This is a genomic window from Streptomyces sp. BPTC-684 (assembly GCF_030028635.1).
Lineage (GTDB): Bacteria > Actinomycetota > Actinomycetes > Streptomycetales > Streptomycetaceae > Streptomyces > Streptomyces noboritoensis.
In genome coordinates this window covers 3220975-3445698 of sequence record NZ_CP124863.1, presented here as the reverse complement: position 1 = coordinate 3445698, position 224724 = coordinate 3220975, and the positions used below count along the sequence as shown (strand labels likewise).

The following is a 224724-nucleotide window of genomic DNA, read 5'->3' as shown; positions in this document are numbered from 1 at the left end:
GACCCGGTGGCCGACCGGGATCCGCACCTCGTCGAGGAAGAGCTGGGCGAACTCGTCCGACCCGGCGAGCGTGCGCAGCGGCCGGACCGTGATGCCGGGCGCGTCCATGGGCATCGCCAGCCAGGTGATGCCCCGGTGCTTGGGCGCGTCCGGGTCGGTGCGCACCAGCAGTTCGCACCAGTCGGCGACCTCCGCGTGCGAGGTCCAGATCTTGGAGCCGCTCACCACGTACGCGTCCCCGTCGCGCACCGCCCGGGTCCGCAGCGCCGCCAGGTCCGAGCCCGCGTCGGGCTCGCTGAACCCCTGGCACCACACCTCGTCCCCGCGCAGCACCGGCTCCAGCCACCGCGCGCGCTGCTCCTCGGTGCCCTCGGCCGCGATGGTGGGGCCCGCGTGCAGCAGCCCCACGAAGTTCGCGCCGACATAGGGCGCCCCGGCGCGCTCGGTCTCCTCCAGGAAGATCAGCCGCAGGGTGGCGGACGCGCCCCAGTGCACGCGCGCGTACCCGGCGTCGTACAGCCTCCGCTGCCAGCCGGTGTCGTACGCGCGCCGCCCCGGCCAGTCCAGCGGGTCCGGCTTCGGCGGCAGCCCCGGCAGCACGGCCGCCAGCCACTCCCTGAGGCGTGCCCGGAACTCCTCCTCCTCGGGCGTGTACGAGAGGTCCATCAGCGGTCGAGGTCCAGGCCCAGCATGCGGATCGCGTTGCCCCGCATCAGCTTGTACACCGTCTCGTCGTCGAGGCCCTTGACGTGGTCGAGGGCGACCTCCTTGGTGTGCGGCCAGGTCGAGTCGACGTGGGGGTAGTCGGTCTCGAAGGTGGCGTTGTCGACGCCCACGGTCTCGATCGACGCGATGCCGTGCTTGTCGCGGAAGAAGCAGCAGAAGATCTGCCGGTAGTAGTACGAGGAGGGCGGCTCGGGGATCAGGTCGCGGACCCCGCCCCAGGCGCGGTGCTCCTCCCACACGTCGTCGGCGCGCTCCAGGGCGTACGGGATCCAGCCCATCTGCCCTTCGGAGTACGCGAGTTTGAGGCGCGGGAACTTCACCAGGACGCCGGAGAAGAGGAAGTCCATCATCGACGCCATGGCGTTGTTGAAGGACAGCGACGCCTGGACGGCGGGCGGGGCGTCCGGGGATGCGGCGGGCATCTGGCTGCTGCTCCCGATGTGCATGTTGACGACCGTGCCCGTCTCCTCGCAGACCGCGAAGAACGGGTCCCAGTAGCCGGAGTGGATCGAGGGCAGCCCCAGATAGGTGGGGATCTCGGAGAACGTCACGGCCCGTACCCCGCGTGCGGCGTTGCGCCGGATCTCGGCGACGGCGAGGTCGATGTCCCACAGCGGGATCAGGCAGAGCGGGATCAGCCGCCCCCCGCTGTCCCCGCACCACTCCTCCACCATCCAGTCGTTGTAGGCGCGCACACACGCGAGCGCGACCTCCTTGTCCTGCGCCTCCGCGAACGTCTGCCCGCAGAACCGGGGAAAGGTCGGGAAGCAGAGGCTGGCCTCGACGTGGTTGAGGTCCATGTCGGCGAGCCGCGCCTTCGGGTCCCAGCACCCCTGCCGCATCTCCTCCCGCGTGATGCCGTCCAGCGTCATCTCGTCCCGGGAGAAGCCGACGGCGGCGATGATCCGCTTGTACGGGAAGAGCAGGCCCTCGTACTCCCACCAGTCCGTGACCTGGCCCGCCGGATCCGTGGTGAACCGGTACTTCCCGCCGACGTACGCCAGGTCCCCGATCCCGGCGGTGAAGGGCTTCGGCCCCTTGTCGCGGTACTTGCCGGGGAGCCAGGTCTCGAAGAGGTGCGCGGGCTCGATCACATGGTCGTCGACGCTGACGATGCGCGGCAGTTCGGTCATACGAGGCCTCCACCCGGCTACATATCTGATGACCCGTCAGAAATCAGGCTAGCCCCGCACCCCTGGACCGACAAGGCGGTGCGCCCTACGCTCTGCCCACGATCTGACTAGTCGTCAGTTACGCGGTCACCGGGAGTCGAAGTGAACGACACCGCACACGCACTGGGCGCCTCGCGCACCCTCTGGGAACTGGTCGCCCGCCGCGCCGCCCTCACCCCCGACCGGCCCGTCCTGCTCCAGGACGACCGCGCCCTGAGCTTCGGCGAGCTGCGCGACCGCGCCGAGCGGGTGGCGGCGGGCCTGTACGGCATGGGCGTACGGCCCGGCACGGTGGTCGCCTGGCAGCTGCCGACCCGGATCGAGACCGCGCTCCTCTCGTTCGCCCTGGCCCGACTGGGGGCCGTCCAATCGCCCGTCATCCCCTTCTACCGGGACCGCGAAGTGGGCTTCGCGCTGCGGGAGTCGGGGGCGGAGTTCTTCGCGGTGCCCGGGCTCTGGCGCGGGTTCGACCACGGCGATATGGCGGCCCGGCTCGGCGCGCGCGGCGTCTTCGAGGCGTACGAGACGCTCCCGGACGGCGACCCGGCCGTCCTGCCGCCCCCGCCCGCCGACGGCACCACCGTCCGCTGGATCTACTGGACCTCGGGCACCACCTCCGACCCCAAGGGCGTGCTGCACACCGACCGCTCACTGATCGCGGGCGGCTCGTGCCTGGCGCACGCGCTGCACCTGTCGGCGGACGACGTGGGCTCGATGGCGTTCCCGTACGCCCACATCGCCGGGCCCGACTACACGGTGATGCTGCTCCTGTACGGCTTCCCGGCGGTGATGTTCGAGCAGTTCGCGCTGCCGGACGCGCTGGAGGCGTACCGCAAGCACGGGGTGACGGTGGCGGGCGGGTCGACGGCGTTCTACTCGATGTTCCTGGCCGAGCAGCGCAAGCGGCCGGGCGAGAAGGTCATCCCCTCGCTGCGGCTGCTCGCGGGCGGCGGGGCGCCCAAGCCGCCGGAGGTCTACCGCGCCGTCGTACGGGACATGGGCGTCCAGCTCACCCACGGCTACGGCATGACCGAGGTCCCGATGATCACGATGGGCTCGCCGGACGACACGGAGGAGAACCTGGCGACGACGGAGGGGCGGCCGCCGGAGGGCATGGAGATACGGATCGTCGACGGCGAGGTGCGGCTGCGGGGGGAGGCCGTGTGCCAGGGGTATCTGGACCCCGCGCAGACCGCCGAGGCCTTCGACGCGGAGGGGTTCCTGCGCACGGGCGATCTGGGGTTCGTGAAACCGAGCGGGCATCTGGTGCTCACCGGGCGGCTCAAGGACGTGATCATCCGCAAGGGCGAGAACATCTCGGCGAAGGAGATCGAGGATCTGCTGGCCGCGCATCCGGGCGTCGGGGACGTGGCGGTGGTCGGGCTGCCGGACGTGGAGCGGGGTGAGTTGGTCTGCGCGGTGGTCGAGCAGCCGCGGGGTGTTGGTGAGTTGACCTTGGCCGAGGTCACCTCCTATCTGCGGGAGCGGGGGCTGTCCGTGCACAAGCTGCCGGAGCGGCTGGAGGTGGTGGAGGCTTTGCCGCGCAACGAGACGTTGCGGAAGGTACTGAAGTACCGGTTGCGGGAGAGGTTCGGGGGTGGTGGGGGCTGAGTGCTTGGCTGCGGGCCGGTGGGGGCTGGTCGCGCAGTTCCCCGCGCCCCTTGAAGCGCCCCTCCGGGGCGCCCAGGGGATTGCCGCGCAGCGGCATCTAAGGGGCGCGGGGAACTGCGCGAGCAACCCAGCACGGTCCGCAGGCAAAAGTCACCGCACCCCAGCGGAGCGCTCAGGCGGAGAGTGGTTGCTCCTCCTCCCCCGCCGCCGCGTCCACGTCCCCGTACACGTCGAACAGCCGCCGTACCCCCAGCGCCGCCAGCACCCGGTTCACATGGGAGCCCTCGACCGCGCCCCGGGCCGGGAGGATCAGGCGGAGCCTGCCCCGGCAGGAGCGGATCAGGCGGCGGGTGGCGATCAGGACGCCCACGCCGCTGGAGTCGCAGAACAGCACCCCGGACAGATCGAGCACCAGATCGCGCCGACCCGCCGCCACCGCGTCGTGGACCACCCGCCTGACCTGCGGCGCCGTCACCAGGTCCAGTTCTCCGCGGACGCGCACCACGGCCCATCCGCCCTGCTCGGCCTCGTTCACGATCAGCCTCACGCGTCCGGTACCTCTCTGTGCCGTCGGCCCCCCGCCCGTCCCCGGCGCCTTCCCGGACCGCGGCGCGCGAAACCACTTCGCCCCTACCACGACCTGCCGTTTCGGGGGCGCACTTGCCGCAAAGGAGCGCTCGTTCTCGGCCGCGCGCACTACATTCGAGGAGACACGAGTACACAGGGGTGCGGACAAAAGGCACAAAGCACGCACGACGGTACACGCGTAGACGGTTGGGGAGCCGCATGGCGAAGGACGCACCACCTCGCTGGGACCGCAGGATGCAGCAGCGCCTGGCGCGCGGCGAGGCGGCCGCACTCGGTGAGCTGTACGACCGGTTCGCCTCGCTGGTGCACAGCCTGGCCCACCGCGTGCTCGGCGAGGACTCCGCCGCCGACCAGATCACCCGCGAGGTGTTCGGTTACGTGTGGGAGAACCCGGACGCGTACGACCCCAAGCAGGGCTCCATGCGCTCCTGGGTCGCCAAGCTCACCCAGCGCCAGGCCGTGCTGCGGCTGCGCCAGGCCGAGGCGGCGCAGTACGCGGAGCACGGCGGCGGCTCCACCGAGGAGCTGGAGGCGAAGGTGCGGCGGGCCACCGCGGCCGCCCGCGCCGACTACATCGTGACGTCGATGCCCGCGCCGCTGCGGCAGGCCCTGGAGCTGGCGTACCACCAGCGCCGCGACTACCGGCAGGCCGCCGCCGACCTCTCCATCAGCGAGGACGAGGCCCGGCGCCGGCTGCGGCTCGGGCTCCAGCTGCTGTCCACGGCGAACACCCGCCCGCCGGAGGGGTCCTCGCCGCCCGGTTACGGACGTGCGCTGTGAACGGGCCCGCCGAGCAGGGGCCGCTTCCCGACGACGAGAACGGCACGCCGCGCATACCGCCGCCGCGCCGGGCGGCGGACGACATCGAGCGCCTGCCGCCGCCGGAGCTGGTGGCGCAACCTGTGGTCCGCTCGCACGCCATACTGAAATCACTGCTCGGGGCGTGGGCGCTGACCGCGTGCTCGGCGGAGGAGACCGAGGCCGTGGAGGCACACCTCACCGAGTGCGCGCCCTGCGCGGACGAAGCGCTGCGGCTGCGGGACGCGGTGGGGCTGCTGCACACCGACCGCAGCCTCGACCTGGACCCGCTGCTGCGGTCCCGGGTCCTGGAGAACTGCCTGGGCCGGCGCCCGGCGCGCATCCCGGTGCCGGACTGGGCGTCCGCGTACGACGCGGAGGCCGCCCGGCTCGACGCGCTGCTCAACGACTTCGGCGACGCGGAGTGGCACGCGCCGGTGCGGCTGAAGTGGTTCGAGCGGGAGCAGCAGGTGAACCGCAAGACGACGGTGGCGGGCGTGATCGGCCACCTCATGGCGGTGGACGGCCTGGTGGCGGCGGCGCTGGGTCTGGACGACCCGGCGGGCGCGGGCCTGCCGTCCGGTCCGACGGCCCGCACCGAGGCCTTCTGGACCTCGACGCGCTTTCCGCTGACGCGGGCGGTACGGGAGCCGTGGCGCGAGCAGACGCACACGCTGATCCGTACGGTGTCGTTCGCGGGCCGGGGCGCGGCCGAACTGGCCGTGCCCTACGGCGACTTCGCGCTCCCGCTCCAGGACGCGCTCCTGGACCGGGCCTTCGAGTGCTGGATCCACGCGGGGGACATCGCGGACGCGGTGGACTACCCGTACGAGGCGCCGTCCGGGGCGCATCTGCACCGGATGATCGACCTGGCGGCGCGGATCCTGCCGGATGCGCTGGCGGCTCGGCGTCGTGCGGGTCTTGCGGCGCCGCCGCGGCATCTGGTGGCGGCGGGCGCCCCCGGCCGCTCCCTCCGTCTGGAGATCGAGGGCGCGGGAGGCGGCGTCTGGCACATCGCGCTCGACTCGCCCGCCGCCGTCGGGTCCCCCGACCACGAGGTGGCCCACATCGCCCTGGACGGCGTCGAGTTCTGCCGCCTGGCGGCGGGCCACGTGCCGCCGGAGGACGCGGCGGCGGGCCGCCTCGGCGACCGCGAGGCGATCAGGGACGTACTACTGGCGACGGCGTCACTGAGCAGGTTGTAGGTCCCACCCCACCCCTTCCCTAAACCCTCCGGGGGTGGGGGAGGGGTGAGGGTGTTCTTCCGGGGGCTACGCCCCCGGACCCCCGGGCGGGGCCTGCGGCCCCTGCACCCCGCTCCGTTCGCCTGCAGGCCGTGTGTGGCTTGTCGCGCAGTTCCCCGCGCCCCTAACCACCTAGGGGCGCGGGGAACTGCGCGAGCAACCCAGCACGGTCCGCAGACAGACAGGGGGTCCGGGGGCGCAGCCCCCGGGAAACCGCCCTCCTCCCCCTCTCCCCCGGAGGGTTTCGGGAAGGGGTGGGGTGGGGGCTCAAACCCGTGGGCGTGGCACCTCGCCCCAGGGACCCGGTAGCGTGGCTCGACGATTCCGTAGTCCCACGCGTAGGAGTCCCGGTGACGCAGAGCCGACAGGGTGACGAGCCGCAGCTGCCCGCTGTACGGCCCGCACACGAGGGCGTCGTGCTGCCCGCCGACGGATCCGCCCCCCTGCCCCCGGGCCCACCCGGCGCCCAGCCCTGGGGGCAGCCCTGGGGCCCGCCCCAGCAGGACGCCTGGGCTCAGCCCCTGCCCCCCGAGAGCGGCGACGCCACCCAGTACATCGCCCCCGTCCCGGCGGACGGCACCGGCGCCGAGGAGACGCAGTACCTGAGCGCACCGGCGGCGGGCGCCTCGGACGCGACCCAGTACATCGCGCCCGTCCCCGGCGCCTCCGACGCCACCCAGTACATCGCGCCCGTCCCCGGCACATCGGACGCCACCCAGTTCCTCGCCCCCGTACCCCCGGCACCCCCGGGCGCCCTCCCCCCGGAGGCCAACGGCGGCGCCGAGGCCACCCAGTACCTGCCGCCGGTCCCGGACGCGCCGTACGGCATACGCCCGGGCGCCCCCGAGGAGCGGCAGCCGCCCGCCGAGTTCGACAGCCTCTTCCGTACCGACGGGCCGCCGCAGGGCCAGCGCCCCGGTGAGAACCAGCAGTTGCCCCGGTTCGCCCCGGCCCCGCCGGTCCAGGTCCAGGTGCAGCCCCAGCAGCCGCCCCAGCCCCAGCAGTACGCGGCCGCCCCGTACGACTCGTACGACGACGAGCCCCCGCGCCGCTCCCGCCTCGGTCTGATCGCCGCCGTCGGCGTCGGCCTCGCCGTCGTCGGGCTCGGCGCCGGGTATCTGATCAGCGGCACCGGCGGGGACGGCGGCGAGAAGAAGGACGACAACGCGCCCATCGCCGCGACCACCCCGACCACCGGCGGCGGTGACGCCAAGGCCGAAGCCGACCCCGCCAAGGCGCAGGCCGTCGAGCTCGACAAGCTGCTCGCCGACAGCAACAACAGCCGGGACGCCGTGATCGGCGCGGTCGCCGACATCCGCGGCTGCGACAAGCTGGACGCCGCCGCCACGACCCTGCGCGACGCGGCCCGCCAGCGCGGCGAGCTGGTCACCCGGCTCCAGAAGGTCGCCGTCGACAAGCTGCCGAACAACGCCAAGCTCACCGCCGAGCTCACCAAGGCGTGGCAGGCGTCCGCGTCCGCCGACAACCACTACGCCGCCTGGGCCGACCAGTCCGGCAAGGACAAGGGCTGCAAGCGCGGCCACGCCCGCCGTACGGCCGACGCCAACCAGGGCGACCGCGACAGCGGCGCGGCGACCCTCGCCAAGAAGCAGGCGGCGGGGCTGTGGAACGCCATCGCGGGCAAGTACGGCCTGACGAAGCGGTCCTCCACCCAGCTCTGACCCGTAACGCCCTTACGGGAAGGGCGCGTCAGCCCAGTGCCGACGCGTCCTCCAGCGTCGTGCTCACGTCCGTGAAGCCGCGCCGCGCCGCCGTGAGCCGCCCGGCCTTCACCACCTGGAACGTCACGTCGCGGTTGACGATCCGGGGGAAGTCCGGCGCCGCCAGCATGTCCTCGAACTTCCACCGCAGCGTCGGCGTCAGCCCGCCCGTCTCCACGCTGACGCCCTTGTTGAGCGCGCGGATGAGGTCGTGCGCGGCCACGCCGTTCTTGTCCAGCGACTCGACGACCTTCTTCAGGACGGTGTACGCGATCCAGGTCGTCTGCACGCCCGCGTCCGCCGCGTCGATGGTGTCGTCCCGGAACGCCTGCTCCCGGATGACCTGCCGCATCGGCCCCCAGCGCGCGTCGCTCGCCTCCGGGTACCAGCCGGTGATGTACGCGCCCTCGAACGGGCCGTCCGCGCCGCCCGTGCGGTCGATCAGCGGCTGCCCGACCGAGCCGAGCACCGAGGCGATCTGCACCTTCTGGCCGTCGTCCTCGACGCGCCGGAACGAGTCGAAGAACGTCTCGGTGCGGGCCCCGAGGACCGCGGTGACGCACCCCTTGCGCGCCCGTTCCGCCGCCGCTTTCTTGCCGATCTTCCCGGGCAGTTCCGGATCCGCCCCGGCCCGTACGAGCGCCTCCTGGGCCTGCGGGGTGTAGTCGCCCGCGTCCTCGGTCGTACGGATGTCGGCGGACGGCTTGCGGTGGCCGGTGGTCAGGCCGGAGTTGAGGAGTAAGGGCATGATGTCGCCGGAGACGGTGTCCGGCCGTACGAGCGCGACCTTCTCGCACCACACCGCGAGCTGCTTGCCGGTGCCGGCGAGCAGCGTGGCCTGGCCGCCGTTGACGGGGTAGGAGAGCGCACTGCTGAACTCCTCGTCGGAGACGCCGTACCCGCCTATGTACGGGATCCCGGCGGCCTCCAGGGGGGCCATGAAGGCGCGGCCGTGCTGGCTGTAGGAGCCGACGACGGCGACCGCGTGCTCCTTGACCGCGCGGCGGGCGCACTCGGCGGCGCCGGTGGCGGTGTTGTGCTCGTTGCAGGTGAGGACCTGGAGCTTGTGTCCGTCGATGCCGCCGTTCGCGTTGACCCAGCGCGCGTACGCCTGCGCCATGGACGGCATTCCGGGCATGTTGGTCGCGCGGGTGCTGTCGGGCGCCCAGGTCATCACGGTGACGGGTTCCCTGGAACCCCCCGTGGTTCCAGGGATCACGCCGCAGCCGGTCACCAGCGAGGCTCCGACCGCCGTACACACGGCGACCAGCGCGGTCGCCACGGAGTGGAAGGGGCGGGGGGAGGAGGAGCTGCGCCATCCGGTCATGTCCCTGCACAATTCCGCCTCATGGGTAACGCCAGAGTGAGCAATCCCCAACACTGGGTGACGCGCGGGTGAATTACGGGGGCGCCTGGGGCCCGGGAGATGGTGAACGTACGATCGAACGCGTGCAGCAAGGTTCAGCCAGCTCTTCCCGTCGCGGCCGTCGCTCCTCCACCATGGGCGGCATGCCGTTGAATGACATGCCCTGGTGGCGCTGGCGCGCGAACGTGCGGTCCGCGCTGCACATGCTCTCCGACGACGCCTTCCAGCAGGAGGTGTGGCTGACCGGGCGGGAGGGGTACGGGGACATCACCGACGCCGTGTACCGGCTGGTGGAGGACACCTGGCTGGACAACTGGTCGGCCGAGAAGTACGTGGGCACGGTCTTCCGCGACTCCGGCGAGGCCGCGCTCGTCGACGTGGCGGTGCTGCGGGTGCTGCGGATCATGCACCAGGTCGGCGCGGACGCCCCGGTGTCGGCGTTCCTGGCCCACCACGGGTGGCCGGAGGCGGTACGGGCGGCGCGCGAGGCGCACGTACGGCTGGCGGCGAACGACGGGGACGACCCGGACGCGCAGCCGCGCTCCCTGGAGGTCCTGCGCATCCTGACGCGCTCGGCGTAGGGGTCCGCATCCTGAGCGGTGCCCGGCGGGTCCCGTCGCTTGTGGCATCCTGCCTGGATGACTGACCAGTACGTCCTCACGCTCTCCTGCCCGGACAAACAGGGCATCGTGCACGCCGTGTCGAGCTATCTCTTCATCACCGGCTGCAATATCGAGGACAGTCAGCAGTTCGGAGACCGCGACTCGGGTCTCTTCTTCATGCGGGTCCACTTCTCGGCCGAGGCGCCGGTGACGGTGGAGAAGCTCCGCGCCAGCTTCGCGGCGGTCGGCGACTCCTTCCAGATGGACTGGCAGATCCACCGCGCGGACGAGCGCATGCGGATCGTGCTGATGGTGTCGAAGTTCGGGCACTGCCTCAACGACCTGCTCTTCCGCTCGAAGATCGGCGCGCTGCCGGTGGAGATCGCGGCGGTGGTCTCGAACCACACAGACTTCGCCGAGCTCGTGTCCTCGTACAACATCCCCTTCCGCCACATCCCGGTGACGAAGGAGACGAAGGCGGAGGCGGAGGCGGAGCTGCTCACGCTCGTGGAGCAGGAGCGCGTCGAACTGGTCGTCCTCGCCCGCTATATGCAGGTCCTCTCCGACGACCTCTGCAAGCAGCTCAGCGGCCGGATCATCAACATCCACCACTCGTTCCTGCCGAGCTTCAAGGGCGCGAAGCCGTACCACCAGGCGCACGCCCGGGGCGTGAAGCTGATCGGCGCGACGGCGCACTACGTCACGGCGGACCTCGACGAGGGCCCGATCATCGAGCAGGAGGTCGAACGGGTGGGCCACGAGGTCACCCCCGACCAGCTGGTGGCGATCGGCCGCGACGTGGAGTGCCAGGCGCTGGCGCGGGCGGTGAAGTGGCACGCGGAGCACCGGATCCTGCTGAACGGCCGCCGCACGGTGGTCTTCGCGTAACCCCATCTGGGGGCCGGCCCCCAGACCCCCGTTCGTCTGCGACACGGTGGGGGCTGGTGACGGCCCGCGGACGAACGAATACCCCGGGAGAGCCACCTCCGCCCCCGCCCACCCCCGGAGGGTTTAGGGAAGGGGCGGGTGGGGGCTTACGCCGCCTGGACCTCCAGGCGCGCTCCGAACTCCCGTACCGACGGCTCGTCCGCGTACGGCTCCAGGCGCTGCTGGAGGTCGTCGAGATAGTCCGCGCCGCGGTTGGTGCGCAGCGTGGACAGCAGGTCCACCGCCCGCGTACCGGTGGCGCACGCCAGCTCCACCTCCCGCTGCTGCACCTGCGCCGTGGCCAGCAGGATCAGCCCGATCGCCCGGCGCCGCGCCCGCGTCTCGGGATGGCCCGCCAGCGACTCCTCGGCCCGCCGGGCCGCCGCCTCGGGCTGCCCCAGATCCCGGTGGCAGTGGGCGAGTTCGTCCGACAGGTACGCGTGGTCGAAGTGCGCGATCCACGACGGGTCGTCACCGGAGTCCGCGGACGCCGCCTCCATCGCGGCGAGGGCCCGCCCCGCCACCGTCTGGCACGTACGCGCGTCCCCGAGCAGCGCGTGCCCCCGCGCCTCCGCCGCGAAGAACATCGCCTCGGCCCGAGGCGTGACCCGGCCCCGCGACCCCTCCTGCGCCGCGCGCGCGAGCTGCGCGATCTCGCGCGGGTTGCCCAGCTGGGCCGCGAGGTGGCTCATGGAGGCGGCCAGCACGTACCCCCCGTAGCCCCGGTCCCCCGCCGCCTGGGCGAGCCGCAGCGCCTGGATGTAGTAGCGCTGGGCCAGGCCCGGCTGGCCGGTGTCGACGGCCATGTAGCCCGCCAGCTCCGTCAGCCGCGCCACCGCCGCGAACAGCTGGCGCCCGACCGTCTCCCGGTACGAGCCCGCGAGCAGCCCGGACACCACGCTGTTGAGGTAGTGGACGACGACGGGCCGCACGTGCCCCGACCCGAACCGGTGGTCGAGCTCCACCAGCGCGTCCGTCATCGCCCGCACCGCGTCGACGTCCGCGACCCCGACCCGCTGCCCGGCGTTCCGCGCGACCTGCGCGTCCGCGCCGGTGATCAGCCAGTCGCGGCTCGGCTCGACAAGGGCCGAGGCGGCCACCGTCGAGCCGGTCAGGAAGTCGCGGCGGCCCACGTCGCTGCGCCACAGCTCGCAGACCTGCTCGATCGCGCCGAGGACGGTGGGCGAGAACTGCAGCCCCACCCCCGACGCCAGGTTCTTGCCGTTCGCCATGCCGATCTCGTCGATCGTCACGGTGCGCCCGAGCTTGCGCCCCAGCGCCTCCGCGATGATGCCCGGCGCCCGTCCCCTGGGCTGCTGGCCGCGGAGCCAGCGCGCCACCGATGTCTTGTCGTACCGAAGGTCGAGCCCGCGTTCGGCGCCGACCATGTTGACGCGCCGGGCGAGACCCGCGTTGGAGCACCCGGCTTCCTGGATGAGCGCCTGCAGCCGTTCATTGGGCTGGCGGGCGACTAGAGGCCTGGCTGCCATGTGAACCCCCTGATGCGGCAGTTGATCACTCCTGTGATCACTGCCCTGCGAAAAGGCAGAGAATGCGAAGGAAGCGAAGGAACCGAAAGAAAGCGCGGGAAACAGAGAATGCGCCGTAAATCGGATGAATACCGGTCGTGGGTGAAGTCGGCGGTCTGGAACTGACGTCGGACGAACGGGCGCGGTGCCTGTTTCCCCGGAGCCCCCCGCTTGTGGCTACCCGCAACGAGAGGCGCGGCCGCACGCGCGCCCCCGTCCATGCACCCATGCGCCCCGGATGCAGGATCGATGCTCCTGCCCCGCCCGCCGCGCGCCCGTAACCCGCGGTGATGCCGGGAGTTGAGTTCTGCGTGGAAGAGACCATCACAGGCACGGAAGCCGCACAGATCCCCAAGCAGCGCGGCGACCAGCTCCTCGACAGCGCGGTGCGGTACGCGGAAGAGCGGCACTGGGACGTGTTCCCCGGCACCTGGCTGGAGGCGGCCGAGGGCGTGGAGCACTGCTCGTGCGGCGACGCCGCCTGCCCGTCGCCGGGGGCGCACCCGTCCCGGCCGGACTGGGCGACCCAGGCCACGGGGAGCGCGGTCGCGGCCCGCCGCCTGTGGTCGAAACAGCCGAAGTCCTCGATCCTGCTGCCCACCGGCCGCACCTTCGACGCGATCGACGTCCCGGAGTCGGCCGGCTTCCTGGCGCTCGCCCGGATGGAGCGCATGGAGCTCACGCTCGGCCCGGTCACCTGCACCCCGGACCGCCGGATGCTGTTCTTCGTGCTGCCCGGCGCCGGCGCGAAGGTCCCCGACCTGGTGCGCAAACTGGGCTGGACGGCCGCCTCGATCGACCTGATCACCCGAGGCGAGGGGGACTACGTGGCGGCCCCGCCCACCCGCATCGGCGGCCACGGCGCGGTGCAGTGGGCCCGCCGCCCCACCCCCGCCAACCGCTGGCTGCCCGACGCCGAGGAGCTCATCAGCCCCCTCGCGTACGCCTGCGGACGCGAGGCCGCCGCCGCCCGGGCGCGCCGCTCGTAGGGTGTCCCCGTAGACGTACAGACGTACGTACGGGGACGAAAGGCGCACCACCATGCCGGACCAGACATTCGACGGCGGCACCGACCCGGCGGAACCGGAGGCCACAGGTCCGGACACCGCGGGCGGGGTGCGGGACCTGCCGCCCGCCGTCCGGGTCAGCGACCTGTGGAAGCGCTTCGGCGACCAGATCGCCGTCGCCGGGATCGATCTGGAGCTTCCGGCGGGCAAGTTCATCGGCCTGGTCGGGCCGAACGGGGCGGGCAAGACCACCACCCTGTCGATGGTGACCGGCCTGCTCCGCCCCGACCGCGGCACCGTCGAGATCGGCGGCCACGACGTGTGGCGCGACCCGGTCGCCGTGAAGTCCCGGATCGGCGTGCTGCCGGAGGGCCTGCGGCTCTTCGAGCGCCTGACGGGGCGCGAACTGCTCGGCTACACCGGCCGGCTGCGCGGGCTGCCCGGCGCCGAGGTCGACAAGCGGGCCACCCAGCTCCTGGACGTGCTGGACCTGGCGGGCTCCCAGCACAAGCTCGTCGTGGACTACTCGACCGGCATGCGCAAGAAGATCGGGCTCGCGGCGGCGCTGCTGCACAACCCCGAAGTGCTGTTCCTGGACGAGCCGTTCGAGGGCGTCGACCCGGTCTCCGCCGCCACGATCCGGCGCGTCCTGGAGCGCTACACCGCCTCCGGCGCGACCGTCGTCTTCTCCAGCCACGTCATGGAGCTCGTCGAGTCGCTGTGCGACTGGGTCGCGGTGATGGCCGCCGGGCGCATCCGCGCACAGGGCACGCTCGCCGAGGTCCGGGGCAGCGCGAGCTCCCTGCAGAACGCCTTCCTCGAACTCGTGGGCGCCCACGGCCGCGACACCGGCGACACCCTCGACTGGCTCGGCGGCGGTGCGGCCCGATGAGCACCACGGCCCCGAAGGCCCCCGCGACCCCGGGCGCGCCCGCACTCACCCCGCTCTTCGTACGGCTGAAGCTGTCGCTGCTCAAGAACGGGCTGCTGCAGTCCGGCGGGCGCAAGGCCGCCTACATCACCTCGGCCGTCCTCGCGCTGCTCTTCGCCGCCCTCCAGCTCCTCGGCCTGCTGGCGCTGCGCGGCGACGCCCACGCGGCCACCGTGGCCGTCCTGGTCACCGGCGTCCTGGCGCTCGCCTGGACGGTGATGCCGCTGTTCTTCCCGAGCGGCGACGAGACCCTGGACGCGACCCGGCTGGTGATGCTGCCGCTGCGGCCGCGCTCGCTGATCGTGGCGCTGCTCGCCGCCTCCCTGGTCGGCATCGGGCCCCTCTTCACGCTCTGCCTGGTGCTCGGCTCGGCGCTCGCGGTGGCCCACGGCGCGGCGGCGGCCGCCGTCGCGGTGCTCGCCGTACCGCTGACGATCCTGGTGTGCGTGGCGCTCGCGCGGACCGTGGCGACCGCCAACACCCGGCTGCTGACCTCCCGCAAGGGCCGCGACCTCGCCGTGCTCAGCGGCCTGGTGATCGCCATCGGCTTCCAGTTCGTCAACTTCGGGGTGCAGAAGCTCGGCGACTCGGGCGGCCTGTCCGCGCTCGACCCGGCCGGGAACGTGGTCCGCTGGCTGCCGCCCGCCGCCGCGATCGGCGCCGTCGACGCGGCGAGCGAGGGTGCGTACGGGCGGGCGGCCCTGCAACTCCTGCTCACCGCCGTGGCGCTGGCGGCCCTGCTGTACGCCTGGCAGCGCTCGCTGGTACGGCTGATGACCAGCCCGGACGGCTCGACGCTGCGGCCCGCCGACACGGCCCGCAAGCAGGCGGACCGGCCGGGCCTTTCCGGGCTGCTGCCCGAGGGCCGCACCGGCACCGTCATGCTGCGCACCCTGCGGTACGCCTGGCGCGACCCCAAGACCAAGGCGGCGTGGATCACTTCGCTCGCCATCGGTCTGATCGTCCCGGTCGTCAACGCCCTCCAGGGCAACGGCACGGTGTACTTCGCCTCGTTCGGCGCGTTCATGCTGGGCGCCCAGCTGTACAACCAGTTCGGGCAGGACACCTCGGCGTTCTGGATGGTCGTCCAGACGATCTCCACGCCCCGGGACGCCTTCCTGGAGCTGCGCGCCCGCGCCTGCGCGATCGCGCTGGTGACGGCCCCGTACACCGTCCTGGTCGCGGTGGTCACCGCCTCGCTGGTCGGCAACTGGGCGGCGTTCCCGCAGGCGTTGGGGCTCTCGCTCGGGCTGCTCGGCGCGATGCTGGCCACGGGCGCGGTCGCCTCGGCGACCTTCGCGTACTCGATCCCGCAGGACAGCCGCAAGAACGTGGCGCCGGGCCAGGGCGGCATCGCGTTCCTGGCGATCACCGGCGGGATGCTCACCAGCGGGCTGCTCTGCGCGCCGCTGATCGCCCTGACGATCTGGCTGCACGTCTCGGACCGGCACGGCGCGCTGTGGCTGGTGCTGCCGCTGGGGGCGGTGTACGGGGTGCTCGTCGCGTACACCGGGCTGCGGGTGGCGGCGCCGCGCACGGCTCGGCGGCTGCCGGAGATCTTGACGGCGGTCAGCCGTTAGGCTCCGCCGGACGCGGTTATTCGTCTGCGGGCCGTCCGTGGCTGGTCGCGCAGTTCCCCGCGCCCCTAGAAGCGCCCTGCGGGGCGATCCCCTGGCAACCCGGGTGACCCCAACCCCCCAGGGGCGCGGGGAACTGCGCGAGCAACCCCCACCGGCCCGCAGACAAACACCGGGCCAAAAAGGGGCGCGGGGAACTGCGCGACCAGCCCCCACCCACCCGCGGACAAAGGCCGGGCCGGAAAGGGGCGCGTCACTCACGCGGGTGACGCCCGCATGCGTGCCCGAGCGGGCGCGGGTAGATCTTTCGTGTGACCGCGTATCGGGTGTCCCTGAGGGCCGTGACCGCCGGGCTGGCCGCCTCGGTACTGCTGTTCGGCGTCGGCTGCGCCACGGGCGCGGGAGCCTTCGACGCGCCCCGGGCCGCTCCCGTACGCCATGTGCACGAGGGGGACGAGAGCCCGGCGGGGGACGGCCGGGGCCCGCGCGCGCTCGCGTACTCGCCGCTGTGCCGCACCGCCAAGTGCATCGCGCTCACCTTCGACGACGGGCCGGGCCCGTACACCGCGCGGCTGCTGGACATACTCGGCCGGGAAGGCGTGCGGGCGACGTTCTTCCTGGTCGGCGACAAGCCCGTGCACACCTATCCCGATCTCGTACGGCGGATCGCCGCGCAGGGCCACGCGATCGGCAACCACACCTGGACGCACCCGGTCCTGACCGGTCTGCCCGAGGCGGAGACACTGCGCCAGCTCGCCCTCACCCAGTCGGCGCTCCAGCGGCTCACGGGCGTCAGGCCGACGCTGATGCGGCCGCCCAAGGGCCTCACGGACGCCCGGGTGACGGACGCGGCCCGGGCGCTCGGACTCGCCCAGATCCTGTGGAACGTGACCGCGACCGACTACCACCACACGACCACCGAGCTCGTACGCAAGCTGGTCCTGGAGCGGGCCCGGCCGGGCGGCGTGGTCCTGCTGCACGACGTCCTGAAGTGGACCGTGCCCGCCGTGCCCGGCATCATCACCGGGCTGCGGGCCGCAGGCTACACGCTGGTGACGGTCCCCCAGCTGTACGAGGACATGCGGCCGGGCGAGCAGTACCCGGTGTGGGCGACAGCGGCGGGGCACGGCTGACGCCCCTACGTGCTCAGGGGGACGACGGGACCGGGTGATCGGCCGTCTCCCGCAGGAACGGTTCGACCGCAGCCCGCCAGCCCTCCGGCTGGTCGTAGTGGACGAGATGGCCGGCGTCGGCCACTTCCGCGTACTGCCCCCGGGGCAGCACGCGGACCATCTCCTGGGCCTCGGCGCGGCCGAGCTCGCCGTCGAGGCCGCGGACCACAAGGGTCGGGCAGCGGACCTGGGCCAGCTCCTCCCAGTGCGCGTCGTAGACCCACGTCTCGCGGGCCTTGAGCATCTGGCGGCGGGAGAAGACCGGGCGCCAGCCGTCGGCGCGCTCGGCCATCACCTCGGCGAAGAACTCGCCGCGCGCGGGGCTGGGGCGCTCCACCCAGGGGTCGTCCTCGCCGAACCACTTCCGTACGTCCGCGAGCGTCGCGAACGGCACCGGCCAGGACTTGAACCAGTCCTCCCACTCGCGCTGGGAGGCCGCGCCGAGCGCCGAGGCGCGCATGTCGCAGATCACCAGGGCGCGGACGAGGTCGGGGCGGTGGGCGGCGAGCTGCCAGGCGGTGAGGGCGCCCATGGAGTGGCCGACGAGGGTGACCGGGGCGAGGCCCAGCTGCTCGATGGCCGCCTCCGCGTCCGCCACGTAGGCCTCACGGGTGAAGGGGCCCTCGGCGGGCTTGTCGCTGCGGCCGTGGCCGCGCTGGTCCAGGGCGACCGCGCGGTGCTGCTCGGCGAGCCAGCGGGCGGTGGTCGCCCAGTGCGCGGCGCGGCCCATCAGTCCGTGGAGCAGTAACACCCCGGGCGCCGGGCCGGTCTCCCGGCGGCCCTTGGGCGGGTCCGCGAACTCCCAGGCAGCGAGGCGTACGCCATCGGATCCCGTCACGTCGCTGCGTCGCACCATGTGTCCTGGCACCCCCTTCAGCCCCCGGAGCTCTGAGGTCAGTTCACGGCAGGATATCGAACCTCTATTCGAAAACTGGCGTCTCTCGCGCAACACCCCTCGTTCGAGTGACCGGACTCAAGGATTGACGGGCCGCCCCGAGGGGAGATCTTCTGCGGGAGGCGGGCGGCCGCGGTGGGACCGACAGGCCGACCCGAGGGAGCTGACCCCGAGAGCTCGGGGCTCCGGGTCAGCACCGGGGAGGGCAGGCCCCGGCGCCGCAGGGCGTCGGGGCCCTCTGCGAGTCCGCGGGGCCCGCCGGAGGCGGGAGACGGTGGCAGTGGAGCTCTCCGCACGATCCCTCCCCTCGCCTTCCCGGCCGTGCGCTCCCCGGCCGTGCGCTCTCCGCTCCTTCAGGTCATATGCCTCACCGACAGCGTGGCACGCGAACCGCCCGCCCGCTGCCGATCCGACCGGAAACAACGGGCGGGCACGGCGGTCGGCCCACCCTCTCAACTCCCGTACGCCCCAAAGGAAACGGGGGCGGCGCCGCGCACGCGCGCGACACCGCCCCCACTGCCTTTTCCCTACCGCTGGGCTACCGCTTGGCCACGAAGACGTGGGACGCGACGTCCGCGCCGAGCTCGGCGGCCTCGCCGCTGCTGCCGACCAGGACGCCGCCCGGGGACTGCGTCACGCTGACGACCGCGCCGGGCTGCACGCCCGCGCGACGCAGCGTGTACATCAGCTGGGCGTCCGTCTGGATCGGCTCGCCGATGCGGCGCACGACGACCGTCATGCCGTCGTCCGTCGCCTCCAGCTCGTTGAGGCTGATGATGCCGTCCTCCAGGAAGGCGTCGGCCTCGGCCTTCTCGCCCAGCTCCTCCAGGCCCGGGATCGGGTTCCCGTACGGAGACTCCGTCGGGTGGCGCAGCAGCTCCAGGACGCGCCGCTCCACCGCCTCGCTCATCACGTGCTCCCAGCGGCACGCCTCCGCGTGCACCTGCTCCCACTCCAGGCCGATCACGTCGACGAGCAGGCACTCGGCGAGCCGGTGCTTGCGCATGACGCGGGTGGCCAGGCGGCGGCCCTCGTCGGTGAGCTCCAGGTGCCGGTCGCCGGCGACCTGGACCAGGCCGTCGCGCTCCATGCGCGCGACCGTCTGGCTCACGGTCGGCCCGCTCTGGTCGAGTCGCTCCGCGATCCGGGCGCGCATGGGGACCACACCCTCTTCCTCAAGTTCGAGGATGGTGCGGAGATACATCTCCGTCGTGTCGATCAGTCCGGACATACGTGCCCCTCGATGCTGTGAATGTTGAAAGCACTCGTGCGCTGGCCCTGACTCAATTCTGACGCATACCACTGACAACCGTGCCCCGGCCGGGGCACGGCCCGAGAACGGGTGCTCGGGAGGACGGACGGGAGGGCGTATTGACAGGGCAATGGTCCAGACCGCAACGTGTGCGGCGGCACGGACATTCCCTACCCCGAGCATTCCCCCACGCACCCCTCCGGAAAGGGCCCAGGCGATGAGCGAGAGCAAACTGGCCGGTCAGTTCTTCGACGCCGCCATCGGGCTGCTCCAGCGGGTACGGGACGAGGAGGCCGGGAACGTCGCCGCCGCCGGGACCGCGATCGCGGACACCGTCGCCGCGGGCGGCCGCCTCTTCGCCTTCGGCGCCGGGCACTCCTCGCTGGCCGCGCAGGACGTGGTCTACCGGGCGGGGGGGCTCGCCCTGATGAACCTCCTCGCCGTCCCCGGCACGGTCGGGGTCGACGTGACGCCCGCGACGCTGGGCTCGGCCCTGGAGCGGGTGGACGGCCTGGCGGGCGCGGTCCTGGACTCCAGCCCCGCCAAGCCCGGCGACGTCCTGGTGGTCATCTCCCTCTCCGGCCGCAACTCGCTGCCGGTCGAGATGGCGATGAACGCGCGGGCGCTGGGCCTGAAGGTCATCGGCGTCACGTCGCTCGCGTACACGTCGGGCACGAAGTCGCGGCACGTCTCCGGCACGTTCCTGCGCGACCACTGCGACATCGTCCTCGACAGCAAGATCGCGATCGGCGACGCGGAGCTCACGCACCCGGCGATCGAGGCGCCCTTCGCCCCCGCGTCGACGGTCGTCACCAGCGCCCTCATGCAGGCCACGATGGCCGCGGCGGCGGAGTCCCTGGCGGACCGCGGCATCGAGCCGCCGCTGCTGCGGTCGGGGAACGTGGACGGGGGCCACGAGTGGAACGGGCGGGTGCTGGAGGAGTACGGGGACCGGATCTTCTTCCGACGCTAGGCGCTGCGCTGGGCTGGGCCCGGGGTTCGCCTGCGGACCGTGGTGGGTTGCTCGCGCAGTTCCCCGCGCCCCTAAAAGCGGGGATGCCGCGCAGCGGCACTTAAGGGGCGCGGGGAACTGCGCGACCAGCCCCCACCGGCTCGCAGACAAATAGGGGTCCAGGGGCGCAGCCCCCGGCCGCCCGCCAGAGGGCTTTCGGGAAGGGGCGGGGTGGGGGCTAACCCAGCGTCGCCGACAGGTCCAGCGCCGCCCCCACCCGCACCGCCACACTCTCCGCGAACTCCGCGTCGGGGCGTTCGAAGGCCGGGCGCCCGGGGCCGCGCAGGAACGTGAGGACGCCGACCGTACGCCCCCGGCTGCGCAGGACCGTACAAAGGGCGTGCCGGGCGTCCCCCGGCCACTGCCGGTCCAAGGCCCAGCCCTCCGCCCCCACACCCCCACTCGCCCGCACCGACCCCACCCGGTCGACGGCCTGAAGCGCGGGGTGGCCCGGCGCGTACCGCACCGGCATGCCCCCGCCCGCCACCGCCGCGACCGGCCCCGGCGCGCTCGCCGGCGACGCCGCCGTACGCACCAGACGCTCACCCACCGCCACGTCCACCAGCGCGTGCTCCGCGAACCCGGCGAGCGCGAAGTCGAGGTACGCCATCGCCGCCTCCGACGGGTCCTCGCACTCCGCCGCCGTACGCGCCGCCCGGTACAGCTGGTTCCAGCGGAACCGCAGCCGGTCCGCCTCCTGCTCGGCCAGCTTCGCGTCGGTCACGTCCTGGAAGAGCCAGGCGACCCCCAGCGGCACCGGCTCCTCCGCCAGCGGCGAGGCCAGCCGCAGGAAGCCGCTGCGCCAGCAGCGCCGCCGCTCGCCCTCGGCGGTGCGCAGCGTCACCCACAGCTCGGCGGGCGAGGCGGGCGCGCCCTCCGCGAGCACGTGGTGGAGCGCGCCCTCCAGCTCCTCCACGCCCTGCACGATCAGCTCGCCGAGCGGCCGCCCGAGCAGCGTGACCCGCCCGGTCCCGAGCGCCCGCGCCGCGTACGCGTTGACGACGGTCGGACGCAGGTCCACGTCCACGAGCACCACGCCCCACGACCCGTCCTCGAACAGGGCCTCGCTCAGCGCGATCGACCGCTCCAGGTCGATCTGCGCGTGCACCTCGCTGAACGCGCAGTACACGCCCGCCGGTTTGCCGTCCGCGCCCCGGACCCCGGCCGACTGCGTCCGTACGAGAACGCGCCCGCCGTCCTTCTTCAGCAGCGCGAACTCGTGCACCTGGCGGCCCGGCGCGTCCATCGCGGCCATCAGCCGGCCCTCCACCTCGCCCGCGTCGGCGGCCCGTACCGCCCACCCGGCGAAGCCCTGGCGGCCGACGGCCTCCTCGGCGCTCCAGCCGAGGATCCGCTCGGCCTCGCGGTTCCAGTGCGTGACCGCACCGCCCGCGTCGAACGCGCAGAGCGCGGCGTCCATCCCGTCGAGCAGCGCGGCGAGCAGGTCGCCGCCGTGCTCGGGCTCGGGCACCGGCGGACCGCCGGGGCCGTCGTCATGTCCCCGGTCCGGCTCGTCGGGACCGAGGGCGTTGGTGGTCTCACTCCGGGAAGCACTCATCCTGGCACCCCCTGCAGGACGTGTCGCAGCGTCACGCCGACGCACCGACCCTCGTCGGATCATTCAACTGGAACGTGACGCATCCCACATCGACTTCCCCGAAATCCCTTCCCGGGAGGGGCCGTTTTGCGACGCGGAAGGGGGACACCCCGGTGGAAACGACGCGCGCTGGCTCAGCCGCCGAGCTCCGCGCGCCAGCGCACCTCCCCGTCCGACCGCTCACCGGTCGGGGCGAGCCCGGCGGCGCGCGCGACGGCGGCGGACGCGGTGTGATCGGGGTGAACGTGCGCGACGACGCTCCGCACCCCGTACGCGGCGAGCCCCGCGACGAGCGCCCGCGCGGCCTCCACGGCGATCCCCCGCCCCTGCCAGGGCGTTCCCACGACCCAGGCGATCTCTGCCGTACCACCTTCCACAGTGGCCTGGACCGTACCCACCAACCGGTGCTCTTCGCGCAGCCGGATGACCCAGTTGAGCCAGTGGACGGCGGGGTCGGGCGACCCGGCCGCCATCCGCGCGTACCGCGCGCGCAGTTGCTCCACGGTGTCGGGCGCGCCGCCGATGAACCGGTGCAGCGCGGGATCCCCGAGCACGCCCGCCATCTCCTCGGCGTGCTCCACCCGCAGGGGCTCCAGATCGACCCGCGCCCCCGAAAAGGTCTTTCCCGTCCCACCCTCGTCGAACATAGTGACGCTCATGACCTCACTTGTACGTCACGTGACGTTCGACTGCACCGATGCCTACACCCTGGCCACCTTCTGGGCGGCGGCCCTCGACGGCAAGATCTCCGACGAGGACTTCCCCGGCGACCCGGAGGCCCTGGTCACCAGCGAGGCCGCCACCCTCCTCTTCGTGACGGTCCCCGACGCCAAGTCCGTCAAGAACCGCGTCCACCTCGACCTCCAGCCCCAGGACCGCACCCGCGACGAGGAGGTCGACCGCCTCCTCGCCCTCGGCGCCACCGTGGTCGGCGACCACCGCCTCCCCGACGGCAGGGGCTGGGTCACCCTCGCGGACGTGGAGGGCAACGAGTTCTGCGTGGAGCGGAGCGCGGGGGAGCGGGCGGGCCAATAACAGCGCCGCACCGAGCGAGAACGGGCACCCCGGACGGACGGCGTGCGCGCGGTCCGGGGTGCCGTCGCCTGGGGCGAGTTCAGTCCCGATAGCCCGGCGGGAACTCACCGGCCTCGGTCGGCCGCGCCCAGCCCCGCCTCAAGCGGGCGTCCTCCGACGAGCCCTCGGCGTCTGCCTCGGCCGGATCGGAACGGGTGACTTCCTGACCGCCGAAGACGACCTTCTCGCCGGTCTCCGGATGCTCAGGGATGTAGCCGAATGCGCTGGACTCGTCCACAGGGGCCCACTCTCGGCGGCTCAGATACACGTCCAGGAGGACGACTTGCCGTACAGGAGCGTACCCCTGACCTGTGTGCCGTCGGCGTCGACGGCGTAGCCCCGGGCTTCGAGGCGCAGCTTGTGCCGACCGGTCTGCGGCGGCTGGTTGCAGGCCATGCCGAAGGTGGTGTCGTTGTGCTGGCCGCTGGTGCTCGGGCCGACGATGGATCCGGTGACGCGGTGCCAGCCGCCGTTGTCCTCGGCGAACTGGGCCTGCGTCCACTGCGTACGGAACGATCCCGAACAGTCCTGACTGGTACCTGCCTTCACGTCGTACAGCCCATTGGCGACGACTTCACCGACCCATAACGTGCATAGGAAGGTGTCTGGCTTGGGCGGCTGAGAGCGTGTACCCCGAGCGCCGTCCACGAGCGAGCGCGGAACCCAGTTCGCCGGGTCCTTGGCCTTGGGGTCAGAGGCGTCCAGCAAGGGGCTGGTGTAGGTCTCCTCACCGTCGTAGCCGAAGTAGCCGACCAGGGCGTGCTCACGGTCCACCGTGCCGCCGGCCGACGCCGAGGCGTGCGCCTGAGGGGCGGGCTGGGCGGATGCCGTCGTTGCGGAGAGGATCGCGGCAGCGGCCGCGGCGACGGTCACGTACAGAGGTCTGGCGATGCGCACAGGATGGTCCTCCCGTTGGCGAGCCCGGCCCGGTCGAGCCGAGCGCTACGGATACTTGTTCGCAGCCCGGCCCCTTCACAGCCTCCTTGTGCCCGACTGGCGGGTAATCCCCCAGGTACGACCCATTCCTCCCACACGCGGCACGAGAACCGGCCCGCGTGGCCGGAGCCCGAGGTCCCCACCAGGGAACATGGGCGAGGGGAGACCGGCAGGGGGCGCACCGAGCCCCGTCGGCGTCACGCCGGAACCGCCCCACGGCGGGGACGGCAGAGAACGGGAACGGTGACGTTCCCCCATGGGGCATCGGCGAGGCCAGGGTCTTCGTCCTCGCCAAGGGCGGGCAGCCGCTCATATGGAAGGGCACCTGGACCGGGCGCGTCTCCGTCCGCAGCAGAGGCCAGCACAGCCTCACCACCTCGGCGGGCCGCTTCAACGTCCTGCACCGCAACCTCCGGCTTCTCCAGAGAGCGGACGGCTACTCCTACGCCTCGAAAAAAGAGACTCCGAAAATCGGTTGAGGCTCCCCAGGCCTCTGCCTAATGTGTCGTGCACACACGAAAGGAGGTGATCCGGAAGTGATTTCATACCGGACGCGTGAGGTGACTGCGGGCTAGCGCCTGCCAGTCGCACTCTTTGTGCGGTGCCGGCTCGTCGCCGGCCGAAATTCCCAGCAGTCACCGACCCGCGGGCTCGCCGGTACGTCCGGCCGGCTCCTCTTCGGAGGAACCCGAGCCCGCGGGTTTCTGCATGTCCGGGGCCTGGGACCAGGGAATTACAGGGAATTACGGGGCCAGGCGTTCTACCCGCCAGGTTTCCGGGGTCGCCGGGACATAGCGCAGGCGGTCGTGGAGGCGGTTCTCGTGGCCCTGCCAGAACTCCATCGTCTCCGGGACGATCCGGAAGCCGCCCCACTCCGGCGGGACCGGGACCTCGGTGCCCTCGGGGTAGCGGGTCGCCAGCTCCTCGTAGCGGGTCGTCAGCTCGGTGCGGGAGGCGATCGGCCGGGACTGGGGGCTCGCCCAGGCGCCGAGCCGGGAGCCGTGGGGGCGGGTGCGGAAGTACGTCTCCGTCTCCTCGCGGGGGATCCGCGCCGCCTCGCCCGTCACGATCACCTGGCGGGAGATCTGGTGCCAGGGGAAGAGCAGGGAGACGTGCGGGTTGGCCGCGAGTTCGGTCGCCTTGCGGGAGGCGTAGTTCGTGTAGAAGACGAAGCCCCGGTCGTCGTAGGCCTTCAGCAGGACCGTGCGCGTCGACGGGCGGCCGTCGGGGGTCGCCGTGGCGACGACCATGGCGTTCGGCTCGTGCAGGCCTGCGGTGACGGCCTCCTTGAACCAGCGCGCGAACTGGGCCATGGGGGTGGCGGCCAGGTCCGCCTCGTCCAGGAGGGTGGTGCGGTACTGGCGGCGCATGGCCGCGGGGTCGTGGTCGGTCACGGCGTCATCCTGCCGCAGGAGCGTGTGACCGCGCCCGGGCACTCCGTATGGCACGGCGTGTCAGTTTTCCCGGCACGGAGGGTCGTCAACCCTCCGCGCGGCAAATGGGGCAGTGTGCCGGATGTCACGCTTCCCCGCACCCGTCGAACCCGCCAAACTCTCCGCTGGGCCACTGTGGCCCCCCTACGACCCGCGGTGGGTGATTTCCCGCCGCACGGGGCATCACGGGGGAAGGGGCGCCCCCTGCCCAACCCATCCCGCAGCTGTCGCACGCATCATGAGGAGCCGCCTGATGTCCGACTTCGTACCCGGACTTGAAGGAGTCGTCGCGTTCGAGACGGAGATCGCCGAACCCGACAAGGAAGGCGGTGCTCTTCGGTACCGAGGCGTCGACATCGAGGATCTCGTCGGCCATGTGTCGTTCGGGAATGTCTGGGGGCTGCTCGTCGACGGGGCCTTCAACCCGGGGCTGCCGCCCGCCGAGCCCTTTCCCATCCCCGTCCACTCCGGGGACATCCGCGTCGACGTGCAGTCCGCGCTCGCGATGCTCGCGCCGGTCTGGGGGCTGAAGCCGCTGCTCGACATCGACGAGCGGACCGCCCGCGACGACCTGGCGCGCGCCGCCGTCATGGCGCTGTCCTACGTCGCCCAGTCGGCGCGCGGCCAGGGGCTGCCGATGGTGCCGCAGCGTGAGATCGACAAGGCCGAGTCGGTCGTCGAGCGGTTCATGATCCGCTGGCGCGGCGAGCCGGACCCCCGGCACGTGAAGGCCGTCGACGCGTACTGGACGTCGGCCGCCGAGCACGGCATGAACGCCTCGACGTTCACCGCCCGCGTGATCGCCTCCACCGGTGCCGATGTCGCGGCCGCCCTGTCGGGCGCGGTCGGCGCCATGTCCGGTCCGCTGCACGGCGGCGCGCCCTCCCGTGTCCTCGGCATGATCGAGGAGATCGAGCGGACGGGCGACGCCACGGCGTACGTGAAGAAGGCCCTCGACAAGGGCGAGCGCCTGATGGGCTTCGGGCACCGCGTCTACCGCGCCGAGGACCCCCGTGCGCGCGTGCTGCGCCGCACCGCCAAGGAGCTGGCCGCGCCGCGCTTCGAAGTCGCGGAGGCGCTGGAGAAGGCCGCTCTGGAGGAGCTGCACGCCCGCCGCCCCGACCGGGTGCTCGCCACGAACGTCGAGTTCTGGGCGGCGATCATGCTGGACTTCGCGGAGGTCCCGGCGCACATGTTCACGTCGATGTTCACGTGTGCCCGTACGGCGGGCTGGTCGGCGCACATCCTGGAGCAGAAGCGGACGGGCCGTCTGGTGCGGCCCTCTGCCCGCTACATCGGCCCGGGCTCGCGCGACCCGCGCGAGGTGGAGGGGTACGGGGACATCCGGGCCTGAGTTCCGAACTGACTCAGCCTCAGTTGTACGTGTGGCGCCGCCCCGGGGACGGGGGCGGCGCCACACGCGCATCTACCCTCCGCCTGGGCCCCCTTGATCGATTGCATGGCTGGATTAGATAGGGTTTTCGAGAACCAGACCCCCCACAACGGGCTCTTCGGGCCCGGGATTTGGAGTATCCACATGCGTCGTACCGTGACCGCTGTGCTGTCCGCCGCGCTGCTCGCCGGTGGCCTGGCCGTGACCGTCGCGCCCGCCGCGCAGGCCGGTGTCATCATCTGCAAGCCGGCCGAGCTGCGCCAGCAGGCCGCGCAGCTCGACCGGAAGGCCGAGGAGCTGAGGCACCTGGGCGAGCGCGCCGCCGCCACGAGGGCGCACCAGCAGGCCGACGCGCTGCGCAGGAAGGCGCAGGCGTGCGAGGACGCGGACGGCCGCGCGTCCTAGTCAGTAGGGCGGGGCGGGGGGTCGGGCGCGAGCCCGGCCCCCGTTCTCATGCCCCCAAAGCCCCGTCCACCAGCTCCGCCCACTGCGCCACCACCCGGCGCCGTCGCGCCCCGTCGTCCGTCAGGACGTTCGCGAGGCCGAGGCCGCGGGCCATGTCGAGGAGGCCCTGGACGGTTTCGCGTACGCCGGGTATCGACTCGTCCGCGCCGAGCAGGGCTACAGCGATCCGGTGCGACTCCCGGCCGACCCGGGCCTCCAGCTCCCGTACGCGCGCGTGCAGTTGGGGCTCGTTCGCGGCGGCCACCCACAGGTGCAGGGCGGCCCGGAACAGCGGGCCCGTGTAGAGGTCGACGAGGCTGGCGACCACGGTGTGGCGGTCGGTGGGCCCCAGGGCGCGCAGGGCCGTGGAGCGCTCCTCGGCCACGTACTCGACGGCCGCCGTGAACAGGTCCTCCCGGGTGGGGAAGTGGTGCTGGGCCGCGCCGCGCGAGACGCCGGCCCGCTCGGCGACGACCGACACCGTGGAGCCCGCCCAGCCGTGTTCGGCGAGGCACGCCACCGCAGCTTCCAGGAGGCGCTGCCGGGTGGCCCGGCTGCGGTCCTGCTTCGGCGCGTGGGGGCCCTTCGCAGAGGCAGTCGCCGAGGTCACAACACCCATGGGGGCTCCCGTCGTTCCAGGAACGCCGTCACGCCCTCCTTCGCCTCGGCGGAGGCGAACAGGGCCGCCGAACGCGCGCTCAGGTCTTCCGTCCAGCGGTCGAAGGTCTCCACCACGGTAGCCGTGACCAGTGCCTTCGATGCGGCCAGGCCCTGCGGGGAGGCCCGGCGCAGCCCGTCGAGTACGGGTGCGAGGGCCGTGTCCACGTCGTCGGCCGCCTCGGTGAGCAGCCCGGCCCGTACGGCCTCGGCCGCCCCGAACCGTTCCCCGGTGAGGTAGTAGCGCCCGGCGGCGCGCGGGTCCATGCGGGGCAGCAGGGGCATGGAGATCACGGCGGGGGCGAGCCCGAGCAGGGCTTCGGTGAAGGCGTACGAGGAGTCGGGCCCGGCCACCGCGATGTCGCAGGCGCCGAGCAGCCCGAGCCCGCCGGCCCGTACGTGTCCGGTGACCCGGGCCACGACCGGCTTGGGCAGGTCGACGACGGCCCGCATCAGGGCCACGAAGGCGGCCGGGTCGGGGGGCGACTTGAGGTCGGCGCCCGCGCAGAAGGTGGTGCCGGTGTGGGTGAGCAGGACGGCCCGTACGTCCGGGTCGGCGGCGCAGTCGGCGAGGGCCGTGCCGAGTTCGCCGACGAGGGCGGCGGACAGGGCGTTGCGGTTGGCGGGCGAGTCCAGCGTCAGTGTGGTGATGCCCCGGTCCTGCGACCGGTGTACGACGGTCATGCGGTGCCCTTCTCGCTGTCCCGGAGTTCCCGGAGTTCCCGGAGTTCCCGGACCTCCCGGCGTTCCCTGAGTTCGCGGCGGAGGATCTTCCCGGTCGCCGCGCGCGGCACTCCGCCGATGAACTCCACCCGGCGGACCTTCTTGTACGGGGCGACGCGCTCGGCGACGTACGCCATGACGTCCTCGGCGGTGAGGTCGTCGGTGCCCGGTGCCCGTACGACGTAGGCGCACGGCACTTCGGTGCCGTCCTCGTCGTACACGCCGACGACCGCCGCGTCCGCGATGGCGTCGTGGGTGAGCAGGAGTGCCTCCAGTTCGGCGGGGGCGACCTGGAAGCCCTTGTACTTGATGAGTTCCTTGACCCGGTCGACGACGAAGAGCCAGCCGTCGGCGTCGGCGTGGCCGATGTCGCCGGTGTGCACCCAGCCGTCGGCGTCGATCATCTCGGCGGTGGCGTCGGGGCGGCCGAGGTAGCCCTTCATGACCTGGGGGCCCCGGATGGCGATCTCGCCGGTCTCGCCGGGGGCGACGTCACGGCCCGGCTCGTCCAGGGAAAGCAGGCGCATCTCGGTGCCGGGCAGCAGTTTGCCGACGGTGCCGGGCGGCGGGTTCGCGGCCGACAGGGGCACGGCGTGGGTGCCGGGCGAGAGTTCGGTCATGCCGTACGCCTGGCGCACCGGCGGGAGCCCAAGGCGGGCCGAGCAGGCGGCGGCGAGCTGGGCGTCCAGCGGGGCGGCGGCGCTGACGATGTACTCCAGGGAGGAGAGGTCGTACTGCGCGACCGCCGGGTGCTTGGCGAGGGCGAGCACGATCGGCGGGGCCACGTACAGGCCGGTGATGCGGTGGCGCTCGATGGTGGCGAGGAACTGGTCGAGGTCGAAGCGCGGAAGGACGACGACGGTGGCGCCGTGCCGCAGCGGGGCGTTGAGCAGTGCGGTGAGGCCGTAGATGTGGAAGAAGGGCAGGACGGCGAGGATGCGGTCGCCGGGTTTCATGGGGCAGAGCGGGTGGAGCTGGGCGAGGTTGGTGGCGATCGAGCGGTGGGTGAGCATCACGCCCTTGGGGACGCCGGTGGTGCCCGAGGAGTAGGGCAGGGCGGCGATGTCCTCGCCGGGGTCGATGTCCACGGCGGGTTCGGGGGCGGTGGAGGCGAACATGTCGAGGACCGAGCGGTGGCCGTCGGCCCGGTCGCAGACGAATATCTCCGCGATGCAGCCGCTGAGTTCGGCCGCGCGGCGGGCCGTCTCCAGAAGTGGCGCGATCGTGACGATCCAGCGGGCCGAGGAGTCGGCGATCTGCTTGGCGAACTCCTCGGCCGTGGCGAGTGGATGGACCGTGGTCACCGAGGCCCCGGCGCGCGTCGCCCCGTAGAACACGGCGGGGAAGAGCACCGAGTTGGGGCTGTGCAGGGCGAGGACGTCGCCCTTGCGCAGCCCGGCCTCGGCGAGCGCGGCGGCGACCCGGCGGTGCCGCACGTCGAGCAGGGCGTACGAGACGGAGGTGGCGCCCGTCGGGTCCGTGCCGTCGATGAGGGCGGTGGCGTCGCCGTAGCGGGCCGCCGCGTACCCGAGGACGGCCTGGTGGATGGGTTCGTCGACGACCGGGACGGCCGCGTACTCGCTGTGGAAGACCATGAGGGCACGTCCTAGTACGGCTAGTACGACTTGGGAAGCCCCAGCGTCTGATGCGAGACATAGTTGAGGATCATCTCGCGGCTGACCGGCGCGATCCGGGCCACGCGCGCCGCCGTGATGAGTGCCGCGAGCCCGTACTCGCGGGTCAGGCCGTTGCCGCCGAGGGTGTGCACGGCCTGGTCGACGGCCTTCACGCAGGCTTCGGCGGCCGCGTACTTGGCCATGTTGGCGGCCTCGCCCGCCCCCATGTCGTCGCCGGCGTCGTAGAGCGCGGCCGCCTTCTGCATCATCAGCCGGGCCAGCTCCAGCTCGATGTGCGCCTGGGCGAGCGGGTGGGCGATGGCCTGGTGGGCGCCGATGGGCTGCTTCCACACCTGCCTCTCGCGCGCGTACGTGAGGGCCCTGGCCAGTGCGTACCGGCCCATGCCGATCGCGAAGGCGGCCGTCATGATCCGTTCGGGGTTGAGCCCGGCGAAGAGCTGGAGCAGCCCGGCGTCCTCGTCGCCGACGAGCGAGGCGGCGGGCAGCCGCACCTCGTCGAGGACCAGCTCGAACTGCTTCTCCTGCGCCTGGAGTTCCATGTCGATCTGGGAGCGCTGGAAGCCGGGGGCGTCGCGGGGGACGATGAACAGGCAGGGCTTGAGACTGCCGGTGCGGGCGTCTTCCGTACGGCCGACGATCAGGGTGGCGTCGGCGATGTCGACGCCGGAGATGAAGACCTTGCGGCCGGTGAGGATCCAGCCGCCACTCTCCTCGTCGCGGCGGGCGGTGGTGGTGATGCGGTGCGAGTTGGAGCCCGCGTCGGGCTCGGTGATGCCGAACGCCATGGTCCGCGAGCCGTCCGCGAGCCCCGGCAGCCAGGTGCGCTTCTGCTCCTCGGTGCCGAAGCGGGCGATGACCGTGCCGCAGATCGCGGGCGAGACGACCATCATGAGCAGCGGACAGCCGGCGGCCCCCAACTCCTCCAGGACGATGGAGAGTTCGGCCATGCCGCCGCCCCCGCCGCCGTACTCCTCGGGCAGGTTCACGCCGAGGTAGCCGAGCTTGGCGGCCTCGGCCCACAGCACCTCGCGGTCGTGTCCCCGCCCGTGCCGCTTCCCCAGGGCCGCGACGGCGGCCCGCAGGTCCTTGAGTTCCTGGCTCTCGATGGCGCTGCTGCGTGCTCCGGTCATGACGGCTGGTCCTCCTGAGCTTCGGATGCGTCCTGTACGACGGCGAGCAGGGCACCGACCTCGACCTGGCGGCCGGGGGCGGCGTGGAGCGCGGTGAGCGTGCCGGAGGCGGGGGCAGTGATGGGGTGCGTCATCTTCATCGCCTCCAGCCAGATCAGCGGCTGCCCGGCGGTGACCGTGGCCCCTTCGGCGAGCCCGTCCGCGACCCGGACGACCACGCCCGGCATGGGGGCGAGCAGCGATCCGGGGGCGACGAGGCCGCTGGGGTCGGTGAAGCGGGGGTGTGCGGTGAAGGCGTACGAGCCGGTGGCGGTGTCGACGTACACCTGGTCGCCGTACCGCGCGACGAGGAAGTCCCGTGCGACTCCGTCGACTTCGAGGCGTACGCGGCCGGGCTCGGCGGCTTCCAGGCGTACGTCCGCGAACCCGTCGGCGGCGAGGCCCTCACGGGTGAGGCGGTAGCGGATCTCGTGGTCCCCGTACCGCTTGGTCTGCGGCTGGGACGGCAGGTTGCGCCAGCCGCCACCGAAGCGGGAGGTGCGGCCCGCCGCGTCCGCGAGGGCGGCGGCGAGGGCCGCGTGCGCCTCCCCCGCGCGCGGCTCGGTGAGGGCGGCCAGGTGCCGGTCGTAGAAGCCGGTGTCGACGCGGCCGGAGGTGAAGTCCGGGTGGCGCAGGGAGCGTACGAGCAGGTCGCGGTTGGTCCTCGGACCGTGGATACGGGCCCGTTCGAGCGCGCGGGCGAGGGTGCGGACGGCGGCGGCGCGGGTGGGGGCGTGGACGACGGCCTTGGCGAGCATGGCGTCGTAGTGGACGCCGATGGTGTCGCCGTCGCCGTAGCCCCGGTCCAGGCGGACGCCGGGGACGTCGAGGCGGTGCAGGACACCGGTCTGCGGGGTCCAGCCGCCGGCCGGGTCCTCGGCGTACAGCCGCGCCTCGACGGCGTGCCCGCTCGGCTCCGGCGGCTCGGCGGACAGGGCGGCGCCCTCGGCGACCTGGAGCTGGAGCGCGACGAGGTCGACCCCGAACACGGCCTCCGTTACGGGGTGTTCGACCTGGAGGCGGGTGTTCATCTCCAGGAAGTACGCCCGGCCCTGGGCGTCGACCAGGAACTCGACCGTGCCCGCGCCCCGGTAGGAGACGGCCCGGGCGGCGGCCACGGCGGCGGTGCGGAGCCCGGTGCGCAGGGCCTCGGGCAGGCCGGGCGCCGGGGCCTCCTCGATGACCTTCTGGTGGCGGCGCTGGAGCGAGCAGTCCCGGGTGCCGAGCGCCCAGACCGTGCCATGCGCGTCGGCCATGATCTGCACCTCGACGTGGCGCCCGCGCTCCACGTACGGCTCGGCGAACACCTCGCCGTCCCCGAAGGCGGACCGGGCCTCGGCGGAGGCGGACTCCAACTCACCTGACAGATCGCGGAGTTCCCGTACAACCCGCATGCCCCGGCCTCCCCCGCCCGCCGCCGCCTTCAGGAGCAGCGGCAGATCGGCGGCGGTGGCCTTCGCCGGGTCGACGGGGGCGAGCAGCGGGACCCCGGCCGCCGCCATCAGCTCTTTGGCGCGGGTCTTGGAGGCCATCGCCTCGATGGCGGCGGGCGGCGGGCCGATCCAGGTCAGCCCGGCGTCGACGACCGCCTGGGCGAAGTCGGCGCTCTCGGAGAGGAACCCGTACCCGGGGTGCACGGCGTCGGCGCCCGCCGCGAGGGCCGCCTTCACGACGAGGTCGCCGCGCAGATACGTCTCGGCGGGCGTGGCCCCCGGCAGCCGCACGGCCGCGTCGGCCTCGTGGACGTACGGCAGGGACGCGTCCGGGTCTGAGCACACGGCGACCGTGGAGATGCCCAGGTCACGGCAGGTGCGGAAGACCCGGCTCGCTATTTCGGCCCGGTTGGCGACGAGTACGGACTGGATCATCAGCGCCTCACATCCTGAAGATGCCGAAGCCGCCGCGCGCGCCTTCGACCGGGGCCGTGTGGACGGCGGACAGGCAGATGCCGAGGACCGTGCGGGTGTCGCGGGGGTCGATGACCCCGTCGTCGTACAGCCGCCCGGACAGGAACGTCGGCAGGGACTCGGCCTCGATCTGCTGCTCGACCATGGCGCGCAGCCCGGCGTCCGCCTCGTCGTCGTACGGCTGCCCCTTGGCGAGCGCGGAGGCGCGGGCGACGATCGAGAGGACCCCGGCGAGCTGCTGCGGCCCCATGACGGCGGACTTGGCGCTGGGCCAGGCGAAGAGGAAGCGGGGGTCGTAGGCGCGCCCGCACATGCCGTAGTGCCCGGCGCCGTACGAGGCACCCATGAGCACCGACAGGTGCGGCACCTTCGAATTGCTCACCGCGTTGATCATCATCGCGCCGTGCTTGATGATGCCGCCCTGCTCGTACTCCTTGCCGACCATGTAGCCGGTGGTGTTGTGGAGGAAGAGCAGCGGGATGTCGCGCTGGTTGGCGAGCTGGATGAACTGGGCGGCCTTCTGCGACTCGGCGCTGAACAGCACGCCCTGGGCGTTGGCGAGGATGCCGACGGGGTAGCCGTGCAGCCGTGCCCAGCCGGTGACCAGGCTCGTCCCGTACAGCGGCTTGAACTCGTCGAAGTCGGAGCCGTCGACGATCCGGGCGATCACCTCGCGCGGATCGAAGGGGGTTTTCAGGTCCCCCGGCACGATCCCGAGCAGCTCGTCCTCGTCGTATTTGGGCGGCTCGTACGGGACGGCCGGGTCCGGGTGCGCCTTGCGGTGGTTGAGGCGGGCGACGATGCGCCGGGCCTGGCGCAGGGCGTCCCGCTCGTCCACGGCGTAGTGGTCGGCGAGGCCGGAGGTGCGGGCGTGCATCTCGGCGCCGCCGAGCGACTCGTCGTCGCTCTCCTCGCCGGTGGCCATCTTGACCAGCGGCGGCCCGCCGAGGAAGACCTTCGACCGCTCCTTGATCATGACGGTGTGGTCGGACATCCCCGGTACGTACGCGCCGCCGGCGGTCGAGTTGCCGAACACCACCGCGATGGTGGGGATCCCGGCGGCGGAGAGCCGGGTGATGTCGCGGAAGAGGGCCCCGCCCGGGATGAAGATCTCCTTCTGGGAGGGCAGATCGGCGCCGCCGGACTCGACGAGGCTGATGCAGGGCAGCCGGTTGGCGTACGCGATCTCGTTGGCCCGCAGCGCCTTCTTCAGCGTCCACGGGTTGGAGGCGCCGCCGCGTACGGTCGGGTCATTGGCAGTGATGAGACATTCCACCCCCTCGACGACCCCGATCCCGGTGACCATCGAGGCGCCGACGGGGTAGTCGCTCCCCCAGGCGGCGAGCGGCGAGAGCTCCAGGAACGGGGTGTCGGGGTCGATCAGCAGCTCGATGCGCTCGCGGGCGAGCAGCTTTCCGCGTTTGCGGTGGCGTTCGGTGTACTTGGGGCCGCCGCCCGCGAGCGCCTTGGCGTGCTCGGCGTCGAGCTCGGCCAGCTTGGCGAGCATGGCCTCGCGGTGGGCGGCGTACTCGGGCCCGGCCGTATCGAGTGCGGTCGGCAGGACGGTCACAGCAGCACCTCCGGGATGTCCAGGTGGCGCGAGCGCAGCCACTCGCCGAGCGCCTTCGCCTGGGGGTCGAAGCGGGCCTGCGCGGCGACGCCCTCGCCGAGGAGGCCGTGGACGGTGAAGTTGAGGGCGCGGAGGTTGGGCAGCACGTGCCGGACGACTCTCAACTGGCGGCTTTCAGATATCAGTTCCTGAAATCGCTGAACTGTCAGCTCATGGACGAGCCATCGCCAGGCGTCGTCGGACGTCACCCACACGCCGACGTTCGCGTCGCCGCCCTTGTCACCGCTGCGGGCCCCGGCGACGAGCCCGAGGGGGGCGCGGCGGGTGGGCCCGTCGGGCAGGGGCGCGGGCGGCACCGGCTCTCCGACGTCCTCAAGGACCCGAGTCCGTACGGGACGGGGCAGCGACTCCCGTGCGCCATCGGGCAGCACGGCGACGTGCGCGACCTCGCCCGCGTCGATGTACTCCGCCTCGAAGACGCCGTAAGGGGCGCCCTTCCCGGGCGGGGCGGTGACGTGGAACCCCGGGTAGCTGCCGAGGGCGAGCTCGATGGCGGCGCCGCTGACGGTACGGCCGACGGCGTCCGGCTCGGGGTCGCGGACGACGAGCCGGAGCAGGGCGCTGGAGGTCTCCTCGGTGGCGGCGTCGGGATGGTCGGTGCGGGCGAGCTCCCAACGGATGTCGGCGGGCCGGGACTTGGTGCGGTCGAACGAGTCCTCGACCTGTGCCCGCACGAGCTCGGCCTTGGCCTCGATGTCGAGGCCGGTGAGCACGAAGACGACCTCGTTGCGCCAGCCGCCGATGCGGCAGAGGCCGACTTTGAGGGTGGGCGGGGGCTCCTCGCCGCGTACGCCCGTGATCCGCACCCGGTCGGGCCCGTCCGCCGCCGGCCGTACGGTGTCGAGCCGGGCGGTGACGTCGGGCCCGGCGTACCGGGCGCCCCCGGTCTCGTACAGGAGCTGGGCGGTGACGGTGCCGACGTCGACGACACCACCCGTGCCGGGATGTTTGCTGATCACACTGGTGCCGTCGGAGTGGATCTCGGCGAGGGGGAAGCCGGGGCGGCGGATGTCGTGGTCGCGGAAGAAGGCGTAGTTGCCGCCGGTGGCCTGGGTCCCGCACTCCAGGACGTGCCCGGCGACGACGGCTCCGGCGAGGGCGTCGTACTCCTCGGGCCCCCACCCGTGCCACCAGGCGGCGGGGCCGGTGACGAGGGCCGCGTCCGTCACCCGCCCGGTGACGACGACGTCGGCCCCGGCGGCGAGGCAGGCGGTGATGCCGGTGCCGCCGAGGTAGGCGTGGGCGGTGAGGCCGCCGGGGCGCGGGGGAAGGGAGTCGCCTTCGACGTGGGCGACGCGGGTGGGGAGGCCGAGCTTGGCGGCCAACTCCCTTACTTCTTCGGCGAGTCCGGCGGGGTTGAGCCCCCCGGCATTGGTGACGATCCGCACCCCGCGTTCGTGGGCGAGTCCGAGGCACTCCTCCAGCTGGCGCAGGAACGTCTTGGCGTAGCCGAGGCGGGGGTCCTTGAGGCGGTCGCGGCCGAGGATGAGCATGGTGAGCTCGGCGAGGTAGTCCCCGGTGAGCACGTCGAGCGGCCCGCCGGTGAGCATCTCGCGCATGGCGTCGAAGCGGTCGCCGTAGAACCCGGAGGCGTTGGCGATCCGCAGGGGCCGCCGCATCAGGCCCCCTTGGGCGCGCGTCCGGGACCGGCCGGGCCCGCGAAGGCCTGGGCGATGTCGAGCCAGCGGTCGGCGTCGGGGCCGTGGGCGCGGACGGCGGTGTCGGAGCGGTGGATGCGCTGGGTGACGAGGAGGCAGAAGTCGAGGGCGGGTCCGGTGACGCGCTGGTCGGCGTCTTCAGGCCCGTACGTCCACAGGCCGCCCGGCCCGGTCAGCTCGACCCGGAACTCCTCGGCGGGCGCGGCCAACCCCCGTACGGCGAAGGCGAAGTCGCGGGCCCGTACGCCGATCCGGGCGACGTGGCGCAGCCGGTCGGTGGGCTCGCGGGTGCGGCCGAGGGCGTCCCAGACGTCCTGGCCGTGCGCCCAGGTCTCCATCAGGCGGCCGGTGGCCATGGAGGCGGTGGACATGGGCGGGCCATACCAGGGGAAGCGGGCCCCGGCGGGCGCCGCGTCCAGGGCCTCGCGCAGCCGGGCCCGCCCGTGCCGCCACCGTCCGAGGAGCTCGCCGGGTTCGAGCCGGGCGCCCGCGTCGGCACCCTCGTCGACGAAGGTGCCGGGCGAGGCGGCGGCCTTCTCCACCTCCGCCGCGAACGCGTCGGCGTCGGTGACGGCGAGCAGCGCGGCCCCGTCGGTCCAGGCCAGATGCGCGATCTGGTGGGCGATGGTCCACCCCGGCGCGGCGGTGTCCAGCCGCCAGTCCCCTGGACTCAACGCCCCGACGAGCCGGTCGAGTTCCTCCCCTTCGGCGCGCAGATCGTCGAGCACGGCGTTCGGATCGGACACGGGGCGCTTCCCTTCGAGCGGGGATACGTGCGGTGTGCCCCGGAGCATGGCAGCGGTTTACAAAACAAGCAAGCGTGCTTGCATTATTTTTTGCCAGGGGCGCGTGCGCCCGAAGTCGCGTGCTGGAGTGCGTTCTTGACGGTGCGGTGGTGGCGGCGGGATGGTCGTGCGCGCAAGTGGGTGTAACACTCGTCCGAGTGCGGGAGGCGCGCGATGCCGCAGAGCGGTCCGGGCTTCTTCGGCTTGATCGAGACGGCCGAGTTCCAGGCCGTACACCTCGAAATGCGGGACGCGTACGGCGTCGGCAACGAAGCCGAGGACTTCGCGTCCTGGAAGCGGACGGGCGTGTGCGACACGGACCCGGCGTCGGAACGGTGGGCGCCATGGGTCGACCTGGTGCGCAGGGCCATCGGGCGGGCCCGTATCGCGGAGGCGATCAACCCTCTCGGGTGATTGCGGTGCAAGGCCATGCAAGACCGTGGCCCTATCGGCCGATCCCACCGCCCGGGACGGGCGGCATGTGGCGGACACCGAGATGGTGCTGCTGCCGTCCGAGGCCGAGTTGCTCGGCGAGCGGCTGGCGGGGGCCCTCGGTGGGGCCGGGCCAAGGCTCGGGAGCTGTTCGACGGGCGGGCCGGGGTGCCCCCCACATCGGCCCGCCCGTATGGAACTGCGCCCCCTGGGCTACCGCCCCACCTGCGACCGCACCGCCCCCACGCTCGCCCCGATGACCAGCGCGATCGCCAGCGCGTCCGTGGCCGACAGGGCCTGGTGGAGGACCAGGAAGCCCGCCGTCGCCGCGATGGCCGGTTCCAGGCTCATCAGGACCGCGAAGGTGGAGGCGGGGAGGCGGCGCAGGGCGAGGAGTTCGAGGGTGTACGGGAGTACGGAGGACAGGATCGCCACCGCCGCGCCCAGGCCTATCGTCGACGGGACCAGGAGCTTCGAGCCCGACTGGATCGCGCCCAGGGGGAGCGACAGGACCGCCGCCACCGCCATCGCCAGCGCCAGGCCGTCCGCCTGCGGGAAGCGGCGGCCCGTACGGGCGCTGAACAGGATGTACACCGCCCAGCACGCCCCCGCCCCCACCGCGTACGCCGCCCCGACCGCGTCCAGCGACCCGAACCCGTCGCCCCCGCCGCTGCCGAGCAGCGCCACGCCCGCGAGCGCCAGCCCGGCCCAGACGAAGTTGACCAGGCGGCGGGAGGCCAGGACCGAGAGGGCGAGGGGGCCCAGGACCTCCAGGGTCACCGCGGTGCCGAGCGGGATGCGGTCCACCGCCTGGTAGAAGAGGCCGTTCATGCCCGCCATCGCGACGCCGAAGGCGACCACCGTCCCCCAGTCGGCGCGCTTGTAGCCGCGTATCTTCGGGCGGCACAGGATCAGGAGCACCAGCGCGGCCGCCAGCAGGCGGAGCGTCACCACGCCCGCCGCCCCCGCCCTCGGCATCAGCATGACCGCGACGGCCGAGCCGAACTGGACCGATATCCCGCTCGCCACCACCAGCGCGACCGGCGCCAGCGCCGCCCTGCGGCCCCCGCCCCCGCCGAGCCCGCCCGCCGCCTCCGGGGTCGCGACGGTCGCCGCCGCGGTGGCGGTCGTCGGCTCTGCGGCGGCGTGCGGAGTGGTCACCGGGGTTCCCCTAGCTGGTTAGTTCAATACATTGGACTGTCTCGTTAAAATATTGCACCAGCGCGGCCGCTCGGTCCAGCGATTTCCCTCCGCGAAACGGAATGGCGCCCTCCTATCAATGTAAGCGGCGTTCGACCCCGCTACCCGCTACCCCTCACCCGGCAGCCCCTCCGCCAGCACCTCCGCCAGATGCCTCGCCCGCCGCCCCGCCAGCTGCTCCAGTTGCGTACGGCACGAGAAGCCGTCCGCCAGGACCTCCGTGCCGGGCTCCGCCGCCCGTACCGCCGGCAGCAGCTCGTCCTCCGCGCAGGCCACCGACACCTCCCAGTGGCCCCGCTCGAACCCGAAGTTCCCGGCCAGGCCGCAGCAGCCGCCGCTCAGCGCGCCCGTCAGCCCGGCCCGCTCCCGCAGCCGGCGCTCGGCCGCGTCCCCGAGCACCGCGTGCTGGTGGCAGTGGGTCTGCCCGACGACCGCCCGCCCCACGTACGGCGGGGTCCACTGCGGCGCGCACTCCTCCAGCGCCTGCGCGAACGTACGCACCGACGCCGCCAGCCGCGCCGCCCTCGGGTCGTCGGGCAGCAGCTCCGGCAGATCCGTGCGCAGCGCCGCCGCACAGCTCGGTTCCAGGACGACGACCGGCAGACCGCGATCGAGCAGCGGCTCCACCGCGTCCAGCGTGCGGCGCAGGACCGCGCGGGCGCGGGTGAGCTGGCCGGTCGAGACGTAGGTGAGGCCGCAGCAGACCCGGCCCCGGGGCACCGCGACCCCCACCCCCGCCGCCTCCAGGACCCGCACCGCCGCCCGGCCGACCTCGGGGGAGAGGTGCTTCGTGAACGTGTCGGGCCACAGGACGACCCCGGCAGGCCCGGCAGCTCGCCCCCGCCACCACCCCCGAAACGTCTCCCCCGCCAGCACCGGCAGCCCCCGCTCGGGCGCGATCCCCGCCAGCCGCTTCACCAGGGCCGCCAGCGGGCGCACCCGGGCCAGGGCGTTCAGGCCGCGCGCCCACGGCGCCGCGAGCCGCAGCCAGCGGGGCAGCCAGCCCATCGCGTAGTGGGACGCGGGCCGCAGCCGCCCCCGGTAGTGGTGGTGCAGGAACTCGGCTTTGTACGTGGCCATGTCCACCCCGACCGGGCAGTCGCTGCGGCAGCCCTTGCAGGACAGACAGAGGTCGAGCGCGTCGCGCACCTCCGGCGAGCGCCAGCCGCCGGTGACGACCTCGCCCGCCAGCATCTCGTGCAGCAGCCGCGCCCGGCCCCGCGTCGAGTGCGCCTCCTCACCGGTGGCCCGGAAGGACGGACACATCACCCCACCACCCGAACTCGCCTCCGTAGTACGGCACTTGGCCACTCCCACACACCGCCGCACCGCCGCCGAGAAGTCCCCGCCGTCCTGCGGATAGCCGAACTCCACCTCCACCGGCCGCCTCGGCAGCACCTCGAAGCGCAGGTTCTCGTCCAGCCGGGCGGGGCGGGCCAGCATCCCCGGATTCAGCAGCCCCGCCGGGTCCCACACGTCCTTGAACCGGCCGAAGAGCGCGACCAGTTCGTCCCCGTACATCTTCGGCAGCAGCTCCGCCCGCGCCTGCCCGTCGCCGTGCTCGCCCGAGAGCGAGCCGCCGTGCGCGGCCACCAGATCGGCCAGCTCCTCGGAGAAGCGGCGGAAGCGCGCCACGCCCGCCGCGCTCATGAGGTCGAAGTCGATCCGGACGTGGACGCAGCCGTCGCCGAAGTGCCCGTACGGGGTGCCGCGCAGGCCGTGGTCCCGCAGCAGGGCCCGGAACTCCCGCAGATACGGGCCGAGCCGCGCGGGCGGCACCGCGCAGTCCTCCCAGCCGGGCCACGCCTCCGTGCCGTCCGGCATCCGCGTCGCCGTCCCGGCCGCGTCCTCGCGTACCCGCCACAGCGCCCGCTGCCCGGCCGGGTCGGTGACCACGGCGGCGTCCAGCGGGGCGGCCGCCCGCACCAGCTCGCGGGCCCGGGCCAGCGCCTCGGCCGGGGTCGCGCCGCCGGTCTCCACGAAGAGCCAGGCGCCGCCGCGCGGCAGCCCGGAGCGGCCGCGCACCAGGTCGGCGGCCATGCCCTCGACGGTGAGCGGCCCGTACGCCAGCAGGGCGGGCGCCGCCTCGGCCGCCGCGCTCTCGTCCGGGTAGCCGAGCACGGCGAGCGCCCGGGCGACGGGCGTCTCCACCAGCCGTACGGTCGCCTCGGTGAGCACGCCGAGCGTGCCCTCGCTGCCGCAGAACGCCCGCGCCGGATCCGTCCCGCGCTCGGGCAGCAGCGCGTCCATCGCGTACCCGGAGATCCGGCGCGGCAGGTCCTGCGGATAGCCGGTGCGCAGCGCGGCGAGGTGGCGTTCGGTGAAGTCGCGCAGGCCCGCCGGGGCGCCGGTCCAGCCCTGCCCGAGGCGGAGCACCTCGCCCGCACCGCTCACCACCGCCATCCCGTGCACGTTGTCGGCGGTCGTCCCGTACGCCACCGAGTGCGACCCGCACGCGTTGTTGCCGATCATCCCGCCGAGCGTGCACCGGCTGTGCGTCGACGGATCGGGCCCGAACGTCAGCCCGTACGGCCGGACCGCCTCCCGCAGCACGTCGAGCACCAGGCCCGGTTGGACCACCGCCGTGCGCGCCTCCACGTCCACCGAGAGCAGGGCCCGCATGTGCCGGGTGAAGTCCAGGACGACCCCGGTCCCGGTGGCCTGCCCCGCGATCGAGGTCCCGCCGCCGCGCGGCACCACCGGCACCCCGTGCTCCCGGCAGACGGCGAGCGCCGCCGCCACGTCCTCCGCGTCCCGGGGCGCGACCACCCCGTACGGCACCCGCCGGTAGTTGGACGCGTCCATCGTCATCAGCGCCCGCGCGCCCGCCGAGAAGTCGACCTCCCCGCGCACGACCGCACGCAGTCCCCGCTCCAACGCGTCCGAGGCTGCCGCCGTACGCCCCGCGCCGCCCGCATCACCCGTGTCGCCTGTGTAGCCCATGGGAAACAGCCTGCCCACCGCAGGCCGGACGACGGCAGCCCGTGCCTTCGGCGTGTCTCGCGGGGTGGACCGGAGCCGCGCGCTCCCCGGCGTGCCGATACCCTGCGCTCGTGGCTGAGATCCAGATTCCCGCTGACATGAAGCCCGCCGACGGCCGTTTCGGCGCGGGCCCCTCCAAGGTGCGTACGGAGGCGCTGGACGCCCTGGCCGCCACCGGTACCTCGCTCCTGGGCACCTCCCATCGCCAGGCCCCGGTCAAGAACCTGGTCGGCGAGGTCCGCCAGGGCGTACGGGACCTGTTCTCGCTGCCCGAGGGGTACGAGGTGATCCTGGGCAACGGCGGCTCGACCGCGTTCTGGGACGTCGCGACGCACGGGCTGATCGAGAACAAGTCGCAGCACCTGAACTTCGGCGAGTTCTCGTCCAAGTTCACCAAGGCCGCGAAGCTCGCGCCGTGGCTGGCCGAGCCGTCGGTGATCGCCTCCGAGCCCGGCACGCACCCCGAGCCGGCCGCCGAGGCGGGCGTCGACGTCTACGCCTTCACCCACAACGAGACCTCCACCGGTGTCGCCGCCCCGATCAAGCGGGTCGCGGGCGCCGACGAAGGCGCGCTCGTCCTGGTCGACGCGACCTCGGGCGCGGGCGGCCTGCCGGTCGACATCGCCGAGAGCGACGTCTACTACTTCGCCCCGCAGAAGTCCTTCGCCTCCGACGGCGGCCTGTGGATCGCGGCGTTCTCCCCGGCCGCGCTCGATCGCGCCGCGCGGATCCACGCGTCCGGCCGCCACATCCCGGAGTTCTTCAGCCTCCCGACGGCGATCGACAACTCCCTGAAGAACCAGACGTACAACACCCCGGCGCTCGCCACCCTCTTCCTCCTCAACGAGCAGCTGAAGTGGATCAACGGCCAGGGCGGCCTGGAGTGGTCGACGGGCCGCACCAAGGACTCCTCGACCCGCCTCTACACCTGGGCGGAGGAGTCCAAGCACGCGACCCCGTTCGTCACCGACCCGGCGAAGCGCTCGCAGGTCATCGGCACGATCGACTTCGCGGACGACATCGACGCGGCCGCGATCGCCAAGGTGCTGCGCGCGAACGGGATCGTCGACACGGAGCCGTACCGCAAGCTGGGCCGCAACCAGCTCCGCGTGGCGATGTTCCCGGCGATCGACCCGTCGGACGTGGAGGCCCTGACGGCTTGCATCGACTACGTGATCGAGCAGCTCTGAGTTTCGCCTGCGGATGATCCGTGGCTGGTCGCGCAGTTCCCCGCGCCCCTTAAATGCCGCTGCGCGGCATCCCCGGGGCGCCCCGAAGGGGCGCTTTTAGGGGCGCGGGGAACTGCGCGACCAGCCCCCACCGGCCCGCAGACAAACGCAGGCGCTCAGCCCCGTCGGAGCTTCCGCCTGAGCCCCACCCAGGCGGCCCCCGCCCCCACGATCACGATCACCCCGTACACAAAGTTCCGGTTGTCACCACCGGAGTCCGAGCCGCCGCCGCTCGCACCCCCGCCGGACGGCGAACTCCCCTTGTCCGACGGGGACTCCGAGGCCGAAGCGACCGGCACCCGCACCACCGGACTCTTCGCCCCCTCCGACCCGAAGAGCAACGCCTTCCCGTCCGGCGTGTACGTGACGGACTCCGCCTGCCGCATCAGCGGCGCATCCACCCCGTGCCGCGCCCCGAGCTTCCCGTTCTTCCACTCGTACTCGGCCGCCCAGAAGTACCCCCGCAGCGCCAGCTTCGACCCGTCCGGGGAGAACGCGCCGTCCGTGACCCACGGCACGTCGTCGATCCGCCGGAACACGTTCGTCCCGGCCGTGGAGAGCCGCTCCGGGCCCTCGTACAGCCCGCCGCCGCCCTCCTTCTTCGACGCGATGTAGAGGCGGCCGGTCTTGGGGTGGACCATCAGCGCCTCGGCGTTGCGCGGCCCGTCGGCGTACTTCACGACGTACTGCGTCGCCTTGACGGTCGCGTCCTTGAGCCGCGCGGGCTCGGGGAACTTGTAGATCCAGACGTTCTTCCAGGTGCCGCCGAGGTTGTCCCCGATGTCCCCGACGTACACGTTCCCGTCCGAGCCGACCGAGATCGCCTCGACGTCGCGCGGCTTCCCGACGCCGGTCAGGGTGACGGTGGCGACGGTCTCGCCGGTCCTGGAGTCGACCGCGTACACGTACGGCCCGTCGTCGCTGTCGTTGTGCGTCCAGTAGATCCCCGGGTGCGCCCGGCTGGCGGCGAGGCCGCTGGACTCCTTTATCCGGGGATCCTTGATCGTGAAGTCGCCGTCGCCGCCGTCGGCGGCCGTAGCGGCGGCCGGTCCGGCGGCCCCCAGCACGACGAGCCCGGCGACCGTGGCGGCGGACAGAAGCGAACGCATCGGGAAACGCATGGGACCAAGTGTCCATCGTCACGTGGCAGCCCGTCGAAGCCGTCCAGGTGATCCGCCATCATGGCCCCATGCGTTTCATGTTCGTCGGCGACTCCATGACCATCGGACGCGCCGGCGACATCACCTGGCGCTACCGCATGTGGCAGCACCTCAGCACGTCCTTCGACGGCCCCTTCGAGATCGTGGGGCCGCGCACCGAGCTGTACGACACGGAGGCGGGCGCGCCGCTGTCGTACGCGTACGGGGCACCGGACTTCCCGGCTCCGGCCCGCCGCCACCTCTCCGGCTGGGGCGAGGGCTGGCTGCACATGGCCCCGCTGATCCGCGAGGCGGCTTCCCGGGCGGAGGCGGACGTCCTGCTGGTCTCGCTCGGCCTGATAGACCTCGGCTTCTACACGGACAGCGACCAGACGGCGGCCAACGTCCGCGCCTTCGTGACCCAGGCCCGGGCGGCGAACCCGGCCGTCCGCATGGTCCTGCTCCCGGTCATCCCGAACATCCGGGCCGAGTCGGACGCCCCCTTCGCCGCCGAGGTGACCCGCTTCAACGAACTCCTGGCGAAGGAGGTGGCGGACCTGGACCACCCGTCCTCCCCGCTGCTCCTCGCCTCCCACCCGCCGACGTACGACATCCACCAGGACACGTACGACGGCACCCACCCCTCGGCCTCGGGCGAACACAAGCTGGCGGCGGCGTTCGCCGAGGCGATGCATCAGGGGTGGGGGGTGGGCGGGGCGTACGCGGGCTGACGCCCCGGGTGGGGCCTACCAGGCGAACGCCTCCGGCGACGGCCCCGGGCCCGGGAAGATCTCGTCCAGGGACGCCAGCAGCTCCTCGTCCAGCTTCAGCTCGACCGCCCGCAGGGCCGAGGCGAGCTGGTCCGCCGTGCGCGGGCCAACGATCGGGCCGGTCACGCCCGGCCGCGTGAGCAGCCACGCCAGCCCGACCTCGCCCGGCTCCAGGCCGTGCTTGGCGAGCAGGTCCTCGTACGCCTGCACCTGCGCCCGTACCGCCGGATCGGTCAGCGATGCCGCCGCCCGGCCGCCGGTCGAGCGCGAGCCTCCGCCCTCACGCTCCTTGCGCAGGGCCCCGCCCAGCAGGCCCCCGTACAGCGGGGACCAGGGGATGATCCCGACGCCGTACTCCTGCGCGGCGGGAATCACCTCCATCTCGGCGCGGCGCTCGGCGAGGTTGTAGAGGCACTGCTCACTGACCAGGCCCAACCGGCCGGTCCTGGCAGCCACTTCGTTCGCCTGGGCGATCTTGTAGCCGGGGAAGTTGGACGTGCCCACGTACAGCACCTTCCCCTCCCGCACCAGGACGTCCATCGCCTGCCAGATCTCCTCGAAGGGGGTCTGACGGTCGACGTGGTGGAACTGGTAGACGTCGATGTAGTCCGTGCCCAGCCGCTTCAGGCTGCCCTCGACCGCCCTGCGGATGTTGAGCGCCGACAGCTTGTCGTGGTTGGGCCAGACGGGGGCGCCGTCGACGGACATGTTCCCGTACACCTTCGTGGCCAGGACCGTCTTGTCGCGGCGCCCGCCGCCCCGCGCGAACCAGTTGCCGATGATCTCCTCGGTGCGGCCCTTGCCCGCGCTCTGCCCGTAGACATTGGCGGTGTCGAAGAAGTTGACACCCGCGTCCTGCGCGGCGTCCATGAGCGCGTGGCTGTCGGCCTCGTCCGTCTGCGGGCCGAAGTTCATGGTGCCGAGGACGAGGCGGCTGACCTTGAGACCGGTGCGTCCGAGCTGCGTGTACTCCATGAGGCACCAGCGAACCTGTTGAAGTGCGCTCCAAGCAAGCACCACGCGACTTCTACCAGGCGAAGGCCTCCGGCGACGGGCCCGGTCCCGGGAAGATCTCGTCGAGCCCGGTCAGCACCTCCTCGCTCAGCTCCAGCTCCACCGCCCGCAGAGCCGATTCGAGCTGCTCGGCCGTGCGCGGGCCGACGATCGGGCCGGTCACGCCGGGCCGCGTGAGCAGCCACGCCAACGCCACTTCCCCCGGCTCCAGTTCGTGCTTGGCGAGCAGGTCCTCGTACGCCTGCACCTGCGCCCGTACCGCCGGATCGGCGAGCCCGGCGGCGGACCGGCCGCCCTTCGTACGCGACCCGTCACCCGCCCGCTCCTTGCGCAGGGCACCGCCGAGCAGGCCCTGGTGGAGCGGGGACCAGGGGATGATCCCGACGCCGTACTCCTGGGCGGCGGGGATGACCTCCATCTCGGCGCGGCGCTCGGCGAGGTTGTAGAGGCACTGCTCACTGACCAGGCCCAACCGGCCGGTCCTGGCAGCCACTTCATTGGCCTGGGCGATCTTGTAGCCGGGGAAGTTGGAGGTGCCCACGTACAACACCTTGCCCTGCTGTACGAGGACGTCCATCGCCTGCCAGATCTCCTCGAAGGGAGTGGCGCGATCCACGTGGTGGAACTGGTAGATGTCGATGTAGTCCGTACCGAGCCGCTTCAGGCTGGCCTCCACCGCCCGGCGGATGTTGAGCGCGGAGAGCCGGTCGTGGTTGGGCCAGGAGGTGACGTTCCAGGGGGTGCCGTCCTGGGTCATGTTCCCGTAGCCCTTGGTCGCGAGGACCGTCTTGTCGCGGCGCCCGCCGCCCTGCGCGAACCAGGACCCGACGATCTCCTCGGTGAGGCCCTTGTGTTCGGCCTTGCCGTAGATGTTCGCGGTGTCGAAGAAGTTGATACCGGCGTCGTGGGCGGTGTCCATGAGCGCGTGGCTGTCGGCCTGGCTCGTGAGCCCGCCGAAGTTCATGGTGCCGAGGACGAGGCGGCTGACCTTGAGACCGGTGCGTCCGAGCTGCGTGTACTCCATGGGGCACCAGCGAACCTGTTGAAGTGCGCTCGAAGCAAGCGCCGTTCAACGGCGTTCAGTCGCGGGGGAACTCGTCGGTGGTGAGGGTGAGGTCCACCACGGTTCCCTTGAGGTTGATCTCGGCCCCGAACGCGATGGTGAGATCGCTGATGTAGTCGCCGTCCTTGGGCTGGGTGTAGACGTGGCAACGGCCGAGGTAAGGGTCGACCACGAGGTAGACGGGGACGCCGGCGGTCGCGTAAGCGGTCTTCTTCGGGCCGTAGTCATTGGCGGCCGTGTCCTTGGAGATGACTTCAGCGACGAACTCGACGTCCTGGTGAGGCCAGTGCCCCTTGGCGTTCTGCTGCGCGCCGTCGCGCAGCTTCGCCACGTCCGGGCACAATCCGTTGAGCCGCCCCGGAAAGTCGATGCGCTCGTCCGAGGCCACCGGCACATCCATGCCGAACCGGTCCTCCAGTGCCCGGACGATCCTGCGGATGATCTGCCAGTGCACGTGTCGTTGCGGCGACATATGGATGGCCCCATCGACGATCTCCACCCTGTAACCCTCGGGGACGGGCATCTTCGCGAGCCGCTCGAACAGGCTGTCCAAGGTGCTCGTGTCGTCGCTCTCGGCCATCTCGATCCTGTCGGTGTTTACGACGGTCATCGTGGCGCTCCTCCCCGGCTGTCGCTCCCCGGCAGCCAGCCACCCGGTACAACGATACGCACGGCACCAAGGACACGGGCTGTCGAACCCAAGTGCGTACGCGGTCAGGACCCCGCGAACCAGCTCGACGCGTCGAGGCGGAACGCCTCCGGCGGGACGACCGTGCGCAGGGCCGTCTCCATGTCGCGTACGGGACCGGCGCCCAGCGTACGGACCCAGTCGGCGCGCAGTTCGTCGAACACGGCCGCCGACCGGGCCAGCGCGTCGAGGCCGCGCGGGGTGATGCGGACGACCTTGCGGCGGGCGTCGGCGGGGTCGTCGGCGCGTTCGGCGTAGCCCAGGGCCTCCAGGCGGTCGACGGTCTTGCCGGCGGCCTGCTTGGAGACACCGAGCCGCCGCCCGATCTCGCTCGCGGTCGCCCCGCCGGGCCCGACGGCCTGGAGCGCGAAGCCGTGAGCGGGCCGGAGGTCGGGGTGTCCCTGGCGGGCCAGCTCGGCATGGAGGCGGTCGATGAGGGAGCGGAACCCGCCGAGAAGGAGCAGGGGGAGCTCGTACCCGGGAGTGGGCGCGCCCTCGCTTTCCCCATTGCGAGAACCGACAACCTGGTTTACCTTCTCATCGTCAACCACGTTGTCCATCTTACGGGGAGCAGGAACGCAGTGACGTTCGTCGAGCACACCTTGGAGTCCGCGCCGGCCGAGTCGCGCCGCGCGATGGAGGGGACGATCAAGAGCCTGGGGCGCCTCTCCCCGGCCGTGGCCCGGCTGGCCGCCTCGCCGCACACACTGGAGGGCTTCCTCAGGATGAGCGCCCTCTTCGAGCGGACGACGCTCGACCCGGTCGCCCGCGAGGTCGTGATCATGACGGTCGCCACCCGCAACGCGTGCGACCTGTGCGTGAACATGCACACGGGCAAGCTGCGCGGGCTCGGCGCGCCGGAGGAGCTGATGGCCGAGCTGCGCGAAGGGAAGCCGCTGACGGACGAACGCCTCGACGCGGTACGGGAGTTCACGCTCGCCGTGTACGCGACGGCGGGCGCGGTCCCCGACGGCACCCTGACCGCGTTCCTGTCCCACGGCCACACCCACCAGAACGCCCTGGAGGTCGTCCTGGGCATCGGCGCGTACACGGTGTCGACGTTCGCCAACCGCCTGACGGGGGCGTCGCACTGACGGCCTCGACCTCCCGCAGCGAACAGCGGGGCGTCCCTGAGCCGGGCCTTCGCCCTCTCAGCCCCGCGCCGCCGCCACCGCCACCACGACGAACATCAGCACGAGCACACCGGCCATGATCCGGTTCCTGGTCTTCGGGTTCACGCGTACGAGCGTAACGAACCCCCTCGGAGCCCCGCTCGGCCGCCCCGGCGCGCCCCCGTACGCGGGCGATGACTCAGTGTTACTTTCCGGAGGGTGGATCACGTACGGCATCGGCGGTACCGCATCGTTCCGGCCACCCTCTTCGTGGTGGGCCTGCTGCTCACGGGCTGCTCGTCGGGCTCGGACGAGTCCCCCAGCCCGCCGGGCGACACCTCGCAGACCGAGGAGCCCACCGCGCCGCCGCCCCCGGAGCCGACCAAGCCGACCGAGGGCACGAGCGGTCAGCAGGACAACGGCGGCACGGACGGCAGCAGTGGCGGCAGCGGCGGCTTCAACACGGCCGGGCGGATCTCCACCAACTTCCAGGGGGTCTGGCCCGAGGGCACCGTGGAGCTGTCGAACCCCACCGACGAGACGTACACCGGCACCGCGACGATCTACGACTGCAGCCCCACGAACCGCTGGACCAACACACTGCCCGCCAAGTCCGTCACCCTTGCGCCGCACGGCGACTCCGACACGGTCTCCTTCTCGTTCAAGGCCGAGGACACCACCCAACCCACCGCCACCCACGTCGTGTGCCTCAGCCTGACCGGCAGTCCCAGCCCTGCGAGCAGCTCGTTCCCGGACCAGAACTTCACATCGCCCGACGAGAACGACGAGCCCGAGCCCCCCGCGTCCCCGTCCGGCGTCATCCCCGCCCCCGACAGCTCCTGAGCGCGAGGCAGCACATGGAGGAGCAGCCCACCCCGACCCGGCCCCCGTGGGGCGCCTGGCTCAAGGCCGTCGCCGGGTTCGTCGCGCCCACGACCCTGCTCACCGGGCTCCTCCTCTTCTTCGGCTTCGCCTACACCGACTCCTTGTACGAGTACTTCGGCATCGACCCCGCCACCCTCGGCCTCTCCACCCAGGACTATCTGCTGCGCAGTGCGGGGGCCCTGTACATGCCCGTGGGCGTGATGCTCGCCGCCGGGCTCGTGGGGGCGCTCGGATTCGCCTGGGTCTCCTCCCTCGGCGACTCCCGGCCGGGGCCCGTGCGCCGCATGGGGCAGGTGTCCGTGGTGCTGATCGCCTGCGGCGCCGCGCTCTTCGTCCTCGGGATGCTCGGCGGGTTCCAGGTCTGGCTCGCCGGACCGCTCGACACCCCACTGCTCCTCGTCGGCGGCCTGCTGCTCGTGGTGTACGGGCGCGCGCTGCACCTCAAGACCACCGGGCACTCCTTCCCCGGCGAGCTGAAGGCCCTCGCCATCGTGGCGGCGCTGATCGCCCTGAGCTCGTTCTGGGCCGTACAGGCCTATGCCCAGACCCACGGCTACGACGACGGGCGGTACCTCGCCCGCCATCTGCGGCTCAGGCCCGCGGTGGTCGTCGACACGCCCGAGCGGCTGTACTTCGGGGCCGCGCGGGTACAGGAGACCTCGCTGCCCGAGGCCGGCCCCACCCAGAAGTACAGATACCGCTACCGCGGCCTGCGCCTCCTCGCCCAGTCCGGCAACCGGATGTTCCTCATCCCGGACGGCTGGACCCGTACGCGCGGGGCCGTGATCATGATCCCGGCGGACGGGAGCGTCCGCGTCGCCTTCCGCCCCGGCTGAGGCACGTCACGCCCCCAACCCCCACCGCCCCACCACCTCGTACCGAGGCGTCTCCCCCGCCACCCCGCCCACCGGCAACCGGCTGCGGACCAGCACCACCTCCTCCGCCTGCCACGCCGTGCCCTCGAAGGACGCCAGCGCGTCGACGTACGGGTGCAGGTCCGCGCCCGCGCGGCTGCGGGCCAGCGTGAGGTGGGGGTGGTAGCGGCGGTGCTCCTCCATCGCCACGCCCGCGCGGCGGGCCGCCGCGTCCGCGCGCTCGGCCAGCAGCCGCAGCGCGTCGATCGCGCCCGCGACGCCCGCCCACAGCACCTTGTCCCCGAACCGGCCGCCCCCGTGGAGGCGGAGCTCGAAGGGCGGGGTGCGGTGGGCGGCCCGGGCCAGGCGCGCGTGCAGGTCCGGCAGCAGCCCCTCGTCCACCTCACCCAGGAACGCCAGCGTGAGGTGCCAGTCGTCGCGGCCCGCCCAGCGCAGCCGGTCCGCGCCGGGCAGGGCGTGCAACTCGTCCACCGCCACGCCGAGTTCGGCCAGCCGGGGCGGCGGGGGCAGCACGGCCACGAAGAGTCTCATGCTCATGGGATCAGTTTCGCCCCATGCCCCCGCCATCCCGATCCCGGACTCACGCCGCCGTGGCCAGTTGCTCCCTCGGGACGAACTCCACGTGCCTACGGCCGCGCCGCAGGTCCACCTTGAGCTTCAGGTTCGCCGCCCGCGCCAGCATCAGGCCGACGCCGACCGCCGCGAGCGCGCAGATCAGACCGCCCAGGGCGAGGCTGACCCGTACGCCGTACTCGTCCGTGAGCCAGCCGAAGAGCGGGCCGCCCAGCGGGGTGCCGCCGGTGAAGACCATCATGAACAGGCTCATCACCCGGCCGCGCATCTCCGGGTCGGTGGCCATCTGGACGGAGGCGTTGGCGGTGACGTTCACCGTGAGGCCGAGGACGCCGATCGGGAGCAGCAGGGCGATGAAAAGCGCCATGTCGGGCGCCATCGACGCCGCGATCTCCACGACCGCGAACAGGCCCGCCGCCCCCGCCAGCATGCGCAGCCGCGTGGTGCCCCGGCGGGCCGCGAGCAGCGCGCCGATCAGGGAGCCGATCGCCATCAGGCTGTTGAACAGGCCGTACATCCCGGAGCCGCCGTGGAAGACGTCGTGGGCGAAGGCGCTCAGCCAGATCGGGAAGTTGAAGCCGAAGGTGCCGACGAAGCCGACCAGGACGATCGGCCAGATCAGCTCCGGGCGCTTGGAGACGTAGTCCAGGCCCTCGCGGAGCTGGCCCTTGCCGCGCGGTGCGAGCTTGGTGGGCCGCAGTTCGGCGGTACGCATCAGGGCGAGGCCCGCCAGCGGGGCGAGGAAGGAGAGGCCGTTGGCGAGGAACGCCCAGCCGGGGCCCACCGCCGCCATCACGCCGCCCGCGACCGCGGGACCGACGAGCCGCGCCGACTGGAAGTTGGCCGAGTTGAGGCTGACCGCGTTGCGGACCTGGTCGGGGCCGACCATCTCGGAGACGAAGGACTGCCGGGTCGGGTTGTCGACCACCGTGACCAGGCCGGTGAAGAACGCGGTCACATAGACGTGCCAGACCTGGACGTGTCCGGAGAGCGTCATGGCCGCCAGGAACAGACCGCCGAGGCCCATCGCGCTCTGGGTGACGAAGAGGATGCTCCGCTTGGCGAAGCGGTCGGCGATGACGCCGCCGTACAGCCCGAAGAGCAGCATCGGCAGGAACTGCATGGCGGTGGTGATGCCCACCGCCACCGAGGAGCCGGTGATCTGGAGGACCAGCCAGTCCTGGGTGATCCGCGCCATCCACGTACCGATGTTGGAGACGATGGCACCGGAGAAGAACAGCCGGTAGTTGCGGATCGCGAGGGAGGAGAACGTCCCTCGTCTGCTGCCGTCGTCGGCAGCGGTGTCGTGGGTGGATTTGTGTGCGGGGGCGGAGTCTGCTCCGGATCCCGTACTCAAAGGGTTCGCCTCCTAGCGTGCGCGGTCAGTTCACAGGTGTGCGAGCTTCTCCAGTACGGGTGCGGCGGCGCGCAGCTTCGCCCACTCGTCCTCGTCCAGGCCTTCCGCGAGGGAAGCCAGCCAGGCGTTGCGCTTGCGGCGGCTCTCTTCGAGCATCGCCTCGGCCTCTTCGGTCTGGCTGACCACCTTCTGGCGGCGGTCGTCGGGGTGCGGCTCCAGCCTGACCAGGCCCTTCGCCTCCAGCAGTGCGACGATGCGGGTCATCGACGGCGGCTGGACGTGCTCCTTGCGGGCCAGCTCACCGGGGGTGGCCGAGCCGCAGCGGAAGAGGGTGCCGAGCACCGACATCTCGGTGGGGCTCAGCGACTCGTCGACGCGCTGGTGCTTCAGGCGCCTGCTCAGGCGCATGACCGCCGAGCGGAGGGAGTTCACGGCGGCGACGTCGGCGTCGCTGTCGTGGGGCAGGTCAGACATGTTCGTTAGAATAACTCATTACTCTGGCTAAATACCAGCCCAGGTACCCCTCGGGTACCACCGGCGCGCCGCACCAGCGGTCGCGCACCACTACACACATCACCCGAATGAGTGAGAGCTATCGGAAAAGTGACGCACCGGGACGGCGCCTGCGGCGACCCTCGTCCCATGGGGACCAGCGTGCTCAGCCTGCGGATAGACGGTGAGCTGCTCGAACGGCTCCGGCAGCATGCCGCCAAACGCGGAATGAGCGTCCAGGACTATGTGGTCCGGACGCTCATTCGCGACGACTTCGACGAGCGGCTCCAGGCCGCGGCCGCCGAGACGGAGAAGTTCTATGGGGCGGCCTAGGGCCTGCAGCCTTACGTGAGACCCAGCGCCGGCATCAGGTAGTAGAAGCCGAACACCGCCGAGACGATGTACATCGCCACCGGCACCTCACGGCCGCGCCCGGCCACCAGGCGCAGCACCGTGAAGGTGAGGAAGCCCATGCCGATGCCGTTGGTGATGGAGTACGTGAACGGCATCATCACCATCGTCACGAACGCCGGGATCGCGATCGTCCAGTCGTCCCAGTCGATCTGCCGGATCGAGCCGGACAGGATCAGGAAGCCCACCGCGAGCAGCGCCGGGGTGGCGGCCTGGGACGGGACCATGGTGGCGAGCGGGGTCAGGAACAGCGCGACCGTGAACAGGCCGCCGGTGACCACGTTCGCGAAGCCGGTGCGCGCGCCCTCGCCGACGCCCGCCGTGGACTCCACGAAGCAGGTGGTGGCCGAGGAGGACGACGCGCCGCCCGCGGCGACCGCGATGCCGTCCACGAACAGCACCCGGTTCATGCCGGGCATGTTGCCCTCGGCGTCCGTCAGCTCGGCCTCGTCGCTGATGCCCATGATCGTGCCCATGGCGTCGAAGAAGCACGACAGCAGCACGGTGAAGACGAACAGGACGCCGGTCAGGACGCCGACCTTGTCGAAGCCGCCGAACAGGCTGACCTTGCCGATCAGCCCGAAGTCGGGGCTGGCGACCGGGTTGCCGGGCCAGGTCGGGGTGGTCAGGCCCCAGGACGGGACGGTCGCCACCGCGTTGATGATCATCGCGAGGCCGGTCATCACGACGATCGAGATGAGGATCGCGCCGGGCACCTTGCGGACGAGCAGCGCCAGCGTCAGCAGGACGCCGAGGACGAAGACCAGGACCGGCCAGCCGAGCAGATGGCCGTTGCCGCCGAGCTGGAGCGGGACGGTGGTGTGGGCGGCGTCCGGGATGCGGGAGACGAAGCCCGAGTCGACCAGGCCGATCAGCATGATGAACAGGCCGATGCCGATCGCGATGCCCTTGCGCAGACCCAGCGGCACGGCGTTCATCACGCGCTCGCGCAGCCCGGTGGCGACCAGGATCATCACCACGAAGCCCGCGAGGACGACCATGCCCATCGCGTCGGGCCAGCTCATCCGGGGCGCCAGCTGGAGGGCGACCACGGTGTTCACGCCGAGCCCGGCGGCGAGCGCGATCGGCACGTTGCCGATGACGCCCATCAGGAGCGTGGTGAAGGCGGCGGTCAGCACGGTGGCGGTGACCAGCTGGCCGCCGTCGAGCTGGTGTCCGTACATGTCCTTCGCGCTGCCCAGGATGATCGGGTTCAGCACGATGATGTAGGCCATCGCGAAGAAGGTGGCGAATCCGCCGCGGATCTCACGGGCGACCGTGGAGCCCCGCTCGGAGATCTTGAAGTAGCGGTCCAGTGCGTTGACCGGCGGCTTCGGGGCTGACGGTGTGGCGTCGACCTTGGCGGTGGCCGAGGGGGACATGCGGAACCTCAGTCGTGAGACGGGGCGGGGAGCAAGGAAATGCGAAAAGCGGCCTCAACCCGAACTTCTTTGGACGTTTCAACGAACAAAACGAGTCAGCCGTAAGCCGTTTCAGTATGAATACATAAGGCGAAGATCGCTATCTCCGCGCGTAGACACAAGGGGCGCCTGGGCTGAGAGAGTCCCGATGGAGCGCCCAACCCCTCCCCTTACACTGATCGCATGGCGAAGTGGACACCCAAGCACGAGGCGCCGGAGCCCCTGGAAGGGCCCGTCGTCGCCACCATCACCGGCGGCACGATCCTCTGGTTCGTCCTCTTCCTCGTCCAGCTGCCGTTCTACGGCTGGTTCGACGACCACGGACACCTGTGGTGGGTGTGGACCTGCCTGGCCGGCGGCGGTCTGGGCCTGATCGGCATCTGGTACGTACGGGGGCGCGACGCGGCCCTAAAGCGGCACGCGGCGGAGCAGGCGGAGGCGGAGAGCCGGTAGGAGCAGCCCCTCCGAGTCGTACCGCCAGAGGACCATTCGTCTCCTCCCTGGGTCTGATGTTCGACCTTCCCGGCAGGTGAAGCGGGAATTCCCCCCGTACCGTCGAAAACATGACGCAGCGCGCCAATATCGACGCCGGGGCGGAACTCGACCCCGTCCACCCCGTGCCGCCGCCCGTGGCGTCCGGCCGGGCCACCGGCCTGACCACCGCCGAAGTCGCCGAACGCGTCGCCCGGGGCGAGGTCAACGACGTACCGGTGCGCAGCAGCCGCTCCACCGCCGAGATCGTCCGCGCCAACGTCTTCACCCGCTTCAACGCGATCATCGGCATCCTCTGGCTGATCATGCTCTTCGTGGCGCCGCTCCAGGACAGCCTCTTCGGCTTCGTGATCATCGCGAACACGGGCATCGGCATCATCCAGGAGCTGCGCGCCAAGAAGACCCTGGACGGGCTCGCGGTCATCGGCGAGGCCAAGCCGACGGTCCGGCGCGACGGGGTCGCCGCCGAGATCTCCACGTCCGAGATCGTCCTCGGCGACCTGGTGGAGCTCGGCCCCGGCGACAAGGTGGTGGTCGACGGCGAGGTGGTCGAGACCGACGGCCTGGAGGTCGACGAGTCGCTGCTCACCGGTGAGGCCGACCCCGTACTGAAGAAGCCCGGCGACCGGATGATGTCCGGGTCGTTCGTGGTCGCGGGCGGCGGCGCGTTCACCGCGACCAAGGTCGGGCGCGAGGCGTACGCGGCGCAGCTCGCGGAGGAGGCCAGCCGCTTCACGCTGGTCCACTCCGAGCTGCGCTCGGGCATCTCGATGATCCTCAAGTACGTGACGTGGCTGATGGTCCCGACCTCCATAGGCCTGGTCATCAGCCAGCTCGTGGTCAAGGACGACAACTTCAAGCAGTCCGTGGCGTACACGGTGGGCGGCATCGTCCCGATGATCCCCGAGGGTCTCGTCCTGCTCACTTCGGTGGCCTTCGCGATCGGGGTGATCCGGCTCGGCCGCAAGCAGTGCCTGGTGCAGGAGCTCCCGGCGATCGAGGGCCTCGCGCGCGTGGACGTGGTGTGCCTCGACAAGACGGGCACGCTCACCGAGGGCGGCATGGACGTCACGGAGCTGCGGCCGCTGGGGGGCGCGGACGAGGCGTACGTACGCAAGGTGCTCGGCGCCCTCGGCGAGTCCGACCCGCGTCCGAACGCGTCGCTCCAGGCGATCATCGACGCGTATCCGGACAGCGAGGAGTGGCGGTGCAGGGAGTCGCTGCCGTTCTCGTCGGCGCGCAAGTACAGCGGGGCGGCGTTCAGCGAGGGGGACGGGGAGAACTCGACGTGGCTGCTCGGCGCGCCGGACGTACTGCTGCCGCCGGGCGACCCGTCGCTCGCGGAGATCGACGGGCTGAACGAGCAGGGGCTGCGGGTCCTGCTGCTCGCCCGGGCCCGGCGCGAGCTGGACGACCCGCAGGTCGCGGCGGACGCGCGGGCGACGGCGCTGGTCGTCCTCGAACAGCGGCTGCGCCCCGACGCGGGTGACACCCTGCGCTACTTCGAGGAGCAGAACGTCCACGCGAAGGTCATCTCCGGTGACAACGCGGTGTCGGTGGGCGCGGTGGCGGGGAAGCTGGGCCTGCCGGGCGCGGAGAACACGGTGGACGCGCGGAAGTTGCCGGTCGACCAGGCGGAGATGGCGACGGTCCTGGACTCCAACGCCGTCTTCGGCCGCGTGACTCCCCAGCAGAAGCGGGACATGGTGGCGGCGCTGCAGTCGCGCGGGCACACGGTGGCGATGACGGGGGACGGCGTCAACGACGTCCTGGCGCTGAAGGACGCGGACATCGGCGTCTCGATGGGGTCGGGCTCGGAGGCGACGCGGGCGGTCGCGCAGATCGTCCTCCTCAACAACAGCTTCGCGACGCTGCCGTCGGTGGTGGCGGAGGGGCGCCGGGTGATCGGCAACATCACGCGGGTGGCGACGCTGTTCCTGGTCAAAACGGTCTACTCGGTGCTGCTCGCCCTGCTGGTCGTCTGCACCCAGGTGGAATACCTGTTCCTGCCGCGCCACTTGACGCTGCTGTCCACGCTGACGATCGGCATCCCGGCGTTCTTCCTGGCCCTGGCGCCGAATACGGAACGGGCGAAGCCGCACTTCGTACGGCGGGTGATGCGGTACGCCGTGCCCGGCGGGGTGATCGCGGCGGTGACGACGTTCGCGACGTACTTGCTGGCACGGCACTACTACGTCGGGGACGGGGCGCGGGAGGCGGAGACCAGCGCGGCGACGCTGACGCTGTTCCTGGTCTCGATGTGGGTCCTGGCGATCATCGCCCGCCCGTACACGTGGTGGCGGATCTGCCTGGTCCTGTCGATGGCCGCGGCCTTCTTGCTGGTCCTGGCGGTCCCGTGGCTCCAGACCTTCTTCGCCCTGAAGCTGGTGGGGACGACGTTGCCGTGGGCCGCGGTGGGGATCGCGGTGGTGGGGGCGGGGTTGCTGGAGGTCGCGTGGAGGTGGGTGGACCGGAGGTTCCCGGCGTAGCCGCGCCACGTTTTGGCCCGGGGTTCGTCTGCGGGCCGTCTGTGGCTGGTCGCGCAGTTCCCCGCGCCCCTTAAATGCGCCCTTTCGGGGCGCCCACTAGGGGCGCGGGGAACTGCGCGAGCAACCCAGCACGATCCGCAGACGAACGGGGTCCGGGGGCGCAGCCCTCGGGAGAGCCGTCCTCAGCCCCCACCCACCCCCGGAGGGTTTCGGGAAGGGGCGGGGTGGGGGCTCACCCCCTAGTCGAACCAGCGCGCTCGGGACAGTTCCGGCGTCCGCGACGGGTCCTCCAGCAGCGCCGCCACCTCGAAGCGCCGCGGCCACTGCCCCGCCGCCCAGGCGAGGGCCGCCGCGACCCCCTCCAGGGTCGCCGCGTGGACCTTGCCGTCGGGAGCCCGGCGCCAGTCGAGTTCGACCCCGCCCGCCAGCAGCTCCTCGTGCTCGACGTACGTCGAAGGGGTAGCCGGGCCCAGCAGGACCCGCACCGCCTCCGGGACCTCGTGTTCCGTCCCGACCGACGTCACCTCCGCCGTCACCGACTCGCCGAGACGGCGCACCTGTAGCAGGTCCGCCAGGTCGGCCGCCCGCGACGGGGCGACGGGCAGCAGCGGCACCCCGGACGTCAGCGGCAGCAGATCCGGCGCGTCCGCCACCACCGCGTCGCCCGCGTCCACCACCCGCACCGACCCGTCGAGCACCGCCCGCAGCTCGTCCGGCAGCGTCACCTGCTCGGGGTCGAGGTCGGCCAGCGCCGTGTAGAGGGCGTGGAGTTGGGCGTCCGAGACCGGGCGGTCGGGGTCCGCGAGGCGGGCCAGGAGCTCGGCCGCGCCGCCCGGCTCGTCGAGCAGCGCCGCCACCGATGTACGTACGCCGAGCGCCCGCAGCACCTGCTCGTCGTCGAACCCGGTCGCGTCGGCCGACTCGTACAGACCGGAAAGGAGCGGATCGGACCCGGCCGCCCGCAGGCCCGCCGGGCGGCGCCCGCCGAGGACGGGGTGGCCGCGCAGCCACCACGCCGTGTACGGGCGGACCGTCTCCGTCGTGCCGTCCGGCAGCAGGATCCGCACGGGCTGGGTCAGCGCGTCCCGCAGCGGCGGCTGGGCGAGCATCGCGAGGGCCTGCGGCCAGGCGTCGTCGTCGACGAGGTCCAGGTCCCGTACCGCCACGATCTCGGTGGCCACCGGCGGTACGGGGGTGTGCGGCAGTCGGTCGAGTACGTCCTCGCACCACACGTCGACCGCGTCGAGCAGCCCGGCGTCGTCGGGCTCGGCGAAGTCGCCGTCGCGGGGCTCCAGTTCGTCCGGGTCGAGGACCACGTCGGTGGCCCGGACCAGGGCGAAGTTCGCCAGGACGCCGCAGGCGGCCAGCGGCTGCTCGCCCCAGCGGCCCGCGAGCTCCGCGTCGACCTCGGCGAGCTCGCCGGAGCGGATGACGGAGGCGAACGGGCTGCCGGGCAGCACGAGTTCACCGGCGGGGGCGAGCTCGCCGTCCTCGTCGGGCAGGGCGAGCGCGCCGAGCCACGGCTCGTCGCCGGGCTCAAGGGCGGCGTCGCGCACCAACGCCAGTACGGTCTCGGCGAGTTCGTCGGCGTCGAGCGCGTCCTCGTCCCAGATCTCCCCGCCGTCGAGGGAGGCGGCGACGGCGGCCCGCACCTGAGGCGTCGTCAGGACGGCCCGGGGGGTGGCCGGGAGGGCTCCCAGCTTCTCCAGCAAGGGGTGCGTGGCGTCGGCGTGCGCGACCTTCAGGCCGAGTCGGCCGAGGTCGGCGGGGGTGTCGGACAGGGGCAGCAGGATCTGCCGGGGCCCGACCGCCGTACGCCCGTCCGCGAGCGGCACCGGCAGTCCGGAGAGCCGGTCGGGGTCGACGCCGGCCAGGGTGTCGTAGAGCCGGTACCACCACTCGGGCGCGCGCTCGGCGCCGCCGATGCGCTCGATGGCGTCGCCGAGCGGCAGCCGCCCGACGCCGAGCGTACGCAGCTCGGCGCGGCGTTCGAGCCCGGCGGGCAGCAGCGTGGGCAGCACTTCCGCCAGCACCCGTACGGTGTCGGCGCCCGCCCCCTCCACGACCTCCGCCTCGAACGGCCGCAGCGCGGGCAGCTCTTCGGACGGCACGGCCGGGGCGAGGAAGGCGACCCGGGGCAGCCGCTCCAGGATCGCCGCGCGCAGCGCCCCGTCCAGCTCGCCGCGCCCGAGCGGGCCGGGCACGAGGTCGACGGTGCCGGTCGACACGGGCTGCCAGTCGGCGAGCAGCCGGGCGTACGCGTCGGCGGCGCGCTCCACCAGGAAGTCGGTGAGCGGCCCCGGCGCGGGGTGGCGGCGGGCGGTGTCCAGCGGCAGCGACGCGATGAGCAGGGCGGGCACGCCGAGGGGCTCGTCGGTGGGGGTGGGGGCGTGCACGACGGGGGCGGTACGGGGCCGTTGGGGCGCCCCGTCCTCGTCCACCGGCACGGCCCAGGTGACCGACCAGTGCGGGCGCAGCCGCTCCTCGACGGGCCGGTCGGCGAGGAGTTCGGCGCCGAGGGCCCCGCTGTCGGCAGCGACCCGCCACCGGTTGAGCCCATCCCGGGTGTCGTCGATGTGGACGTACCCGTCGTGCTCGGAGCGGCGCAGCACGCGCGAGCCGTCGGGGGTTTCGACGATGACCTCGACGAGGCCGGGGAGGGTGAGGAGCAGCGCGTCGTCGACGGCGGCGAGGAGCCGCAGGACGAGATCCTCGGCGGGCTCGTCCCGCAGCGGCAGGACGACCACGGTGTCGTACCCGTCGGGTGCCGTGCCCTCGGCGGGCAGCGGGAGCCTCAGGAGGGGTACGTGGCCGTCGCGGCGGCGCAGTTCGTCGCCGAGGCCGGGGCTGAAGCGGGCGGCCTCGGCGGCCAGGTCGCGGGCCTCGGCCAGCGACCAGCGGACGCCGCCGGTGCGGCCGACGACGGCGGGTTCGTCGCTGACGGCGAGCACGGCGGCGAACCCGACGCCGAACCGCCCGACGGCGATTCCGGCGTCGCGCCGCTTGGCGGAGGCGCGGAGGGTGGAGAGGGATTCGACGCCGGTGGCGTCGAGGGGGGCGCCGGTGTTGGCGGCGGCGAGGACGGGCTGTTCGCCGGGGCCGCCGCCGGGGTGGAGGGTGAGCCGGAGCCGCCCTGCCACGCCCGCTCGTGCGGCGGCGTCGGCGGCGTTCTGAGCGAGCTCGACGACGAGCCGGTCTCTGTACCCGCCGAGGGCGAGGTCCTCCTCGGCGTTGGCGTCCTCGCGGAAGCGGGCCGGGGTGGCGGCCCAGGCGTCGATGACCCCGCGCCGGAGCCGGCCCGTCCCGAAGGGGTCGGCCCCTTCGACCGCCGTCGCCTTCACGATCACGCGCACTCCGTCCACTGCCATCGGGAAACCCTGCGGCCCGAAGGTACCGCGTCGAGGATTCCGGCGCCCGGCGCCCGGCCCCGCCGGGGCTCCGCCCCGGGCCCCCGATCCGTCTGCGGACCGTGCGTGGCTGGTCGCGCAGTTCCCCGCGCCCCTGACCACCTAGGGGCGCGGGGAACTGCGCGAGCAACCCAGCACGATCCGCAGACGAACGGGATCCGGGGGCGAAGCCCCGAAGCGGGGTGCAGGGGCCGCAGGCCCCGCAAGGGGGTCCGGGGGCGTAGCCCCCGGGAGAGCCACCTCCACCCCCACCCACCCCCGGAGGGTTTAGGGAAGGGGCGGGGTGGGGGCTCTCACCCCCGGCCTCACGAGTGGCCCAAGTCCTCCGAGCCCGCATCCCCCGCCGCCTCCACAGACCCACTGTCCGCAGCAGGCCGCAAGGCCAGGGCGTCCGCGCCCAGCGTGTCCAGGACCGGCGGCGACGGACGCGGCGGCTTCGGCATGACCGCCGCCTCCGAGTGCCCGCCGCAGCCGTACGAAAGGGACACGACACGCCCGTCCGCCGGACCGAATTCGTTCGCGCAGATGCCGAAGGCCTGGCGGAGGGACCCGGCGAGCGGGACCAGGAAGGCGCACGTCACGCACGACGCCGGGGCGGCCTGCGCCATCGGCGTCTTCGCGCCGAAGGACTCGTCCCACCGGTCCGCCGCCGCGTGCAGGCCGTACCGCGAGAGCACGCGGGCGCGGCGCATGCCGAGCTCCTCGGCCAGCGCCGCGATCGAGCCGCGCGAGGTGCCGGGCCGGGACACCAGCTCCGCGTCCTCCGCCTCGACCCGCTCGGCCATCTCCTCGGAGACGGCGGAGTTGGGCGGCGGGGCGTCCTCGCCGCTGTAGCCGGGCTCCAGGCGCAGGTCGTCCGCCTCGGTGGGCAGGAGGTCGCCCGGGCCCATGTCACCCGGCCGCAGGCGCTCGCTCCACGGCACCCATTCGGGCGCCATCAGCGCGTCAGGCCCGGGCAGCAGGACCGTCTCGTCGAGGGTGACCAGCTTCGCGCGGGAGGCCCGCGCGACGGTCACCGCCCAGCGCCAGCCCCGGTACCCCGGCTCCTTGCACTCGAAGAAGTGCGTGACGACCCGGTCGCCCTCGGCCACCGCCGATACGTGCTCTCCGACCACACCGGGGTGCGCGGCCTCCTCGGCCGCCTCCCGGGCGAGGTCGACCGCTTCGGCGCACAGGCGGTCGGGGGTACGGCTTCGCGTCGTCGCAGCACTCACAGGTCTCGCTTCTCTCCTACGCCGTCTCACGGGTGCGCCGGGGACCGCGTACGTACGAGTCGCGGACGGAGCGGACCAGGGGGCCGCGTCGACGTCCGCGCCCGGGCCGTGAGCTGATCAGGGGCGCGCCTTTCGCCATCCATTCTGCGGGATCGCGGAGAGGCGCGCGGCCATGAGCAGCCGCGGGCGGCGCGCCTGTCACGCTACCCCCTTCCCGGCCCGCGGCCCACCTGCCGGTCCGAATCCCCGTCGGTACGTCATGGTCGTACGGGGTTGGGGCACTATGACTGGGTGGCTACCGCAAGGTCCACCGACAAGGCCAGTCCCCTCCGCAGGGCGGGGCGGACGGTCGGCCGAGCGCTGCACCTGCCCTTCACGGGAACCGCCCGTTCCATCAGAAGGGCGACCCACGCGCACGGCGCCGGTGAGTCGGGCCTGGGCAAACTCATCGAGCTGCACGCGGTGAACGGCGCGGGCGACGTGATGATCACCGTGGCCCTGGCGTCCACCGTCTTCTTCTCCGTCCCGACCGATCAGGCCCGCGGCCGGGTCGCGCTGTACCTGGCGATCACGATGGCCCCGTTCACCCTCCTGGCCCCCGTGATCGGCCCGCTGCTCGACCGGATGCCGCACGGCCGGCGCGCCGCGATGGCGGGCGCGATGCTGGCGCGGGCGCTGCTGGCGCTGACCATGTCCGGCGCGGTCGCCACCGGCGGCCTGGAGCTGTATCCGGCGGCCCTGGGCGTCCTGGTGGCGTCGAAGGCGTACGGAGTGGTGCGCAGCGCGGTCGTGCCACGGCTGCTGCCACCACGGTTCTCGCTGGTCAAAGCCAATTCGAGAGTCACGCTCGCCGGGCTGCTCGCGACGGCCGCGGCGGCCCCGATCGGTGCGGGGCTCCAGCACATCGGGCCCCAGTGGCCGCTCTACGGGGCGTTCTGCGTCTTCGTGGCGGGCACGTTCCTGGCGTTCACGCTGGACCACAAGGTGGACTCCGCCAAGGGCGAGCGGAAGGCCCAGCTGGTCGAGCACGGCGCGCGCAGACCGGGGCTGCGCACGGTCGGCGCGTCCGTGCAGAACGGGCTGATCGCCAACGCGGCCCTGCGCTCCCTCTCCGGCTTCCTGATCTTCTTCCTGGCGTTCCTGCTGCGCGTGCACCCGCTGGCCGGGCAGAGCGCCGCCGTCTCGCTCGGCGTGGTCGGCGTCTCGGCGGGCGTCGGCAACGCGCTGGGCACGGCGGCGGGCTCGCTGCTGCGCTCCCGGGGCCCGGAGATCATCATCGTGATGGCGCTGACGGCCGCGCTCGGCGCTGCGGTGTGCGCGGCGGCGTTCTTCAGCGGGGTGCTGATGGCGGTGCTCGGGGCGACCGCCGGGTTCACCCAGGCGCTGGCGAAGCTGTCCCTGGACGCGATGCTCCAGCGCGACGTGCCCGAGGAGGTGCGGACCTCCGCGTTCGCCCGCTCGGAGACCGTGCTCCAGATGTCGTGGGTGTTCGGCGGTGCCATAGGGATCGTGCTGCCGCTCAACGGCGTGGTCGGGATGTCGGTCGCGGCGGGGCTGCTCGCGGTCGGCGCGGCCACGTCCGTACGAGGGCTGCTGAGCTCCGCGCGGCGCGGCACGCCACACCCGCGCGTGGCGTGATCTCGGGGGACCGATAGCCTTCGGCTCATGACCGTTGCGTTCACCTCTGGTAAGGCCCGTCGGGCCGGCATCGCCCTGGGCGCTGTCTCCGTCGGCCTCCTCGTCCTCTCCGCCTGCGACAAGCCGACGCCCCTCGCGACCGTGACGGTCGGGACGAGCTCGGTGAACGCCGAGGCCTCCTGCCGCAACGACGGCAAGGTGCTGACCGACGAAAAGCTCACGACCTGCCTCAGCGCCGTGGAGACGTCGAAGACCATCAGCTACTCGCCGGGCTCGACCCTGCGTCTCGGCGTGGACCCGGACGTCGTGGAGCACGGCGACAAGTGGGTCGCCGTGCTCGACGGCAACCCGATCACCGAGCCGTCCAACAAGACGTACCGCTCGTTCCCGAACGCGGACGTCTTCGCGACGGGCGGGCAGGGCGCCGCGCCCAAGACCAAGAAGATCAACATCATTCAGGTCAACGACAAGAACAAGCCCAAGTCGGTGTGGAGCTTTACGCTCAAGCGCGACGACAGCTGAGACGACGGCTGACATGCGCGTCCTCGTCGTGACCGCCGTCCCGGCCGAACGGGACGCGGTCACGAGGGCGTGCCCGGACGGCGTCGACGTCCTGGTCGGCGGGGTCGGCCCCGCCGCGGCCGCCGCCGCCACTGCCACCGCGCTCGCCCGCATCCCGTACGACCTCGTCGTCTCCGCCGGGATCGGGGGCGGGTTCGCACCCGTCGCGCCCGTCGGCTCTCTCGTGGTCGCCTCCCGGATCGTCGCCGCCGACCTCGGGGCCGACACGCCCGACGGCTATCTGGATGTCGAGGCGCTCGGGTTCGGGCGCTCCGCGCACCTGCCGCCGCGGCGGCTCGGGCGGGCGATCGCGGACGCCACCGGGGCCGCGTACGGGCCGGTCCTCACCGTCTCCACCGTCACCGGCACCGCCGCCCGCGCCGCCGAGCTCGCCGCCCGCCACCCCGGGGCCGCCGCCGAGGCGATGGAGGGGTTCGGGGTCGCGGAGGCCGCGGCGCAGCGGGGGGTGCCCGCGCTGGAGATCCGGGCGGTCTCCAACGCCGTGGGGCCGCGCGACCGTTCCGCCTGGCGGATCGGGGACGCGCTCGGCGCACTCACCGACGCTTTCGGGAAGCTCCCGCCCGTACTGGAGAGTTGGAACGGTCATGACTGAGCCGCTGCGCATCGCCTACTCGCCCTGCCCCAACGACACGTTCGTCTTCGACGCCTGGGCGCACGGCCGCGTCCCCGGCGCGCCGGACATCGACGTCACCTTCGCGGACATCGACATCACCAACGGCATCGCCGAACGGGGTCCGGGCGAGAGCGACTTCGACGTGCTGAAGGTGTCGTACGCCGTACTGCCGTGGGTCCTCGACGAGTACGCGCTGCTGCCCTGCGGCGGCGCGCTGGGTCGCGGCTGCGGGCCCCTCGTCCTCACTCTCCCCCAAGCTCTTAATGAGCAGGGGGGACCCCCATCCCGGCTCGACCTGACCGGCAAGACGGTCGCCGTGCCGAGCGAGCGCTCGACGGCGTATCTGCTCTTCCGGCTGTGGGCCGCCGACGTGGTGCCCGGCGGGGTCGGCAAGGTCGTCGTGATGCCGTTCCACGAGATCATGCCCGCCGTGCGCGACGGCAAGGTCGACGCCGGACTCGTCATCCACGAGGCCCGGTTCACCTATCAGGAGTACGGGCTGCACTCGCTCGCCGACATGGGCGAGCACTGGGAGTCCACGACCGGGCTGCCCATCCCGCTGGGCGCGATCATCGCCCGCCGCTCGCTGGGCGCCGCGCGGCTGCGCGAGCTGGCCGAGGTCATCCGCACGTCCGTCCGCATGGCCTGGGACGATCCGGAGGCCTCCCGGCCGTACGTACGGGAGCACGCCCAGGAGATGGACCCGGCGGTGGCCGACCAGCACATCGGGCTCTACGTCAATGAGTTCACGCACGACCTGGGCGAGGACGGCTACGCGGCGGTGCGCGGGCTGCTGACGCGGGCCGCGGCCGAGGGTCTGGTGCCTCCGCTCGGCCGCGACGCGCTCAGCTTCGTGGATTAGACGTGGATTAGACGTCGAGCTGGTCCGCCACCGCCCGCAGCAGTCCGGCGATCTTCTTGCCCGCCGCCTTGTCGGGGTAGCGGCCGCGCTCCAGCATCGGCGTGATGTTCTCGAGCAGCGTCGTCAGGTCCTGGACGATGGAGGCCAGTTCGTCGGGCTTGCGGCGCTGGGCCGCGGCGACCGAGGGGGCCGGGTCGAGGACGGTCACCGAGAGAGCCTGGTCACCGCGCTGGCCCGCGACCACGCCGAACTCGACGCGCTGGCCGGGCTTGAGCGTCTCCACCCCGGAGGGGAGCACGGACGAGTGGACGAAGACGTCACCGCCGTCGTCGCGGGAGAGAAAGCCGAAGCCCTTCTCGCTGTTGAACCATTTGACCTTGCCGGTAGGCACGTCTGTCCTCGTCCTCGTACTCGTCGTCGGGTGCTCGGGATCGCCGCGAAAACGGCTCTGGATAGCACTGCAGCGGGTCGCCTTCGGACCCGCCGACACCAAGGCTAATGGTCCAGAGGCTGCTGACAAGACGTCCCGGCGGGTCCTTACGGGCAGGGAACTACCCTGACCGAGTGAGTAACGAAACCCAAGCGAATTCGGCCAGGGACGAGTCGAACACCGGGGACCGGCTGGTTCGCGCCGGTGTCATCGTCTTCTTCGTCGGCGCGCTCGCCACGCTGGTCACGGTGGCGCCGCTGTTCCTGCACACGACGCCGTTCCCGCCGGTCGCGTACGCGGTGTGCATGCTGATGGGCGTCGGCTTCCTGATCGCCGGGGCGGGCGTGGTGACGTCGGTGCGGACGCAGCGCCGAGCGGAGAGCGCGACGGGTTAGTCCGTCGTCTCCGTGTACGCCTTCCACCACGGGCGGAACTCCGTGAGGTCGGCGAGGACCACGTCCGCGCCCGCCGCGCGCAGCTCGTCCGCGCCGATGGGGCCGGTCGGTACGGCGACGGAGAGCGCGCCCGCGGTGTGGGCGCCGCGTACGTCGCCGGTGTGGTCGCCGACGTACACCGAGGCGCCGTGCGCGCGCAGCGCCTCGGCCTTGGCCTCCGCCCACAGCCCGCCGATCAGCTCGTCGGGCTCCAGGCCGAGGTGGGTGAGGTGCAGGGCGGCCTGCGGCCGGTTCTTGGCGGTGACCACGATGGCGCGGCCGCCGAGCTCCTGGACGGCGCGGATCGCGTCGGCGGCGCCGGGGAGGGCGGGGGTGGGTTCGATGGCGTACGTGGGGTACAGCTCGCGGTAGCGCCCGGCCATCTCCGGGATGCGGTCCTCGGGGAACCAGTGGCTCAGCTCCCACTCCAGCGGGGGCCCGAGCCTGCTGACGGCTGCGTCGGCGTCTATGTGGGTGCCGGTGTCCGCGGCCAGTCGCCGGTAGCAGGCGTGGATGCCGGGGCGGGAGTCGATGAGGGTCATGTCGAGATCGAACCCGACGGTACGCGAGGCCATGCCCCCATTGTGGGGTGAGTCCCCCACCCCGCCCCTTCCCTAAAGCCCCGGGCGGGCGGCCGGGGATTCGTCTGCGGGCCGGTGGGGGTTGCTCGCGCAGTTCCCCGCGCCCCTTAAATGCCGCTGCGCGGCAATCCCCGGGGGCGGCCCGAAGGGGCGCTTTTAGGGGCGCGGGGAACTGCGCGAGCAACCCAGCACGGTCCGCAGACGAAGCGAGGGGGTCCGGGGGCGAAGCCCCCGGCAGCCCGCCCCGACCCACCACCCGGCCGCCCGCCCAGGGCTTTCGGGAAGGGGCGGGGTGGGGAAGACTCACCGGTGGCGCTGCGAGCGCCACGCCAAGAACGCCGCCGACGACAGCGCAGCGCCCCGCACCACCCACGGCCACACCCCCGCCACCGCATCCCCCATCGCCCCCTCGGCGATCGGCGCACCCCACCGCTCGTTCTGGCGCCCCCACAGCCACACCAGCCCCCCGACCACCGCCAGGGACGGCAGTCCCAACACCGCCCACTTCGTCTCCGCAGGAGTCAGGCGGCGCGACACGTACGCCAGGAGCCAGCCCCCGCCCAGCGCGAGCCAGTTGCCCAGAACCGCGCCCACCACCAGCAGCGCGGCCGCCAGAAGCAGGAGGGGATTCGTCAGGGAGCGCCGGGAGGCCGTGGCGCCGGGAAGCAGGGCCCGCCAGTTCGGACCCCGGGGCGGCGGGGGATCATCCTCGGTCTCCGAAGCCTCCGAGGGCTCCGCGTCCGAAGGCTCCGCGCGCTCCACCGCTTCCTCCGGCGGCCGCAGTATCTCCGGAATCTCCACCCCGCCCACGAACCCCGCCACCGACTCCCCCGGCATCCCGCCCATCGGCCCCGGCTCGATCCGCCACCAGTCCGGCTCACCGTCCGACGGGCCGAGTTCGTCCATCCCCGCCAGGTGCGGCGGGGACGCGGCCGTCTGCGACGGGGGCGGCGGCGGGGGCGACGACGCGCGCGGGCGCGGGAACTGGACGCGGCGGCCCCGGCCCCCGTCCCGCTGCCCCGGCACCCCACGGACCGCCGTCTCCACCTCCGCCGGCGCCTCGTACGCCCCGCCCGTCGCGACCGACTCCACCACCTCGTCCGGCGTACCGAGCCGCCCCAGGATCCGGCGCACCGCGGCCGGGGAGTCGCTGCCGAACTTCGCCCGTCTGCGGTCGATCTCGTCGCGCAGCGAGGACACCAGCCGCATCCGCGCCGCCGAGGGCAGCTGCCGCTGCTGGGCCAGGTCGCCGACCCGGCTCAGATAGTCGTAGACCAGCTGGTCGCTCTCGATCCCCACACCGTTCCCCTCCGTGCCCCGCCGGGGCCCGCCGCCGCCTCCCTGCCCTGACGGTAGCGCGCAGCGGCTACCGTGGGGCGGATGGGGACCGGCGAGCGCGACCAGGAGGCGCACGTGTCCGAAGGAACGACCGGAGCGGGCGAAGCGGGCGGAACAAGCGGGGCGGCCGCCGCCGAGCACCGTGGCACCCCCACGCCCTCTCCCCGCACCCTCGCCGAAGCCCTCCGCGCCCGCCCCGACGCCTCTCTCGCCGCGCTGCTGCGCGCCCGGCCCGATCTGCTCACTCCCGTACCGAACGACCTGACCCAACTGGCCACCCGGGCCGGGACGCGGGCCTCCGTCGTACGGGCGCTTGAGCGGCTCGACCGGTTCGCGCTCCAGACCGCGCAGGCCCTGGCCGTGGCGCCGGACCCGGCGCCGTATCCCGTACTGCTCGCGCTGCTGGCGGGGGACGAAGGCGACACGGCGGTCGAAAGTGCGCTGCCGAAGGCCCTCGCGGGGCTGCGGGAGCAGGCGCTCGTGTGGGGGTCCGACGAGCGGTTGCGGCTCGTGCGCACCGCCCGCGAGCTGCTCGCACCCTCCGCCACGCACCCCTCCCCCACCGGTCTCGGCCCGACCGTCGCCGAGGCCACGGCCGGGATGTCGCCGGGGCGGGTGCAGGAGATCCTGCGGGCCGCCGGGCTGCCCGCCACCCATGACCCCGTCTCCGCCGTCGCCGCGCTGACCTCGCTGTTCACCGACCGGGCGCGGATGTCGGCGCTCCTGGACACCGCCCCGCCGGAAGCGCTCGCGGTGCTCGACCGGCTGGTGTGGGGGCCGCCGTACGGAGAGGTGTCGGCGGATCCGGCGCCGCCGGTGCGCTGGCTGCGCGACCACGGCCTGCTGCTGCCGACCTCCGCGCGCACGGTCGTCCTGCCGCGCGAGGTCGCCCTGCATCTACGCGCCGGGCGCGCGCACCGGGCGCCCGAGCCGGTGGCGCCCGCCGTCGCGCCGGCGAAGGAGTACCGGCCGCAGGTGGTGGACTCGGCGGCGGCCGGTCAGGCGCTGACCGCGCTGACCATGGTCGAGGACCTGCTGGCCGAGTGGAACGAGGGCGGGCCCGCCGTGCTGCGCGCGGGCGGTCTGAGCGTGCGCGACCTGAAGCGGACGGCCGCTGCCCTGGACACCACCGAGCAGGCCGCCGCCTTCTGGCTCGAACTGGCCTACGCGGCCGGGCTGTTGGCGTCGGACGGCGAGGCGGACGAGCGGTACGCGCCGACGCCCGCGTACGACGGCTGGCTGGACCTGCCGCCCGCCGAGCGCTGGTCGCGGCTCGCCGCCGCGTGGCTCACCGCGACCCGTACGCCCGGCCTGGTCGGCGGTCAGGACGCCCGCGCCCGCACCCTGGCGGCCCTCGGCCCCGATCTGGACCGCTCCCCGGCCCCGGAGGTGCGCCACCGCGTACTCGCCCTGCTCGCGCGGCTGCCCGAAGGGACCGCGCCCGACCCCGAGACGCTGCTCGCCCGGCTGCACTGGGAGCACCCGACCCGCACCGGCCCCGAGGACCTGCGGCCCCGGCTGGCCCAATGGACGCTGACGGAGGCCGAGTTGCTCGGCGTGACCGGCCGGGGCGCGCTGGCCGCGCACGGCCGGGAGCTGCTCGCCACGGGCGGCGACGCCCCCTCCCGTACAGGCGTCACCCCACTCCTCGGCCTCGCGGCCGCCGCCGCGCTCGCGCCGCACCTGCCCGAGCCCGTCGACCACGTACTGCTCCAGGCCGACCTGACCGCCGTCGCGCCCGGCCCGCTGCGGCGGCCGCTCGCCGCGACGCTGAACGTGCTCGCGGACATCGAGTCGAAGGGCGGCGCGACCGTCTACCGGTTCACGCCCGCCTCCGTGCGCCGCGCCCTCGACGCCGGGCAGACGGCCGCCGACCTGCACGCGTTCCTGGCCGCGCACAGCGCCACGCCCGTGCCGCAGCCGCTGAGCTACCTCATCGACGACGTGGCCCGCCGCCACGGGCACCTCAGGGTCGGCGCCGCCTCGGCGTACGTGCGCTGCGACGACGACGCGCTCCTGGACGAGATCGTCGCGGACAAGCGGTCGGCCGGGCTGCGGCTGCGCCGGCTCGCCCCGACGGTCCTCGCCGCCCAGGCCGACCCCGCCGCCCTCCTCGAAGGCCTGCGCGCGATGGGCTACGCCCCGGCCGCCGAGTCCGCCGAGGGCGATGTGGTGATCACCCGCGCCGACACCCGCCGCACCCCGCCCCGTACCGCCCCCGCACCCGTGCCGGAGGGCCCGCCGCTGCCCGACGAGACGCTGCTCGGCGCGGCGGTCCGGGCGATCCGCGCGGGCGACGAGGCCGCCACGGTCGTCCGCAAGGAGCAGCCGCACACCGCCCCCGCCGAGCCGGGCGGGCTGCCGCGCACCACCGCCGCCGAGACCCTGGCCACCGTGCAGGCCGCCGTGATGACCGGCTCGGCGCTGTGGATCGGCTACGTCAACGCGGACGGCGCCGCCAGCCAGCGGGTGATCGCACCGGTGCGGGTGGAGGGCGGTTTCGTGACGGCGTACGACCACACGGCCGACGAGGTCCGCACGTACCCCCTGCACCGGATCACGGGCGTCGCGGAGCTGGCGGACGACCCGGCCTGAGCGGACGGTCCCCCGGCCACGCCCGGCTGAGGCACACTGGAGGTTTGGCACCTGCGGAGGGATGTAGGTACGTGAACGGGCCACTGATCGTCCAGTCGGACAAGACCCTGCTCCTGGAAGTCGACCACGAGCAGGCCGACGCCTGCCGCCGGGCCATCGCGCCGTTCGCGGAGCTGGAGCGGGCGCCGGAGCACATCCACACCTACCGGCTGACCCCGCTCGGGCTGTGGAACGCGCGCGCGGCCGGGCACGACGCCGAGCAGGTGGTGGACGCGCTCGTCGAGTTCTCGCGCTACCCCGTGCCGCACGCCCTGCTCGTCGACGTCGCGGAGACGATGGCGCGCTACGGGCGGCTGACGCTGAGCAAGCACCCCGTCCACGGGCTTGTGCTGACCACCACCGACCGGCCGGTCCTGGAGGAGATCCTCCGGTCGAAGAAGGTCGTTCCGCTGGTCGGCGCCCGGATCGACGCGGACACCGTCGCCGTGCACCCCTCCGAGCGCGGCCAGATCAAGCAGACCCTGCTGAAGCTCGGCTGGCCCGCCGAGGACCTCGCGGGGTACGTGGACGGCGAGGCGCACCCCATCGAGCTCGCGGAGGACGGCTGGGCGCTGCGGCCGTACCAGAAGCAGGCCGTCGAGGGGTTCTGGCACGGCGGCTCCGGCGTGGTCGTGCTGCCCTGCGGCGCCGGGAAGACGCTGGTCGGGGCCGGTGCCATGGCGCAGGCCAAGGCCACCACCCTCATCCTCGTCACCAACACCGTCTCGGCCCGGCAGTGGAAGCACGAGCTGGTCAAGCGCACCTCGCTGACCGAGGACGAGATCGGCGAGTACAGCGGTACCCGGAAGGAGATCCGCCCGGTCACCATCGCCACGTACCAGGTGCTGACGACCCGCCGTAAGGGCGTCTATCCGCACCTGGAGCTCTTCGACTCCCGTGACTGGGGACTGATCGTCTACGACGAGGTGCACCTGCTGCCCGCGCCCGTCTTCAAGTTCACCGCCGATCTGCAGGCGCGGCGCCGCCTCGGGCTCACCGCCACTCTCGTACGGGAGGACGGGCGCGAGTCGGACGTCTTCTCGCTCATCGGGCCGAAGCGGTTCGACGCGCCGTGGAAGGAGATCGAGGCGCAGGGCTACATCGCGCCCGCCGACTGCGTGGAGGTCCGGGTCAATCTGACCGACTCCGAGCGGCTCGCGTACGCGACGGCCGAGACCGAGGAGAAGTACCGGTTCTGCGCGACCACCGCGACCAAGCGGAAGGTCACCGAGGCGCTGGTGCGGAAGTTCGCGGGCCAGCAGATCCTCGTCATCGGGCAGTACATCGACCAGCTCGACGAGCTGGGCGAGCATCTGAACGCGCCGGTGATCAAGGGCGAGACGCCCAACTCCCAGCGCGAGAAGCTCTTCGAGTCCTTCCGGCAGGGCGAGATCTCCGTGCTCGTCGTCTCCAAGGTCGCGAACTTCTCGATCGACCTGCCGGAGGCGACGGTCGCCATCCAGGTGTCCGGCACGTTCGGCTCGCGGCAGGAGGAGGCCCAGCGCCTGGGCCGCGTGCTGCGCCCGAAGGCGGACGGCCACCAGGCGCACTTCTACTCGGTGGTCGCCCGCGACACCCTCGACCAGGACTTCGCGGCCCACCGCCAGCGGTTCCTGGCGGAGCAGGGGTACGCGTACCGGATCGTCGACGCGGACGATCTGCTCACGGGGGATTTGGGCTGAGGTCCGTTTTTGCCTGCGGGTCGTGGTGGGCTGGTCGCGCAGTTCCCCGCGCCCCTAGTGGGCGCCCCGAAGGGGCGCATCTAAGGGGCGCGGGGAACTGCGCGACCAGCCCCCACCGGTCCGCAGACGAACGGCGACCTGGGCTGACACCGCGAGCCCCAGCAGCGGGTACGGCGATGCCAACGGCTGCTGCCACCAATGGAGTTGAAGGTCCAGGTCCCCCTCGTGCGGCACCAGCCACAGCGTGCGCGCGGCGAAGACGGTCGCGACGGCGACGGCGGTACGGACCCGGCCCTCGGCCACCAACACCGCGATCAGCGGCACGCACCACACCCAGTGGTGCGACCAGCTGATCGGCGAGACGAGCAGCGCCGTGAGGGCGATGACCAGGACGCCCCAGCGGTCGTCCGCGCGGCGGGCCGTCCACAGACCCGCCCCCGCCACGGCGGCCGCCACCGCCACCCACACCCCGCCCGGCGCGGGCGTGTGCAGCAGCCGGGCCACCAGGCCCTGCAACGACTGGTTGTCGACGATCCACGCCTTGCCGACCCGGTCGGTCTCGAAGAGCCGCCGGGTCCAGAAGTCCGCGCTGGCGCCGGGCAGGACGAGCGCGCCGAGCAGGACGGTCCCGGCGAACGCGACGGCGCCCGTACCCGCCTCGCGCCGCCGCCCCTTGAGCAGCGCGTACAGCAGGAACAGCGCGGGGGTGAGCTTGATACCGGCGGCGATGCCGACCCCGAAGCCCTTGCCGAGGGAGCCCGGTGGCCGGGTGAGGTCCCACAGGACCAGGCAGGTCAGCGCGAGGTTGATCTGGCCGAACAGCAGCGTCTGGAACACCGGTTCAAGCCAGAGCCCGGCGGCGGTCGCGGCGAGCAGGGCGGCGGGGCGGGGCGCGATCCGGGCGAAACGGCAGGACAGCCGCACCAGAAGGGCGAGCAGCAGCGCGTTGCCGACGGCGAAGGCGGCCTTGAGCACCGGCACGGGGAGCCAGGCGGTCGGCACGAAGAGGATCGCGGCGAACGGGGGGTACGTGGCGGGCAGGTGCCACCGGGTGACGGTGAAGCCGTACAGATCACTGCCGTGCGCGACGGCCGCGCCCTCCGCCCGGTAGACCAGGGCGTCCGCCATGGGGATGCGGAGTGCGGCGCAGAGCGCTGCCAGCGCGGCGAGGGAGAGGGCGAGCAGGACGGCGCCTGTCGCGGGTGTAGCGAAGGGTGAACGGTCGGTCACGGTCCGGTACTTCACGGCCGTGACCCTAGAGGGTCACACGATCGGGAGGGGGCAGGCTCGGCGGCCCCAGGCCATCACGACTGCGGGGCGGACTCAGTGGCGGCGGCGCACGCCCGCCTCTTCCGAGTACTCCCCGAGGACGACCACGCTCAGCGCGGCGCCCGCGAAGGCCTTGCAGGCGCGCAGGGCGTTGCCGACGCGATGCGGGGAGTGGTGGGCGCCGGTGGCGGTGGCGCCCCGGGGGGCGGGGACGGTGGGCGCGGGGGTGAAGGTCACGGTGCTCATGTATCCATGGTGCTCCCGGGCCCCTGCCGTTTCATCGCTCTGCGGTCTGAACCCGCAGCGCCCCCGTGTCCACCTTTGGTCCCACGCCATCCCCTACGGGTAGGACCCCGGTCCCTAAGGGGCGGCCAGGGTTGCCGGGGGCCGCCGGGAAAAATCGTTCGACCGCCCAAGAACCCCTGACTACAATCGTCCTCCCCCAAGCTCTTAAGGAGCAGGGGGCACCCCCATCCCGCCTCCCTCCGAGGAGCGCCGCCGCCCGGACGGAAACCGGCCGGCCGCCGAAGCCGCAAGGCGATCCGCAGCCCTTACTTGCCGCCCGATCCGCCGACCGGAGGAAACCCGTGTCCCCGCACGACCCCGAAGATCCCCTCAGCCGCGAGCGCGCCCACCTCTCCGAGTCGCGTGCGGCCCTGCGCGCGATGCGCGAGGACGTGGAGAACCTCGACATCAAGGACGTCACCGCGAACTGGGTCAACGCGGCCGTCCTGCAGCGCCAGATCGACGACCGCATCAAGGCCCTCGCGGACCTCTCGCACACCCCGCTCTTCTTCGGCCGCCTCGACTATCTGCACGCGCCGGGCGCCGAGTTGGCCGAGGGCGCGGAGGGCGAGCGGTTCTACATCGGGCGCCGCCACGTGCACGACGCCGAGGGCGACCCGATGGTGATCGACTGGCGTGCGCCGGTCTCGCAGCCGTTCTACCGCGCCTCCAAGAAGGACCCGCAGGACATCGGTCTGCGCCGCCGCTTCGGCTACACGGGCGGCGACCTCACCGCGTACGAGGACGAGCACCTCACCGACCCCGCCGAGGCGGCCACCACCAGCAAGCTGCTCCAGGCGGAGATCGAGCGCCCGCGCGTCGGCCCGATGCGCGACATCGTGGCGACGATCCAGCCGGAGCAGGACGAGATCGTACGGTCCGGGCTCAGCGGATCCGTCTGCGTACAGGGCGGCCCCGGCACCGGAAAGACCGCCGTCGGCCTGCACCGGGTCGCGTACCTCCTCTACGCGCACCGCGAGCGCCTGGCCCGCACCGGCACGCTGGTCATCGGGCCGAACGCGTCCTTCCTCCACTACATCGAGCAAGTGCTGCCCGCACTGGGCGAGTTGGAGGTCAAGCAGGCGACCGTCGACGACCTGGTGGCGCACGTCGAGGTGAAGGGCGCCGACGACGCGCCCGCCGCGATCGTCAAGGGCGACGCCCGGATGGCCGAGGTGCTGCGCCGAGCGGTCCGCTCGCACGTCACGCTGCCCACCGAGCCGCTGGTGGTGGTGCGCGGCTCGCGCCGCTGGCGGGTCCCGGCGTACGAACTGGAGGAGATCGTCCGCGAGTTGCAGGAGCGCGACATCCGCTACGGCGCCGCCCACGACGCCCTGCCGCAGCGCATCGCGCACACCGTGCTCGTACGGATGGAGCAGGCGGGCGAGGCGCCCGACGACCGGGTGCAGGACGCGGTGGCCCGCAACGCGGCGGTGAAGGCGGCGGTCAAGGCGATCTGGCCGCCGGTCGACCCGGCGAAGCTGGTGCTGCGCCTGCTGTCCGACCCCGACTTCCTGGCCGAGCACGCGGAGGGCGTGCTCACCGCCGACGAGCAGAAGACGATCCTCTGGGCCAAGCCCGCGCGGAGCGTGAAGAGCGCCAAGTGGTCGGCGGCGGACGCGGTCCTGATCGACGAGGCGAACGACCTGGTGGCCCGCACCCACTCGCTCGGCCACGTGGTGGTCGACGAGGCGCAGGACCTCTCCCCCATGCAGTACCGGGCGGTCGGCCGCCGCTGCTCGACCGGCTCGGCGACGGTCCTCGGCGACCTGGCGCAGGGCACCACGCCCTGGGCGACGGCGAGTTGGGACGAGGCGCTGCGCCACCTGGGCAAGGCGGACGCGGTGGTGGAGGAGCTGACGGCGGGCTTCCGCGTGCCGCGCGAGGTGATCGCGTACGCGTCCCGCCTGCTCCCCTCCATCTCCCCCGGCCTGGCCCCGGTGGAGTCGGTCCGTGAGACACCGGGCTCGCTGGACGTACGGTCCTCCACGGACCTGGACGCGGACGTGATCGCCGCCTGCCGCGAGTCGCTTGAGCACGAGGGCTCGATCGGCCTGATCGCGGCGGACGCGCGGATCCCGGTGCTCGCGGAGGCGCTGACGGCGGCGGGCCTGGTGTTCCTGGCCCCGGGCGAGGAGACGACGGCGGAGTCCCGCCTCACCCTCGTCCCCGCGTCCCTCGCGAAGGGCCTGGAGTACGACTACGTGGTCCTGGACGAGCCGGCGGCGGTGGTGGACGGCGAGCCGGACGAACGCACGGGCCTGCGCCGCCTGTACGTGGCGCTGACGCGGGCGGTGTCGGGGTTGACGGTGCTCCACGCGGCGTCATTGCCTGACCAACTGGCCTGAGCCACGTGCCCCTAGGGGGCGCGGGGTTTGTCTGCGGGTGGGTGGGGGCTGGTCGCGCAGTTCCCCGCGCCCCTTTTCGGCCCGGTCTTCGTCTGCGGGTGGTGTGTGGTTGCTCGCGCAGTTCCCCGCGCCCCTGGATGCGCCCCTTCGGGGCGCCCAGGGGATTGCCGCGCAGCGGCACTTAAGGGGCGCGGGGAACTGCGCGACCAGCCCCCACCGGTCCGCAGCCGCCCGACCACCCCCTACAAAGCCGCGATCAGCGCATCCAACAGCCCGGGGAACCGCGCATCCAGGTCATCCCGACGCAGCCGCACATAACGGCCGCGCCCGACGACCCGGGTAGACGTGACCCCGGCCTCGCGCATGATGCGCATATGGTGCGACACCGTCGACTTGTGAAGGTGGTCGAGCCCCAGCGCCCCCGGCGCACAGCTGTACTGCTCCCCGTCCGCGTACACCTTGAGCAGCCTCAGCCGTACGGGATCGCCGAGCGCGTGCAGCACCTTGACCAGCTCGACCTCACTCACATCGGGCTGCGGCAGCCACTCCTCGAACGGTTCGTCACCCATGCCCCCACCCTCCCTCCCACCAGAATCGTTTGACAAACATCAAACCACTCCGTAATCGTTTGACGCACATCAAACGATACGGGGGAACTGATGCGCCTACGCCTGCTCCTGCTCGCTCTCGGCACCTTCGCCGTCGGTACGGACGGGATGGTGATCGCCGGAATCCTGCCGCTCGTCTCGGACGACCTGGACGTGTCCGTGTCGGCGGCGGGCCAGATGATCACGGTCTTCGCCCTCGCGTACGCGGTGCTCGCACCGGTCCTGGCCACGGCGACGGCGAAGTGGCCGAGGCTGCACACGCTGTTGACGGCCCTGACGGTCTTCACCGTGGCCAACGCGCTCTCGGCCCTGGCCCCGAACTTCGGCCTGCTGCTCGCCACCCGCGTCCTGGCGGCGGTCGGCGCGGCCCTCTACACGCCCACCGCCAACGCCGTGGCCACCGCACTCGTACCGCCGGAGCGGCGCGGCCGGGCGATCGCCACGGTGATGGGCGGCCTCACGGTCGCCACGGCGCTCGGGGTCCCGCTGGGCACCTGGATCGGCCGGACGGACTGGCGCCTCACGATGTGGCTGGTCACGGCGCTGGGCGCGGCCGCGTTCGCCGGGGTCGGCCTGATGCTCCGGGGCCTCCCGGCCCCGCAGCCGTCCCCGGGCCTGCGGGCGCGCCTAGCGCCCCTGACCAACGGCCGCGTACTGGGCGCGACGGCGACAACCTTCCTGGTCTTCCTGGCCTTCCAAACGGTCTTCATCTACTACACGGTGGCGGCGACCCCGGCGACACACGGCGACCAGTCGAAGCTGACCCTGCTCCTGCTCATCTCGGGCGTGTTCTCGGTGGCGGGCAGCTCGCTGGGTGGCCGGGTGGTGGACCGCTGGGGTCCGAGGGTGGTGATCCTGACGGCGGGTACGGTCTCGGCGGCGGTGTCGCTGGCCCTGCCGTGGCTGATGCAGTCGATGACGACGGCCCTGATCGCATCGGCCCTGAACCCCCTCGCGGGCTGGGCGGTCGCGGTGGCGCTCCCCGCCCGCCTGGTGTCGCTCGACCCGCCGTCCGCACCCCTCCTCCTCTCCCTCAACAGCAGCGCGCTGTACCTGGGCGTGGCGGCGGCGGGCGGCACGGGCAGCGCGGCGATCGCGGTCCTCGGCGAGCGCTGGTTCCCGTTCACCTCAACGGTGCTGATGCTGCTGGCGGTTGCCCTGGCAGCGGTGACGACGCGGCGGGCGGCGGCGGTGACGACGCCCGGCGCGCGTAGCACTTTCGTATTGAGCGAGTCATGAATCGGCCACGGGCCCAGGCATATCGGTCAGCGCGGTAGCAACGCGTCGTGGGATTGCATTAGGAACTCTGTTCGTAGGGATCAGAGATCGCAAAGGCGATCCACAGCACGATGATTTACGGGGGAGTACGGACAATGAGCAGCAGTTCTGTCATGCGCCGAGGCGACCGGGTCAAGCTGGCGTCGGTCGGTCTGGTGGTCGTCGGTTCGCTGGCGCTGAGCGCGTGCAACGGGGACGACGGCACGGAGGACAAGCCGGTCGGCGGGGCGACGCCGACGTCGTCGGCGCCGTCCTCGGCACCGTCCACCAAGCCGTCGGACCCGGCCGGTGACGGTGGCGCGACCGGCGGTCAGGCCAAGGCGGGCCAGACGTTCAAGATCGGCGAGGCGGCCCAGTTCCCGTTCAAGTACGGGACGACGAAGAAGGGCGAGATCGCCCTCACCGTCGACGCGATCGAGAAGGGCGACCCCGCCGACCTCGCCCCGCTCAAGCTCGGCGACAAGGCCAGCGGAAAGGTCCCGTACTACATCCGCTACACGGTCAAGAACGTCGGCACGACGAACCTTGAGTACGCCTCCGTGTCCCACATGAAGGGCCACCTCGGCGACGGCACCGAGGCGCAGAGCCTCCTGATCGTCGGCGACTTCGCCAAGTGCCCGAGCGAGTCCCTGCCTCAGGGCTTCACCAACGGCAAGACCCAGAAGGGCTGCGCGGTCGCGCTGGCCCCGTCGGCCGCGACGAAGGTGGCGTCGGCGGAGTACTGGGGTGACCCGTTCACCATGGGCGGCAAGGGCGTCTACTGGAAGTAACCCAGAAAGCCTTCCCAGGCAGCGGGTGACACGGCGAACCGGGGACCCGTGGGGTTCTTCGAGTCGCGTACGTGGATGGTGGCCGGGCAACTGGCCACCTCTACGCAGTCGCCGGCACCACTACTGCTGTACGTCGACTTCCGCCAGTCGAGGGCGACTTCGACACAGTCGTCACCGGAGCTGCCGCTATGACTGCTCTTGAACCAGGCCAGTTCGGGGGTGCTCATAGTGCTCCTCGCAGTCGCTCCAGCAGGCCCGTTGAGTCCTCGGGAGTGAGGGCCTGCGAGCGCAGTTTCGCATACCGCATGTGGAGCGTGCTGACCACTTTGGAATCAGAGATGAACTGGCCGCTCTCCTGCCCCTCGCAGTAGCCGAACCACCTATTGGCGGGGGTTTCGAGCAGTCGAATGGGCCCATCCATACCGCAGTGAACCCCCCTGTCCAAGGGGAGGATTTGAAGCTCGACGTTTCGCGGCGAGGCACACTCCAGCACGTGATCAATCAGCTCCCGGGTCACCTCTGCACCACCAGTACGCCGCTGGAAGATGTGCTCTTCGACGATGAAACTGAACGCCGTGTTGGGCCGGTCCCGAAGGAGCTGCTGGCGTTCCTGGCGGGCCGCCACCTGGGCCTCCACCTGACCGTCGGCCAAGGGCGGCACCCGCTCCCCGAACAACGTCCGCGCGTACGCCTCCGTCTGCAACAACCCCGGCACGAGCCGCGACTCGTACGTATACAGGCTGATCGCTTCCTGTTCGAGGCGGGCCCAGCGGCGGAACCAGGTGGCCAGGCCGGGCTGGCGGTTGATGTGCTTCGCGGCCTTGCGGATCGCGCCGGTGTTGCCGAGGGCGGCTTCGGCCCGGTCGATGAAGGCCACGTCGGGCATGCGTCGGCCCAATTCAATGGAGGCGACGGTGTGTTTGGAGTAACCGACGAGTACGGCGAAGTCCTCACGGCTCAGGCCGTTGAACTCGCGCAGTGCCTGCACCACCGCCCCGAACGTGCGCAGGCTGTCCGATGCGTCGGGTTCGCCGTCGTGTCCCTCGTGGTCCCAGGCCATCCCCGGCCACCTCCCGGTGAGTGGATCTCCCCGCGTACAACTCACCCAGGGTTACGGGGTGTTGGGCGTACTGTCTACAGCATGTGCGCGTACGCTCGCGCAGCGTACGCGGCCCATGCCTGGTGGCAGGGGTGCGCGGCCCGTCACGGTGGCCCCATGCACCCCGAAACGGAAGCTTCGTTCGCTGAACTGTCCACTACCGTACGTGCGTTCAGGCGCCGCATCGCCGCCACTCGGCGGGGCGCGCGGCTGGCCCGTCTGCTGTCGATCCAACAGCTCGCGGAGTGGGGCGTGCCGCGTGGGTCCGACGCGTCGGACACCGCCGCGCTGATCGTGGCGGAGCTGGCCGCCAACGCGGTGGTGCATGCGCGGGTGCCGGGAAGAGACTTCGAGCTGGGCCTTCTGCTGCGGGCGGGCGTCCTGCGCATCGAGGTGACGGACACCCGCGCGGACAAGCGCCCGATGGTCGCCGCGCCGCCGTCCCCCGACGCCGAGTCGGGCCGGGGCCTGCTCCTCGTGACGGCGCTGGCGGAACGGTGGGGGGTGGTGGAGGGGGCTCCGCCTCGGAAGACGGTGTGGGTGGAGGTGGGGGTGTGAGTGCGGGCCGGTCGGGGCTGGTCGCGCAGTTCCCCGCGCCCCTTCTTGGCCCGGTGTTCATCTGCGGGCCGTGCTGGGTTGGCCGCGCTCAACATGGACGGGGTGATGGGATACAGCCAGCGCGACGACGACCCCGCGAACCCGTCGCCCGTCGGCACCGACGGCGTCGACCGGCCGCTGCTCCTCATGGGCATGGACGGCGACAATCACCACACCGTCGCCTCGTGGGGCGCCGCCTGGGAGCACAGCACCGGCTGGCACCGGGACCTGACGCTCACCGGCTCCGCCCATGCCTCCTCCACCGATCTTCAGTCGCAAGTCCCGCAGATCGCCCGTCAGTCGGGGCTGCCGGACGCCTTCGTCGTGAAGAACGTCGGGGCGATCGATCCCGTACGTTCCGTGGCCGCCCAGAAGGCGTACGTCTCCGCGTTCTTCGACCGGTGGCTGCGCGGCCGCGACGAGGCAGGGCGGCTGCTCGACGGGCCCTCGGGGCGGTGGCCGGAGGTGCGATTCGTGGAGTGAGGCCCCTCCCGGCACACCCCCCACCCGTATGTGATCCAGCCGTGTCGACGGTGGCGTCCATGCGGCTGGGCAGGTCGACGCGTAGGCTTGTTATTGGACTAGACCTGTCGACCTGTATGGCAGCCGAGGAATTGGGGTCAGATGAGCAACCGTGCACTGCTTGAGGTGATCGCCCTCGACGCGGCGGACGCGATCGCGGCGCAGTCCGGCGGGGCGGACCGCCTTGAGCTGGTCACCGACATGGCGGCCGACGGCCTGACCCCGTCCCGGGAGACCTTCGCGGCGATCCGCGCCGCCGTGGACATCCCCCTGCGCGTGATGCTCCGCTCGGCGGACGGCTTCGCGGCGGGCGACGTGGACGCGCTCGTACGGGACGCGCGGGCGCTGCGGGCCGAGGGCGCGGACGAGTTCGTGCTCGGGTTCCTCGACGAGACCGGAGCGCCGGACATGGCGGCGGTACGGGCGCTCGTGGCGGAGCTGGACGGGTGCCGGTGGACGTTCCACCGGGCCATCGACCGCGCCGCCGACCGCGACGCCCTGCGCAAGGAGCTCGCGGGGCTGCCGGGCCTCGACACGTATCTGACGGCGGGGGCGGCGGGCGGCGTCGACGAGGGCCTCGCGACCCTGGTCGCGGAGGCGGCCCGCGGCGCCGAGCCCGGCTACGAGCCGCGCATCCTGGTCGGCGGCGGCCTCCGCCTCGACCACCTGCCGGTACTGCTCCGCGCGGGCATCGACGCGGTCCACATCGGCGGCGCGTCCCGGCCCCACGGGTGGGAGGCGCCGGTGGCGGCGGAGGCGGTCGCGGAGTGGCGGGCGGCGTTGGACGCGTAGTCCTGCGTACTGCTTCGGCCCGGTTTTTGCCTGCGGACCGTGGTGGGTTGCTCGCACAGTTCCCCGCGCCCCTAAAAGCGCCCCTTCGGGGCACCCAGGGGATGCCGCGCAGCGGCACTTAAGGGGCGCGGGGCTGTGACATTTGCGGCTCCGCCGCGCGGGCGCGAGCAACCCCCACCGGCCCGCAGACAAACAGGGTGGGGCGGAGCCATGGCTACGCTCAAGGTATGGCCGACCTCGACGACCTCCAAACCCGCTGGACCCGAACCCTCACCGCCGCCCGCCAAGGGCCCGGCCCCGACCCCGCCCCCTACGCCGACCGCCTCCTCACCCAGTGGGCCGAGCCGCACCGCAAGTACCACACCGTCGACCACCTCACCGCCGTCCTGCGCCACATCGACACCCTCGCCGACCACGCCGCGGACCCCGAACTCGTACGCCTCGCCGCCTGGTTCCACGACGCCGTGTACCGCCCGGACCGCTCCGAGAACGAGGAGCGCAGCGCGGCGCAGGCCGAACGCGCCCTCCCCGAGGCCGGGTTGAGCCAGGAGGCGACGGCCGAAGTCGCCCGGCTCGTACGCCTCACCGTCACCCACGACCCCCACGAGGGCGACACCAACGGCGAGGTCCTGTGCGACGCCGACCTGGCGGTGCTCGCCGGGGACCCGGAGGAGTACGCGGCATACGCCGCCGCCGTCCGCGAGGAGTACGCCTTCGTCCCCGACGACGCCTTCCGCACCGGCCGCGCCCAGGTCCTGCGTCAGCTCCTGGACCTGCCGAGGCTGTTCCGTACGCCGTACGGCACCAAGGAGTGGGAGGCCCGCGCCCGCGAGAACCTGACGGCTGAGCTGGAGCTGCTCACGGCGTGAGTCCTCACTCGATCGTGGGACCGGCCAAGAGACGGCTGCGGACGCCACAGCCATCGCCCTAGGTTCGCCCCGTCAGGCCGTCGGAGACAGGGGGAATCGGATGGGCACATGGGACGACCTGCTCACGGCATGGTCCGAATTGGATGTGCCCGAGGGGTGGCGCGCCGAGATCGATCAAGGGCAGATCCACATGAGTCCGCCTCCACCTCTGTACCACCACGCGGTCCTCGGGGACCTTCAACGGCCTCTGTACCGCTCACTCCCGGAGGAGCTGGAGATCTACCAGACCCTCGGCATCCACATCGCCCGGCTCGACAAGCTCTACATGCCCGACCTGGTGGTCATGCCGGGTGCACTCATCGACGCGGCCGACCCGAACTCCAACGACCCCGTGGACGCCGCCGAAGCCCTCCTCGTCGTCGAGATCACCTCGAAGAGCAACGCCAAGGACGACCGGACGAAGAAGCTCTGGGCCTACGCCGGCCGCCCCTTCGGCCGCCGCAACCCCGCCCCCGTAAGCCTCCGCACCAGCTCCTTCGGGCCGATCTCCACCGCCCCGGCCGCGACCGCGTCCGCGTACCGCGACTCCGGTACGTCGTAGTGGTCGCGCTCGAACGCGCGCGGCGGGCAGCCGATGGCGGCGGCGAAGGCGTGGAGCTCGTCGTACGAGACGTCGCTGATCAGGTGGGACCACAGGCGGCCGTGGCCCGGCCAGGTCGGGGGGTCTATGTAGACCGTCATGCGGCGGAGCCGCCCAGGCCGCCGACCGGGGCCACCTTCACGCCCGCCTTGCCGCACACCCAGTGCGGGTCGGGGCCGAGCTCCGGTTCCACGTCCAGCGCGTGCGGGTCCCCGGCGTCGCAGACCGGGCAGATGGGCCAGCGGCCGTACTTCTCCAGGAGCGCGTCCTGCACGTCCTGGGCGACCAGCCCGGCCACGTACTCCACGCCGTCCGGCCACTGCTCCACCCACCAGCGGCGGTGCGTCACCGCGTCCTCGACCAGCGAGACCACATCGGCCTGGGCCACGTCGCGCGCGGCCAGATCCGCCAGCACCAGGGCGCGTGCGGCGTGCAGGGACTGCTCCAGGGGGTCGACGTCGTCCATGCAGCCATTGTCACCCCTTCAGCCCCACGTGTTCGTCCCACGGTCAAAGGGTTGACCTTGCCCCACCTGCGAAAATATCTTTCAAAGGTGACTCGTGACGTGAAGGAAATTTTCATCGGGGACGCCGCCCCGCCCGTCCCCGCCGCCCTCGCCGCCAAGGTCCGCACCCTCGCGCCGTCCATGACCCGCTCGATGCAGCGCGTCGCCGAAGCCGTCGCCCAGGACCCCGCCGGGTGCGCCGCCCTCACCGTCACCGGCCTCGCCGAGCTCACCGGCACCAGCGAGGCCACCGTGGTCCGCACCGCCCGGCTGCTCGGCTACCCCGGCTACCGCGATCTGCGCCTCGCGCTCGCCGGGCTCGCCGCCCAGCAGCAGTCGGGGCGCGCCCCGGCCGTCACCGCCGACATCGCCGTGGACGACCCGATCGCCGACGTCGTCGCCAAGCTCGCCTACGACGAGCAGCAGACCCTCGCCGACACCGCCGCCGCGCTCGACACCGTCCAGCTCGGCGCCGCCGTCACCGCCCTCGCACAGGCCCGCCGCGTCGATATCTATGGCGTGGGGGCCTCTTCCCTCGTCGGGCAGGATCTCGCTCAGAAGCTGCTGCGGATCGGGCTCATCGCGCACGCCCACACCGATCCGCACCTCGCCGTCACCAACGCCGTACAGCTGCGGTCCGGCGACGCCGCCGTCGCCATCACCCACTCCGGCTCGACCGGCGACGTCATCGAGCCGCTGCGCGTCGCCTTCGACCGGGGCGCCACCACCATCGCCATCACCGGCCGTCCCGACGGCCCCGTCTCCCAGTACGCCGACCACATACTGACCACCTCGACCGCCCGCGAGAGCGAGCTGCGCCCGGCCGCGATGTCGTCCCGGACGAGCCAACTCCTCGTCGTGGACTGCCTGTTCATCGGCATCGCCCAGCGCACGTACGAGACGGCCGCCCCCGCGCTCGCCGCCTCCTACGAGGCGCTCGCCCACCGCCACAGCCCGCGCACCCGCTGACCCCGGGTGCCTCGCACACGTACGGAAAGAGCAGCGCTCCCATGACTTCCACGTACGGGGAACTCCGCGCCCAGCTGGCCGCACTGACCACCGAGGCGTTCCGGCCCGAGCTCGCCGAGATCGACCGGCTGCCGACCGCCGAGATCGCCCGCCTCATGAACGCCGAGGACGCCACCGTCCCGGCCGCCGTCGCCGCGCAGCTGCCGCGGATCGCCGCCGCCGTCGACGCCACCGCCGAGCGGATGGCCCGAGGCGGGCGGCTCGTCTACGCGGGCGCGGGCACCGCCGGGCGGCTCGGCGTCCTGGACGCCAGCGAGTGCCCGCCGACCTTCAACACCGACCCCTCGCAAGTCGTCGGGCTGATCGCGGGCGGGCCGGACGCCATCGCCACGTCTGTTGAAGGGGCCGAGGACTCGAAAGAGCTGGCCGCCGGTGATCTGGACCGGCTCGGGCTCGGCTCCCTCGACACCGTCGTCGGCGTCTCCGCCTCCGGCCGCACCCCGTACGCCGTCGGCGCCGTCGAACACGCCCGTGCGCGCGGGGCGTTGACCATCGGGCTCGCCTGCAACGCCGGGTCCGCCCTGGCCGCCGCCGCCGAGCACGGCATCGAGGTCGTGGTCGGCCCGGAGCTGCTGACCGGCTCCACCCGGCTCAAGTCCGGCACCGCCCAGAAGCTCGTCCTCAACATGATCTCGACGATCACGATGATCCGGCTCGGCAAGACGTACGGGAACCTCATGGTCGACGTACGGGCCTCCAACGAGAAGCTGCGGGCCCGCTCGCGGCGGATCGTCTCATTGGCGACGGGCGCGGGCGACGAGGACATCGAGTCGGCCCTCGCGGCCGCCGGCGGCGAGGTGAAGACGGCGATCCTGATGCTCCTCGCGGACGTGGACGCGGCGACGGCGACGCGCCGCCTGGAGCGGGCGGACGGCCATCTGCGCACGGCGCTGACGTAGCCGCCCGTCCGCGAGCCGGGGCGGCAACTCCCATACGCCGCCCCAGCCTTACGATCTCGTCATGACCGCGTCCGACCGCGAACCCGAACCCGTCTTCATCAGGGTCGGCTGGGGAGGGCGCTGGGGCTACAACCCCGCCAGCCCCGTCGGCCTCACCCTCATCTTCCTCACCCTGGCCTTCGTCGCCGTCGCCTTCTTCGTCGTGAACGACCAGACCAACTGGAGCACGGGCGAACTGCGCGACGCCGCCCACCAGGCGGCGCACGACCTGGACGGGACGACCCAGCCCAACTTCGATCCGTCCGCTGCGTACTCGGGCATCGGCTACGCGCGGACCATCGAGGACGCCATGAAGAACACCGGCGCGGCCCAGTGGTTCACCGACCCGCTCGTGCTGCGCGGCCACGGCAAGGACCCGTCGGCGTACGACATCACCGGCTCCGGCACGGACGCGGCGTTCTGCATGCACCTCACCGTCAGCCCCTTCGGCGGCGGCAAGGCGGTGATCGGGGCCCGGGTCACGGACGGCACCTGCTGACCGGCGCCGAAAGCCTGCGGACACGCCGGAGGGCGGCACCCCTGCGAACAGGAGTGCCGCCCTCGGCGTACAGCGTTATGGAGCCGCTGATCCCGGAGGGGATCAGAAGTCCATGTCACCGCCCGGCATGCCGCCCGGAGCGGCCGCGGCGGCCTTCTCCGGCTTGTCGGCGATGACGGCCTCGGTGGTGAGGAACAGCGCGGCGATCGACGCGGCGTTCTGCAGCGCGGAACGCGTCACCTTCGCCGGGTCGATGATGCCCTCGGCGATCATGTCGACGTACTCGCCGGTCGCGGCGTTCAGACCGTGGCCGACGGCCAGGTTGCGCACCTTCTCGACGACGACGCCGCCCTCAAGACCACCGTTGACGGCGATCTGCTTCAGCGGGGCCTCCAGGGCGAGCTTCACGGCGTTGGCGCCGGTCGCCTCGTCACCCGACAGGTCCAGCTTCTCGAAGACCGAGGAGGCCTGGAGCAGGGCCACGCCACCACCGGCGACGATGCCCTCCTCGACGGCCGCCTTCGCGTTGCGAACGGCGTCCTCGATGCGGTGCTTGCGCTCCTTGAGCTCCACCTCGGTGGCGGCGCCGGCCTTGATGACGGCCACGCCGCCGGCCAGCTTCGCCAGGCGCTCCTGGAGCTTCTCGCGGTCGTAGTCCGAGTCCGAGTTCTCGATCTCGGCGCGGATCTGGTTGACGCGACCGGCGACCTGCTCGCTGTCACCCGCACCGTCGACGATCGTGGTCTCGTCCTTGGTGATGACGACCTTGCGGGCGTGGCCCAGCAGGTCGAGACCCGCGTTCTCCAGCTTGAGGCCGACCTCCTCGGAGATGACCGTGCCGCCGGTGAGGATGGCGATGTCGTTCAGCATCGCCTTGCGGCGGTCGCCGAAGCCCGGGGCCTTGACGGCGACGGACTTGAAGGTGCCGCGGATCTTGTTCACGACCAGGGTCGACAGGGCCTCGCCCTCGACGTCCTCGGCGATGATCAGGAGCGGCTTGCCCGACTGCATGACCTTCTCGAGGAGCGGCAGCAGGTCCTTGACCGAGCCGATCTTCGAGTTGACGATCAGGATGTACGGGTCGTCGAGCGCGGCTTCCATGCGCTCCATGTCGGTCGCGAAGTACGCCGAGATGTAGCCCTTGTCGAAGCGCATGCCCTCGGTGAGCTCGAGCTCCAGACCGAAGGTCTGGGACTCCTCGACCGTGATGACGCCTTCCTTGCCGACCTTGTCCATCGCCTCGGCGATGAGCTCGCCGATCTGGGTGTCGGCGGCGGAGATGGAGGCCGTCGAAGCGATCTGCTCCTTGGTCTCGACATCCTTCGCCTGCTCCAGGAGCGCACCGGAGACGGCCTCGACGGCCTTCTCGATACCGCGCTTCAGAGCCATCGGGTTGGCGCCGGCGGCCACGTTGCGCAGACCCTCGCGGACGAGCGCCTGGGCGAGGACGGTCGCGGTGGTCGTACCGTCACCGGCGACGTCGTCCGTCTTCTTGGCGACTTCCTTGACCAGCTCGGCGCCGATCTTCTCGTACGGGTCCTCGAGCTCGATCTCCTTGGCGATGGAAACACCATCGTTGGTGATCGTGGGGGCGCCCCACTTCTTCTCGAGGACGACGTTGCGGCCCTTGGGGCCAAGGGTGACCTTGACGGCGTCGGCGAGCTGGTTCATCCCGCGCTCGAGACCGCGCCGTGCCTCCTCGTCGAACGCGATGATCTTGGCCATGTGAAGTGGTCCTCCCGGACAGGGGTGGATTGCTCCGGATCGAGGAAGCGCCCGCGACGGACGGCCTGCGCGCCTTGTGGTTCCTTGCCCCACGCGGCTTGCGGACCTCACCGACCCGATCCTGGTTCTGTCACTCTCACTCGGAGAGTGCTAACGCCAATGATTAGCACTCGGCCCAGGAGAGTGCAAGACCGTCCCACCGACCCGGCCGGGTCCCGGCCACCTCCGGGGCGGGGAGTCCGGGCCCCGGACACACACGTGGGGCCCGCATCCATTTACAGAGGATGCGGGCCCCACGGGCCTGTATGCGTCGGTGGCCGATCGCGCCGAGATCAGACGGCGAGCTTGACCATGTCCGCCTGCGGACCCTTCTGGCCCTGCGAGATCTCGAACTCGACTCGCTGACCTTCTTCAAGGGTGCGGTAGCCGTCCATCTGGATCGCGCTGTAGTGGACGAAAACATCCGCACCACCGTCGACCGCGATGAAGCCGTACCCCTTCTCCGCGTTGAACCACTTGACGGTGCCCTGAGCCATGCCTAACTCCCCTATTACTGGCCCTTGCACGGGACCGCACTTCGCGGACCCGGGTCAGACCTCCACCCTCCGACAGGAGAGGGTGTGCGCCGGAACGCGTCGACCGCGGCTGAATGTATCTGCCCAACTGCCCTCTGCAACAGGTCAATCGGACGAGAATTCCGGGCAGGGGTGAAGAGCGGAATGCCGCGAAATTCAGCATTCCGGGGCAAGTCGGGCCGGGCAAAGCGCACTTAAGGAGCAATATGCTCGAACACTTTGACTGCTTCTCGACGCCGGTTCGTCGCGTTCTCATATGCACGTGGCACGCACAACGACGGGGACTTCCCCACTGTACCGCGCTCAACCACACTGAATTGCCCCCTCCGCTTAGCTTGCGGAGGGGGCAATTCAGGTAACTGTGCGTGTGGCGCGCCGATGTTCGGCCTATGTTCAGCAGCCGCCCGCACTGTGCTCGATGGTCAGCCTCCGGCGACGGCGGGAATGATCGAGACCCCGGCGCCGTCCGGCGTCGCCGTCTCCAGGCCCTGCTCGAAGCGGACGTCGTCGTCGTTGACGTACACGTTGACGAAGCGGCGCAGCTTGCCCTGGTCGTCCAGGACCCGGGCGGCGATCCCGGTGTGGTTCTTCTCCAGGTCGGCGATGACCTCGGCGAGGGTGGCACCCTCGGCCGCGACCTCGGCCTTGCCGCCGGTGTACGTACGGAGAATGGTGGGGATGCGGACGTTGACGCTCATGGTGTGCTGCCTTTCCGTGGCCGGTGGGTCAGTGGGCGAGGCCCGCGTCGCGGAACGCGTCCAGGCTCGGGCGGATCGTCGCGGTCGGGCCGGTCGTCGGGGCCACGGCGTCCAGGGTCTTGAGGCCGTCCCCCGTGTTGAGGACGACAGTAGTGAGCGCCGGGTCGAGCAGCCCGCTTTCGATGAGCTTGCGTGTGACACCGACCGTCACGCCGCCCGCCGTCTCGGCGAAGATGCCCTCGGTCCGGGCGAGCAGCTTGATCGCGTCCACGACCTGCTCGTCGTTGACGTCCTCCACCGCGCCGCCGGTGCGCCGGGCGATGTCCAGGACGTACGGGCCGTCCGCCGGGTTGCCGATGGCCAGCGACTTGGCGATGGTGTCCGGCTTCTGCGGCCGGACGACGTCGTGGCCCGCCTTGAAGGCGGTGGACACCGGAGAGCAGCCCTCCGCCTGAGCACCGAAGATCTTGTACGGCTTGTCCTCGACGAGCCCCAGCTTGATCAGCTCCTGGAGACCCTTGTCGATCTTCGTGAGCTGCGAGCCCGAGGCGATCGGGATGACGATCTGGTCGGGCAGCCGCCAGCCGAGCTGCTCGCAGATCTCGTACGCGAGCGTCTTGGAGCCCTCGCCGTAGTACGGGCGCAGGTTCACGTTCACGAAGCCCCAGCCCTCGCCGAGCGGGTCCCCGATGAGCTCCGAGCAGAAGCGGTTGACGTCGTCGTAGTTGCCCTCGATGCCGACCAGCTCGCCGCCGTACACCGCGGCCATGACGACCTTGCCCTGCTCCAGGTCGTGCGGGATGAACACGCAGGAGCGCAGTCCGGCCCGGGCGGCGGCCGCGCCGACCGCGCCCGCGAGGTTGCCGGTGGAGGAGCAGGAGAGCGTGGTGAAGCCGAAGGCGCGGGCGGCCTCGACGGCGATCGCGACGACGCGGTCCTTGAAGGAGTGCGTCGGGTTGCCGGAGTCGTCCTTGACGTAGAGGCCGCCGGTGACGCCCAGCTCGCGGGCGAGGTTGTCGGCCTTGACGAGCTTGGTGAATCCCGGATTCAGGTTAGGCTTTTCAGCCACATTGGCCGGAACGGGCAGCAGGGGCGCATAGCGCCAGATGTTGTCCGGGCCCGCTTCGATACGCTGGCGCAGCGCCTCGGGGTCACCCGTCGGAAGGTCGTACGCGACTTCGAGCGGCCCGAAACACAGGGCGCAGGCGAAGATGGGGCCGAGGTCGAACCGCTCGCCGCATTCCCGGCAGGAAAGCGCGACGGCGGGACCGAGGTTCACAGTGGTGGCGGCATTGGCGACGGTGTGCACAGCCATGATGGCGAGGCCCTTTCTCCTCATCTTCCCCATGGCGCATTTCGCCATGAGACGGAATTGGCACCTTCCCCACCGTGACCTCGCGGTCGGCAGGAGGGTTGCCGGGACTTCAACGGGCCGTTCCCTCAGTCCCTCTGGATGAGCGCTGTGGCACTGGGTCCAGGACCCAGGCATTTGTTCGCGCGACGACCCCGACATGCGACGGTCATCCGCGTTGTTCAAGACTGTAACCGAAGGCCCGGACGGTTGAGATAGTCGTCCGAACCGCGAGATGGATCACAGAGGAGGCTCCGGCCCGTGTTGGAAGAGGTGGAGCGCTGGCTGAGCAGGCGTTCCTGGTCGGCGGCCGACCGCACGCTGGACGCGATCCTGGCCGCCAAGCGCCGCAGCGCCACCACGGTCAGCGTCGTCCTGCCGGCGCTCGACGAAGAGGCCACGGTCGGCCAGATCGTCGCCGCGATCCGGCGCGAGCTGATGACCGCGGCGGTGCCGCTGGTGGACGAGCTGGTGGTGGTCGACTCCGGCTCCACCGACCGTACGGCCGAGGTCGCGGCCGCCGCGGGCGCCCGGGTGGTGCACCGGGACGCGATCCTGCCCCGGATACCGGCCCTGCCCGGCAAGGGCGAGGTCCTGTGGCGCTCCCTGCTGGTCACCACGGGTGACGTCGTCTGCTTCGTCGACGCGGACCTGAGGGACTTCGACCCGGCCTTCGTGTCCGGGATCGTCGGGCCGCTCCTGACCGACCCGGACGTGGACTTCGTCAAGGCGATGTACGACCGGCCGTTCGGCGACTCCCCAGGTCAGGGCGGTCGGGTCACCGAACTCGTGGCCCGTCCCCTGCTCAACCTGCACTGGCCGCAGCTGGCCGGGTTCGTCCAGCCGCTGGGCGGCGAGTACGCGGCCCGGCGCTCGCTCCTGGAGCGGCTGCCGTTCCCCGTCGGTTACGGAGTGGAGCTGGGCCTGCTCGTCGACGCGCTGCACACGGTCGGCCTGGACGCGCTGGCCCAGGTCGACGTGGGCGTGCGCAAACACCGCCACCAGGACGGCCAGGCGCTCGGCCGGATGGCCGCGGCGATCTACCGCACGGCCCAACTCCGGCTCTCCCGGGCCCACTTGGTGCGCCCGACGCTGACGCAGTTCGAGCGGGGCGAGGACGGCTTCGTGCCGCGTACGTACGCGGTGGACACCGAGGAGCGGCCGCCGATGCGCGAAATCGGGGAGTACGCGGTGCATCGGGCGGCGTAACACGGGATGAGTATCGGGGGGCGGTCCTCGCCTTCGCACGTTTGAGGCATTCCGGGACGGGCTAGGTTCGTCTCCATGGTCTCCGCGCGCGCTGCCCAGGTCGCTGCCCAGGTTCTCGTCGCGTCCAACCGCGGCCCCGTCTCGTACGCCCTCGGCGCCGACGGGACGCTGACCTCCCGGCGCGGTGGCGGCGGCCTGGTCTCCGGCCTGTCCGCCATCGGCGCCGAGGCGAACGCCCTCTGGGTCTGCTCGGCGCTCGGCGACGGCGACCGGGAGGCCGTGCGGCGCGGGGTGGGAGAGGCGGGCGTGCGGATGCTCGACATCGACGCGGGGACGCACGCGGACGCGTACAACGGCATCGCGAACTCGGTGCTGTGGTTCGTCCACCACATGCTGTACCAGACGCCCCTGGAGCCGGTCTTCGACGCGGAGTTCCGGCGTCGGTGGGGCGCGTACGAGACGTACAACCGGGCGTTCGCGCAGGCGCTCGCGGAGGAGGCGGCGGCGGGGGCCTCGGTGGTGGTCCAGGACTACCACCTGGCGCTGGTGCCGGGCCTGCTCCGGGAGCTCCGCCCCGACCTGCGGATCGGCCACTTCTCGCACACGCCGTGGGCGCCGCCGGAGTACTTCCGGATGCTCCCGGACGACGTGGCGGAGCAGCTGCTGCGGGGGATGCTCGGCGCGGACCGGCTCGGCTTCCTGACGCGGCGCTGGGCGGACGCGTTCACGCGCTGCTGCGCGGACGTGGTCGGCGGCACCGGCTCCACCCGGATCGGGGTGTACGGCCTGGGCGCGGACGCGGAGTTCCTGCGGCGGCGCGCGCACGAGCCGGACGTGGACGAGCGCCTGGCCGCGCTGCGGGAGCAGATCGGTGCGGGCCGGAAGGCGATCGTGCGGGTCGACCGCACGGAACTGTCGAAGAACATCGTGCGGGGGCTGCTGGCGTACGGGCAGCTGCTCGCGGACCACCCGGAGTGGCGGGAGCGGGTGGTGCACGTGGCGTTCGCGTACCCGTCGCGGCAGGATCTGGCGGTGTACCGGGAGTACACGGCGGAGGTGGCGCGGACGGCTGATGAGATCAACTCGACGTACGGGGTTGATGGTTGGACCCCCGTCCTCCTCCACGTCGAGGACGACTTCGCGCGGTCGCTGGCGGCGTACCGGCTGGCGGACGTGGCCCTGGTGAACCCGATCCGGGACGGCATGAACCTGGTGGCCAAGGAGGTGCCGGTGGTGTCGGAGGAGGGGTGCGTGCTGGTGCTGTCGCGGGAGGCGGGGGCGTGGGAGGAGCTGCGGGAGGATGCGGTGGGGGTGAATCCGTACGACGTGATGGGGACGGCGGCTGCGCTTCACGAGGCGTTGTCGATGGGTTTGGGGGAGCGGGGGGAGCGGACGAAGCGGCTGGCCGCGGCGGCGACGGCGCTGCCGCCGCGGCAGTGGTTCTTGGAACAGCTGACGGCGCTGCGCGAGGGGTAATCCCCCACCCCACCCCTTCCCGAAAGTCCTCTGGCGGACGGCCGGGTTCGTCGGCTGCGAGCCGTGGGTGGCTGGTCGCGCAGTTCCCCGCGCCCCTAACTACCTAGGGGCGCGGGGAACTGCGCGAGCAACCCAGCACGATCCGCAGACGAACGACAACCGCCGGAGGCTTTCGGGAAGGGGTGGGGTGGGGGCCTCTAAAGGACGGCCGCCAAGGCCGTCAGGAGTGAGACCACGCCCGACGGGCCCGGCACCGCCACATCCGCCCGCTCCCACACCTCCGGCACCTCCGTGGACCCGCTGCACACCAGCAGCCCCGGCACCCCGTCCGAACGGAGCTTCTCGACGGCGGCGAACGCGGGCAGATCGCCGAGGTCGTCACCGGCGTACAGGACGGACCCCGCCCCCACCTCCCGCAGGTACTCCGCCAACGCCACCCCCTTGTCCATGCCAGGAGGACGCAGCTCCAGGACCAGCCGCCCGGGCTCAAGGATGAGGCCGTGCCGGGTGGCGAGGGCGGCCAACGGATCCCGCAGCGCGGCGTACGCGGCCGAAGGGTCCGTGGCCCGCCGCGTATGCACCGCGACCGCCTGCCCCTTCTCCTCGATCCACGTCCCCCGCCACGCCCCGTGCGCATCCAGCACCCCCGGCAGCTCGGCCCGCGCGGCCGTGACCCCGGGGTGCGGGGCGGGCGCGGCCACGGTCCCGGACACCGCGTCCCAGCGCTCGGCCCCGTAGTGGCCGAGCACCACCAGGTGCTCCAGGCCGGGAACGCCCGCGAACCCCCCGTACCGTACGGCCACACCCGCCGGACGCCCCGTGATCACCGCGACCGAGGCGACCTTCGGGGCGAGGGCGGCGAGGGCGGGGACGGCGCCGGCGTGGGCGCGCGCCTGCTCGGGGTCGGGGACGATCTCGGCGAGCGTGCCGTCGAAGTCGAGGGCGATCACGGCCCGCTCGGGCGCGGCCAGGATCGCGGCGAGCGCCTCGCGTCCGGCGGAGGTGGCAGGGGTCGGCAGGGGGTGCGGTTGGCTGCCCATGGCACGACCCTAGCGGCGCGGGCGGGATCACAGCCATGGCGGGAGAGCGGTTATGCGCGGCGTTCGCGCTGGGCCTCGCGTATCCGGCGCAGGCGGTTCACCGTGACCGGGTCGTGGGCCAGCGCCCGCTCGTCGTCGAGCAGGGCGTTGAGGAGCTGGTAGTAGTGCGTCGGAGAGATGCCCAGCTGCTCCCGTACGGCCCGCTCCTTGGCCCCGGGCCCGGCCCAGGACCGCCGCTCGATGGCCAGCACGGCCCGAGCCCGCTCACTCAGCCCGCCCTCGTCGTGGTCAGTCATACAAGCCAACGTATCGCTGACGCGCATACAAGGGGCGCGGGGTTCGTCTGCGGGCCGGTGGGGGCTGAACGCGCAGTTCCCCGCGCCCCTAAAAATGCCGCTGCGCGGCAATCCCCTGGGCGCCCCGAAGGGGCGCTTCCAGGGGCGCGGGGAACCGCGCGACCAGCCACAGGCAACCCGCAGACGAACCCCGGGCCCACCTACTCCGCGGACTCCGCCTCCGTCGCCACCTTCGCGATCCCCTCCAGCACCGACCGCGGGTCCCCCTCCGGCGACACCGCCCCGCCGATCCGCTTCTTGATCGTCTCGCTCACCTTCGGCCACGACGTCTTGCCGATCGGCGGCAGCTCCGACGTCGGCAGCGCGGCCAGGAACTCCTTGAGCTCCGGGTGCTTGCCGTCGTTCTGCATGGTCTGCGACGCCGTACGGGTCGCGGGCAGCAGGTCGTACTTGTCCGCGAACGCCAGCACGTTCCGGTCGTTGAACGTGAAGTCGAGGAACTTCCCGATCTCCTCGCGGTGGCCGTTCTGCTTGAAGCCCATGATCCAGTCGGCCACGCCCATCGACGCCTTGGCCTTGCCCTCGGCGCCGGGCAGCGGGACCATCCCGTACTTCACGCCCTTCTTCTTGGCCTGCTCCATCAGCGACGGGTGGCCGTTGAGCATGCCGACCTCGCCCTTGGCGAACGCGTCGAAGGCCGCCTGGCGGTTCAGCTTCGCCGGTGCGACGGGCCCGGTCAGGCCCTCCTCGACCAGGTTCTTCTTCAGCCAGTTGAAGGTCTTGATGTTCTCGGGCGAGTCGATGTCGTACCCGGAGATCTGGTTGACGTAACTGCCGCCACCGCTCAGCATCCACATCATCGTCTCGGCCTGGGCCTCCTCGCTGCCCAGCGGCAGCGCGAACGGGGTCTTGACCCCCTTGGCCTTCAGCGCCTTGGCGTCGGCCGCCAGTTGCGCCCACGTCTGCGGCGGCTTGATGTGCGCCTTGTCGAAGAGCGACTGGTTGTAGAACAGGAGCCGGGTCGACGCCACGAACGGGATGCCGTACTGGACGCGCTTCATCTCGCCCGCGTCCGCCAGCGGCGCCAGGAAGTTCGCCTGGACGGGGATGGAGAGCACCTGGTCGACGGAGTAGAGCTTGCCGGCCGCCGCGTAGTCGGAGTACGCGCCGATCTGCGCGATGTCGGGGGCCTTGCCCTCCTTCACCATCTCCGCGACCTTGGCGTCGACGACGTCCCAGGAGTAGACGGAGACGTCGACCTTGACGCCGGGGTTCTTCTTCTCGAAGTCGGCGACGACGTCGTGCCAGTACGCCTTGGTGCTGCTGCCGCCCGCGATGTCGTAGTCGGCGGCGACCAGCTTGAGGGTGACGCTGCCGGAGCCGCTGTCGCTGCCGCAGCCGGTGAGGCCCGCGGCCGCCATTCCGAGTGCGGCAACCGCCGCCGTCAGACCGATGAAGCGCCGCTGCTGCACGTGCTCTGTCCCACCCTCGTTGTTCGCCAGTCGGTCCCCCGTGAACGTCCTGTTCGCAACGTCCTGTCTACATGAGCTGCGATCTTCCCTTGCGGCCGGGGCTGAGGTCTACACCAGTTGGGTATCACTTCCGCAACTTCTGCCGCCGCCGTCCCACCCGTACGGCCGTAATCCTGGCGGCACTTGGGAAAACGCTTACCCGTCACCCGGTGAGTGGACTAGACCTTTCATGGGTGAACGCGCGAGACTGTCCCCCGTGAGACACGTCATCGCCCTGGATGTGGGCGGCACCGGGATGAAAGCCGCCCTCATCGGGGTGGACGGCGGCCTGCTGTACGAGGCGCGCAGGCCCACCGGCCGCGAGCGCGGCCCCGAGGCCGTCGTCGAGAGCATCCTCGACTTCGCCGCCGAGCTGCGGACGTACGGCGAGGAGCACCTCGGCGAGAGCGCCGTGGCGGCCGGCGTCGCCGTGCCCGGCATCGTCGACGCCGAGAACGGCATCGCGGTCTACGCGGCCAACCTGGGCTGGCGCGACGTCCCCATGCGGCGGCTGCTGAGCGAGCGGCTCGACGGCGTGCCCGTCGCCCTCGGCCACGACGTGCGCACCGGCGGCCTCGCCGAGGGCCGGATCGGCGCGGGCAGGGGCGCCGACCGCTTCCTGTTCATCCCGCTCGGCACCGGCATCGCCGGGGCCATCGGCATCGACGGCCGCATCGAGCCGGGCGCCCACGGCTACGCGGGCGAGATCGGCCACATCGTGGTGCGCCCCGGCGGCATCCCCTGCGGCTGCGGCCAGCGCGGCTGCCTGGAGCGCCTGGCCTCCGCCTCCGCCGTCACCCAGGCGTGGGCCGAGGCCAGCGGAGATGCGGACGCGGACGCGGCCGACTGCGCCAAGGCCGTCGAGTCCGGCGACCCGGCGGCGCGTGCCGTGTGGCAGAACGCCGTCGACGCGCTCGCGGACGGCCTGGTCACCGCGCTCACCCTGCTCGACCCCCGCACCCTGATCATCGGTGGCGGACTCGCCGAAGCGGGGGAAACCTTGTTCGTACCGCTGCGGGCGGCCGTCGAGGAGCGCGTCACCTTCCAGAAACTGCCCGCGATCGTCCCGGCGGCCCTCGGCGACACGGCGGGCTGCCTGGGCGCGGGCCTGCTCGCCTGGGACCTGCTCGACACCACCGGCACCGACTCTCCTCCCGGCACCGACGCCGGCACCCCCCACTCCTCGGAGGTAACCGCCTGATGGCCACCAGCAAGGTTCTCTCCGGCGCCCGCGTCGTCCTGCCGACCGGGGTCGTCGAGAACGGACGCGTGATCGTCGACGGCGGGAAGATCGCCGGAAGCGCGCCCGAGGCCGCCGAGCGCGTCGACCTCACCGGCCACTGGGTGGTCCCCGGCTTCGTCGACATGCACGTGCACGGCGGCGGCGGCGCCTCCTTCACCAACGGCACGGTCGACGACGTCCTCAAGGGCGTCCACACCCACCGGCTGCACGGCACCACCACCATGGTCGCCTCCACCGTCACCGGCGAGATGGACTTCCTGGCCCAGCGGGCCGGGCTGCTCTCCGAGCTGGTCGAGCAGGGCGACCTGGCGGGCATCCACTTCGAGGGCCCGTTCATCTCGCCGTGCCGCAAGGGCGCCCACAGCGAGGACCTGCTGCGCCACCCGGACCCGGCCGAGGTCCGCAAGCTGATGGACGCGGCCCGGGGCACCGCCAAGATGTTCACGCTCGCCACCGAGCTCCCCGGCGGCCTGGACTCCGTACGGCTGCTCGCCGAGCACGGCGTGATCGCCGCCATCGGCCACACCGACGCCACGTACGAGCAGACCGTCGAGGCGATCGACGCGGGCGCCACCGTCGCCACCCACCTCTACAACGCGATGCCCGCGCTCGGCCACCGCGCGCCCGGCCCGATCGCCGCCCTCCTGGAGGACGAGCGGATCACCGTCGAGCTGATCAACGACGGCACGCACCTGCACCCCGCCTCGCTCGAACTCGCCTTCCACCACAAGGGCGCCGACCGGGTCGCGTTCATCACGGACGCCATGGACGCGGCCGGGTTCGGGGACGGGCTCTACCACCTCGGGCCGCTGGAGGTCGAGGTCAAGGAGGGCGTCGCCCGGCTCGTCGAGGGCGGCTCGATCGCGGGCTCGACCCTCACCCTGGACCGCGCCTTCCGGCGCGCGGTGACCGTCGACAACCTCTCCGTCGAGGACGCCGTCCGCGCGCTCAGCGCCAACCCTGCGCGGCTGCTCGGCGTGTACGACAAGGTCGGCTCGCTCGAACCGGGCAAGGACGCGGACCTGGTGGTCCTGGACGAGCGCTTCGCGCTCAAGGGCGTGATGCGGCACGGCGAGTGGATCGTGGCGCCCTAGCCCCCCTGTAACGGGACGGTGGCCGGATTCCGGGGCTGTGGGGTCTGGGCCGGCCACCGTCCGTTTGGCATGATCACTTCGTGATCCTGACCGTCACGCTGAACACGGCACTCGACATCACCTACCGGGTCCCGGAGCTCGTCCCGCACGCCAGTCACCGCGTGGACGAGGTCACCGAGCGCCCCGGCGGCAAGGGCCTCAACGTCGCCCGGGTGCTGGCCGCGCTCGGCCACGAGAGCGTCGTCACGGGCTTCGCGGGCGGCCGCACCGGCGCGGTCCTGCGCGAACTGCTCGCCCCGCTCGCGCCCGTCGACGCGCTGGTCCCGGTCGCCGGGACCACCCGCCGCACGATCGCCGTCGTGGACGCGGCCACCGGCGACACCACCCAGCTCAACGAGCCGGGCCCGCAGATCACGGCCGACGAGTGGGAGGCGTTCCTCACGGCGTACGAGCCGCTGCTGCGCCAGGCGGACGCGGTGGCGCTGTGCGGCAGCCTGCCGCCCGGGGTCCCGGTCGGCGCGTACGCGGACCTGGTACGCCGGGCCCGCGCGGCGAACGTCCCCGTACTCCTGGACACCAGCGGCGAGCCCCTGCGGCGCGGTCTGGCCGCCCGCCCCGACCTGATCAAGCCGAACGCCGACGAACTGGCCCGCCTCACCGGCTCCCGCGAACCGCTGCGCGCGGCCCGCGACGCCCGCCGCCGGGGCGCCCACGCGGTGGTCGCCTCCCTCGGCCCCGAGGGCATGCTCGCGATCACCCCGTCCGGCACCTGGCAGGCGACCCCACCGACCCAGGTCCGCGGCAACCCCACGGGCGCGGGCGACTCGGCGGTGGCGGCGCTGCTGTCATCCCTGGTGGAGGACCTGCCGTGGCCGTCCCGGCTGAGGCGGGCGGTGGCCCTGTCGGCGGCGACGGTGTTGGCGCCGGTGGCGGGCGAGTACGACGCCAAGGCGTACGAGGAGTTGGAGGGCGGGGTACAGGTGAGCGCCCTGCCGGACTGAGTACGTCGTCTGCGGACCGTGCTGGGTTGCGCGCGCAGTTCCCCGCGCCCCTAACTACCCAGGGGCGCGGGGAACTGCGCGACCAGCCCCCACCGGCCCGCAGCCAAAGACGCGCCTAGTACGACTTCTTCGTCTTGCTGATCTCGACCCAGTCGAACACCGCATCGCACTGATTCCCCTGCTCACAGGAGAACTTGATCGTGTTCGACCCCTGCTTGAGGTTGACCTGGGTCCACGTGTACTGCCAGTTGTTCTCCAGGTTCGGGTCGGTCGACCCCCTGAAGTTCTTCAGACCTATCGGCTGCGCGTTCGGCTTGCCATTCACCGTCACCGTCGCGTTCGCGTCCTTCGCCGGGATGGCGAACCGCACGTACAGGTAGTACGAACCGGACGACGGCAGATCCGCCTGCCACGTCAGCGACGCACCGGGCTGGTTGAAGCCACTGACGTACGCGCCATCCGTACCCTGCGCACCCTTGACGTCCTTGGCCAGCACCGCTCCCCCACCCAGCTTCAGCGTCGCCGCGTCCTGCTTGGGGAGCTCCGCCACCGGGGCGGACGGGGAGTCGGAGGGCTTGGTCGACGGCTGCTGCGAGGTACCCGTGGAGCCGCCGCCCGCCGGCTTGCCCGCGTCGTCGTCCTTCTTGCTGTCGCCGTTGCTGAGCAGCGCCACGCCGATGCCGATGACGACCGCCGCGACCACCGCGACCGCGCCGATCAGCAGGCCCTTGGTGTTGGGGCCACGGCTGCCGCGCCCGCCGCCGCCGTCGGCCGGGGGCCCGGGCCGGTTGGGGGCGCCGCCGTAGGTCTCGGGCGCCGCGTACTGGGCGGTGGGCTGCCCGTACTGCTGCTGCCCGTACTGCTGCGGCTGCTGTCCGTAAGGAGCCTGCGGCGGCTGGCCGTACTGCTGCTGCGGAACCTGCCCGTACTGGCGCTCGCCGACCGTCCGCACCTGGTTGTACGAGGTTCTGGGCACGCCGGGCTGGTGCGGGGCACTCGGGCCCGGGTAGCCGTAGCCACCGGAGCGGGGCGGGGTGGCGCCGGAGGCCTGACCGTCCTCGTACAGATAGCCGAACGGATCGTCGTCCTCGGGCGTGCTCGCGCCGTTGTTGCCGGGCGTCATCCGGGGTCACTCCTCACTGTTCGCCAGCCGTCGCCGACCGGCCGAGCCTACCCCGAACGACTGACACCATGGCTGCGACCTCGCCCCGGAGCCCGGGAACCGGCCGGGGCGCACGGGAGCGGGCAGCGCCTATCCGGCCCGCCGGTGGACCTTCGCGCGCGACCGCTTCTCGATGTACATCCGCTGGTCGGCGGAGCGCAGGACCTCTTCGACGGACATCCCGCAGCTGGCCCAGCCGATGCCGAAACTCGCCCCCACCCGGACCGCCCGGCCGTCCACCCGGATCGGCGGGATGATCGCGTTGCGCAGCCGGACCGCGAGGTCGGCCGCGTCGGCCGCGCCCAGGCCGTCGGCGAGGACGACGAACTCGTCGCCGCCGAGCCGGGCGACCGTGTCCCCGTCCCGTACGCCGGTGGTGAGCCGACGGGCGACCTCGATGAGGACGGCGTCGCCGGTGTTGTGGCCGAACCGGTCGTTGATCGACTTGAAGCCGTCGAGGTCGCAGAAGAGGACCGCGAGCCCCTTGGTGCCGTCGTCGACGTCGCCCTCGGGGGCGGTCATGTGCACGTGGTGGTCGAAGGGGCCGCCGCCCGGCACCGGGTCGAAGTCGAAGCCGCCGGGGGCGCAGACCGCGTGGCCCGGAGTCTCGCCGCGCCCGTCGTGCGCCGCTCCGTACGCCGCGTCCAGCGCCTCCACGGCGCTCGCGCCCACCGCGTACGGCCGCTGACAGAGCCGGGCGGAGAGCCGGGCGCGCAGCTCGGCGCTGTTGGGCAGGCCGGTGAGCGAGTCGTGCGAGGCGCGGTGGGCGAGCTGGAGCTCGTGCCGCTTGCGCTCCTCTATGTCTTCGACATGGGTGAGCAGAAAACGGGGACCGTCGGCGGTATCGGCGACGACGGAGTTGCGCAGCGATACCCAGACGTACGAGTTGTCGCGCCGCCCTAGCCGCAGCTCGGCGCGGCCGCCCTCGGCCGAGGTGCGCAGCAGGAGCCCGATGTCCTCGGGGTGGACGAGGTCCGCGAACGAGTAGCGCCGCATCACGGCGGCGGGCCTGCCGAGCAGCCGGCAGAGCGCGTCATTGGTGCGCAGCAGGCGTCCGTGCTGGTCACCGCCCATTTCGGCGATGGCCATGCCGGACGGCGCGTACTCGAAGGCCTGCCGAAAGCTCTCCTCGCTGGCCCGCAGCGCCTGCTGCTCCCGCTCCAGGCGGACGAGCGCGCGCTGCATGTTTGCGCGAAGCCGGGCGTTGCTGATCGCAATGGCGGACTGGGAGGCGTACATCTGGAGCGCTTCGCGCCCCCACGCGCCGGGGCGCCGCCCGTTGCGCGGCTTGTCGACGGAAATGACGCCGAGGAGCTCCCGTCCGCCGCCCGAGGCGTACATCGGCGCGTAGAGGCGGTCCTGGGGGTGCCACTCGTCCTCGAAGCGCGGCTCGGGCCCTTCGGTGTACCACTGCGGGACGTCGTCCTCCAGGAGCACCCAGCCCTCGGTGTGCGGGATGAACCGCAGGTCGCCCCAGCCCTCGCCCATGGTGAGCCGCCGCTCCCAGGAGGCGCGGGAGCCGACACGGCCGGTGATCAGAGCCTCGGCGGCGGCGTTCCCGGCGAAGGCGGCGACGACGAGATCGCCGTCGGGCCGTACGAGATTGACGCAGGCCAGCTCATAGCCGAGCCCGGCGATGACGCCGTCGGCGACGGTCTGCAGCGTGTCCGCCAGGCTGCGGGCCGTGTTCAGGTCGGTGACCACCTGATGCAGCTGCCGCAGGGTCGCAAGACGGACGTACGGCTCCGACTCGGTCTCCATTGCTCGCTCTCCCCGAGACCTCGACAGCAACTCCAGGATCCTGATTCGGCGCGCTTCTTCTCCGGCTTCCGGCCCGGCTTACGGCTTCCCCGTGGGCGCTTTTCGTGCAGCGTCCCCGTCACTGAATCACAGCGAGCTGCCCACTCGGTACACAGGGTCAACAATTACTGCGCTCTGTGACTCAAGTCACACGGGGTGATGATAGGCGGCGCGCAGGGGGTGGGAGCGCTCCGCAGAATTCCGGAATGCAAACAGGCATTAATGCCGGTTTTTTGGGGCGGAGTGGGGGTGGCCCGGGCGGCGGAGTTTGCACTGTACGCGGTGCGGCCGGATGGACCCACTCGTTCTCGGTCCTAGGACCTTTCTGGTCCCAGGGTCCGATGTGCGGCGTTGACCCGGAGACTAGCGTTCTGTGCGTGTTGCAGACAGACGTTCTCCGTGCTCTTCCGCCCCTGCCGTCGCAGAACCCCCATGCTGAGGGGGTGAGCAATGACGAATTCCGCGCCGCGATGTCCCGGCTGGCGGGCGGGGTGGTGCTGGTGACCGCCCACGACGAGGACGCCGGCCCGCGCGGTGAGGACGTCGGCATGACGGCCACGGCGTTCCTGTCCGTCTCCATCGACCCGCCCCTGGTCCTGGTGAGCGTACGCAACGGCTCCCGCATGGACGACCTGCTCGCCGAGCAGCCCCTGTGGGCGGTCTCGGTCCTCTCGGAGAGCCAGCGCCACGTGGCGGGCCGCTTCGCGATGAAGGGCCGCATCAGCGACCGCCTGCTCTTCGACGACATCCCCTACAAGAGGGGTCCGCTGAGCGGCGCCCCTCTGGTGGGTGGGGCTCTCTCGACGCTGGAGTGCCGGACGGAGCAGCGGGTGGAGGCGGGGGACCACACGCTGGTGATCGCGCGGGTGCTGGGGGTGGAGCTGCCCAGTGCGGAGGGCGGCCCGCTGACGTATTTCCGGGGCCGGTACAGGCAACTGGGCTGAGCGGGCCCCACCCCGCCCCTTCCCTAAACCCTCCGGGGGAGAGGGGGCGAAAGGTGGGTTTCCCCGGGCGGGGCCTGCGGCCCCTGCACCCCGCTCCGTTCGTCTGCGGGCCGGTGGGGGCTGGTCGCGCAGTTCCCCGCGCCCCTAGAAGCGGATGCCGCGCAGCGGCATTTAAGGGGCGCGGGGAACTGCGCGAGCAACCCACCACGGTCCGCAGACGAAATCCGGCCCCAGAAGGGGCGCGGGGAACTGCGCGACCGGCCACATGCGGCCCGCAGACAAAAGGGGACCGGGGCGCAGCCCGACCGCCTCGCCCCACTACCAGTCGCGCCCCGCGCGACCCCGCTTCGTCTCCGCCCGCGCCTTCTTCTCCCGCAACCGCCGCTCATTGATCCCGCGAGGGATCTTCGTCGCCCGCCGCGGCTTCGGCGGCGGCGCCGTCGCCTCCGCGAGCAGCGCGGCCAGCCGCACCGCCGCCGTCTCCCGGTTCCGCCACTGCGACCGGTGCTCGGAGGCCCGTACGGTCACGACCCCGCCCACCAGCCGCGAGGCCAGCCGCTCCAGCGCCCGCGCCTTCCAGACCTCCGGCAGCGCCTCCGTACGGCCCAGGTCGAACCGGAGCTCCACCTGCGAGTCGCTGGTGTTGACGTGCTGCCCGCCGGGCCCGGAGGACCGCGAGAAACGCCACATGAGCTCGGCCTCCGGAAGGGAGACGGAGCCGCGGATGAAGTAAGGCCCGGACATGCGCTCCATGGTCCCTTGCGCGAGGGACGCCGTCACCCTCTTTTGCGTACACCCGTTTGCGCACCCCGCTCACACCCCGGGCAAAGAAAGTAAAGCGAACTGGAACCCGCCCTCCCCTGCCGACGTTATGAGGGGTGACGGTAGCTTCGGGAACGGCCGTAGCCCGCACATCACGATGAAGGGGACTTCCCATGGCTGTAAGCCTGTCCAAGGGCGGCAACGTCTCGCTCACCAAGGAGGCCCCGGGCCTGACCGCCGTCACGGTGGGCCTCGGCTGGGACGTCCGCACGACCACCGGCACCGACTTCGACCTCGACGCCTCCGCGATCGCGGTCAACCCGGCGGGCAAGGTCTACTCGGACGCCCACTTCGTCTTCTTCAACAACAAGTCGACCCCGGACCAGACCATCGTCCACACCGGTGACAACGTCACGGGCCAGGGCGAGGGCGACGACGAGCAGATCAACGTCAACCTGGCGGGCCTCCCCGCCGACGTCGACAAGATCGTCTTCCCGGTCTCCATCTACGACGCGGAGAACCGCTCGCAGAACTTCGGCCAGGTCCGCAACGCGTTCATCCGCATCATCAACCAGGCCGGCGGCGCCGAGATCGCCCGCTACGACCTGAGCGAGGACGCCGCCACCGAGACCGCGATGGTCTTCGGCGAGCTGTACCGCAACGGCGCGGAGTGGAAGTTCCGCGCGGTCGGCCAGGGCTACGCCTCGGGCCTGGTCGGCATCGCCCAGGACTTCGGCGTCAACGTCTGAGTCCCCGGCACCGCCAAGCCCACCCGAAGCCCCCGGCGCACAAGCGCCGGGGGCTTCGGCGTGCCCGCACGAGCACACCCCCCGGTTCGCGCCAACTCGCCCGCCCCGCAGGCCGGTTCGCATCGCTTATCGGACAGCCCGCACCCCCTGACGGACACATTCCAGTCAAATAGTTGTCGGTACCCTGTCAAAAAGTAGCCATCTGCTGGCACGCTCACCCCACGCACCACATGCCCGGGCACCACCCACTCGCACCACCCCCCACCGCGCACCCCCACCGCGCAACGGATCGAGTGAAGGAGAACCCCTCAGTGAGAACTTCCCTGCGTGCCGCCGCTCTTGCCGCCACCGCCGCCATGGTCGTCGTCGGCGTCCAGTCCGGCACCAGTGCCGGGGCCGCCGACCGCGAGGCGGGCGCGAGCGCCCGCGTGCTCGGTGTGGCCGAGCGCGCCGGCGCCCTCCAGGAGGCCCAGGCCGCCGCCCCCGCCGCCGCCCGCCAGATCGGGCTCGGCGCCAAGGAGGCGCTCGTCGTACGCGATGTCATCAAGGACGTGGACGGCACCGTCCACACGCGGTACGAGCGCACGTACGACGGTCTGCCCGTCCTCGGCGGCGACCTCGTCGTCCACGCCAAGAAGGACGGCGGCCTGAAGGGCGTCAGCAAGAGCACCGAGGCCCGCATATCCGTCGCCACCTCCGGCGTCTCGCTCAAGGCCGCACCCGCCCACGCCCGCAAGGTCGTCTGGGCCGCCGGCGGCACGCCCGTCCTGGCGTACGAGGCCGTCCTCAAGGGGACCCAGCACGACGGCACCCCCAGCGAGCGCCACGTCATCACCGACGCCGCGACCGGGGCCGAGCTCTACTCGTACGAGGCCATCGACACCGGGACCGGCACCAGCGAGTACTCGGGCAAGGTCACCCTCGGGACGACCAAGTCCGGCTCCACGTACAGCCTGACCGACGCCGGCCGCGGCGGGCACAAGACGTACGACCTCAAGCACGGCTCCTCCGGCACCGGCACCCTCTTCACCAAGGCCACCGACGTCTGGGGCGACGGCACCCCGCAGAACCGCGAGACCGCCGGCGTCGACGCGCACTACGGCGCCGCCGTGACCTGGGACTTCTACAAGGCCGAGCTCAACCGCAGCGGCATCCGCGGCGACGGCAAGGCCGCGTACTCCCGCGTCCACTACGGCAACGCGTACGTCAACGCGTTCTGGGACGACAGCTGCTTCTGCATGACGTACGGCGACGGCGCCAACAACCTCAAGCCGCTCACCTCGCTCGACGTCGCGGGCCACGAGATGAGCCACGGCCTCACCGCCGCCACCGCCAAGCTCAACTACAGCAAGGAGTCCGGCGGCCTCAACGAGGGCACCAGCGACATCTTCGGCACGTCGGTGGAGTTCTTCGCGAACAACGCCAGCGACCCCGGTGACTACCTCATCGGCGAGAAGATCGACATCCGTGGCAACGGCACCCCGCTGCGGTACATGGACAAGCCGAGCAAGGACGGCCAGTCGGCCGACTACTGGTCGAGCACGGTCGGCAACAAGGACGTGCACTACTCGTCCGGCGTCGCCAACCACTTCTTCTACCTGCTGTCCGAGGGCAGCGGCGCGAAGGTCGTCAACGGCGTCAGCTACAACTCCCCGACGTACGACGGCTCCAAGGTCACCGGCATCGGGCGGACCAAGGCGTACAAGATCTGGTACAAGGCCCTGTCCACGTACATGACGTCGACGACCAACTACGCGAAGGCGCGCACCACGACCCTGCAGGCCGCGGCCGACCTGTACGGGGCGAGCAGCACCGAGTACAAGACGGTGGCGGCGGCCTGGACCGCCGTCAACGTGAAGTAACCGTCCAAGTGACTTGGCTCTACGGGGACTTGGGCTTGCCGTCCCCGTAGAGCCAGGTGTCCCACAGATCCGTCAGGTCCTCGCCGGACTCCTCCTCCACGAACCGGGTGAAGTCCTCGGTGGAGGCGTTCGCGTGCCGGTGCTCCTTCGTCCAGCCCTGCACGATGTCGTAGAACGCGTCGTCCCCGACGGCCCGGCGGATCTTGTGGACCACCATCGCACCGCGCTGGTAGACCGGATCGTGCGAGATCTCGGCGGCCGACGGCGGCTCGGCGGGCGGGAACGCCCAGAGTTCGGCGTCGGCCGCCTTCGCGTACTCCTCGTCGAAGTGCGCCTGCGCCGACCTGCCGCCGTGGTCCTCGCCCCAGAGCCACTCCGCGTACTGCGCGAAGCCCTCGTTGAGCCACATGTCCTTCCACCGCTTCGGCGTGACCGAGTCCCCGAACCACTGGTGGGAGAGCTCGTGGACGAGGGTCTCGGTGTCGAGCTGGTCGGCGGGGATCACCGGGCGGTTCTGGGTCTCCAGGGCGTACTCGGCGGAGCCCTCGGGGGCGACGATCACACCCGTGGAGGAGAAGGGGTACGGCCCGAAGTTCTCCTTCGCCCACTCGACGATCTCCGGGAGCTGGGCCACGACACCGGCGGTCTCTTTCTGTGCGGCCGGGTCAACTGCCGTATAGACAGGAAGTCCTGACGGTGTCCTGGATTCCTTGACGTCGTACTTGCCGATCGCCGCCGTCGCCAGATAGCTCGCCATCGGCTCGCCGGTGTGCCAGGTGAAGGTGGTGCGCCCGCCCGCCGTGACCGTCGACTTCAGCTCGCCGTTGGAGACCGCCTTCAGCCCGGCGGGCACGGTGATCTTCATGTCGTACGTGGCCTTGTCGCCGGGGTGGTTGTTGGAGGGGAACCACGCCATCGACCCGGCGGGCTCGCCGAGCGCGAGCGCGCCGTCGGCGGTCCGCAGCCAGCCCTCGCGCGAGTCGTCCTGGTCGGTGAGGGTCTTCGGGGTCCCGGAGTAGGCCACGCTCGTACGGAACCGGGCGCCCTTCTCGATGTCGTCCGCCGGGCGCAGGGTCAGCTCGTCGCCCGCCCGGTTGGCGTCCGCGCGCTCGCCGCCGACCGTCGCGGAGGTCACGTCCATCCCCGCGAAGTCGAGGTTGAAGGCGCTGAGGTCGCGGGTGGCGCGGGCGTCGAGGGTGACGCTGCCGGTGAGGTGGCCCAGGGCCGGGTCGTAGTCGAGGGCGATGCTGTAGTGCTCGACGTCGTAGCCGCCGTTGCCCAGCTTGGGGAAGAGCCCGTCCCGCACCCCCGCCGCCCCCGGCTTGCCCTCGACGCCGCCGGTGCAGCCGCCGAGGGCGAGCAGGACGGCCGAGGGGAGGACGAGCCGGCGTATCGCGCTGCGGTGATCCACAGGGCGATCCTACGGGCGGGGCGCACGGGAGGCGTGGGGATGCGGGGGCGGGGCCGGAAACGGCTGCTTCGCCGGGGCCGCCACGCCCGGGCACGGGTGGTGCTCGGCCGGCGCCGCCGCACCGGGGCACGGCGGGGCCGGACCCCGGGCGCGGGCGCTACTTCGCCAGCGCCGCCACGCCCGCCTGGGCGAACTTCTCGTCGAGGTCGCCGCTCGGGGCCCCGGCGACGCCGATGCCCGCGATCGGGGCGCCCTGGGCCTGCACGGGCGCGCCGCCCGCGAGGAAGAGGGTGCCGGGGATGTCCTTGAGGTTGGGCGCCTGGGCGAGGCGGCCGGCCAGCACGGACGTGGTGGCGTTCCAGGAGACGGCGGTGAACGCCTTGCGCTCGGCCGACTCGTACGACTGCGGGCCCGCGCCGTCGCCGCGCAGGGTGACCACGGTGTTGCCGTTGCGGTCGACGACGGCGACCGAGACGCGCTGGTTCTCCTTGCGGGCGGCGTCCAGGGCGGCGGTGGCGGCCTTGGTCGCGGCGGCGACGGTGAGGTGGGTGGAGGTGGTGAGGTTGCGCTGGGAGGCGTCCGCCTGCTGGGCGGCGGGCTTGGCGGGGGCTGCCGCGCTGGCGCCGACCGCGCCGAAGGTGCCGGCGGCGAGGGCGGCCGCGGCGACGGCGCCGATGACGATCTTCTTGGTGCGGCGGGTGGCCGTGGGGCGGTGCGTGTTCGTGTCCATGACTCGATCGTGGGCCCGGCCGCGCCCCCGTACGGTCGGCGCACCGGCTGCTCCCCGCGCCCGGACCGGCGGACCCGCCCGTCATCCGATCGGCTGATGCGGGGGTGGCCGAACCGGGTGAGGATGAGTACGGAGACGTACGTACGCGCAGGTCAGGAGCCGGGCAGTGGAGGCGGACGAGGCGGACCAGACGGGGTCGGAACGGCCCGCGGGGCGGCGCGCGGCGGATACCGGGGCAGTCGGGTCTGCCGAGCCGCTCGCGGCGGAGACCGCGTCCGCGCTTCCCGGCGACCCGTCCCCGGCGGAGATTGCCGCGCAGCGGCACCTGAAGGGGCGCGGGGCTGTGACATCTGCGGCTCCGCCGCGCGGGCGCGACCAGCCACATGCGGCCCGCAGACAAAAGGGGACCGGGGCGCAGGGGCCGCAGGCCCCGCAAACGGGGTCCGGGGGCACAGCCCCCGGGAGGCGGCTCGCCGAACGTCCCGCGTCCGAGACCAGGGCGGGGCTCCCCGGTGAGCGACCCCCGGCCGATGAGCGGTGGCTGCCCGTCGTGATGCACGCCGCCTTCTTCCTGCTGCTCGGCGCCTCGCTCGCGCGGTTCCTGATCCGCCACCCCGGCGACGGCCGCACCCCGTGGATCGTGGCGCTCTCGACCGCCCTCGCCCTGCTGTACGTCCTCGGCCCCGCCCTGGGATCACGGCCGACGCCCCGGCGGCTCGGCTGGCTCGGGGTGGTGGTGGCGGTGTGGATGGTGCTCGTGGTGCTCGCGCCGAGCTTCGCGTGGTGCGCGGTGCCGCTGTTCTACACCGGGCTGCGGACCCTGCCGACGCGGGCCGCGCTGGTGCTCGTGGCCCTGCTGACCGCGTTCGTGGTGGCCGCGCAGCTGATGCTGGCCGAGGGGGTCGACCCGAACCTGGTGGTCGCGCCGCCCGCCGTCGCGGCCGTCGCCACCGCCGTCTTCGTCCATATGCAGCGCCAGGCGGACCGGCAGCGCCACCTCATCGACGACCTGCTCCGCACCCGGCGCGAACTGGCCGCCACCGAGCGGCGCGAGGGCACGCTCGCGGAGCGCCAGCGCCTCTCCATGGAGATCCACGACACGCTCGCGCAGGGCCTGTCCAGCCAGCAGATGCTGCTCCAGGCGTCCGAGCGGGTGTGGGAGTCCGACCCGGCGGCGGCCCGCCGCCACGTCCGTACGGCCGAGTCGATCGCGGAGCGCAACCTCGCCGAGGCCCGCCGCTTCGTCCACGACCTCGCGCCCGCGGAGCTGGCGGCGGGCGGCAGCCTCCCGGAGGCCCTGCGGGCGCTGGCGGCGCGGGCGGCCGCCGAGTCGTCCCTGGAGGTACGGCTGCACGTCGACGGGGTGCCCGTCGCCCTCCCCGACCGGGTCGAGTCGGCGCTGCTGCGGATCGCGCAGGGGGCGCTCGCGAACGTACGCGAGCACGCCGGAGCGCGCACGGCGGCGCTCACCCTCACCTATCTGGGCGACCAGATCGTCCTTGACGTCGCGGACGACGGGCGCGGGTTCGCGGGCGCGGGCGCGGAGCCCCAGGGCGGCCGGGGCCACGGGCTGCCCGCGATGCGGGCGCGGGTGCGGCAGCTCGGGGGGACGCTGACGGTGGAGTCGGCGCCGGGGGAAGGCGCGGTGCTGTCGGCGGCGATTCCGCTGGATCCGTTGGAGGGAGTCCGATGAAGGGAGTCCGATGAAGGTGCTGTTGTGCGACGACCACGCGGTCGTACGGGCCGGACTGCTCGCGCTGCTCAGCAGCGAGCCCGACATCGAGGTGGTCGGGGAGGCGGGCACCGGCGAGGAGGCGGTCGCGGCGACGGCCAAGGTGCGCCCCGACGTCGTCCTCATGGACCTCCAGCTCGGCCCGGGCATCGACGGGGTCGAGGCGACGCGCCGGATCGCGGGGACGGGGGTGCGGGTGCTCGTCCTGACCACGTACGACACGGACGCGGACATCACGCGGGCGATCGCGGCCGGGGCGACGGGGTACCTGCTGAAGGCGGAGCGCCCGGAGGAGCTGTTCGCGGCGATCCGCGCGGCCGCCCAGGGCCGCACCGCCCTGTCGCCCCCCGTGGCGAGCCGGGTCATGGAACGCATGCGGGGCACGGGCCGCCCCTCCCTCACCGACCGCGAACTGGACATCCTGGCGCAGCTGTCCCGGGGCCTGGGCAACCGCGAGATCGCGCGGGCGCTGTTCATCAGCGAGGCGACGGTGAAGACGCATCTGGGCCGGATCTACGAGAAGTTGGGGGTGGAGACGCGGGCGGGGGCGGTGGCGGAGGGGAAGGAACGACGTCTGCTGCCGTGAGGGTGTCTCCCGGGGCTACGCCCCCGGTCCCCGTTCGTCTGCGGACCGTGCTGGGTTGCTCGCGCAGTTCCCCGCGCCCCTAAAAGCGGGGATTGCCGCGCAGCGGCACTTAAGGGGCGCGGGGAACTGCGCGACCAGTTGGGGACGGCCCGCAGACGAAGAACCAGGCCGCCCGGCCGAGGGCTTTCGGGAAGGGGCGGGGTGGGGGAAAGCCCGGGGCGCAGCCCCGATCGCAGAGCCCGGGGGCTCAGGAAGAGCGCCCCGCCCCCGCCGTGGGACCATCGGAGCGTGCTCGACATCGGCTACTCCCTCTCCAACCGCTTCCCCGACCCCCCACAGACCGACTACCGCCGCGCAGACGTACACGCCCTCCGCCACGACCTCTTCTGCGGAGACGTCTATCTCGCCGACACCAAGGCGGACCGCGAGGTATCCACAGCCTGGGGATGGGTGCCGGTGCTCGACTTCGCGTGGGCGCTCTGCGACACCGTGGAGGCGCTCGACCGCGACCCCCGCGGCAGCCGCTCCTCCCGGAGCCAGTACGCCGAGATCGACTTCACCGAGTCCACCGACCGCATGCTCTTCGAGCGCCGGTTCGGCTGGGTGGACGTCGAGGCCGACTGGATGCCCGGCGACGAGCCGCCGCTCACCTTCAGCCACCGGCTCCTGCGCCGCGAGGCCCGCGACTTCCTGCACGACGTGATCGCCGACCTCAGCGACATGCACGAAGACCTCGCCGAGAACCCGGTCATCTGGACGATCCAGTCCCGCTTCCCCCGCTTGACGGACTGAAAGGGGGACGGGGCCAGCGACCCCGGGGGAATCCGGCCCCCGGGGCAGTCGAGGCGGGCACCCCCGCCTCGCACCACCACCCGCACCCCCGCCTCACGCCACCACCCGCACCCCCACCTGCGCCGCGAACGCCGGCGCCAGGTCCACCAGCTGGGACGGCGTGATCACCGCTCCCGCCAGGCGGTCCACGCCCCGGGCGATGTCCAGGAGGGCCGCGCCCCGCAGGTCCACGTCCTTCATGCGGGCCCCCGTGAAGTCCGCCCCGCGCAGCTCGCAGCCCGCGAACGCCACCCGGTCCAGGCGGGCCGCCGAGAAGTCCGGCTCGGCCAGGACGCAGTTCTCGAAGACCACGTCACGTAGATCCGTATCGCGCAGATTGAGGTAGTCGATCTTGCCGCCGCGGATCAGGACCCGCTCCAGGACCGCGCCGTGGAGCTGCACGCCGCCCATGCGCACGTCGTGGATCTCCACGTCGCGCAGGGACGCGCGCGACAGGTCCGTGCCCACGCCCCGTACGCCCGAGAGCACCGTGTCGATGAAACGGGCGCCGGGCAGGCGGGTCTCGTCCAGCGCGCAGCCGTACACCCCGCAGTCCATGAAGCGGGCGCCGGTGCCCTCCTGGCCCGACAGGTCCAGGTTCCGGAACTCCAGGCCGTCGTAGTCGCCCTCCGGTTCCAGTTCCGCCGGACCGTGCGGTGCCAGCGGGGGCAGCCGCACCTCAGGACGCCGTACCGCCGTCACTTCCCTCGCCCTCTTCGCCATGACTCCATGCTGGACCACGCCACTGACAACCGCCCCACCCCTACCTGTCACATTCCACCCTCCTCACACCGTCTCTAAAGGTGAGTGCCCGTACAGCGACAGGAGAGCAGCATGGACCGGATCACCGTCATCGGCGGCGGCCTCGCCGGGCTCACCGCGGCCATCACCGCCGCCGAGTCCGGCGCCCGGGTGAACCTGTACGAGTCGCACCACACGCTGGGCGGACGCGCGCGTACCGCCGAGGGCCCGTACCTCACCAACGACGGTCCGCACGTGCTCTACAACGGGGGCCCGCACTGGGCCTGGCTCAAACGCCGAGGGCTGCTCGGGCAGGTCACTTCCGTACCGCCGCTCGAAGCCGCCAGATTCCGCTTCCACTGGGACGGCTCGCTGCGCCACACTCCGCCTCTGGCGTTGCTCAAGCTGGCCCGGCAGAGTCCGGAAACCGCCCCGGTGGACCGTGACTTCGCCTCCTGGGCGGCCGGCATCGTCGGCCCCAAGGCCGCGCGTGCCGCCGCCAACTACGCCGCCGTCGCGCTCTTCCACCACGACCCGGGCTCGCTCTCCGCCGCGTTCGTCCAGGAGCGGCTGCACCGCGCCGCAGCCCTGCCGCCCGAGGCGCGCTACCCGGTGGGCGGGTGGGGCGCGCTCGTCGACCGGATGGCCACGCGCGCGTGGGAGCTGGGGGTGCACGTGGAGACCACCGCGCGCGTGGACGCGCTCCCCGACGACCACGGGCCCGTCGTCGTCGCCACCTCCCTCGACGCCGCCCGGCGCCTGCTCGGCGACGACTCGCTGCGCTGGACCAGCGGCCGCACCGCCCTGCTCGACCTGGGGCTCAGTACGCGCCGGGGCGACCCGTTCGTCGTCTCCGACCTGGAGACACCGGGCTGGATCGAACGGTTCACCGCCGCCGGCCGCACCCTCGCCCCGGCCGGACACCAGCTGCTCCAGGCGCAGTTCCCGATCGCCCCGCACGAGTCGAAGGCCGACGGCGTCGCGCGCGGGGAGCGGCTGCTCGACGCCGCGTTCGCGGGCTGGCGCCAGCGGGTCGCCTGGCGCCGCGACGCGCTGGCGGCGGGGCGTACGGGGGCGGTGGACCTGCCCGGCACCACCTGGCGCGACCGCCCGGCGGTCGACCGCGGCCACGGCGTGTTCCTCGCGGGCGACCAGGTGGCGGCGCCGGGCGTCCTGTCGGAGGTCGCGTTCGCGAGCGGCATCGAGGCGGCGTCGCTGGCGATACGGAGCCTGAGGCTGACCCGGGCATGAGGGGACACCGAACGGGGCTTGACCTCAAGGGAACTTGAGGTCGGAGGCTGACGGCACGAGCCCGCCCATTCCCTCCCAGGAGCCCCGCCATGCACGCCATCCGCCTCCACGCCTTCGGCCCCGCCGAGAACCTCACGTACGAGAAGACCGAGGACCCCGTGCCCGGCCCCGGCCAGGTCCGGATCGCCGTCGCCGCGGCCGGGGTGCACCTGCTCGACACGGCCCTGCGCGAGGGCCTGACGGGCCCGTACCCGGCCCCGGCCGTCCTGCCCACGATCCCCGGCCGCGAGGTCGCGGGCACGGTCGACGCGCTCGGCGACGGCACGGACCCCGCCTGGCTCGGCAAGCGGGTGGTGACCCACCTGGGCATGGCCCCCGGAGGCTACGCCGAACTGGCCGTAGCCGATGCGAGCCGCCTCCACGAGATCCCGCCGGCCCTCGACCCCACCGAGGCGGTCGCGATGATCGGCACCGGCCGTACGACGCTGGGCATCCTCCAGTTCACCGACCTCGGCCCCGACTCGGTGGCCATCGTCCCGGCCGCCGCGGGCGGCATCGGCACGCTGCTGGTGCAGTACGTGAAGAACGCCGGCGGCACGGTCGTCGGCCTGGCCGGCGGCCCCGCCAAGACCGCCCGCGTCCGCGAGAACGGCGCGGACCTGGCCGTCGACTACCTGCGTCCCGACTGGCCCGACACGGTACGGGAGTTCCTCGGCGCCGACCGCCGCGCCACGGTCGTCTTCGACTCGGTCGGCGGCACCACCGGCCGCACCGCGGTCGACCTCCTCGCACCCGGCGGCCAACACCTCATCTTCGGCTGGTCGGAGGCGGGCCCGCACGACGGCGAGCCGCTGACGTTCACGGAGGAGTACCTGAAGGAGCGCGGCATCACGTCCGAGGGGGTCCTGGGCCCGGTGATGCTGTCCCGGACCGGGGGCCCGGACCCCCTGCGCACGCTGGAAACCCGCGCCCTGACGGAGGCCGCGACGGGCCGCCTCCGCCCGGCGGTCCAGCGCTTCCCCCTGGCGGAGGCAGCAGCGGCACACCGAGCGCTGGAGACGAGGGGGACTGTGGGGAAGGTGGTGTTGGTTCCCTGAGGTGCCTTGAGGTGCCTTGAGGTGCCTTGGGGTGCCTTGAGGGGGCGGGACACAGGTTCTCCCCCTCAATGCCGCCCGGAAACCCGGTCCGCCACCACAGCGATCCGGTCCGTCACCGCCGCGTGCGTCGAAAGCTCACGGCGGTCCGCCGCCCGGTACGCCGCGTACATCCCCTGCACGCCCAGCCAGCGGAAAGGTTCCGGCTCCCAGCGGCGGACCTTGTGGTTGACCCAGGGGAGGGTGGTCAGGTCGGTGGGGCCGGACTGGCCGGAGTCCTGTTGGACCAGGTCGCGCAGGGTGCGGGCCGCCAGGTTGGCGGTGGCCACGCCCGAGCCGACGTAGCCGCCCGCCCAGCCGAGGCCCGTCGAGCGGTCCAGGGTGACGGTGGCGCACCAGTCGCGCGGCACCCCGAGCACCCCCGACCAGGCGTGCGTGACCGCGACCCCGGCGAGCTGCGGGAAGAAGCGGATCAGGATCTCGCGCAGGGCCTCGACCGTCTCCGGCTGCGTACGGCCGTCGTTGTCGGTGCGGGAGCCGAAGCGGTACGGCACGCCGCGCCCGCCGAGCGCGATCCGGTCGTCGGCGGTGCGCTGCGCGTACATGTACGCGTGCGCCATGTCGCCCAGCGTCTCGCGGCCCTCCCAGCCGATCGTCTCCCACAGGTCGGCCGGCAGCGGCTCGGTGGCGATCATCGACGAGTTCATCGGCAGCCAGGCGCGGCGCTGGCCCTTCAGGGACGCCGTGAAGCCTTCGGTGCAGCGCAGGATGTACGGGGCGCGGACCGTGCCGTACGGAGTGACCGCGTGCTTGGGACGGATCTCCGTCACCGGCGTCGACTCGTGGACGGTCACGCCCAGCGCCTCGACGGCCGTCGCCAGGCCCTTGACCAGCTTGGCGGGGTGGACGCGGGCGCCGTGCGGGGTCCAGGCGGAGCCGACGGCCCCGGCGACCCGGACCCGCTCGGCGGTCTCGCGGGCCCCGAGCAGCAGCCGGTCCTTCTCGCCGAACGCGAGCTCGGCGGCGTGGAAGTCCTTGAGGCGACCCAACTGGGCCGGTGTGTACGCCACTTCCAGCACGCCGCCCAGGTGGACGTCGGCGTCGATCCGCTCCTCCGCCGCCGCCCGTACGACCTCCTCGACCGTGTCGTTCATGGCCCGTTGGAGGCGCACGGCGGCCTCGTGACCGTGCAGCTTCGCGTACCGGTCGCGGCCCGCGATGCCGTTGTAGAGCCAGCCGCCGTTGCGGCCGGAGGCGCCGTATCCGCAGAAGCGGGCCTCCAGGACGGTGATGTTGAGGAAGGGGACGGCCTTCTTGAGGTAGTACGCCGTCCACAGCCCCGTGTAGCCGCCGCCCACGATGACGACGTCCGCCGTCGCGTCGCCGGTCAGGGGCTCGCGGGGGGCGGGGATGCCGTCCTGCGCGTACCAGAAGGAGATGCCGCCGTTGATCGTCCGCGTGCTCATGGGGCTTGTTGGTACACCGCCGGATGAGGCCTGTCCAGATGCGGAATCCGCAGGTACGGAATCCGAAGCCGGACAAAAAGGGGTCTCGCGGGACCTTCGGCCCTGCGGGTCGGGACCTTCGGCGGGTAGGGCCGTCCGGCGGGGCATTTAGCTTCGATATGAACAGGTTTGGTGCGACATCGAAACGCCATCGCCATCGACATCGTGGGAGAGCTGACTCGTATGACCGGACGGACGTCCGCACGCAAGGTCCGCCGCGCGGCGGTGGCGCTCGCCCTCGCCGGGGCGCTCGGCGTCTCGGTCGCCGCGTGCTCCTCGGGGTCCGGTTCGAGCGCGTCCGCCCCGGCCGAGCTGGAGGTGAAGGCCGCACCGCACGCGGCGACGCTCGCCAAGCTCCCGGCGAAGGCGGAGGGTGCGGAAATCGTCGTGGGCAGCCCGTCGGCCGCGCACACCGTGGCCGTGTACGAGGACCCGCGCTGCCCGTACTGCGCCAAGTTCGAGGCGTCCGGCGCGGTGCCGCTGGCGGAGCTCGCCGCGCAGGGCAAGGTCAAGATCCGCTACACGCTCGCCTCCTTCCTCGACCGCAACCTCGGCGGCGGCGGTTCGGCGCGGGCGGCGGGCGCGCTGCGGGCGTCGGTGGACGCGGGCAAGTTCGCCGAGTACCACGCGGCCCTCTTCGCCAGCCAGCCCGAGGACGAGGCCAGCGACGGCTACACCGCCGACAATCTGCTCAAGATCGCGGACAAGGTGCCCGGCCTGCGCGGCGCCGCCTTCGACAAGGCGGTGCGCGAGAACACGTACAAGAGCTGGGTGGCGTCCGCCGAGAAGGCCTTCGAGGACTCCGGCGTGAACTCCAGCCCGACCGTCCTGATCGACGGCAAGCGCCCGGCGGGCGACGGCTCGGCCATCCTCGACGCGAACGCGTTCGCGAAGGTGCTCAAGGACGCCGGTATCTCCTGACGGCCCCGCGTGCCGCCTCCGCCGGATTCCAGGGCGCGCCCCGGCCCCGTACGAGCGGGTAGCAGGCGAGCCCGACCAGTACGGACGTGAAGTGGCCCAGGTCCGTGAAGGTGCGGCCGGTCAGGAGCGGGGTCCCGTACAGGACGAGGACGCAGGCGAGGTACACGTACCGCCAGGGAGCCGCGATCCGGTACGTCAGCACGCCGACGACCCCCGCGAGGGCGTAACTCACGCCCACATCAAGGGTGTTGACGGCCGAGTGCGGGGCGACGCCGTGGCGCACCGCCCACAGCAGCGCGCCCTCGCTGAAGTAGGTCGCGAGGACGTGCGCGAGGACGACGACCGCGAGCCAGCGGAGGGTGCCGAGCCGGCGTTCGGCCTGCGCGTGGAAGACGGAGTAGAGGACGGCGTACGGGAGCCAGTGGCCGCCGTCGATCCACAGGGCGCTGGTGATCAGGACCCGGACCGGGTTGGTCGACAGCTCGTGGATGTTGGTCGAGCGCTGCCGCAGGAAGTCCTCCTCGAACTCCGGCGACATGTGGTGCAGGGCGATGGTGGTGACGAAGAGGACCGCCAGCCAGAGGTACGTGCCGGGGGCGCTGCGGACGTAACGCCATACGGCACGTGCCGCTTGCCGGGGGCCCGTCCGGAGGAATCGGCTCATGGGGCGATTCACGCACGCGGGTAGGGTCGGACGGGTGATCGACATTCCGGACGAGCTGATCGCGACGCAGACGGAGTTCAACGGCGAGGCGGGGCGCGCCTTCGTGGCCGCGCTGCCGGGCCGGGCGGAGGAGTTCCTGGGGCGCTGGGGACTTCGACTGGACGACAGGCCCGCGATGTACGGGATGTGCGCGCTGGTGCTGCCGGTGACGGCGGACGACGGCACCCCGGCGGTCCTCAAACTCCAGCTCCTCGACGAGGAGAACGCGGGCGAGGCGGCGGCGCTGCAGGTATGGGACGGGGCGGGGGCGGCACGCCTGCTGCGCGATGACGCGGAGACGGGCACGATCCTGCTTGAACGCCTGTCCTCAGACCGCCAGTTGAGTTCCACGACCTCCAGGTCGGCGGTCCTGGTGATCGCGGAACTGCTGTCCCGGCTCACGGCCGCACCGGCCCCGCCGGGGATGCGCCGGCTGGCGGACATCGCCGCCAGGATGCTGGAGGAGACGCCCCGGGCGGTACGCGAGCTCCGCGACCCGGCCGAGCGGCGGCTCCTGGAGGACTGCGCGGCGGCCGTCCGCGAGGTGGCCGCCGAGCCGGGCGACCGGCTGCTGCACTGGGACCTCCACTACGAGAACGTCCTCGCCGCCGACCGCGAGCCGTGGCTCGCCATCGACCCCAAGCCACTGGCGGGCGACCCGGGCTTCGAGCTGCTGCCCGCGCTGGTCAACCGCTTCGACGCGACGGAGGTTCGGTGGCGCTTCGACGCGATGACGGAGGTACTGGGCCTGGACCGGGCCCGGGCGCGCGCGTGGACGCTGGGGCGGGTGCTGCAGAACTGCCTCTGGGAGATCGAGGACGGGGACGGTCTGGAGAGGGAGCACGTGGAGATGTTCAGGCTGCTACGGGACTGGTGAACTTGGGGGGCGTCCGACGACCGGAACGCCCGCGACCGCTCCGCCGCCCCCGGGCTACCCTGCGGCCATGATTCGTACCGCGACGCCCGAAGACGTCCCCGTCATCCACGCCATGGTCCGCGAACTGGCCGAGTACGAGAAGTGCCCGGACGAGGCGCGGGCGACGCAGGAGCAGCTGCGCGAGGCGCTGTTCGGCGAGCACCCGGCCGCGTACGCGCACATCGCCGAGACGGACACCGGCGAGCCGGCGGGCTTCGCGCTCTGGTTCCTCAACTTCTCGACGTGGCGCGGCGTGCACGGCATCTACCTGGAGGACCTGTACGTACGCCCCGACCACCGCGGCGGCGGCCACGGCAAGGCCCTCCTGACCGAACTGGCCCGCATCTGCGTATCCCGCGGCTACGGCCGCCTGGAGTGGTCCGTCCTGAACTGGAACGCCCCGTCCATCGCGTTCTACGAGTCGCTGGGGGCTCGGCCGCAGGACGAGTGGACGGTTTATCGGCTGGATGGTGGGGCGTTGGGGGAGCTGGGCGGGGCGGAGTAGGGGACGGCGGACACGACAGGGCGCAGCGCGTCGAGGAGCCGGTGCGCGTCCCCGACACGGAGGGCTCCGAGCTCCACGTAGCCGCGCCCGGCCCCGGTCACCAACGGGCGCACTCGCGCGGCCTGGTTCTCGGCGATCCCGGCGCGGGCGAGGGCGGCCCGCAGAACTGCGGCGATGTGTTCCGCCTCGGCGAGTGTGCTCTTGTAGTTCTCCATGGAGATCATGCGCGGGCTCCTGCTTCGTGGGGGTGCCGCCGCATCTCGACGTTGCAGTCGGAGACCGTGGAGCCGTCACCCGCTCGTCGCGCGGTGGCACGTTGCGATTCAAGGGCCGCGCACACATCGCATCCGTCGTTCGGCACAGGGTCGTGTGCCCATCGCCCGGCTGACTCGACGATGGTCGCCCCGCATGTGGCCGGGTTGGACATGCCGCCCCCTCGGTGTTGTCTGGATGACGCCCACGGTAGGGAGGGGGCAGCGCGGCATCCAAGGAAGTTCCACGGAGTTCTACGCAGGTCACCCCAGCGCGTCCACGGCGGAGGTGATCAGCGCTCGGGCGTCGGCGCCGTAGACGGCTAGCCGGGAGAATTCTCCGAACGCCTTGAGGTACTGGCGGACTTCGGCGGGCGCGGTGACATTCACGCGGGCCGTCAGGAGTTCCGCTTCCGCCAGTTCCTCGTCGTAGACCGTGAACGTCTCGATCATCCACATGCGACGCTCGGCGGAGAACGGGATGACTCCGAGGGAGACGGACGGGAAGGCCATCGCGGCGAGCAGGTAGCCCAGTTGACCGGCCATCGTCTCGGCGTCGCCGACGCGATGGCGCAGGACCGATTCCTCCAGTATCAAGGCGAAGCGGTGGTCGCCCTCGCGCACCACGCGCGCCGACCGGTCCAGGCGCGCCTCGACGGCCTCGCCCACATCGTCGGGGGTGTCATGGAACCGGCTGATGGAACGCATCAGCGCCGTCGCGTAGGCATGGGTCTGCAGCACACCCGGGACGACGTTGCAGCAGTACGTACGGAACACCCGCGTGCGCTCGTACAGCGGGATGTAGGACTCCTGGAGCCGGCGCAGCCCCGTGCGCTGGACCCGCCGCCACTCCACGTACATGTTGTCCGCGGAGCGGGCGGCGGCGATCAGGTCGACCGCCTGCTCCTCGGCGGCGCAGGCACGGCACCAGGCGCGGATGTCGTCGTCGGAGGGCGGAGTGACCGCGTTCTCCAGGCGGGACACCTTGGACGGATACCAACCCGTACTGGCCGCCACCTGCCGGGCTTTGAGGCCCGCGTCCCGCCGGATCTCCCGCAGGCGGTCGGCTACGAGCTTGCGGGCGTCCTCGACGCTGGACGATGCGGGCGCGGGCATGTGCTGATGAGTCCGTCGAGTCGATCGGTCAGATCCGGTAGCCGTCGTGCGGTGTCGCCCGCTCCCAGACGGCTTCGAAGGCGGTCGCGCAGAGTTTCGCGGCCTCGGGCCGTTCGTCCAGCTCCGGCCCGGCCGAACCGCCCGCTCCGGTGAAGTGGTTCCACATGATCACGCGCCCGTCGAACAACCAGAAGTCGTTGCCGGGGAGAGCGATGACCGACGCCCGCCGGCGGGGAAGCCAGCGGACCGACTCCCCCGCCGCCACGTTCTGGTACGTGCAGTCGTACTCATAGGCGATGTACTCGCTCACGGGCTCCGAGACGATACGCGCGCGCCGGAATGCCACTCCGCGTGCGGTCGCATCCCGTACCCAGCTGTGGAAGTCGCTCCACCAAGTGGCGGGGTCGGGATCCGGCCGCCAGCCGGTCCGCCAGGCCTGGAATTCCGCCGCCTCCTCATCGATCCCGTATCCATCCCGCATCTCCAGATGGACGGCCGAATGCCGGGTGTTTGCGAGCAGATCAACGAATTCCCAGTCGGTCTGCGACATCACATGCCTCCCTCAGCACGGGCACCATGCGGATAGGCAGCCGCACCACCGCTTCCGTCTCCGGGATGGAACCCGTCTCGCGGCACCGCGCCAGGAGCGCTTCCCCCGCCTTCCAGCCCTGAACCACGATCTCTCCCACCTCGTCGTCCACCCAGGCTGTCGGGCACTGGGTTCCGTTGGTGTTCGGGTCCTTGGCGATGAACAGTAGCGCCATGACTGCCCTCCACGTTTGCGCCGGTTCCACGACGTTCTATGACGATTGCCGGTGAGAGGGCTTTCGTCAATGGCGCACCTGTGTACGGGGCTTGGGCGCGATGACGCCCCCTACTCCACCTCGATCCCGAAGTCCCCGATCAGCTCCTCCAGGCCACCCCGGTACCCCCGCCCGCCCACCACGAAGTCCCAGTCGTCGCCCGACCGGCGTCGGAACGAGCCCAGGACCAGGGCCGTTTCGCCGGTGCGGCCGTCCGAGACCTCCAGGCGGTCCAGTTCCGTGCCCGCCGCGTCGCGCAGGCGGATGCCCGCGTCCGTGAAGCCGGAGAGGTCCGCGTCCGGGTTCACCTCGGGGTCGACCGAGGCGACCAGGACCAGGCGGTCCGCCCGGGGCGGCAGGGCGTCGAACGCCACCCGGACCGCCGCCCGGTCACCGAGCGCGCCGGGCACCATCCGTACCGAACCCCCGGGTATCTCGCGGTTGTTGAAGAAGACGAAGTGGTCGTCGTCGAGCACCCGGTTCCCCGTGCACACCAGCGCGCACACGTCCAGGACTACGGAACCCGTCCACGTCATGCCCAGGACGTTGAAGTCGGCGTCGGCGTCGGAGTCGGTGGAGTCGGGGGCCATCTGTACGTCCACCAGCGTGTCCGCGTGGTCCCGCTGCCCCGGCACCCCGCGCTCCCCCAGCCTCCCCCGTAGCCCGCACGCGTGCAGCAGGTCCACCAGCTCCGCCCCGGACACCAGCGTCAGCGGCTTGCCCTGGGCGAAGGCGTACGAGCCGGGGCCGAAGCCCGATGTCGTCACCAGGACGCCCTTGTTGGCCCCGGCGCCCTGGACCGTGCCGTACAGGTCCCGGACGGCCGTCGGCGGGACCGTGTTGCGGTAGCGCTTGACCTGGACGATGATCCGGCCGCCGCTGATCGGGTCGGGGTCGACGGCCTCGACGTCCACCCCGCCGTCGTTGGAGCGCTGCGTGGTCACCGCCCCCATCCCCCGCGCCCGGAACAACTCCGCCACCAGGGACTCGAATTCGATCGGGTCCATCACGAACAGGTCCGGCTCCAGGGTGGACGAGTCGGTGCCGTGCGAGAGGACGCCCGAGCCCACGTCCTCCGGGCGGCGCACCGGGCGTACCGCCGCCCGCTGGTCGGGACGGGCCGAGAGCTGGCCGCGTACCGCCTCCACCAGGCAGTCCACCGCGCTCACCTGCGTCAGGTTCAGGCCCTGGAAGGCGGGCCGGTCCACCGTCACCGTCGCCAGGAAGATCTCCGCCCGGCGGCCCGTCGCCGGGTCGACGTCGTCCACGAAGCCGTTGAGCGCCACCGACTCCAGTACGCCGAACTCGTCCGCCGCGAACAGGTCCCGCACCACAAGCAGCACGCTCTGCGCCAGCGCGTCCCGGTACAGCGCGCGCCGCTGCGACACCGGGCGGGCCGACTCGCGCTCCTCGTCCGTACTGGCCACGTACCGCACGGACTTCGCCGCCGGGACCACGTCGAGGGCGGGCAGCTCCCAGTCGAGCACCAGTTGCCGCGCGCCCCGGTCGTACGCGCACGACAGCTGGCGGGGAAAGCCCTCGGGCCACGCCGACGCGGCGTACAGGGCCGCCGAGAAGTACTCCACGACCGCGTCCGGCTCGCCCGCCCGCACCGCGCGCACCAGGTCGGCCACGCCCGCGTTGTGGCCCCTCACCTCGGCGAGCTGCCCCTGCGCCCACGACTCGTACCGCGCCCGGTAGTCGGCGAGTCGGCGGCGCCGGTCGTTCTCCGCGAGCTGCGCCGCGTCCCAGTCCCGCTGGTAGGCGGCCTGCGCCTCCTGCTGGGCGCGGCGGCTCGCCGTCCAGCCGCCCTGGGCCTGGTAGCGCGCCGGGTCCGGCATCGGCACCGGCTGCGCCAGCGCCCCGGGCGCGAACGGCTCGACGCTCTCCTCGCGCAGCAGCGCCGCCGTACGGAACGGCGGCTCGGCGCACCCCGCCGCCAGCAGCCCCGTCAGCGCCTCCACGCGCGCGTCCAGCTCCTGCGAGCGCTGCCGGGCGTCCGCCTCGCGGCTCTGCCGGTAGGCCGCCCGCTGCTCGCGGTGGACCCGCGCCGCGTCCCGCTCGTACTCCCGCTGCTGGCGCTCCCGCTGCCGCTGCTGCTGGACCGACGCCCGGTGCTGGGCCTCCTGCCGGCGCTGCTGCTGCCGCTGCGCCTCCGCCCACACCCCGACCAGCCCGCTGGAACGACGACTCATACGGCTCCCCGGCCCCTTTCCCGCACACCCCTCGAACACCCCTTGAAACACAATTGTCCCGGACCAGGAAGGTCCGGGACACGGTGTTACGCGGTGTTTCGGTGGAGCCGCCTGTCGGAATCGAACCGACGACCTCAAGATTACAAGTCAAGCGCTCTAGCCAACTGAGCTAAGGCGGCAGCGCGTGCGACCGGCAGGTGATCGACACCGGCACGCGAGGGCTCCCTCACTCTACACAGAGCACGATCGGGAGCTCCACGAAGTTCCCCTCTCCCACCTGCTGACAGATCGGACATCGCCGGGTAGCGTCTCGTGCAGCCCACTCAGGTGGACTACACCACTTCTCCCTCTACTCGGATCGTCCGGCACGTTCCTGCCGGTGAAGGGACAGGTCTCCCATGGCCACTGTCACGTTCGACAAGGCGACCCGGATCTACCCGGGCTCCACCAAGCCCGCGGTCGACGGGCTCGACATCGAGATCGAGGACGGCGAGTTCCTCGTCCTCGTCGGCCCCTCGGGCTGCGGAAAGTCCACCTCCCTGCGGATGCTCGCGGGCCTGGAGGACGTCAACGGCGGAGCCATCCGCATCGGTGACCGCGACGTCACCCACCTCCCGCCGAAGGACCGGGACATCGCCATGGTGTTCCAGAACTACGCGCTCTACCCGCACATGTCCGTCGCCGACAACATGGGCTTCGCCCTGAAGATCGCCGGCGTGAACAAGGCGGAGATCCGCAAGAAGGTCGAGGAGGCGGCGAAGATCCTCGACCTCACCGAGTACCTCGACCGCAAGCCGAAGGCCCTCTCCGGCGGTCAGCGCCAGCGCGTCGCCATGGGCCGCGCGATCGTCCGCGAGCCGCAGGTCTTCCTCATGGACGAGCCGCTGTCGAACCTCGACGCCAAGCTCCGCGTCTCGACCCGTACGCAGATCGCCTCGCTCCAGCGCCGCCTCGGCATCACCACGGTGTACGTCACCCACGACCAGGTCGAGGCCATGACCATGGGCGACCGGGTCGCGGTCCTCAAGGACGGCCTCCTCCAGCAGGTCGACTCGCCGCGCAACATGTACGACCGCCCGGCCAACCTCTTCGTCGCGGGCTTCATCGGCTCCCCCGCCATGAACCTCGTCGAGGTCCCGATCACCGACGGCGGCGTGAAGTTCGGCAACAGTGTCGTCCCGGTGAGCCGCGAGGCGCTGTCCGCGGCCGCCGACAAGGGCGACCGCACGGTGACGGTCGGCGTCCGCCCCGAGCACTTCGACATCGTCGAGCACAACGGCGGCGCGGCCAAGTCCCTCACGAAGGACTCCGACGCCGAGCCCGCCGGCCTCGCGGTCACCGTGAACGTGGTGGAGGAGCTCGGCGCCGACGGTTACGTGTACGGCACGGCCGAGGTCGGCGGCGAGCAGAAGGACCTCGTGGTCCGCGTGAACGGCCGCTCGGTCCCGGAGAAGGGCACCCAGCTCCACGTGGTTCCGCGCCCCGGCGAGACGCATGTCTTCTCGACCTCGACGGGCGAGCGCCTCAGCGACTGACGTACGGCGGCACGTCAGCCGGCCCCGCACCCACCTACCGGGGTGCGGGGCTTTCCCTTTCTCCGGGGGCCTGTCGACAAATACCCCGGCAGACCGCCCATTTCGAACGTCGTTCGTCAACACGCGATTCGAAACGCCGCCTCGAACCGTCCCTCGACCGGGTGACTGAATGTCGCCAAATCATTACCCCCCGCTACGCTCGCCTCCGTGACGCACACAGCCCGCCGAATCGGCCGCACCCTAGCTCTCGTCCTGCCCGTCGTCCTGGTCCTCTCCGGGACGCTCGCGGTCACCCGGGTCAACTGGGCCGGGACCAGCGACTCGCAGCTGCTGACCGCCTCCTCCGAGGACGTCTCCGTACGCGCGAAGCCGCGCACCCCGCAGGATGTCCTGCGCGACGCGCTCCTCGTCGAGCTCCAGGAGAAGGACCCCGGAACCGCCCTCACCCACCTCCAGCGGGAGGTCGAGCGGCGCCCCTCGCTCGCCCAGCACTGCATGTCGATCGCGCGGGCGCTCGGACGGGCCGCCGTGGAGCAGTACGGTCCCGTGAAGGCCCAGTCGTTCTCGCGCCCCGTCTGCGACACGTCGTTCGCGGCGGGCGTGGCCCAGGAGTCCTGAGCGACCTCGGCTCCGCCGTACCGCTTATCGTTCACGGCATGACTGCGAGCACGACTTCGACCTTCCCGACGCAGGCCGTGGTCCTGGCGGGCGGCCAGGGCTCCCGACTGCGTCCGTACACCGACGACCGCCCCAAGCCGATGGTCGAGATCCCGGGCACCGGGACCCCGATCATCGGCCATCAGCTCGCCTGGCTGGCCGCGGAGGGCGTCACCGACGCCGTGATCTCCTGCGGCCATCTCGCCGGTGTGCTCCAGGAGTGGCTGGACTCGGCGGATCTGCCGCTGCGCGTCACGACGGTCGTCGAGAGCGAGCCGCTGGGGCGGGGCGGCGGCCTCAAGTACGCGGCCGCGCGCCTGCCGCACCCGGATCAGCCGTGGTACGCCACGAACGGTGACATCTGGACGCGCTTCTCGCTGCGCGAGATGGCGTCCTTCCACGGCGAGCGCGACGCGACGGCCACGCTGGCGCTGGCCCGGCCCCGGATCCCCTGGGGCGCCGTCGAGACGGACGCCTTCGGCCACATCACGGACTTCATCGAGTCCCCGCCGTCGCCGTACCTGATCAACGCGGGCGTGTACGTGTTTGCGTCGGCGTTCACTGATCTCCTCCCGGACCGGGGCGACCACGAGCGCACCACGTTCCCGCGCCTGGCCCGCGAGCGCCGCCTGGCCGGGTATCCGCTGCCGCACGGGGCGTACTGGCGGGCGATCGACACGGCGAAGGACCTGACGGAGGCGGCGAAGGAACTGGCGGCGGCGAACCACTGAGGGTGTTTTGCCCCCACCCCGCCCCTTCCCTAAACCCTCCGGGGGTGGGTGGCGGTGAAGGCGGCTCTCCCGGGGGCTACGCCCCCGGACCCCCGTTCGTCTGCGGATCGTGCTGGGTTGCTCGCGCAGTTCCCCGCGCCCCTAAAAATGCCGCTGCGCGGCATCCCTCTGGGCGCCCCGGAGGGGCGCATCCAGGGGCGCGGGGAACTGCGCGACCAGCCCCCACCGGCCCGCAGCCAAAGCACCCGGCCGCCCGCCAGAGGGCTTTCGGGAAGGGGCGGGGTGGGGGCAAAAACCCGTCAGCCCAGCAGCCCACCGATCGGGTTCCGGTTACCCCCCGAGGAGCTCCCCGTCCCCCCGGACGGAGTCGACGCGCCCCCCGAAGACGTCGGCCCCGCACTCGTCGTCGACGGCGCCACCGGCGCCTGGTGGCGGGACACCGGCGGCTTGTGGCCCACCGTGCCCTGGGACGTCTGGCTCGGCACACCCCCCACCGTCCCGGACTCCCGCACCGCCTTCGACGACGCCTTCTTCGACGCCTTCGCGGACGGCTTCGCCGACCCGCTCACGGACGGCTTGGGCGAGCCGGGGCGGCGGACCACCGGTGCGTGCGGCGCGGGCGCCAGCGGCGTACCGGGGAGGTAGTTGGTGGGGTCGGAGTTGGGACCCGGGACCGTCACCATCTCGGTGGAGCGGACCGCGCTGCCCAGGAGCGAGCCGATCAGCAGGGTCAGGCCGACCACGACCGTCGCCATCACCGTCCCCCGCCGCAGCACCCGCCGCCGCAGCTCCCACAGCGTGGAGCGCGGGCCGAGACGGCGCCAGGCCTCGCCCGACAGGCGTGCGTCCAGCGAGTAGACGGGCGCGCCCGCCGTGATCAGGGGGGACCAGGCCGCCAGGTAGATGAAGTCCGGCGCGTCGTACGCCGGGACCGTCTGCCAGCTCACCGTCAGCAGCAGCGCCGCTGAAAGCAGCGCCCCGAACACCGCCGCGACCCGCTGCCACAGGCCCAGCATGGTCAGCACGCCCACCACGATCTGGAGGAAGGCCACCGACAGGCCCGCGCCGACCGGGTGCTGGAGCGCGAAGGAGCGCAGCGGCTCGGCGAGGCCCCACGGGTGCAGCGAGTTCAGCCACTTCATCATCGAGCCGCGCTCGCCGCCGTCGAAGTAGACGGGGTCGCAGAGCTTGCCCATCCCCGCGTAGACGGAGATGAAGCCGAGGAAGACGCGGAGGGGGAGGAGGACCACGCCGAGGTTCATCCGACGGCCGGGGTAGTACGCGTGCCGCACCTGGTCCGCGCCGTGGCGCTGTCCGTGCGACTCGGAGCCGTCGGGCCCGTCGAACCCGTCGGAGCCGTCGCCCCCGTAGCCGCGCTCGAACTCGTCGAACTCGTCGTCCCCGTACGCCCCTTGGGCGTAGCCGTGCGGGCTCTGGCGCACCGCCTGGAGCAGGGCCGTCTCCGCGCCGCCCGCGGAGTCGAGCGGCGAGCGCGGGGCCACCACGACCGGCGTCGGCATGGTGTCCTCGTCGATGCGCGGGATGACCTGGGTGGCGCCCACGTCGAGCGCCTCGCCCGTCGTCTCCAGGCCGCGCACCGCCTGCAGCAGGCCGGTCGCCCCGGGCGCCGCCCGGCCGCTCCACACGACCGGGGCCCGGCGCCGGGCCGCCCCCTGCGCCGGCATCCTCGCCGGGTCCGTCAGGGGGCGCTTCGGCTGGGCCTTCGGGGGGAAGTGCACCCGGAAACTGGCGTGGTTGACGATGACCTGCGCGGGGTCCGAGTCCACCTTGACCATACTGAGGGCAGGCTGATCGTCGAACCCGGGCCGGGGCGTTCTGGTGTCCACACTCATCTAACCGAGTGATGGAGCTTTAGGACACTGCCTTGACGGGCCTGATCTGTCCGAGGCCCGTCAAGATCACCTACGCCGGACGGGCGTCACCCGTCATGGGACGTCAGCCCTTGCGTCGGCGCGCCGCCTCGTACAGCACGATGCCCGCCGCGACACCGGCGTTCAGCGACTCGGCGCCGCCCGGCATCGAGATCCGCACCCGGTAGTCGCAGGTCTCGCCGACGAGGCGGCCCAGGCCCTTGCCCTCGCTGCCGATGACGATGACGACCGGGCCGGCCAGCGCCTCCAGCTGCTCGACGGTGTGCTCGCCGTCGGCCGCCAGGCCCACGACCGTGACACCGGCCTTCTTGTACTCCTCCAGGGCGCGGGTCAGGTTGGTGACGCGCGAGACCGGCGTACGGGCCGCGGTGCCCGCCGAGGACTTCCAGGCGCCGGCCGTCATGCCGGCCGCGCGGCGCTCGGGCACGACCACGCCGTGTCCGCCGAAGGCGGAGGTGGAGCGGACGATCGCGCCGAGGTTGCGCGGGTCGGTGACGCCGTCGAGGGCGACGATCAGCGGCTCGTCGTGGTTGTCGTACGCGGCCTCCAGGAGGTCCTGCGGGTGCGCGTACTCGTACGGCGGGACCTGGAGGACCAGGCCCTGGTGGTTGAGCCCGTTGGTCATCCGGTCGAGCTCGGCGCGCGGGGCCTCCATCAGGTTGATGTTGCCGCGCTCGCCCGCGAGCTGGAGCGCGTCGCGCACCCGCTCGTCGTTGTCGATGTACTGCTGCACGTACAGCGTGGTCGCCGGGACGCCGTCGCGCAGCGCCTCGAAGACCGGGTTGCGGCCGACGACCATCTCGGACGTGCCCTTGGGGCCGCCGCGGCGCGGGGCCGGGCGGCGGGTCGCGGCCTGCCTGGCCTTGGCCGTGGCGATGCGGTTCTTCTTGTGCTTCTTGCGGTCCTCGGCCTTGGGCGTGGGGCCCTTGCCCTCCAGACCCCGGCGCCGCTGGCCACCGCTGCCGACCGTAGCGCCCTTCTTGTTGGACGTGCGGCGGTTCCTGCGCTGGCTGTTCCCGGCCATGACCTACCTGTTTCCGTGATTCTGCGACCTACGGGGCGTCGTGGCGTCCGTGGGTCCTGCGTACGTACGTATATGAAGTGTGCCGCCCGGTCGCCCGGGCGGCACATCGCGCTGCCCCGTCAGCGGGGGCCGAGGGTCCAGCGGGGGCCGCTGGGGCTGTCCTCGATGACCAGGCCGGACTGGGTCAGCTGGTCGCGGATGGCGTCGGCGGTGGCCCAGTCCTTGCGGGCGCGGGCCGCCTCGCGCTGTTCGAGCACCAGCCGTACGAGCGTGTCGACGGCCCCGTGCAGGTCTTCGCCGCGGTCGGCCTCGCCCGCCCAGTGGGCGTCCAGCGGGTCAAGGCCCAGGACGCCGAGCATCGCGCGGACCTCGGCGAGCCGGGCGACGGCCGCTTCCTTGTCGTCGGCGGCCAGCGCGCTGTTGCCCTGGCGGACCGTGGTGTGGATGATCGCGAGGGCCTGCGGGACGCCCAGGTCGTCGTCCATCGCCTCGGCGAACGCGGGCGGCACCTCGGCGGCGGGCTCGACCGCGCCCCCCGCCTTCTCGACGACGCGCTGGACGAAGCCCTCGATGCGCGCGAACGCCGACTCGGCCTCGCGCAGGGCCTCCTCGCTGTACTCGATGGTCGAGCGGTAGTGCGGGGTGCCCAGGTAGTAGCGCAGGACGATCGGGCGCCACTGCTTGACCATGTCGCAGACGAGCACCGAGTTGCCGAGCGACTTGGACATCTTCTCGCCGGACATGGTGACCCAGGCGTTGTGCATCCAGTACGTGGCGAACGCGTCGCCGTACGCCTTGGCCTGGGCGATCTCGTTCTCGTGGTGCGGGAAGATCAGGTCGCGGCCGCCGCCGTGGATGTCGAAGGCGCTGCCCAGGTACTTGTGGGCCATCGCCGAGCACTCCAGGTGCCAGCCGGGACGGCCGCGCCCCCAGGGCGTCTCCCAGTCGGGCTCGCCCGGCTTGGTCGCCTTCCACATGGCGAAGTCGCGCGGGTCGCGCTTGCCCGCGACGCCCTCGTCGGGCTGGAGCAGGTCGTCGATGTCCTGGTTGGACAGCTCCAGATAGCCGGGGAAGGAGCGCACGTCGAAGTAGACGCTGCCGTCGGCCGCGTACGCGTGACCGCGCTCGATCAGGCCGCGCATCATCTCGATCATCTCGGGCACGTGCCCGGTCGCCCTCGGCTCGTACGTGGGCGGCAGGCAACCCAGCTCGTTGTAGCCGTCGTTGAAGGCGCGCTCGTTCTCGTATCCGATCGACCACCAGGGGCGGCCCTGCTCGGCCGACTTCGCGATGATCTTGTCGTCGATGTCGGTGACGTTGCGGATGAACGTGACGTCGTAGCCGCGGTATTGGAACCAGCGGCGGGCGATGTCGAAGTTCAGGTAGGAGCGGACGTGCCCGATGTGCGGTGCGGCCTGCACGGTCGCGCCACAGAGGTAGATCGAGACACAGCCCGGCACGAGCGGGGTGAAATCACGGATCTGCCGGGCGCTGGTGTCGTACAGGCGAATAGTCACCACTCCAGGGTAGTGGGCGCGTAGCAGTGCCCCGCGACCCTTGGGCCACGGGGCACCGAAGTGTGACAGAAGCTTTTTCCGGCGAGCTTTCCGGCCGCTGCCGGAAGGGGCTCATCCGGTCCGGTAGACCAGCGCCGTGGCGATCGCGGCGAGGCCGTCGCCTCGGCCGGGGAAGCCCAGGCCGTCGGTGGTGGCGCCGGAGACCGAGACGGGCGCGCCGGCCGCGTCCGAGAGCACCTTCTGCGCCTCGTCGCGCCGCTTGCCGATCTTGGGGCGGGGGCCGACCACCTGGACGGCCACGTTGCCGATGCCGAAGCCCGCGTCCCGGACGATCCGCGCGGCCTCGGTGAGCAGCGCGACGCCGGACGCGCCGGACCACTCGGGGCGCCCGGTGCCGAAGTGGGCGCCGAGGTCGCCGAGGCCGGCCGCGGAGAACAGGGCGTTGCAGGCGGCGTGGGCGACGACGTCGGCGTCGGAGTGGCCCGCGAGACCGGGGCCCTCGTCCTCCCAGAGCAGGCCCGCGCACCACAGCTCGCGGCCCTCCTCGAAGGCGTGGATGTCGGTGCCGATGCCGACCTGGGGCAGTACCGATTTCGGGCTGCCGCCCGGGGCGGGTGCCTCAGAAGCCATCGTTCGCCCTCCTGCGGGCCAGGACCGCCTCCGCCAGGACCAGGTCCAGCGGGCGGGTGACCTTGAAGGCCTCCTCGTGGCCGGGGACGACCACGACCTTCAGGCCGAGCCGCTCGACCATGGACGCGTCGTCCGTGACGTCGCCGGTGACGCTCTGGTGGGCGCGCACCAGGGTGGCGTGGTCGAAGCCCTGCGGGGTCTGGACGGCGCGCAGCCGGGCGCGGTCGGGCGTGGCGAGCACCGGCTCGGGAGTGCCGTCGGCGTGCGGCTCGACCTCCTTGACGGTGTCGGCGAGCGGCAGCGCGGGGACGACGGCCGGGGCCCCGTCCCGTACGGCCTCGATGACCGCGTCGACGGTGTCGACCGGCACCAGCGGGCGGGCCGCGTCGTGGACGAGGACCACGTCGATGCCCTGCGGCAGCGCCTCCAGGCCGAGCCGGACGGACTCCTGGCGGGTCTCGCCGCCGGGCACCACGACGAAGTCGGTGCGCTCCGGCAGAGCGTGCTCGGCCAGCAGGTTCTTCACCTCGGTGGCGCCGTCCGGCGGGGCCACGACGACGACGAGGGAGACGGCGCGGGAGGCGGCCATCGCCCGTACGGCGTGGATGAGCATGGGCGTGCCGTTCAGCGCGCGGAGCGCCTTGGGGGCGCCCGGGCCGAGCCGCACGCCGCGGCCGGCCGCGGGAATCACGGCGGCGGTGCGGAAAACGCGCGTTTCCTCAGACAAGGTTTGTGTCCTTCGGCGACATGGGTATGGCCTCAGCAAGCTGGGCGCGACGCCCCTGACCGGCCCCTTCCGTGACGACCGGTCGGGCGCGCTGCCCGGCCCGGCACGCCGGTGCGGGTGCCGTGCGTACGAATGATGTCCGAACATGCCGCAGCGCCCGGCGACACAGCAGTAGGGTCACTGCTGGTCAGCGGGCACCGCGGCAATGCTGGTCCGACCGGGAGGCGAAGCCCCCGGACTCACCAGTGTCAGGACGCGAGGACCTCGTCGAGGAGGGCCTCGGCCTTGTCTTCGTTGGTGTTCTCAGCGAGTGCCAGCTCGCTCACCAGGATCTGCCGCGCCTTGGCGAGCATGCGCTTCTCACCTGCGGAGAGTCCGCGCTCGCGCTCACGACGCCACAGGTCGCGCACCACTTCGGCGACCTTGATGACATCGCCGGAGGCGAGCTTCTCCAGATTCGCCTTGTAGCGACGGGACCAGTTCGTGGGCTCCTCCGCATACGGTGCGCGCAGCACCTCGAAGACCCGGTCCAGCCCGTCCTGGCCAACCACATCGCGTACGCCGACGAACTCCGCATTGTCCGCAGGCACGCGCACAGTCAAGTCGCCCTGGGCGACCTTGAGCACCAAGTAGGTCTTGTCCACGCCTTTGATCTGGCGAGTTTCGATGGCCTCGATCAGCGCGGCCCCGTGATGGGGATAGACCACGGTGTCGCCAACCTTGAACGTCATGTGACAGGTACCCCTTCCGTGGCTATCCAGGGTAACACGAGAACAGCCTGTTCTGAATGGCGTTTTCGCAGGTCAGGGCATATCTCGGGGCTTGACAACAGCAACAGGAACGTGCTGCGGAGGGCTCGCGGGAGGGGGTATTCGCAGGTCGGAGCGGCTGTTCGGGGGCAGGGAAACATGCCCGCCACACTCTTCGCAACCCCCTTCAGCTGGTCTGAACATCCCGTTTTGTCGGGTTCCAAGCGGTGAACTTCCACTGCTCCGTTCGGCGCTCGGTCACCCGTTCGGCGTGATCGCGATTTTTTCCTGAATTGATCAACGGACGCGGACCGGGACGTTTTCGGTAAGGAATACGTGGCGGTCCGGAGAATTGATCACCGGCGATATGTGAACGCCGCGCGAAACTCCGAGATCAGAGTGGGTGCGGACGTCTCGCGAGGGTGGAGGGGAGGGTTCCGGGGGCGCGCTCGGCGGGTGCGCGGGGAACGGCGCACGGGTCCGGGCGCGGCGGACCCGCGCGCTGGGGCGGGTCGGGTGCGGGCTCCTGAGGACGGCTCGGTAACCTAAGCCAGCTGACACAGACTTAGCTGTCCTTTAGATGTCCTTACGTCCAAGGAGTTGCCGCCGCCGTGAGCCGCAGCCTTCGACGCGGCGCCCTCGCCGCCTCTGCCATCGCGTTCTCGCTCGCCTCTCTCGCCGCCTGCTCGGCGGGCAACGACGCGCAGACGCTCGAAGTGAAGCCGGACAACGCCGCCGTCAAGGTGGGTGACATCAAGATCCAGAACGCGACCGTCCTCACGCAGCCCAAGGCCGACGCGGCCGGGCCCGCCGTGATCACGGCGACCGTGTTCAACAACGGCGACAAGCCGCAGACGCTCGACGCGATCAAGCTCGCGGCCTCGGGTGCCACGGTGAAGCTCTCCCCCGGCAAGGGCCAGACGGGCCTCACCGTCCCCGCGCACGGCTCGCTGATCCTGGGCGGCAAGGACAACGCGTCCGCCGTGGTGGAGAACGGCAAGGAGGCCGCCAAGAACGGCGACGCCCAGCCCGTCACCTTCCAGCTGAGCAAGACCGGCGACGTGACGCTGCGCGCGTTCGTGGTCCCGTCCACCAGCTACTTCGAGGGCTACGGCCCCAGCGAGCTCCCCAAGCCCCCGGCGGCCACGCCGGGCGCGCCGGGCGGCACCCCGTCCACGACGCCGGGCGCCCCCGCGAGCGGCAAGCCCTCGGGCAAGCCGTCGAACACCCCGTCCAAGGCCGGCAAGCCGTCGGGCAGCGCGAGCACGGGTACGGGTCACTGACGTAAGCACGCATATGAGGAGGGGCCCCGGACATCGTCCGGGGCCCCTCCTCATATGTCCGCCGTCTGCGGTTTACGGCTCGAACTTGTAGCCCAGCCCCCGCACCGTCACCAGATACCTCGGCGCGCCCGGGTCCGGCTCGATCTTGGCGCGGAGGCGCTTGACGTGGACGTCGAGGGTCTTGGTGTCGCCGACGTAGTCCGCGCCCCAGACTCTGTCGATCAGCTGCATACGGGTCAGCACGCGGCCCGCGTTGCGCAGCAGCATCTCCAGGAGGTCGAACTCCTTCAGCGGCAGGTCGACCTTGCCGCCGGAGACGGTGACCACGTGGCGGTCCACGTCCATGCGGACCGGGCCGGCCTCCAGGGCCGCCGGGGTGACCTCCTCCGGCTCGCCGCGCCGGCGCAGCACCGCGCGGATGCGGGCGACGAGCTCACGGGACGAGAAGGGCTTGGTCACATAGTCGTCGGCTCCTATTTCGAGGCCCACGACCTTGTCGATCTCGCTGTCCTTGGCGGTGACCATGATCACCGGGACGTTGGAGCGGCCGCGCAGCTGGCGGCAGACCTCCGTGCCGGGCAGCCCCGGCAGCATCAGGTCGAGCAGCACGAGGTCGGCGCCGTTGCGCTCGAACTCGTCCAGCCCGTCGGGCCCGGTGGCCGCCACGGCGACCTCGAAGCCCTCTTTGCGGAGCATGTAGGACAGGGCGTCGCTGAACGATTCCTCGTCCTCGACGACGAGCACTCGGGTCACGGAAGGACCTCCGGGGCAGGGGGCACAGTGGTGGAGTCGTGCGCGGTCGGGAAGGTGTCGTACGGCGGCTCGTCGACGGCGTCGTCGTCCGGGCCTGCGGGGTGGGGTGCGGCGCGGTCCCGTACGGCGCCGGCCTCCGGCAGCCTCAGGGTGAAGGTGGAGCCCTGTCCCTCGGAGCTCCAGACGGTGACCTCCCCGCCGTGCGAGGCGGCCACGTGCTTGACGATGGCCAGGCCCAGGCCCGTACCACCGGTGGCGCGGGAGCGGGCCGGGTCGACGCGGTAGAAGCGCTCGAAGACGCGCTCCCGGTCCTTCTCGGAGATGCCGATGCCCTGGTCGGTCACGGCTATCTCGATGAGGTCCCCGCCGGGCGCGGCGACGCGGCGGCCCGCGATGCCGACCCTGGTCCTGGCCGGGGAGTAGTTGACCGCGTTCTCGACGAGGTTGCCGAGGGCGGCGGCGAGCTGGCCGCGGTTTCCCCAGACGTACAGGTCGGCGGTGCCGCCCGCGGCCATCGTGATCTGCTTGGTGGACGCGGGGTGGCGGGAGCGGTCGATGGCCTCGGCCACCAGCTCGTCGACCCGGACCGGCTCGGCGTCCTCCAGCGGGTCGTCGTTCTGCACCCGGGACAGGTCGATGAGCTCCTGGACCAGATTGGTCAGCCGGTTGGCCTCGATCTGCATCCGGCCCGCGAAGCGGGTGATCGCCTCGGGGTCGTCCGAGGCGTCCATGACGGCCTCGGAGAGCAGGGAGAGCGCGCCGACCGGCGTCTTGAGCTCATGGCTGACGTTGGCGACGAAGTCGCGCCGGACCGCCTCGATGCGCCGGGCCTCGGTCAGGTCCTCGACCAGGAGCAGGACGAGGCGGGAGCCGAGCGGGGCGACCCGGGCGGAGACCGCCAGGGCCTCGCCGCGGCCGGTGCCCCGGCGCGGAAGATCCAGCTCCACTTGCCGTATCTCCCCGTCGCGGCGGGTGTCGCGGGCCATGTGGAGCATCGGCTCCACGGCCAGCTTTCCGCCCCTGACCAGCCCCAGCGCGTACGCCGCGGAGCTGGCCTTGACCACCGAGTCGCTCTCGTCGAGCACCACCGCCGAGGAGCGGAGCACCGAGAGCACGGTGTCCACGCCGGGCGGCAGGACCGCGTCCGTGTGCAGGGATGTCCGGGTGGGCCGCGCCTGGTCGCGCTCGCTCCAGCGGAACGCCAGCATGGCGATGACGCCGGTGCACAACCCGGCGATCGCTGCAGCTGCGGCGACCGCCGCGTTCACGTCCATGCATCCAGGTTATGCGTGCCCACCGACACTCTCCCAGCCATCCGGGTGTCTGCTCGAACGTTCGTCGCCCAGAGTTCACCATGGTGATAGTGCCGGTTCACTTGGTGTGGCCGAATCGGACGCGTAACCCACGGAACGTGGGAGCGTGGGGGTCACGGACACCCCCTGCCTCCCCGGAGTCATTGCCCGGAGTCATCGAAAGAGGGACACCCATGCGGGACGCGTACCACGAGGAACTTGACTCGATCGGCGAGGGCCTGGTCGAGATGGCCCGCCTTGTCGGGTCGGCGATCGGGCGCGCCACGACGGCCATGCTCGACGCCGATCTCAAGCTCGCCGAGAGTGTGATCGCCGCCGACCAGAAGGTCGACGATCTGCAGCACGACCTGGAGGCGCGGGCGATAGCCCTGCTGGCCCGCCAGCAGCCCGTCGCGACCGACCTCCGCATCGTCGTGACTTCCCTCCGCATGAGCGCCGACCTGGAGCGCTCGGGCGACCTGGCCCAGCACGTCGCCAAGCTGACCCGGCTGCGCTACCCGGAGCGGGCGGTCCCGCGCGACCTGCACGCCACCATCCTGGAGATGGGCCAGCTGGCCCAGCGCCTGATGGCGAAGGCCGCCGAGGTGATCATCACCAAGGACGTCGACCTGGCGCTCCAGCTGGAGCAGGACGACGACGAGATGGACCTGCTGCACCGCACGCTGTTCCAGCACCTGATGGACGACCGCTGGAAGCACGGCATCGAGACGGCCGTCGACGTGACGCTGCTCGGCCGCTACTACGAGCGGTTCGCGGACCACGCGGTCTCGGTCGCCAAGCGGGTCGTGTACCTGGTCACCGGCGAGCACGCGGACGAGCTCCAGCAGTCGGCGCAGGTCGAGGGCGCGTAGAGGTGCCACGGGGGCGCGGGGCGGCTCGGAGCGCGGGGTGCGGCCGGCGCCTTGGAGCGCGGGGGCGCGCGGGCATGGTGGCACGCGCCGTTGATGCGCCCGCCCCGGTGGGCATCCAATGGGGTGAGGTACGCGTACCCCCAACCCCGGGAGGGACCATGACCGAGACCCCGACTCCGAACGCCAACGGCTGCCAGTGCGGCCCCGGCTGCTCGTGCGGCTGCCAGTCGGGCGGCCCGTGCCAGTGCGGCGGCGGCTGCGGCTGATCCGTACACGAGAGGGGCCCGTCCGGAATCCGGACGGGCCCCTCTCGTACGTACTACGTACGTACCGCTTGCTTCTTGCCGCTTACTTCTTGCCCTGGTTCTTGACCGCCTCGATCGCGGCGGCGGCCGCGTCCGGGTCGAGGTAGGTGCCGCCCGGCTTGACGGGCTTGAAGTCGGCGTCGAGCTCGTAGACGAGCGGGATGCCGGTCGGGATGTTCAGGCCCGCGATGTCGGCGTCCGAGATGCCGTCGAGGTGCTTGACCAGCGCGCGCAGCGAGTTGCCGTGGGCGGCGACAAGCACGGTCCGGCCCGCGAGCAGGTCCGGGACGATGCCGTCGTACCAGTACGGCAGCATGCGGACGACGACGTCCTTGAGGCACTCGGTGCGCGGGCGCAGCTCCGGCGGGATGGACGCGTAGCGGGCGTCGTCGCTCTGCGAGAACTCCGTGCCGTCCGCGAGCTCCGGCGGCGGGGTGTCGTACGAGCGGCGCCACAGCATGAACTGCTCCTCGCCGAACTCGGCGAGCGTCTGCGCCTTGTCCTTGCCCTGGAGGGCGCCGTAGTGGCGCTCGTTCAGGCGCCAGCTGCGGTGGACCGGGATCCAGTGGCGGTCCGCGGACTCCAGCGCGAGCTGGGCGGTGCGGATGGCGCGCTTCTGGAGGGAGGTGTGCAGCACGTCGGGGAGCAGGCCGGCGTCCTTGAGCAGCTCACCGCCGCGCGCCGCCTCCTTCTCGCCCTTCGCGGTGAGGTTGACGTCCACCCACCCGGTGAACAGGTTCTTCTCGTTCCACTCGCTCTCGCCGTGGCGGAGGAGGATCAGCTTGTACGGTGCGTCGGCCATGCGTCCGAGCGTAATCGACGTTCGCGGGCCGTCGCGCGCGCGGGGAGGAAGGCGCCGGGGGCGTCTCGGCACGTGGACGATTGACGGACGGCGTCAATTGAGTGGCGGGTTCCGATCTCTGCGTCGTAAGTTGCGGATATTGCCTGCGCCACTTACACATCTTCGGGGGAATCGATGTCCGTCGCCAGTCTCAGACGCGCCGCACGAGAGAGCGTCTCGGGTCTGCCCCGGGAGTTCTGGTGGCTGTGGACGAGCACGCTGATCAACCGGCTCGGGGCGTTCGTCGCCACGTTCATGACCCTGTACCTGACGCACGACCGCGGCTACTCGGCCTCGTACGCGGGTCTGGTCGTCTCCCTGCACGGTCTGGGCGGCGTCGTCTCCTCGCTCGGCGCGGGCGTTCTGACCGACCGGCTCGGCCGCCGCCCCACGATGATGATCGCCCAGACGGCGACGGCCTTCTCGGTGGCGCTGCTCGGCTTCATGACCGACCCGGCGGCGATCGTCGCCGTCGCCTTCCTGGTCGGCATGGCCTCCAACGCCTCGCGCCCGGCCGTCCAGGCGATGATGGCGGACATCGTGAAGCCCGAGGACCGGATGCGGGCGTTCTCGCTCAACTACTGGGCGATCAACCTCGGGTTCGCGGTCTCCTCGGCGGGCGCGGGCTTCATCGCGCAGCACAGCTATCTGGCGGGCTTCCTGGGGGAGGCCGCGCTGACCCTGGCGTGTGCGGTGCTGGTCTTCCTGAAGCTGCCGGAGTCGCGGCCGGAGCGGGGCGCTCCGCTCAAGGAGGGGCGGGAGCGGGGGCCGGAGCCGGAGGTCGGTCTCGGGACGGTGTTCCGCGACGGCCGCTTCATGGGGGTGGTCGGCCTGTCCTTCCTCATCTCCCTGATCTTCCAGCAGGGTTACGTGGGGCTGCCGGTCGCCATGGGCGCGGACGGCTTCTCCAGCGCGGACTTCGGCCTGGCGATCGCGGTCAACGGCGTACTGATCGTCGCCGTCCAGATCCCGGTCACGCGGGCGATCGAGCACCGCGATCCGCGCCGGCTGCTGATCGTGTCGTCGCTGCTCGCGGGGTACGGGTTCGGGCTCACCGCGTTCGCGGGGTCGGTGGGGGTGTACGCGCTGACGATCTGCGTCTGGACGCTGGCGGAGATCGTCAACTCGCCCACGCAGACGGGGCTGGTGGTGCGCCTGTCGCCCGTGCACGGGCGGGGCCGCTACCAAGGTGTGTACACGATGTCGTGGTCGGTGGCCGCCCTGGTGGCCCCCCTGATGTCGGGCTTCGTCGTCGACCACTTCGGGGCGGACTGGTTGTGGGGGGCTTGTGCGGTGCTGGGGTCTGTGGCGGCGGCTGGGTACTGGCTGCTGATGCGGGGGCTGGGGGCCGAGGAGGATGTGGTGGCGGGGGGTGGGGTGGCGGAACGCCGGACGAACGTACCGGCGTGATGGCCGGGCCTTTGGGCCCCACCCCGCCCCTTCCCTAAACCCTCCGGGGGTGGGTGGGGGTGGAGGTGGTTCTCCCGGGGGCTACGCCCCCGGACCCCGTTGCCCCTTTCGCCTGCGGACCGTGCTGGGTTGCTCGCGCAGTTCCCCGCGCCCCTTGAATGCCGCTGCGCGGCAATCCCCGGGGCGCCCCGAAGGGGCGCATCTAGGGGCGCGGGGAACTGCGCGCTCAGCCCCCACCGGCCCGCGGACGAAACGACAGCCGCCCGGCCAGGGCTTTCGGGAAGGGGCGGGGTGGGGGCTAGTCCCCCCGGGAAGCCGGACGCTGCGTCAGGTTCGCGAACGCGTCCAGGTTCCGCGTCGACTCCCCCCGCGACACCCTCCACTCGTACTCCCGCCGGATCGCCGACGCGAAGCCCAGTTCCAGGAGGGTGTTGAAGGAGCCGTCCGCCTCCTCCAGGACCGTGCCGAGGAGGCGGTCCAGCTCCTCGGGGGTGATCGAGGCCAGCGGGAGCTTGCCCGCCAGGTAGACGTCTCCGAGGTTGTCCACCGCGTAACTCACGCCGTAGAGGCGGAGGTTGCGCTCCAGGAGCCAGCGGTGGACGCCCGCCGCGTTCTCGTCGGGGTGGCGGACCACGAACGCGTTCACGGACAGGGAGTGGCGGCCGACCCGCAGCGAGCAGGTGGTGGAGAGCTTCCGGGTGCCGGGGAGCTTCACCACGTACGAGCCCGGCTCGGGGGACTCCCACTCCAGCTCGGCGTCCTTGAGGTACGCGTCGATCACAGCCAGTGCGTCAGCCATGGTGCGAGCGTACGCGACGGCGGTGTTCGTGCATGGCGGCGGTGTAGACGTCCGCCGTGGCCGACGCGGCCGTCCCCCAGCCGAAGGACTCGGCGTGCGCGGCGGCCGCCGCGCCCATCCGGTCCGCCAGCGTCGGGTCGTCCAGGAAGCGGCGCAGGGCGCGCGCGTAGTCGCCGGGGTCGTGGCCGGAGACCAGGAAGCCGGTCTCGCCGGACCGGACCGCGACCGGCAGACCGCCCACCTCCGCCGCCACCACCGGCGTCCCCGCCGCCTGCGCCTCGATGGCCACAAGCCCGAAGGACTCGCTGTACGAGGGCATGACCAGCACCGACGCCGCCCGGAACCAGTCCGCGAGCCGGTCCTGGCCCACCGGCGGGTGGAACCGGACCACGTCCGAGATGCCGAGCCGGGCCGCCAGCTTGTGCAGCCCCTCCGGCTTCGCCAGACCGCTGCCCGACGGGCCGCCGATCACCGGCACCACCAGCCGCGAGCGCAGCGACGGGGTCTCGGTGAGCAGCACCGCCACCGCCCGCAGCAGGATGTCGGGCGCCTTCAGCGGCTGGATGCGGCCCGCGAAGAGCGGGATCACGGCGTCCTGCGGCAGGCCGAGCCGGGCCCGGGCCGCCGCCCGGCCGTCCGCCGGGCGGAAGCGGTCCAGGTTCACTCCGGGGTGGACGACCGCGACCTTGCCGGGGTCGGCGTCGTAGAAGCGGACGAGCTCGTCGGCCTCCTCGGCGGTGTTGGCGATCAGCCGGTCCGCCGCGTCGACGATCTGCGTCTCGCCGATCACCCGGGCCGCGGGCTCGGGCGTGTCGCCGTCGGCGAGCGCGGCGTTCTTGACCTTGGCCATGGTGTGCATGGCGTGCACCAGCGGCACGCCCCAGCGCTCGGCGGCGAGCCAGCCGACGTGGCCGGAGAGCCAGTAGTGGGAGTGCACCAGGTCGTAGTGACCGGGCCGGTGGCCCGCCCAGGCCTGCATCACGCCGTGCGTGAAGGCGCACAGCTGGGCCGGCAGCTCCTCCTTGGCCAGGCCCTCGTACGGCCCCGCGTCCACGTGCCGGACCAGGACCCCGGGCGCCATCTCGACCGTGGGGGCGAGCCCGCCCGTGGTCGCCCGGGTGAAGATCTCGACCTCGATGTTGATCGCGGCGAGGCGCTTGGCGAGCTCCACGATGTAGACGTTCATGCCGCCCGCGTCGCCCGTGCCCGGCTGGTGCAGCGGCGAGGTGTGGACGCTGAGCATGGCGATCCGCCGCGGCCTGCGGTGGCCCCCGGGGAGCCTGAGCCGGGGCGGCCCCGCCAGGGTGCCGGTGAACCGGGACACGTACTGGCTCACGTCGACGTCCTCTCGACCGGGGGCAGGGCGGGTGGCACTGAGGCATAGCTCAATAGAGGGCTTGCACACGCCCTCAATGAGCGGTAACCACCGGAACCCTTCCTTCCATTCCACTTCCCCGCACTTTTGCCGAAAAGTTGCCCGCCACCACCTCTCATCAGGGGCGCCTACCCTCGTCGTATGGCTCCACCCAAGCGACCCGTCGGCACCGTCACGCGCGGCACCACCAACCCGAACCGGCTCCGCCGCATGGACCGCTGGATCGCCGAGGTCCACGGGCCCGCGCTGCGCCGCGCCGAGGCGCCGGTCGCGGTGGACCTCGGATACGGGGCGGCCCCCTGGACGGCCGTCGAGCTGCTGCAGCGGCTGCGGACCGCCGCGCCCGCCGTGTCGGTGGTGGGGATCGAGATCGAGCCCGCCCGGGTCGCGGCCGCGAAGCCGTACGAGAGGGAGGGCCTCACCTTCCTGCACGGCGGCTTCGAGGTGCCGCTGCCGCATCCGCCGCTGCTGATCCGGGCGGCCAATGTGCTGCGGCAGTACGAGGAGGGCGAGGTCGCGGCGGTGTGGGCGCGGCTGTGCGGGCGGCTCGCGGAGGGCGGGCTGCTGGTCGAGGGCACCTGCGACGAGATCGGGCGGCGGCACGTGTGGGTGGCGCTTGACGCGTCAGGGCCGCGCACGGTGACGTTCGCGACCCGACTGGGCTCCCTGGAGCGCCCGTCCGACCTGGCGGAGCGGCTGCCGAAGGCGCTGATCCACCGGAACGTGCCGGGCGAGCCGGTCCACGCGTTCCTGCGCGACTTCGACCGGGCGTGGGCGGCGGCGGCCCCGTACGCCTCGCTGGGCGCGCGGCAGCGGTGGATCCGGGCGGTCCGGGACCTGGCGGCGGACTGGCCGCTGCGGGACGGGCCGCGGCGGTGGCGGCAGGGCGAGGTCACGGTGGAGTGGGGGGCGCTGGCGCCTCGGGGGTGAAGCCGGGCCGACGGGACCGCGGCCTGCCGACCTCGCACGAGTGAATGCCGGGGTCGGGCGGCGTCGAGGGGAACGCACCGCGCCCGCCGTTCGTCCCACTCGCGGGGAGTGACCCGTGAGGTGCCGTCCGCCCCTGTCGTTTTGGGGGACGGCATGGCACCATCACGACGTTGCCAGAATGTTACTGACGGTAAATCACATACCGTTCTGTCTGGTGTTGTCCGGTTGTCCGGAGGGGGAGATTTAGTGCAGCCGCGCCGCTTGGCCACCGCGATCACCGTGGTGTGCGCCTTGACCGTGCTCGTGATGCCGGCCACGGCGTTCGCCGCGCCGAATCCGAAGCCGGATCCGACCGCGTCGACCGCTCCCCCGGCTCCGCCCCTGTCGTCGAAGGACCTCGACGACGTGCGCAAGGAGATAGACGAGCTCTACCGGCAGGCGGCGGTCGCGACCGAGGCGTACAACCAGGCCCAGGAGCAGACCAAGCTCCAGTCCGCGGAGATCGTGAAGATCGCCCAGGAGATCGTCAAGGGCGAGGAGCGGATCAAGCGGCTGAAGGACCAGGCGGGGGCGACGGCCCGGTTGCAGTACCGCACGGGCGGGCTGCCGCTCGGCGCGCAGATGATGCTCAGCGGCAACCCGGACGGCTTCCTGGACGGCGCCGACCGGCTGCGCCAGGGCCAGCAGGCCGCGCAGGGGATGCTGGCCGAACTGAACCGTACGCAACAGGACCTGGCGCAGTACTCGAAGGACGCCTCCGCCCAGTGGAAGAAGCTGGAGGCGAACCGGGTCAAGAAGGAGACCGCCAAGAAGGAGATCACCGGCAAGATCGCGGCCGCCGAGAAGCTGGAGTCCCAGCTGGAGGCGAAGGAGCGCGAGCGGCTGGCGGAGCTGGAGCGGCAGCAGCAGTACAAGGCGCAGACGGACTGGCTCAGTTCGGGGATATTGAAGGAGATCAACGGCAAGTCGAGCGAACAGGGCCGCAAGGCGGTGCAGTTCGCGACCGACCAGATCGGCAAGCCGTACGTGTGGGGCGCGGAGGGACCGAAGTCGTACGACTGCTCGGGCCTGACGTCCCAGGCGTGGCTCGCGGCGGGCCGGGGCATTCCGCGCACCTCGCAGGAGCAGTGGGCACAACTGCCGCATGTCGCCGTCAAGGACATGCGACCGGGCGATCTCATCATCTACTTCTCGGACGCGACACACGTCGGGATGTACATCGGGGACGGCGCGATCGTGCACGCCCCCCGGCCGGGGCGGAACGTGACGATCGCGGGCGCGGGCACGATGCCGATCCTGGGGGTCGTGCGCCCGGACAAGTAGCCGGACGCGTGGGGGCCGGGCAACAGGTGAGGCGTCGTCCGCCCCGGACGAGCAAGAGGCGGTCCGGGCAACGGATGAGAATGCCGTCCGCCCGGACAGGCAAGGAGTGGTCCGGGCGCCGGGTCAGGCTTCGTCCGCCCGGACAAGTGCGGCATGTGGCATATGCCATGAGCCATTTGCCGAACAGTCACCGAACGCCATTCCGCTGCGCGGCCCTCTGACGCTAGGGTCCCGGACTGGCGGCAACGCAGCCCGGCGTTCCGCGGCGCCCTCGGGAGGAGGGAGACCGGAATGCCCGCACCGCACATGTGGTCCCCTCGGACGCCCCGGCCGGGACCGGGCGAACCGGGACCGGGTACCCCGGGTACCCGGGCAGCCCCGGTCACCCCCGGCAGCCCGGCTGCTCCGGGCACCCCGGCGCTCCCGGTCACCCCGCACGCGACGAGGCTGGGCGGCCCGGGCCCCGCGACGGGCCCCGGCGCCCCGGGCATCGCCGCCGAAGCGGACGACCTCGCGCGACCGGGCGACCTCGTACGACCTGACGCCCTGCTGGGCCAGGGCGGCCCGGAAGTGCCGGGCCGTCCGGCGACCGAGACAGGTTCCGGCGCGACGGCCACGGGCCTGGGGACGGCCGCAGGCCTGGGCGCGGGAATGGGCGCGGGAATGGGCGCGAGCCACGGCCCCGGCACCGTCCCACACCCCGGACGCACCCCCGCCGCCCCCAACGGCACCACGCCGCAGACGGCCGCCGCCGCCCTCAACCTGCTCGTCATCGAGGACGACCCCGTCGGCCCCTTCACCGTCTCCGAGCTGCTGCACACCGCCGGGACCCGGGTGCGGATCCGTACCGCGCGCAATCTCACCGAGGCCGAGCGGCTGCTCACCGACGACGTGAACTGCATCCTCCTGGACCTCGCGCTGCCCGGCCGCGACCCCGACGACGAACTCGCCGCGCTGCGGGCCCTGCTGCGGCTCGCGCCCCGGCACGCGGTCCTCGCCCTCACCGCCTCCACCCACGCCGAACGCGCCGCCGAGGCCGTCCGCGTCGGCGCGCAGGACTACCTCTTCCGCGACGAGCTGGACGGCAGACTGCTGAGCCGGGCCATCCGGTACGCGGTGGAGCGCAAGCGCGCCGACACGGCGCAGTACAAGCTCGCGGAGTCACGGCTGCGCGCCCAGGAGAACGCCCGCCTGGAGCGCGGGCTGCTCCCGACACCGCTCCTGGACGGCTCCGACCTGCGGTTCGCCGCCCGCTACCGGCCGGGCCGGTCCCGCGCCCTGCTCGGCGGCGACTTCTACGACACGGTCCGCACCCCCGACGGCACCGTCCACGCCATGATCGGCGACGTCTGCGGCCACGGCCCCGACGAAGCCGCCCTCGGGGTGGAACTGCGCATCGCCTGGCGGGCGTTGACGCTGGCAGGCCTGTGCGGCGACGTGCTTCTGACGACCCTTCAGCAGGTCCTGGAGCACGAGCGCGACGGCGACGAGATCTTCGCGACGCTCTGTACGGTCGACATCGCCCCGGACGGCCGCCGCGCCGAGCTGAGCCTCGCGGGCCACCCGGCCCCGCTGATCGCCCGCGCGGGCAGCCCCGCGAGCCTGCTCGCGTACGAGAGCGGGGGCCCGGCGCTCGGGCTGCTGCCCCAGACCCGCTGGCCGCGCCGCCGGGTCGAACTGGGGGACGCGTGGAGCCTGTTGATGTACACGGACGGCCTGATCGAGGGCCGCACCGGTATCGGCAACCAGCGGCTCGGCCAGGAGGGCATGACCGACATGGTCAACCGTCTACTGACGACGGGCCTGCGCGGCGAGTCGCTCCTGGAGGCGGCGGTCACCGAGGCCCGCGAGCTCAACGGCGGTGAACTCACCGACGACGTCGCGGTGTTGCTGCTCGAACGGCCCCGGCCGGGCGACCGCCCCGTACGGTAGAGACCGGGCGCGGTACCGCGTGCCCCAAAGGGGCGCGGGGAACTGCGCGACCAGCCTCCCCCAAGCTCTCAACTCCGTTCGAGCAGGGGGGACCCCCATCAGCCCGCAGTCGAATACCCGCACTCCCAGCGGAGCGCTCAGCGGCCGCCGTTGTACGGTCCGTACGGACCGTCGCTGCTGGATCCGCCGCGACGGCCGCCGCGCCCGCGCCCGCCGCTGATCTGCCGAACCGCCGGGCGGACGTCCACGATGTAGACGATCACCGCCACCGCGCCGATGACCGGCAGGAACGAGAGCAGCGGGAACAGCACGCTGACCAGCAGCGCGATGGCCAGGATGATCAGCCAGAACGGCTTGGTCTGCTTGTCCACCGCGCGGAACGCGTCCTCACGGCGGAAGGCCGCGTCCACGAGCGCGAACAGGCTCAATGCGGTCAGGGCTGTACTCAGCAGCCACATGAACCCCGTGAATCCCTGCATCAGCACGGTCGTCCACCACCTTTCCCGGAATCGCTCCTACGCGGCCAAGGTACCCGTCCAACGAGGCGGACACCGAAAAGGTGCCCGCCGCCGCGACGGGCCCCGCTCACTCCGCGGGCTTGGCCGCGGTCTTCTTCGCCGTGCTCTTGCGCGCGGTCGTCTTCCTGGCGGGCGCGGGCTTGGCCTCGGCGGAGGCGGAGGAGTCGGCGGCCGGGGCCTCCGACTCGGACTCGGAGTCATTCGGCTCGACGGCCTCGGCGATCTCCGAGATCTCCTCGGCGGCCTCGCCGCGCCACTCCTTGACGACCTCCTGGCCACGCTCGGCCACCTTGTCGTACCCCTCACGGGCCTTGACCAGGGACTCCGCGGCGAAGCCGACCGCCTGGAGGGCGAAGTGCTGGACGGAGTCGCCCAGCTTCTTCACGTCGCCGTCGAGCGCGCCGACGACCTCGTTCACCTTGGCGGTGACCGCGGCCTGGGCCTCCTTGGCCTGGGCGACGACCTTGTCCTGGACGACCTTGGGGTCGGTCTTGCGCACGGCCTCGATCCGCGCCGGGACCTCGGTCTGGATCCGCTCGACGAGCACCGGGATCTTCTCCGGGACCTTCGCGGCCTGCTTGGCGCCGAGGTCGAGCGCGCCGGCGACGAAGAAGAGGGGCTTGGGGTCGGTCAGGGCATTACGCAGCTCATCGGTGACGGCCATGCTGGTTTCCTCCCGGATCAGTGATCGTTGCGTGGATCAGCTCTTGGGAGCCGATGGGTCATCGCCCGTGCCGTCGTCCTCGTCCTCGCCCCGGCCCGCGGCCGAAGCAGGTGCCTCCGCGTCGAGCCCGTTCTCCTTGCGGAAGGACTCGTAGATCTGGATCAGCACCTGCTTCTGCCGCTCGTCGAGCGAGGGGTCGGCGAGGATGACGCTCCGTGTCTCCGCCGCTTCCGGCGCCCGTTCGTCGAGGATCCCGGCCTGCACGTACAGCGTCTCGGCGGAGATCCGCAGCGCCTTGGCGAGCTGCTGCAGGATGTCCGCGCTCGGCTTGCGCAGCCCGCGCTCGATCTGGCTCAGATACGGATTGGACACCCCGGCGGCATCCGCGAGCTGCCGCAACGAGAGCTGGGCGTTACGCCGCTGCTCGCGCAGGAACCCGCCGAGATTGCCGACGTTGAGCGATGCCATACCCCGATACTGCCCCTTCTCCGCTAACTATTGCAAGCACATGCTTGCAAAAGTGTGCCGCGCCACGTCGGGCCGGGCACATTGAGGCCCACTCGCCCCCGTCAGACCCGGCTCGCCTCGACCTCCAGCGTGATCTTGATGGTGTCGCCGAGGGCCGCGCCCCCCGGGCCGCCGTGGACGCCGAAGGCCTTGCGGCTGATCTGGGTGGTCGCGGAGAAGCCCGCCGCCGCGCGGCCCTCGTAGCCCTTGCTGAAGCCGTTCAGCTCCAGGTCGAGGGTGACGGGCTGGGTGACGCCGCGGACGGTCAGCTCGCCGTCGGCCAGGAAGCCGTCGCCGCCGCCCGGCCGGATCCCCGTGGAGCGGAAGGTCATCTCGGGGAACTCCTCCGCGTGCAGGAACTCCTCCGACCGTATGTGCGCGTCGCGCTGCTCGTGCGCCGTGGAGACCGACGCGATCTTGATCGTGGCGTTGACCGAGGACTCCAGCGGGTTCTCGGCGAGCACGATCTCGCCCGCGAACTCGTCGAACCGGCCGCGCACATTGGCGATGCCCAAGTGCCGTACGGAGAAGGCGATCTCGGAGTGGATCGGGTCGATCGCCCAGGTGCCGGGCGCGTACCCGGGCAGATCGGCGGCCGAGGCGGTCGGCTCGGGAGAGGTGGAGGAGGAGGTGGACATGCTGGTGAGGCCCCCAGAAGACGTAAGCGGTCCAGTAGTGGAGTGATCGCGGTGCCGTGCGCCGGCCCCGCGTTTCCTTGCCCTGCGTAGGGCTCGGTCCCTTGCTTGAACCCTCCACAACATAGTGAGTCGGCGCCCCTCGCGCACCCAACCGCCCTATCCCGTGCGCATGTTGAACACCCTCACCGCAGCGCGTCCGGCAGCGGCCTGCTGTGCAGGACATCGAGCCGGGACACCGCCCGGGTCAGCACCACGTACAGCCGGTGCAGCCCCCGCTCCTCCGCCTCCGCGATCGCCGTCGGCTCCACGGCCACCACGTGGTCGTACTCCAGGCCCTTGGCCGCCGTCGCGGGCAGCACCGTCACCCGGGCCGCCGCCGTCAGGTCGTCCGCCTCCGCCGTCGCCACGCCCGCCGCCGCGAGGGCCGCGCGCAGCTCCGGCACGTCCGCGTCGCACGCGATCACGCCCACCGAGCCCTCCCGCGCGAGCGCCGCCCGTACGGAGTCCACCAGCGCGGACCGCACGTCCTCGACCCGCCGCAGCGCCAGCTCGCCGTCCCGGCGCAGCGAGCGGGACGGCGGTACGGCCACCTCCAGCGCCCCGAGCAGCCCGTTCGCCAGGGCCACGATCGCCTCCGGGACCCGGAAGCCGGTCGTCAGCGGGACCACCGGGGCGTCCGGCTTGCCGAGGTGCGCCAGGTGCTCCGGCCAGTCGCGGGCCGCCCACGGGGTGGTGCCCTGCGCCAGATCGCCGAGCACGGTCAGCGAGCCGAAGCCGGAGCGGCGGGCGACGGCCCGGCACTCCATCGGGGAGAGGTCCTGCGCCTCGTCGACGACGATGTGGCCGTAGCCCTGCGGGCGTTCGATCAGCCCGGCGAGCTCGTCGAGCAGCACCTGGTCGGCCGCCGACCACTTGGCCGACTTGTACGAGCGCGGCGCCCGGCTCCACAGCAGCCGCTTCTGCTCCTCCGCGCTCAGCACGCCGTCGGCGGCCGCCGCCAGTACGTCCGGATCGGTGAAGAGCGCCGCCAGGACCTCCTCGGGCGTGACCTTCGGCCAGGCCGCGTCCACGAACGCGGAGACCGGGCGGGCCCGGGAGATCCGTTGCAGCCAGGTGTTGTTCATCGGCCCGGCCCGGCGCTCGGCCTCCAGCTGGATGACGCGGACGGCCCGGCTGCGGACCCGCTCGCGGCCCACGGCGTACGGGGGCGCCTCGGCCCGTACCTCCGCGACGATCGTCGCCAGCTCGCCGCCGGTCACCCGCCAGCGGTACGAGCCGTCGGGCACCTCGACCGCCTCGTAGCTCCCGGCCGCGCCGACCCGTGCGTACAGCGCCCGGTGCAGCACCCGCGCCATCCGGGCGTCGTGCTTGACGACCGCCGCGGCCTCGTCGTCGACCGCCCGGACGGGCCCGCGCGCGACCTCGTCGTCGACCGTCGACTGCCGGATGTCGATCTCGCCGAGGGCGGGCAGGACCTGCGCGATGTAGTGGAGGAAGGTCCGGTTGGGGCCGAGGACCAGGAGGCCGCCGCGCTGGATGCGCTGCGGGTAGGTGTAGAGCAGATACGCGGCCCGGTGCAGCCCGACGGCCGTCTTGCCGGTGCCCGGGGCGCCCTGGACGCAGAGGGACTGCCCGAGCTCGGAGCGTACGAGGTCGTCCTGCTCGGGCTGGATGGTGGCGGCGATGTCGCGCATGGGGCCGACGCGGGGGCGCTCGATCTCGGCGGCGAGGATGCCGCCGACCTGTTCGGCGGCCCGTTCGGCCGGGGCGCCCAGCCGCTCGTCCTCCATGCTCGTGAGGTCCTCGGGGGCGCCGAGGCTGCCCGGGGCCCAGCCGAAGCGGCGGCGGACGGCGACGCCCAGCGGGTCGCGGGCCCCGGCCTGGTAGAACGTCCGCGAGACGGGCGCCCGCCAGTCGACGACCAGCGGCGGCGCCGAGGGGTGCTCGCTGATGCGGCGGCGGCCGATGTAGTAGCGCTGCCCGGCGTGGTCGCCGGACGCCCCGCCGTCCTCGAAGTCGAGCCGCCCGAAGAACAGCGGGCTGTCCGGCTCCTGCCGCAACTCCTTCGCCCAGCTGCGCAGTTGATAGCCGAGCACTTCGGCGTCCGCGCCGGAGGCGAACGCGTTCTCACCGATGACGACCCGGACGTCCGCGCCCTCGACCATGCCGGCCAGGGCCGCGCGGCAGGCTTCGTGGTAGGTCCGTTCCTGACTGAGTTCGCGGTCGAGTGGCGTCATGCCGCCAAGCGTAACGCAACTCGGTTAAATTTTTTACTCAGTAACGAAATATGGGGCGCCGTTTGCTACGCGTACCGCCCGAGCCCGTCCCGCAACTGCGCGAACGCCTCCTCAGCGGCCACGACCGCACTCCCGTGGACCTCCTCGGCGCTCTCCCCGGCCTGGATCCGCCGCCAGTTCTCCTCCGCGAGGATCCGCTGTACGGCGACGATCTGGCCCGCCGCGAGGCGCGCCCCGATGTCCGTGCCCAGGGCCGCCGCGAGCGCGCCCTCGGCCCGGCCCTGGTACGAGAACAGCCGCGCCACCAGGCTGGGCGTCCCGTACAGCAGCCCGTGGTACGCGCGGACCCGCGGGTCGTCGTTCAGCCCGGTCACGGGGTCGCGGCGGTCGAGCCCGTCGAGGAAGTGGCGGCGCAGGGAGGGCAGCGGGGCGAGCCCCTCCGTGCGCCCCTGTGCGACCACCCGGGCGGCCTCGTCCTCGTGGTCGGAGAACCGGTGCAGGGCCAGGTCCTCCTTGGCCGGGAAGTAGCGGAAGAGGGTGGGCTTGGAGATCCCGGCGGCGGCCGCGACCTCCGCGACCGGCACGTTGTCGAAGCCCTTCTCCAGGAAGAGGGCGATCGCCACGTCCGAGACGGCCTGGTACGTCTGCTGCTTCTTCTGCTCCCGCAAGCCCATGGGGTGAGCGTACGGGGAGGCCGCGGGAGGGGCCGGGGCGACGGGCGCTTGACCTCAACCCCACTTGAGGAAAAAGACTCCGATCAAGAAAGGCGTTCGGCGAACGCCTCGACTCACATTCGACTCACAACGGGGATGGGTGATCGGCATGCGCGTGGCACAGGTGGAGGAGTTCGGCGGCCCGGAGGTACTGGTTCCGGCGGAGCTGCCGGACCCGGTGGCCGGGCCCGACGAGGTGGTGATCGCGGTCGACCACATCGACACGCTCTTCGTGCAGACGCAGATACGGGCGGGGGCGTTCGGGGAGTACTTCGACGTCGAGCCGCCGTACGTGCCCGGCGGCGGCGTCTCCGGCACGGTCGCCTCGACCGGCGCGGAGGTCGACCCGGCGGTGTGGGCGGGGCGCCGGGTGATCGCCGCGGTCGAGCCCGGCAGCTACGCCTCGCTGACCGCCGTCCCCGTCGACCACCTGGTCCCGGTCCCCGACGGCGTCGGCCTGCGCGAGGCGGCCGCGCTGATCCACGACAGCGTGACGGCGCTGGCCCTGCTGGACCTCACGGACCTGAAGGCGGGCGAGACGGTCCTGGTCACGGGGGCGTCGGGGGGCATGGGCACGCTGCTCGTCCAGCTGGCCCGGTCGCGGGGAGCGAGGGTGGTAGGAGTGGCAAGAGGGGTTGAAAAGATGGAGCTGGTACGGGAGTTGGGTGCCCACGAGGTGGTGGACGCGGCATCCCCGGACTGGCCCCGGCACGCCGCCGAGGCTCTGGGCGGGGCGGGCGCGGACGTGGTCCTGGACGGAGTGGGCGGCGAACTCGGCGCGGCGGCGTTCCCGTTGACGGCCCCGGGAGGCCGCTTCTCGGCCCACGGCGCGCCGACGGGCGGCTTCACTGCGGTACCGCCGGATGAGGCCCGCGCCCGCTCGATCACGGTACTGGGCATCACCGACGTCCAGATCCCCCCTGCGCGACGCGTGTCCTTGGCCACCCGGGCCCTGGAGGAGGCGGCAGCGGGCCGTCTGCGGACGGTTGTCGGGGCGGTGTACCCGTTGGAGCGGGCGGGGGAGGCGCATGCGGCTATTGAGGGGCGGGGGGTGGTGGGGAAGGTGCTGTTGAGTGTGTAGGGGGTGCGTCTGCGGGCCGTCTTGGGCTGGTCGCGCAGTTCCCCGCGCCCCTTAAATGCCGCTGCGCGGCATCCCCTGGACGCCCCGGAGGGGCGCATCTTAGGGGCGCGGGGCTGTGACATTTGCGGCTCCGCCGCGCGGGCGCGAGCAACCCACCACAACCCGCAGACAAACACCGGGCGGAAAAGGGCCGCGGCTACCTCCACTCACCCGCGTCACCCGCGCCCGGCAGCGCCTTCGCCAGGTGCCGGTTGGCCACCTGGCGGCTCGGCAGGCCCAGCGCGGATGTGGCGGCCATGATGGTGTACGGGTACGCCGCGAGTGCCCGGCGGACGTTTTTGGGGGCTTCCAGACCGGATCCGGCCCGGTGCAGGTCGACATAGGCCGAGCGGACCACCTCGATCCACCGGTAGACCTTGATGTCCTCCGCCCACCCCTTGGTGTATTCGTCGCCCAGCCGACTGGCCCAGCGCTCGTACATGCGGTGGCGGATCCACGATCTGTGCGGCGTCAGATGCAGATGGCGCACCAGGTCGTACAACGGGTCGCCGACCATGGCCAGTTCCCAGTCGATGAGGGTGAGTCCACCGGCACCGTCGATCACCAGGTTCCAGGGATTGAGGTCCCCGTGCAGAAGCACCGAGCGGCGCTCGGACACTTGGTGGCGGCCGAGGATGTCCCGCAGCCGGTGGGCGTCGGGCAGTCCGAGCACCCGGGCGAGTTGCATCGTCTCCTTCGGCAGTCCCGTCACGAGGTCGGCGAGGCGCGCACACAGCCACACGTAGAACCCCTCGGGCCTCGGCTCCCCGCCGAACCGGGCTACCGGAACCAGTGTCAGGTCACACAACTGGTCGACCAGCTCGTCCGCCTCGCTCGGCAGCAGCCCGTCCTTGGGGTGCAGGGGGGCCCGCATCCCGTCCGGACAGCCGACGTACGAGTGGACGGCGAAGTCGTCTCCGGGGCGGGTGGAGCCGACGGCCAGCAGGCGGGGGGCGCGCACCCGCTTGCAGAAGATCTCCAGGGCCCGCAGCACCTCGTTCTCGTCCAGACGCCCCATGTGCTCGAACCCCGCGCCGCCGAGCCTGCGGCGCACGATCACCATGGCATCGACGGGCTCCCGCACCCGTACGACCGTGTTGAGGTGGCCCGTCCCCTTGAAGACGTGATCCGACCCGGCCGCCCCCTCGGCGGCCAGCGCTTCCCGCACCGCCGCGTCGGGGAAGCGGACCCGCGCCTCGAACCCGTCGGCCCGGTGCCATACGAGGGACGGTGCGCGCCGTGTCGGCCTCTTCCGGCTGTTGAGGCGGGCGGTGTACCAGCGGTAGAGGATGTTCTCCACCTCGGTCACCCCGGGCAGCTCCCCGAGGGCCAGTGGCTCTCCGGCCCGCTCCAGGGCATCGCTGATGCTCCGCGCGGCTACGCGCAGCCCCTCGGGTTCGGCTGCGGAGCCGAGCCCCCGTGCCGCGCGCATGGTGTCCGGAAACACCGACTGGGCCCGCTCGAAATCCACATAGTGCCGGAGCTCCTGCTCCATGGACGTGACCGCCGCCGGACGCTCCTGCCCCACGGCCAGCCGCCAGGCAGCCGTCACTTCGGCCCATTGCTCCATGGGGTAGCGCATCCGTACGAGATGGGTGGCGAGGTCGTGCAAGGGGTCGCCGTACGAGGCGAGTTCCCAGTCGACGCAGATCAGCGGCGGATCGGCACCGAACGGGACGATCACGTTGTCCCTGTGGAGATCGGTGTGGAGCAGAGCGTAGGGGCGTGGGGTCAGCGTCGGCAGCCTCTCGGCATACCTCCGCAGCACGTCCTCCGGCACTCCGAGCGCGACGAACAGCACACCGAATTCAGTCCAGTTGGGCTGCCTCACCTGCTCTTCGGCCAGGATCGCGAGCCTCCGCAGGAATCCCGTGCTGTCACCGTCGCGCGGCCAGGACGTCGGCAGCGGCGGCAATGCGCACCGGGGCACCTTGGTCAGGTCGGCGAACAGACCGGCCAACGACGCGACCAGAGCGGGGTCGAGCCGCATACCGTCAGGGCAGAGCGCCGACAGCGGCACACCTTCCACATAGCTGTGAATGCCCGTGTCACCACAGGCCATCAGGAGCTCGGGAGCATGCGGGACCCGTCCCCGGATCGCCTCCAGGATGCGGCCTTCCTCCGGCCAGGTCCTGATGACGACGCCCAGTACGTCTTGGGCCCGCTGCCGCACGGTGACGGTCTCGCCCGGCTCTCGGCCCAGCAGTCTCGCCATCGGCTCGTCGAGCCTGACGAAGAAGTTGAGGTGGTGATGCCCGCGGCTCACGGTGCCCTGGCGGAGCGCATCGCGCAGGAAGACCCCGCAGACGCCGGTCGGCGAACCACTGGGCGCCGGAGGACCGGCCACATGGGGACTGCCGGCCACCTGGGCCACTCCCTGGATGATTCAACGACGCTGGCGATGACGAGCAGAGCCTACGGGCGAACCCGCCTCTGCTCGCCCGCAGTTGCACCACTCGGATGCCAAGTAGCCCCAGAGAGTGAATTACCCCACTCCTCGTCGAACCAGCGTTGGGACTCCCGTACGAATAGCGAGCCGTGGGACCCGGGATCTGGGCCCGTCTCGTAGTGGATCAGAGTCGCTTGCATTCCGAGTATGTCCACCGCATCGACCTCTCCTCCCGCGTGGAGCGTGATGACACGGCGCTCCGACCGGTAGAGGGCATGCAGCGCCTCGGTCCGGTTGACCAGATAGAGCTTGAACTGAGGTCTTGCCCTTGTGTATCTGACAGTCACGGTCACGGACGGCACCCATCCCTCGGTTTGCAGGTCCTCCAACGTCCTGCGCACCATCCCGGTCATGACGTCGATGATTCCGTGCAGTCGCTCCAACAGGGGCGAACTGTCGCCGCCGTCGTAAAGCCTCGGAAGATCCATCAGGGCGTCCTTGGCGGGCAGGAGCATGCGGACCGTGATGGCGCGAGGCGAGATCTCGCGTCTCCGGATCCGGCTTGCCTGCTCCTGGAGACGGCCCACCAGTGACTCCGAGGTGAGGCTGTACACGTCCAGGGTGACCTTCTCCGCCGCGAACGCCTCATCGAAGACAAGGGCGAGATTGACCTGCTTGGCGCGGCCCTGCGGGCGGTCGGGCGAGTGAATGCTCTGCGTCTTGACGACCCGGTTCCCCCGGCCCTGCTCGGCCCTGATCCAGCCCTCGCTCCGCAGCTCTCGCAGGACCCGCTGGACGGTGTCCCGGGACACGTCGAACTCCGCGGCGAGCTCACGCTCGGAAGGCAGCAGCCGGTCGATCGGGTAGGTGCGGCCATCGGCCAGCCGACTGCGCAGGGTGTCCGCGACACGCTGGAACGCCCTGCCCGTCCCTCCACCGACTCGCTTACCGACCACACCTGTGACCGTACTGCTCCCGGTACCTCGGCATGCCACTTTCAGTCATATAGGAACCCGAACAGACGGCGGGTTAAAGGATCTGGAGGCTCGGGGACATAGTCCTCAACACCAATTCAGTCCAGTTGGACTGGTATTGATCAGTCCAACTAAAGGCAAACAGGGAGGACCCCATGACGCAGCGCTCGTCCACCGCCGGCGCCTCACAACCCGCCGACGCCCCGCACCGCATCGAGCACCCGCCCCAGCGAGGTCACCACCAGCGGCGCCCCGGCCCGGCGCAATCGTTTCGCCCGCCGGGCGTCTCGCGCATATCCCAGGAAAGGGACGCCCGCTCGCTGAGCGGCATCCCAGTCCGTGGCGGTGTCACCGATCATCAGCGCGGCCGCGGGGCGCGAGCCCAGGGAGTCCAGGGCCTGGTGGAGGCAGTACGGGTCCGGCTTCAGCAGATCCAGATCGGTGGTGCGGCCGTGGATGTGGGGGGCGAAGCAGTCGAGGAGTCCCCGTGCGGCCAGGTAGCGCTCCACCGCGCGCGGGGAGTTGTTGGTCGTTATGGCCAACCCCCTGCCGCCGAGCCGCCAGGCCCGTATCAGCTCGTCGGCGTACGGGGTAGGCGTGGCGCTCACCGCAGCGCCTGTCTCCTCCCTGGTCAGCCGCTCCTCCAGCTCACCGACCAGCCCGCTGCCCGGGCGCAGTTCGCTCACGATCTTCAGAACGCGATGCGGGTCTCTGGAGGCCTGCACGCGGAGCCCTCGCGCCTTCGCGAGGCGCTTCATCCTGCGCGCCACTCCGGGCGCGCTGTGGTGGGCGAAGAGGCGGCAGACAGGGCCGTCGAAGTCGAAGAGCACGCATTCAGCTTTCGCGATCAAACCCGTCAGGTCCTCGATCACGGTCGCCGCCAACGACAAGTTCGTAAGATTTCAGGGGTCATCAGGACAGTTTCAGCTCCGAAGTGATCGTATTCCAGACGCCGTCGAACCACCGTTGCGACCGTTCCACGAAGGCGGCGTCCCGCGACCCCCCGCTGCGCAGGTACTGGAACAGCATCGACTGGTTGCCCAACGAGTCGTAGATCTCGACCGACGTGTCGGCGATCTCTTGTTCGCGCGCGGTGATGTCGTAATAACCGAACAGTGCTTCGGAGCCGTTGAGCAGGTACAGCTTGATCGGGGAGGTCAGCGGGAGCGCCTGGAACTCGATACGGACGTCGATCCCCTCGATGATGTGCAGCGCCTCCAGGTTGTTGTGCAGGACCAGCCCTTGCGTATTGCGCTGCCTCAGCCAGCGCTCATGGACCAGTTGGTCGCCGTCCGCCGAGCGGTGCACCGGCCGGGGAAAGGCCAGATTGATCCCCCGGTCCGGCAGCAGGATGCGGAAGTGGACCGAGTCCGGGCGGAACGCGCCCGCGTGGATCGCGCCCAGCGGTTCCCCCAGCGCCAGGTTGAGCGTCTCCGTCGTCAGGCACACCGCGTCGATCCGCACCTCCTTCGCGCGGAACGCCTCCGCCACCCGGGGGCTGAGGACCGCCGCCGTCCGCTTGGGCTCCTCGTCCGCCGGGCGGGAGGCGGCCGGTACGGCGCTGGCGATCTTCGCCGGGGCGCCCTTGCGGCCCTCGGTGATCAGGCCCTCGCCGTGCAGCTGCTGCAGGGCCTGGCGCACCACCGTCCGCTCCACGCCGTAGTGCTCCACCAGCCAGGCCTGGGTGGGCAGTTTGGCGCCGACCTTGAGCTCACCCGCGCGGATCCGGGCCCGCAGGGAGGCCGCCACGTCGTCGGACGTGCGCCTGGCGTCCCCGCCGTCCGTCACCTCAGGTTCCGAAGTCACATCTGAACGCTACAACTATCCGACAGCAATGGGGAGTTGTCCGTGAGTTGGTTTATGGGTCTTCAGGTAGCGGGACAACTTCACCAAGTTGTCCGCCAACTTGGTGAAGTTCTACGGGGAGGGACTCCATGCCTCTGATCGCGCTCATAGTCGCCTTAGCCCTCGTCGCCTCCGAGAAGCTCGTCCACCACAAGCTCGGGGCCATCGGCACCGTGGGGATCGTGGTGCTGACCGTCGGCGTCCAGACCCACGACAGCACCTTCACCGTCATCGGCGCGGCCGCGATCCTGGCCGCACTGATCCCGCAGGCGGACAAGTGAGTGCCGTCCCCCCGCCCGGCCTCAGAACATGTCCGGGCACCAAGCCCGCCGCGACGTCCGCAAGAGGGCGTCCGCCCGGGCCGCTGCCCCCGCCGTCTCCTCGGCGGCCAGGCCCAGCGCGGCCAGTCGTACCGCCGACTCGTCGCCCAGATACAGCGTCCCCAACTCCCGTACGTCCAGAGCCAGATCAGCCCGCTCGGCCGTCGGCGCGCACACCGCGCCCGACGCGTCCGCGTCCAGGCGGTAGCGGCCCGACGCCAGGCCGGACGCGTCCGTGACCTCCAGGACCAGGGTGCCCGAGGACGCGTACGTACGCGCTTCAAGGGCTCGTACGACGTCGAGGACCCGCAGCCACAGGAAGTCCGCGTGCGTCACCATCCGGGCCGCGCGCGGGTCCGGGAGGAGCAGCGGGAGCAGGTCGTCGGGGGCGCGGTAGCCGGTGCGGACCTTCGTTATCCAGTCGACCGAGCAGATGAAGTGCCACAGCGCGCGCTCGGCGGCCGGGGTCAGCCCGAGCAGGCCGCGCACCGTCGCCGTGTTCAGCGGCTGCTTGGCGTCCGTCCACGTCTCGTCCGCGTGGTACGCCGCCAGGCCCTCCACCTCGCCCGCAGCCGACCGGTACACCGCCCAGAACGGCTCGGTCCACGGCTGGTCGTCCCGCCGGACCGCGCCCGTGTTCAGGTCCCACCAGCGCGCGTTCCGGCTCACCGCGCCCGGCTGGCCGGCCCGGAAGCGCTCGAAGAGGTCGGGGCCCAGCTTGCGTACGTCCTCGGAGTCGGCCAGCTCGATGCGGGCGCCGTCCTGCGGGCCCGACCAGCGCGGGTCCAGGCCCGACCGGCCGGTGTCGACCTCCCACTCGGCGGTCCAGGTGGCGGGGCCGAACCCGTACCGCCCGTAGATCGGGTACTCGGCGGCGATCAGCGTCGCCGCCACCTCGCCGCGCTTCTTCGCCGCCGCCAGGTCGTTCGCCATCATCTTGCTGAGCAGGCCGCGCCTGCGGTGCGTCGGGGAGACCGTGACGTTGGTGACCGCGCTGGTGGGGACGGCCGCGCCGCCCACCACCGTCAGCTCCTGCGCGAACGAGCGGAAGGTCGCCACGCACCGGCCGTTGTCGAACACGCCCTGCGTACGCGCCAGATCGCTGTTGGCGAGACGGTTCACCAGGTCGTTCTCGCCCACCACCGGCGGCCGCAGGAAGCCGGTGCTGACGGCCTTGAGCCAGTCGCCGAACTCGGCTTCGGAGACGGTACGGAGGTCGAGGGCAGGGGTGGCGGAGGCGGCGTCGTGGCGGCTCGGGCTCATACCGCCACGCTAGGCACGCCCCCGCCCGGCTGTCGCCCCAATTTCCCCGGCCCCACGGCAGCCCCTCAGAACGCCGCCCGGACCTCCCCCACCCGCTCCGCCCCGCCCAGCAGCGGCGCGCTGCCGATGCGGTCGACCACCGGTGCGTCCACGCCGAGCAGGCGCAGCGCGCGGGCCAGGACCGGGCCGAGGGCGCGCGCGGCACCGTCGTCGACCTTGAAGGCGAGCGCGCGGCCGTCCGGCAGCGCCACCGCCTGCACCGCCTCCGCGCCCATCTTCGACAGCACCCCGGGCACCTCGCGCATCAGCCAGGTGTCGGGGCGGCGGGTGCCCGCCACGTACTCGGGGTGCGCGCGCATCGCGTCCGCCACCCGGCGCTCCGGCGTGCCGGGCTCGGCGAGCACGAACGTACGGAACGCCCGCGCCAGACCCGTCAGGCTGATCGCCATCAGGGGCGCCCCGCAGCCGTCGGTGCCGACCGTCGCGACCGGCTCGCCCGCCGCCGCCTCCACGCCGTCGTGGACCAGCCGCTGGAGCGGGTGGGCCGGGTCGAGGTAGGTCGCCTCGTCCCAGCCGTTGAGGCGGCAGGCGGCGAGCATGGCCGCGTGCTTGCCGGAGCAGTTCATGGTGACCCGGTCGCGGACGTGGCCGGCCGCCAGGTACGTCTCGGCCTCGGCCGGGTCCAGCGGCAGGTCGGGCGGGGTCTGGAGGTCGGCCGGGGTCAGCCCGTGCTCGGTGAGCATCTTGCGGACGAGGTCGAGGTGGAAGCCCTCGCCCGAGTGGCTGGCGGCGGCCAGCGCGAGGCGCTCCCCGGAGAGGTCGAGCCCGGCCCGCAGCACGGCGGCGGCCTGCATGGGCTTGTTGCTGGAGCGCGGGAAGACGGGCGCGGCCGGGTCGCCGAGCGCCAGCTCCACACTGCCGTCGGCCGCCAGCACCACCAGCGAGCCCCGATGATGGCCCTCGACGAAACCGGAACGTACGACTTCGGCGAGGACCGGGGGTATGACGGTGTCGGTGGTCATGGCGGGGCCTTCCAGGCATGGACCCGCCTCGTAACCTCGAAGTGACCTTCGAATCAGTGGTCAGATGAGCAGGTCGTCTACTTGTGCTTCGCCTTCACGGTACCTGCGGGCGATCTCCGCACTGCAATCGTCGGCCGTCCGCTGGAGGTGCTGGCGGCGCCGCGAGACCTGCTGCTCGTAGCGGATCAGCCGCCCCATCGCGGTGTGCAGCTCGTCGTCCGTACGGGCGTCGAGGTCGGAGAGCTGGACCTCCGCGTCCATCTCGGCCGCGAGCCGCCGGTACTCGGCGCTGCGCGGCGTGGAGAGCGTCACGTGGCGGGCGGAGGCGCGGTGCGGCGACGGCGCGTCCGCCAGGATCTCGGAGAGCCGCTCCACGACGGGCGTGTGCGGTCCGGTGCGCCGGGCCAGCTCGGCCCGCAGGATGTCGATGCGCCCGTGCAGCAGCCGCCGCACATAGCTGAGGTCGGCCTCGTCGCTCTGCGACCGGCGCCGCAGCGTCCGCAGCTCCGGCAGCCGCAACCCGGTCAGGTCATGGTCCTTCGGTACGGGCAGATGGTCACCGGCACGCTGTACGGGCGGTCTGGAGACGGCCGCCCGCGCGGCCGACGGACTCGTCCGGGTCAGCGAAACGGGGCCGGGCGGGTGCTGCCCGGCGCCAGGAGTGCTCATGCGTCTTACCGTCCCCTCGACCGGTGCGGGATAGGGCGCACCGCCTGGCAGCATCGTGCCACTCCCGGTGGCGCATATGCAGACGCACACCACCCGTTCGGCCCCCGTCGGACCGGATTGGTGCGTGGAATAGGTTGGGTCCCATGCGAGCGGTGGTACAGCGGGTCGACGGCGCGAGCGTCGTGGTGGCGGGCGAGACGGTCGGCGAGATCACCGGCGAGGGCCTGTGCGTCCTGGTCGGGGTCACGCACGGGGACACCCCGGAGAAGGCCGCGCAGCTGGCCCGGAAGCTGTGGTCGGTGCGGATCCTGGAGGGCGAGAAGTCCTGCTCGGACGTGAACGCCCCGCTCCTGGTGATCTCCCAGTTCACCCTCTACGGCGACGCCCGCAAGGGCCGCCGCCCCACCTGGAACGCGGCGGCCCCCGGCGAGGTGGCCGAGCCCCTGGTGGACGAGGTGGTGGCTCAGCTGCGGGCGCTGGGGGCGAGGGTGGAGACGGGCCGCTTCGGAGCGGACATGCGGGTGTCCTTGACGAACCATGGCCCGTTCACGGTGCTGCTGGACCTGTAGGCGGTTCGGCTGCGGACCGTGCTGGGTTGCTCGCGCAGTTCCCCGCGCCCCTTAGTGGCTGGGCCGATGCACAGGTTCGGCCACGCCCGGCATTTGAGGGGCGCGGGGAACTGCGCGACCAGCCCCCACCGGGCCGCAGCCGAACGACCGCGCAGAGCCGGAGGCTACGGCTCGACCACGACCTCCTGAGCCGCCGCGGTCCCACCCGCCAGCAGCTCCGCATCCACCGCCACATTCCGCTTCACCAGCGCCAGCGCGATCGGCCCCAGCTCGTGGTGGCGGGCCGACGTCGTGATGAAGCCGATCTGGCGGCCCTCGTCCCCGTCCGCCGCCACCCGCAGCGGCGTCCCGTGCGCCGGCAGCAGCACCTCGCTGCCGTCCAGGTGCAGGAAGACCAGCCGGCGCGGCGGCTTCCCCAGGTTGTGGACGCGCGCGACCGTCTCCTGGCCCCGGTAGCAGCCCTTCTGGAGGTGCACGGCGGTGCCGATCCAGCCCAGCTCGTGCGGGATGGTGCGGTGGTCGGTCTCCAGGCCGAGCCGCGGCCGGTGCGCCTCGACCCGCAGCGCCTCGTACGCCAGGATCCCGATCGCGGGCCCGTGCGAGGCGGCGAACGCCTCCAGCTCCTCGCGCGGCAGGAACAGGTCCCGCCCGTGCGAGGCCTCCCGTACCACCGTGCCCGAGGGCACCTCGGCGATCGACCCGGCGGGCAGGTGCACCACCGCGAAGTCCGCGGTGCGGTCCGCGACTTCGACGCGGTAGAAGAACTTCATCGACTCCAGGTACGCGACGAGGTCGTCCTGCGTACCGGGCTCGACGTGCGCCCACACCGTCGTACCGTCGTCGACGAGATAGAGCGCGTGCTCGATGTGGCCGTGGGCGGAGAGGATCAGCGCCTCGGTGGCGAGGCCCGGCGGCAGGTCGCTGACGTGCTGGGTCAGCAGCAGGTGCAGCCAGCTCAGCCGGTCGTCGCCGGTGACGGTGACGACACCGCGGTGCGAGAGGTCGACGAGGCCGGTGCCGTCGGCGAGGGCGCGCTGCTCGCGGAACAGGTCGCCGTAGTGCGCGGCGACACCGTCGTCGGGCCCCTCGGCGGGGACGGCGCCGGGCAGGGACAGCAGAGGGCTCTTCATGCAGGCAAGCCTACGACGCGGCACTCGAAGCGTTACTTGGCATTGCTTGAGGCATCGCTTGAGGCGTTCTTGGCGCACTTCTGGCACTGGCCGAAGATCGCGAAGTGCTTCATGTCGGTCGTGAAGCCGAACGTCGAGCAGAGCTTGGCGGTGAACTCCGCCGCCACGTCCACATCCGCCTCGATCACCGACGTACAGTCCCGGCAGACCAGGTGGATGTGGTGATGGCGGTCCGCCAGGTGGTACGTCGGGGCGCCGTGGCCCAGATGGGCGTGCGAGACCAGACCCAGCTCCTCCAGGAGCTCCAGGGTCCGGTACACGGTGGAGATGTTCACGCCGCCCGCCGTCTTCCTCACCTCGGTGAGGATGTCGTCGGGCGTCGCGTGTTCCAGTACGTCGACGGCCTCCAGCACGAGCTGGCGCTGGGGGGTCAGCCGGTACCCGCGCTTGCGGAGGTCGCTCTGCCAGTCGGTGGTCACCACACGCCCAGTGTAGGAGCCACCCCGGGATTACCGGCTCCGCGAACGGATCTCCCTGAAACGGATCTCCTACTTGAAGAAGGCGATCCCGTCGTCCGGCAGGTCACCCAGGCCCCGGGCCATCGCCGCGACCTCTTCGGGCGTGACGACCTTCTTGAGGTGCGCGGACATGTACGGACGGAGCTCGACCTCGGGGGTGGCCTTCTCGCCGACCCACATCAGGTCGCTCTTCACGTATCCGTAAAGACGCTTGCCGCCGGTGTACGGACCGGAGGCGGCGGTGCGCGCCACGGCGTCCGTCACCAGGTCGATCTGCGGCTTCTGGTCGGCGAGCTCGCCGTACCAGATCTCGACGACGCCCTGGTCGCGGACCATGACGACCTCGACCTTGCGGTCCTTGTCGATGCGCCAGAAGCCGGACTCGCTCTCCAGCGGCTTCACCTTGTTGCCCTCGGCGTCGAGGATCCAGGAGTGCGACACGTACTCCAGGAAGTCCCGGCCGTCGTGGCTGAAGGTGACGGACTGGCCGAAATTGGCCTTCTCGGCGCCCGGGAAGTCGGTGACGCCCGCGCCCTCCCACGTGCCGAGGAGGAACGCGAGGGGGACGAGGTCCGGGTTCAGGTCGGACGGGATCTCGATCATGAGGCTTCGATCAGTCTTTCGTTACGTCTGCGGCTGGGGCGCGGTTCAGCGCTGGCCCTGGTACAGCTTCTTCACGGCCAGACCGGCGAAGGCGAGGACACCGACGCAGACCAGGACCAGCAGGGTTTCGAAGAAAGCCTCAAGCACGGGGTGCTCCTCGGATGAGCGTGTGGGCAGTAAAGGGCCGTACCCCAGCCTAATGGGTTGAGCCACGGCCTTCTCTGTGAGGTGCGCCGCCGGGCGGTGCGGCGTCGCGCATTACAGTCGGCACATGGCCAAGAAGCTCGTGATCAAGGTGACCGCCGGGGCCGACGCCCCCGAGCGGTGTTCGCAGGCGTTCACCGTGGCGGCGGTCGCCGTCGCCAGCGGGGTCGAGGTCTCGCTCTGGCTGACCGGCGAGTCGTCGTGGTTCGCCCTGCCGGGCCGGGCCGCCGAGTTCGAACTGCCGCACGCGGCACCGCTGCCGGACCTGATCGACGGGATCCTCGCGGGCGGCGGCACGATCACCGTGTGCACGCAGTGCGCGGCCCGCCGCGACATCACCGAGAAGGACCTGATCGAGGGCGCGCGGATCGCGGGGGCGCAGGTGTTCGTCCAGGAGGCGATGGCGGAGGAGACGCAGGCGCTCGTCTACTGAGGGCGCTGCGCGCCCCTCAGTACTTCTTCTTGCCGTCGAGCTCGTCCCACCACTCGTCCGACTTCGGGTCCCCGGACGGATCGTCCCACCAGCGGTCGTCCGGGCCACGCCGGTTCGCCACCATCGCCGCGACCGGCGGGATCACCATCGCGACCACACACATGGCGACCGCGGCCGGAACCGACCACAGCCGCACGAAACCCCAGGCGGACACGAACAGCACCAGGCATCCGCCCATCAGCCAGAAGTACTCGCGCCGACGCCGGGCCAACATAAGTCCAGCGTACGACCGTGCACGCCGGGCGGAAACGGCCGTGGCCGACCCGAAGGGCCGCACCCGGTCCAGGAAGCGTCCAACCGTTCCTACGCACTGGATATGAGCGGATCCTGAACCCAGGTCCGCCCCTCAGTGGCCCGCCCCGAACGGTCGTGAGCGGACTGGACCCGTGCCTCCAGCCGTCGGCGAGGTGCATCACGTGCACCGTCCTCCGACCGGGGGCGGGCCCTGGGTGCGCGGTGAGGGCCGGGCGGGATGCGGAACACGGGCGGGCGATGGTCCTCCGTACCGGCCCCGCCACGCGCGTTCGCGCGCTGCGGGACGGCTTCCGTCGTCCTGCGGGGCACGGTCTTCTCTGCCCTGCGCCGCGCACCCAGCCACTGGCCGCGCCTCCCGATCACGACGGCCGAAGCGTCGTGCCGGGACGTCTTGTGTCTCGTGGTGCTGATGGGCCGCCGCCAGTGTTGAGCGCCCCAGCGGCTCGTGTACGCGGGATCCACGACGATCACCGCGAGCCCAGCCCTGTGGACCATGGCCACCAAGCGGGCCACGAACCGGGCCGTCGGCATCCCTGCCACCAGCCATCGGAACCTCCGGCCGCTCCGCCCCTTCCAGCCGCAGCTCTCACGGTCGGTCGTGAAGCCGAGGTCCTCGACGACCAGGGCAGTCGCTCCGCGCTGCCGTGCCAAGCGGATCAGCTCACTGCAGGCATGCCGGACCTGGGCGTCCCGATGCGTCGCCCGGCCCGTGTAGTCGACGTCGAGCCGGTCCGGGCGTCCGACCGGATTGCCGTGCCGGTCCAGCCGCCAGGCAGCGAGATGGTCGACGTTGTGGTCGGCTCCCAGCACTCCTCCGGCCAGTGCCCCCGTGAGGAGACCTCCATCGCCCAAGCTCTCGGAGAGCTCGGGCCTCCCTGGAGTGAAGGACGCCGTCAGATAGCACCGGCCGTTCTCGAACCGGACCGTGTAGCCGACCGAACGCCGGGCATCGATGTGCGCCCGCCACTCGGCCTCGCGATAGGCGAAACGCACCCGGGCATCGAGACGGTAGCGACCGAACCGGTCGCAATGAGCGCCGTACCGAGCCGATCGACCGGCTTCGGGCAAATGCATCCGGCTGCGCAGCAAGTCTTTGCCGCCACGCACCACACGAACCCGACCAGCCGCCCGATCGGCAGCGCGACGAAGTCAGCGCGGTGAGCTCCCGCTTACGGCGGGCGAAGTCCTCACGGGTGTGTCCGGTCCCCAGCGCGACCCGTCCGGCCAGGTCCCGTGCCGCCAACCGGGACAAGAGCGCGCCCAGTTCACGCAGGACGGCCTCGTCACGCGCCGACAGACGCAAGCGGGTCTTGATGGTCAATGCCCCTGAGGGCACGACGAGCCGGGGCGGGGTCAGTACGCGCAGGCCCGATGCGGAACGAGCCGCCATGTTCCCCACCCCCGGTCGTCGAGTCCGTCGAACAACTCAACGAGCCACAGGCGATCAGGTCACCCATCCGGCCGAAGAACTTCAGTTCCCGTCGCCTACGCCGGACGGCACGAAGGACCGCACCCGCCATCGAGCGTCCAACCCCAGCGGTGCGGCCCTCCGGCCAGTACATCAATGCCGTCAGACGGCGATCGCGACCTCCGACAGCCCGCCCGTCTGGGCGACCACCGTGCGGTCCGCCGTGCCGCCCGGGACCAGGGCCCGGACGGTCCACGTGCCCTCGGCCGCGTAGAAGCGGAACTGGCCCGTCGCCGAGGTCGGGACCTCGGCGGTGAACTCGCCGGTCGAGTCCAGGAGGCGGACGTAGCCGACCACCGGCTCGCCGTCCTTCGTCACCTGGCCCTGGATCGTCGTCTCACCGGGCTTGATCGTCGAGGCGTCGGGGCCGCCTGCCTTCGCTCCACACATGGTTCTTCCTTACGGTTTACGGTCTGGGGGCTGTGCGGGGTTACTTGTTGGCGCCGAGCTCGATCGGCACGCCGACGAGGGAGCCGTACTCGGTCCACGAGCCGTCGTAGTTCTTGACGTTCTCGACGCCGAGCAGCTCGTGCAGCACGAACCACGTCAGGGCCGAGCGCTCGCCGATGCGGCAGTACGCGATGGTGTCCTTGGCCAGATCGACCTGCTCCGCCGCGTACAGCTCCTTCAGGGCGTCGTCCGACTTGAAGGTGCCGTCGTCGTTGGCGTTCTTCGACCACGGGATGTTGCGGGCGGACGGGACGTGGCCCGGGCGCTGCGACTGCTCCTGCGGGAGGTGGGCCGGGGCGAGCAGCTTGCCGCTGAACTCGTCGGGGGAGCGCACGTCGACCAGGTTCTGGGCGCCGATGGCCGCCACCACGTCGTCGCGGAAGGCGCGGATCGCGGTGTTCTGGGGCTTGGCCTTGTACTGCGTGGCCGGGCGGGCGGGCACCTGCGAGCCGTCGACCAGGTCGCGCGAGTCCAGCTCCCACTTCTTGCGGCCGCCGTCGAGCAGCTTGACGGCGTCGTGGCCGTAGAGCTTGAAGTACCAGTAGGCGTACGAGGCGAACCAGTTGTTGTTGCCGCCGTAGAGGACGACGGTGGTGTCGTTCGCGATGCCCTTCGCCGACAGGAGCTTCTCGAAGCCCTCCTGGTCGATGAAGTCACGGCGGACCGGGTCCTGGAGGTCCTTGGTCCAGTCGATCCGGATCGCGTTCTTGATGTGGTTCTTCTCGTACGCCGAGGTGTCCTCGTCGACCTCGACGATGGCGACCTTCGGGTCGTCGATGTGGGCCTCGACCCAGTCGGCGTCTACCAGGACGTCGCTGCGGCTCATGCGGTTCTCCTCCGGGGCAGGTGCGGCGGGTGGTGCGGGGTGCGGGTGCGCTCGCCACGCGAGCGGGCGCGGCGCTGCTTCGGCACGGGGGGTGGCCCTGAATACGCTCAAAGGGCCCGGGGAACACGGGAGTTGCCGTCTCTTCGCAGAGAGGGGCGGGTCCCGCTCAGACGTGGCGACAGAGCATGGCGGCGACGCGGCACAGGTCGACTGCCCGCCGCTTCGTGAGGTCCGCCTGTCGCTTCATGCGTCCGATCGTAGGGACGGACCGGCCACCATGTCACCGGTGTGTCGTATTTTGAGACACGATCATCCGGATCGTGGGACGGAGAGCCCCGGATACTGCCTTTCACCGCCGTGGGGACGACCTCACCCAGCAGACCATCTACGTACCGGACGCAACCGTCTCACGATCCGGCTATCGAGGCCTGTCGGGGGCGCCCCGTCCCCCCTGGGGGCGCGGGGAACTGCGCGACAAGCCCCCACCGACCCGCGGACGAACGACCACGCACCCAGCGCCTACCCCGCGAGGGAAACGTTCGCCCCGGTCCCGGAGAACCGCAGCCCGTCCGGCGTAGCCGTCACCTTGTCCAGCTTGATGCCCCGCGGCAGGCCCTCGATTTTGAGGTCGTAGTCGACCGCCTTGCGCAGCTTCTCGTCGAAGCCCGCCACCGGCAGCTTCGGCAGCTCCTCGGAGCGGACCTTGACGGTCGCGCCGCCGTCCGTGGTGACCGTGCTGTACGCGCTGACCGTGCGGCCCGTGAGCAGCACCTTGAGGCTCGCGGGGACCTGGACGCCCGCGCCCTCCAGCAGGTCGGTGAGCTGCCCGGTCACCTGGACCTGGCCCTTGGCGGCCCGCTCGGGCCCGGCGTAGCCGACCTTGGCGCCCTTGGGCGCGGACTTGGTGAGGTCGGCGTAGGAGATACGGGCCGAGCCGTCCGCCCGTACCGCCGTGGCGGACGAGTAGCTGCTGTCGACCTTCACGTCGTGCAGCTTGGCGCGGACCTCGGTGACGTTGACCGAGTGGCCGTCCGCCGTGGCGGTGACCCCGCCCAGCTTCACGTCGACCTCGTCGAACTCCTTGCCCATCGCCTGGGTGAGGAAGGGGAAGCCGGTGATCGAGACGTCGGGGGTCTCCCTGAGCCCCTGACTGGCCTTGATCTTGTCGGCCACCTTGGACTCGACGACGTTCACCGCGATGCGGTCCGCGGCGACGAAGATGCCGCCGAGGACCACCGCGACGATGAGCCATATCCGGAGTGCGCGCATTGCGTACGAGTCCCCCCACACTGGTCGTTGACGCTGCGAGCCTAACCTCCGGAATTATCCGATCACTCGACCGATCAGATACAAAGCGGGAACAGCCGCGGTGAGCGGCAGCGCCACTCCGGCCGTCATGTGCACGAAACGCGACGGGTAGTCATAACTGGCCACCCGCAGCCCGATCAGCGCGCACACCCCGGCCGCGAGCCCGAGCAGCGCGCCCGGGGAACCCACGTCCGTCAGCTGCCCGACCACGATCCCCGCGCCCGCCGCCGCGAGCAGCGAGACCACGACGGAGACCGGCCCCGGCAGCGGCAGCGCGCGGGCCGGGACGGCGACGGCCACCGCGGCCGCGCCCACCGCCACCGCGTGCGGGATCGCCGCGAGGTAGCCGGCGGCCAGGATCGCGAGCGCCGCCGAGGCCACGGTCGCCATCAGGCCGTACATCCGCTCGTCCGGGTCCGCGTGGCTGCGCAGCTGGAGCACCAGCGTCAGCAGCACCCACACCCCGAGCGTGCCCAGGATCGCCGCGGGCGCGTGCTCGTCGCCGACGGCGAGCAGCGCCGCGTCCGCGACCAGGCCGCCCAGGAAGGCGAGCGCGATGCCCTGCCGGGCGGGCCACATCCCGTTGAGCCGGAACCAGCCCGCGGCCGTGACGGCCTGGAGCAGCACCAGCGGCACGACCAGCGCGTACTGCCCGAGGCCGGACGCGGCCGCGAGCAGCAGGCCGAGGACGGCGGTGAGCGCGGCGGGCTGCATCCCGGGCGCGATGATCGGCGAGCGCCCCTCGGCGCGGGCCCGCTGGGCGTCGGTGACCCGGGTGTTGCCGACGGTGGTGGGCGGACTGTAGGCGGGTCCGTCGGCCACCGCGGGCGCGGCGGGCGGTTCGTACGCGGGCGCCTCCGGCGGCAGCGGTACGGACCCGGTCTGCGGCGGCAGGTACGCGGTGTCGGCGGCGGGCTGCGCGTACGCCTGCGCGTACTGCTGCTGCACGGGCTGCTGGATGGGCTGCTGGACCGGCTGCGGCTGGACGGGCTGCGGCTGGATCGTGGGCTGGTACTGGGTGTCCCAGGTCTGGCCCTCCCACGTCTGCGTGTACTGCTGCTGCTCCTGGTACGACGCGTCGTGCGGGAACTGCTGCTGCGCGGGCTGCTGCGGCTGCTGGTGCTGGAGCGGCTGCTGCTGAACCGGCTGCCCGTACTGGTCGTACTGCTGGTGCTGCTGGTGCTGCTGGTGCTGCTGGTGCTGCTGGTGCTGCTGGTACGCGTCGTACTGCTGCTGGTACTGCTGGACCGGCTGCCCGTACTGGTCGAAGCGCGGATACGGCTCGTCGTACGGCTGCTGGTACTGCTGATCGCTCATGACGTGGGGGTCACCCTCCTGCGAACGGCGGGAGCACCTCGACCGTGCCGCCCTCGGCAAGCCGTACGGTCTCATGCTCGCGCGTCCCGACGGGGTCACCGTCGACCAGGAACGAGCACCTGAGCAGTACGCGGGTCAGCTCGCCGGGGTGGCGCTCGCGCACCGCGTCGAGCGCCTCGGCCAGCGTGGCCGCCGCGTACGGCTCCTCGGCCACACCGGCTGCGGACTTGGCCGCGGCCCAGAAGCGGATGGTTCCCGCTGCCATGGCGACCCTCCTTTCGTCGTCCCCCATGATGGGCTACGCCACCGACAGCCACCGCGCGATCCGGCGCAGCAGCTCCTCGCCGGCCGCGTTCTCCGCGTGCCCCATGCCCTCCTCCAGCCACAACCGCGCAGGTCCGGCGGCTGCCAGCATCCTGGGGTGGTCGAGCGGGAAGTACGGGTCGCGGTCGCCGTGGACGATCAGGAGCGGGGTCGGCGCGATCAGCGGGACCGCCTCGACCGGGGAGAGCGGCACCGGGCTCCACTCCTTGGAGTCGATCCGGGTGGCGAAGCCGAGCCGCCCGACCAGGCGCCCGGCGGGCCGGGTCACCAGCCAGTGCAGCCGCCGCATGGGGGCGGTCCCCCGGTAGTACCAACGGGCCGGCGCACTGACGGAGACGACGGCATCCGTCCGCGCCTCCGTGAGCCCCTTGTGCATCGCCGCGTGCCGCAGGACCACCGAGCCGCCCATCGAGAACCCGACGGTGACCACGCGCGCGTAGCCGAGTGATCTCGCCCACTCCACGGCCGCCGCCAGGTCGAGCACCTCGCGGTCGCCGACCGTGGAGCGCCCGCCGGAGCCGCCGTGGCCCCGGAACGAGAACGTGACCACGCCCGCGTACTGGGCGAACACCCCAGCCGCCCGCCGCACCGCGGGCCGGGCCGCCGACCCCGTGAAGCCGTGCGCGACCACGACCGCGGTGTCCGTCGGGCCCGCCGTGCAGGGGTCGTGGAAAGCCTCCACCGTCACGCCGTCCGAGGTGCGAAGAGTTGCGCGCCGCGGTCCCCTGGTGATCGAGGAAACATCCACAGTGTGAAATCGGCCCTCTGCCCCGGAACTCATGTGGGCTATTCTGCTGGGCAGAGGATCCGGGCAGCGCAGCCCCCGGGTCCTTTTGCGTTTCCTGGTCGTTGTTACGAGCAGGTGAACAAAGGCTCTCGGGGCGCGGGAGCCGGTAGCGAAAGCAGTGCCGTAAACGCCCCCAAGCTCTTAAGGAGCAGGGGGGACCCCCTCCGCAGGGACCGAGGAGGAACCGACGTTATGGGCGAGCAGACCGTGCACGATCATCCGAAGAAACCGACGACGACCTTGGCAGGTGGGGCGCGATGAGCTCTCTACTGCTCCTCACCAACGCCCTCCAGCCGTCGACGGAGGTGCTTCCGGCGCTCGGCCTGCTGCTGCACAACGTGCGGGTGGCCCCCGCCGAGGGCCCGGCCCTGGTGGATACCCCCGGTGCCGACGTGATCCTCGTCGACGGCCGCCGCGACCTGCCGCAGGTCCGCTCGCTCTGCCAGCTGCTGCGCTCCACCGGACCCGGCTGTCCGCTGATCCTGGTGGTCACCGAGGGCGGTCTGGCCGCCGTCACCGCCGACTGGGGCATCGACGACGTGCTCCTGGACACCGCGGGTCCCGCGGAGGTCGAGGCGCGGCTGCGGCTCGCGATGGGCCGCCAGCAGATCACCTCGGACGACTCCCCCATGGAGATCCGCAACGGCGACCTCTCCGTGGACGAGGCGACGTACAGCGCCAAGCTCAAGGGCCGGGTGCTGGATCTCACCTTCAAGGAGTTCGAGCTCCTGAAGTACCTGGCGCAGCACCCCGGCCGGGTCTTCACGCGCGCGCAGCTGCTGCAGGAGGTCTGGGGGTACGACTACTTCGGCGGTACGCGGACGGTCGACGTCCACGTACGGCGGCTGCGGGCGAAGCTGGGCCCCGAGCACGAGTCGCTGATCGGCACCGTCCGGAATGTCGGGTACCGGTTCGTCACCCCCGAGAAGGTCGAGCGGGCGGCGGAAGAAGCCAAGGCCAAGGCGGCCGCGGAATCCGTGGCCTCCCCACCGGTCCCGGCCGTCGCGGAGCCGGAGGAAGCCTCCGTACGCCCTGCCCAGAGGTAGGTCACCCCGCGTAGACTCCCGCTCGTGGCCAAGGTGACGCGGGATGATGTGGCGAGACTGGCGGGTACGTCGACCGCGGTCGTCAGCTATGTCATCAACAACGGACCGAGGCCGGTCGCCCCGGCCACGCGCGAGCGGGTACTCGCCGCGATCAAGGAGCTGGGCTACCGGCCCGACCGGGTTGCCCAGGCGATGGCCTCCCGGCGCACGGACCTCATAGGCATGATCGTCCCGGACGCGCGCCAGCCGTTCTTCGCGGAGATGGCGCACGCGGTGGAGCAGGCGGCGGCCGAGCGCGGGAAGATGGTCCTGGTCGGCAACTCCGACTATCTGGACGACCGCGAGGTCCACTATCTGCGGGCGTTCCTCGGTATGCGGGTCGCGGGTCTGATCCTGGTCAGCCAGGGTCCCAGCGAGCGCGCGGCGGCCGAGATCGACGCCTGGGACGCGCGCGTGGTGCTGCTCCACGAACGGCCGGAGGCGATCGACGACGTGGCCGTCGTCACGGACGACATCGGCGGGGCGCAGCTGGCCACGCGCCATCTGTTGGAACACGGTCACGCGTACGTGGCGTGCCTCGGCGGGGTCGAGTCGACCCCGGCGGTCGGCGACCCGGTGGCGGACCACGTGGAGGGCTGGCGGCGGGCGATGCTGGAGTCCGGGCGGTCGGTGGAGGGACGGCTCTTCCAGGCGCCTTACAACCGGTACGACGCGTACCGGGTCGGGCTGGAGATCCTGGGCGGGCCCGAGCGGCCCCCGGCGATCTTCTGCTCCACGGACGACCAGGCGATCGGTGTCCTTCGCGCGGCGCGTGAGCTGCGCATCGACGTGCCGGGTGAGCTGGCGGTCGCGGGCTTCGACGACGTGAAGGAGGCGGGTCTCACGGACCCGCCCCTCACGACGGTCGCCTCCGACCGTCCCGCGATGGCCCGCGCGGCGGTGGACCTGGTCCTGGACGACGCACTGCGGGTGGCGGGCTCCCGCCGGGAACGCCTGAAACAGTTCCCGTCGCGCTTGGTGATCCGCCGCTCGTGCGGCTGCGGATAGCTTTGGCCCGGGGTTTGTCTGCGGACCGTCTGTGGCTGGTCGCGCCCACGCGGCGGAGCCGCAAATGTCACAGTCCCGCGCCCCTGAAAAACCTGCCTTCGTCTGCGGACCGTGCTGGGTTGCTCGCGCAGTTCCCCGCGCCCCTTAGGTAGACCCCCGCCTCCCGTGAGCGAGGTGGCCCCGCACCGGCCGCATGCTTTGAGGGGCGCGGGGAACTGCGCGAGCAACCACGCACGGTCCGCAGGCGGAAAGCTACGCCTCCAGCTCGACCTGGAGCTCGACCTCGACCGGGGCGTCCAGGGGGAGGACCGCGACGCCGACCGCGCTGCGGGCGTGGACGCCCTTGTCGCCCAGGACCGCGCCCAGGAGCTCGCTCGCCCCGTTGATCACGCCCGGCTGGCCGGTGAAGTCGCTCGCCGAGGCAACGAACCCGACGACCTTCACGACGCGCGCGATCCGGTCGAGGTCACCCGCGACCGACTTCACGGCCGCGAGGGCGTTCAGCGCACAGATGCGCGCCGCGTCCTTCGCCTCCTCGGCCGTGACCTCCGCGCCCACCTTGCCGGTCAGCGTGAGCTTGCCCTCGACCATCGGCAGCTGCCCGGCCGTGTACACGTACACACCCGACCGCACGGCCGGCTGGTACGCGGCCAGCGGCGGCACGACCTCCGGCAGCGTCAGGCCGAGCTCGGCCAGCTTCGCCTCAACCGCGCCGCTCATGCCTGCTTCTCCCGCTTCAGGTAGGCCACCAGCTGCTCGGGGTTGTTCGGCCCGGGAACGACCTGGACCAGCTCCCAGCCGTCCTCGCCCCAGGTGTCCAGAATCTGCTTGGTCGCGTGCACGAGAAGGGGCACGGTCGCGTATTCCCACTTGGTCATGGGGCCGACTGTAGCCGCTGCCGGAGGCAGCCTCATGCGTAGGCCGCCGGGCGACTGGTTAGGCTCGACGACGTGAGCAGGCTCCAGGTCGTCAGCGGCAAGGGCGGTACCGGCAAGACCACGGTCGCCGCTGCCCTCGCGCTCGCCCTCGCGACGGAGGGCAAGCGCACGCTCCTCGTCGAGGTCGAGGGCAGACAGGGCATCGCACAGCTCTTCGAGACGGAGGCCCTTCCGTACGAGGAGCGGAAGATCGCCGTGGCGCCGGGCGGCGGGGAGGTGCACGCGCTGGCGATCGACGCCGAGCGGGCCCTGCTCGACTACCTCCAGATGTTCTACAAACTGGGCTCGGCGGGCCGCGCCCTGAAGAAGCTCGGCGCCATCGACTTCGCCACCACCATCGCCCCGGGCGTCCGCGACGTCCTGCTGACCGGCAAGGCGTGCGAAGCCGTCAGGCGTAAGGACAAGCAGGGGCGGTACGCGTACGACCATGTGGTCATGGACGCCCCGCCCACCGGGCGGATCACCCGCTTCCTCAACGTCAACGACGAGGTCGCCGGGCTCGCCAAGATCGGCCCGATACACAACCAGGCGCAGGCCGTGATGCGGGTGCTCAAATCCCCCGAGACGGCCGTGCACCTGGTGACGCTCCTGGAGGAGATGCCGGTCCAGGAGACCGCCGACGGGATCGCCGAGCTGCGCGCCGCCGAGCTGCCGACCGGCGCCGTCATCGTGAACATGGTCCGCCCGCACCTGCTCGACGAGGAGGCGGTCCGGGGCGTGACCGGCGACCGGCGCAAGGAGGTCGCCAAGACGCTCACCCGCGCCGGGGTCACCGGCTCGGCGAAGCTGGTCACCCCGCTGCTCCAGGAGGCCGCCGAGCACGCCGAGCGGGTGGAGCTGGAGCGCGAGCAGCGGGCCGTGGTCGCCGAGTTGGGGCTTCCGGCGTACGAACTGCCGCTGATCGGCGAGGGAATGGACCTGGCCGGGCTCTACCGCCTGGCCACACGACTGCGAAGGCTCGGGGTGGGCAAGTGAGCGGGGAAGTGGGCGGGGACGTGACCATGGACGCGGCCGCGCCGCTCGACATCGACCCCCTGCTCGACGACCCGAAGACGCGGATCGTGGTGTGCTGCGGCTCCGGCGGGGTGGGCAAGACCACGACGGCGGCGGCGCTCGGACTGCGGGCCGCCGAGCGCGGCCGCAAGGTGGTCGTGCTGACCATCGACCCGGCGCGCCGGCTCGCCCAGTCGATGGGCATCGACTCCCTCGACAACACCCCGCGCCGGGTCAAGGACGTCGAGGGCGACGGCGAGCTGCACGCCATGATGCTCGACATGAAGCGGACCTTCGACGAGATCGTCGAGGCGCACGCGGACCCCGAGCGCGCCCGGGCGATCCTCTCCAACCCCTTCTACCAGTCCCTGTCGGCCGGCTTCGCGGGCACGCAGGAGTACATGGCGATGGAGAAGCTGGGCCAGCTGCGGGCCCGCGACGAGTGGGACCTGATCGTCGTGGACACCCCGCCGTCGCGCTCGGCGCTCGACTTCCTGGACGCGCCCAAGCGGCTGGGGTCGTTCCTGGACGGCAAGTTCATCCGGCTGCTCATGGCCCCGGCCAAGATGGGCGGCCGGGCCGGGATGAAGTTCCTCAACGTCGGCATGTCGATGATGACCGGCACGCTCGGCAAGCTCCTCGGCGGGCAGCTGCTGCGGGACGTCCAGACGTTCGTGGCGGCGATGGACACGATGTTCGGCGGCTTCCGCACCCGCGCCGACGCCACCTACCGGCTGCTCCAGGCGCCCGGCACGGCCTTCCTCGTGGTCGCGGCGCCGGAGCGGGACGCGCTGCGCGAGGCCGCGTACTTCGTGGAGCGGCTGGCGGCCGACGCGATGCCGCTGGCGGGTCTGGTGCTCAACCGGGTGCACGGCAGCGGCGCGGCCCGGCTGTCGGCCGAGCGGGCGCTCGCGGCGGCGGAGCACCTGGAGGAGGACCGGGGCGACGGCCGTGGGGAAAATCTTGTCGACGGCCGCATTGTCGATCAGGGGTCCGGGAAGGCTGAGGATCGTGGCACCGGTGGTTCCTCTCCCGAAGCTCCCTCCCCCACCGGATCCGAAGCCGGAGCATCCAAAGACGACGCATCCGCAAGCGGCGCACCCGAAGACGGCGTGTCGGTCGACCGGCTGACCGCCGGTCTGCTGCGCCTGCACGCCGAGCGGATGCAGGTGCTCGCCCGCGAACGGCGCACGCGTGACCGCTTCACCGCACTCCACCCCGAAGTCCCGGTGGCCGAAGTGGCCGCCCTGCCCGGCGACGTACACGATCTCGCCGGGCTCCGGGCCATCGGGGAACGGCTCGCGGCCCAGGAAGAGACGGCCGGAGCGCTCTGATACGTCTGGTCACGTGCGTGTCGTACGTGCGCGGGCTTTACCCCACGGCCGCGTACGTCTCGTCCACGGCGTGCCGGTAGGCGTACGCCTCCTCGTCGTCCATGCCCACGGGCAGGATGCCCGTGCTGCGCTCGTACTCCGTGCGCGCCGTCTCCAGGAGACGCCGCCAGGACGTGACGGTGGGCCGGCGGCGCAGCAGTGCGCGGCGCTCCCGTTCCGTCATTCCGCCCCACACGCCGAATTCGACGCGGTTGTCCAGTGCGTCCGCGAGGCACTCGGTCCGCACCGGACATCCGGTGCACACCGCCTTCGCCCTGTTCTGAGCCGCACCCTGTACGAACAGTTCGTCCGGATCGGTAGTGCGGCAGGCTGCCTGCGCACTCCAGTCGGTTACCCAGCCCATGCCGGCGCCGTCCTCTCCCGAATCGAGGCTCCCCCACGGCGGCAGAGGCATATTCACCGCTGCCAGTTGAGGACGTTACGGAAGGTGGGCACAGCGCAACACCCCCTTCGGGCCCAATCTTGAATGGCCCGAACGGACTATGCGTACGCGGCAGATCACCCAACGGAGTGAGCTGGGGACATGTCTGACAAACCCGACCAAGCGGGACGTTCCAGTTGAGCCACAACGGACGCCTGATGACGCATGAGGCGTAAACGGACGGCGGATCCGGACGGCTGCCCTCTTGCGAGAGCCGAACAGCCATAAACATCGACTTGATGCACAACCGCACTGCTGTGACAGTTGAGAGCAGCTTAGGCCAGAGCATTGACCCGTGTCCGGCGAATGAGAACGTAGGCTGCCCCCATGGCAAAGAAGCGCTCGGGCGGTGGTCTGACCGGGACCCAGCAGGCCGCCAAGTTCGTCGGGGTGAGTGTGCTCTCCGGAGCCGTGCTCGCGGGCATCGCGCTGCCGGCGTTCGGCGCGCTGGGGCTCGCGGCCAAGGGCACGGTCGAGGGGTTCGACGAGATCCCCGCCAATCTGAAGACCCCGCCGCTGAGTCAGCGCACCACGATCCTGGACTCCCAGGGCGGTCAGATCGCGACGGTGTACTCGCGCGACCGCACGGTGGTCCCGCTCGCGGACATCTCGCCGTACATGCAGAAGGCGATCGTCGCGATCGAGGACTCGCGCTTCTACGAGCACGGCGCGATCGACCTCAAGGGCGTGCTGCGCGCGCTCAACAAGAACGCCACGTCGGGCGGGGTGGCCCAGGGCGCGTCCACCCTCACCCAGCAGTACGTGAAGAACGTCTTCGTGGAGGAGGCCGGCGACGACCCCGACAAGGTCGCCGAGGCCACCCAGCAGACGCTCGGCCGCAAGGTCAAGGAGCTCAAGTACGCGATCCAGGTCGAGGAGGAGCTCGGCAAGAAGAAGATCCTGGAGAACTACCTCAACATCACGTTCTTCGGGCAGCAGGCGTACGGCGTCGAGGCCGCCGCCAAGCGCTACTTCTCCAAGCCGGCCAAGGACCTGAAGCTGGAGGAGGCCGCCATGCTGGCGGGCATCGTCCAGTCGCCGAGCCGGTACGACCCGGTCAACGACGCGCAGGAGGCCAAGAAGCGCCGTGACACGGTGCTCCAGCGGATGGCCGACATGAAGGACGTCTCGCAGGCCGAGGCGGACCGCGCCAAGGCCGCCCCGATCGAGCTGAAGGTCTCCAAGCCGAAGAACGGCTGCATCACGGCCGTCAGCGGCGCGGGCTTCTTCTGCGACTACGTGCGCGAGGTCTTCCTCTCCGACCCGGTCTTCGGCAAGACCAAGGAGGAGCGGGCCAAGCTGTGGAACCAGGGCGGTCTGACGGTCCGTACGACCCTGGACCCGCAGGCCCAGCAGTCCACCCAGGCCTCCATCAAGGACCACGTCTACCAGTCGGACAAGGTCGCCACGGCCGTGACGCTGGTCCAGCCCGGCACCGGCAAGATCATGGCGATGGGCCAGTCGCGGCCGTACGGCTTCGGGACGAACGAGACGCAGATCAACTTCTCGGTGAACAAGCAGATGGGGGGCTCGAACTACGGGTTCCCGGTCGGGTCCACCTTCAAGCCGTTCCTGGCCGCCGCCGCGATCGAGGGCGGCAAGCCCGCGACGCAGCAGTACCCGTCGCCGTACGACATGGACTACCCGGCGAGCGTCCAGACGTGCAGCGGCAAGCCGTGGGTGAACGACCCGCGGAAGCCGGCCCACGTCGAGAACGAGAACCAGAACGAGATCGGCCCCTACGACCTGAAGTTCGCGATGGCCAAGTCGGTCAACACGTACTTCGTGCAGATGCTCGGCGAGATCGGCATGTGCCCGGTCTCGCAGATGACCGACAAGCTGCACGTGGTGCAGGGCAACGGCGCGAAGCTCCCGATGGTGCCGTCCGCGCTGACGCTGGGCTCCACCGGTATCTCCCCGCTGAACATGGCGAGCGCGTACGCCGCCTTCGCCAACCGGGGCACGTACTGCACGCCGGTCGCCATCGAGTCGATCAAGAAGGCGGACGGCACGGCGCTGCCGGTGCCGAAGTCCTCGTGCACCCAGGCGATGTCCCAGACCACGGCGGACAGCATCAACACGCTGCTGCGCGGCGTGACCGACTCCGGTACGGGTGCGCTGGCCGGTCTCTCCGACCGCGACAACGCGGGCAAGACCGGTACGACCGACTTCCGCAAGAACGCCTGGTTCGTCGGCTACACGCCGAACATGTCGGGCGCGGTGTGGGTCGGCAGCCCGTCGCAGAGCGTCGAGATGGAGAACATCACGATCGGCGGCGTGTACAAGGAGAAGGTGTACGGCGGTGAGGTCCCCGGACCGATCTGGAAGGACGCCATGACGGGTGCCCTCTCCGGCCAGCCGGCCCCCGGCTTCGTGACGGTCAACATCCCCGACGCCCAGCAGCCGAACCCGCCGGCGGGCGACGCGGGCCCCAACGCCAACCCCGGCAAGGGCAAGGGCGGCAAGAAGCACCGCCCCGGCGACAACAAGCCGGGCGGCGGCATCACGGTCCCGCCCAACCCCGGCATCTCCATCCCGCCGGGAGTGATCGGCGGGGCGACGACGGACGGGGCGATCGGCGGGAACTGGCCGTAGGCCTTCTATGACGAAGCCGTAGGCCTTGCACGACGAAGGGGCGCCCGGGTGATCCCGGGCGCCCCTTTTCGCGTACGTACACGGGCGGGGCGTCAGCCCGCCAGGAGGCTCTTGACGGCCGCCGACACCCGGCCCCCGTCCGCGAGCCCGGCCACCTTCGGCTTCACGATCTTCATCACGGCGCCCATGGCCTTCGGCCCCTCGGCGCCCGCGGCCCTGGCCTCCGCCACGGCCTCCGCGACGATCACGCCGAGCTCGTCGTCGGACAGCTGCTTGGGCAGGTACGCGTCGAGGATCTCGCCCTCGGCCCGCTCCTTCGCCGCCGACTCGGCCCGGCCGCCCTGATCGAACGCCTCGGCCGCCTCACGCCGCTTCTTCGCCTCCTTGGCGATCACCTGCAGCACCTCGTCGTCGGAGAGCTCGCGCGCGCTCTTGCCCGCGACCTCCTCCTTGGCGATGGCGGTGAGGGTCAGTCGCAGCGTCGACGAGCGCAGCTCGTCGCGCGCCTTCATGGCGGTGGTGAGGTCGTCCTTGAGCGTGGCCTTGAGCGTGGTCATGCGCCCCAGTGTGGCAGGTGGCGCCCCCGGAGCGCGTGCAGGTTTCGCGCCGGGAGCGCGGGGACGGGCGTACGCGGGGCGCCGGTGGGGGCGTACGGGATGCCCGCGAGCAACCCGCGAAGGCCGTAGGCGGACGTACGTCTGCAACGATGGACGCATGCGCGCGCGATACGGGATTCCTTTGAAGACAACGGCGGCGATCACGGCGATCGGCGCGGCCGGCATCGCCTACGCGGCGGGCTTCGAAGCCCGGTCCTTCCGGCTCCGCCGGGTGACGGTCCCGGTGCTGCCGAGCGGCGCGCGGCCGCTGCGCGTGCTCCAGGTCTCGGACATCCACATGGTCGGCGGCCAGCGCAAGAAGCGGGCGTGGCTGCAGTCGCTGGCGGGGCTGCGCCCGGACTTCGTGGTCAACACGGGCGACAACCTGTCGGACCCGGAGGGCGTGCCGGAGGTCCTGGACGCGCTGGGCCCGCTGATGGACTTCCCCGGGGTGTACGTCTTCGGCTCGAACGACTACTACGGCCCGAAGCTGCGCAACCCGGCCCGCTACCTGCTGGAGAAGGTCCAGGGCAAGCACGGCCTGAACGGCAACCCGCCCGCCGTCGGCGTCGTCCACAACCCGTGGGAGGAGCTGCGGGACGCGTTCGACGCGGCGGGCTGGGTCGGCCTCAGCAACACGCGCGGCCGCCTCAAGCTGGAGGGGGGCTTCGAGCTCGCGTTCACGGGCCTGGACGACCCGCACATCAAGCGCGACCGGTACGCGAAGGTGGAGGGCGGCCCGGAGAAGGACGCGGACCTGTCGATCGCGGTGGTCCACGCCCCGTACCTCCGCTCCCTCGACGCCTTCACCGCCGACGGCTACCCCCTGGTCCTGGCCGGCCACACCCACGGCGGCCAGCTGTGCGTCCCCTTCTACGGGGCCCTGGTCACCAACTGCGACCTGGACACGGACCGGGTGAAGGGCCTCTCCACCCACGAGGCGGGCGGCAACCGCGCCTACCTGCACGTCTCGGCGGGCTGCGGCACGAACCGCTACACCCCGGTCCGCTTCGCCTGCCCCCCGGAGGCCACGCTGCTGACCCTGATGCCCCGCGCCTGACGGCCCGCCGAAACCGGATTTCGTCTCCGGCCGCCGGTGGGCTAAAGTAAACGACGTCGCCAGGACAACGGGCGACATCGGGGTGTAGCGCAGCTTGGCAGCGCGCTTCGTTCGGGACGAAGAGGTCGTGGGTTCAAATCCCGCCACCCCGACAGCTGTAACACCGAGTCAGGCCCGGTTTCCTTCTCAAGGGAACCGGGCCTGACTCGTTCTCCGGGCCGTCTGCGCCACGCCCGGCAACGCCGAAGGGGCCGCTCTCTGAGAGAGCGGCCCCTTCGGCGTTGGCTGCCGTCAGCCCCCCTGTGGCCGACCGAAGCGTTCACGGCTGACCGTGTCGGTCCGGCGCCGGTCCCTCCCCTGTTGGGACCGGTGCCGGACCACACGGTCGGCGTCGATCCGCGCCGGTGCGGCGCGGAATGCCGGACCCGTGGTTGACGCGCCAGCAGTCCGGACGGAACTGGCTCCACGGATCCCTCAGGCTCATGCGGCGAGGCCGTCGCCGCCGTCTCGTGACTCCGGATCGAAGCTGACCGAGAACATGCGGCATCATGAGCTGTCTCTTCGAGCGCTGGGCCGATGGCCTGTCCGGGCGTCGCCCGGTTGCTGCGCTACTGCGTCGAGATCCTGCCAGCTGCGGCTCCCGCCGAGGAGGCCCTGGCATCGATTTCACGGCTTAACCGCAGGTCAGCCGTATAGGGTGAGTTTTCCGGTCCGGATGTCCAGGCGCGGGGGAAGTAAGGAGTGGAGACCTTGAGTTCCGACTCAGGGGCACGCACAGCCTTCGCGGAACGTCTCGCGCTGCTGTACACGGAGGCCGGCAATCCTCCCCTCAAGCGCGTGGCCGAGGCGGTCGTCCGGCTTCAGCGGGTCGACGAACGAGGGCGGCCCGTGCGGGTGTCCGCTCAGCGGATCAGCGACTGGCGACGGGCCAGGAACGTGCCTGCCCAGTTCGCCGCCCTCGCCGTGGTGCTGCACGTCCTGATTCCCGAGGCACGGCGCTCGCGGCCCGCGCCCGTGTCCACGGGCCTGTACGACCTGGCGCAGTGGCAGCGCCTGTGGGAGCGCGCGGTCGCCGACCCGGTCGGCGACCGCCCCGCGTCACCCGTGGAAGAGGACGAGCGCGCCCCGGCCGAAGCCGTGACCGTGCCCGGTGGCGTGTGCCCGTACCGGGGCCTGGCTTCGTACCGTCAGCAAGACGCCCGGTGGTTCTTCGGCCGGGAGCGGAGCAGGGACGCCCTCGTCGCTCAGCTCCGCGCGGCGGAGAAGACGGGCGGCCTGGTCATGCTCGTGGGCGCCTCGGGAGCGGGAAAGTCGTCCCTGCTGAACGCCGGGTTGGTGCCCGCGTTGCAGGGCGGCTCACCGTGCGGCGAGAGCGGTCCGGCGCGGGAGGTGCTTCAGCTCATACCCGGCGCCGATCCTCTCCTGGAGCTGACCCGCCGGATCCCCGAGCTCGCACCCGTCGTCTCCGGCGCGGAGGAGTCCGGGACTCCTCAGTTCGCGCACGCGGTGAGGGCGGCCGTCACCGCATGGGCGCGGCGCGAGACCGCTTCCCCTGCGGCCCCTCCGGTCGTCATCGTGGATCAGTTCGAGGAGACGTTCACCCTCTGCTCCGACGAGGCGAGCCGACGCACGTTCATCCAGCTCCTCCACGCCGCCTGCACGCCGACCGACCCGGGTGACCCGGCCCCCATGCTCGTCGTCCTCGGCATACGCGCCGACTTCTACGAGCGGTGCCTCGGGTATCCCGAACTGGCCGACGCGCTGCAGCACCGGCACATGGTGCTCGGGCCGCTGACCACCGCGGAGCTGCGCGAAGCGGTGACCGGCCCGGCCAAGGCCGTGGGCATGGAACTCGAACCGGGACTGGCGGAGCTGATCGTCCGGGAAGTGAGCGCCGACGGCCCGCGCGGGGTGCACGACGCGGGGGCGCTGCCGCTCCTCTCCCACGCGCTCCTCGCCACCTGGCAGCGGCGGAAGGGGGGCAGGCTGACGCTGGCCGGCTACCGCGCGGCGGGCGGAATCCAGGGAGCGGTGGCGGCGACCGCCGAGCGCGCCTGGTCGAGCCTCGACCCGGCGGCCCGCATAGCCGCGAGGCTGCTCCTGCTCAGGCTGGTCAGACTGAGCGAGGACACCCAGGCCACCCGTAGGCGCGGGACGCGGCGCCAGCTGGCGGAGGAGTCGACGGACCCCGGCAGGACGGAGGAATCGCTCGAAGCGCTCGTTCGCGCCCGATTGGTGACACTCGACGCGGAGACCGTGGAGATCACCCATGAAGCGCTGCTCCACGCCTGGCCGCGCCTGCGCGACTGGATCGACGAGGACAGGAACGACAACCTGCTGCGCCAGCGGCTGGAGGAGGACGGCCGGGCCTGGGAGGGCTCGAAGCGCGACACATCGCTGCTCTACCGGGGTTCCCGCCTGGAACAGGCCCACGCCTGGGCGAAATCCGCCGGTGACACCTTCCTCACCCGGAGCGCCGTGGAGTTCCTGGCCGCTTCGGTCAGGCTGCGCAAGCGCACGGTCTGGATCAGCCGCAGTGCGATATCGGCTCTGGTCGTCCTGGCGATCCTGGCTGTCTGCTCTGCGTGGGTCGCACGGCAGCAGCGGGACGACGCCGTGTTCGAGCAGGTGGTCGCCGAAGCCGATCGCGCCCAGCACACGGACCCCTCGCTGTCCGCTCAGCTCGCCCTGGTGGCCCACGATCTGCGGCCGCACGACGAGGGTACGAAGAACCGGCTGATCTCGATCGTGAACGCTCCGCTGGCCACTCCCCTCCTCGGCCACACCGGAGCCGTCTACCTCACTTCCTTCAGCCCGAACGGTCGGCTCCTGGCCACCGCCAGCTACGACCGGACCGTCCGGCTGTGGGACGTGGCGGATCCGGCCCGGCCCAAGCAGCTGGGCACACCCCTCACCGGCCACACGAGCTGGGTGAGCAGCGCGGTCTTCAGCCCGGACGGCAGCACCCTCGCCAGCGCTTCGGACGACGGCACGATCCGGCTGTGGGACGTACGGAATCCCAACCGCCCGCAGCCGCTCGGCGCTCCCCTGACCGGCCACGGCGGCACGATCTACCTCCTCGCCTTCAGGCCGGACGGGCACACCCTGGCCTCCGCCGGTGAAGATCGCACCGTGCGGCTGTGGGACGTGGCCGACCCGCGTCGGCCGAAGGCCCTCGGCGCCCTGACCGGCCACACCGCCGCCGCGCGCTGTGTGGCCTTCAGCCCGGACGGGCGGACGCTGGCAGCGGGTGGCGATGACGGCTCGATCAGGCTGTGGGACACAGCGGATCCGCTCAGGCCCGTGCCGATCGACACGGTGCTGACCGGCCACACGGGCACGGTGCACTCCGTGGCGTTCAGCCCCGACGGCCGCACCCTCGCCAGCGGCGGCGCGGACGACACCATCAGGCTCTGGAACGTGGCCGACCCACGTCACGCGACACCGCTCGGCACACCGCTCACCGGCCACACCGGTCCCATCTGGTCGGTGGCCTTCAGCCCCGATGGAGCCAAGCTCGGCGCCGCCAGCGCGGACAGCACGGCGAGTCTGTGGAACGTCAGCGATCCCGCGTACCCGTCACAGGTCGGCGAGCCTCTCGCGGGGAGCAGCGGCGAGATGTACGCCCTGGGCTTCAGCCCCGATGGCCGGACCCTCGCCACCGGGAGCGGCGACAGCAAGGTCCGCCTGTGGTCGATACCGACGTCGGACATGATCGGCCGCATCGGGGCGTTCCGCCCGGACGGGCGGGTGCTCGCCACGGCCGCGCGCGACCGCAGGGTTCGGCTGTGGAACGTGGAGACCCCCAACCGGCCCGTGTCGCTGAGCGAGCCGTTCACGCCCGGGGACGGTGACGTGCGTTCGCTGGCGTTCTCCCCCGACGGCCGCACGCTCGCGGTGCTGATGAGGAACCGCGCGGTGCAGCTGTGGAACGTCACCGACCCGACTCGGCCCAGCCCGTACGGGTCGCCCGTCGCCCTGCGCACACGGTTCTCGGGCCCCGACGCGCTGGCGTTCAGCCCGGACGGGCGCACCCTGGCGACCGCCTACGACGACCGTACGATCCAGCTGTGGAACGTCGGCGACCCGTCTCGGCCCCTCCCGTTCGGCACACCGCTCTCCGGACACAAGGGCTACGTCAACTCCCTCGTCTTCGGCCCGGACGGCCGCACTCTCGCCAGCGGCAGCGCGGACGGCACCATCCGGCTGTGGAACGTGGCCGACCCGCGCCGAGTCCCCCCGCTCGGCACGCCCCTGACGGGACACCTCGGTCCCGTCAACGCGCTCTCCTACAGCCCGGACGGCCGTACGCTGGCCAGCGGCAGCGACGACGACACGGTCCGCCTCTGGAACATCACCGACCCGCTCAAGGCGGCCCGGCTGGGCTCACCCCTCACCGGCCACACCGAAGCGGTCGTGTCACTGACGTTCAGTCAGGACGGCCGCACTCTGGCGAGCGGCGGCAACGACAACGCGGTCCGGCTCTGGAACGTCGCCCACCCGTCCGGGGCCGCTCGCATCGGTCAGTCGATGAGCCCCAACGCCAAGACGGGGAATTTCTTGTCGTTCAGCCCCAACAGCCACATGCTCGGGGTGTCGAGCGGCAGCGATACGGTCCGGCTGTGGAACTTGGACGCCGATGAGGCCATCAGCCGTATTTGCTCGACGACTCGGGGCGTCCTGACGCCGGATAAATGGCGTGAGAATCTACCTCGTCTCTCGTACTCGCCTCCTTGCGACCAGTAACCACACGATGTGATCCCGATCACAAGTCGCCGTTGTGGCCGAGCAGGCCATTCCCGCAGCGCAAGCAGCGTTGTTAGTGTTGGCCGCAGCCCGATCGCTGGTGCATCCCCCGTCGCCAGCGGTCGGGCGCTTCCGTGTCCTGCGGGAAATTGCGAAGCGCTTTTCGGTACGGCGGATAACTGGCCCACACCAAGGCAATAGCCGGGCCTAACGCAGATCAGGCCCGGCTCGCTTGTAGGCGAACCGGACCTGATCGCTGCCGCCCACGGGGCGGAAATCTCCCGGGATTCCGATTGCCCCCGCCGGAACCCGAGGTCCGCAATGGCCTTCTCGACCACCCGAAGGAGGAGGTCACCGGGGGCGGCAGCACTCCTGCGCCACCGAGACGAAGGCCAGCTTCGCCCGTTTCAGTTCGTCCGGGCGCTCATGGCGTCGCAGACAGTCGACGAGATGCTGCGCCGCCGCGGCGGCATCGGGCGGGCCTTCCAGGAGCACCCCGCCCAAGGCGCGTTGCAGCACGACGTCGTCGTCGGCCTGGCCTCGCCCGTTCCGCTCGGTGAGGATCCTGGTCTCCGCGGCGCCGAGGAACTCCGCGTACGTCTGGCGGCGAAGGGCGAACTCCCGGTGGCCGGACTCGGCGCGGAGCGTCATGCGAACGGATTCGAGCAGTGCGTCCGCCTGGCGGTCGCCCGCGTGCCGTGCCGCGGTGGCCTGCCGGATGCCGGCGCCGCGGGCGTACCAGCCGGTGACGACGCTGCCCGCGATCGCCGACCCCGCGGCGATCATCGCGATTCCCCAGTCACTCATGCCGCCATCCTCGCGAGCAGCCGGGGCATCCCACACCTCCTTGCCGCAGGTGCGGCGCGGATCACTCCCGGCGTCCCGCGAACAGCCCGCGATAGGATCGGACCGTGTCGCCCGACGACGTGAATGAACCCGCCCCGACCTGCGGAAACAGCCCTCTCCGCCCTCCGGTCGTCGGTAGACTGGACGCTTCCGGCGACGGGCGACGGGCGACGGGCGACGGGCGACGGGCGACGGGCGACGGGCGAACGGTTCTGTTCGCGGCTCGATCGGCGGTGGCCCTGTACCGCCTGCTCGACGTTCTCCCCATATTCTCCGGTGACGACCGGATCACCCGCCTGTTCACCCTCGTCCCCGGTTCCGAGTTCGGGGCGGACGCCCTCTCCACGATCGACGCCCTCGGCGGCCGTACGGTCCCCTGGAGCCAAGCCAGTAGTCATGAGTACGACCTGGTCTTCGCCGCGAGCCCGAAAGGCGATCTGAGTCTGCTGCGCGGTCCGCAGGTCCTCCTGCCGCACGGCGCGGGCTTCAACAAGTCCATCCCCGGGGAGGGTTCCGCCGACTCGGCGTCCGGGCTGGACCCGGCGTACCTGCGACGGAACCACCGCCATGCGCCGATAGCACTGCACGCCCTGGCCCATCCCGAGCAGATCGCCAGGCTGGCCGCCACGAACCCGCGGGCCGCCGGGCACGCGAAGGTGATCGGCGATCCCACCTTGGAGCGCGTCCTCGCCTCGTCGTCCCTGCGCGACCGCTACCGCGCCGCATTGGGCACCGGGGCCCGCGAGCTGCTGGTCCTGGCCTCCACCTGGGGCCCCGAGTCCCTCATCCGGCGGCACCCCGGGCTGCCTGCTCGACTGGCCGCCCGACTCCCGTACGACGAATACCAGTTGGCGCTCGTGGTCCATCCCAACGAACGCAGCCTGCTCGGGACGTACGAGTTGGCCGAACGCCTGGCGCCCGCCCTCGACGCGGGGATGATCCTGCCGGATCCGCACGAGGAGTGGGCCTCCGCACTGATCGCCGCCGACGCCCTGGTCACCGACCACGGATCGGCGGCGCTGTACTACTGCGCCGTCCAGGACCGCCCCGTCGTGAGCGTCCACCGCGCCGGTGGCGAACTGATCCCCGGCAGCCCCATGGACGTACTCCTGCGCCGAATACCGAGGTTGGGACGCGCCGAGGACATCGTCGACGCCCTGCGGGCGTATCGGCCGGGTCCCGCGCGGACCGCCGCTCGGATGGCGTTCGCGCGCCACGGTGAGGCCGCGGGCCTCCTGCGCACCGAGGTCTACGCCCTGCTCGGTCTCGCGCCGCCCGCCCACCGCTTCGCACCCCGGCTGCTGCCCTCGCCCGCGCCCGCCGCGCGTGTCCCCGCGGCGTTCGACGTCCGGGTGGAGACCACGGCAGTCGGCGTCCGGATCAGTCGGCACCCGGCCGGCACCGGGCCGCCCGGCCATCACCTGGCCGTGGAACACGGCGCCGCCAGTGAACAACTCGCCCGCTCCGCAAGCCTGTTGTACCGTCGCCCGCTCCCGGCCTCCGCGGCCCCCCTGGACCTGGCCTGGACCGCCGACGGGTGGACCCGGCACGCCCTGTCCGCCTACCCGGGCTGCCGTTCGGCCGCCGTGCTGCTGCCGTCCGGCCGATGCCTGCTCAGAGTCCGCGGTCATGCGCGGACGTACGCCGTCCAGGTCGAACCGCGACCCGAGGAGGGCCGGATCGTACGGCTCGACCCGGTCATCGCGCTGTCGGCCGTGCACGCCCGGCTGGCCGCCGCCCCTCAGCCCTGTCCGACCGCCCCGACCCGGACGTCCTGCCTCATCGGTGACCGGGCCTTCCACGTCACCTTCCGTCCGGCCTCGGACGCCGAAGAGGCGCAGGTGGTCTAGATCAGGCCGTTGCTCCGCCGGAGGCTCTGGGCCGCCGTACGGTGCTCCTCGGCATCCGCCGGGTTCCCTTCGGCCGTGTCCAGCTCGGCGAGGGCGTCGTGGACGCGTGCCCGGTCGAAGCCCGAGCGCCGCCGGTCGGCGCGCGCCAGCGACTGCTGGTACAGCTCACGGGCCTCGGCCGTACGCCCGAGCCGGTGGAGGACGCCCGCGAGGGCGAACGCCGAACGCCCGATCAGCCGCTCGCGGTTCTCGGCCACGAACCCGGTGTGTGCCTCGCGCAGCAGCCGGTGCGCCGCCTCAAGGTCTCCCGCCTTCGCGTTCGCCTCGCCCATCCGATAGGTCTGGAGCAGGACGCCGTAGGGGTTGGGGATCGCCCGGTGCAGGTCGCGGGAGACGGTGAAGTCCGCCAGAGCCGCACTCCACTCACCGCGTGCGCCCTTGAGCATGCCGCGGTGCTCGACGGCCGAGGCGGCGAGCTTGCGGTCCCGTTCGGAGTCCGCCAGCAGACGGAGGGCGGACATCGCGCCGTCGAGCTGGACCTCGGCCTCGCTCAGCTCTCCCGCCTCCCACAGCGGCCTGGCCAGCTGGCAGCGCGTGCGCACCAGCCAGCCCGCGTTACCCCCGTGCCGGACGGCCGAGTCGACGGTGCGCCGGAAGAGCTCGATCACCTCGGACTGGTGGGGGTGGTCCAGCGCATGCGTCCACACGGGCTCGGACAGGGCCACGACCTCGGTGTCCATGCCACGGCCGTGGGCCAGGCGCGAGCAGCCGAACAGCACATGGCGCTCCTCGTCCAGCCAGCGCGCCGCGCGTTCGGCGCGTTCGGCCCGTACGTCGTCGTCCGCGGCCGTTTCCGGATCCTCCAGGGGAACGTCCGGCGCGCCGGGAACAGGGTCGAAGAGATCCACGACGGTCAGACGGCGGCCGGCCGCGAACCGGTCGGCCAGCTGAGCCTGCCGTACGAACCAGCGCAGCAGCCGCACCTGCGCCTCGGCCACCTCCCCCTCGGCCTCCTCGCGGCGGGACCGGCGCAAGGCGTGCCCGCGCTGCGGTCCCGGCAGCCTCAGCTGGCCGGCCTCCGTCAGCGACAGCAGACGCAGGTCCAGTAACCCGGCCCGGTCCAGCTCCTCCAGGGCGTCCTCGCAGGCGTCCGGTCCGAGTCCCGACAGCGCGGTGGCGGAGTGGAGCGTGAACGTCTCACCGGGATGGTGCGGAAGCAGCCGGTAGAGCCGGGCCGCCGGGCCGGACAGGTCGGCGTAGGCCATGTCCCAGATGTGCTCCACGCCGGACACGCCCTTCTCGTCCAACTCGGCCCGGAGATCGGCGAGGATGCGGGAGAGCGGGCGCAGCCGGTGCGCGCGCACCCACCGGCCCGCCACGAGCAGCGCCGCCGGGAGGCCGTCGCACAACCGGACCACCGCCCGCGCCGCCTCCGGGTCGGCGGCCAGCCGGTGATCGCGGGCGATCAGCTCAAGCAGCTCCGCCGCCGCCTGCTCTTCCAGCGGCGGCAGCGCCAGATCCACCGCGGCGCCGGCTTCGAGGTCGTGGAGCGGACCGTGGCTCGTGACGATCACGACGCTGGCGCCCGACGCCGGAAGCAGAGGGAGGATCTCCGGGGCGTAGCGCGCGTTGTCGAGGATCAGGACCAGCTTCGCCGCGGAGGTCCTGTTCCAGTACTGCCCGCACCGAGCGGAGTACTGGGCCTGGATCTGGTCCGGCGTCACGTCGAGGGAAATCAGCAGCTGGGAGAGCACATCACCGGGGTCAAGGACGCCGTCCACCCGGAAGTCGTCGAGGTCGACGGACAGCACACCATCGGGAAAGGAGTGGCTCTCGATCAGAGTCCGGGCCAGCAGGCCGGCCAGCTCCGTCTTCCCCAGGCCGCCCGGCCCGCTCAACGACAGGACCAGCGGGCGGGAGCGGCCCCGCCACTCCGTCACGGCGCGCAGAGCGCGTTCCCGCTCGTCGTCGCGGTTGACGAAGTACACCGGCCCCGGCGGAAGTTCGAGCCTCACAACAGCCCCCTCGACCATCTGTGGCACCCTGCACGCACCACCTGACGATCATGCACTCTAGAGACTTTCCCCGTACACCCTCCCGAGGCACGCCCCGAGCGCGTCCCCCCGAGCCTCCCCCCTCTCCCACCCCCCGCCCGCTAGCGTCCCGGCCATGGACACGCTCATCTTCGGGGGGCTGCTGGTCGTCGTCGTGGGGATCTGGCGGCGGGGGGTGGGGGTCGGGGCGTGGTGGGTGGTGTTTGTCGCTACCTGTTTTCTGCTCGCGCATCACATCACCAGCGGGCTCGGGCTGGGGCTGAGCTACTGATATGGACGCCGGCAGCGGTACGCCCGGTACTTCTCCCGTGGCCGTCGCCATCGACGAGCGGCGCGGGGTGCTCGGGCAGGTGCAGTACTGGTTCGCCTGTCTCTTCGCCGTCGGGTGGACCGGGGTCGTGTGCGGCGGGCTCGCCGTGCAGTTCGGGGACTGGGACTATCCCTGCCCGCTCTGCATGGTGCAGCGGATGTTCATGCTGCTGGCCGCGCTCGGGGCCGCGTACGTCGTGCGGCGGGGGATGACCGGGAAGGTGTCCGGGAACGACTACATGACCGGGTGGGGGCTCGCGCTCGTCGCCTGTGTGGGCGGGGGGTTCACCTCGTGGCGGCAGACCATGCTGCACATCCTGCCCGGCGACAAGGGGTACGGCAGCCCCGTCCTCGGGCTGCATCTGTACGTCTGGGCCTGGGTCCTCTTCGTGGCGTCGATCATCGCCGTCGGCGTCGTCCTCGCCTTCGCGCCCGTCACCGCCGACCGCATCCTTCCCGCCTCACCCCTCCGTGCCGTCGGGCGGTGCGTTCTCGCCTTCGTCGCGCTCGTCATCGCCGTGAACCTCGTCGCCGTGTTCCTGCTGGAAGGGTTCCACTGGTTCCTTCCCGACGACCCGTCGCGCTATCAGTTCTTCTACGACGTCCATCTGCTGCCCTGAACCCGTCGGGCCCGGGCCACCCTCTTCGTGGCCCGGGCCCCTCCTCGATGGTCGGGCTGCTACTGCATCGGCCTCGATGCCTCTATCTCGATCCCCTTCACCATCATCCGGTCGTCATAGGCGACCCGTACGAACTGGCCGTGGCGGAACGCGCTCAGGACCCGCTCGATCACGAACTGACTCGGGTGCGGCAGACGCACCTGGCGGCCGTTGACCACCAGCGTCATGGCCGCCTCGATCCCCGGGAACGCGGCGATCGGGGCCTGCACGGCCGTGGCGTACGCGACGAAGTACTGCGCCTGCGGCTGCTGAGGTTGGAGCTGGGGCTGAGGCTGGGTGCTCGGCTGCTGGCCGAACTGCTGGAGCAGCGACTGGAACGGCTGCTGCTGGCCCAGCTGGTGCAGCTGCTGCTGGAGGTGCTGCGGGACCCCCTGGCCCGGCCCCTGGCCCGGCCCCTGACCCGGCCCCTGACCGAACCCCTGGCCCTGAGCCGGTCCCTGGCCCATCCCCTGCTCGAACTGCTGCGGTACGAAGGACGTCATCTCTCTTCCCCTTTCGTCGTGTTGGGGTTCACCTCTCGCCCGTCACCGTCACGCCCACGACCTCGTCGTCATCGGTGTACCGGACGCGTACGGCGTGGCGGCCGCCCGCGAACGCGGTGTGGACCGCCAGGCGGACGTGCGGCTCGGGGTCGCTGAGGGTGCGCCACGCCCCGTTCACGTACAGGCGCAGGCGCGTGGTGCTGTCGGTCGGGTCGGGCAGCAGGTCGTCCCAGAAGCGTTCCGCCGGGCCCTCCGTGATGCGGCGCGGTACGAGGTGGGCCACCGCGGCGCGCAGGTCCGGGCGGGTGCCGATGCGCTGCGAGGACGGGCGGCCCGGCGCCTCCCGCTGGGGCGAGCCGGTGCGGCGCAGGAGCTCGCGCAGGGGCTCGGGCGCCAGCGGCGCCAGGCCCGCCGTGCGCAGCATCCCCTGGAGCGCGGCGAGCACGCCCGCGACCTGCGCGGCCGCCGGTGACGTGCCGGAGAACGCGTCCGTGTACCAGGTGTCCTCCGACTGGCCGCCCTGCAGCTCGCCCGGCCGGTTCCAGAAGCCGCCCGCCGTGGTGACCTCGTGGCCCCAGCCCTGGGCGTCCACCCGCGTACCGAAGTTGGAGAAGCCCAGGCGGGAGCGGTCGGGGCCGTGGTCGCGGCCGTGCGTGCCCGGCGGCGGGGCGCCCGCGCCGACCACGATCGCGCCGGAGGAGGGCGCCGCCGGGTCGAACGGGTTGCGCCACCACGCCGGGAAGCCGTCCGGGCGCGCCTCGTACAACGCGTCGTCCAGGCTCTCCGCGCCGTTGCCGGCCGCCTCGACGACCACCACGCCGCGCGCCGTCGCGTACCGTACGGCCGCGTAGTCGTCGGGCCACCACTCCAGCGGGATGTGACCGCGCTGGTCGTCGTCGGCCGCGTACCCGAAGCGCGGGCCGGGGCGGTGCAGCGGGACCAGCAGGATGTCGCCGGGGGTGAGGCGGTCGGCGGCGCCGGTGATGGCCCGGGCCGTGCCGATGCCGTGGATCGACGCGACCGCGAGGACCGCCTCCGGGACGATGCCGAGCGTGCCGCTGCCGGTGCGGCTGCCGCCGAGCACCCCGAGGACGCCGGTGCCGTGGTTGCGCCAGGCCAGGTCCTCCACGGGGGTGCCCGCGACGATCCCGGCGAGCCTGGGCCCGAGGTCGCGGTGGCCGAGCTGCCACGCCGCCTCGACGTCGACGATGCTCACGCCCTCGCCGGAGCCGCCCGCCTGGAGCCACGCCCAGGCCGCGTCCACGCCCTCGGGCGCTGGCCCCAAGTAGCCCTGGCGGCCGCTGAAGTCGGGGGTGGCGGCCCCCTCCTTCTCGCGCCGCCCTTCATCCGTACGCTCGTCCCCGTCGTCCGTCGCGCCGAACGGGCCCGTCGCCGGGAGCGCGCTCGGCTTCACGTACGCCGTATCGATCCCGGGCAGGCCCGCGAGCCGGGAGGCGAGCTCCTCCAGCCGGTCCTCGCCGCCGCGCACCCGGTGGAAGAGCGTGAGGTCGGGTACGTCGACGCCGTGCCGGGGGAGCAGCGCCAGCGCCTCACGCACCCGGGCCTCACTGCCGAACAGCGGCTCCAGAGCCAGCTGTTGGTCCATCAGGAACATGTCCAGGGCCGACGATCCGGGGGGCTCCTCGGTGACCGGCGAGCCGTCCTGCACGAGCTCCGGCCGTGCGACCACGATCAGCTCCCGCTCGACCGGGTGGTACGCGAAGCCCGCGCCCTCGGGGCCGGGGTCCTGTGCCCCGACCGCGCCGGCCGAGCCGAGCGAGTCGCCCATGGTTCCCACTCCCCATCCGTCCGTGGTCATCCGTCCGTGGCCATCCGTCCGCCGGGGAGAACCCTGCTGCGGGGACCCCGACCTGTACAGGACCCAATCTCGACAAAGGCCGACGCGGCCGAATAGAGCCGGAGAGGGCCGACGAGAGGGGGACGGATATGAGACACATCGGCCCGGCGATGCGAACGGCGAGGTCAGACGCCTTGTCGATACATTCGTGCATCGGATACGTTCTCGTATCCACGAGAGGGAGCCGATGACCACAGCCACCCCGCCCAAGCGCGTCACCACCCGCCGCGCCCGCACCCGGCGGCGGCTGCTCGACTCCGCGCTCGACGTGTTCGCCGAGGAAGGGTTCGGCCGGTCCACCGTCGAGCAGGTCTGCGAGCGGGCCGGGTACACCCGCGGCGCCTTCTACTCGAACTTCACCTCGCTCGACGAGCTGTTCCTCGCCATGTGGGAGGAGCGCTCGACCCGGCTGCTCGCGGACGTGCGCGCCGCCCTCGACGCGGTGTCGGCGGCCGCGCCCGAGGACGCCGTACGGGCGGCGCTGCGGGCCATCCCGGTGGACGACGCCTGGTACCGGGTCACCGCCGAGTTCACCGCGCACGCCCTGCGCAACCCCGCCCTGCGGCGGGTGATGGCCGCCCGGGAGCGGGCGATCCAGGACGCCGTGCTGCCCGCGGTCGTCGAGGCGCTGGGGCGCACCGGGCGCCGGGTGACCGACGAGGACGCGCTCGGGCAGGCGCTCGTCGCCGTCCACGACGGCACCGCCGTCCAGGTCCTGCTCGACCCCGGCAGCGAGGCCGTCCGGGCCCGCCGCGAAGCGCTCTTCCTGCACGTGCTCCAGGCCTACAGCACCGCACCCTCCTAACCCCTACCTCCCAGGAGACCGCCGTGAGTGACGACGCCGATGTCATCGTCGTGGGAGCCGGCCTCGCCGGGCTCGTCGCCACGTACGAACTCGTCCGTGCGGGCCGCAAGGTGCTCGTCGTCGACCAGGAGAACGAGGCCAACCTCGGTGGCCAGGCCTTCTGGTCGCTGGGCGGGCTGTTCTTCGTGAACAGCCCCGAGCAGCGCCGGATGGGCATCAAGGACTCGTACGACCTGGCGCTCGCCGACTGGATGGGGTCGGCCGCCTTCGACCGCGAGCGCGAGGACCACTGGCCGCGCCAGTGGGCGAAGGCGTACGTCAACTTCGCCGCCGGGGAGAAGCGGAGCTATCTGTACGGGCTCGGACTGAAGGTGACGGCGACCGTCGGGTGGGCCGAGCGCGGCGCGGGCACCGCGGGCGGGCACGGCAACTCGGTGCCCCGCTTCCATCTGACCTGGGGGACCGGCCCCGAGGTCGTCCGGGTCTTCCGCGAGCCGGTCCTGGCGGCCGCCGCTCGCGGGCTCGTCACCTTCAAGTACCGCCACCGCGTGGACGACTTGATCGTCGAGGGCGGGGCGGCGGTCGGGGTGCGCGGGAGCGTCCTGGTGCCGTCGTCCGAGCCGCGCGGTGCGGCCTCCTCGCGGGAGCCCGCGGGCGAGTTCGAGCTGCGCGCGCAGGCCGTCGTGGTCACCTCCGGCGGCATCGGCGGCGACCACGACCTGGTGCGCAAGAACTGGCCGGTCGAGCGGATGGGGCCCGCGCCGCGCTCGATGGTGACCGGTGTGCCCGCGTACGTCGACGGGCGGATGCTGGGGATCACCGAGGAGGCGGGCGGTTCGATCGTCAACCGCGACCGGATGTGGCACTACACCGAGGGCCTGAAGAACTGGGACCCGATCTGGCCCGGCCACGGCATCCGGATCATCCCGGGCCCGTCGTCGCTCTGGCTGGACGCGACCGGGCGGCGGCTGCCCGCGCCGCTCTTCCCCGGCCACGACACCCTCGGCACGCTCAAGCACATCGTGGGGACCGGCCACGATTACACCTGGTTCGTGCTGACGCGTTCCATCGTGGAGAAGGAGTTCGCGCTCTCCGGCTCGGAGCAGAACCCCGACATCACCGGCAAGGACCTGAAGCTGGTGCTTTCACGGGTACGCAAGGGCGCGCCCGGGCCCGTGCAGGCGTTCCTCGACCACGGCGAGGACTTCGTCATCCGCCGCAGCCTGCGCGACCTCGTCGACGGCATGAACGGAATCTCGCCCGGCCCCAAGCTCGAACTCGACCAGGTGGAGCGGGAGATCCTGGCGCGCGACCGTGAGATCGACAACGGGTACAGCAAGGACTTCCAGGTCATGTCGATGCGCAACGCGCGCGCCTACTGGCCGGACCGCATCACCCGGGTCGCCAAGCCGCACCGGCTGCTCGACCCGGCACACGGACCGCTCATCGCCGTACGGCTGCACGTGCTGACGCGCAAGACGCTCGGCGGCCTGGAGACGACGCTCGATTCACAGGTCGTACGGCCGGACGGGACCCCGTTCGACGGGCTGTACGCGGCCGGTGAGGTCGCCGGGTTCGGCGGCGGCGGGGTGCACGGCTACAACGCGCTGGAGGGGACGTTCCTCGGCGGCTGCATCTTCTCGGGGCGCGCGGCGGGACGGGCGCTGGCGCGGCGGCTGGCGTGAGGGCCAGCGCCGAGCCTCAATAGGCCGCTGACCGCTACTCGTTGACCAGCACCGGTACGGACAGGACCGCGCTCGCCGCCTTCCCCGTCAGCGGGGCCTTCGGTACGGCGGTGAAGTCGATGCCCGCGCCCTCCGCGCGGGGTCCGGCGTGCCCGGGGGTGCCGTGGGCGGCCTCGCCCGCCTCGCCCTCCTCCGCGTACTGGAAGGAGCCGGTGCCGACGAGGTGGCCGCGCTCGTCGTAGAACGCGGCGCGCAGCTCAAGGGCGAGCACATCGCTCACGTCGGAGGTGATGGCGAAGTGGCCGGTGACGGACGGCTTCTCGGAGAGCGCGAGCTTCGTGATCCGCACCCGGTCCGTGAACGGGCCCTGTTCCAGCCGCACTTCACCCTTCGCCGGGACCTTGGCGAGGGTCGCGGCGGGCGCCGGGGCCCCGCTCGGTGCGGGGAAGGTGACGGCCGGGGCCGCCGCCTGTTCGGCCTGCGCGGGCCGCTGCCCGGCGTCAGCCTTGTCGCCGTCGGAGCCTCCGCAGGCCGCGGTGAGGGCCAGGGCGGCCAGGGCGAGGGCGGCCAGACGGATCGAGCGGTTCACTGCGTACTCCTGGGTCGGCGGGTGCGGGGCCGGGAGAGGGGTGGTCCCCCGGCCCCTGGTGTGGCTGGCCACGGAGGGTCAACCACCGTGTGGGAGCGGGTCGTTGGGGCGACGTTTCACGTGAAACAGCCCGTGTTTCACGTGAAACGTCGCGCCCTTACGACCCTGCCGCGTCAGCCGCGCGGCGCCCGGCCGAACAGCGAGCGGTACATCTTGCCGTACAGCTCGGTGTTGATCTGGCTCGCCGCGAACTTCTCGGCGCCCGGCCCGTACGCGTAGATCGGCACGTCGGCGCCGGTGTGGTTGCCGGAGAGGTAGGTCAGCCAGAGGCTCGCCTCGGGGCTGCCGTCCTTGACACCCGCAGCGTCGTCCGGCGTACGGAAGGTCGCCGGGGCGAAGTTCTTGGCGTCGCCGGAGCCGGCGCCGTTGAGGATGCCGGACGAGCGGACCGGGTCCTTGGCACCCGACTTGTCGCGCGACGGCGTCGAGTTGTTCGCCGGGTTGCCCGCGTCCGTGTTGGCCGGGGGCGCGACGGCCTCGGCGTTGGTGTACGTGCCCTTCTCGATGATGTTGAAGCCCGCGCACTCGTGGTCGGCGGTCACGATGACCAGCGTGTGCCCGTCCTTCTTGGCGAAGTCGGTCGCGGCCTTGACCGCGTCGTCGAACGCCTTGACCTCGGCGAGCGTCTGCGCGGCGTCATTGGCGTGCGAGCGCTTGTCGATCTGGGCGCCCTCGATCTGGAGGAAGAAACCCTTCTTGGACCGGCCGTCGAGCAGGTCGATCGACTTCTTCGCCATGTCGGCGAGGGTCGGCTCCTGCTTCTGCGGGGCGTCCGCCGGGAGCCCGGCCTTGGCCTGCTCGACGGTCAGGTTGCCGCGGTTGAAGAGGCCGACGACCTTCTTGCCCTTGACGCCGGCGAGGTCGGCCTTGGTGGCGACCTTCTGGCTGGCGGCGGTCTGGGCGGGCAGGCTCGGGTCGCCGAAGCTGCCGAGCACCTGGTAGCCCTGGGCCTGGAGGGCCTTCTGGTCGTCCGGCTCGAAGCGGGCGAGGCCGCCGCCGAGGACGACGTCGGCCGTGCCGTTGCGGGCGATCTGCTCGGCGACCGGGGTGATCAGCGTCTTGTCCTCGGGGGCCTTCTCGTACGAGCCGTCCGCGTTCTTCGGCAGGCAGGCCGCGTCCGAGTAGACCGGGCCCTGGCAGCCGCGCAGCAGCACGTGGCTGAACTGGGCGCCCGGGGTGGCGTCGGTGACCTCGGCGGTCGAGACGTTGCCGGTGGCGAAGCCGGCCTTCTTGGCCTGCTCCATCAGCGTCACGCGGCGCTTCTCGTACGCGTCCACGCCGAGCGCGGCGTTGTACGTCTTCACGCCGGACGACCACGCGGTGGCGGAGCTCGCCGAGTCGGTGACGAGGGCGGGCTGGTCGGTGCCCTTCTCCACGGCGTACGTGGCGACCGCGCCGGTGTAGGGCAGGCGCTCCATGTTCAGCTTGCCCTGGGCGCCGTAGTAGCGCTCGCGGCCGGCGGTGACGTGGGTGCGGCCCATGCCGTCGCCGAGCAGGTAGATGACGTTGTGTATCTCCTGGCCGCGGCCCGGGAACGGGCGGGCATCGTGCTGCGGGGCGGAGTTGGCCGTGACGGCGCTGCCCGCCGCGACGGCGGAGGCCAGCGCCACCACCGTCAGCGCCTTGCGGCGCTTGTGTCCCATGGATCTCATGGCGGCGAAGCTATGAGCCGAATATGAACGAGTTGTGAGGTGCGGGAGTACGGCGAACGAACGGCTTTGCCTTTCCATGGTGCTGCTCGTGGTGGTGCTTTACCCGTACGAGAGGCCGGAGCAGATGTTGTCGTCCGCCGAGCGGGCCTTGTCCGCGACCTCGGAGGGGACGGCGGCGGGGGCGTCTGCGGGGGCGTCCACGTACTTCGAACCCAGGATGACGCTGAGCCCCGCGGCCTTGGCCGGGCGCAGCAGCGCGCCGGGGAAGCGCTGGGCGAGCGCGTCGGCGTGGGCGCGCGCGCCCGGCCCGTACTCGATGACGGTGTGGACGAAGTCCTGGGTGGCGGCGGTCGCCGTGCCGGTGACCGTGTAGCCGCCCGCCTTGAGGGAGTCGGCGGCGCGGGCGGCCAGGCCCTTGGTGGTGGTGCCGTTGTAGACGGCGACGGACACCCCGGCGCCCGACGGCGGGGCGCTCGGACTCGGACTCGGCGGGGCGGCCTTCGCCTCCTCCTGCTTGCCGCCCGCGTCCTCGCCGTCGACCGTCCGGTCCGCGCGCAGGGCCGCGAAGAGCGCGTCGGCCTGCGGTTTCACTATCGCCACGCGCGCGCCCTCGTACCGCCAGGGCAGGGTGACGAACTTGGTGTTGTGCAGGTCGATGCTCTTCATCGACATGGCGAAGGAGATCAGCTTGTCGGCCGAGCCGAGGCCCGGGTCGACGGTCATGGACTGGGTGGCGGCCTTGGCGAGCGGGAAGAGGGTGGTCGGGCTGAGACCCTGCGACTTGACCTTCTTCATGAGGCTGGAGACGAAGGCCTGCTGGCGCTGGATGCGGCCGATGTCCGAGCCGTCGCCTATGCCGTGCCGGATGCGTACGTAGTCGAGCGCCTTCTGGCCGGAGACCTCCTGGACGCCCTTGGTGAACAGCCGCTCCCCGCGCGCGTGGCGGTTGGGGTTGAGGTCTCCCTCGTAGATGTCCTTGGGCACGCAGACCTGGACGCCGCCGACGGCCTCGGTCATCTTGGCGAAGCCCGCGAAGTCCACGACGACGGTGTGGTCGACGCGCAGCCCGGTCAGCTTCTCGACGGTGTTCTGGGTGCAGGCGGGGTTGCCCTTGGCGGTGTCGCCCACGGAGAACGCCGAGTTGAACATCACGTTGTGCCGGGTCTTGGTCCAGGTGCCGTTCGGCAGCTTGCAGGGCGGCACGTCGACCAGGGTGTCGCGGGGTATGGAGACGGCCGTCGCGTGCTTGTGGTCGGCGTGGACGTGCATCAGGAACGCGGTGTCCGAGCGGCCGATGTCACCGTCGCCGTGGCCGTACTGCTCGTTGTCACCGGCGCGCGAGTCCGAGCCGATGACCAGGACGTTCTGGCCCTTGGCCGAGGCGGCCGGGCGGTCGCCGGAGACCCCGCCGTCGTCGAAGGTGCGGATGTCGCCGTTGAGCTGGAGGTAGAGCCAGCCGACCCCGGCCACGGCGAGGACGAGCAGGGACACCAGCAGGGCGAGGACCAGGCGCAGTCGGCTGCGTCTGCGCCGCCCGTCCGGTGGCGCGCCGACGGCGCCTTTCCGGCTCCCGCCGCGCGCGTGCCCCGCCTTGTGGCTGCCTGCCATCCGTACGCCCTATCCGTGTCCGTTTGGTTGTACAGTTGCGCAATGTAGCAAGTCTTACTGAGAGAGCCGCCGAGAGGGAAGGACGACGGGATGTTCCTGCGCAATGGCCTGGAGCCCTGGCATCTGCTGATCGTTGCCGTGGTGCTGATCCTGCTCTTCGGCTCCAAGAAGCTGCCCGACACGGCGCGGGCGCTCGGCAAGTCGCTGCGGATCCTCAAGAGCGAGACGCGGGCGATGAAGGACGAGTCGGGGAGCGGGCCGGGTTCCGAGCCGGGGGCCACGGCGCCGACCGCGGTCGTCCAGAGCCCCGCCCCCACGACCGCCCAAGCAGCCGCCCAGACCCCCGCACCGCACCCCGCCGACGCGCCGCGCCCGTAGCCGCCGCGGGAGCCGCTCGGCATGTACACGCACCAAGTTGTCCACAGGCTGCGGACGACGTGGGCGGGTTGTCGGCGGGGCGGCGCATGATGGGGTCCATGAACGAGATGCCGGAGTGGGAGAAGCGGTTCAGGGCGCCCAGGGTCGGGCTCCCCGACTGGGCGGAGGACGCCCCGGACCGCTCGCTGTTCGTGTCGAACGCGACGGGGACGTACGAGCTGTACGCATGGGACCGGGCGACCGGCGCCCAGCGCCAGGCGACGGACCGGCCGAACGGGACGACGGACGGGGTGCTGACGCCGGACGGCGAGTCGATCTGGTGGTTCAGCGACACCGACGGGGACGAGTTCGGCGTGTGGATGCGCCAGCCGTTCGGCGGCGGTGACGACGAGCCCGCCGTGCCGGGCCTGGAGCCGTCCTACCCGGCGGGCCTCGCGCTCGGCCGGGACGGCACGGCGGTGGTCGGCCGCTCCACCGACGAGGACGGCACGACGGTCCACGTCGTGCGGCCCGGGACCGCGCCGGTGGAGATCTACCGGCACCGCGAGTCGGCGGGCGTCGGCGACCTCTCGCACGACGGGGCGCTGATCGCCCTGGAGCACACCGAGCACGGCGACGCGATGCACTCGGCGCTGCGCGTGGTCCGGCTCGACGGCTCCACGGCCGCCGAGCTCGACGACACCAAGGGCGGCGCGGAGGAGCTCGGCCTTGAGGTGCTCGGCTTCGCGCCGCTGCCCGGCGACACCCGGCTGCTGATCGCGCACCAGCGCCGGGGCCGCTGGGAGCCCATGGTGTGGGACGTGGCGTCCGGCGAGGAGACCGAGCTCGCGCTCGAACTGCCGGGCGACGTCGCGGCGGAGTGGTACCCGGACGGCTCGGCGCTGCTCGTCGTCCACAGCTTCGAGGCCCGCAGCGAGCTGTTCCGGTACGACCTGGCGGCGGCCGAGCTGGTCGAGGTGGAGACCCCGGCCGGTTCCGTCTCGGGCGCCACGGCCCGGCCCGACGGGACCGTGGAGTACCTGTGGTCGTCGGCGGCGCGCCCCTCCGAGGTGCGCTCCACCACGGGTGCGGTCGTCCTCGACCCCCCAGGCATGAAGGCACCGGGCTCGGTCCCGGTGGAGGACGCGTGGGTGGAGGGGCCCGGGGGCCGGATCCACGCGCTGGTCCAGCGGCCGGCCGGGTCCGGCCCGTTCCCGACCGTCTTCGAGCTCCACGGCGGCCCCACCTGGCACGACAGCGACGCGTTCGCGGCGGGCCCGGCGGCCTGGCTCGACCATGGGTACGCGGTGGTGCGCGTCAACTACCGCGGCTCCACGGGATACGGCAGGGAGTGGACGGACGCGCTCAAGCACCGCGTCGGGCTCATCGAGCTGGAGGACGTGGCGGCGGTCCGGGAGTGGGCGGTCTCGTCCGGCCTCGCCGACCCGGCCAAGCTGGTCCTCGCGGGCGCGTCCTGGGGCGGCTATCTGACCCTGCTCGGCCTGGGCACCCAGCCGGACGCGTGGGCGCTCGGCCTCGCGGTGGTGCCGGTCGCGGACTATGTGACGGCGTACCACGACGAGATGGAAGCGCTGAAGGCGATGGACCGCACGCTGCTCGGCGGCACGCCGGAGGAGGTGCCGGAGCGCTTCGAGGCGTCGTCGCCGCTGACGTACGTGGACGCGGTGAAGGCCCCCGTCTACATCTCGGCGGGCGTCAACGATCCGCGCTGCCCGATCCGCCAGGTCGAGAACTATGTGGACCGCCTGGCCGCGCGGGGCGCGGTGCACGAGGTGTACCGGTACGACGCGGGGCACGGGTCGCTGGTGGTGGAGGAGCGGATCAAGCAAGTTCGTCTTGAGCTGGAATTCACGGCGAAGGTCCTCGGCGCCGCATCGGGAGGTGGTGCGTAGGGGGTTGCGCAGCCCGGCGCGACGGGGAGGGCCGCGCGCCCACCCTCCCCCAAGCTCTTAAGGAGCAGGGGGAACCCCCAGCCCTTAGCGGCACGACTGCCCGCAGCTGGCGGGGATGCAAGGCGCGGGCGGCACCCGGCACCGCACCCCGCAGCCCAGCCCCCCGGAGGGATTCCGTACCGTGGTGGTGTGTACCGGTTCCTGCTGACGCCCCGCTGGTGGGGGATCAACGTCTTCGTCGTGCTGGCCATCCCCTTCTGCGTATTCATGGGGTCCTGGCAGCTCGGCCGCTTCGAGGACCGCGTGCAGTCGCACAACGCGGCCGACGAGCGGCCCGACCCGGCCGAGCAGCAGGCCGCACCGCTGCGCGAGCTGCTGCCCGTCGACCAGAAGACCTCGGGCCGCACGGCGAGCGCGACCGGGCGGTACGGGGAGCAGTTCCTGGTGCCGGACCGCCGGGTGGACGGCCACAGCGGCTCGTACGTGCTGACCCTGCTGCGCACCGACGGCGGCAAGGCGCTGCCCGTGGTGCGCGGCTGGCTGCCGAAGGGGCGTCCGGCGCCCGCCGCGCCCACCGGCGAGGTCACCGTCGCCGGCGCGCTCCAGGCCTCCGAGACGCCGGGGACGGACGGGGTGAACGCCTCGGGCGGGCTTCCTCGGGGGCAGCTCGGGATGATCAGCGCGGCGTCGCTGGTCAACCTCGTGCCGTACGAGGTGTACGACGCGTGGATCACGCTCGCCAAGGCCGACTCGGGGATGACGGCGGTGCCGGCCGCGAAGCCGCAGAACACCGGCCTGGACCTGAAGGCGTTCCAGAACCTCGGCTACACCGGCGAGTGGTTCGTCTTCGCCGGGTTCGTGGTCTTCATGTGGTTCCGGCTGCTGCGGCGCGAGGCCGAGGCGGCGGAGGACGCGGCGTTGGGCTTGGCGCCCGAGCCGACCAGTACGGGCTGAGTCTCTTCTGCGGGCCGGTGGAGGCTGGTCGCGCCCACGCGGCGGAGCCGCACAATGTCACAGCCCCGCGCCCCTGGGGGGACGGGGCGGTGCGGGGCCGGACTCCAACCGGCCCCGCACCCCCCTGCTCCTCCCCCTCCGGACGAGGAGCCGTCAGGGTGCCGCGGGGGCCGGGGCCGCGAGGACGCCCGTGCGGTAGATCGTTCCGGCGCAGGCGTTGGGGATGGTCGCCTCGGCGGTCGGCGCGCCGGGCTCGGCGACGTGGGTCACCGCGACCTTGCCGTCCGTCTGGGGGCCGGGCGGCGGCGCCGGGTCGAGGCCGCCCAGCTGGGGCTCGGTGCCCGTCGACGCCGTACCCGTCCCGGTGCCGGTGGTCGTACCGCCGCCTCCGTTGACCGGCGACGGCGAGGGGTCGGGCGAGGGCTGCGGCTTGGGACAGGTCTCGGACGGCACCCAGGCGAACTTGATCTCGTACGCGGCCGACGGCTTGAGGACCAGGCCGGTGGCTTCGAGCGAGGGGTCGGGCAGCCGGGCCGCCGGGTCGCCGGTGGAGTGGTCCACGACGGTGATCCGGGAGGCGTCGGCGGCGCCCAGCGCCTGGAAGTCGACCTTGCCGGCCCCGCTGACCTGGCAGAGCTTCTGCGAGACGTTGGCGACGCGGAACGTGCCGTAGACCTTGCCGTCGGCGTCGGGCTTGCTGATCCGCGCGGACTTCACGCCGAGTTCGGTCGCGTCGCAGACCGGCGAGCCGACCTGCACGGGCCCGCCGACGGGTCCGGTCTCGCCGCCCACGGTGCCGCCCACGGCGGTCCGGCCGGGCTCCTCGGGCTTCACGGTCGCGGTCGGCGCCGGGGTGCGGGGGGTCCGGCCGGAGGGCCTGTCGGCCCTCCGATCACCCTCCTCCACGCCCGGCGCGGCGCCGGTGCCGCCCTGGGTCTGCTGGCCGTGTCCGGCGATGCTGGGCCGGTCCTCGGAGGCCGCGCCGGTGTTGGCGACGTGCAGGAACGCGGGGACCGCGGTGCCGATGAGCAGCGCCGCGGCGGCCGCGCCGACCATCGCGTGCCGCTTGCGGGCCTGGCGGGCGGGGACGGCCCGGCGCAGGTGGTCCAGGGCTCCCTCGGACGGCTCCATGCCGTCCACCGCGCCGTGCAGCATCCGGCGCAGCGCGTCTTCGTCCGGGGTGAGGCCAGGTGGGAAGGGGTCGTTCACAATTCCGTATCCAGTCCGGTCGTCCAGAGGGCGGTCGGGCCCGTATGTGCTCTCCCCGTGGCGGCGGCCGTGGTCGCGGTCGCCGTGCTCACCGTGGTGCCCGTGTTCCCCCCGGGCCCCGGCCGTACCGTCCGTGCCGTACGGACTGTCCATGCCGTACGAACGGTCCGTGTCGTACGAAGTGTCGTCCCGGCGGCCGCGGTGGTCACCGCGCTCGTCGCCGTCTCCCCGCCGGTCCTCCCTGTCCCCGAATCCCGCATTCCACTTGGCGCTCATACCGGTGCCTCCATGGCTATCCGGAGTGCCGCGATGCCGCGCGAGCCGTACGCCTTCACCGAGCCCAGGGATATCCCCAGCGTCTCGGCGACCTGGGACTCGGTCATGTCCGCGAAGTACCGCAGCACGAGGACCTCGCGCTGGCGGCGCTGAAGGCCGCGCATGGCCTTGATCAGCGCGTCCCGCTCCAGCTGGTCGTACGCCCCCTCCTCGGCGCTCGCCATGTCGGGCATCGGCTTGGAGAGCAGCTTGAGCCCGAGGATGCGGCGGCGCAGGGCCGAGCGGGACAGGTTGACGACGGTCTGGCGCAGATAGGCGAGCGTCTTCTCGGGCTCGCGCACGCGCGAACGGGCCGAGTGGACGCGGATGAAGGCCTCCTGGACGACGTCCTCGCAGGAGGCCGTGTCGTCGAGCAGCAGCGCGGCGAGCCCGAGCAGCGAGCGGTAGTGCGCGCGGTAGGTCTCGGTGAGGTGGTCGACGGTGGTCCCAGCGGCCATGGCGTCGTCAGTGCCCTCGCGGGCGGACGTCGGCTGGGACGGGACGCGGGTGGGGCGCGCGGTAGGCATGGGGGCGATCACCGGCATGCCGCCGGCAGGCCGCCGCCGGAGCGGGCGGACCACTGCGCCGCGCACCGGAATCGCGCTGATGTCGAGAACCTCTGCCACGCCAGTTGGACACGCTTCCCCCCGCCAGGGTTGTACGCGTACGACACCGTTTTTGGCAGTGCGACAAATGTCCTCATGCGTACTCGCTCTTCCCCAATGCCCCGATATTTACGGCACCTTGATGGGCGACCGCATAGACGCTCCATGCCGGGCTGCCGGTTGCAGGGACACGGAAATGAATCGTGTAACAGGGCAACGGCGCAGTTCAAGTGGTACAGACCAGCGACTTGCTCACAGAGCGTTCACAGATCCTACAAACTTTGTGGCCTTCCCGGCGGCGAAATCGCGCCGGTGTTCAGCCGCCGAATTCCCCGGCCGCCAGCTCGGCGATCTGAGCGGCGTTCAAAGCCGAGCCCTTGCGGAGGTTGTCGCCGCAGACGAAGAGGTCGAGCGCGTACGGGTCGTCGGGCGAGCGCCGCACCCGTCCCACCCACGCCGGGTCGGTGCCGACCGCGTCGGCGGGCGTCGGGAACTCCCCCGCCGCCGGGTCGTCGAGCAGCACCACGCCGGGCGCGGTCGCCAGGATCTCGTGGGCCCGGGCCACCTCGACCTCGTTCTCGAAGGTGGCGTGGACGGAGACGGAGTGGGTGGTGACCACCGGGACCCGGACGCAGGTCGCGGCCACCGCGAGCCGCGGCAGGCCGAGCACCTTGCGGGTCTCCTCGCGCAGCCCCAGCTCCTCGCTGGACCAGCCGCCGTCGGCCGGATCCCCGCTCCAGGGCACCACGTTGAGCGCCACCGGCGCCGCGAACGGCCCGGTGTCCTCGCCCACGGCCCGGCGCACGTCGCCGGGCCCGGTGCCCAGTTCCGTACCCGCGACGAGGGAGAGCTGTGCGCGCAGGGTCTCGACGCCGGCCCGCCCGGCGCCGCTGACCGCCTGGTACGTGGAGACGACGAGCCCGCTCAGGCCGTACTCGGCGTGCAGCGCGCCCACCGCCACGATCAGCGCGAGGGTGACGCAGTGCGGGGAGGCCACGATCCCGCGCGGCCGCAGCCGTACGGCATGGGGGTTGACCTCGGGCACCACCAGCGGCACGTCCGGGTCCATGCGGAAGGCCGCCGAGGTGTCGACGACCACCGCGCCCTTGGCCGCGGCGACCGGCGCCCACTGGGCGGCGACCTGCTCGGGCACCAGGAAGACGGCGACGTCGACGCCGTCGAGCGCCTCCTCGCCCAGGGCCAGGACCTCGGTCTCCTCGCCGCGCACGACGAGCTTGCGGCCCGCCGAGCGCGCCGAGGCGATCAGCCTGATCTCGCCCCAGACGTCCGCGTGCTGGGACAGGATCCGGAGCAGCACCGCGCCGGCGCCCCCGGTCGCTCCGACGACCGCGAGCGCCGGCTTGCGGGTCATCGTCCGGTGCCTCCGTAGACGACCGCCTCGTCGGAGTCGGAGTCCAGGCCGAAGGCGGTGTGCACGGCGCGCACGGCCTCGTTGACGTCGTCGGCGCGGGTGACCACGGAGATGCGGATCTCGGAGGTGGAGATCAGCTCGATGTTCACGCCCGCGTCGCTGAGCGCCTCGAAGAACCCGGCGGTGACGCCCGGGTTGGTCTTCATCCCGGCGCCGACCAGCGAGATCTTGGCGATCTGGTCGTCGTAGCGCAGCGACTCGAAGCCGATGGTCGCCTTGGCCCGCTCCAGGGCGTCGATGGCCTTGCGGCCCTCCGCCTTGGGCAGGGTGAACGAGATGTCGGTCAGCCCGGTGGACGCGGCCGACACGTTCTGGACGACCATGTCGATGTTGATCTCGGCATTGGCGATGGTCCGGAAGATAGCCGCGGCCTCGCCCGGCTTGTCGGGGACCCCGACCACCGTGATCTTCGCCTCGGAGACGTCGTGGGCGACTCCGGAGATGATGGCGTGCTCCACCTGCTGATCCCCTCGCGGTTCGTTGCTGACCCAGGTGCCCTGAAGTCCGCTGAAGGACGACCGGACGTGGATCGGAATGTTGTAACGGCGTGCGTACTCGACGCAGCGGTGCAGCAGCACCTTGGAGCCGGACGCGGCCAGCTCCAGCATGTCCTCGAAGGAGATCCAGTCGATCTTCCGGGCCTTCTTCACCACACGCGGGTCCGCGGTGAACACACCGTCGACATCGGTGTAGATCTCGCAGACCTCGGCGTCGAGCGCCGCCGCGAGGGCGACGGCCGTGGTGTCGGACCCGCCGCGGCCGAGCGTGGTGATGTCCTTGGAGTCCTGCGAGACCCCCTGGAAACCGGCCACGATCGCGATGTTGCCCTCGTCGAGGGCGGTACGGATCCGGCCCGGCGTGACGTCGATGATCCGCGCTTTGTTGTGGACCGAGTCCGTGATGACGCCGGCCTGGCTGCCCGTGAACGACTGGGCCTTGTGGCCCAGGTTCTTGATCGCCATGGCCAGCAGGGCCATCGAGATCCGCTCTCCGGCGGTCAGCAGCATGTCGAATTCCCGGCCGGTAGGCATCGGAGATACCTGCTCGGCGAGATCGATCAACTCGTCCGTCGTGTCGCCCATCGCGGAAACCACGACGACCACCTGGTGGCCGTTCTTCTTGGCTTCCACGATCCGCTTGGCGACGCGCTTGATGCCCTCGGCATCGGCAACGGAGGAGCCTCCGTACTTCTGCACGACAAGGCCCACGTGCGCTCCTCGCTCAGTCCATTACTGCGGTCGGCTCAGTCTAACGAGCGGCCCGGATCCGCCCTGGCGGTGCCACATCGTGAGATGTCCCGCTCGCGATGCGATCTTGACAGAGCCCCGGATGGGGGCACGGATCCGGTCCGCTCGTGGAGGCGCACCTGCCCCTTCGCTCCGCTCGTACGCCCGGGTGTGGGGCGGGTCACAGGGCGCGGCGGGCGATCGTCAGGTTGATGCGCACGAATCGGGTGTCCGGATGGTCGGCACCTCGGACACGGTTGAACCCCGCCAGCACCCTCTCGTACAGAGCCGCCGCCCGGGCAGGGTCGCCCGCCGCACGGTGGGCCGTCGCGAGGTTGGCCAGCGCGGCGAGCGTGTCCGGATGGTCCTCACCCATCAGCCGCAGCCGGTCGGCGTAGGTCCGCTCGCTCAGCGCCATGGCTCGCTCCAGGTCCCCCACCGCCCGGCAGGCACCCGCGAGATTGCTCCGTGCCACGAGCGTCTGGGGGTGGTCATCGCCGTGGACGCGAACACGTGCCACGAGGGTGCGCTCGAAGAGGGGCAGGGCCCGGTCCAGATCGCCGACCGTGCGGTAGGCGCCCGCAAGGTTGTTGCGGGAGGTCATGGTGTCGGGGTGGTCTGCGCCGAGGACACGTTCGCGGGCGGCGAGGGTCTGCTCGTAGAGAGGGATGGCCTTTCCCAGGTCTCCGGCGGCACGGTGGGCATAGGCAAGGTCGTTGCGGACGCGCAGTGTTTTCGGGTGGTCCTCACCGAACACCCGCACCCAGTGAGCCAGCGAGCGCTCGAAGTGGGTGATCAGCATACGGAGGTGGCCTGCCTGCAATTGCCACGCCGGAAACTCCTGGCCCCACAGGTTCTCCTCCTGGCCGGCCCGCTCCGACAAGCGCCGCATCGCGGTGGCGGCCACCCTTTGGCTGTTGAGGACCGATTGCAGGTCGCGAAGGAGGCTCGCGAACTCCCTGTCCGACTCCTCGAACCGTCGCGAGACGTGTTCGGCCAGAGCCTCGACATGGGGAAGCAAGGGCCGCCACTTCACCCACATTTCGGGTTCGGGCGCAGCCCCGGGGACAGTGCCGGCAAGGATGCGGACAGCCATCGCCATGGCCTCGCTCACGGCTTCCGCCTGGCGGTACGGGTCCCCCGCCTCCGGCGTCCGCGCCACCGCCTGCACCAGCCGGTGCACGGACACCGAGCCGTCTGAGCCGAGTGTCACCATGCTGTGCGCGGCCAACGCGCCCAGCGCCCGCCGCACCCCCACAGGTGAGCCCAGCCCGTCCAGCAGGGATCGCGGGATCCCGTCCGGCGCGTACCAGGCGAGCACCCGCAGGACCGCTCCCGTCAGCGGGTCCTCCGCCACCAGCCGGTCCAGCGTCACCCGCCATGTACGGGCGACGGCGCGCCGCCCCTCCGCGTACATGTCGGCCGGGTAGTGGGCGAGGAGCTCCAGATACTCACCCGGCCTCGTCCCCGTGCGCGCGCAGTACGCTGCCGCCAGCTCGACCGCGAGCGGCAAGTTCCCGATCTCGGCGCACAGTTGATCCACACCTTCGACATCGCGCGGCCCGCCGTGCGTCACGATCCGCGTGAAGAGCTCGACCGCTTCCCCCGGCAGCAGTACATCCAGCGCGACCGGCCGCGCGATCCCGTACCAGTCGTCGGCCCGCCGACTCGTGATCAGCCACCGCCCCGATGCCACACGCCCCAACAACGGTCGTACGTCGTCCGGTTCGGTCACGTTGTCCAGGACCACGAGCCAGCCCTCATGCGTGGCCAGCCACTGCACGGCCCGTTCTCGCAGTGCCTCCTGCGGGAGGAGCCCCGCCAGGGCGGGCTGGAGAGCGATCGCGAGGGCAGCGAGTCCAGCGTCGAGGTCGGCCGGGGTCTCGGCGGTGATCCACCAGACGGGATTGTGGCCCCGGGCGCGCCGGGCCGCCCAGTGCGCGGCGAGCGTGGACTTCCCGATGCCGCCGAGTCCGTGCACGGCGTGCACCACCACCCCGCCAGCGGTTTCCAAAGCCTCGTCCAACAGGGCGAGTTCTCTCTCCCTGCCGACGAACATATCTGTACGAAAGGGAAGGTTAACCACCCCAACAGGGCACTCCGCCTCCGCGAAAGCCTCCGCCGGCAGTACGGTCGCATGCTCGGCGAGGACGGCGTGGTCCCCGGTCGCCACGTGCCGAATGTCCCGCCCGGCCGCGACGGCCCGCTCCCCTGATGCCTCGGCGGACGTCACGCGCCCCCCGTGGACACACTCCCGATGTCCCCACCGGCGGCGACGGAACGTTCCCCGGAGGCGGTGATGGTCCCCCCGGCGGGGCTGCCCCCCGGCATCGCGGGCGCCGGCCCGGCCGGCGCCCCGTCCCCGGTGGCCACGGCCCCGATGCTGCCCCCGGCCGCAACCGAACGCGCCCCTGATGCCTCGGCAGTCAAGCTCGTCCGCCCCCGCCGCACCCCGTACACGGACACCCCCAGCCCGACGAGGGCACACACCCCTCCGATCACACTGACGAGCGCGTCGGCGGTCCCCGGGTCGGCAACAGCGACCACGACAAGCCCGACCACCCCGACAACGAGGAGCCCGGCTCCACTCCACACCCATGCTCTTGGCTGCCATGCCATGAGCCCATCATCGTCTTCCGGTCGGGGCCTCGCTACGACAACGCAGTCATCCGCTCGTCATGGGCGCTCCACCTTGACGCGCCCTCGGTTCATACATGCGAGCAACGCCTTGATGTCGCCGAGGTCGTCGGTCAGGATCGGGGCGCACTCATGGGCGAGCGAGGCGAGGACCACGCTCGCGTCGACCACGTCCGTGCTGCCGTTCTTCTGGCAGAGAATGGCGGCCGCCTTCGCGACGGGCTCGGTGAGGGGCAGGACGCGGCAGCCGCGCAGCACGCGGTGGAGATTCGCTGCCATCGCACGCGTGTCCCAGCACTGCGCGAGCACACCTGCCGGGACCAGCGGCACGATGTCTCTGGCCAGGAGCCTGGAGTGCCGCCCGAGGAACGTGCGGTCGTTCTTCGCCGCGGCGATGAGCGCACCGCTGTCGTAGATGAAGTGGATCACGCGCTGCGGCTCCCCTTCTCCCCGGACCCGAGGATGCCGTCGAGCCAGGCATCCGCCTCGGCCCGCTCCTCCTCGGTGAACCGGCCCTGCTCTGCCTGGTAGCCCTCCATGGCGTCACGGCCGTCACGGAGCAGTCGACGGTGCCCCAGGAAATCTTCCAGCGCCCGGCTGACCACTGCGGAAATCTGCTCGTCCTCCGCCTCGGCATACCGCCGCAGCGCCTCGCCGAGCTCAGCATCGAGACTCACGCTGAACTTCGCCTTCTCTGCCATATTCCAAACGTAATACGGACTGGGCGGAGCGCAACAGGTCACTCCTCGTTGTCGTATCCCGGCTGCCGATGCGCCGGGAGGAAGGTGGCCGGCACCTTGCGGAGGTCCGGTAGTACCGGTTCCAGCTGCTCCTCGCGGAAGCATTCGAGGCACAGCCCGTCGATGATCGACGTGGTGCGTTCGTCCTCGTCGCACCCCATGCAGGCCATGATCACGCGGGTCACGCGAGCCCGGCCCGTGGCCTTCGGCGTCTTCTTCGGGGGCATCTTCGTCTCCAGTCGGTTACGGGCCAACGCCCCCGCACTGCGCACGGGCTGGGGCAGTCCGGAGGTCAGCGTGCGGATGAGGTGTTCGGGGGTCGCGCCCCGCGCCAGCCACTCGGCGGCCAGCGGTTCGAGGGCGTCGCACTCGGCGGCGGACAGCGTCATCTGCGGGTCTGTGTCGCCGAGTTGAGCGAGCGCGTTGTACGCGGTGGAGCGCGCGGGCTCCACCGGCTGGGCAGGCAGCTTGGGCTCGGCGGGCGCCGGTTCCTCGGCCTCGTCCCGCACATGGACGAGGCCGCCCCGGCGTTCCGCGGTGACATCGATGCCGTCCACACTGCGCACGAACGCGGCCCACCACTCGTCGGACCGGGCCACCGGCGTCCAATACGTCCTGGTCACCCACCTCATGCTGCCGTTGGTCAGGGTGAGGTGTTCCTTCACGCGGCGCAGATGCCCGGCGACGGTCAGCTCGTTCAGGGCCGAGCGGCAGCCCTGCTGGCCATGGCCCGGATGGTGCGCGGCGAGAACCTTGTACCCCATGGCCGCACCCTCCGCGAGGGCGCAGATGAAGATCGCGATCTCCGCCGCCCGCCTGGACAGATGCGCGAAGTTCGATTCGGGGGGCGGAATCTGGTCACCCGCATGGCGCTTTCCATAGCCCTTATTGGCCATGGGGTGTGCGCGAGTGGGGAGAGCAGGACTAAAGTCGCGGTAAGCCACGATCGAAAAGTCGCTTTCGACGTAGGTCAGGTCCCGGCACCGGTGTTGGCGCACCGGCCGGGGCCGTTCTTATGCCGCGAACCTAGGGTGCCTTTACTTTCCGACGCAACTCGATCACGGAAAGTCACCCTTGTGGGTGATCGGCCTCAACTTCCGTACAAACTGGGTCGGTTGGGCGGAGCCCAACCTCCTGAAGACCCCACCCAAAACCTGGTTTTGGAGCTCGGGGCCCGGGGCTCAAGCCCCGGGACGAGCTGCTACGACAAAGTCCACCGGACCTCGTACGGCTACTTGACCGTACGCAGGCCCAGCGGCCCCGCGATCTCCTCGGCCATCACGCGGCCCGCCTCCTCGGCGAGCGACTCCTCCGTCAGGTCCTCGTCCGTGTCGAGGCCGTCCAGCTCCTGGAGGGGCTGGTTGAGGCGGACGTGGGCGACCAGCGACTGGAGGGCGCGCAGGGTGGCGGAGGCGGTGGAGCCCCAGTTGGAGAAGTACGAGAACTGCCACCACCACAGCGCCTCGGTGGTGCGGCCCGCGCGGTAGTGGGCGAGGCCGTGGCGCAGGTCGGTGACGACGTCGGCCAGGTCGTCGGAGATGCGGCAGGGCACGGGCGCCTTGCGCGGCTCGTACGGGTCGAAGACCTCGGAGTACACGTCGATGGGTTCGAGCAGCGCCGCGAACCGCTCGCGCAGCTCGTCGACGTCCTGCTCGGGGCCGAGGTCCGGCTCGTACCGCTCGTCCGGGACGATGTCCTCGTGCGCGCCGAGGCGGCCGCCCGCGAGCAGCAGCTGGGAGACCTCGAGGAGCAGGAACGGCACCGCGCTGTCCGGCTCGTCGCCCTTGGCCACTTCGGTGACCGCGACGATGAAGGACTCGACCTGGTCCGCGATCTGGACCGCGAAGGAGTCCGGATCCTGGTTGGCCGCGTGCAGCGTTGCGTCAGACATCGAGAAGTCGCCTTCCTTCAAAGGCCCGCCCGAGCGTGACCTCGTCCGCGTACTCCAGATCTCCCCCGACGGGGAGTCCGCTGGCCAGCCGGGTGACCCGCAGGCCCATCGGCTTGATCATGCGGGCGAGGTACGTCGCTGTCGCCTCGCCCTCCAGGTTCGGGTCGGTGGCCAGGATCAGCTCGGTGACCGTGCCGTCGGCGAGCCGGGCGAGCAGCTCGCGGATGCGCAGATCGTCCGGGCCGACCCCCTCGATGGGGCTGATGGCGCCGCCGAGCACGTGGTAGCGGCCGCGGAACTCGCGGGTCCGCTCGATCGCCACGACGTCCTTCGGCTCCTCCACGACGCAGATGACGGCCTCGTCGCGGCGCGGGTCGCGGCAGATGTTGCACCGCTCCTCCTGCGCCACGTTGCCGCACACCGCGCAGAACCGGACCTTGTCCTTCACTTCGAGCAGGGCGTGCGCGAGCCGGCGCACGTCGGCGGGCTCGGCCTGGAGGATGTGGAAGGCGATCCGCTGCGCGCTCTTGGGACCGACGCCGGGCAGCCTGCCCAACTCGTCGATGAGGTCCTGGACCACGCCTTCGTACAACGGACTGCCTCTCGTGGGTCTTCCGGGTGCTTACGGTAGTTGGTGGGCGGGCGCCGCATAAGGGCGGGCGCGCTCCCGTACGTGCCTCAGAAGGGCAGGCCCGGCATTCCGCCGAGGCCCTGCGCCAGCGGGCCGAGCTTCTGCTGCTGGAGCTGCTGCGCGTTCTCGTTCGCGGCCTGGACGGCGGCGACGACGAGGTCCGCGAGCGTCTCGGTGTCTTCCGGGTCGACCGCCTTCGGGTCGATGACGAGGCGGCGCAGCTCGCCGGAGCCGGTCACGGTCGCCTTGACGAGCCCGCCGCCGGCCTGGCCGTCGACCTCGGTCGCGGCGAGCTCCTCCTGCGCGCGGGCGAGGTCCTGCTGCATCTGCTGGGCCTGCTGGAGCAGCTGCTGCATGTTGGGCTGGCCACCACCAGGGATCACGGTGCACTCCGTCTTTTCGCGTAGTCGTGTGCCGGAAGGATCCGGCACTCCGAGCCTACGTGCTCTCCCCGCGCGCTGCTCCGCAACTCTTTCGAGTGAGTCGACGGAGGTTTCCCTACCTGATCAAGGCCCTCTTACGGGGGGAAATACCGGGATATCGGCTCTCGCTCCCACCATTCGGCGGTAGGAAGGGCAGTCACGTCTCGGGGGAGGCCGGGGACTGCCACGCATGGTGATGTGCCATCACTGTACGTTACGTCCGCTGATGATTTCGGAGGGAGCGCCAGGTGAGCCAGCCGGAGATGCAGCCCGAGAGGCCGCCGGGACCGCCCCGGGACGAGCGCGACCTGACCGGGCGCCCGTTCCCGCTGGGCGACTGGGGCGAGCCCGCGGAACGGCTGGACGAGCTGTACCGGTGGGTCGAGGCGGGGGCGCTGCGCACGGCCGAGTGGTACCTGGCGGACCGGCTGTGGAAGCGGCGGGGCGCGCGGGTGCTGCGGGTGTGCACGGCGACGGGCGCGATCGCCGGGGCGGGGCTGCCGCTGCTCGATGTGACGGGGGCGCTGCCGGGCGCGTCGGGCTGGGGCTACGTCTCGCTGCTCCTGGGCGCGGCCTGCCTGGCCTGCGACCGGTACTTCGGGCTGACGTCGGGGTGGATGCGGGATGTGGCGACGGCGCAGGCGGTGCAGCGGCGGTTGCAGGTTCTTCAGTTCGACTGGGCGTCGGAGAGTGTGCGGGAGGTTCTGGGGCCGACGGAGGGTACGGCGAGTGAGGCGGCGGAGCGGTGCCTGACTGTTCTCCGCCGCTTCTCGGAGGACGTCACGGAGCTTGTCCGCTCCGAGACGGCGGACTGGATGGTGGAGTTCCGCTCCGGCCCTGCCCCCCTGGTGATGCAGTCCCTGGCGTCGTTGTCCCCCCGCCCGGACGCGGCCCCCGGCCCCGGCCGCTTCCCCCTCCCCCCGGGCACCCGCCCCAACATGCCCCGCCAACGCCCCCCGGAGTCCCCACGCTGACGGTCCCCGCCTGCGGCGGGCTTTTCCCCCACCCCGCCCCTTCCCGAAAGCCCTCTGGCGGGCGGCCGGGTTCTTCATCTGCGGACCGGTGGGGGCTGGTCGCGCAGTTCCCCGCGCCCCTGGGGGGTTAGGGGCGCGGGGAACTGCGCGAGCAACCCAGCACGGTCCGCAGACGAACAGGGGGTCCGGGGGCGCAGCCCCCGGGAAAGCCGCCTCCACCCCCACCCACCCCCGGAGGGTTTCGGGAAGGGGTGGGGTGGGGCAAAAACCGCCGTTCAGCGGCGTGGCAGTAGCGTCCTCGCCAAGCGGCGGGTCAGGGGTGCGCGCGGCTTCGGGGGCGTCGGGGCCGAAGGGGTCGGCGCACCCTCGTGGCGGGAGCGCGGCGCCTTCGGCGCCACCGCCTTCTTGCCCGCGATCCGGATCAGCGGCGCCCCCGCCACCTCCTCCACCCCGTGCCACATGTCGGGACGGGACGACAGCCACGACAGGAGCTCCGTGCGCACCGGCCCCGGATCCGACCACGTGCCGTAGAACTTCGTTCCCGTGATGCAGATCGGGCGCAGGCCGGTCGTGGCGACCGCGCCCCACACCGCCGCCGCCACCCCAGGACAGTGCTCCGCCCGGAAGTCGTCGAACGCCACGATCCCGTCCGGGGCGACGAGCGCCCGCGCCGCCGCGATGTCCCCGTGCACGTGCTCGTACAGGTGCGACGCGTCCACGTGGATGAAGCGGCAGGACGACGCGGACACCCGGGACGTGATCACCGACGTGGGGGCCTGGACCACCACCGGGAGCTCGTCGTGGAAGGACAGGTAGTTCGCCTCGAACCCCCGCCGCGTCAGCGTCGCGTACGAGCGGTCCATCTCCTCGCTGTTGGGGTCGTCCGGCGCGGGCGAGTCGAACAGGTCGCAGACCGTGAACGTCTCGTCCTCCCGCAGGTACGACCCCAGGAAGATCGCGCTCTTGCCCAGGTACGCGCCGAGTTCCAGCAGGTCACCACGGAGTTCCTGGCGCTCCTGGCGCGCCAGGAACCAGTCGAAGAGCAGTTGGTCGGCGGGCCAGAACCACCCCTTCACGTCGGAGAAGCGGGCCGGGGCGGCGGCGCTCTGGGCGCTCGTCGTTGGTGGCATCGAGGACATGAACCGGTCCTACTCCCGCCAAGTGGCGCGGAGTTTACGGCCAGGGGTGGGGTGGGTGGTGCCCCGGCGACATCCCCCACATCCCCGGACTCAGCTGAAGATGATCATAGAGCCCTGCGCCAGCGACCGCGTCGCCGCCGCGTGCAGCCCCAGCCACACGTGCCGCTCCCGTGCGAAGGGGCTCTCGTCGTACGGGATCGGGCCCGCCGGCTCCTCAAGGGAGGTCGGGCGGTCCGGCGGGGCCGGGGCCATCGGCGGGTTGACGGGGTCTATCCCGATCGCCGGGGCCACGAACTCCAGCTCCCGCAGCAGCCCGTGGGTGGAGCCCAGCGGACCGCCCCCGGCGAGCAGTTCCTCGTTGGCGAGCGGGGTGCGGAAGTCCACCGGCACGTACGCCCCCGCGTGGTCGTAGTGCCAGACCAGATGGGACTGCTGGGCCGTCGTCTCGAACATCTCCAGGAGCTGCTCGTAGTCGCCGCCGAGCTCGTCGACCGGCGTCACGGCGAGGCGGCAGAGCTGGAGGAGGTAGGCGCGGCGCAGGAAGTGCAGGGCGTCGTAGTCGAAGCCCGCGACCGGGGCGACGTCGCCCGACAGGCCGGGCATGTACGCGAAGACGGGCACGGGCGGCAGCCCTGCCTCACCGAGTGCCTTGTCGTACGAGGCGATCTCCTCGGCGAACGGGTTGTCGGGGCTGTGGCACAGCACGTCGACGAGGGGGACCAGCCACAAGTCACAGGCCACGGGGCTCCTTACGAGGTCGCGATGGTCGGGACAGCGTAGTCCGCCGAGCACGCTCCGCGAAGCTCGCCCGTCAACTCCCGTGCGGGGTACGCGTCAACGCGCCCCGAAGCCGTCGGCTCAGGTGTCACACACGTATCAGCGGACGCATCACAACCCTGCCCGGCCTCAGCGGCCCACGTCCCAGATCCATACCCCGTCCACCCGCTGGCCCTCCCTGCCGAGCAGCCGCGCCACCGTCGTGTACAGCGCCTCGTCGTTGTCCTGCGGGGGCAGCACGACCAGCCCGGCCTTCCAGTACTCCAGGTCAGCCCGCGCCTGGGCGCGCCAGGCGGCGCCGATGTCGGGGATCGCGCCGCCGTAGCGCACATCGCGCAGGAGGTTGGAGGTCCAGCGCGGGGAGGCGCCGTAGATGCCGATGCGGTCCGGGCCCCAGGGGCCGTTGAAGTAGCCGCCGGGGAGCGGGAAGCCGAGGTCCGCGCGGACCTGCCAGTGCAGGGCGTCGGCGGCCGCCGGGTCGGGCAGCGGCACCGTCACCACGGACTCGCCGGGCTTCACGTACGTACGCCACAGCCCGTCCGCGAAGAACGACGGCACCGGCGCCCGCTCGGTCACCGTGAAGGGGGTCGGGACGATCGGCAGCAGGGCCAGGGCCACCGCGGCGAGGCCGACGGCCCGGTTCGCGCGGCCCGCCGTCGCCAGACGGCCGACCGCCAGCGCGACCAGCGCGCCGAGCGCCGGTGCGCAGACCATGCCGACCCGGCCCTCGATGACCGACTCGAAGAGCGGGCGGTGGGCGAGGGCGCGCCAGGGGCCGGGCAGGACGACGTCCGTGTACGGGATGCGGATCCGCTGCCCGAGCGAGAGCAGTGCCGCCGCGACCGCCGTGCCCGCGAGCGCCTTGACCAGGGCATGGCGCCACAGCCGTACCGTGATCGCGAAGGCCAGGGCGATCAGCGGCCAGCCGTAGAACGCGTTCTGCTCGGTCCGGTTGAGCGCCAGCTTGTCGGCCGCCGCCTCGTCGCCGAGCAGCGCCCGCCCGGAGAACTTCAGGAAGGAGAGCGGGCTGTTGCCCGCGCTGTCGCCGTGCAGCACCGAGTGGTAGCTCTGGCTGCCGAAGAACTGCCAGGTCAGGGGGTACGCCACCAGGGGCAGGCAGACCAGGGCGGCCACCCCGAGGCCCCTCGCGAGCGCGGGCCCGGCCTCGCGTACGACATCCCGCCGCGCCAGCGCGTACGACAGCGCGAAGAGCAGCATGCCGACCGAGGCGAGCAGCAGGACCTCCTCGCCGAGGAAGATCTGGTACGCGGTGAACAGGCCGAGCAGCACGCCGTCGCGGCGCACGTCCGCGGCCGGTGAGCACAGCCGCAGCGCGCGGTCGACGATCACCGGGATCATGAACAGGACGCAGAAGTTCGGGTGCGCGTTGGCGTGCGAGATCATCGGCGGCGCGAAGCCGGCGAGCGCGCCGCCGAGCCCGGCGGCCCACGGGTTGTCGGTCACCCACCGCGCGAAGAGCCGGTACCAGGCGTACGCGGTGGCGGTCAGGCCCAGCGTGAGGACCAGCGCCCAGGTGACGGTCGGGCCGAGCGCGAGCGTGACGGGCGCCAGCGGCACGGACAGGCCCAGCATGGGGGTGTTGCCCATGAGGTTCACCCCGTCCGGGAAGCCCTGGAGGGTGGTGAAGAGCGGGTTGCGCAGATGCCGGACGTTGTCGGCGGTGACCGAGAAGAACCACTCCCACTGGTTCTGGTCCTGACCGGAGTCGGCGAGGTAGCCGCGGCCGAGGTCGGTCCAGAGGTCCTTGTAGAGCAGGACCGAGGAGAGCAGGAAGAGGGCGAACAGGGCGAGGTTCGCACGGCTCGCGGAGCGGGCCCTGAGGCGTACGAGTTCGAGCAGCACGCGCCCGTAGTCGGCCGGGCCGACCTTGGAGCCCTCCTGGTGGGACCAGCGGACCGGGACCTCGGCCACGGGCCAGCCGTGGCGGCGGAAGTACTGGAGGATCTCCACGTCGATGCCCCAGCCGTCCAGGCGGGCGTCCGCGAAGGCCGCGCGCGCCTTGTCGCCGTCGAAGAGCTTGAAGCCGCACTGGGTGTCGTGGATGCCGGGGACCGCGACCGCGCGTATCAGCCGGTTGCCCATCCGCCCCAGCCACTCGCGGACCCGGCCCTGGTGGACCGCTATGTCGGCCTCGGGGTGGGCGCGGGAGCCGATCGCGGCGGCCGCCTCGGCGCCGTCGAGCTCCTTGGCGAGCCGGTCGAGCTCGGCGACGGGGGTGGCCAGGTCGGCGTCGGTGAGCAGCACGCGGGCGCCCCGGGAGGCGCCGACGCCGAGCCGCAGGGCGTGGCCCTTGCCGCGGTTGCGGTCGGCGGCGAGGAGGCGGATGCGGTGGTCGCCGGCGGCGGCTCGGCGTGCGACGTGGGCCGTGCCGTCCTCGGACCCGTCGTCGACGACGATCAGCTCCCAGGAGAGCGCCGAGTCGTGGAGGTGGTCCCGGATCGCGTCCAGGGTCGGTCCCAGGCGCCGCTCCTCGTTGTACGCGGGGACGACGACCGAGAGGTCGGGGGAGTCGCCGTCCGTCACCGCTTCAGCCGCTCCGCCCAGGTGAGCGAGTGGTCGTTGTAGGCGCTGATCACGGCGTACGCGGCGTCGCCGTCGCCCTTGACCACGGCGTCGACGAGGTCGCCGTGGCCGTTCCACAGCCAGTCGCTGAGGTCGGAGCGGCCGCGCAGGTACGGGACGGCGAAGACCCAGCACTGCATCCGCAGCCGATGCAGGAAGTCTGAGATGTACGGGTTTCCGGCGAGGGCGCCGAGTTCGCGCCAGAACCGTAGGTCGTAGCCGATGAGGATGTTGAGGTCGCCGCTGCGGGCGGCGCGGGCGCACTCCTCGGCGCGGCGGCGGACGGAGACGAGGGCGGGGCCGTGAGCGGCCCCGAGCTCGGTGATCTGCCGAAAGATCCCGTTCACGACAAGGGACCGGGCCTCGACCATCCCCTTGTAGTCCTCGATCGAGAACTCGTGGACGCGGAAGCCGCGGTGCTGGTCGGAGTCGAGCAGGCCCTGGGCGGTGAGGTCGACGAGGGCCTCGCGGACGGGGGTGGCGCTGACCCCGTACTGCTCGGCGATCTGCTTGACGGTGAACTCCTCGCCGGGCTGCAGGCGCCCGGCCAGTATCTCGTCGCGCAGCGCGTCGGCGATCTGCTGCCGCAGCGTGCTGCGCGTCACGCCTCCACTCGGGGGCACGGCGCCCCTCCCCTCGTCGGTATCCCGCACACGATAGGCCAGCCCCGGCTGGGACTCCCCCACCCCGCCCCTTCCCGAAAGCCCTCAGCCGGGCGGCTTGGTTCTTCGGCTGCGCGCCGGTGGGGGCTGGTCGCGCAGTTCCCCGCGCCCCTAGCGGTGCGGTGCCAGCTCATGGACCACCGCTCGCTCGACGTGACCATGGGGTACTACACCGTCTCCCAGGAACGGCGCCGCAAAGCCGTCGAGACCGTAGCCGCCCTGGCCACCGACCGTCGTGGTGACCCTCGCGGCTCCGCCGACCCCCTCGCCTACGAACTGCGGTCGGTCGCGGTGCCGAACGGCGGCTGCACCGAGCCCAGCAACGTCAAAGCCGGCGGCGGACACTGCCGCATCCGCTTCCAGTGCGCCGGCTGTGACTTCTACGAGCCGGACCCCTCCTACCGGCCCGCGCTGGAGCAGACCATCGCCGACCTGCGAGCAGACAAGGAAGCAGCGGGTCGCGATGGGAACCGCCGCCGCCCGGGCCGCCATGCAGGAGCAGGCCCAGCATGGGCTCCCCGCCGCAGCGGTCACCCCGTGGCAACGCGTCAGTGAGGCGAGTCTGCACACCGACCTCGCGCTGGCCCGTGAAGAAGTCAAGGAGTTGAAGACGGAGCGGGACCGGCTCCGGGAGCGGGTAAGGCTCGCGCTCGGCGCGGAGATCGACGACGTCCAACGGACCGAGTTTGTCTCCCGAATCCAGGATCTGGAGAAGCACAACGCTCTCCTGGTCGCCGAGCTGGCCGAGCAGACCGAGCGAGCAGGCAGGCTGGAACGCCGAACCCTCGAACTGGAAGACGAGGTTACTGCGGTTCGCAGAGCCCTCGCCCGCACCATCCGAGTAGCCCCAAGTTCGAAGGAATAGCGATGGCCCGTGAGGTTCCCGGCCGGCCTCTGCCGGGAACCTCACCACGTCTTGTCCCTCACGTGCCTCTGAGCCTGATCTTTCGCTAAAGCATGGCCCTACCAGCAGGTTCATGTGAGTCCCCGGAACCATGCGTGCAGATAACGCGGGTGTCGCATTTGCCGTACTGGGTGATCCAGTGGGGGAACTTCGCCCGGCTGCAGCCGGTCGTGGGGTGGGGTTCGGCGACGGTGAGCTTGGCGAGTTCGTCCCGGGCGATGCCGACCGGTGAGGGTTCCGGCAGGTCTGCCCGTGCAGCAGAGTGCTGGGCGGCGGGAGTGGCGGTGATGTTCTGACCTGCGGCCGGGGCTTGTGCGGCGGCCGCGGTCACGCCCGTGACCAGCACGGCGGGTGCGGGAGGCCGACGCCCATGGAGGCGGCCCTGCGCTGGCTGGCAGCCCGCACTCTTTCCAGCACCGACGTGGTGCGGCTGTGGGACGGCACCCCGGTGCCCTGCGGCGCCTCGCGCGAGACCGCGAGCTCCGCTCCGGCGAGGTGGGCGGAATGTACACCAGCGAGACCATCATCTCGGCCTGGTCCCAGTACCCCCGCCGTTCCCACCAGACCCCCTATGAGCTGCAGCGACTCATTTCTGAACGGAACACACATCATGCGCGTCAGCGTGCCCGCTCCACCCGGCGCTCGTCCCACACCGGCTCTGGGGTTTCGCGTACCCAGCCGTCGCTGCCGAAGACCAGGAAGCGGTCGAAGGACCGTGCGAACCAGCGGTCGTGGGTGACCGCCAGGACTGTCCCCTCGTACGAATCCAGACCTTCCTGGAGGGCCTCCGCCGACTCCAGGTCCAGGTTGTCCGTCGGCTCGTCCAGCAGCAGCGCAGTGGTCCCTTGGAGTTCCAGCAGCAGGATCTGGAAACGGGCCTGCTGGCCACCGGAGAGTCGGCCGAAGGTTTGGTCCCCCTGGCGGTCCAGCTCGTAGCGGCGTAGCGCCGACATGGCCGCGCCGCGGTCCTGGGCGTGCTCCGTCCACAGGATGTCCACCAACGTGCGCCCCATCAGCTCCGGATGCGCATGCGTCTGAGCGAAATGACCCGGTATAACCCGTGCGCCCAGCTTCACCGTTCCCGTGTGGTCGACATCCTCCCCGGCCAGCAGCCGCAGGAAGTGCGACTTACCCGAGCCGTTGGAGCCGAGGACCGCCACCCGCTCGCCGTAGAAGACCTCCAACGAGAACGGCTTCATCAGCCCGGTCAGCTCCAGGTGCTCGCATGTGACGGCCCGCACCCCGGTCCGGCCGCCCCGCAAACGCATCCGGATCTCCTGCT

212 protein-coding genes, 2 tRNA genes, 1 pseudogene and 1 riboswitch (2 of these 216 cut by a window edge) are annotated in these 224724 nt (G+C 71.9%); of the genes and pseudogenes, 90 read left to right on the top strand and 125 right to left on the bottom strand.

Annotated features, from left to right (window positions below; translation table 11 throughout):
- On the bottom strand, nt 1–666 hold the 5' portion of the coding sequence (locus QIY60_RS15450; protein ID WP_283142967.1) for an acyl-CoA dehydrogenase family protein. 468 nt of this gene lie to the left of the window's left edge; 666 of the gene's 1134 nt are visible here — the first part of the coding sequence; it begins with the start codon at nt 664–666; its stop codon lies beyond the left edge, outside the window.
- On the bottom strand, nt 666–1859 hold the full coding sequence (locus tag QIY60_RS15445) for an amidohydrolase family protein (RefSeq protein ID WP_283142966.1): 1194 nt from the start codon (nt 1857–1859) through the stop codon (nt 666–668). Before QIY60_RS15445 ends, QIY60_RS15450 begins: the two co-directional genes overlap by 1 nt.
- Nucleotides 1860–2000: 141 nt before the next feature.
- Here QIY60_RS15445 and QIY60_RS15440 point away from each other — a divergent pair, with 141 nt between their 5' ends.
- Nucleotides 2001–3509 (top strand): AMP-binding protein, encoded by a 1509-nt coding sequence (locus QIY60_RS15440; RefSeq protein ID WP_283142965.1) that lies wholly within the window; start codon nt 2001–2003, stop codon nt 3507–3509.
- Nucleotides 3510–3681: 172 nt separating this feature from the next.
- Here the strand turns inward: QIY60_RS15440 and QIY60_RS15435 are convergent, their stop codons facing one another.
- Nucleotides 3682–4056 (bottom strand): STAS domain-containing protein, encoded by a 375-nt coding sequence (locus tag QIY60_RS15435; RefSeq protein WP_283142964.1) that lies wholly within the window; start codon nt 4054–4056, stop codon nt 3682–3684.
- Nucleotides 4057–4295: 239 nt separating this feature from the next.
- On the opposite strand from QIY60_RS15435, the gene QIY60_RS15430 reads away from it, so the two are divergent.
- The 3 genes from QIY60_RS15430 to QIY60_RS15420 all read left to right on the top strand — a co-directional run bounded on the left by QIY60_RS15430 (nt 4296) and on the right by QIY60_RS15420 (nt 7821).
- Nucleotides 4296–4877, top strand: coding sequence for a sigma factor (locus QIY60_RS15430; RefSeq protein WP_283142963.1), 582 nt, complete (start codon nt 4296–4298; stop codon nt 4875–4877).
- Entirely contained in the window at nt 4874–6100 is a 1227-nt protein-coding gene (locus QIY60_RS15425; protein WP_283142962.1) for a zf-HC2 domain-containing protein, read from the top strand. Before QIY60_RS15430 ends, QIY60_RS15425 begins: the two co-directional genes overlap by 4 nt.
- A 389-nt stretch (nt 6101–6489) precedes the next feature.
- Complete coding sequence (locus tag QIY60_RS15420; RefSeq protein ID WP_283142961.1) at nt 6490–7821, top strand: hypothetical protein; 1332 nt, start codon at nt 6490–6492, stop codon at nt 7819–7821.
- 28 nt (nt 7822–7849) lie between these two features.
- Here the strand turns inward: QIY60_RS15420 and QIY60_RS15415 are convergent, their stop codons facing one another.
- Nucleotides 7850–9187: an ABC transporter substrate-binding protein gene (locus tag QIY60_RS15415; protein WP_283142960.1), complete on the bottom strand. Its 1338-nt coding sequence runs from the start codon at nt 9185–9187 to the stop codon at nt 7850–7852.
- 173 nt (nt 9188–9360) lie between these two features.
- Between QIY60_RS15415 and QIY60_RS15410 the strand changes: the two genes are divergently transcribed.
- Complete coding sequence (locus tag QIY60_RS15410) at nt 9361–9807, top strand: hypothetical protein (RefSeq protein ID WP_283145940.1); 447 nt, start codon at nt 9361–9363, stop codon at nt 9805–9807.
- A gap of 57 nt (nt 9808–9864) precedes the next feature.
- On the top strand, nt 9865–10716 hold the full coding sequence (purU, locus tag QIY60_RS15405; protein WP_283142959.1) for a formyltetrahydrofolate deformylase: 852 nt from the start codon (nt 9865–9867) through the stop codon (nt 10714–10716).
- A gap of 146 nt (nt 10717–10862) precedes the next feature.
- Here the strand turns inward: purU and QIY60_RS15400 are convergent, their stop codons facing one another.
- On the bottom strand, nt 10863–12245 hold the full coding sequence (locus tag QIY60_RS15400) for a transcriptional regulator (RefSeq protein WP_283142958.1): 1383 nt from the start codon (nt 12243–12245) through the stop codon (nt 10863–10865).
- Nucleotides 12246–12595: 350 nt separating this feature from the next.
- Between QIY60_RS15400 and QIY60_RS15395 the strand changes: the two genes are divergently transcribed.
- From QIY60_RS15395 to QIY60_RS15380, 4 genes are all read left to right on the top strand, one after another.
- Complete coding sequence (locus QIY60_RS15395) at nt 12596–13273, top strand: bifunctional DNA primase/polymerase (protein WP_229848010.1); 678 nt, start codon at nt 12596–12598, stop codon at nt 13271–13273.
- Nucleotides 13274–13325: 52 nt separating this feature from the next.
- A complete protein-coding gene (locus QIY60_RS15390) occupies nt 13326–14183 on the top strand; it encodes an ABC transporter ATP-binding protein (protein WP_283142957.1) in 858 nt (285 codons plus the stop codon).
- The gene (locus QIY60_RS15385; protein WP_283142956.1) at nt 14180–15802 is read left to right on the top strand and encodes a transporter; all 1623 of its coding nucleotides are present in this window, start codon (nt 14180–14182) and stop codon (nt 15800–15802) included. The genes QIY60_RS15390 and QIY60_RS15385 overlap by 4 nt, the downstream gene beginning before the upstream one ends.
- A gap of 308 nt (nt 15803–16110) precedes the next feature.
- The gene (locus QIY60_RS15380) at nt 16111–16932 is read left to right on the top strand and encodes a polysaccharide deacetylase family protein (protein ID WP_283142955.1); all 822 of its coding nucleotides are present in this window, start codon (nt 16111–16113) and stop codon (nt 16930–16932) included.
- 13 nt (nt 16933–16945) lie between these two features.
- On the opposite strand, the gene QIY60_RS15375 is transcribed toward QIY60_RS15380, so the two are convergent.
- Together QIY60_RS15375 and QIY60_RS15370 are read right to left on the bottom strand one after the other, a co-directional pair.
- The gene (locus QIY60_RS15375; RefSeq protein ID WP_283142954.1) at nt 16946–17827 is read right to left on the bottom strand and encodes an alpha/beta hydrolase; all 882 of its coding nucleotides are present in this window, start codon (nt 17825–17827) and stop codon (nt 16946–16948) included.
- 577 nt (nt 17828–18404) lie between these two features.
- On the bottom strand, nt 18405–19097 hold the full coding sequence (locus QIY60_RS15370; RefSeq protein WP_190088124.1) for a metal-dependent transcriptional regulator: 693 nt from the start codon (nt 19095–19097) through the stop codon (nt 18405–18407).
- 238 nt (nt 19098–19335) lie between these two features.
- Here QIY60_RS15370 and QIY60_RS15365 point away from each other — a divergent pair, with 238 nt between their 5' ends.
- Nucleotides 19336–20091 (top strand): SIS domain-containing protein, encoded by a 756-nt coding sequence (locus QIY60_RS15365; RefSeq protein ID WP_283142953.1) that lies wholly within the window; start codon nt 19336–19338, stop codon nt 20089–20091.
- Nucleotides 20092–20308: 217 nt separating this feature from the next.
- Here the strand turns inward: QIY60_RS15365 and QIY60_RS15360 are convergent, their stop codons facing one another.
- Together QIY60_RS15360 and QIY60_RS15355 are read right to left on the bottom strand one after the other, a co-directional pair.
- Nucleotides 20309–21688 carry a PAS domain-containing protein gene (locus QIY60_RS15360; RefSeq protein ID WP_283142952.1) on the bottom strand — a complete coding sequence of 460 codons (1380 nt, stop codon included), beginning with the start codon at nt 21686–21688 and terminating at the stop codon, nt 20309–20311.
- Nucleotides 21689–21861: 173 nt separating this feature from the next.
- Nucleotides 21862–22386, bottom strand: coding sequence for a GNAT family N-acetyltransferase (locus tag QIY60_RS15355; RefSeq protein ID WP_283142951.1), 525 nt, complete (start codon nt 22384–22386; stop codon nt 21862–21864).
- Here QIY60_RS15355 and QIY60_RS15350 point away from each other — a divergent pair.
- Nucleotides 22385–22762: a VOC family protein gene (locus QIY60_RS15350; protein WP_283142950.1), complete on the top strand. Its 378-nt coding sequence runs from the start codon at nt 22385–22387 to the stop codon at nt 22760–22762. The genes QIY60_RS15355 and QIY60_RS15350 overlap by 2 nt on opposite strands.
- Before the next feature lie 79 nt (nt 22763–22841).
- Here QIY60_RS15350 and QIY60_RS15345 read toward each other — a convergent pair whose 3' ends face one another.
- The 3 genes from QIY60_RS15345 to pdxH form a co-directional block, all read right to left on the bottom strand.
- On the bottom strand, nt 22842–23039 hold the full coding sequence (locus QIY60_RS15345; RefSeq protein ID WP_283142949.1) for a hypothetical protein: 198 nt from the start codon (nt 23037–23039) through the stop codon (nt 22842–22844).
- 20 nt (nt 23040–23059) lie between these two features.
- Nucleotides 23060–23698, bottom strand: a complete 639-nt coding sequence (locus QIY60_RS15340; RefSeq protein WP_283142948.1) for a hypothetical protein — start codon at nt 23696–23698, stop codon at nt 23060–23062.
- 782 nt (nt 23699–24480) lie between these two features.
- Nucleotides 24481–25107: a pyridoxamine 5'-phosphate oxidase gene (gene pdxH / locus QIY60_RS15335; protein WP_283145939.1), complete on the bottom strand. Its 627-nt coding sequence runs from the start codon at nt 25105–25107 to the stop codon at nt 24481–24483.
- A gap of 316 nt (nt 25108–25423) precedes the next feature.
- Here pdxH and QIY60_RS15330 point away from each other — a divergent pair, with 316 nt between their 5' ends.
- Both QIY60_RS15330 and QIY60_RS15325 read left to right on the top strand, forming a co-directional pair.
- Complete coding sequence (locus QIY60_RS15330) at nt 25424–26524, top strand: citrate synthase 2 (RefSeq protein ID WP_283142947.1); 1101 nt, start codon at nt 25424–25426, stop codon at nt 26522–26524.
- 183 nt (nt 26525–26707) lie between these two features.
- The gene (locus tag QIY60_RS15325) at nt 26708–26968 is read left to right on the top strand and encodes a hypothetical protein (protein ID WP_283142946.1); all 261 of its coding nucleotides are present in this window, start codon (nt 26708–26710) and stop codon (nt 26966–26968) included.
- Between the two features lie 46 nt (nt 26969–27014).
- Here the strand turns inward: QIY60_RS15325 and QIY60_RS15320 are convergent, their stop codons facing one another.
- Genes QIY60_RS15320 through QIY60_RS15285 form a run of 8 tightly spaced genes read right to left on the bottom strand, consistent with a single transcriptional unit; the run spans nt 27015 to nt 37134 of the window.
- Nucleotides 27015–27626 (bottom strand): TetR/AcrR family transcriptional regulator, encoded by a 612-nt coding sequence (locus QIY60_RS15320; RefSeq protein WP_283142945.1) that lies wholly within the window; start codon nt 27624–27626, stop codon nt 27015–27017.
- Entirely contained in the window at nt 27614–28348 is a 735-nt protein-coding gene (locus tag QIY60_RS15315; RefSeq protein WP_283142944.1) for an enoyl-CoA hydratase family protein, read from the bottom strand. Before QIY60_RS15315 ends, QIY60_RS15320 begins: the two co-directional genes overlap by 13 nt.
- Nucleotides 28345–29982 carry a 4-coumarate--CoA ligase family protein gene (locus tag QIY60_RS15310; RefSeq protein ID WP_283142943.1) on the bottom strand — a complete coding sequence of 546 codons (1638 nt, stop codon included), beginning with the start codon at nt 29980–29982 and terminating at the stop codon, nt 28345–28347. Before QIY60_RS15310 ends, QIY60_RS15315 begins: the two co-directional genes overlap by 4 nt.
- 20 nt (nt 29983–30002) lie before the next feature.
- Entirely contained in the window at nt 30003–31154 is a 1152-nt protein-coding gene (locus QIY60_RS15305; RefSeq protein ID WP_283142942.1) for an acyl-CoA dehydrogenase family protein, read from the bottom strand.
- The gene (locus QIY60_RS15300; protein WP_283142941.1) at nt 31151–33061 is read right to left on the bottom strand and encodes a biotin carboxylase N-terminal domain-containing protein; all 1911 of its coding nucleotides are present in this window, start codon (nt 33059–33061) and stop codon (nt 31151–31153) included. Before QIY60_RS15300 ends, QIY60_RS15305 begins: the two co-directional genes overlap by 4 nt.
- Before the next feature lie 7 nt (nt 33062–33068).
- Nucleotides 33069–34670, bottom strand: coding sequence for a carboxyl transferase domain-containing protein (locus QIY60_RS15295; RefSeq protein ID WP_283142940.1), 1602 nt, complete (start codon nt 34668–34670; stop codon nt 33069–33071).
- Complete coding sequence (locus QIY60_RS15290; RefSeq protein WP_283142939.1) at nt 34667–36349, bottom strand: acyclic terpene utilization AtuA family protein; 1683 nt, start codon at nt 36347–36349, stop codon at nt 34667–34669. The genes QIY60_RS15295 and QIY60_RS15290 overlap by 4 nt, the downstream gene beginning before the upstream one ends.
- Nucleotides 36349–37134 carry a TIGR03084 family metal-binding protein gene (locus tag QIY60_RS15285; protein ID WP_283142938.1) on the bottom strand — a complete coding sequence of 262 codons (786 nt, stop codon included), beginning with the start codon at nt 37132–37134 and terminating at the stop codon, nt 36349–36351. The genes QIY60_RS15290 and QIY60_RS15285 overlap by 1 nt, the downstream gene beginning before the upstream one ends.
- 213 nt (nt 37135–37347) lie before the next feature.
- Here QIY60_RS15285 and QIY60_RS15280 point away from each other — a divergent pair, with 213 nt between their 5' ends.
- Nucleotides 37348–37587, top strand: coding sequence for a DUF6879 family protein (locus QIY60_RS15280; RefSeq protein WP_283142937.1), 240 nt, complete (start codon nt 37348–37350; stop codon nt 37585–37587).
- 231 nt (nt 37588–37818) lie between these two features.
- On the opposite strand, the gene QIY60_RS15275 is transcribed toward QIY60_RS15280, so the two are convergent.
- Both QIY60_RS15275 and QIY60_RS15270 read right to left on the bottom strand, forming a co-directional pair.
- Nucleotides 37819–38766: an EamA family transporter gene (locus tag QIY60_RS15275; protein WP_283142936.1), complete on the bottom strand. Its 948-nt coding sequence runs from the start codon at nt 38764–38766 to the stop codon at nt 37819–37821.
- 147 nt (nt 38767–38913) lie between these two features.
- Entirely contained in the window at nt 38914–41748 is a 2835-nt protein-coding gene (locus QIY60_RS15270; RefSeq protein WP_283142935.1) for an FAD-binding and (Fe-S)-binding domain-containing protein, read from the bottom strand.
- 110 nt (nt 41749–41858) lie between these two features.
- On the opposite strand from QIY60_RS15270, the gene serC reads away from it, so the two are divergent.
- The gene (gene serC / locus QIY60_RS15265) at nt 41859–42977 is read left to right on the top strand and encodes a phosphoserine transaminase (RefSeq protein WP_283142934.1); all 1119 of its coding nucleotides are present in this window, start codon (nt 41859–41861) and stop codon (nt 42975–42977) included.
- 155 nt (nt 42978–43132) lie between these two features.
- Here serC and QIY60_RS15260 read toward each other — a convergent pair whose 3' ends face one another.
- A complete protein-coding gene (locus tag QIY60_RS15260) occupies nt 43133–44137 on the bottom strand; it encodes a WD40 repeat domain-containing protein (protein ID WP_283142933.1) in 1005 nt (334 codons plus the stop codon).
- 68 nt (nt 44138–44205) lie between these two features.
- Here QIY60_RS15260 and QIY60_RS15255 point away from each other — a divergent pair, with 68 nt between their 5' ends.
- Nucleotides 44206–44886 carry a GDSL-type esterase/lipase family protein gene (locus QIY60_RS15255; protein WP_283142932.1) on the top strand — a complete coding sequence of 227 codons (681 nt, stop codon included), beginning with the start codon at nt 44206–44208 and terminating at the stop codon, nt 44884–44886.
- 15 nt (nt 44887–44901) lie between these two features.
- Here the strand turns inward: QIY60_RS15255 and QIY60_RS15250 are convergent, their stop codons facing one another.
- From QIY60_RS15250 to QIY60_RS15235, 4 genes are all read right to left on the bottom strand, one after another.
- On the bottom strand, nt 44902–45900 hold the full coding sequence (locus tag QIY60_RS15250) for an aldo/keto reductase (protein WP_283142931.1): 999 nt from the start codon (nt 45898–45900) through the stop codon (nt 44902–44904).
- Between the two features lie 52 nt (nt 45901–45952).
- Nucleotides 45953–46963, bottom strand: coding sequence for an aldo/keto reductase (locus tag QIY60_RS15245; protein WP_283142930.1), 1011 nt, complete (start codon nt 46961–46963; stop codon nt 45953–45955).
- Between the two features lie 55 nt (nt 46964–47018).
- Nucleotides 47019–47612 (bottom strand): Uma2 family endonuclease, encoded by a 594-nt coding sequence (locus QIY60_RS15240; RefSeq protein ID WP_283142929.1) that lies wholly within the window; start codon nt 47610–47612, stop codon nt 47019–47021.
- 104 nt (nt 47613–47716) lie between these two features.
- Nucleotides 47717–48250 carry a MarR family winged helix-turn-helix transcriptional regulator gene (locus QIY60_RS15235; protein WP_283142928.1) on the bottom strand — a complete coding sequence of 178 codons (534 nt, stop codon included), beginning with the start codon at nt 48248–48250 and terminating at the stop codon, nt 47717–47719.
- Between the two features lie 75 nt (nt 48251–48325).
- Between QIY60_RS15235 and QIY60_RS15230 the strand changes: the two genes are divergently transcribed.
- The 3 genes from QIY60_RS15230 to QIY60_RS15220 all read left to right on the top strand — a co-directional run bounded on the left by QIY60_RS15230 (nt 48326) and on the right by QIY60_RS15220 (nt 50523).
- Nucleotides 48326–48784: a carboxymuconolactone decarboxylase family protein gene (locus QIY60_RS15230; protein ID WP_283145938.1), complete on the top strand. Its 459-nt coding sequence runs from the start codon at nt 48326–48328 to the stop codon at nt 48782–48784.
- A gap of 237 nt (nt 48785–49021) precedes the next feature.
- On the top strand, nt 49022–49645 hold the full coding sequence (locus QIY60_RS15225; RefSeq protein WP_283142927.1) for a hypothetical protein: 624 nt from the start codon (nt 49022–49024) through the stop codon (nt 49643–49645).
- 14 nt (nt 49646–49659) lie between these two features.
- A complete protein-coding gene (locus tag QIY60_RS15220; protein ID WP_283142926.1) occupies nt 49660–50523 on the top strand; it encodes a hypothetical protein in 864 nt (287 codons plus the stop codon).
- Nucleotides 50524–50529: 6 nt separating this feature from the next.
- Here QIY60_RS15220 and thpR read toward each other — a convergent pair whose 3' ends face one another.
- Genes thpR through QIY60_RS15205 form a run of 3 tightly spaced genes read right to left on the bottom strand, consistent with a single transcriptional unit; the run spans nt 50530 to nt 52966 of the window.
- Entirely contained in the window at nt 50530–51093 is a 564-nt protein-coding gene (gene thpR / locus QIY60_RS15215) for an RNA 2',3'-cyclic phosphodiesterase (protein WP_283145937.1), read from the bottom strand.
- Nucleotides 51094–51142: 49 nt separating this feature from the next.
- Nucleotides 51143–52492, bottom strand: coding sequence for an MFS transporter (locus QIY60_RS15210; RefSeq protein ID WP_283142925.1), 1350 nt, complete (start codon nt 52490–52492; stop codon nt 51143–51145).
- A gap of 30 nt (nt 52493–52522) precedes the next feature.
- Entirely contained in the window at nt 52523–52966 is a 444-nt protein-coding gene (locus QIY60_RS15205) for a MarR family transcriptional regulator (RefSeq protein WP_067162750.1), read from the bottom strand.
- Between the two features lie 168 nt (nt 52967–53134).
- Here QIY60_RS15205 and QIY60_RS15200 point away from each other — a divergent pair, with 168 nt between their 5' ends.
- Nucleotides 53135–53317 carry a ribbon-helix-helix protein, CopG family gene (locus tag QIY60_RS15200; RefSeq protein WP_101388865.1) on the top strand — a complete coding sequence of 61 codons (183 nt, stop codon included), beginning with the start codon at nt 53135–53137 and terminating at the stop codon, nt 53315–53317.
- An 11-nt stretch (nt 53318–53328) separates the two neighbouring features.
- Here the strand turns inward: QIY60_RS15200 and QIY60_RS15195 are convergent, their stop codons facing one another.
- Nucleotides 53329–54777 (bottom strand): NCS2 family permease, encoded by a 1449-nt coding sequence (locus QIY60_RS15195; protein WP_283142924.1) that lies wholly within the window; start codon nt 54775–54777, stop codon nt 53329–53331.
- Between the two features lie 222 nt (nt 54778–54999).
- Between QIY60_RS15195 and QIY60_RS15190 the strand changes: the two genes are divergently transcribed.
- Entirely contained in the window at nt 55000–55269 is a 270-nt protein-coding gene (locus tag QIY60_RS15190; protein WP_190088093.1) for a DUF2530 domain-containing protein, read from the top strand.
- 110 nt (nt 55270–55379) lie between these two features.
- Nucleotides 55380–57797, top strand: coding sequence for an HAD-IC family P-type ATPase (locus QIY60_RS15185; RefSeq protein WP_283142923.1), 2418 nt, complete (start codon nt 55380–55382; stop codon nt 57795–57797).
- 239 nt (nt 57798–58036) lie between these two features.
- Here the strand turns inward: QIY60_RS15185 and QIY60_RS15180 are convergent, their stop codons facing one another.
- Together QIY60_RS15180 and QIY60_RS15175 are read right to left on the bottom strand one after the other, a co-directional pair.
- Entirely contained in the window at nt 58037–61165 is a 3129-nt protein-coding gene (locus QIY60_RS15180; protein WP_283142922.1) for a molecular chaperone Hsp90, read from the bottom strand.
- A 344-nt stretch (nt 61166–61509) separates the two neighbouring features.
- The gene (locus tag QIY60_RS15175; RefSeq protein WP_283142921.1) at nt 61510–62418 is read right to left on the bottom strand and encodes a DUF3027 domain-containing protein; all 909 of its coding nucleotides are present in this window, start codon (nt 62416–62418) and stop codon (nt 61510–61512) included.
- A gap of 291 nt (nt 62419–62709) precedes the next feature.
- On the opposite strand from QIY60_RS15175, the gene QIY60_RS15170 reads away from it, so the two are divergent.
- The 4 genes from QIY60_RS15170 to QIY60_RS15155 are packed head-to-tail and all read left to right on the top strand — an operon-like array spanning nt 62710 to nt 66113.
- A complete protein-coding gene (locus QIY60_RS15170) occupies nt 62710–64056 on the top strand; it encodes an MFS transporter (protein ID WP_283142920.1) in 1347 nt (448 codons plus the stop codon).
- Nucleotides 64057–64083: 27 nt separating this feature from the next.
- The gene (locus QIY60_RS15165) at nt 64084–64578 is read left to right on the top strand and encodes a DUF2771 domain-containing protein (protein ID WP_283142919.1); all 495 of its coding nucleotides are present in this window, start codon (nt 64084–64086) and stop codon (nt 64576–64578) included.
- Between the two features lie 13 nt (nt 64579–64591).
- Nucleotides 64592–65230: a futalosine hydrolase gene (locus tag QIY60_RS15160; RefSeq protein WP_283142918.1), complete on the top strand. Its 639-nt coding sequence runs from the start codon at nt 64592–64594 to the stop codon at nt 65228–65230.
- A complete protein-coding gene (locus QIY60_RS15155) occupies nt 65223–66113 on the top strand; it encodes a 1,4-dihydroxy-6-naphthoate synthase (RefSeq protein ID WP_283142917.1) in 891 nt (296 codons plus the stop codon). Before QIY60_RS15160 ends, QIY60_RS15155 begins: the two co-directional genes overlap by 8 nt.
- Before the next feature lie 7 nt (nt 66114–66120).
- Here the strand turns inward: QIY60_RS15155 and QIY60_RS15150 are convergent, their stop codons facing one another.
- Nucleotides 66121–66504, bottom strand: coding sequence for a cold-shock protein (locus QIY60_RS15150; protein ID WP_067162767.1), 384 nt, complete (start codon nt 66502–66504; stop codon nt 66121–66123).
- A 173-nt stretch (nt 66505–66677) separates the two neighbouring features.
- Here QIY60_RS15150 and QIY60_RS15145 point away from each other — a divergent pair, with 173 nt between their 5' ends.
- Entirely contained in the window at nt 66678–66938 is a 261-nt protein-coding gene (locus QIY60_RS15145) for a hypothetical protein (protein WP_283142916.1), read from the top strand.
- Here the strand turns inward: QIY60_RS15145 and QIY60_RS15140 are convergent.
- Complete coding sequence (locus QIY60_RS15140) at nt 66935–67552, bottom strand: HAD hydrolase-like protein (protein WP_283142915.1); 618 nt, start codon at nt 67550–67552, stop codon at nt 66935–66937. The two genes, QIY60_RS15145 and QIY60_RS15140, sit on opposite strands and share 4 nt — an antisense overlap.
- 309 nt (nt 67553–67861) lie before the next feature.
- Nucleotides 67862–68857 carry a hypothetical protein gene (locus tag QIY60_RS15135; protein WP_283142914.1) on the bottom strand — a complete coding sequence of 332 codons (996 nt, stop codon included), beginning with the start codon at nt 68855–68857 and terminating at the stop codon, nt 67862–67864.
- Between the two features lie 81 nt (nt 68858–68938).
- Here QIY60_RS15135 and QIY60_RS15130 point away from each other — a divergent pair, with 81 nt between their 5' ends.
- Both QIY60_RS15130 and QIY60_RS15125 read left to right on the top strand, forming a co-directional pair.
- Complete coding sequence (locus tag QIY60_RS15130) at nt 68939–71491, top strand: helicase C-terminal domain-containing protein (protein ID WP_283142913.1); 2553 nt, start codon at nt 68939–68941, stop codon at nt 71489–71491.
- A gap of 71 nt (nt 71492–71562) precedes the next feature.
- A complete protein-coding gene (locus tag QIY60_RS15125; RefSeq protein ID WP_283142912.1) occupies nt 71563–73212 on the top strand; it encodes a DNA repair helicase XPB in 1650 nt (549 codons plus the stop codon).
- 54 nt (nt 73213–73266) lie between these two features.
- Here the strand turns inward: QIY60_RS15125 and QIY60_RS15120 are convergent, their stop codons facing one another.
- Both QIY60_RS15120 and QIY60_RS15115 read right to left on the bottom strand, forming a co-directional pair.
- Nucleotides 73267–74340, bottom strand: coding sequence for a glycosyltransferase 87 family protein (locus QIY60_RS15120; protein WP_283145936.1), 1074 nt, complete (start codon nt 74338–74340; stop codon nt 73267–73269).
- A gap of 195 nt (nt 74341–74535) precedes the next feature.
- Nucleotides 74536–74727 carry a hypothetical protein gene (locus tag QIY60_RS15115; protein ID WP_283142911.1) on the bottom strand — a complete coding sequence of 64 codons (192 nt, stop codon included), beginning with the start codon at nt 74725–74727 and terminating at the stop codon, nt 74536–74538.
- A gap of 341 nt (nt 74728–75068) precedes the next feature.
- Here QIY60_RS15115 and QIY60_RS15110 point away from each other — a divergent pair, with 341 nt between their 5' ends.
- Nucleotides 75069–77114, top strand: coding sequence for an ATP-binding domain-containing protein (locus QIY60_RS15110; protein WP_283142910.1), 2046 nt, complete (start codon nt 75069–75071; stop codon nt 77112–77114).
- A gap of 242 nt (nt 77115–77356) precedes the next feature.
- On the opposite strand, the gene QIY60_RS15105 is transcribed toward QIY60_RS15110, so the two are convergent.
- Nucleotides 77357–77683, bottom strand: coding sequence for a helix-turn-helix domain-containing protein (locus QIY60_RS15105; protein WP_283142909.1), 327 nt, complete (start codon nt 77681–77683; stop codon nt 77357–77359).
- A gap of 90 nt (nt 77684–77773) precedes the next feature.
- On the opposite strand from QIY60_RS15105, the gene QIY60_RS15100 reads away from it, so the two are divergent.
- Together QIY60_RS15100 and QIY60_RS15095 are read left to right on the top strand one after the other, a co-directional pair.
- Nucleotides 77774–78961: an MFS transporter gene (locus tag QIY60_RS15100; RefSeq protein ID WP_283142908.1), complete on the top strand. Its 1188-nt coding sequence runs from the start codon at nt 77774–77776 to the stop codon at nt 78959–78961.
- A gap of 134 nt (nt 78962–79095) precedes the next feature.
- On the top strand, nt 79096–79770 hold the full coding sequence (locus QIY60_RS15095) for a hypothetical protein (RefSeq protein WP_283142907.1): 675 nt from the start codon (nt 79096–79098) through the stop codon (nt 79768–79770).
- On the opposite strand, the gene QIY60_RS15090 is transcribed toward QIY60_RS15095, so the two are convergent.
- A complete protein-coding gene (locus QIY60_RS15090) occupies nt 79758–79997 on the bottom strand; it encodes a DUF397 domain-containing protein (RefSeq protein ID WP_283142906.1) in 240 nt (79 codons plus the stop codon). The genes QIY60_RS15095 and QIY60_RS15090 overlap by 13 nt on opposite strands.
- On the bottom strand, nt 79994–80830 hold the full coding sequence (locus QIY60_RS15085) for a helix-turn-helix transcriptional regulator (RefSeq protein WP_283142905.1): 837 nt from the start codon (nt 80828–80830) through the stop codon (nt 79994–79996). Before QIY60_RS15085 ends, QIY60_RS15090 begins: the two co-directional genes overlap by 4 nt.
- A gap of 156 nt (nt 80831–80986) precedes the next feature.
- Between QIY60_RS15085 and QIY60_RS15080 the strand changes: the two genes are divergently transcribed.
- The 5 genes and pseudogenes from QIY60_RS15080 to QIY60_RS15060 form a co-directional block, all read left to right on the top strand.
- Nucleotides 80987–81427 carry an ATP-binding protein gene (locus tag QIY60_RS15080; protein WP_283142904.1) on the top strand — a complete coding sequence of 147 codons (441 nt, stop codon included), beginning with the start codon at nt 80987–80989 and terminating at the stop codon, nt 81425–81427.
- 105 nt (nt 81428–81532) lie between these two features.
- On the top strand, nt 81533–81949 hold the full coding sequence (locus tag QIY60_RS15075; protein ID WP_283142903.1) for a hypothetical protein: 417 nt from the start codon (nt 81533–81535) through the stop codon (nt 81947–81949).
- Nucleotides 81950–82090: 141 nt separating this feature from the next.
- On the top strand, nt 82091–82780 hold the full coding sequence (locus QIY60_RS15070) for a copper homeostasis protein CutC (RefSeq protein ID WP_283142902.1): 690 nt from the start codon (nt 82091–82093) through the stop codon (nt 82778–82780).
- 227 nt (nt 82781–83007) lie between these two features.
- On the top strand, nt 83008–83649 hold the full coding sequence (locus tag QIY60_RS15065; protein WP_283142901.1) for a hypothetical protein: 642 nt from the start codon (nt 83008–83010) through the stop codon (nt 83647–83649).
- Nucleotides 83650–83749: 100 nt separating this feature from the next.
- A pseudogene (locus QIY60_RS15060) lies at nt 83750–84130 on the top strand (Uma2 family endonuclease); the annotation flags it as partial.
- Here QIY60_RS15060 and QIY60_RS15055 read toward each other — a convergent pair.
- Nucleotides 84124–84390 (bottom strand): DUF4031 domain-containing protein, encoded by a 267-nt coding sequence (locus QIY60_RS15055; RefSeq protein WP_283142900.1) that lies wholly within the window; start codon nt 84388–84390, stop codon nt 84124–84126. The pseudogene QIY60_RS15060 and the gene QIY60_RS15055 sit on opposite strands and share 7 nt — an antisense overlap.
- The gene (locus QIY60_RS15050) at nt 84387–84755 is read right to left on the bottom strand and encodes a hypothetical protein (RefSeq protein WP_283142899.1); all 369 of its coding nucleotides are present in this window, start codon (nt 84753–84755) and stop codon (nt 84387–84389) included. The genes QIY60_RS15055 and QIY60_RS15050 overlap by 4 nt, the downstream gene beginning before the upstream one ends.
- An 87-nt stretch (nt 84756–84842) precedes the next feature.
- Here QIY60_RS15050 and QIY60_RS15045 point away from each other — a divergent pair, with 87 nt between their 5' ends.
- The 3 genes from QIY60_RS15045 (at nt 84843) to QIY60_RS15035 (ending at nt 87260) form a co-directional block, all read left to right on the top strand.
- Nucleotides 84843–85763 carry a MurR/RpiR family transcriptional regulator gene (locus tag QIY60_RS15045; RefSeq protein ID WP_283142898.1) on the top strand — a complete coding sequence of 307 codons (921 nt, stop codon included), beginning with the start codon at nt 84843–84845 and terminating at the stop codon, nt 85761–85763.
- 41 nt (nt 85764–85804) lie between these two features.
- Nucleotides 85805–86722 carry an N-acetylmuramic acid 6-phosphate etherase gene (gene murQ / locus QIY60_RS15040; RefSeq protein ID WP_283142897.1) on the top strand — a complete coding sequence of 306 codons (918 nt, stop codon included), beginning with the start codon at nt 85805–85807 and terminating at the stop codon, nt 86720–86722.
- Nucleotides 86723–86783: 61 nt separating this feature from the next.
- Nucleotides 86784–87260: a hypothetical protein gene (locus QIY60_RS15035; RefSeq protein ID WP_283142896.1), complete on the top strand. Its 477-nt coding sequence runs from the start codon at nt 86784–86786 to the stop codon at nt 87258–87260.
- 102 nt (nt 87261–87362) lie between these two features.
- On the opposite strand, the gene groL is transcribed toward QIY60_RS15035, so the two are convergent.
- The 4 genes from groL to thrC form a co-directional block, all read right to left on the bottom strand.
- Nucleotides 87363–88985 carry a chaperonin GroEL gene (groL, locus tag QIY60_RS15030; RefSeq protein ID WP_283142895.1) on the bottom strand — a complete coding sequence of 541 codons (1623 nt, stop codon included), beginning with the start codon at nt 88983–88985 and terminating at the stop codon, nt 87363–87365.
- 332 nt (nt 88986–89317) lie between these two features.
- A complete protein-coding gene (locus QIY60_RS15025; protein WP_005315736.1) occupies nt 89318–89521 on the bottom strand; it encodes a cold-shock protein in 204 nt (67 codons plus the stop codon).
- A 461-nt stretch (nt 89522–89982) separates the two neighbouring features.
- Nucleotides 89983–90258: a MoaD/ThiS family protein gene (locus QIY60_RS15020; RefSeq protein WP_120722187.1), complete on the bottom strand. Its 276-nt coding sequence runs from the start codon at nt 90256–90258 to the stop codon at nt 89983–89985.
- A gap of 28 nt (nt 90259–90286) precedes the next feature.
- Entirely contained in the window at nt 90287–91573 is a 1287-nt protein-coding gene (thrC, locus tag QIY60_RS15015) for a threonine synthase (protein ID WP_283142894.1), read from the bottom strand.
- Between the two features lie 17 nt (nt 91574–91590).
- A riboswitch (SAM riboswitch) is annotated at nt 91591–91718 on the bottom strand.
- 152 nt (nt 91719–91870) lie between these two features.
- Here thrC and QIY60_RS15010 point away from each other — a divergent pair.
- Nucleotides 91871–92818, top strand: coding sequence for a glucosyl-3-phosphoglycerate synthase (locus QIY60_RS15010; RefSeq protein WP_283142893.1), 948 nt, complete (start codon nt 91871–91873; stop codon nt 92816–92818).
- A 75-nt stretch (nt 92819–92893) separates the two neighbouring features.
- Nucleotides 92894–94294 (top strand): trehalose-6-phosphate synthase, encoded by a 1401-nt coding sequence (locus QIY60_RS15005; protein WP_283142892.1) that lies wholly within the window; start codon nt 92894–92896, stop codon nt 94292–94294.
- A gap of 197 nt (nt 94295–94491) precedes the next feature.
- On the opposite strand, the gene otsB is transcribed toward QIY60_RS15005, so the two are convergent.
- The 3 genes from otsB to QIY60_RS14990 form a co-directional block, all read right to left on the bottom strand.
- A complete protein-coding gene (gene otsB / locus QIY60_RS15000; protein WP_283142891.1) occupies nt 94492–95334 on the bottom strand; it encodes a trehalose-phosphatase in 843 nt (280 codons plus the stop codon).
- 50 nt (nt 95335–95384) lie between these two features.
- Nucleotides 95385–95630, bottom strand: a complete 246-nt coding sequence (locus QIY60_RS14995; RefSeq protein WP_283142890.1) for a DUF3263 domain-containing protein — start codon at nt 95628–95630, stop codon at nt 95385–95387.
- 200 nt (nt 95631–95830) lie between these two features.
- On the bottom strand, nt 95831–97051 hold the full coding sequence (locus tag QIY60_RS14990) for an extracellular solute-binding protein (RefSeq protein ID WP_283145935.1): 1221 nt from the start codon (nt 97049–97051) through the stop codon (nt 95831–95833).
- 307 nt (nt 97052–97358) lie between these two features.
- On the opposite strand from QIY60_RS14990, the gene QIY60_RS14985 reads away from it, so the two are divergent.
- From QIY60_RS14985 to QIY60_RS14975, 3 genes are all read left to right on the top strand, one after another.
- Nucleotides 97359–98342: an ROK family protein gene (locus QIY60_RS14985; protein WP_283142889.1), complete on the top strand. Its 984-nt coding sequence runs from the start codon at nt 97359–97361 to the stop codon at nt 98340–98342.
- Nucleotides 98342–99478 carry an N-acetylglucosamine-6-phosphate deacetylase gene (gene nagA, locus QIY60_RS14980; RefSeq protein ID WP_283142888.1) on the top strand — a complete coding sequence of 379 codons (1137 nt, stop codon included), beginning with the start codon at nt 98342–98344 and terminating at the stop codon, nt 99476–99478. Before QIY60_RS14985 ends, nagA begins: the two co-directional genes overlap by 1 nt.
- Nucleotides 99479–99558: 80 nt before the next feature.
- Nucleotides 99559–100479 carry a 1-phosphofructokinase family hexose kinase gene (locus QIY60_RS14975; protein ID WP_283142887.1) on the top strand — a complete coding sequence of 307 codons (921 nt, stop codon included), beginning with the start codon at nt 99559–99561 and terminating at the stop codon, nt 100477–100479.
- Nucleotides 100480–100594: 115 nt separating this feature from the next.
- On the opposite strand, the gene QIY60_RS14970 is transcribed toward QIY60_RS14975, so the two are convergent.
- Together QIY60_RS14970 and cdgB are read right to left on the bottom strand one after the other, a co-directional pair.
- Entirely contained in the window at nt 100595–101602 is a 1008-nt protein-coding gene (locus tag QIY60_RS14970) for a CBM35 domain-containing protein (protein ID WP_283142886.1), read from the bottom strand.
- A 129-nt stretch (nt 101603–101731) separates the two neighbouring features.
- The gene (cdgB, locus tag QIY60_RS14965) at nt 101732–103402 is read right to left on the bottom strand and encodes a diguanylate cyclase CdgB (protein WP_283142885.1); all 1671 of its coding nucleotides are present in this window, start codon (nt 103400–103402) and stop codon (nt 101732–101734) included.
- A gap of 419 nt (nt 103403–103821) precedes the next feature.
- On the opposite strand from cdgB, the gene QIY60_RS14960 reads away from it, so the two are divergent.
- Nucleotides 103822–104385: a flavin reductase family protein gene (locus QIY60_RS14960; protein WP_283145934.1), complete on the top strand. Its 564-nt coding sequence runs from the start codon at nt 103822–103824 to the stop codon at nt 104383–104385.
- 318 nt (nt 104386–104703) lie between these two features.
- Here the strand turns inward: QIY60_RS14960 and arfB are convergent, their stop codons facing one another.
- Nucleotides 104704–105138, bottom strand: a complete 435-nt coding sequence (gene arfB / locus QIY60_RS14955) for an alternative ribosome rescue aminoacyl-tRNA hydrolase ArfB (protein ID WP_283145933.1) — start codon at nt 105136–105138, stop codon at nt 104704–104706.
- A gap of 182 nt (nt 105139–105320) precedes the next feature.
- On the opposite strand from arfB, the gene QIY60_RS14950 reads away from it, so the two are divergent.
- Both QIY60_RS14950 and QIY60_RS14945 read left to right on the top strand, forming a co-directional pair.
- Nucleotides 105321–105896 carry a TerD family protein gene (locus QIY60_RS14950; RefSeq protein WP_101388906.1) on the top strand — a complete coding sequence of 192 codons (576 nt, stop codon included), beginning with the start codon at nt 105321–105323 and terminating at the stop codon, nt 105894–105896.
- 356 nt (nt 105897–106252) lie between these two features.
- Nucleotides 106253–107758, top strand: a complete 1506-nt coding sequence (locus QIY60_RS14945; protein WP_283145932.1) for a M4 family metallopeptidase — start codon at nt 106253–106255, stop codon at nt 107756–107758.
- 19 nt (nt 107759–107777) lie between these two features.
- Here QIY60_RS14945 and QIY60_RS14940 read toward each other — a convergent pair whose 3' ends face one another.
- Together QIY60_RS14940 and QIY60_RS14935 are read right to left on the bottom strand one after the other, a co-directional pair.
- Nucleotides 107778–109169: a M1 family metallopeptidase gene (locus tag QIY60_RS14940; protein ID WP_283142884.1), complete on the bottom strand. Its 1392-nt coding sequence runs from the start codon at nt 109167–109169 to the stop codon at nt 107778–107780.
- 157 nt (nt 109170–109326) lie between these two features.
- On the bottom strand, nt 109327–109899 hold the full coding sequence (locus tag QIY60_RS14935) for a heme-binding protein (protein ID WP_283142883.1): 573 nt from the start codon (nt 109897–109899) through the stop codon (nt 109327–109329).
- A gap of 553 nt (nt 109900–110452) precedes the next feature.
- On the opposite strand from QIY60_RS14935, the gene QIY60_RS14930 reads away from it, so the two are divergent.
- The 3 genes from QIY60_RS14930 (at nt 110453) to QIY60_RS14920 (ending at nt 113009) form a co-directional block, all read left to right on the top strand.
- Nucleotides 110453–111592: a sensor histidine kinase gene (locus QIY60_RS14930; protein WP_283145931.1), complete on the top strand. Its 1140-nt coding sequence runs from the start codon at nt 110453–110455 to the stop codon at nt 111590–111592.
- Nucleotides 111593–111602: 10 nt separating this feature from the next.
- The gene (locus tag QIY60_RS14925; protein WP_283142882.1) at nt 111603–112217 is read left to right on the top strand and encodes a response regulator transcription factor; all 615 of its coding nucleotides are present in this window, start codon (nt 111603–111605) and stop codon (nt 112215–112217) included.
- Between the two features lie 288 nt (nt 112218–112505).
- The gene (locus QIY60_RS14920) at nt 112506–113009 is read left to right on the top strand and encodes a hypothetical protein (RefSeq protein ID WP_283142881.1); all 504 of its coding nucleotides are present in this window, start codon (nt 112506–112508) and stop codon (nt 113007–113009) included.
- A 93-nt stretch (nt 113010–113102) separates the two neighbouring features.
- On the opposite strand, the gene QIY60_RS14915 is transcribed toward QIY60_RS14920, so the two are convergent.
- Nucleotides 113103–113771, bottom strand: coding sequence for a pentapeptide repeat-containing protein (locus tag QIY60_RS14915; RefSeq protein ID WP_283142880.1), 669 nt, complete (start codon nt 113769–113771; stop codon nt 113103–113105).
- Between the two features lie 111 nt (nt 113772–113882).
- On the opposite strand from QIY60_RS14915, the gene QIY60_RS14910 reads away from it, so the two are divergent.
- Nucleotides 113883–115040, top strand: coding sequence for an FAD-dependent oxidoreductase (locus tag QIY60_RS14910; protein ID WP_283142879.1), 1158 nt, complete (start codon nt 113883–113885; stop codon nt 115038–115040).
- 89 nt (nt 115041–115129) lie between these two features.
- Complete coding sequence (locus QIY60_RS14905) at nt 115130–116137, top strand: zinc-binding dehydrogenase (protein ID WP_283142878.1); 1008 nt, start codon at nt 115130–115132, stop codon at nt 116135–116137.
- Between the two features lie 65 nt (nt 116138–116202).
- Here QIY60_RS14905 and QIY60_RS14900 read toward each other — a convergent pair whose 3' ends face one another.
- On the bottom strand, nt 116203–117600 hold the full coding sequence (locus tag QIY60_RS14900; RefSeq protein ID WP_283142877.1) for an FAD-dependent oxidoreductase: 1398 nt from the start codon (nt 117598–117600) through the stop codon (nt 116203–116205).
- A gap of 222 nt (nt 117601–117822) precedes the next feature.
- On the opposite strand from QIY60_RS14900, the gene QIY60_RS14895 reads away from it, so the two are divergent.
- Nucleotides 117823–118560, top strand: coding sequence for a thioredoxin domain-containing protein (locus QIY60_RS14895; protein ID WP_283142876.1), 738 nt, complete (start codon nt 117823–117825; stop codon nt 118558–118560).
- Here the strand turns inward: QIY60_RS14895 and QIY60_RS14890 are convergent.
- Nucleotides 118538–119224, bottom strand: coding sequence for a rhomboid-like protein (locus QIY60_RS14890; RefSeq protein WP_283142875.1), 687 nt, complete (start codon nt 119222–119224; stop codon nt 118538–118540). The genes QIY60_RS14895 and QIY60_RS14890 overlap by 23 nt on opposite strands.
- Nucleotides 119225–119258: 34 nt before the next feature.
- Here QIY60_RS14890 and QIY60_RS14885 point away from each other — a divergent pair, with 34 nt between their 5' ends.
- Nucleotides 119259–120140 carry an aminoglycoside phosphotransferase family protein gene (locus QIY60_RS14885; RefSeq protein WP_283142874.1) on the top strand — a complete coding sequence of 294 codons (882 nt, stop codon included), beginning with the start codon at nt 119259–119261 and terminating at the stop codon, nt 120138–120140.
- Between the two features lie 67 nt (nt 120141–120207).
- Nucleotides 120208–120684, top strand: coding sequence for a GNAT family N-acetyltransferase (locus QIY60_RS14880; RefSeq protein WP_283142873.1), 477 nt, complete (start codon nt 120208–120210; stop codon nt 120682–120684).
- Here the strand turns inward: QIY60_RS14880 and QIY60_RS14875 are convergent.
- The 6 genes from QIY60_RS14875 to QIY60_RS14845 form a co-directional block, all read right to left on the bottom strand.
- Nucleotides 120636–120908, bottom strand: a complete 273-nt coding sequence (locus tag QIY60_RS14875; protein WP_283142872.1) for a hypothetical protein — start codon at nt 120906–120908, stop codon at nt 120636–120638. The two genes, QIY60_RS14880 and QIY60_RS14875, sit on opposite strands and share 49 nt — an antisense overlap.
- 291 nt (nt 120909–121199) lie before the next feature.
- The gene (locus QIY60_RS14865; RefSeq protein WP_283142870.1) at nt 121200–122051 is read right to left on the bottom strand and encodes a helix-turn-helix transcriptional regulator; all 852 of its coding nucleotides are present in this window, start codon (nt 122049–122051) and stop codon (nt 121200–121202) included.
- 28 nt (nt 122052–122079) lie between these two features.
- Nucleotides 122080–122601, bottom strand: coding sequence for a DUF6879 family protein (locus QIY60_RS14860; RefSeq protein ID WP_283142869.1), 522 nt, complete (start codon nt 122599–122601; stop codon nt 122080–122082).
- Nucleotides 122573–122815 (bottom strand): hypothetical protein, encoded by a 243-nt coding sequence (locus QIY60_RS14855; RefSeq protein ID WP_283142868.1) that lies wholly within the window; start codon nt 122813–122815, stop codon nt 122573–122575. The genes QIY60_RS14860 and QIY60_RS14855 overlap by 29 nt, the downstream gene beginning before the upstream one ends.
- A gap of 110 nt (nt 122816–122925) precedes the next feature.
- Nucleotides 122926–125049, bottom strand: a complete 2124-nt coding sequence (locus QIY60_RS14850; protein WP_283142867.1) for a restriction endonuclease — start codon at nt 125047–125049, stop codon at nt 122926–122928.
- Between the two features lie 102 nt (nt 125050–125151).
- Nucleotides 125152–125228: transfer RNA gene (locus QIY60_RS14845), tRNA-Thr, on the bottom strand.
- Nucleotides 125229–125447: 219 nt separating this feature from the next.
- Here QIY60_RS14845 and ugpC point away from each other — a divergent pair.
- From ugpC to QIY60_RS14830, 3 genes are all read left to right on the top strand, one after another.
- The gene (gene ugpC, locus QIY60_RS14840) at nt 125448–126584 is read left to right on the top strand and encodes a sn-glycerol-3-phosphate ABC transporter ATP-binding protein UgpC (protein ID WP_283142866.1); all 1137 of its coding nucleotides are present in this window, start codon (nt 125448–125450) and stop codon (nt 126582–126584) included.
- Between the two features lie 207 nt (nt 126585–126791).
- Nucleotides 126792–127202 (top strand): hypothetical protein, encoded by a 411-nt coding sequence (locus QIY60_RS14835; RefSeq protein WP_283142865.1) that lies wholly within the window; start codon nt 126792–126794, stop codon nt 127200–127202.
- Nucleotides 127203–127240: 38 nt separating this feature from the next.
- On the top strand, nt 127241–127972 hold the full coding sequence (locus tag QIY60_RS14830) for a nucleotidyltransferase family protein (RefSeq protein ID WP_283142864.1): 732 nt from the start codon (nt 127241–127243) through the stop codon (nt 127970–127972).
- A gap of 299 nt (nt 127973–128271) precedes the next feature.
- Here QIY60_RS14830 and QIY60_RS14825 read toward each other — a convergent pair whose 3' ends face one another.
- From QIY60_RS14825 to QIY60_RS14800, 6 genes are all read right to left on the bottom strand, one after another.
- On the bottom strand, nt 128272–129825 hold the full coding sequence (locus QIY60_RS14825) for a DoxX family protein (RefSeq protein WP_283142863.1): 1554 nt from the start codon (nt 129823–129825) through the stop codon (nt 128272–128274).
- A 103-nt stretch (nt 129826–129928) separates the two neighbouring features.
- Nucleotides 129929–130888: a 23S rRNA (guanosine(2251)-2'-O)-methyltransferase RlmB gene (gene rlmB, locus QIY60_RS14820; RefSeq protein ID WP_283142862.1), complete on the bottom strand. Its 960-nt coding sequence runs from the start codon at nt 130886–130888 to the stop codon at nt 129929–129931.
- Nucleotides 130889–131007: 119 nt separating this feature from the next.
- A complete protein-coding gene (gene cysS / locus QIY60_RS14815; RefSeq protein ID WP_283142861.1) occupies nt 131008–132405 on the bottom strand; it encodes a cysteine--tRNA ligase in 1398 nt (465 codons plus the stop codon).
- A gap of 111 nt (nt 132406–132516) precedes the next feature.
- A complete protein-coding gene (ispF, locus tag QIY60_RS14810) occupies nt 132517–133035 on the bottom strand; it encodes a 2-C-methyl-D-erythritol 2,4-cyclodiphosphate synthase (RefSeq protein ID WP_283142860.1) in 519 nt (172 codons plus the stop codon).
- Nucleotides 133025–133762 carry a 2-C-methyl-D-erythritol 4-phosphate cytidylyltransferase gene (ispD, locus tag QIY60_RS14805; protein ID WP_283142859.1) on the bottom strand — a complete coding sequence of 246 codons (738 nt, stop codon included), beginning with the start codon at nt 133760–133762 and terminating at the stop codon, nt 133025–133027. Before ispD ends, ispF begins: the two co-directional genes overlap by 11 nt.
- Before the next feature lie 248 nt (nt 133763–134010).
- On the bottom strand, nt 134011–134493 hold the full coding sequence (locus tag QIY60_RS14800; RefSeq protein ID WP_003953493.1) for a CarD family transcriptional regulator: 483 nt from the start codon (nt 134491–134493) through the stop codon (nt 134011–134013).
- Nucleotides 134494–135122: 629 nt separating this feature from the next.
- Here QIY60_RS14800 and QIY60_RS14795 point away from each other — a divergent pair.
- Complete coding sequence (locus QIY60_RS14795) at nt 135123–135794, top strand: DUF461 domain-containing protein (RefSeq protein WP_283142858.1); 672 nt, start codon at nt 135123–135125, stop codon at nt 135792–135794.
- Between the two features lie 72 nt (nt 135795–135866).
- On the opposite strand, the gene QIY60_RS14790 is transcribed toward QIY60_RS14795, so the two are convergent.
- Together QIY60_RS14790 and QIY60_RS14785 are read right to left on the bottom strand one after the other, a co-directional pair.
- Nucleotides 135867–136547, bottom strand: coding sequence for a response regulator transcription factor (locus QIY60_RS14790; RefSeq protein ID WP_017242433.1), 681 nt, complete (start codon nt 136545–136547; stop codon nt 135867–135869).
- Complete coding sequence (locus tag QIY60_RS14785; RefSeq protein ID WP_101388934.1) at nt 136544–137821, bottom strand: ATP-binding protein; 1278 nt, start codon at nt 137819–137821, stop codon at nt 136544–136546. The genes QIY60_RS14790 and QIY60_RS14785 overlap by 4 nt, the downstream gene beginning before the upstream one ends.
- A gap of 212 nt (nt 137822–138033) precedes the next feature.
- Here QIY60_RS14785 and phoU point away from each other — a divergent pair, with 212 nt between their 5' ends.
- Nucleotides 138034–138711, top strand: a complete 678-nt coding sequence (gene phoU / locus QIY60_RS14780; protein ID WP_283142857.1) for a phosphate signaling complex protein PhoU — start codon at nt 138034–138036, stop codon at nt 138709–138711.
- 348 nt (nt 138712–139059) lie between these two features.
- Here phoU and QIY60_RS14775 read toward each other — a convergent pair whose 3' ends face one another.
- On the bottom strand, nt 139060–139818 hold the full coding sequence (locus QIY60_RS14775) for a phosphoglyceromutase (RefSeq protein WP_283142856.1): 759 nt from the start codon (nt 139816–139818) through the stop codon (nt 139060–139062).
- Nucleotides 139819–139992: 174 nt separating this feature from the next.
- On the opposite strand from QIY60_RS14775, the gene QIY60_RS14770 reads away from it, so the two are divergent.
- Nucleotides 139993–141267, top strand: coding sequence for an MFS transporter (locus QIY60_RS14770; protein WP_283142855.1), 1275 nt, complete (start codon nt 139993–139995; stop codon nt 141265–141267).
- Between the two features lie 298 nt (nt 141268–141565).
- On the opposite strand, the gene QIY60_RS14765 is transcribed toward QIY60_RS14770, so the two are convergent.
- Nucleotides 141566–142066: a YbjN domain-containing protein gene (locus QIY60_RS14765; protein ID WP_283142854.1), complete on the bottom strand. Its 501-nt coding sequence runs from the start codon at nt 142064–142066 to the stop codon at nt 141566–141568.
- Nucleotides 142059–143402, bottom strand: coding sequence for a D-inositol-3-phosphate glycosyltransferase (gene mshA, locus QIY60_RS14760; RefSeq protein WP_283142853.1), 1344 nt, complete (start codon nt 143400–143402; stop codon nt 142059–142061). Before mshA ends, QIY60_RS14765 begins: the two co-directional genes overlap by 8 nt.
- Before the next feature lie 180 nt (nt 143403–143582).
- Here mshA and QIY60_RS14755 point away from each other — a divergent pair, with 180 nt between their 5' ends.
- The 3 genes from QIY60_RS14755 (at nt 143583) to QIY60_RS14745 (ending at nt 147626) form a co-directional block, all read left to right on the top strand.
- Nucleotides 143583–144371: a class I SAM-dependent methyltransferase gene (locus QIY60_RS14755; RefSeq protein WP_283142852.1), complete on the top strand. Its 789-nt coding sequence runs from the start codon at nt 143583–143585 to the stop codon at nt 144369–144371.
- A 306-nt stretch (nt 144372–144677) separates the two neighbouring features.
- Nucleotides 144678–145694 carry an NlpC/P60 family protein gene (locus QIY60_RS14750; protein ID WP_283145930.1) on the top strand — a complete coding sequence of 339 codons (1017 nt, stop codon included), beginning with the start codon at nt 144678–144680 and terminating at the stop codon, nt 145692–145694.
- Nucleotides 145695–146357: 663 nt separating this feature from the next.
- Nucleotides 146358–147626, top strand: a complete 1269-nt coding sequence (locus QIY60_RS14745; RefSeq protein ID WP_283145929.1) for a SpoIIE family protein phosphatase — start codon at nt 146358–146360, stop codon at nt 147624–147626.
- A 137-nt stretch (nt 147627–147763) separates the two neighbouring features.
- Here QIY60_RS14745 and QIY60_RS14740 read toward each other — a convergent pair whose 3' ends face one another.
- From QIY60_RS14740 to QIY60_RS14715, 6 genes are all read right to left on the bottom strand, one after another.
- On the bottom strand, nt 147764–148111 hold the full coding sequence (locus QIY60_RS14740) for a DUF2516 family protein (protein ID WP_266981055.1): 348 nt from the start codon (nt 148109–148111) through the stop codon (nt 147764–147766).
- 100 nt (nt 148112–148211) lie between these two features.
- A complete protein-coding gene (locus tag QIY60_RS14735) occupies nt 148212–148808 on the bottom strand; it encodes a hypothetical protein (protein ID WP_283142851.1) in 597 nt (198 codons plus the stop codon).
- A 36-nt stretch (nt 148809–148844) separates the two neighbouring features.
- Nucleotides 148845–149276, bottom strand: a complete 432-nt coding sequence (locus tag QIY60_RS14730; RefSeq protein ID WP_283142850.1) for a helix-turn-helix transcriptional regulator — start codon at nt 149274–149276, stop codon at nt 148845–148847.
- Nucleotides 149277–149377: 101 nt separating this feature from the next.
- The gene (locus QIY60_RS14725) at nt 149378–149953 is read right to left on the bottom strand and encodes a YceI family protein (protein ID WP_283142849.1); all 576 of its coding nucleotides are present in this window, start codon (nt 149951–149953) and stop codon (nt 149378–149380) included.
- A 182-nt stretch (nt 149954–150135) separates the two neighbouring features.
- A complete protein-coding gene (locus tag QIY60_RS14720; protein ID WP_283142848.1) occupies nt 150136–152190 on the bottom strand; it encodes an AAA family ATPase in 2055 nt (684 codons plus the stop codon).
- Between the two features lie 65 nt (nt 152191–152255).
- Complete coding sequence (locus QIY60_RS14715; protein WP_283142847.1) at nt 152256–152864, bottom strand: TetR family transcriptional regulator; 609 nt, start codon at nt 152862–152864, stop codon at nt 152256–152258.
- Nucleotides 152865–153012: 148 nt separating this feature from the next.
- Between QIY60_RS14715 and QIY60_RS14710 the strand changes: the two genes are divergently transcribed.
- Nucleotides 153013–153984 (top strand): zinc-binding dehydrogenase, encoded by a 972-nt coding sequence (locus tag QIY60_RS14710; protein WP_283142846.1) that lies wholly within the window; start codon nt 153013–153015, stop codon nt 153982–153984.
- A gap of 196 nt (nt 153985–154180) precedes the next feature.
- On the opposite strand, the gene QIY60_RS14705 is transcribed toward QIY60_RS14710, so the two are convergent.
- The 4 genes from QIY60_RS14705 to QIY60_RS14690 all read right to left on the bottom strand — a co-directional run bounded on the left by QIY60_RS14705 (nt 154181) and on the right by QIY60_RS14690 (nt 159192).
- A complete protein-coding gene (locus QIY60_RS14705) occupies nt 154181–156388 on the bottom strand; it encodes an aminoglycoside phosphotransferase family protein (protein ID WP_349253919.1) in 2208 nt (735 codons plus the stop codon).
- Between the two features lie 50 nt (nt 156389–156438).
- On the bottom strand, nt 156439–157368 hold the full coding sequence (locus tag QIY60_RS14700) for a winged helix-turn-helix domain-containing protein (RefSeq protein ID WP_283142845.1): 930 nt from the start codon (nt 157366–157368) through the stop codon (nt 156439–156441).
- A 203-nt stretch (nt 157369–157571) separates the two neighbouring features.
- A complete protein-coding gene (locus QIY60_RS14695) occupies nt 157572–158270 on the bottom strand; it encodes an HAD family hydrolase (protein ID WP_283142844.1) in 699 nt (232 codons plus the stop codon).
- Between the two features lie 28 nt (nt 158271–158298).
- Nucleotides 158299–159192, bottom strand: a complete 894-nt coding sequence (locus tag QIY60_RS14690; RefSeq protein ID WP_283142843.1) for a GntR family transcriptional regulator — start codon at nt 159190–159192, stop codon at nt 158299–158301.
- 128 nt (nt 159193–159320) lie between these two features.
- Between QIY60_RS14690 and QIY60_RS14685 the strand changes: the two genes are divergently transcribed.
- A complete protein-coding gene (locus QIY60_RS14685) occupies nt 159321–159512 on the top strand; it encodes a hypothetical protein (RefSeq protein WP_283142842.1) in 192 nt (63 codons plus the stop codon).
- A gap of 21 nt (nt 159513–159533) precedes the next feature.
- On the opposite strand, the gene QIY60_RS14680 is transcribed toward QIY60_RS14685, so the two are convergent.
- The 3 genes from QIY60_RS14680 to QIY60_RS14670 all read right to left on the bottom strand — a co-directional run bounded on the left by QIY60_RS14680 (nt 159534) and on the right by QIY60_RS14670 (nt 162505).
- A complete protein-coding gene (locus QIY60_RS14680) occupies nt 159534–160814 on the bottom strand; it encodes a GNAT family N-acetyltransferase (protein ID WP_283142841.1) in 1281 nt (426 codons plus the stop codon).
- A 65-nt stretch (nt 160815–160879) separates the two neighbouring features.
- Nucleotides 160880–161836, bottom strand: coding sequence for an asparaginase (locus tag QIY60_RS14675; RefSeq protein ID WP_283142840.1), 957 nt, complete (start codon nt 161834–161836; stop codon nt 160880–160882).
- A 60-nt stretch (nt 161837–161896) separates the two neighbouring features.
- On the bottom strand, nt 161897–162505 hold the full coding sequence (locus QIY60_RS14670; protein WP_283142839.1) for an ABC transporter substrate-binding protein: 609 nt from the start codon (nt 162503–162505) through the stop codon (nt 161897–161899).
- Nucleotides 162506–162648: 143 nt separating this feature from the next.
- Between QIY60_RS14670 and dtd the strand changes: the two genes are divergently transcribed.
- Nucleotides 162649–163074 carry a D-aminoacyl-tRNA deacylase gene (gene dtd, locus QIY60_RS14665; protein ID WP_283142838.1) on the top strand — a complete coding sequence of 142 codons (426 nt, stop codon included), beginning with the start codon at nt 162649–162651 and terminating at the stop codon, nt 163072–163074.
- Nucleotides 163075–163238: 164 nt separating this feature from the next.
- Here dtd and QIY60_RS14660 read toward each other — a convergent pair whose 3' ends face one another.
- The 3 genes from QIY60_RS14660 to QIY60_RS14650 form a co-directional block, all read right to left on the bottom strand.
- Entirely contained in the window at nt 163239–164204 is a 966-nt protein-coding gene (locus QIY60_RS14660; RefSeq protein ID WP_283142837.1) for a glycine cleavage T C-terminal barrel domain-containing protein, read from the bottom strand.
- A 32-nt stretch (nt 164205–164236) separates the two neighbouring features.
- Entirely contained in the window at nt 164237–164686 is a 450-nt protein-coding gene (locus QIY60_RS14655; RefSeq protein WP_283142836.1) for a transcriptional repressor, read from the bottom strand.
- Nucleotides 164687–164752: 66 nt separating this feature from the next.
- Nucleotides 164753–165325 (bottom strand): FABP family protein, encoded by a 573-nt coding sequence (locus QIY60_RS14650; protein ID WP_101388959.1) that lies wholly within the window; start codon nt 165323–165325, stop codon nt 164753–164755.
- 271 nt (nt 165326–165596) lie between these two features.
- On the opposite strand from QIY60_RS14650, the gene QIY60_RS14645 reads away from it, so the two are divergent.
- A complete protein-coding gene (locus QIY60_RS14645; protein WP_283142835.1) occupies nt 165597–165962 on the top strand; it encodes a DsrE family protein in 366 nt (121 codons plus the stop codon).
- Between the two features lie 16 nt (nt 165963–165978).
- Here the strand turns inward: QIY60_RS14645 and QIY60_RS14640 are convergent, their stop codons facing one another.
- The gene (locus QIY60_RS14640) at nt 165979–166236 is read right to left on the bottom strand and encodes a DUF3099 domain-containing protein (RefSeq protein ID WP_101388965.1); all 258 of its coding nucleotides are present in this window, start codon (nt 166234–166236) and stop codon (nt 165979–165981) included.
- 713 nt (nt 166237–166949) lie between these two features.
- Here QIY60_RS14640 and QIY60_RS14635 point away from each other — a divergent pair.
- On the top strand, nt 166950–167438 hold the full coding sequence (locus tag QIY60_RS14635; protein WP_283142834.1) for a hypothetical protein: 489 nt from the start codon (nt 166950–166952) through the stop codon (nt 167436–167438).
- Nucleotides 167439–167847: 409 nt separating this feature from the next.
- Here QIY60_RS14635 and QIY60_RS14630 read toward each other — a convergent pair whose 3' ends face one another.
- From QIY60_RS14630 to QIY60_RS14605, 6 genes are all read right to left on the bottom strand, one after another.
- Nucleotides 167848–168135: a DUF1416 domain-containing protein gene (locus QIY60_RS14630; RefSeq protein ID WP_190087958.1), complete on the bottom strand. Its 288-nt coding sequence runs from the start codon at nt 168133–168135 to the stop codon at nt 167848–167850.
- Nucleotides 168136–168175: 40 nt separating this feature from the next.
- Nucleotides 168176–169021 carry a sulfurtransferase gene (locus tag QIY60_RS14625; RefSeq protein WP_283142833.1) on the bottom strand — a complete coding sequence of 282 codons (846 nt, stop codon included), beginning with the start codon at nt 169019–169021 and terminating at the stop codon, nt 168176–168178.
- 519 nt (nt 169022–169540) lie between these two features.
- Nucleotides 169541–170290 carry a DUF2993 domain-containing protein gene (locus QIY60_RS14620; RefSeq protein WP_283142832.1) on the bottom strand — a complete coding sequence of 250 codons (750 nt, stop codon included), beginning with the start codon at nt 170288–170290 and terminating at the stop codon, nt 169541–169543.
- 54 nt (nt 170291–170344) lie between these two features.
- Entirely contained in the window at nt 170345–171646 is a 1302-nt protein-coding gene (locus QIY60_RS14615) for a hypothetical protein (protein WP_283142831.1), read from the bottom strand.
- 10 nt (nt 171647–171656) lie between these two features.
- Entirely contained in the window at nt 171657–171911 is a 255-nt protein-coding gene (locus QIY60_RS14610) for a MoaD/ThiS family protein (RefSeq protein ID WP_283142830.1), read from the bottom strand.
- 33 nt (nt 171912–171944) lie between these two features.
- A complete protein-coding gene (locus QIY60_RS14605) occupies nt 171945–172751 on the bottom strand; it encodes an alpha/beta fold hydrolase (protein ID WP_283142829.1) in 807 nt (268 codons plus the stop codon).
- Between the two features lie 263 nt (nt 172752–173014).
- On the opposite strand from QIY60_RS14605, the gene QIY60_RS14600 reads away from it, so the two are divergent.
- Nucleotides 173015–173803, top strand: coding sequence for a response regulator transcription factor (locus QIY60_RS14600; RefSeq protein ID WP_283142828.1), 789 nt, complete (start codon nt 173015–173017; stop codon nt 173801–173803).
- 24 nt (nt 173804–173827) lie between these two features.
- Nucleotides 173828–174850: a LacI family DNA-binding transcriptional regulator gene (locus QIY60_RS14595; RefSeq protein ID WP_283142827.1), complete on the top strand. Its 1023-nt coding sequence runs from the start codon at nt 173828–173830 to the stop codon at nt 174848–174850.
- 252 nt (nt 174851–175102) lie between these two features.
- Here QIY60_RS14595 and QIY60_RS14590 read toward each other — a convergent pair whose 3' ends face one another.
- Nucleotides 175103–175570: a RidA family protein gene (locus QIY60_RS14590; RefSeq protein ID WP_283142826.1), complete on the bottom strand. Its 468-nt coding sequence runs from the start codon at nt 175568–175570 to the stop codon at nt 175103–175105.
- A complete protein-coding gene (locus QIY60_RS14585; RefSeq protein ID WP_003975360.1) occupies nt 175567–175728 on the bottom strand; it encodes a DUF4177 domain-containing protein in 162 nt (53 codons plus the stop codon). The genes QIY60_RS14590 and QIY60_RS14585 overlap by 4 nt, the downstream gene beginning before the upstream one ends.
- A gap of 72 nt (nt 175729–175800) precedes the next feature.
- On the opposite strand from QIY60_RS14585, the gene QIY60_RS14580 reads away from it, so the two are divergent.
- Together QIY60_RS14580 and QIY60_RS14575 are read left to right on the top strand one after the other, a co-directional pair.
- Nucleotides 175801–176763: an ArsA-related P-loop ATPase gene (locus QIY60_RS14580; RefSeq protein WP_283142825.1), complete on the top strand. Its 963-nt coding sequence runs from the start codon at nt 175801–175803 to the stop codon at nt 176761–176763.
- A 26-nt stretch (nt 176764–176789) separates the two neighbouring features.
- Entirely contained in the window at nt 176790–178115 is a 1326-nt protein-coding gene (locus tag QIY60_RS14575; protein WP_283145927.1) for an ArsA family ATPase, read from the top strand.
- A gap of 37 nt (nt 178116–178152) precedes the next feature.
- On the opposite strand, the gene QIY60_RS14570 is transcribed toward QIY60_RS14575, so the two are convergent.
- Entirely contained in the window at nt 178153–178518 is a 366-nt protein-coding gene (locus tag QIY60_RS14570) for a WhiB family transcriptional regulator (protein WP_266981110.1), read from the bottom strand.
- A 405-nt stretch (nt 178519–178923) separates the two neighbouring features.
- Here QIY60_RS14570 and QIY60_RS14565 point away from each other — a divergent pair, with 405 nt between their 5' ends.
- The gene (locus tag QIY60_RS14565) at nt 178924–181191 is read left to right on the top strand and encodes a transglycosylase domain-containing protein (RefSeq protein WP_283142824.1); all 2268 of its coding nucleotides are present in this window, start codon (nt 178924–178926) and stop codon (nt 181189–181191) included.
- A 92-nt stretch (nt 181192–181283) separates the two neighbouring features.
- Here QIY60_RS14565 and QIY60_RS14560 read toward each other — a convergent pair whose 3' ends face one another.
- A complete protein-coding gene (locus QIY60_RS14560) occupies nt 181284–181748 on the bottom strand; it encodes a GatB/YqeY domain-containing protein (RefSeq protein ID WP_283142823.1) in 465 nt (154 codons plus the stop codon).
- A 157-nt stretch (nt 181749–181905) separates the two neighbouring features.
- Between QIY60_RS14560 and QIY60_RS14555 the strand changes: the two genes are divergently transcribed.
- From QIY60_RS14555 to QIY60_RS14545, 3 genes are all read left to right on the top strand, one after another.
- A complete protein-coding gene (locus tag QIY60_RS14555; RefSeq protein ID WP_283142822.1) occupies nt 181906–182847 on the top strand; it encodes a metallophosphoesterase in 942 nt (313 codons plus the stop codon).
- A 78-nt stretch (nt 182848–182925) separates the two neighbouring features.
- Nucleotides 182926–182999, top strand: a tRNA-Pro gene (locus QIY60_RS14550).
- A 589-nt stretch (nt 183000–183588) separates the two neighbouring features.
- A complete protein-coding gene (locus tag QIY60_RS14545) occupies nt 183589–187593 on the top strand; it encodes an AAA family ATPase (protein WP_283142821.1) in 4005 nt (1334 codons plus the stop codon).
- A 351-nt stretch (nt 187594–187944) separates the two neighbouring features.
- Here the strand turns inward: QIY60_RS14545 and QIY60_RS14540 are convergent, their stop codons facing one another.
- A complete protein-coding gene (locus QIY60_RS14540; protein ID WP_283142820.1) occupies nt 187945–188400 on the bottom strand; it encodes a hypothetical protein in 456 nt (151 codons plus the stop codon).
- 272 nt (nt 188401–188672) lie between these two features.
- Between QIY60_RS14540 and QIY60_RS14535 the strand changes: the two genes are divergently transcribed.
- Complete coding sequence (locus tag QIY60_RS14535; protein WP_283142819.1) at nt 188673–190289, top strand: translation initiation factor 2; 1617 nt, start codon at nt 188673–188675, stop codon at nt 190287–190289.
- Here the strand turns inward: QIY60_RS14535 and QIY60_RS14530 are convergent.
- Nucleotides 190286–192304: a hypothetical protein gene (locus QIY60_RS14530; protein WP_283142818.1), complete on the bottom strand. Its 2019-nt coding sequence runs from the start codon at nt 192302–192304 to the stop codon at nt 190286–190288. The two genes, QIY60_RS14535 and QIY60_RS14530, sit on opposite strands and share 4 nt — an antisense overlap.
- Before the next feature lie 154 nt (nt 192305–192458).
- Between QIY60_RS14530 and QIY60_RS14525 the strand changes: the two genes are divergently transcribed.
- Nucleotides 192459–192614, top strand: a complete 156-nt coding sequence (locus tag QIY60_RS14525) for a DUF5993 family protein (RefSeq protein WP_283142817.1) — start codon at nt 192459–192461, stop codon at nt 192612–192614.
- 1 nt (nt 192615) lies between these two features.
- A complete protein-coding gene (locus tag QIY60_RS14520; protein WP_283142816.1) occupies nt 192616–193272 on the top strand; it encodes a disulfide bond formation protein B in 657 nt (218 codons plus the stop codon).
- A gap of 59 nt (nt 193273–193331) precedes the next feature.
- Here QIY60_RS14520 and QIY60_RS14515 read toward each other — a convergent pair whose 3' ends face one another.
- Nucleotides 193332–193814, bottom strand: coding sequence for a hypothetical protein (locus QIY60_RS14515; protein WP_283142815.1), 483 nt, complete (start codon nt 193812–193814; stop codon nt 193332–193334).
- Nucleotides 193815–193842: 28 nt separating this feature from the next.
- Nucleotides 193843–195603 (bottom strand): S8 family serine peptidase, encoded by a 1761-nt coding sequence (locus QIY60_RS14510; RefSeq protein WP_283142814.1) that lies wholly within the window; start codon nt 195601–195603, stop codon nt 193843–193845.
- A 256-nt stretch (nt 195604–195859) separates the two neighbouring features.
- On the opposite strand from QIY60_RS14510, the gene QIY60_RS14505 reads away from it, so the two are divergent.
- Together QIY60_RS14505 and QIY60_RS14500 are read left to right on the top strand one after the other, a co-directional pair.
- Complete coding sequence (locus QIY60_RS14505; RefSeq protein WP_283142813.1) at nt 195860–196477, top strand: TetR/AcrR family transcriptional regulator; 618 nt, start codon at nt 195860–195862, stop codon at nt 196475–196477.
- A gap of 23 nt (nt 196478–196500) precedes the next feature.
- Nucleotides 196501–198162 (top strand): FAD-binding dehydrogenase, encoded by a 1662-nt coding sequence (locus QIY60_RS14500; RefSeq protein ID WP_283142812.1) that lies wholly within the window; start codon nt 196501–196503, stop codon nt 198160–198162.
- Nucleotides 198163–198196: 34 nt separating this feature from the next.
- On the opposite strand, the gene QIY60_RS14495 is transcribed toward QIY60_RS14500, so the two are convergent.
- From QIY60_RS14495 to QIY60_RS14485, 3 genes are all read right to left on the bottom strand, one after another.
- Nucleotides 198197–198751: a hypothetical protein gene (locus QIY60_RS14495; protein ID WP_283142811.1), complete on the bottom strand. Its 555-nt coding sequence runs from the start codon at nt 198749–198751 to the stop codon at nt 198197–198199.
- Between the two features lie 173 nt (nt 198752–198924).
- On the bottom strand, nt 198925–200463 hold the full coding sequence (locus tag QIY60_RS14490) for an alkaline phosphatase (RefSeq protein WP_283142810.1): 1539 nt from the start codon (nt 200461–200463) through the stop codon (nt 198925–198927).
- 99 nt (nt 200464–200562) lie between these two features.
- Nucleotides 200563–202071 (bottom strand): LCP family protein, encoded by a 1509-nt coding sequence (locus QIY60_RS14485; protein WP_283142809.1) that lies wholly within the window; start codon nt 202069–202071, stop codon nt 200563–200565.
- A 90-nt stretch (nt 202072–202161) separates the two neighbouring features.
- On the opposite strand from QIY60_RS14485, the gene tatA reads away from it, so the two are divergent.
- The 3 genes from tatA to QIY60_RS14470 all read left to right on the top strand — a co-directional run bounded on the left by tatA (nt 202162) and on the right by QIY60_RS14470 (nt 205295).
- Complete coding sequence (gene tatA, locus QIY60_RS14480) at nt 202162–202449, top strand: Sec-independent protein translocase subunit TatA (protein ID WP_283142808.1); 288 nt, start codon at nt 202162–202164, stop codon at nt 202447–202449.
- A gap of 89 nt (nt 202450–202538) precedes the next feature.
- Complete coding sequence (locus tag QIY60_RS14475) at nt 202539–204341, top strand: prolyl oligopeptidase family serine peptidase (protein WP_283145926.1); 1803 nt, start codon at nt 202539–202541, stop codon at nt 204339–204341.
- A gap of 189 nt (nt 204342–204530) precedes the next feature.
- Complete coding sequence (locus QIY60_RS14470; RefSeq protein WP_283142807.1) at nt 204531–205295, top strand: SURF1 family protein; 765 nt, start codon at nt 204531–204533, stop codon at nt 205293–205295.
- A 153-nt stretch (nt 205296–205448) separates the two neighbouring features.
- Here QIY60_RS14470 and QIY60_RS14465 read toward each other — a convergent pair whose 3' ends face one another.
- The 11 genes from QIY60_RS14465 to QIY60_RS14415 form a co-directional block, all read right to left on the bottom strand.
- On the bottom strand, nt 205449–206780 hold the full coding sequence (locus tag QIY60_RS14465) for a hypothetical protein (protein ID WP_283142806.1): 1332 nt from the start codon (nt 206778–206780) through the stop codon (nt 205449–205451).
- Nucleotides 206777–207445, bottom strand: coding sequence for a SigE family RNA polymerase sigma factor (locus tag QIY60_RS14460; protein ID WP_101388993.1), 669 nt, complete (start codon nt 207443–207445; stop codon nt 206777–206779). The genes QIY60_RS14465 and QIY60_RS14460 overlap by 4 nt, the downstream gene beginning before the upstream one ends.
- 295 nt (nt 207446–207740) lie before the next feature.
- On the bottom strand, nt 207741–208796 hold the full coding sequence (locus tag QIY60_RS14455; protein WP_283142805.1) for an aspartate-semialdehyde dehydrogenase: 1056 nt from the start codon (nt 208794–208796) through the stop codon (nt 207741–207743).
- Nucleotides 208793–210064 carry an aspartate kinase gene (locus QIY60_RS14450; RefSeq protein ID WP_283142804.1) on the bottom strand — a complete coding sequence of 424 codons (1272 nt, stop codon included), beginning with the start codon at nt 210062–210064 and terminating at the stop codon, nt 208793–208795. The genes QIY60_RS14455 and QIY60_RS14450 overlap by 4 nt, the downstream gene beginning before the upstream one ends.
- A gap of 199 nt (nt 210065–210263) precedes the next feature.
- Nucleotides 210264–212255, bottom strand: coding sequence for a tetratricopeptide repeat protein (locus QIY60_RS14445; protein WP_283142803.1), 1992 nt, complete (start codon nt 212253–212255; stop codon nt 210264–210266).
- A gap of 503 nt (nt 212256–212758) precedes the next feature.
- Nucleotides 212759–213148 carry a twitching motility protein PilT gene (locus tag QIY60_RS14440; RefSeq protein WP_283142802.1) on the bottom strand — a complete coding sequence of 130 codons (390 nt, stop codon included), beginning with the start codon at nt 213146–213148 and terminating at the stop codon, nt 212759–212761.
- Nucleotides 213145–213420 carry a hypothetical protein gene (locus QIY60_RS14435; RefSeq protein WP_283142801.1) on the bottom strand — a complete coding sequence of 92 codons (276 nt, stop codon included), beginning with the start codon at nt 213418–213420 and terminating at the stop codon, nt 213145–213147. Before QIY60_RS14435 ends, QIY60_RS14440 begins: the two co-directional genes overlap by 4 nt.
- 38 nt (nt 213421–213458) lie before the next feature.
- Nucleotides 213459–214223, bottom strand: coding sequence for a hypothetical protein (locus QIY60_RS14430; RefSeq protein ID WP_283142800.1), 765 nt, complete (start codon nt 214221–214223; stop codon nt 213459–213461).
- Between the two features lie 467 nt (nt 214224–214690).
- The gene (locus QIY60_RS14425; RefSeq protein WP_283142799.1) at nt 214691–215350 is read right to left on the bottom strand and encodes a DUF5063 domain-containing protein; all 660 of its coding nucleotides are present in this window, start codon (nt 215348–215350) and stop codon (nt 214691–214693) included.
- Nucleotides 215343–215942: a recombination mediator RecR gene (gene recR / locus QIY60_RS14420; RefSeq protein WP_283142798.1), complete on the bottom strand. Its 600-nt coding sequence runs from the start codon at nt 215940–215942 to the stop codon at nt 215343–215345. Before recR ends, QIY60_RS14425 begins: the two co-directional genes overlap by 8 nt.
- Nucleotides 215943–216028: 86 nt before the next feature.
- Entirely contained in the window at nt 216029–216364 is a 336-nt protein-coding gene (locus tag QIY60_RS14415) for a YbaB/EbfC family nucleoid-associated protein (protein WP_283142797.1), read from the bottom strand.
- 287 nt (nt 216365–216651) lie between these two features.
- Between QIY60_RS14415 and QIY60_RS14410 the strand changes: the two genes are divergently transcribed.
- On the top strand, nt 216652–217377 hold the full coding sequence (locus tag QIY60_RS14410; RefSeq protein WP_283142796.1) for an SLATT domain-containing protein: 726 nt from the start codon (nt 216652–216654) through the stop codon (nt 217375–217377).
- Nucleotides 217378–217652: 275 nt separating this feature from the next.
- Here the strand turns inward: QIY60_RS14410 and QIY60_RS14405 are convergent, their stop codons facing one another.
- The 4 genes from QIY60_RS14405 to QIY60_RS14390 all read right to left on the bottom strand — a co-directional run bounded on the left by QIY60_RS14405 (nt 217653) and on the right by QIY60_RS14390 (nt 222499).
- Nucleotides 217653–218507: a class I SAM-dependent methyltransferase gene (locus QIY60_RS14405; RefSeq protein ID WP_283145925.1), complete on the bottom strand. Its 855-nt coding sequence runs from the start codon at nt 218505–218507 to the stop codon at nt 217653–217655.
- Nucleotides 218508–218606: 99 nt separating this feature from the next.
- Nucleotides 218607–219257: a hypothetical protein gene (locus tag QIY60_RS14400; RefSeq protein ID WP_283142795.1), complete on the bottom strand. Its 651-nt coding sequence runs from the start codon at nt 219255–219257 to the stop codon at nt 218607–218609.
- A 165-nt stretch (nt 219258–219422) separates the two neighbouring features.
- A complete protein-coding gene (locus QIY60_RS14395) occupies nt 219423–221837 on the bottom strand; it encodes a dolichyl-phosphate beta-glucosyltransferase (protein ID WP_283142794.1) in 2415 nt (804 codons plus the stop codon).
- Nucleotides 221834–222499, bottom strand: a complete 666-nt coding sequence (locus QIY60_RS14390) for a GntR family transcriptional regulator (protein ID WP_283142793.1) — start codon at nt 222497–222499, stop codon at nt 221834–221836. The genes QIY60_RS14395 and QIY60_RS14390 overlap by 4 nt, the downstream gene beginning before the upstream one ends.
- A 171-nt stretch (nt 222500–222670) precedes the next feature.
- On the opposite strand from QIY60_RS14390, the gene QIY60_RS14385 reads away from it, so the two are divergent.
- Together QIY60_RS14385 and QIY60_RS14380 are read left to right on the top strand one after the other, a co-directional pair.
- Nucleotides 222671–223093 carry a hypothetical protein gene (locus QIY60_RS14385; RefSeq protein ID WP_283142792.1) on the top strand — a complete coding sequence of 141 codons (423 nt, stop codon included), beginning with the start codon at nt 222671–222673 and terminating at the stop codon, nt 223091–223093.
- Complete coding sequence (locus QIY60_RS14380) at nt 223002–223403, top strand: hypothetical protein (protein ID WP_283142791.1); 402 nt, start codon at nt 223002–223004, stop codon at nt 223401–223403. The genes QIY60_RS14385 and QIY60_RS14380 overlap by 92 nt, the downstream gene beginning before the upstream one ends.
- A gap of 656 nt (nt 223404–224059) precedes the next feature.
- Here the strand turns inward: QIY60_RS14380 and QIY60_RS14375 are convergent.
- Nucleotides 224060–224724: the 3' end of an ATP-binding cassette domain-containing protein gene (locus tag QIY60_RS14375; protein ID WP_283142790.1), read on the bottom strand. 955 nt of this gene lie beyond the right edge of the window; the window shows 665 of its 1620 coding nt (coding positions 956–1620); its start codon lies beyond the right edge, outside the window — the gene reads right to left on this strand; it ends in the stop codon at nt 224060–224062.

Bases quoted from the DNA above. Each gene is read 5' to 3' on its own strand.
- QIY60_RS15445 (WP_283142966.1), bottom strand. From the start codon at position 1,859: ATGACCGAACTGCCGCGCATCGTCAGCGTCGACGACCATGTGATCGAG.
- QIY60_RS15430 (WP_283142963.1), top strand. From the start codon at position 4,296: ATGGCGAAGGACGCACCACCTCGCTGGGACCGCAGGATGCAGCAGCGC.
- QIY60_RS15415 (WP_283142960.1), bottom strand. From the start codon at position 9,187: ATGACCGGATGGCGCAGCTCCTCCTCCCCCCGCCCCTTCCACTCCGTG.
- QIY60_RS15410 (WP_283145940.1), top strand. From the start codon at position 9,361: ATGGGCGGCATGCCGTTGAATGACATGCCCTGGTGGCGCTGGCGCGCG.
- purU (WP_283142959.1), top strand. From the start codon at position 9,865: ATGACTGACCAGTACGTCCTCACGCTCTCCTGCCCGGACAAACAGGGC.
- QIY60_RS15400 (WP_283142958.1), bottom strand. From the start codon at position 12,245: ATGGCAGCCAGGCCTCTAGTCGCCCGCCAGCCCAATGAACGGCTGCAG.
- QIY60_RS15390 (WP_283142957.1), top strand. From the start codon at position 13,326: ATGCCGGACCAGACATTCGACGGCGGCACCGACCCGGCGGAACCGGAG.
- QIY60_RS15385 (WP_283142956.1), top strand. From the start codon at position 14,180: ATGAGCACCACGGCCCCGAAGGCCCCCGCGACCCCGGGCGCGCCCGCA.
- QIY60_RS15375 (WP_283142954.1), bottom strand. From the start codon at position 17,827: ATGGTGCGACGCAGCGACGTGACGGGATCCGATGGCGTACGCCTCGCT.
- QIY60_RS15370 (WP_190088124.1), bottom strand. From the start codon at position 19,097: ATGTCCGGACTGATCGACACGACGGAGATGTATCTCCGCACCATCCTC.
- QIY60_RS15365 (WP_283142953.1), top strand. From the start codon at position 19,336: ATGAGCGAGAGCAAACTGGCCGGTCAGTTCTTCGACGCCGCCATCGGG.
- QIY60_RS15360 (WP_283142952.1), bottom strand. From the start codon at position 21,688: ATGAGTGCTTCCCGGAGTGAGACCACCAACGCCCTCGGTCCCGACGAG.
- QIY60_RS15350 (WP_283142950.1), top strand. From the start codon at position 22,385: ATGACCTCACTTGTACGTCACGTGACGTTCGACTGCACCGATGCCTAC.
- QIY60_RS15355 (WP_283142951.1), bottom strand. From the start codon at position 22,386: ATGAGCGTCACTATGTTCGACGAGGGTGGGACGGGAAAGACCTTTTCG.
- pdxH (WP_283145939.1), bottom strand. From the start codon at position 25,107: ATGCGCCGCCAGTACCGCACCACCCTCCTGGACGAGGCGGACCTGGCC.
- QIY60_RS15330 (WP_283142947.1), top strand. From the start codon at position 25,424: ATGTCCGACTTCGTACCCGGACTTGAAGGAGTCGTCGCGTTCGAGACG.
- QIY60_RS15325 (WP_283142946.1), top strand. From the start codon at position 26,708: ATGCGTCGTACCGTGACCGCTGTGCTGTCCGCCGCGCTGCTCGCCGGT.
- QIY60_RS15320 (WP_283142945.1), bottom strand. From the start codon at position 27,626: ATGGGTGTTGTGACCTCGGCGACTGCCTCTGCGAAGGGCCCCCACGCG.
- QIY60_RS15315 (WP_283142944.1), bottom strand. From the start codon at position 28,348: ATGACCGTCGTACACCGGTCGCAGGACCGGGGCATCACCACACTGACG.
- QIY60_RS15310 (WP_283142943.1), bottom strand. From the start codon at position 29,982: ATGGTCTTCCACAGCGAGTACGCGGCCGTCCCGGTCGTCGACGAACCC.
- QIY60_RS15305 (WP_283142942.1), bottom strand. From the start codon at position 31,154: ATGACCGGAGCACGCAGCAGCGCCATCGAGAGCCAGGAACTCAAGGAC.
- QIY60_RS15300 (WP_283142941.1), bottom strand. From the start codon at position 33,061: ATGATCCAGTCCGTACTCGTCGCCAACCGGGCCGAAATAGCGAGCCGG.
- QIY60_RS15290 (WP_283142939.1), bottom strand. From the start codon at position 36,349: ATGCGGCGGCCCCTGCGGATCGCCAACGCCTCCGGGTTCTACGGCGAC.
- QIY60_RS15280 (WP_283142937.1), top strand. From the start codon at position 37,348: ATGCCGCAGAGCGGTCCGGGCTTCTTCGGCTTGATCGAGACGGCCGAG.
- QIY60_RS15270 (WP_283142935.1), bottom strand. From the start codon at position 41,748: ATGGGCTACACAGGCGACACGGGTGATGCGGGCGGCGCGGGGCGTACG.
- QIY60_RS15260 (WP_283142933.1), bottom strand. From the start codon at position 44,137: ATGCGTTTCCCGATGCGTTCGCTTCTGTCCGCCGCCACGGTCGCCGGG.
- QIY60_RS15255 (WP_283142932.1), top strand. From the start codon at position 44,206: ATGCGTTTCATGTTCGTCGGCGACTCCATGACCATCGGACGCGCCGGC.
- QIY60_RS15250 (WP_283142931.1), bottom strand. From the start codon at position 45,900: ATGGAGTACACGCAGCTCGGACGCACCGGTCTCAAGGTCAGCCGCCTC.
- QIY60_RS15245 (WP_283142930.1), bottom strand. From the start codon at position 46,963: ATGGAGTACACGCAGCTCGGACGCACCGGTCTCAAGGTCAGCCGCCTC.
- QIY60_RS15240 (WP_283142929.1), bottom strand. From the start codon at position 47,612: ATGACCGTCGTAAACACCGACAGGATCGAGATGGCCGAGAGCGACGAC.
- QIY60_RS15235 (WP_283142928.1), bottom strand. From the start codon at position 48,250: ATGGACAACGTGGTTGACGATGAGAAGGTAAACCAGGTTGTCGGTTCT.
- QIY60_RS15230 (WP_283145938.1), top strand. From the start codon at position 48,326: ATGGAGGGGACGATCAAGAGCCTGGGGCGCCTCTCCCCGGCCGTGGCC.
- QIY60_RS15220 (WP_283142926.1), top strand. From the start codon at position 49,660: ATGGAGGAGCAGCCCACCCCGACCCGGCCCCCGTGGGGCGCCTGGCTC.
- thpR (WP_283145937.1), bottom strand. From the start codon at position 51,093: ATGAGACTCTTCGTGGCCGTGCTGCCCCCGCCGCCCCGGCTGGCCGAA.
- QIY60_RS15205 (WP_067162750.1), bottom strand. From the start codon at position 52,966: ATGTCTGACCTGCCCCACGACAGCGACGCCGACGTCGCCGCCGTGAAC.
- QIY60_RS15200 (WP_101388865.1), top strand. From the start codon at position 53,135: ATGGGGACCAGCGTGCTCAGCCTGCGGATAGACGGTGAGCTGCTCGAA.
- QIY60_RS15195 (WP_283142924.1), bottom strand. From the start codon at position 54,777: ATGTCCCCCTCGGCCACCGCCAAGGTCGACGCCACACCGTCAGCCCCG.
- QIY60_RS15190 (WP_190088093.1), top strand. From the start codon at position 55,000: ATGGCGAAGTGGACACCCAAGCACGAGGCGCCGGAGCCCCTGGAAGGG.
- QIY60_RS15185 (WP_283142923.1), top strand. From the start codon at position 55,380: ATGACGCAGCGCGCCAATATCGACGCCGGGGCGGAACTCGACCCCGTC.
- QIY60_RS15180 (WP_283142922.1), bottom strand. From the start codon at position 61,165: ATGGCAGTGGACGGAGTGCGCGTGATCGTGAAGGCGACGGCGGTCGAA.
- QIY60_RS15165 (WP_283142919.1), top strand. From the start codon at position 64,084: ATGACCGTTGCGTTCACCTCTGGTAAGGCCCGTCGGGCCGGCATCGCC.
- QIY60_RS15160 (WP_283142918.1), top strand. From the start codon at position 64,592: ATGCGCGTCCTCGTCGTGACCGCCGTCCCGGCCGAACGGGACGCGGTC.
- QIY60_RS15155 (WP_283142917.1), top strand. From the start codon at position 65,223: ATGACTGAGCCGCTGCGCATCGCCTACTCGCCCTGCCCCAACGACACG.
- QIY60_RS15140 (WP_283142915.1), bottom strand. From the start codon at position 67,552: ATGGCCTCGCGTACCGTCGGGTTCGATCTCGACATGACCCTCATCGAC.
- QIY60_RS15130 (WP_283142913.1), top strand. From the start codon at position 68,939: ATGGGGACCGGCGAGCGCGACCAGGAGGCGCACGTGTCCGAAGGAACG.
- QIY60_RS15120 (WP_283145936.1), bottom strand. From the start codon at position 74,340: ATGGCGGACGCCCTGGTCTACCGGGCGGAGGGCGCGGCCGTCGCGCAC.
- QIY60_RS15115 (WP_283142911.1), bottom strand. From the start codon at position 74,727: ATGAGCACCGTGACCTTCACCCCCGCGCCCACCGTCCCCGCCCCCCGG.
- QIY60_RS15105 (WP_283142909.1), bottom strand. From the start codon at position 77,683: ATGGGTGACGAACCGTTCGAGGAGTGGCTGCCGCAGCCCGATGTGAGT.
- QIY60_RS15100 (WP_283142908.1), top strand. From the start codon at position 77,774: ATGCGCCTACGCCTGCTCCTGCTCGCTCTCGGCACCTTCGCCGTCGGT.
- QIY60_RS15095 (WP_283142907.1), top strand. From the start codon at position 79,096: ATGAGCAGCAGTTCTGTCATGCGCCGAGGCGACCGGGTCAAGCTGGCG.
- QIY60_RS15090 (WP_283142906.1), bottom strand. From the start codon at position 79,997: ATGAGCACCCCCGAACTGGCCTGGTTCAAGAGCAGTCATAGCGGCAGC.
- QIY60_RS15085 (WP_283142905.1), bottom strand. From the start codon at position 80,830: ATGGCCTGGGACCACGAGGGACACGACGGCGAACCCGACGCATCGGAC.
- QIY60_RS15080 (WP_283142904.1), top strand. From the start codon at position 80,987: ATGCACCCCGAAACGGAAGCTTCGTTCGCTGAACTGTCCACTACCGTA.
- QIY60_RS15075 (WP_283142903.1), top strand. From the start codon at position 81,533: ATGGGATACAGCCAGCGCGACGACGACCCCGCGAACCCGTCGCCCGTC.
- QIY60_RS15070 (WP_283142902.1), top strand. From the start codon at position 82,091: ATGAGCAACCGTGCACTGCTTGAGGTGATCGCCCTCGACGCGGCGGAC.
- QIY60_RS15065 (WP_283142901.1), top strand. From the start codon at position 83,008: ATGGCCGACCTCGACGACCTCCAAACCCGCTGGACCCGAACCCTCACC.
- QIY60_RS15055 (WP_283142900.1), bottom strand. From the start codon at position 84,390: ATGACGGTCTACATAGACCCCCCGACCTGGCCGGGCCACGGCCGCCTG.
- QIY60_RS15050 (WP_283142899.1), bottom strand. From the start codon at position 84,755: ATGGACGACGTCGACCCCCTGGAGCAGTCCCTGCACGCCGCACGCGCC.
- murQ (WP_283142897.1), top strand. From the start codon at position 85,805: ATGACTTCCACGTACGGGGAACTCCGCGCCCAGCTGGCCGCACTGACC.
- QIY60_RS15035 (WP_283142896.1), top strand. From the start codon at position 86,784: ATGACCGCGTCCGACCGCGAACCCGAACCCGTCTTCATCAGGGTCGGC.
- groL (WP_283142895.1), bottom strand. From the start codon at position 88,985: ATGGCCAAGATCATCGCGTTCGACGAGGAGGCACGGCGCGGTCTCGAG.
- QIY60_RS15025 (WP_005315736.1), bottom strand. From the start codon at position 89,521: ATGGCTCAGGGCACCGTCAAGTGGTTCAACGCGGAGAAGGGGTACGGC.
- QIY60_RS15020 (WP_120722187.1), bottom strand. From the start codon at position 90,258: ATGAGCGTCAACGTCCGCATCCCCACCATTCTCCGTACGTACACCGGC.
- thrC (WP_283142894.1), bottom strand. From the start codon at position 91,573: ATGGCTGTGCACACCGTCGCCAATGCCGCCACCACTGTGAACCTCGGT.
- QIY60_RS15005 (WP_283142892.1), top strand. From the start codon at position 92,894: ATGGTCTCCGCGCGCGCTGCCCAGGTCGCTGCCCAGGTTCTCGTCGCG.
- otsB (WP_283142891.1), bottom strand. From the start codon at position 95,334: ATGGGCAGCCAACCGCACCCCCTGCCGACCCCTGCCACCTCCGCCGGA.
- QIY60_RS14995 (WP_283142890.1), bottom strand. From the start codon at position 95,630: ATGACTGACCACGACGAGGGCGGGCTGAGTGAGCGGGCTCGGGCCGTG.
- QIY60_RS14990 (WP_283145935.1), bottom strand. From the start codon at position 97,051: ATGGCGGCCGCGGGCCTCACCGGCTGCGGCAGCGACAGCGGCTCCGGC.
- nagA (WP_283142888.1), top strand. From the start codon at position 98,342: ATGGCCACCAGCAAGGTTCTCTCCGGCGCCCGCGTCGTCCTGCCGACC.
- QIY60_RS14970 (WP_283142886.1), bottom strand. From the start codon at position 101,602: ATGACGCCCGGCAACAACGGCGCGAGCACGCCCGAGGACGACGATCCG.
- cdgB (WP_283142885.1), bottom strand. From the start codon at position 103,402: ATGGAGACCGAGTCGGAGCCGTACGTCCGTCTTGCGACCCTGCGGCAG.
- arfB (WP_283145933.1), bottom strand. From the start codon at position 105,138: ATGGAGCGCATGTCCGGGCCTTACTTCATCCGCGGCTCCGTCTCCCTT.
- QIY60_RS14950 (WP_101388906.1), top strand. From the start codon at position 105,321: ATGGCTGTAAGCCTGTCCAAGGGCGGCAACGTCTCGCTCACCAAGGAG.
- QIY60_RS14945 (WP_283145932.1), top strand. From the start codon at position 106,253: ATGGTCGTCGTCGGCGTCCAGTCCGGCACCAGTGCCGGGGCCGCCGAC.
- QIY60_RS14935 (WP_283142883.1), bottom strand. From the start codon at position 109,899: ATGGACACGAACACGCACCGCCCCACGGCCACCCGCCGCACCAAGAAG.
- QIY60_RS14930 (WP_283145931.1), top strand. From the start codon at position 110,453: ATGCACGCCGCCTTCTTCCTGCTGCTCGGCGCCTCGCTCGCGCGGTTC.
- QIY60_RS14925 (WP_283142882.1), top strand. From the start codon at position 111,603: ATGAAGGTGCTGTTGTGCGACGACCACGCGGTCGTACGGGCCGGACTG.
- QIY60_RS14915 (WP_283142880.1), bottom strand. From the start codon at position 113,771: ATGGCGAAGAGGGCGAGGGAAGTGACGGCGGTACGGCGTCCTGAGGTG.
- QIY60_RS14910 (WP_283142879.1), top strand. From the start codon at position 113,883: ATGGACCGGATCACCGTCATCGGCGGCGGCCTCGCCGGGCTCACCGCG.
- QIY60_RS14905 (WP_283142878.1), top strand. From the start codon at position 115,130: ATGCACGCCATCCGCCTCCACGCCTTCGGCCCCGCCGAGAACCTCACG.
- QIY60_RS14900 (WP_283142877.1), bottom strand. From the start codon at position 117,600: ATGAGCACGCGGACGATCAACGGCGGCATCTCCTTCTGGTACGCGCAG.
- QIY60_RS14895 (WP_283142876.1), top strand. From the start codon at position 117,823: ATGACCGGACGGACGTCCGCACGCAAGGTCCGCCGCGCGGCGGTGGCG.
- QIY60_RS14890 (WP_283142875.1), bottom strand. From the start codon at position 119,224: ATGAGCCGATTCCTCCGGACGGGCCCCCGGCAAGCGGCACGTGCCGTA.
- QIY60_RS14880 (WP_283142873.1), top strand. From the start codon at position 120,208: ATGATTCGTACCGCGACGCCCGAAGACGTCCCCGTCATCCACGCCATG.
- QIY60_RS14875 (WP_283142872.1), bottom strand. From the start codon at position 120,908: ATGATCTCCATGGAGAACTACAAGAGCACACTCGCCGAGGCGGAACAC.
- QIY60_RS14865 (WP_283142870.1), bottom strand. From the start codon at position 122,051: ATGCCCGCGCCCGCATCGTCCAGCGTCGAGGACGCCCGCAAGCTCGTA.
- QIY60_RS14860 (WP_283142869.1), bottom strand. From the start codon at position 122,601: ATGTCGCAGACCGACTGGGAATTCGTTGATCTGCTCGCAAACACCCGG.
- QIY60_RS14855 (WP_283142868.1), bottom strand. From the start codon at position 122,815: ATGGCGCTACTGTTCATCGCCAAGGACCCGAACACCAACGGAACCCAG.
- QIY60_RS14850 (WP_283142867.1), bottom strand. From the start codon at position 125,049: ATGAGTCGTCGTTCCAGCGGGCTGGTCGGGGTGTGGGCGGAGGCGCAG.
- ugpC (WP_283142866.1), top strand. From the start codon at position 125,448: ATGGCCACTGTCACGTTCGACAAGGCGACCCGGATCTACCCGGGCTCC.
- QIY60_RS14830 (WP_283142864.1), top strand. From the start codon at position 127,241: ATGACTGCGAGCACGACTTCGACCTTCCCGACGCAGGCCGTGGTCCTG.
- QIY60_RS14825 (WP_283142863.1), bottom strand. From the start codon at position 129,825: ATGAGTGTGGACACCAGAACGCCCCGGCCCGGGTTCGACGATCAGCCT.
- rlmB (WP_283142862.1), bottom strand. From the start codon at position 130,888: ATGGCCGGGAACAGCCAGCGCAGGAACCGCCGCACGTCCAACAAGAAG.
- ispF (WP_283142860.1), bottom strand. From the start codon at position 133,035: ATGGCTTCTGAGGCACCCGCCCCGGGCGGCAGCCCGAAATCGGTACTG.
- QIY60_RS14800 (WP_003953493.1), bottom strand. From the start codon at position 134,493: ATGACGTTCAAGGTTGGCGACACCGTGGTCTATCCCCATCACGGGGCC.
- QIY60_RS14785 (WP_101388934.1), bottom strand. From the start codon at position 137,821: ATGGACGTGAACGCGGCGGTCGCCGCAGCTGCAGCGATCGCCGGGTTG.
- phoU (WP_283142857.1), top strand. From the start codon at position 138,034: ATGCGGGACGCGTACCACGAGGAACTTGACTCGATCGGCGAGGGCCTG.
- QIY60_RS14775 (WP_283142856.1), bottom strand. From the start codon at position 139,818: ATGGCCGACGCACCGTACAAGCTGATCCTCCTCCGCCACGGCGAGAGC.
- QIY60_RS14770 (WP_283142855.1), top strand. From the start codon at position 139,993: ATGTCCGTCGCCAGTCTCAGACGCGCCGCACGAGAGAGCGTCTCGGGT.
- QIY60_RS14765 (WP_283142854.1), bottom strand. From the start codon at position 142,066: ATGGCTGACGCACTGGCTGTGATCGACGCGTACCTCAAGGACGCCGAG.
- QIY60_RS14755 (WP_283142852.1), top strand. From the start codon at position 143,583: ATGGCTCCACCCAAGCGACCCGTCGGCACCGTCACGCGCGGCACCACC.
- QIY60_RS14750 (WP_283145930.1), top strand. From the start codon at position 144,678: ATGCCGGCCACGGCGTTCGCCGCGCCGAATCCGAAGCCGGATCCGACC.
- QIY60_RS14745 (WP_283145929.1), top strand. From the start codon at position 146,358: ATGGGCGCGAGCCACGGCCCCGGCACCGTCCCACACCCCGGACGCACC.
- QIY60_RS14735 (WP_283142851.1), bottom strand. From the start codon at position 148,808: ATGGCCGTCACCGATGAGCTGCGTAATGCCCTGACCGACCCCAAGCCC.
- QIY60_RS14730 (WP_283142850.1), bottom strand. From the start codon at position 149,276: ATGGCATCGCTCAACGTCGGCAATCTCGGCGGGTTCCTGCGCGAGCAG.
- QIY60_RS14725 (WP_283142849.1), bottom strand. From the start codon at position 149,953: ATGTCCACCTCCTCCTCCACCTCTCCCGAGCCGACCGCCTCGGCCGCC.
- QIY60_RS14720 (WP_283142848.1), bottom strand. From the start codon at position 152,190: ATGACGCCACTCGACCGCGAACTCAGTCAGGAACGGACCTACCACGAA.
- QIY60_RS14715 (WP_283142847.1), bottom strand. From the start codon at position 152,864: ATGGGCTTGCGGGAGCAGAAGAAGCAGCAGACGTACCAGGCCGTCTCG.
- QIY60_RS14710 (WP_283142846.1), top strand. From the start codon at position 153,013: ATGCGCGTGGCACAGGTGGAGGAGTTCGGCGGCCCGGAGGTACTGGTT.
- QIY60_RS14685 (WP_283142842.1), top strand. From the start codon at position 159,321: ATGCCTCTGATCGCGCTCATAGTCGCCTTAGCCCTCGTCGCCTCCGAG.
- QIY60_RS14680 (WP_283142841.1), bottom strand. From the start codon at position 160,814: ATGAGCCCGAGCCGCCACGACGCCGCCTCCGCCACCCCTGCCCTCGAC.
- QIY60_RS14675 (WP_283142840.1), bottom strand. From the start codon at position 161,836: ATGACCACCGACACCGTCATACCCCCGGTCCTCGCCGAAGTCGTACGT.
- QIY60_RS14670 (WP_283142839.1), bottom strand. From the start codon at position 162,505: ATGAGCACTCCTGGCGCCGGGCAGCACCCGCCCGGCCCCGTTTCGCTG.
- dtd (WP_283142838.1), top strand. From the start codon at position 162,649: ATGCGAGCGGTGGTACAGCGGGTCGACGGCGCGAGCGTCGTGGTGGCG.
- QIY60_RS14660 (WP_283142837.1), bottom strand. From the start codon at position 164,204: ATGAAGAGCCCTCTGCTGTCCCTGCCCGGCGCCGTCCCCGCCGAGGGG.
- QIY60_RS14650 (WP_101388959.1), bottom strand. From the start codon at position 165,325: ATGATCGAGATCCCGTCCGACCTGAACCCGGACCTCGTCCCCCTCGCG.
- QIY60_RS14645 (WP_283142835.1), top strand. From the start codon at position 165,597: ATGGCCAAGAAGCTCGTGATCAAGGTGACCGCCGGGGCCGACGCCCCC.
- QIY60_RS14640 (WP_101388965.1), bottom strand. From the start codon at position 166,236: ATGTTGGCCCGGCGTCGGCGCGAGTACTTCTGGCTGATGGGCGGATGC.
- QIY60_RS14635 (WP_283142834.1), top strand. From the start codon at position 166,950: ATGCCGGACCTGGGCGTCCCGATGCGTCGCCCGGCCCGTGTAGTCGAC.
- QIY60_RS14630 (WP_190087958.1), bottom strand. From the start codon at position 168,135: ATGTGTGGAGCGAAGGCAGGCGGCCCCGACGCCTCGACGATCAAGCCC.
- QIY60_RS14625 (WP_283142833.1), bottom strand. From the start codon at position 169,021: ATGAGCCGCAGCGACGTCCTGGTAGACGCCGACTGGGTCGAGGCCCAC.
- QIY60_RS14620 (WP_283142832.1), bottom strand. From the start codon at position 170,290: ATGCGCGCACTCCGGATATGGCTCATCGTCGCGGTGGTCCTCGGCGGC.
- QIY60_RS14615 (WP_283142831.1), bottom strand. From the start codon at position 171,646: ATGAGCGATCAGCAGTACCAGCAGCCGTACGACGAGCCGTATCCGCGC.
- QIY60_RS14610 (WP_283142830.1), bottom strand. From the start codon at position 171,911: ATGGCAGCGGGAACCATCCGCTTCTGGGCCGCGGCCAAGTCCGCAGCC.
- QIY60_RS14605 (WP_283142829.1), bottom strand. From the start codon at position 172,751: ATGAGTTCCGGGGCAGAGGGCCGATTTCACACTGTGGATGTTTCCTCG.
- QIY60_RS14600 (WP_283142828.1), top strand. From the start codon at position 173,015: ATGAGCTCTCTACTGCTCCTCACCAACGCCCTCCAGCCGTCGACGGAG.
- QIY60_RS14590 (WP_283142826.1), bottom strand. From the start codon at position 175,570: ATGAGCGGCGCGGTTGAGGCGAAGCTGGCCGAGCTCGGCCTGACGCTG.
- QIY60_RS14585 (WP_003975360.1), bottom strand. From the start codon at position 175,728: ATGACCAAGTGGGAATACGCGACCGTGCCCCTTCTCGTGCACGCGACC.
- QIY60_RS14575 (WP_283145927.1), top strand. From the start codon at position 176,790: ATGGACGCGGCCGCGCCGCTCGACATCGACCCCCTGCTCGACGACCCG.
- QIY60_RS14570 (WP_266981110.1), bottom strand. From the start codon at position 178,518: ATGGGCTGGGTAACCGACTGGAGTGCGCAGGCAGCCTGCCGCACTACC.
- QIY60_RS14565 (WP_283142824.1), top strand. From the start codon at position 178,924: ATGGCAAAGAAGCGCTCGGGCGGTGGTCTGACCGGGACCCAGCAGGCC.
- QIY60_RS14560 (WP_283142823.1), bottom strand. From the start codon at position 181,748: ATGACCACGCTCAAGGCCACGCTCAAGGACGACCTCACCACCGCCATG.
- QIY60_RS14555 (WP_283142822.1), top strand. From the start codon at position 181,906: ATGCGCGCGCGATACGGGATTCCTTTGAAGACAACGGCGGCGATCACG.
- QIY60_RS14540 (WP_283142820.1), bottom strand. From the start codon at position 188,400: ATGAGTGACTGGGGAATCGCGATGATCGCCGCGGGGTCGGCGATCGCG.
- QIY60_RS14525 (WP_283142817.1), top strand. From the start codon at position 192,459: ATGGACACGCTCATCTTCGGGGGGCTGCTGGTCGTCGTCGTGGGGATC.
- QIY60_RS14520 (WP_283142816.1), top strand. From the start codon at position 192,616: ATGGACGCCGGCAGCGGTACGCCCGGTACTTCTCCCGTGGCCGTCGCC.
- QIY60_RS14515 (WP_283142815.1), bottom strand. From the start codon at position 193,814: ATGACGTCCTTCGTACCGCAGCAGTTCGAGCAGGGGATGGGCCAGGGA.
- QIY60_RS14510 (WP_283142814.1), bottom strand. From the start codon at position 195,603: ATGGGCGACTCGCTCGGCTCGGCCGGCGCGGTCGGGGCACAGGACCCC.
- QIY60_RS14505 (WP_283142813.1), top strand. From the start codon at position 195,860: ATGACCACAGCCACCCCGCCCAAGCGCGTCACCACCCGCCGCGCCCGC.
- QIY60_RS14490 (WP_283142810.1), bottom strand. From the start codon at position 200,463: ATGAGATCCATGGGACACAAGCGCCGCAAGGCGCTGACGGTGGTGGCG.
- QIY60_RS14485 (WP_283142809.1), bottom strand. From the start codon at position 202,071: ATGGCAGGCAGCCACAAGGCGGGGCACGCGCGCGGCGGGAGCCGGAAA.
- tatA (WP_283142808.1), top strand. From the start codon at position 202,162: ATGTTCCTGCGCAATGGCCTGGAGCCCTGGCATCTGCTGATCGTTGCC.
- QIY60_RS14475 (WP_283145926.1), top strand. From the start codon at position 202,539: ATGGGGTCCATGAACGAGATGCCGGAGTGGGAGAAGCGGTTCAGGGCG.
- QIY60_RS14465 (WP_283142806.1), bottom strand. From the start codon at position 206,780: ATGAGCGCCAAGTGGAATGCGGGATTCGGGGACAGGGAGGACCGGCGG.
- QIY60_RS14455 (WP_283142805.1), bottom strand. From the start codon at position 208,796: ATGACCCGCAAGCCGGCGCTCGCGGTCGTCGGAGCGACCGGGGGCGCC.
- QIY60_RS14435 (WP_283142801.1), bottom strand. From the start codon at position 213,420: ATGGCAGAGAAGGCGAAGTTCAGCGTGAGTCTCGATGCTGAGCTCGGC.
- QIY60_RS14430 (WP_283142800.1), bottom strand. From the start codon at position 214,223: ATGGGGTACAAGGTTCTCGCCGCGCACCATCCGGGCCATGGCCAGCAG.
- QIY60_RS14425 (WP_283142799.1), bottom strand. From the start codon at position 215,350: ATGTCTGACGCAACGCTGCACGCGGCCAACCAGGATCCGGACTCCTTC.
- QIY60_RS14405 (WP_283145925.1), bottom strand. From the start codon at position 218,507: ATGCCACCAACGACGAGCGCCCAGAGCGCCGCCGCCCCGGCCCGCTTC.
- QIY60_RS14385 (WP_283142792.1), top strand. From the start codon at position 222,671: ATGGACCACCGCTCGCTCGACGTGACCATGGGGTACTACACCGTCTCC.
- QIY60_RS14380 (WP_283142791.1), top strand. From the start codon at position 223,002: ATGGGAACCGCCGCCGCCCGGGCCGCCATGCAGGAGCAGGCCCAGCAT.